This window comes from Plantactinospora siamensis, from assembly GCF_042434095.1.
GTDB lineage: Bacteria > Actinomycetota > Actinomycetes > Mycobacteriales > Micromonosporaceae > KBS50.
This window is the reverse complement of record NZ_JBHLUE010000012.1, coordinates 1-162,281: the sequence shown is the minus strand read 5'-3', so window position 1 is coordinate 162,281 and position 162,281 is coordinate 1. Positions and strand designations below refer to the sequence as shown.

Genomic DNA, 162,281 nt, shown 5'->3' with positions numbered 1-162,281 from the left:
CGGGCTGGCAGGACATGCCGTTGACCGACGCCGCGCAGAAGGTCCAGGTCTCGGCCTACCCCGACGCCTACGCGAAGTGGGAGTCCCAGGCCGCCGACCTGACCGCCCAGTACTGGAACAGCTGACACCACCACCACACCACCCATGCCGCTGGCCGGGCCCCACACCGGGGACCCGGCCAGCGGCATCTCCCGGACCCGTTAACAGGGGACCCCTGCTCTACCGGAAACGATAAGAAGGGGCCCTTCCTTGCATCGTGGTCGCGCAGCCCTCCAGAACCGAGGGCGCTTCTTTTCCGTGCCGAGGGTTCATCGTGCGGGCCGTGGGTAGCTGATCTATTGTCGGTCCGTCCGGCCCTTCCGGGGGTGGACGGCAGGCCGACCAACGGCCAAGGGAGGTGCCGTACGTGGGCGTGCGTACCTGGCTCGGGGAGTGGCCGGTATACCGGCAGCTCACCGGCACGGACCCGCTGGGGCGGGGGGCTGCCGCGAAGTCGGCGCGCTCCAAGGCCCTCGAACCGCGCACCGAGCAGGCCGACACGGTCGCCCGGTCGGTCTGCCCGTACTGCGCCGTGGGGTGCGGTCAGCGCGTGTACGCCCGGGACAACCAGATCCTGCAGATCGAGGGCGACCCGGACAGCCCGATCTCCCGCGGCCGGCTGTGCCCCAAGGGCTCGGCCAGCAAGAACCTGGTCACCAGCGAGCTGCGGCAGACGAAGGTCCGCTACCGGCGGCCGTACGGCACCGAGTGGGAGGACCTGGACCTCGACGTCGCTCTCGACATGATCGCCGATCGGGTCATCGCCGCCCGCGCGCAGACCTGGGAGGACGCGGACTCCGAGGGGCGACCGCTGAACCGGACGCTGGGCTTCGCCAGCCTGGGCGGCGCGACGCTGGACAACGAGGAGAACTACCTCATCAAGAAGTTGTTCACGGCGGCCGGCGCGCTACAGATCGAGAACCAGGCCCGTATTTGACACTCCGCCACCGTCCCCGGTCTGGGGACCAGCTTCGGCCGCGGCGGCGCCACGGACTTCCAGCAGAACCTCGCCCACGCTGACGTCATCGTCATCCAGGGTTCCAACATGGCCGAGGCCCACCCGGTGGGCTTCCAGTGGGTGATGGAGGCCAAGCGGCGCGGCGCCAAGGTCTTCCATGTCGACCCGCGGTTCACCCGCACCAGCGCGCTGGCCGACAGCTATCTGCCGATCCGGGCCGGCACCGACATCGCGCTGCTCGGCGGCGTGGTGCGGTACATCCTCGACAACGAGCTCGACTTCCGCGAGTACGTCGTGGCGTACACCAACGCGGCCACGATCGTGGGCGAGGACTTCCGGGACACCGAGGAGCTGGACGGGCTGTTCTCCGGCTTCGACCCCGACACCGGCAGCTACCACCAGGGCAGCTGGCAATATCAGGGCCACACCACGGACGGTTCGCAGGAGGAGACCGCCACCCAGCGGGAGACCGCGGCCGGGCTACGGCACGAGTCGCACGGCGCGCCCGTGGGCAGCGAGGTCGACCGGGACGAGACGCTGCAGCACCCGCGCTGCGTCTACCAGATCGTCAAGCGGCACTACGCCCGCTACACCCCCGAGATGGTGGAGCAGGTCTGCGGCATCCCGCAGGAGCGCTTCCTCGAGCTGTGCCGGGCCTGGACCGAGAACTCCGGCCGGGACCGCACCGGCGTCCTGGTCTACTCGGTGGGCTGGACCCAGCACACCGTGGGCGTGCAGTACATCCGGACCGGGGCGATCATCCAGCTGCTGCTGGGCAACGTCGGCCGGCCCGGCGGCGGCATCATGGCGCTGCGCGGGCACGCCAGCATCCAGGGCTCGACGGACATCCCGACGCTGTTCAACCTGCTGCCCGGCTACCTGCCGATGCCGCACCACGCCGACCACCCGACCTTCGACGAGTGGGTGGACAGCATCCGCCACCCCGGCCAGAAGGGCTTCTGGGGTGGCGCCCGGGCCTACGCGGCCAGCCTGTTGAAGGCGTACTGGGGCGACGCGGCCACGCCGGAGAACGACTTCGGCTACGGCTACCTGCCGCGGATGACCGGCGACCACGGCACGTACCAGACCGTCCTCAACATGATCGACGGGAAGGTCAAGGGCTACTTCCTGCTCGGCCAGAACCCGGCCGTCGGCTCGGCGCACGGCCGGGCCCAGCGGCTGGGCATGGCGAACCTGGACTGGCTCGTGGTGCGCGACCTGTTCATGATCGAGAGCGCCACCTTCTGGAAGAACGGTCCCGAGGTGGCCACCGGCGAGATCGTGCCGGAAGAGTGCCGCACCGAGGTGTTCTTCCTGCCGGCCGCCTCGCACGTGGAGAAGGAGGGCACCTTCACCCAGACCCAGCGGCTGCTGCAGTGGCGGGAGAAGGCCGTCGACCCGCCGGGCGACTGCCGCTCCGAGCTGTGGTTCTTCTACCACCTGGGCCGGGTCATCCGGGAGAAGCTGGCCGGCTCGACGCAGCCGCGGGACCGGGCGCTGCTCGACCTGGCCTGGGACTACCCCACGCACGGTCCGCACGTCGAGCCCAGCGCCGAGGCGGTGCTGCGCGAGATCAACGGGTACGACGTGACCACCGGCCGTCCGCTGGCCAGCTACCTGGAGGCCAAGGAGGACGGGTCCACGGCGATGGGCTGCTGGATCTACTCCGGCGTCTACGCCGACGGGGTGAACCAGGCGGCCCGGCGCAAGTCCCGGCACGAGCAGGACTGGGTGGCCGCCGAGTGGGGCTGGGCGTGGCCGGCCAACCGGCGCACGCTGTACAACCGCGCCTCCGCCGACCCCGAGGGCCGGCCGTGGAGCGAGCGGAAGAAGTACGTCTGGTGGGACGCCGACAAGGGGGAGTGGACCGGGTACGACGTGCCGGACTTCGAGAAGACGAAGCCGCCCTCGTACCGCCCGCCCGAGGGCACCAGCGGCGTCGAGGGGATCGCCGGCGACGACCCGTTCATCATGCAGGGCGACGGCAAGGGCTGGCTGTACGTGCCGAGCGGGCTGATCGACGGCCCGATGCCGACGCACTACGAGCCGGCCGAGTCGCCGATCCGCAACCCGCTCTACGGGCAGCAGAGCAACCCGACCCGCAAGACGTACGACCGGCCGGACAACCCGATCAACCCGAGCCCGCCGCAGCAGCACAGCGACGTCTTCCCGTACGTCTTCATGGTCAGCCGGCTCACCGAGCACCACACGGCCGGCGGGATGAGCCGGACGGTGCGCCACCTGGCCGAGTTGCAGCCGGAGATGTTCGTCGAGGTGTCCCCGGAGCTGGCCGCGGAGCGCGGGCTGGAGCACCTGGGCTGGGCCACGTTGGTCTCGAGCCGGGCCGCCATCGAGGCCCGGGTGCTGGTGACCGACCGGCTGACGCCGCTGCGGGTGGAGGGCCGGAAGATCCACCAGATCTGGCTGCCGTACCACTTCGGCTACGAGGGCCTGGTCCGCGGCGACGCGGCCAACGACCTGTTCGGGATCACCCTGGACCCCAACGTGCTCATCCAGGAGAGCAAGGTGGGCACCTGCGACCTCCGCTCCGGCCGCCGGCCCACCGGCAGGGCGTTGCTGGACCTGGTGGCCGACTACCGCCGGCGCGCCGGGCTGGACCAGGGGCCGGCCTTCCCGGTCGTCACCACCGACGCGGCCCAGGAGGCCCAACGGCTGGAGCGGGAGCGTTCGGCCCGGGTGAAGGCCGAGGGCCGCCACGACGCCGGCGGCCGGGGCGCCGGTGGCCGGGCCGCCACGGCGCAGCGCGCCGACACGGACGGGAGCAGCTGAGCCGATGACCCAGTCGAACAGCCTGTACGGGCCGCTGGACCCGGCGCCGGACGCCGGGTACACCGAGGCGCCGCCGCGGATGGGGTTCTTCACCGACACCAGCGTCTGCATCGGTTGCAAGGCCTGCGAGGTGGCCTGCAAGGAGTGGAACCTCGTCCCGGAGCACGGCATGGACCTGCTGGGCATGTCGTACGACAACACCGGCGCGCTCACCGCGAACTCCTGGCGGCACGTGGCGTTCATCGAGCAGCCGCGCCCGCTCGGCGGGGCGACCCCGGCCTTCGCCGGCACCCCGGCCGGCCCGCCGAGCAGCCCCGCCAACGCCGCGATCGCGTCCACGACCAGCAAGGACACCGGCACCAACCCGGGGCTGCCGCCGGCGCCGGCGCCGGCGGCAGCTGCCGCGATGGCCGGCGGACCGGCAGCCGCCGTCGCGCCGGCCGGTGCCGCGGGGCCCGGCGGGTCGCAGTTCCTCGGCATGCCCGGCGCGCAGCCGCCGGGCCGGTCGACCGGGCTCACCGAGCGTACGGACTTCCGCTGGCTGATGATGTCCGACGTGTGCAAGCACTGCACGCACGCGGCCTGCCTGGACGTGTGCCCCACCGGAGCGCTGTTCCGGACCGAGTTCGGCACGGTGGTGGTGCAGGAGGACATCTGCAACGGCTGCGGCTACTGCATCCCGGCCTGCCCGTACGGCGTCATCGACCAGCGCAAGGACGACGGCCGGGCGTGGAAGTGCACGCTGTGCTACGACCGGATCGGGGCCGGGAAGACCCCGGCCTGCGCGCAGGCCTGCCCGACCGAGTCGATCCAGTACGGGCCGCTCGACGAGCTGCGCGAGCGCGCCGCCGAGCGGGTCGACGCGCTACACGAGGCGGGCGTGCCGGAGGCCCGGCTCTACGGGCACGACCCCAACGACGGGGTGGGCGGCGATGGCGCGTTCTTCCTGCTGCTGGACGAGCCCGAGGTGTACGGACTGCCGCCGGACCCGGTGGTGACCACCCGGGACCTGCCCCGGATGTGGCGCCGGGCCGGACTGGCCGCCCTCACCATGGCGGCCGCGGCCGTCGTGGCGTTCGCGGGACGGTCGGCGTGACCGCCCGGGACGCCGGGGGCGAGCCGGTGGGCCGGCGGTTCCGCGAGTTCACCGACCGCTTGGCCGAGATCGGCACCGCCGGCCTCGGCGCCGCCGCCCCGCCGCGGGAACGCGACCTGCCGGTCCGGCCGCCGGCGCCCGGAGGCGTGGCGGTGCCCCCGCCGGAGGCGCCGGAGCGCCCGGCCGGCGGCCGCGGCCGGGGCGAGCGGCGACGGGCCCGCGGCGGCGAGCCGATGAACGTCCCGCCGGCCGAATTCACCTCCTACTACGGCCGGCCGATCCTCAAGGCCCCGGTGTGGAAGTGGGACATCGCGGCCTACCTGTTCACCGGCGGGCTGGCGGCCGGATCCGCCCTGATGGCGGCGGGCGCGCAGCTCACCGGCCGGCCCGCGCTGCGCCGGGCGGGTCGGATCGGCGCGCTCGGCGCGGTCGGCGCGAGCACCTACTTCCTGGTCAACGACCTGGGCCGGCCCAGCCGCTTCCACCACATGCTGCGGGTGGCCAAGCCGACCTCGCCGATGTCGGTGGGCACCTGGATCCTCGCCGCGTTCGGCCCGGCGGCGGGGGTGGCGGCGGTGTCCGAGCTCGCGCCGGTGCTGCCCGAGCGCGGGGTGCTCGGTCTCGGCCGCCGGTTGCTCCCTCCGGTCGGCGCGGCCGCCGGGCTGGCGGCCGCGGCCACCGCGCCGGCGCTGGCCACGTACACGGCCGTGCTGCTGGCCGACACGGCCGTGCCGTCGTGGCACGAGGCGTACCCGGAGCTGCCGTTCGTGTTCGGCGGCAGCGCGCTGGCCAGCGGCGCCGGCCTCGGGCTGCTGGCCGCGCCGGTCGACCAGGCCGGTCCGGCCCGGCGGCTCGCGGTGGCCGGCGCGGCGGTCGAGCTGGCCGCGGCCCGCCGGGTGGAACACCGGCTCGGCCTGCTCAGCGAGCCCTACCGCACCGGATCCGCCGGCCGGCTGCTGCGCACTGGCCGCAACCTCACCGCCCTAGGCGTGGTGGGTGCGCTGCTGGGCCGGCGCAGCCGGCTGGCGTCTGCGGTCTCCGGCGCGGTGCTGCTGGGGGCGTCCGTGGCCACCCGGTTCGGCATCTTCCACGGCGGCGTCGCCTCGGCCCGCGACCCGCGGTACACGGTGGTGCCGCAGCGCGAACGGCTCGCCCAAGCCGGCGACGACCGGCCCCGATAGGTTGACCGGCCCGGTCGACGGCGACCGGCCCCGGTAGGCCGGCCGGCGCCGCCCCGTCGGGCAACTCGTCGCCACCCGCCGCGCCGTCGTCGCTACCCGGCGCGGCCACCCGCCGCGCCGTCGCGGCGGGGCAGCATGTCGGCACCTGGCGCGCGGGCGGTCAGGGCGGCGGAATCTCGGCGACGGCCATGCCGGTCGTCCCGGTCGGCACCTGGGCCACCACCCGGCCGGCCGGGTCGATCACACAGGTCGGACCGAGACCGATCCGCTGTTCGTCTCGTTCTCCCGTGACGTCGGCGGAGGCCAGCCACATGCCGGTCTCGCGGACCCGCCGCAGGCGGATCTCGGTGTGCAGGTCGCGCCACCGGAGCGCCGCCTGCCGGCGCATCATGTTCTGGGCCGGGACCAGCAGCACGTCCGCCCCGCCGGCGGCCACCGCGGCGGCCGCGCCGGGGAAGCCGGTGTCGTAGCAGATGTTGATCCCGAACCGGACCCCGGCGCAGTCGAAGATCGGGTACGCCTCGCCGGGGGTGAACATCGACTCGGCCGGGGTCAGAAACGTCTTGCGGTAGCGGCCGAGGACCCGTCCGCGCGCCACCACCAGGGCCGTGTTGTGGTACCGGTCCCCGCACCGCTCGAGCACGCCGAACACCAGCGTCGGCCGGACCCGGGCCAGCGGCGCGAGCAGCGCGGTCAGGTCCGGCGAGCCGAGGTCGACCGCCTGCCGCCGGACGTGTTCCGCGGTGACCAGGTAGCCCTGCAGGAAGCACTCGGGGAACAGCAGCAGGTCGACCTGCGCCCGGTCGGCGAAGTCCAGCATGACGCGCGTCGCCGTGGCCACGTCGCCGAGGACCTCCGGCGTCTGGCAGGCACCGATCCGCACCCGGTCACCGTATCGCCGGAGCGGGCGCCGGTGGCGGGGTACGTGCCCCGTCCGGCGAGGCCGAGGCGGGTGTGGTTAAGTGACCGACGGAGGCGTTCAGGCGGCTGGTGCCCCTCCCGGTCTTCAAAACCGGTGTGGCCCGGGATCCGGGCTGGGCGGGTTCGATTCCCGTCCGCCTCCGTTACGTCATGCCGGTGGCCGGCGCTCGGCCGCCGGCCCGTACCGGGCAGGGAGCAGCGCATGCAGGGGCCGGCCGACGCACGGCGCCGGATCCCGCGTACCGACGTGGTGCTGGCCGATCCGCGGCTGGTGGAGGCCGCCGGCACGGCGGGCCGGCCCGCGGTCAAGGCCGCCGTCGTGGCCGCCCAGCGGCGGGCCCGGGCGGGCGAGATCCGGCCCGAGGACGTCGCCGAGGTGGCCGCCGCGGCGCTGGCCGGACCGGTCGACGGGCTGCGCCCAGTGCTCAACGCCACCGGCGTGGTGCTGCACACCAACCTGGGTCGGGCGGCGCTGTCGCCGGCCGCCCTGGACGCCCTGGTAGCGGCCGGCGGTCACACCGACGTCGAGCTGGACCTGGCCACCGGCCGGCGGGCCCGGCGGGGCCGCTCCACGCTGGCCGCGCTGGCCGCCGCCGTCCCGGACGCCGGCGCGGTGCACGTGGTCAACAACGGCGCCGCGGCGCTGGTGCTGGCCGCCACGGCGCTGGCGGCCGGGCGGGAGATCGTCGTCAGCCGCGGCGAGCTGGTGGAGATCGGCGACGGGTTCCGGCTGCCGGACCTGCTGGTCAGCACCGGCGCGCGGCTGCGCGAGGTCGGTACGACCAACCGCACCACCGCGGCCGACTACGCCGCGGCCATCGGGCCGGACACCGGTTTCGTGCTCAAGGTGCACCCGTCGAACTTCGTGGTCCGCGGGTTCACCTCGGCCGTACCGGTGGCCGAGCTGGCCGGCCTGCCGGCGCCGGTCGTGGTGGACATCGGCTCCGGGCTGCTGGCCCCCGAGCCGGCGCTGCCGGACGAGCCGGACGCCGCCTCGGCGCTGCGTGCCGGCGCCGCGCTGGTGACCGCGAGCGGGGACAAGCTGCTCGGCGGCCCGCAGGCCGGGCTGCTGCTCGGCGAGGCGGAGCTGGTGGAGCGGCTCCGCCGGCACCCGCTGGCCCGCGCGCTGCGGGTGGACAAGCTCACCCTCGCCGCGCTGCGGGCCACCCTCACCGGGCCGGAGACGCCCACCCGGCGGGCCCTGCTCGCCGACCCGGGCGCGCTGCGGGACCGCGCCGAGCGGCTGTGCGCCACGTTGCGCGCCGCCGGCCTCGCCGCCGAGGTGGTCGGCACGGCCGCCGTGGTCGGCGGCGGCGGCGCGCCCGGCGTCGAGCTGGCGTCGTGGGCGGTCGCGCTGCCCGAGCGGTACGCCCCCGCGCTGCGCGCCGGCACGCCACCCGTGCTCGGCCGGGTGGACCGGGCCCGGCTGCTGCTGGACCTGCGCTGCGTACCGCCGGCCGAGGACGACCGGCTCGTCGGGGCCGTGCTGCGCGCCGCCGCCGCCCCTGACGCGGACGGCGCGGGAGTCGTGGCGGCGGACGCCGACGGCGCGGGAGTCGTGGCGGCGGACGCGGACGACGCCGGAGTCGTGGCGGCGGGCGCCGGCGTCGTCGCGGACGGCCGCGCCGATTCCTCGGCGGCCGCCGGGACCGGCCGAGTGGACGCCGCCGGCGAGGTGGCGGCGGGGGAGACCGAGCGGGCCGGCGGGCGCCGCTGATGCACGTCATCGCCACCGCGGGCCACGTCGACCACGGCAAGTCCACGCTGGTCCGGGCGCTCACCGGGATGGAGCCGGACCGCTGGGCCGAGGAGCGGCGTCGGGGCATGACGATCGACCTCGGGTTCGCCTGGACCGGCCTGCCCTCGGGCGCCGTGCTGGCGTTCGTGGACGTCCCGGGACACGAACGGTTCGTGCCCAACATGCTGGCCGGAGTCGGCCCGGTCCCGGCCGCCATGATCGTGGTGGCCGCCGACGAGGGGTGGATGCCGCAGTCGGCCGAGCACCTGGCGGCGCTGAACGCGCTCGGGGTGGCCCACGGGCTGCTGGTGGTGACGCGCTCCGACCTCGCCGATCCGGCGCCCGCCCTGGAGCTGGCCCGGGACGAGCTGCGGGCCAGCTCGCTGGGCGAGGTGGCGGCCGTGGCCGTGAGCGGCGCCACCGGGGCCGGGCTGGATCGGCTGCGGGCCGAGCTCGACCGGCTGGTCGCCGGGCTCCCACCGGCGGACCCGACCGCCCCGGTCCGGCTGTGGGTGGACCGGTCCTTCTCGATCCGCGGCAGCGGCACGGTGGTGACCGGGACGCTCGGCGCCGGCACCCTGCGGGTGGGGGACGACCTGGAGCTGGCCGGCGGCCAGCGGGTCCGGGTACGCGGCCTGCAGTCGCTCGGCCGCGCCACCGGCGAGGTGGCCGCGGTGGCCCGGGTGGCGGTGAACCTGCGCGGCGTTCCGCGGGATGCGATCGGCCGCGGCGACGTCCTGCTCACGCCGGGCCGATTCGGCCTGACCGACGTGCTCGACGTGCGGCTGGCCGGGGATCCGGTCGCGGAGCTCGGGTCCGAGCTGATGCTGCACGCCGGCTCGGCGGCCGTGGCCGCCCGGGTCCGCCCGCTGGGCCCGGACACCGCCCGGCTGCGGCTGGCCCGCGCGCTGCCGCTGCGGGTCGGCGACCGGGCCCTGCTGCGCGACCCCGGCCGGCGGCACGTCGCGGGCGGGGTCATCGTGCTGGACGTGGCGCCGCCCGCGCTGCGGCGCCGGGGCGCGGCCGCGGATCGGGCGGCCGTGCTGGCCACCCTGAACGGCCGGCCGGATGAGGCGTCCGAGCTGCGCCGCCGGGGCCTGCTCCGGCGGGCCGAGCTGGAACGGATGGGGGTGTCCCCGACCGGCGAGCCGGTGGCCGGACAGTGGCATGCCGACCCGGCGCACTGGACGGGGCTGGCCGGCCGGCTGGTGGCCGAGGTGCACCGGGAGCGGGCCGCGGATCCGCTGGCCGCGGGCGTACCGGTGGAGACCCTGCGCCAGCGGCTGGGCCTGCCGGAACGGATCCTGGTCGAGGCCCTGATCCGACCGCCGTTGCGGCTGGCCGCCGGTCGGGTGCTGGTCGGCCCGGAGGCGCCCGGGCTGCCCGGGCCGGTGGCCGCGGCCGTCGACCGGTTGGCCGCCGAGCTGGCCGGGGCGCCGTTCCAGGCGCCGGAGGCGGCCCGGTTGGCGGAGCTGGGTCTCGGCGCGCGGGAGCTGGGCGCCGCCGTACGGGCCGGCCGGGTGCTCCGGCTGGCCGAGACCGTGGTGCTGCTGCCGGACGCGCCGGAGGCGGCGGCGAAGGTGCTGGCCGGGTTGTCGCAGCCGTTCACGCTGAGCGCGGCCCGGCAGGCGCTGGACACCAGCCGGCGGGTGGCCGTGCCGCTGCTGGAGCTGCTGGACCGGCGCGGGGTGACCCGGCGGGCGGACGACGGGACCCGTACCCTAGCGTCCTAGGATGCGGTAGACGCTGTGATCGACCGGAGGGACGGGCGGAAAGCCGCACCTGCTGGTCACACCGGGCCTAGCGTGAGGCCGTGGACGTGGACCTGGGGGACCCGGCGGCGATCTGGCGGGACAGCAACCACCGCTGGCGGATCGAGGCGTACCGGGCGCCCGACCTGCGGTTCGCCGTGTACGCCACGAACGGCACGACCGAGTCGGCCCCGCTGTGGCTGCTCGGCATGCCCGCGCTGGCCCGCTGGCTGGCCTACCAGAAGATCGGGCTGGACAGCCTGGAGGTCGACGCCTGACCGGCGTGGCAGCCCCCTGACCGGGGGACAGCCGGGGGATTCGTCCGGTCCGGGCCGGTCGGCGGCCCTACCGTCGGCTCGTGAAGAACCGGGGGCTACGCACGTTCCTGTCCATCCTGGCCGGGCTGGCCGTCATCTACCTGGGCAGCAACCAGCGCGACGGCTCGCACCGGGTGTCCAACACGCTGCTGCTGGTGGCCGCGGCGGCCGCCCTGGTCGTCTGGCAGCTGACCAAGCCGGGGGCCAACAACTCCACGGGTTGAGCCCGGCGCCGCCCGTCGGCCGGGTCGACGCCGGCCGGCGAGGCAGCGGCGCCGGCCGGCGAGGCAGCGGCGCCGGCCGGCGAGGCAGCGGCGCCGGGCGGCCGGGTCAGTGCTGCGGCGCTGGGCGGCGGGTCAGCGGTTCGGCCCGGGGTGGCCACGCCAGCGGTGCGGCCTAGGCCGGGTCAGCGCCGCGCCGTGGCGGGGGCGCGCCGCGATGTCCGTGCCGCGCCGGCCCGGCCGGCGGGCCGCCCGCCGCCGCCCGCGCGCAGCCGGTCCGGGTCCTCCGCGCCCAGTGACACCCGGACCAGCGCCGCCACCAGGCGCGGCAGTTGGCCGTCCGGCGCCAGTTCGGCGAGTTCGGCGGGCGAGCCGGGCAGCCCCAGCCGGCGGGCCGCGCCGGCCGCGCGGCGGTCCAGGTAGGGGGCGATGTCCGGCCACACCCCCTGGACCTCGCGCAGGTAGATGGCCGCCCCCGTGGGGCCGATACCGGGGAAGGCGGTGAGTTCGGTACGCAGCGCCGTCGGCTGTCCGTTCGCGGCGCGGTGCAACCGGCGCAGGTCGCCGTGCCACCGGTCCAGGCACAGCAGGGCGCCGTTCCCGAGCATGGTGGCCGTGCGTTCGTCGTACCGGCGGTAGTGCCCGCGGCCCAGCGCATCCACCCGGTCCTGCCAGCTCGCGTCGGCCATCGCCCGCGGCGTCCGGTAGCGGGCGGCGAAGAGCTCCCGGGCGGCCGCCACGCCCACGCCGGCCCGGATCCTGGTGCTGAGCAGGGTGGCCAGCACCAGCAGCTGGTAGAGCGGGCCGGGCCGGTCGACCAGGGCGATGCCGGCCTCCTCGGCGTACGTCCGGCCGTGCCGTTCGAGCAGGGTCGTCACGATTGCCCGCGGTTGCGCCATGCGGCCCGCTTACCCGCCCGGTGGCCCGGCACGCGTGGCCGGCCGGCGGCCGCCGGACGAATGCCGGCCGGCGGGCCCGGGTATCCAGCGGGTGCGCGGAGGGAAGGAGTTACGGCCATGCCGAACATCCAGCAGCCCGAGATGCGGCGCAACGAGAAGAATCCCTTGGTCCAGGACAGTCGCGAGCCGGGCCCGGGCGCCCGCCCGGGCGGGCGCGGCGGCGCGGCCCGGCCGGTACCGCCGGAGCAGGTCTCGCCGTACGGCCCGGCCGGCCGTCCGGTGGCCGCCGAGCGGGACCGCTGAGCCGCTCGGGGCGGCCCTCGCTCAGTCGCCGCTCAGGCGGTCGAGCGTGACGGCGGCCGCGAGACCGTACGCCAGGTGCGGCACGAGGTCGGACAGCCAGGAGCCGGCGCTCCAGGTCCGCGGATCGCTGACCCGCAGCGCCGCGATCGGGGCATCCGAGCCGACCATCGCGCCCACCCCGAGCAGGCCGGCCGCGACCGGAACCGGTAACCGGCGGCGGACCAGCAGGGCGTACCCGACCGCGGTCGCCACCCCGGACACGTAACCCAGCAGTGGCCCGAGGCCCGCGCGGCGATTCGCCGCCCGGTCCTCGGGCCCGAGTGGTACGTGGGCGGTGTCGGCCAGCCGCCGCACCGTCTCCTCGGGCGTGCTGCTGGTGGGTCGCGCCCGGACGGCCATGTCCAGGTACGTGACCACGTTGAGCGCCGAGCTGCCGGCCAGTCCGGCCAGTGTCCCGGACAGCAACCGGTCCGCGGGGAGCGTCCGGTTCATCGCGGCTCGCCCCGGTCGCGCTCGCCCTTCGGCCCCAGCCCCCGGTCGCCGCGCAGCACGCCGCGCTGGCCGCGGTCGGACTGCAGCACCTTGTTGGCGGCCTCGTCGGCCTTCTTGTCGTTCGCGGCGCCCGAGTTCTCCAGCTGTTTGCGCAGGCGGGCCCGTTGGACGTCGTACGCGTTGCTTCCCGGACGTGGTCCTGGCATGGCGGTGCGCCTCCCTGGCCTCGACTACTGGCGTTCGCGGTGTCTACCCGTCCCCGGCGGGCCCATGCGGGACCGGCGCGATGATCGTGGGGCAGTGCGCGTGGTGCAGCACGGCCTGGCTGGTAGAGCCGAGCACCAGGCCGGCGAGCCCGCCGCGGCCGCGGGCGCCGACCACCACGAGCTGAGCCCGGGCCGACTCCTCGATCAGCGTCGGCGCCGCCCGCGCGTGCGCCACGCGCCGGATGACCGGCACCTCGGGGTAGCGGTCCTGCCAGTCGGCCACGGCCTCGGCGAGCCGCCGGTCCTCCTCGGCGCGCAGCGACTCGGTGTCGTACACCAGCGGCATCATGTCGCCCGGGCCGTTCGAGCGGGGATGCCGGAAGGCGTGCACGGCCCGCAGTTCGGCGCCGCGCAGCGCGGCCTCCTCCGCGGCCACCGCGAGAGCCTGCTGGGAGGTGGCGGAGCCGTCCACACCGACCACCACCGGCCCGCCGGGGTGCTCCGCGCCGCGCGCCACCAGCACCGGGCAGCTGGCGTACGAGGCGGTCTGCAGGGCGATGGAGCCGACGAGCAGGCTGCCGAAGCCGCCCAGTCCCCGGTCGCCGACCACGACGAGGCTGGCGTCCCGGCTCTCCCGGCAGAGCACCGCCGCCGGCTGGCCGTCCACCACCTCGCCCTCGACCGGTACGCCGTCGACGGCGGCGCGGGTCTCGGCGAGGGCGGCCTGGAGGATCCGGTCCGCCTGGCGCCGGAGCCCGGCCTCCGGCGGCCCCTCCGGTGGGGGGTCGACGTCCACGTGCAGCATCGGCCAGAGGAACGCGTGCACGACCCGGATCGATCGGTGTCGGCGGTGGGCCTCGGCGGCGGCCAGCTCTATGGCCCGGCGTGCGTCCGCCGAACCGTCCACCCCGACCACCACGGCCGCGTCCTGGTGCCTGCCCACCACCTCACTATCCCGATCGGGGCCGCCGGCTGCGGCGATACCGCGAACGCCGTGCGGCGGCAGCCGTGTTGATCATCGTGCCCGGCTGGCCGCAGCGGAGGGGGTACGGGCGCGGCCCGGAGCCGGCCAGATGCCGATGGTGCGGCTGGGCCGTATGATGCGTGCCCGATGGCAATGATTCCGGGGAGGGCCATGGTCGAGGACGCGTCGTTCGCCGCTCACCTGCGGGCCGCCGCACCCGACCGGCAGGTCGAGGCGATGGTCGGCTATCTGCGAACCCGGCTGGGGGTGTCCGGCGCCGACGTGCTGCTCGCCGACTACCGGATCGCCGGGCTGTGGGGGGTGCTCGACTCGACCACGTCCGGCCGCATCCCGCTGACCGGCCAGGACGCCGCGGCCCGCTGTTTCAGCAGTCAGCAGGCCCTCGTGGACACCGGCCCGCGGGGCGTGCGGCTGTACGTCCCGGTCACCGTCTGGGGCGAGCGGGTGGGTGTGCTGGTGGTGGAGCTGGCCGAGCCGCCGTCCGACGTGCTGGCGGGGCGGCTGAACGTTCTGGCCGGCGACCTGGCGCTGGCCCTGCGCGCCGCCGACCGGGACACCGACCGGTACCGGCGGGTGCGCCGCCGCGGCCGGCTGAGCATGGCCGCGGAGCTGCAGTGGGAGCTGATCCCGGGGCGCAGTCTGTGGCACGACAGCTACCTGTTGGCGGGCCAGCTGGAGCCGGCGTACACGGTCGGTGGCGACAACTTCGACTGGGCGGTCAACGACGACCGCCTCACGGTCACGGCGGTGAACGGGGACGGCACCGGCCTGCCGGCGTCGCTGCTCACGGCCCTGGCGGTGAACGCGATGCGCAACGCCCGCCGCTCCGGTGGCAGCCTGGCCGAGCAGGCGGAGCTGGCCTCGGACACCATCTTCCAGCACCACCGGGGCGAACGGCACCTGGCCACGGTGCTGCTGGAGCTGGACTTCCACACCGGACGGGTGCAGGCCGTCGACGCCGGGTCGCCGCGGGTGATGCGGGTGCGCGGCGGTGAGGTGCACCGGATCTCGCTCGAGGAGCAGCTGCCGCTCGGCATGTTCGAGGAGGGCCGGTACTCGTCCCAGGAGTTCTGGATCGAGCCGGGGGACCGGCTGTTCGTGGTGACCGACGGGGTCTACGCGGCCGCTCCGGGGGAGCGGGAGCCGTACGGGGACCGGGTGCTGGCCAAGGCGATCCGGTCTACGCGCCTGCAGCCGGCCACCGAGGCGGTTGGTACGGTCATGCGCGACCTGCGCGACTATCACGACGACACCGAACTGGACGACGATGCGGTTATCGTCTGTCTGGACTGGCATGGCATGAAAACGGAGCGGCTGGGGTAGTGCGGGTACTCCGCACGTAGCGGTGCGGCCAGCCCGTCGGACAACTTTAGAGGACACCGGATGGAGCGACCTCCGAACCTCGCCTCGGCGGTTGAGGCGGCAGCAGAGGCCCTGGTGGGCGTGCTGGACGATGCGCGTTCGCAGCATCCCTCACCGGTGTCGCCCACCCAGCTGCGAGTGCTGTCGTTGATCAACGGCCGGCCCGACACGAACGTCAACAAGCTGGCCGAGCTGCTGCAGGTCGTACCGTCGTCGGCGAGCCGGCTGTGCGACCGGTTGGAGGCGATCGGCCTGATCCGGCGGGTGCCGGACCAGCGGGATCGCCGGGAGGTTCACCTGCTGCTGACCGGCGCGGCCCAGACGCTGCTGGGGGAGCTGCGCGAGCGTCGGTGTCAGGCGCTGCAGGTCGTGCTGGACGCCATGCCGACCCGGGCCCAGCACGACCTGCTGGCGGCGCTGCTCGCCTTCGCCGAGGCGGCCACGCCGCTGGCCCAGGCCGTGGCGTCCGAGGTCGAGGCCCGCACGGCCTGACCGCCCGGGTAGCGCGCTGTGTGCTTCGCCGCACTCCCCGGAGCTAGCATCCTAGGACGCCTTAGGGGGAGTACCGGGCACGCAAAACCTGAAACGACACGCTCCGACCCGCACCGGCCCGCCCATGATCGACTTCGGCCCCGATATAGTGGCAGCGCCAACCAGCCGGCGTACCGCTGCGAAACCTGCACGGACCCGGCCAGTCGAGAACCCCCGGCCGGCCGGCGGGGCCGCACGCGGCGTCGTCGGGTCGCGCTTGCGGGGTACGCCAGGGGAGGGGAGGGTCGGTGTCACGTCGCCCGGCTTCGGCGCCGGACGCCGGGCCACCCGATCACACCGCCGTCCGGCCGGCGGGTCGGACCCGCGCCATCCTCACGCTGCCCAACCTGATCAGCCTGCTGCGGCTGATCGGGGTGCCGCTGTTCCTCTACCTGTTCCTGGTCCCCCGGGCGGATGCCGTCGCGGTCGCCGTGCTGGCCGTGGGTGGCAGCACCGACTGGGTCGACGGGTACGTGGCGCGCCGCCTCGGGCAGGTCAGCCGGCTCGGTGAGCTGCTCGACCCGCTCGCCGACCGGCTCTACATCCTCGCCACGCTGCTGGCCTTCACCCTGCGCGACGTGGTGCCCTGGCAGTTCACGGTGGCGCTGCTGGCCCGCGAGCTGCTGCTCGGGGTGCGGCTGCTGGTGCTGCGCGGCTACGGGTTCGGCCCGCCGCCGGTGCACTACCTCGGCAAGACCGCCACTTTCGTGCTGCTGACCGCCTTCCCGGTGCTGCTGCTGGCGGCCGCGGTGCCGGGCGCCGCGGCGGTGGCGGGGCCGATCGGCTGGGGGCTGGCCTGGTGGGGCCTGGTGCTCTATTGGGCCTCCGGCGTGCTGTACCTGGTGGAGGCGGCCCGGCTGATCCGGATGGTCCGGCAGCGTCCCGGGCGGGAGCTGCGGGCATGACCGACCGGGATGAGCGGACGGTGTCCCGTCCGGGCCGCACCTACGCGCCGGACTTCCTGACCGAGCTGTTCCGCAACCCGCTGGATCCCGGGTACGCCGACGCGGCGCGCCGGCGGGCGAGCCGCGCGCCGGGCCGGGGCGCGGGTACGGATCGCCCGGCCCGGGTGGTGACGCTGGTGGTGCTGGTGCTGGTCGGCTTCCTGCTGGCGGTCGCCTACCGGCAGACGCTGGCCGACGAGCCGGGTCGGGCGAAGGCGCGGGCCGGGTTGGCGGATCAGATCAAGGAGCGGGAGGCCGAGAACGACCGGCTGTCCGCCCGGGCCGACGGCCTGCGCCAGGAGGTGGCCCGGCAGCGGGACGCGGCGGTGGGCGGCCGGGAGGCGGCTCGGCTGCGCGATCTGGAGGCGGCCACGGGCCTGGGCCGGGTGCGCGGCAACGGCGTGGTGGTGCGGGTGTCGGACCCGCCGTCGACCTCGGACGCGGTGACCGGCGCGCATGCGCCGAGCCTGGGCCGGGTGATGGACCATGACCTGCAGGACGTGGCGAACGCGCTGTGGGCGGCGGGCGCCGAGGCGGTGTCGATCAACGGCCAACGGTTGACGGCCACGTCGACGATCCGCGCGGCGGGCGGCAACATCCTGGTGGATTTCCGGCCGGTGTCCGGGCCGTACGACGTGTCGGCGATCGGTCCCGCGCGGATCGCGGACCGTTTTTCCGCCAGCGGGGCGGCGACGCTGTTCCGGGCGCTGGCGTCCCGGTACGGCACGGGCTTCGAGGTGAAGAAGGCCGACGATCTGACCCTGCCGGCGGCGAACGAGCCGCAGCTGCGGTACGCGAAGCCCCCGCCGGAGCCGAGCCCGACCCCGATGGTGGGCAGTTCCTCGACACACAGCCCCCGTTCCCCTTCTTCCACCCCTTCTGGAGGCGGCCGATGATCGCTGTTCTGGCGTTGATCGCCGGCGTGTTGCTGGGTATCGCGTTCGGGCCGACGGTGCCCCCGGCGTTGCAGCCGTACCTGCCGATTGCGGTGATCGCGGCGCTGGACGCCGTGTTCGGTGGCGTCCGCGCGAAGCTGGACCGGATCTTCGACGACAAGCAGTTCGTCATCTCGTTCATCTCGAACGTGCTGGTGGCCGGGGTCATCGTGTACCTGGGTGACCAGCTGGGCGTGGGCGGCCAGTTGTCCACGGGTGTCGTGGTGGTGCTTGGGGTGCGGATCTTCGGCAATGTGGCGGCGATCCGCCGGCACCTGTTCCGGGCGTAGGGGGTCGGGGATGGTTGAGCAGCGGCCGGAGCCGGAGCCGGGGACGGGCGGCGCGGGGGCGGACGACACCGGGACGGGTTGGCCGGCTGGGCCGGGCCCGGCCCAGCCGGTGGGCGAGCCGGATCCGCGCCCGGATGCGCCGCCGGCGGACGGGGTGGGGCCGCTGGTGGCCGATCCCGACGCCCCCGGTGGGGCGGCGCCGGAATCCGGCGGCCGCGAGCAGCGGCCCGGGGCCGGTGCGCGGGTCGGCGCCGAGGCCGCCGGCGGGGCCGGTGCGGCGGGCGCGCGGGAGCCGGACGGCGGTGTCGACCCGGATGTCGACCCGGATGATGGCCCTGATCCGGACGAGGGTGCGGGGCGGGCCGGTGGGCCCGACCCGGACGGGAACCCGGCGGGTGTGGCGGGTCCGGTGGGCGGCGCCGGCCGGCTGTTCCGCCGGCCGGGGCGACCGAGCACGGCGGGCGGCATGATCGCGGTGTTGCTGTTGCTGCTGGGCTTCGCGCTGGCGGTGCAGTTGCGGTCGAACTCGTCGGATCAGACGCTGGCCTCGGCGCGGCAGGAGGACCTGGTGCGGATCCTGTCCGATCTGGAGGCGCAGCAGCAGCGGCTTCGGCTGGACATCGCCGGGTTGGAGGACAGCCAGCGGCAGCTGGCCTCGGGCGCGCAGGGTCGGCAGGCGGCGCTGGAGGAGGCCACCCGGCGGGCCGACGAGCTGGGCATCCTGGCGGGCACGTTGCCGGCGCGGGGTCCGGGCCTGACGGTGCGGTTCTCGCCGGGCAGCAAGCCGATCGGCGCGGCCACGGTGCTGGACGCGGTGCAGGAGTTGCGGGGCGCCGGCGCGGAGGCGATGGAGATCTCCGGCGGTGACGGCGCCACGGTGCGGATCATCGCGTCGACGTATTTCCTCGACGCGGATGGCGGTGCGATCACCGTGACGGGTCGCCGGCTGACCGGGCCGTTCACGTTGACCGTTGTGGGGGAGCCGGAGACGATGCGTACGGCCTTGAACATTGCCGGTGGGGTGGTGGCATCGGTGGCGGGCGACGGCGGTAACGTGATCGTCGACGAGCACGACGTGGTGGACATCCGGGCGTTGAGTCCGGCGTCCAGTCTGAAGTACGCGCATCCGGTCTCCTGACGGATGCGTCCGGGCCGGTGGTCCGGGTTTCGGAGTTCTGGCAGCTGCAGTGACGATGACGAAGGACGCGTCTGGTGATTCCTGAGGATCTGCGGTACACCGCCGAGCACGAGTGGGTTGCCGGCGATGGCGGCGGAACGGTGCGGGTGGGGATCACCCATTTCGCCCAGGACGCCCTGGGTGACATCGTGTTTGTCCAGTTGCCGGACGAGGGGACGGCGGTCGAGGCCGGCGAGTCCCTCGGTGAGGTGGAGTCCACCAAGAGCGTCTCGGAGATTTATTCGCCGCTGACCGGCACGGTCGTGCGGCGAAACGAGCAGTTGGCGGACCAGCCGGAAATCATCAATACCGATCCGTACGGTGCGGGTTGGTTGGTGGAGATCGAGTTGGCCGATCCGGATGCGGTGGAGCGGTTGTTGACCGCGGCCGCCTACCGGGAGCTGACCGAGAGCTGAGCACGCTCCGGCCTGCGATGTTGTGCCGCGCGTCCGGTTGCCCTGTATTTCGGCGCTGGCTAGGCTCGCCCAGTCGACCGAAGACCCAATAGTTGCGCGTTGCGGAATTGCCTTCCCGGGCACGGGGGAGCCAGCCGCCGGGTGTCTTACCGCCCGGCGGCCAGACCCGCCATTACCCTGACGCCGACCGAAACAGATCCGTGAGGTGGTCCAATGACGCGCCCAGACGACGAGTTCCCCCCGCTCGACGTCACGTCGACGCTCAACCTCGGTTCCCTTGACGAGGTTTTGGAGGGGCCCGACGCCGATGTCGTGCCGAGCCGGATGTCCGGTTCCCTGCCTCCGGGCATGGCCCTGCTGGTGGTGCGGCGTGGGCCGAACGCCGGTGCCCGGTTCCTGCTCGATCACGATGTGACGACCAGCGGGCGGCATCCGGACAGTGACATCTTCCTGGACGACGTGACGGTGTCACGGCGGCACGCCGAGTTCCACCGGGACGGCGGGACCTTCACGGTGCGCGATGTGGGCAGCCTGAACGGCACCTATGTGAACCGGGAGCGGGTCGAGGCCGCGACGTTGAGCAACGGTGACGAGGTTCAGATCGGCAAGTTCCGGCTGGTGTTCATCGCCGGGCCGCGTCCGGAGGAGGAGGCCGGCCGGGGGTGAGCGACGGTGCGGCGGCGGCCGCGTCCGGTGCGCCGCGGCGCTCCGGCGCGGGCTCGCCGGACGGCCGGGTCCTTCCGCTGATGAGCATCGGCGAGGTGCTGGCGCAGCTGCGGCCGGAGTTCCCGGACACGACGATCTCGAAGTTGCGGTTCCTGGAGGCCGAGGGCCTGGTGGAGCCGCAGCGCACGGCGGCGGGATACCGCAAGTACAGCTGGGACGACGTGGCACGGCTGCGGTTCGTGTTGACGGCGCAGCGGGATCAGTACCTCCCCCTGCGGGTGATCCGGGCTCAGCTGGCGGAGTTGGACGTCGACGGCGTCCCGGGGCGGGCCCGGCCGGCCCTGGTGGCGGTGGGGTCGGCGGACGAGGCGCCGGCGGCGCCGGGTGAGCCGGACCTCGACGGCGTCGAGGTCCGGCTCACCCGCGCGGACCTGGTGCTGCGCAGCGGGCTGGATGGGGCGACGCTGGCCGAGCTGGAGCGGCTGGGGATCGTGGTGTCGACGCCGCCGGGTTGGTACGACTCGGACGCGTTGATCATTTCGCGGGCGGTGGCGGGGTTGGCGGCGTACGGGTTCCAGCCGCGGCATCTGCGCGGCTACCGCACGGCGGCGGACCGCGAGGTGGGGTTGTTCGCCCAGTTGGTGGCCCCGCTGGCCCGGCAGAGTGATCCGGCGGCGCGGGCGCGGGCGGCGGAGCTGGCGCGGGAGCTGGGGGCGTTGTCGCAGCAGTTGCATGCGGCGTTGGTGCGGGTGGGTCTGCGGGAGACGTTGGGGCGTTGACGGGCCCGGGGGCTGCCAAAGATCTTTCGCGTTGCGCGTGCCGTAGGCTTCCTGGGGTATGCCTGTGTCGGTGGGTGGATGCGGGCGTCCGGCCCTACCGCGGTGCTCGGGTGGCCCGTGTACCGTTCAGAGACAGGGCATGTCGCGTCGGTGGGCGAGCAGCCCGCCGGTGGCGGTGCTGGCGGAAGTGCGACGACACGGAGGCGGCGGTGCGCGAGCTGAGCGTGGTCGGGGTTCGGGTGGAGCTGCCCAGCAACCAGCCGATCGTCCTGCTCAGGGAGGTCGACGGTGACCGTTACCTGCCGATCTGGATCGGCGCCGTGGAAGCGAGCGCGATCGCTTATGAGCAGCAGGGGGTCAAGCCGGCGCGGCCGCTGACCCACGATCTGTTGCGGGACATCCTGGCGGCGGTGAAGGCGCCGCTGCGGGCGGTGGAGATCACCGAGTTGAAGGAGAACGTCTTCTACGCGGATCTGTTGATCGGCGACGGTCTGCGGGTGTCGGCGCGGCCGAGCGACTCGATCGCGCTGGCGCTGCGGGTCGGCGCGCCGATCCGGTGCGCCGAGGAGGTCCTCAGCGAGGCCGGCATCGTGATCCCGGACGAGCAGGAGGACGAGGTCGAGAAGTTCCGGGAGTTTCTGGAGCAGGTGCAGCCGGAGGACTTCGCCGGCTGACGGATCCGCCGGCCGGGCGGCCGCGGCGCGTTGCCCGGGTCGCCGGAGTCGTCGCGGGAGTCGCCGCCCGGGTCGTGGACGCCGCCCCGCGGGGCGCGGCACGCCGAGGTGACCGGGACGGTCGACGGCGTGTCGTGGTCGATCGTGCGGGTGGTGCGGCTGGGAGCGCTATAGGGTTGCCTCGTTCACCGGTGGTGTCGTTCCGTAGGGATGGGACACCGCGACGCGGGGAGGTTGTCCGGATGCATGAGCCAGGGGATCCCGATCCGGTTGCCGCCGGCCGTGAACCCGGCGGCGACGGTCCGGGCGACGGGTCGGTCGAGCCGGGCGGGCAGGTGGGCTACCGCGGGGTGACGGCCTGTCACGCGGTGGGGATCAGCTACCGGCAGCTGGACTACTGGGCGCGGACGGCGCTGGTGGTGCCGAGCATCCGGGACGCCTCGGGTTCGGGGACGCAGCGGTTGTACTCGTTCCGCGATCTGGTGGTGCTCAAGGTCGTCAAGCGGTTGCTGGACGCTGGTGTGTCGCTGCAGAACATCCGCCGGGCGATCGACACGTTGCGGTCGCGGGGCGTGGAGGATCTGGCCACCATCACCCTCATCTCGGACGGCACCTCGGTGTACGAGTGCCGGTCGCCGGAGGAGGTTGTCGACCTGTTGCAGGGCGGCCAGGGGGTGTTCGGGATCGCGATCGGCGGGGCGTTCAAGGAGATCCAGGGTTCGCTGTCGCACCTGCCGGCCGAGCAGGTGGGCGCGGCGCCGGCCGAGGTGGCGGTGGAGGAGGCGCCGGAGGCGGTGCCCGCGGTGGGCGACGAGCTGGCGATGCGCCGGGCCCGGCGCCGAGCCGGCTGATCCACTCCGGTGACCGTGGCGGTCCCGGGCGCCGGTGGCGGCCGGTGGTTCCGGTGGGGTGTCGCCGGCCGGTTGTGGTCGCGGCGTCGCCGTGCGCTGTTCCGGTTGCTGGGCATGGCGGTGCTGGTGGCCGGCATGCCGGTGGTGGGTTCGGTGGTGTGGGTGCAGTCCACCGCCCGACCGCACCTGTTCGACGCGGCCGATGTGCCGGCCGCACCGGTGGCGCTGGTGCTCGGCGCGCAGGTGTCCCCGTCCGGTGATCCGTCGCCCTTCCTGGTCGCACGGCTGGAGTTGGCGCGGCGGCTGTACGCGGCCGGGCGGGTGCGGGCGGTGCTGGTGTCTGGGGACCACGGCCGCTGGTCGTACGACGAGCCGGACGCGATGCGGCGGTGGCTGGTGGACCGGGGTGTGCCGGCCGGCAGGGTGGTCGCCGACTACGCGGGCTTCGACACGTACGACTCGTGTGTGCGGGCGCGGCGGGTCTTCGGGGTGCGGCAGGCCACCGTGGTCACTCAGGACTTTCACCTGGCGCGGGCGGTGGCGGTGTGCCGGGCCGTCGGGGTGGACGCCACCGGGGTCGGTGACGGCACGGCGCGGCAGTACCGGCTGACCTGGCTGCGGGGCGCGGCGCGGGACCAGGCGGCCGCGGTGAAGGCGGTGTTGGACGTGAGCACCGGCCGGGACCCGGTGTTCCTGGGCCGGCACGAGGACGGGGTGGACCGGGCGCTGGCCGGCTAGCAAGACTGAAGAGCGGCTTAAGTGTGGCGGTGCCAGGTGGACGCCGGTTGGGGCGGGTCGGCAGAATGCCGGGGTGTTCGGATCTGCGTACCGTCGCGTTCCTGTCCTGGTCGGCCTGCTCGCGCTGCCGCTGATCGCCTGCTCGGCCCCGGCGGCCCGGCCGGTGACGGTGTCGGCGACCCAGCCCGGGTCGCCGCCGCCGGCGGCCACCGCGGCGCCGTCCAGCGCGGCCGCCGCGTCGGGGTCGGCCGGGCTGGGCCGGCGGCCCGCGGCGAAGACCAGCACCGCGACGAAGGCCGCCGCCGCGGCCGGCGGTGACTGCGGCGTCTTCCCGGCCGACAACGTGTGGCACGCCGACGTGTCGAAGCTGCCGGTGCACGCCCGGTCGGCCGGGTTCGTGTCCAGCGTCGGCGCCGGCGGCGCGGTACACGCCGACTTCGGCTCGGGCGAGTGGGACGGGGCGCCGATCGGCATTCCGGTCACCGTCGTGCCGCCGGGTCAGCCGAAGGTGCCGGTGAGCTTCGAGTACGCCGACGAGAGCGACCCCGGGCCGTACCCGATCCCGGCCGGCGCGGCGGTCGAGGGCGGCGCGGGTTCCGACGGTGACCGGCATGTCATCGTGTGGGACCAGGCGGCCTGCCGGTCGTACGAGCTGTTCGCGGCGCAGCGGTCGGGCGCCGGCTGGAAGGCCGGCTCGGGCGCGGTGTTCGACCTGCGGTCCAACGCGTTGCGGCGCGCCGGCTGGACCTCGGCGGACGCCTCGGGGCTGTCCATCCTGGCCGGGCTGGTCCGGTACGACGAGGTTGCCACGGGCCGGATCGATCACGCCATCCGGTTCACCGTGCCGCGCAGCCGCACCGGCTACACCTGGCCGGCCACCCATTCGGCGTCCTCGGCGACGGATGCGAACCTGCCGCAGATGGGGCAGCGGTTCCGGCTCAAGGCGTCGGTGTCCACGGCCGGCCTGCCGCGGCAGGCCCGGATCATCGCGGAGGCGATGAAGCGGTACGGGATGATCGTGGCCGACAACGGTTCCGGCTGGTACATCTCCGGCGCCCCGGATCCGCACTGGGACAACGACGACCTACACGCGCTGGGTGGGTTGCGCGGCAGCGACTTCGAGGCGGTGGACGCCTCCGGGCTGCGGGTCAGTGCCACCTCCGGTCAGGTGGGCAACTGAGCCCGACCCGTGCCGTGTTCGGCCGATCACCCGGGGCGGTCCCGTTCGTGGGACCGCCCCCGCGTGGTTGGCACGTCCCTGACCTGCGAAAAGTCGCTTATGGCGCACCGGTCGACGCGGCCGACCGGCCCGTACCGCTATGGTGCCGTGACGGCAATGTTGCCGAACGCCGTCCCGGTGGTGTTCCCCTCACCCACCGGGCAGACCCCCTCGTAGGACTCGAGAAGGAAGCCCCTGGAATGACGGACTCGAACCGCAACCCCGCAGACGGCGCCCCGGCCGGATCCCACTTCGACCGCATCGGCGGCGCCCCGGCGCTCAAGACCGCCGTGCACCGGTTCTACGACCGGGTCCTGGCCGACCCGGAGTTGGCCACCTACTTCGCGGGCGTGGACATGCAGCAGCAGAAGCGGCACATGACGCTGATGTTGACCACGGTGCTGGGCGGGCCGGACGCGTACACCGGGCGGTCGCTGCCGGAGGCGCACAAGCCGCTGCGGATCCCGGTGTCCCACTACAACCTGGTGGGCGAGCATCTGGTGGCCACCCTCGACGACCTGAACGTCCCCGCCGACATCGTCTCCGATGTGCAGAAGGTGCTGGCCCAGGTGCAGGACCAGGTGGTGGCGGACGACCAGCTGGCTGGCGCCTGAGCGTGGACGTCGACCGGCTCAAGCACAGCTGGTCCCTGGCCGCCGCGCACGGCGACGAGGTGCCGCTGTTCTTCTACTCGACCCTGTTCCTGACCCATCCGGACACCCGGCAGATGTTCCCGACCAACATGGCGGGGCAGCGGGACCGGCTGGTCACGGCGCTGGGACACGTCGTGTCGAACGTGGACCAGCTGGACCGGCTCGTGGGCTTCCTGCAGGCCCTCGGCGCCGACCACCGCAAGTTCGCGGTCCGCGCCGAGCACTACCCGGCGGTGGGTGAGGCGCTGCTGGCCACCCTGGCGCATTTCCTCGGTCCGCAGTGGACCGAGGAGCTGGCCGCCGACTGGACGGCCGCGTACGGGCTGGTGGCGCAGGTCATGACGGACGCCGCGCGGGAGGCCGAGAAGGTGAGCCCGCCCTGGTGGGTGGGCGAGGTCCTGGCCCACGAGCGACGGTCGTTCGACGTGGCCGTGCTGACGCTGCGGCCGTCGTACCTGCTGCCGTTCACCCCCGGGCAGTCGATCGGGGTGGCCGTCCCGGCGGTGCGGACCTGGCGGTACTACTCCCCGGCCAACGCCCCGCGGCCGGACGGGACGCTGGAGCTGCACGTGCGGGCCACGCCCGGCGGTGTGGTCAGCTCCCGCCTGGTCTACGGGTTGTCCGTCGGTGACCAGGTGAACCTGGCCTCGCCGGTCGGGGACCGGCTGGCGTTGAGCCGGTCCGGCGGCGCCGACCTGCTGCTGCTGGCCGGCGGCACCGGCTGGGCGCCGCTGAAGGCGCTGGTGGAGCAGGTGGCCCTGGAGGACCGGGGCCGGCGGGTGCAGCTGTACGTGGCCGCGCGGGCGCCGCAGGAGCTGTACGACGGGGAGGCGCTGGACAAGCTGGCCGCCTCGTACCCGTGGCTGAGCGTGCGGTACGCCTTCGGCGGCGGCCCGCCCGGCGGCGAGGGCGCCCCGGCCCGGCTGGTGGACACGGTGCTGTCCGAGGGTGACTTCCGCAACCGGCACGTGTTCGTGTGCGGCTCGGACGAGATGGTGTCCGGCTCGGTGCAGGCGCTGCGCCGCTCCGGCTACGACCCGGGCCGGCTGCACCACGAGGGTCTGGGGACGCACTGGTACGGCCCGGCCTGGCGAACCCATATCGACCCGCTTGAGCAGCGCAACCCCGCGACGTCCGGAGGTGACCAGTGACCGCGGTCCCGATCAGCAGGTACGACGGCGCGGAGGTGACGGCCGGGCCACCGCAGATCCGGCTCACCGCCGACCGGGCCCGCCGGTGGACGTTCGAGCAGACCACGTTGACCCGCCGGGGCTACGACCCGCGCGCGGTGGACGCGTTCCGGGTGCAGGTGGCCGACGAGTTGGACGTGCTGGCCGGCCAGATCGCCAACCTGCGGGCGGAGAACGAACGGATCAACAACCAGGTCGAGCTGTACCGGCACGGGGTGATCCCCAGCCAGCGCAAGGACAGCGGGGGGCCCGCCGCCAAGGACGTGAACCTGCTCTCGGCCGCCCAGCGGGAGGCCGAGCAGATCATCGCGCAGGCGCACGACTACGCCCGCCGGGTCGCCGACTACGCCCGGGTGCAGTACGAGGCGTACGTGCAGGCGGCCGTCGACGACGCCCGCCGGGAGGCCGAGCAGGCGGTGCACAGCTACCGCAACACGGCCGGGCCGGACTTCACCGACTCGGCGGCCATGCAGGAGGCGCTGCGCATCTACGGCGAGATGATGATCTCGCACATGGAGGCGGCGGCGAAGCACCTGCACGACGGCAGCGAACACCTGTCCCGCACGATGGACAAGATGGCCCGGGACGCCGGCCAGCCGGTGGCCGGTCCGGCGGGCCGCCCGGCCCTGCCCCGCCACGAGCGCCCCTGACCCACCCTCGGCCCCGCCCGACGTTGACCATGACCTTCATGATCGACCGGGCGGGGCGGGGGAGTGGGGTCCGGGGACTCGCCGGTGGCGGCCCGGGCGAGGCAGCATGGACGGGTGACGGAACTGGCAGGCGAACGGTTCGGGGCGCTGGCGCGGCAGGTGGCGGCCGGCGACGTGGTGGTGCTCAGCGGCGCGGGGCTGTCCACCGAGTCGGGCATCCCGGACTACCGGGGGCCCAGCGGCGCGGCCCGGCGGCACACCCCGATGACGTACCAGGTGTTCACCCGCGACCCGGTGGCCCGGCGCCGCTACTGGGCGCGTAGCCACCTGGGCTGGCGCATGATCGCGCGGGCGACGCCCAACGGCGGGCACCGGGCGGTGGCCGACCTGCAGCGCCGGGGCCTGCTGGCCGGGGTGATCACCCAGAACGTCGACGGGCTGCACCAGGCCGGCGGCGCGCGCTCGGTGATCGAGCTGCACGGCAACCTCGACCGGGTGGTGTGCCTGGACTGCGGCGCGCGCAGCGGCCGGGCCGAGCTGGACGCCCGGTTGCGGGCCGCGAACCCGGACTTCGCGGCCCGGGCCACCGCGGTGAACCCGGACGGCGACGTCGACCTGCCGGACACCGAGATCGACCGGTTCCGGACCGTGGGCTGCGCCGGCTGCGGCGGGATGCTCAAGCCGGACGTGGTGTTCTTCGGCGAGTCGGTGCCGCCGCCGCGGGTGGCGCAGTGCTTCGACCTGGTCGAGCGGGCCGGGCTGCTGCTGGTGCTCGGGTCGTCGTTGACGGTGATGTCGGGCCGCCGGTTCGTCATCCGGGCGGCGAAGCGGGACATCCCGGTGGCGATCATCAACCAGGGCCCCACCCGGGGCGACGACCACGCCACCTACACCGTCGACGCCCCCCTCGGCGCCGCGCTGACCACCCTGCTCGCCCGCCTCGACCCGCCCGCTCCGCCGCCCCCGGTCCCCGTCGATCATGGCGCCGTGGTGGGTGGTTCATCACCCGATGCGGCTTTGGCGGCCACCACAATTCCATGATCGACGCGACCGGGGTCGGGGGGACGGGACGGGGACGGGACGGGGGCGGCGAGCCTCGCGCGGTGTGCGGGGGGCGGCGCTGGTAGCGTTGGGGGCGCTGGTAGCACCCGCGCGGGAGAGACCACACCCGGAACGCTCCGGGAGCGGCGCCGAAGGGGCAAATCCTCCCCGGAACCTCTCAGGCACAAAGGACCGCGCGGGCAGGCACTCTGGAACCTCGGCAGGGCAGTCGGCCGGGTGACAGAGGGGGAGGCCGACACGTCGACCTCCCGGGAGCGCCCGATGACCGCACCGCAGTTCGCCGACCGGCACGTCGGACCCGACGCGCAGGATGTGCGCCGCATGCTGGAGGCCGTGGGCTTCGGCTCGGTGGACGAGCTCATGGACGCCGCCATCCCCGAGGTGATCCGCTGGCACGGCACCCTCGACCTGCCGCCCGCGGCCACCGAGGAGCAGGCCCTGGCCGAGCTGCGGGAGCTGGCCGGGCGCAACCGGGTGGCCGTCTCGATGATCGGGCTGGGCTACCACGGCACGCACACCCCGGCGGTGATCCGCCGCAACGTGCTGGAGAACCCCGCCTGGTACACCGCCTACACCCCGTACCAGCCGGAGATCAGCCAGGGCCGGCTGGAGGCGCTGCTGAACTTCCAGACCATGGTCACCGACCTGACCGGGCTGACCACTGCGAACGCCTCGATGCTCGACGAGGCCACCGCGGCGGCCGAGGCGATGACGCTGGCCCGCCGCGCGTCCAAGAGCCGCAGCAGCGTGTACGTGGTGGACGCCGACACGCTGCCGCAGACGTACGCGGTGATCGCCTCCCGGGCCGAACCGCTCGGCATCGAGGTGCGCACGGTGGACGTGGACGCCGACGAGCTGCCGGCGGAGTTCTTCGGGTTGCACCTGCAGTACCCGGGCGCCGGCGGGGCCGTGCGCGACCACGGCCGGCTGGTCGAGGCCGCGCACAGGGTGGGGGCGCTGGTCACGGTGGCCGCGGACCTGCTGGCGTTGACCCTGCTGCGCCCGCCCGGGGAGATCGGCGCCGACATTGCCGCCGGCACCACGCAGCGGTTCGGCGTACCGATGGGGTTCGGTGGGCCGCACGCCGGCTACCTGGCGGTGCGCGGCGGCCTGGAGCGGATGCTGCCCGGTCGCCTGGTCGGGGTGTCCCGGGACGCCGACGCCCAGCCCGCCTACCGGCTGGCGCTGCAGACCCGGGAGCAGCACATCCGCCGGGAGAAGGCCACCAGCAACATCTGCACCGCGCAGGTGCTGCTGGCCGTCATGGCCGGCATGTACGCGGTCTACCACGGCCCGGACGGGCTGCGGGAGATCGCCCGGCGCACCCACGCGGCGGCCACCCGGCTGGCGGCCGGGCTCACCGGCGGCGGCCTGGAGTTGGCGCACGAGGCGTTCTTCGACACGGTGACCGTCCGGGTGCCGGGCCGGGCCGCGCAGGTGGTGGCCGCGGCCGCGCAGCGGGGCGTCAACCTGCGGCCGGTGGACGCCGACCGGGTGGGCGTGTCCTGCGACGAGACCACCACCGAGGCGCACCTGGCGGCCGTGTGGGCCGCGTTCGGGGTGCCCGCGCCGCCGGCCGACGCGCCGGCCGCCGCGGCGCTGCCGGCGGGGCTGGCCCGCACCTCGGACTTCCTCACCCACCCGGTGTTCCGCACCCACCACTCGGAGACGGCCATGCTGCGCTACCTGCGCCGGCTGGCCGACTTCGACTACGCGCTGGACCGGGGCATGATCCCGCTCGGGTCGTGCACGATGAAGCTGAACGCCACCGCCGAGATGGAACCGATCAGCTGGCCCGAGTTCGCGCACCTGCACCCGTACGCGCCGGCCGACCAGACCGCCGGCTACCGGGAGCTGATCGACCAGCTGCAGCGGTGGCTGGCCGAGGTGACCGGGTACGACGCGGTCAGCGTGCAGCCCAACGCCGGCTCCCAGGGGGAGCTGGCCGGGCTGCTGGCGATCCGGGGCTGGCACCGCAGCCGCGGCGAGGCCGGCCGGGACGTGTGCCTGATCCCGGCCTCCGCGCACGGCACCAACGCCGCCAGCGCGGTGATGGCCGGCATGCGGGTGGTCGTGGTGGCCTGCGACGACGAGGGCAACGTCGACCTGGTCGACCTGGACACCAAGATCGACCAGCATCGGGACCGGCTGGCCGCGATCATGGTCACGTACCCGTCCACGCACGGGGTGTACGAGACCGGCATCGCGTCGCTGTGCGCGAAGGTGCACGACGCCGGCGGCCAGGTGTACGTCGACGGGGCCAACCTCAACGCGCTGCTCGGTTTCGCCAAGCCGGGGCGGTTCGGCGCGGACGTGTCGCACCTGAACCTGCACAAGACGTTCTGCATCCCGCACGGCGGCGGCGGTCCGGGCGTGGGTCCGGTGGCCGCCCGGGCGCACCTGGCGCCGTTCCTGCCCGGTGACCCGCTGGCCGCCGGCGCGGGGCTCGGCGCCGCCGGCGCGCCGGCCGGGAGCGCCGCGGCCGGCGCGGACGCCTCGGGCGACCCGGTCCGGCCGGTGATCTCGGCGGCCGCGCACGGCTCGGCGGGCATCCTGCCGATCCCGTGGGCGTACCTGCGGATGATGGGCGCCGACGGGCTGGCCCGGGCCACCGGGGTCGCGGTGCTGGCCGCCAACTACGTGGCGGCGCGGCTGCGCGGGCACTTCCCGGTGCTGTACGCCGGCAACAAGGGCCTGGTGGCGCACGAGTGCATCCTGGACCTGCGGCCGCTGACCAAGGCCACCGGGGTGACCGTGGACGATGTGGCGAAGCGGCTGATCGACTACGGGTTCCACGCCCCCACCATGTCGTTCCCGGTGGCCGGCACGCTGATGGTGGAGCCGACCGAGAGCGAGGACCTGGCCGAGCTGGACCGGTTCTGCGCCGCCATGATCGCGATCCGGGCCGAGATCGACCGGGTGGGCGCGGGGGAGTGGCCGGCGGGGGACAACCCGCTGCGCAACGCCCCGCACACCGCGGCCATGGTCACGGCCGACGAGTGGGAGCACGCCTACCCGCGGTCGGTGGCGGCCTATCCGGGCGAGGTGACGCGGGCGGGGAAGTACTGGCCGCCGGTGCGGCGGGTCGACGGCGCGTACGGTGACCGGAACCTGGTTTGCGCCTGCCCGCCGCCGGAGGCGTTCCAGGAGGACTGAGGTCGTGCGTGGCCGGCGGCGGTCGACGGGTCGGCGGCCGTGCCGGCGGGTCTTGCCGTGGTTACGTACAGTAAGACAATCAGGCGGGTACGGCGTGCCGGGCCGGGCCGCGGTGCGGGGCCACGGTCCGGCCGTCGGGAAGCAGTTCCCCGGTGTCCTCGAACACGATGACTCCGTTGCAGAGCAGGCTCCACCCCTGCTCACGGAAGCAGGCGATGACCCGGGCAGCCTCCCGGTCGGTGGCGTCGGCCGAGGGGCAGATCGGTTGGTGCTGGCACATCGGGTTCTCCGGACTGTGGGGGTGCTGTGTCATGGTTCACATGACCAGTGACGCACGGTACCAAGTGGAAGTGAACTTCATCGAGCACATCCGGCCGGGAGTACGGCAGAATCCTCCCAACGGATGAGGGAAAAAGGTCCGGTCGTATGGAAACGCTCCCACACCCGCTCCCGGTCCCTCCGTCGTTGCTGTCCGTAACCAACGGTACGCCCCCCGGGCCGACCTGCGCCGCGGCGCCCGTGGAGACCGCGCGGCTGCAGTGGCGGGTCGCCGACGGCGGCGACCCGGCCCGGCTACTGACCGACTTCCTCACCCGGCACGGCCTGCCGGCCGACGACCTGTCCCGGACCGGACCGGACCGGCCGCACCGGCCCGGCACGCCGTGCGGGGCGGCGCTGCTGATCTCCGCGGCCGCCGCCGCCCGGATGGCCGGGGCGCCGGCCGGACCCGCCACCCCCGCGCCCGCCGTACCGGATCTGGTGGCCGTCGTGTACGGCCACGCCGATGGCGCCGCGCTGCCGTCCCCGCCGGCACACCCGGCCGACCCGCACCGCGCGCCCGCGGCGACCCCGGATGGCGGGGCCGTGATGAACCCGCACGACGCGGCCGCGGCCGACCCGCACCGCGCGCCGCCGGACAGCGGGTCCGCCGGGGCGCCGGGCGCGGCCGCCCGGCCACCGGCGTCCGGCCCGGCGGCCGCCGATCGCGGCGGGTCGCCCGGCGCCATCGGCGACTGGGCGCTCGGTCCCTGGCGGCCGAGCTGGACCGAGGAAGCGCACGCGGACGCGGTCCGGCGGGTCCGTCGGGAGATCGCCCGCGGCGCGGTGTACCAGGTCAATGTGGTCGGCCACGCCAGCGCCGCCTACCGGGGCGACCCGCTGCCGGCGCTGCGCCGGCTGGCCGCGCTGCCCGGGGCCCGCTACGGCGGGCTGCTCACCGGGCCCGGCTGGGCGGTCGCCTGCGCCTCCCCGGAGACGCTGGTGCGGGTCCGCGCCGGCCGGGCCGACACCCGGCCGATCAAGGGCACCCGGCCGGCCACCGCGGCGGGCCGGCGCGAGCTGCTGGCCTCGGCCAAGGAACGCGCCGAACACGTGATGATCGTGGACCTGGCCCGCAACGACCTGTCCCGGGTGGCCCGCACCGGCACCGTACGGGTGGACGAGCTGTTCGGCATCCGGCGCTGGTGCGACCTGTGGCAGGCCGAGTCCAGCGTCTCGGCCACGCTGCGGCCCGGCACCGGGCTGGCCGACCTGCTGCGCGCGCTCTGCCCCGGCGGCTCGGTCACCGGCGCGCCCAAGCTGGCCGCCCTCGGCGTGCTCGCCGATCTCGAACCGGTCGGCCGGGGACCGGCGATGGGCGCTTTCGGCTGGTTCGACGGCGACGGGCTGGATCTCGGGCTGACCATTCGCACCGCGGCCGCCGACGCCCGGCGACTGCACCTGTGGGCCGGCGGCGGCATCACCTGGGGCAGCGACCCGGCCGCCGAGGTGGCCGAGGCCGCCGCCAAGGCCGCTCCGCTGCGCGCCGCGCTCGCGCCGCCCGGCCCGGCGGCGGCGGTCGTCAGCGGCCGGCGCCGCCGCCCCGGAGAAGGATGAGCACACCGATGCCGATGAGGACGACCGGCAGGACGACGTGCCCCCACCGGGACAGGGCCCGGGCGATGACCGGGCGGGTGGCCAGGAACCGCCCGGCGGCGCACCAGAGCCCGACCCCGACGAGGAACACGGCCACGTACGCGGTCGTCCCGCGCAGCCCGACGACGGTGAACACCGGCACGTACACCCCGATGTTGTCGCCGCCGTTGGCGAAGGTGACCGCCGCGACCTGCAGCGCGCCCGGACCCGCGCCGACCGGTCGGTCCGGCTCGCCGGCGCGCCGCTCCCGCCACGCCGTGACCGCGGCCCGGATGCCCAGCGCCAGCGGCAGCAGCCCCAGATAACGGACGAACGTCGCGGGCAGCAGCCCGGCGCCGAGCGCGCCCGCGATCGACACGAGCAGGATCCCGGCGAAGCCGAGGTACTGACCGAGCACCACCCGCCCGGCACCGGCCTGGCCGCCCGCGGCCCGGCCGAAAAACACCGCCAGCACCAGCAGGTCGTCGACGTTGGTCACCGCGAACATCCCGGCGGCCTGCACCAGCAGCGTCAGCGACACCCGATCTCCCCCCGCCGGCGCGCCCGCGACCGTCTCCGGCTGACATGTTAGGAAGGGCCCCCTCCTATACAAAAACCGATAACAGGGGTCCCTTCCTTTCGCTGGGGCCGGCCGACCGCGCGGCGGGATGGCCGGGGTGGGTAACGAACAGCTAGCCTTCCGGTCATGACGATGCGGCCCATCCGGATCCTCGGCGACCCCGTGCTGCGCACCGAGTGCGACCCGGTCACCAGCTTCGACGCCGAACTGCGCGCCCTGGTCGCCGACCTGCTGGACACCACCGTCGGCGCACCCGGCCGGGCCGCCGTGGCCGCGCCGCAGATCGGGGTCACCGCCCGGGTCTTCGCCTGGGCCGTCGAGGGCAGCCAGGGCCACCTGGTCAACCCCACCCTCACGGACCACTCCGCCGAACAGCAGACCGACGACGAGGGCTGCCTGTCCATCCCCGGCCTGTACTTCCCGACCCCGCGCGCCATGCACGTCACCGCGCACGGCTTCGACCAGCACGGCGAACCGGTGGTGATCCACGGCAGCGGCTTCCTGGCCCGCGCCCTGCAACACGAGTACGACCACCTCGACGGCCGGCTCTACGTGGACATCCTGCGCGGCGACACCCGCCGGCAGGCCCTGCGGCAGATCCGCGGCGGCCGGTTCGCCGCACCCGGCCGCAACGGCTGACCGCCACCCGCCGGCCCGGTCCACCAGCCCCGACCGTATCGAGGCCGCCGAGCACGGCGGAGCAGGGCGCCGGAGGCCCACGTACCGGCGCGAAAATCGATGGTTCCGGGCCGCACCCCGCTGCCACCCTCGACGGATGACCACGCCATGGATGATCGACGAGCTGGACTTCGCCGGGCCCGAACACCTCGACCCCGCCTACGTCGCCGGCTTCGACCGCAAGTCCGGCACCGACCCGGGCGACGACGTGGCGCTGCTGCGCGCCCACGGCCTGGCCGCCGACGCCACCGTGGTCGACCTCGCCGCCGGCACCGGCACCTTCACCCTCGCCATCGCCCCGCACGTCCACCGGGTCGTGGCCGCCGACGTCTCCCCGGCCATGCTCACCCGGCTGACCCGACGCGCCGCCGACACGGACCTGCGCAACATCACCGTCGAGCAGGCCGGCTTCCTCAGCTACCGGCACACCGGACCAGCCGCCGACGCCGTACACACCCGGCACGCCCTGCACCAACTGCCCGACCTGTACAAACCCATCGCCCTGCACCGCATCGCCGCCATCCTGCGTCCCGGCGGGCTGCTGCGGCTGCGCGACCTCATCTTCGACGTGTCACCGGCGCAGATGACCGACTTCGTCGACCGGTGGCTGGCCGGCAACACCATCACCGACCCCGCCGCCGGCTACACCCGCGCCGACCTGGTCACCCACCTGCGCACCGAGTTCAGCACGTACCGCTGGCTGTTCGAACCCATGCTCGACGCCGCCGGCTTCGACATCCTCGACGCCGACTACCGGGCCGGCGTCTACGCCGCCTACACCTGCGTACGCCGGTAGCGTTTTCTGCCCACAGCAGGACACCCTTCCGGCCAGCCGCGCGCCGGTCGCATGATCGACCGCATGCGACTGCTCATCCTCGGCGGCACCGAGTTCGTCGGCCGCGCCATCGCCGCGGCCGCCACCGGCCGCGGCTGGCCCGTCACCGTCTTCCACCGCGGCCGGCACCCGGCGCCGGCCGGTGTCGAGGTCCGGCACGGCGACCGCGCCACCGCCGACCTCGACGCGCTGCGCGAGGGGGAGTGGGACGCCGTCGTGGACACCTGGACCGGCGCCCCCCGCGCGGTCCGCGACGCCGCCGCGCTGCTGACCGGGCGCGCCCACCGGTACGCCTACATCTCCAGCCGATCCGTGTACGCCTACCCGGCCCCGCCCGGGCTGCCCGAGGACGGCCCACTGGTCGACGGGTCGGCCGACGCCGGGGACGTGGACTACCCGCAGGCCAAACGCGGCGGCGAGCTGGCCGCCACCGGCGCGTACGGCGAGCACGCCCTGCTGGTCCGCGCGGGCCTGGTCCTCGGCCCCGGCGAAAACGTCGGCCGGCTGCCGTGGTGGCTGCACCGCATCGCCCGCGGCGGCCCGGTGCTGGCCCCCGGACCCGCCGACCTGCCCCTGCAGTACATCGACGCCCGCGACCTGGCCGCGTTCACCCTCGACGCCCTCGCCGCCGGCCGGCACGGCCCCTACAACGTGGTCAGCCCCAGCGGCCACACCACCATGGGCGAACTGCTGCACGCCTGCGCCACGGCCACCGGCTCGACCGCCGACCTGCGCTGGTGGGACCCGGACCGGATCCTCGCGGCCGGCATCGAACCGTGGACCGAGCTGCCCGTCTGGCTGCCACCCGGCGAGCAGCACGACACCATGCACCGCGGTGACGTCAGCCGGGCCCTCGCCGCCGGCCTGCGTTGCCGCCCGGTCACCGACACCGTCACCGACACCTGGACCTGGCTGCGCGATCTGCCCGCCGCGCCGCAGCGGCCCGACCGGCCACGGGCCGGCCTCGACCCCGACCGCGAGGCCGCGCTGCTGGCCGCACCCTCCTGACCCGGCCTGCCGCCCCAGCCCGCGGCCGGGACCGGCCACCGGTCGTACGGCCGTGACCCGCCCGGGCCGTACCGCCGGCGGGACGCGGGCGCGGGACGCCCGCTGGCGGGACCCGGCCGCAGGATGCCGGCGGCGCCGGCGGCGCCCGGACTCACCGGCCGCGCTGCCGGCGCACCGCCATTCCCACCATGGCCACCGCCACGAACACCAGCATCGAACAGCACAACAGCTTGATCACCCGGCAAGCCTGCCATCCCGCCCCGTAGGGTGCAGGGGTGCGTCTGGCGACCTTCAACCTGCTCCACGGCCGCTCGATCTCCGACGGCCTGGTGGACCCGAACCGCCTCACCACCGCCGTACACGCGCTCGACGCCGACATCCTCGCCCTGCAGGAGGTCGACCGCGACCAGTCCCGCAGCGGCCACCTCGACCTCACGGCCGTCGCCGCCCGGGCCCTCGACGCGCCCAGCCACCAGTTCGCGGCCGCCGTCGTCGGCACCCCCGGCTTCCACTTCCGGCCCCTCACCCACGACGACGACGGCCACGGCGAGCCGTGCTACGGCGTCGGCCTGGTCAGCCGGTACCCGGCCCGCGCCTGGCGGATCACCCGGATGCGCGCCGCCCCCGTCCGCTCACCCGTCCGGATCCAGGGACCCCGCGGCCGGCTCATCCTGCTGCGCGACGAACCCCGAGTGGTCCTCGCCGCCGTCCTGGACACCCCGTTCGGCCCCCTCACGGCCGCCGCCACCCACCTGTCCTTCGTCCCCGGCTGGAACATCTGGCAGCTCCGCCAGGTCGTCCGCGCCCTGCGCGAACTGCCCGCCCCGCGCATCCTGCTCGGCGACCTCAACCTGCCCGCCGGGCTCGCCGCCGCCGTCTCCGGCTGGCGCACCCTCGGCCGGCAACCCACCTACCCGGCCAGCCAACCCCGGGTCCAACTCGACCACATTCTGCTCGACCCGCTCGGCGGCGACCGGCTCGCCGCCGTCAGCGCCGTCAGCACCCCCGCCGCCGCCATCTCCGACCACCGCCCCCTGGTCGTCGACCTCGCCTGAACCGGCGCGGGCACCCCGCGGCGCTGATACCTTCGCACCGTGTCCCGCCGCACCGTCCTGATCACCGGCACCTCCAGCGGCATCGGCCTGGCCACCGCGCTGGCCACCGCCGGCGCCGGCTGGACCACCATCGCCACCATGCGCGACCCCGACCGCGCCGACCGGCTCCGCGACGCCGCCGCGCAGGCCGGCGTCGCCGACCACATCGACATCCACGCGCTCGACGTCACCCGGCCCGACACCATCGACAGCTGCATCGAGGCCGTCATCGCCGAGCACGGCCACCTCGACGCCCTGATCAACAACGCCGGCGCCGGCCACCTCGGCACCCTCGAAACCGACACCATCGACGACATCCGCGCCGTCGTCGAGGTCAACTTCTTCGGCGTCCTCACCGTCACCCGCGCCGCCCTGCCCCACCTGCGGGCCAGCCGAGGCCGGATCATCACCATCAGCAGCGTCGGCGGCGTCGTCGGCCAACCCTTCAACGAGGCCTACTGCGCCGCGAAGTTCGCCGTAGAGGGATACCTCGAATCCCTGTACCCCGTCCTCGCCCGCCACGGCGTCACCGTCGTCATCGTCGAACCGGGCGCCGTCGGCAGCGAGTTCGTCGCCAACGTCGGCGGCGGCGACGCCGCCGAACGCCTCGACCGCGCCGGCCGGTACGCCCCCCAGCTGCGCGCCTACCTGGACCGCACCGCGGGCGCCTTCGCCAACGCGCAGACCCCGCAGGACGCCGCCGCCACCGTGCTGACCGCGCTCACCGCCGATCAGCCGCAGCTACGGCTGCAGACCAGCGACACCGCCCGGCAGTTCACCGCCATCAAACTCGCCGACCTGGACGGCAGCCGCGTCACCGGTCTCACCACGACCTGGCTCGACTGACAACAGCCGACCCAGCGACCGGTTGGTCCGGTTGGACCGCACCGCCGCCCGCTGCTGCTCCGCCGTCACCTCGATGTAGTTCTGGCTCGTCGCCAGGCTCGCGTGCCCCAGCAACCGCATGATCTCCGAGGCGTTCGCCCCGTCCTCGGCCAACCTGGTCGCGAACGTGTGCCGCAACGCGTGCAGCTGCGCGCCCCGCGGCACCCGATCCATGATCCCGGCCCGCCGATAACACGAGCGCACAAGATATTGCAGCCCACCCCGGCGCAGCGGCGCGCCGTACCGGTCGACCAGCAGCGGCGCGTCCGCCCGCACGCCGCGGTCGCCGAACCGGCGCCGCCGGCTGTCCAGGTACGCCGTCACGGCCGCGTCCAGCTCCGGCTCGATCGGTACGACCCGCGTCCGGCCGCCCTTGCCGGTCACGTCCACCCGGCGCTCGCCGGGCCGGCCACCCACCGACGACACCCGCAGGTCCAGCAGCTCCGCCAGCCGCAGGCCCGCGCACAGCGCCAGGGCCAGCACCGCCACGTCCCGCTCCGGCCACGGGTCGCGCTGCCGTTCGTCGGCCCGGGACACGGCGGTGAGCAGCTGCTCGGGGGTGTCGGCGCCGCGCAACGGCTTGGGCGGGGGGAGTGGCACGTGCGGCTTGTCCACCGCGGACATCGGATTGCCGGCGAGCACCCCCTCGGCCACCAGGAACGTGAAGAACCCGTTCCAGGTGGACCAGGCGCGGTGGATCGAGGCGGCCGCGCGGTCCGCGGCGAACCGGGCGAACGCCGTGCGCAGCGCCCGGGTGTGCAGCGCCGCGAGGGGGAGCGCGGCCAGGGGGAGGGGCGGGGCCTCGGCGGCCGCGACGAGGCCCGCGATCGCGGCCAGATCCCGGCGGTACGCGGCCAGGGTGTGCGGGGAGGGCTTGCGGGTCGCCCGGGAGGTGAGAAAGGCGTCGATCAACCGTGCGACCGTTTCGTCACCTTTGTCATGCATAAGAAATATTATGCATGATTTTTGGATATCGGACCAGACGTGGCCGAGGAGTTCCCGTCGCGCCCGCGCGCAGACGTCGCCGAGATCCTGGACCGAACCGTCATGTCGCGGACCGTTTCGGTTCAGGATGTGCCGGGGGATGTCTGCGTCGACCGACGCGCCGCTGGATCGGATCACCGCGGCGGCGCAGTTGTCCGCGCGCCGGCCGCGGCGTCCGATGGTCAGCCCAGGCTCGCGGCGAGTTGCTCGTCGCCCGGCTGCAGGCGGCCGGCACGCGGCTGGCTGGCCACGCCGAGGGCAGGTGAGCGCCGCGGCAGCCGCCGCGCGGCCAAGAGAGGCCCGCTTCGATCGTTCGGGGCGCGGAGCGAACCTGGGCCGGCCTCGGATCAGCCTCCGGAGCGTCAGGTTGACATAATGTACATTATCGAACAACTACCGGACTGCCGGTTCGAGCAGCGACAACGTGCGCCGGCCCGCGTCCAGGCCGGCGCGGATGCCGACCGGCAACGGCAGGTTCGGGCCGGCGTGGCCGAACTCCACATTGCCCAGCACCGGGATGTCCCGGCCGCCGAGCACGTCGAGCACGATCTCCGGCAGGGTCGGCGCTCCGTCGCCGCCCCCCAACCCCTCGATCGCGTACGGGACCCCCACCACCATGCCGGCGATCCGGTCCAGGACGCCGGCGTGCCGCAGCACGTGCAGGTAGCTCCACACGTACGAGGCCTGGCCACCCATCTCCTCCCAGAACAGCACGGCGCCGTCGAACCGGTCCGGCGGCAGCGCGTACGGGGTGGCCTGGACCAGCACGATGCGGTTGATGACGCCGCCGATCAGCGGGCCCTCGGCCCGGCCGGCCCGCCAGCACTCCCAGGACGGGCTGGTCGGCAGCGCGCCGATCGGTGCCGTGCCGGTCAGTAGGCCCGTGTAGAGCCGCTCGAGCTCCGCCCTGCGCGCCGGGGGCACGGCCTGCCAGGCGCCGCCGAGCCCGGGTGTGGCCAGGTCGGCGTGGAAGCCGACCAGCCCGGTGCGGGCGTGCAGCACCAGATGCAGCAGCGAGATGTCGCTGTAGCCCAGGATCGGCTTGGGGTCGGCGACGATGGCCGCCACGTCGATCAGGTCGAGGTAGCCCAGGGCCGTCTGGCCGCCGTCGTGCGCCACGATGGCGCGTACCTCGGGATCCCGCAGCAGCGCGTTGAGCTCGGCGGCGATCTCGCCCGGCGTGGCCGCGCTCCACCAGCGGCGGCGGCCGGCCTGCAGCAGCGGCGCGCGGCGCACCCGGAACCCCATCCCCTGCAGCACGACGACGGCGCGTTCCAGATCGGGCTCGTACGCGGCGTGCAGCGGTCCGGAGAGCGCGGCGATGACCACGAGGTCCCCCGGCCGCAGGGCCCGGGGTCGAAGCGGCGGGGCACCGGTCACCGCCGCAGTGTTCCAGGGCGCGCGGCGGCCCGACACGGGGTTGCCGGTCGGCGACCGGGTCCCCGGCCCTGGTTTGGCGGCCTGACCCGGGTCCCGCGGCCCTGGTTTGGTGGCCTGATCCGGGTGCTGCCGGACCGTCGCGGGGGTGTCCCGGTGCGGCGGTGCGGCGCCCTGCCGTCGTTATGCTGTCGGCGGTGACGAGGTTGGCGGGGACGACATGAAAACGCCGCTGGGCGCGCTGTTCACCCTCGGGTTGTGGCTCGACCGGCCAGCCGGGCTTCTGGCGGTCGCCGACGTGCTGGTGGCTGGCGGCGCGACGTACACCGGCGAGTTCGTTGAGGGCGAGCCCGGTCAGCTGTTCGCGTGGAAGAGCGACCTGGTCACGCGGCGCGGCGGCGCCGAGGGCCTGCCAGCTGCGGAGGTGCGCCGGCGGGCCGCCGGCGGCCGGGCGTACGGCCTGGATCTGGAGGTGCCCGGGGCGGGGCCGACCACTGTGGAGTTCGAGGCGACCCCGGACGGTCCGGAACCACCGGAACGGCACCCGGTGCTGGTCACGATGGCCGCCGACTGCTGGGGCATTCCCCGCTTCGCCTGGGACCGGGACATCCGCCGCCGCGCCAGGGCCCATCAGCGGGTCGTGCTGCGGCAGCTGAGGGCGCTGTGTACGACGCTCGACCCGGCGTACGCGGTGCTGGGGGTCGAGTCGCTGATCCCGACCCCGGCCGCGCTCGCGGCCGGGGCGCCGTTCGGTGGGGACGTCTACTTCTCGGCCCGGTTCCCGGTCGGCCCGGTGGCGGCGCCGGCCAGCCTGGAGTGGGTGACCGGCGTCTTCCACTCCCACTGGTTCCTGGCCGAGGGTCCGAGCACGCTGGCGGCGGTCGCCAAGGATTTCGGGGCGCGGCTGTCGACGGGCGCCGGCCGGGTCGGCCGCTGACGGGGACGGTCTGCCCGCGGTCCGCGAACCGCGACGATGCCGGCGGCCGGCGCATCGTGCGACGGACGGCCGGTCCCGGTGCGGCCGGGGCTCAGAGGCCGCCGGCCACCCGCAGGATGGCGCCGCTGGCGTACGACGAGTCGGGGCCCAGCAGCCAGGCGATGGCGCCGGCGATCTCCTCGGCGGTGCCGGCGCGGCCCATCGGGATCCGCGCGGCGGCGGCGGTGGCCTTGTCCGGGTTGCCGACGCCGGCGTGGAACTCGGTGTCGATGATGCCGGGCGCGACGGTGTTGACCCGGATGCCGCGCGGACCGAGCTCCTTGGACAGCCCGACGGTGAGCGCGTCGGTGGCGGCCTTGGTGGCGGCGTAGTGGACGTACTCGTTCGGTCCGCCGAGGGTCGCCGCGCCGGACGAGACGTTGACGATCGCGCCACCGGCGCTCATCCGCCGGGCGGCCTGCTGGGCGCAGAGCAGGTAGCCCACGAGGTTGACGTCGATCACGCGGCGCAGGTCCTCGACGCGCAGGTCGGCCAGCGGGCCGGTGCGGCTGCCGCCCACGCCGGCGTTGTTGACCAGCCCGGTCAGCTGCCCGAACTCGGCCGCTGCGTCGAACAGTCGGACCACGTCGGTGGGCTCGGCGGTGTCGCCGGGTACGGCGGCGCCCCGCCGGCCGGCGGCGTGGACATCGGCGAGGACGGCCCGGGCGGCGGCGTGGTTGCCGTGGTAGCCGAGCACGATGTGGTGACCGGCCGCGGCGAGCCGGCGGGCCGTGGCGGCGCCGATCCCCCGGCTGCCCCCGGTGACGACGGTTACCGGACTCATCGGATGGGCTCCCCTCTCCCCTGGTTGACCCGCCGAGCACCGGCCGGTGTGGACCTCCGCGGCCTTGCGGGCGGGGAGGTCGACACCGACCCTAGCGGCGGTGGCCGCGGCGTCGCGATGACGCGGCTCACCGCCGCCGCGCCGGGCGGGATGGTGCGGCGGGTGGTGCGGCGCCGTTTCGCGGGGTACGGGTGGTGAGGTCGTGGCGGGTGGCCGCGGCAGCGGCGAGAGCGGGAGGTGCGCGGGTGTCGGGTCCGGCGTTGGTCCTAGGCAGTGGCGGGGTGACCGGGGTGGCCTGGGAGACGGGGGTGCTGGCGGCCCTGTCGGCCGGCGGGATCGGGTTGGATCGTGCCGCTCTGCTGGTCGGCACGTCGGCCGGCGCCGTGGTGGGCGCGCAGCTGGCCGCGGGCGAGCCGATCGAGCGGCTGTTCGAGCGGCAGCTGACGCCGCCGGACGGCGAGCTGCCGGCGCGGATCGGGCCGGCGGTGCTGCTGCGCTGGGGATGGGCGCTGGCCCGGCACCGGGACCCGGTCCGGGCGCGGGCCCGGATCGGCCGGTACGCGCTGGCGGCACGGACGGTGGACGAGTCGGTGCGGCGGGCGGTGATCGCCGGCCGGTTGCCGGTGGACCGGTGGCCGGCCGGGCCGGCGCTGCGGGTGACCGCCGTGGACGCGGAGTCGGGCCGGTTCGTGGTGTTCGGCGCGGACTCCGGGGTGTCCCTGGTGGACGCGGTTGCGGCCAGCTGCGCGGTGCCGATGGTGTGGCCGGCGATGAGCGTGCGGGGACGGCGGTTCGTCGACGGCGGCGTCCGCTCGGCCGCCAACGCCGACCTGGCGGACGGGCACGACCCGGTGCTGGTGGTGGCGCCACTCGGGATCGGCCTGGCCGCGCAGGTGCGGCGGCTGCGGCGCTCGGCGCGGGTGGTGGCGCTGCGCCCGGACCGGGCGGCGCGGGCCGCGATCGGGCGCAACGTGCTGGACCCGGCGCGGCGGGCGGCTGCGGCCCGGGCCGGCTGGGCGCAGGGCGTGGCGGCCCGGGCCGAGGTGGCGGCGATCTGGGGCGGTCGGTCCGGATGAGCGTACGCTGTCGCGGCGCGGCGGGTGTCGACGTGCGGGATGTCGGACGGACCTGGTAGTAAGGTACCCGTTCTCATACACGTGTACGAAAGAGGTTTCGATGGCCGCGCGTACCACGGCCCCGGGTCTGGCGCCCGAGGAGTTGCAGCACATCCGCGACACGCTCGCGACGGGGCGTAAGCCGAGGGTGATGTTCACCGAGTCGGCCGGGCAGATCGCCGGTCAGGTCGGCCAGGTGGTGGAGCTGACCGATCCGGCCGTGTCGGACGAGTGGCTGGTGGTGCGGTTCGGGCGGGACGAGCTGCCGTTCTCCCCCACCGATCTGGCGATCCCGCCGAAGGGGGCCGGACGGCGGGCGGCCGCCAAGTCCGATCCGGAGCCCGAGCCCGAGCCGCCGGCCCGACCCGAGCCGGAGTTCCTGGTGACCCGGGAGCCCGTGCCCGCGCAGCGCCGGGAGCCCAAGGAGGCGTCGGTGTCCACGCAGGAGCAGGCGGAGACGACCCCGGTGGAGAAGCCGGCCCGGCGCCCGGCCCGACCGGCCCGGGCGAAGGGTCCGGCGGGGCTGACGGTCACGCTGTCCTACGCCGAGGGTGAGTGGACGGTGGCCGCCACGCAGGGCAGCAAGTCGCTGGCCAAGCCGTACGTGGTGAAGCCGGCCGAGGCGCTGCGGATGGTGGCCCTGGTCGACGTGCCGGGGGTGCGCGAGGCGGTCGAGCAGATCATGGCGGCCGAGCGGGCCGAGGCCGAGCAGCAGGCGGAGAAGTTGCGCGCCGAGCTGGCCGAGATCGAGTCCCGGTTGGCCGAGCTGCGCGACGCCGGCTGAGGTTCCGAATGGGTGAGCAGGACTGGCCGGGCCGGTTCCCCCGGTTGTTCACCGAGGCCCATGTCGGCTACGCGGACTGCCGGGTCCGGTTCACCACCGAGCCGGTGCCGGCGGAACTCGTCTCCCGGATGCATGTGGTGCCCGTGACGGCGGACGGCCGAATGCTCGTGTGCCGCAGTGCCCAGGGGTGGCGGTTCCTGCCGGGCGGGACGCGGGAGCCCGGAGAGTCGGTGCCGCAGCTGGTGGCGCGGGAGCTGCGGGAGGAGGCGGGCGCGCGGCTGCTGGACGGGCCGCGCTATCTGGGAGCGTTCGTGGCCGACAGCGCTCGGCCGGGGCCGTTCCGGCCGCATCTGCCGCATCCCCGGTCGTACTGGGCGTACGGGGTGGCGCGGGTGTGTCGGGACGGGCCGCCGGTGAACCCGCCGGACGGTGAACGGGTGGTGGAGGTGTTGGCGTTGCGGCCGCAGGAAGCGGCGGCCTATCTGGACGGTCATGATCCGGTCGATGGTGACGTGGTGCGGCTGGCCGCGGCGATGGGGCTGCTCGCCGGCGACGGGTGATGCCGCCGTGGGTCGGCGGGACGTCCGGCGGGGTCAGTCGCGGAACCAGACGATCATGTCCGTTCCGACGGTGTTGTCGGTGATGACCACCGCGATGCCGGCGGCCGCCAGGGCGCCCAGCACGATGCGCCAGCGCGCGGGCAGCCCGGACCGGCCCACCGCGAGGGCCGCCGCGGTGATCCCGGTGACGGTGAGCGCCAGACCGGTGAACGGGAAGGTCAGCGAGGCGAACGCGTCGGCCACCATCAGTGCCAGGGCCGCCGTTCCGATGACCACGGACCGCTCCAGGGCGCGCTGGCGGTCCGGGCGGGGCGCGCTCAGCACGAGGCAGAGGGCCACCATGCCGGTCACGCCGAGCAGCAGGATGTCCATCCCGGTGGCGGCATAGCAGCCGAGCGCCAGGGCGATCCGCAGCGGCAAGGGCAGGGCGGGGTCGCCGATCGGCCACATCCCCTTCGGGTCGCTCTCGACGCCGGCGGCGAGCCGGGCCGGTACGTCGAGGGCCAGGTAGGGGCCGGCGATCACGACGGCCCAGCTCAGCAGCGTCCAGCCGAGGCTGGTGGCGGTCACCCAGGCCAGCGTCCGGGCGGTGGGGGTGGCCGGCGTGGGCAGGGCGCCGGGGCCGTCGACCCGGGCGTGCCGGGCCACGGCGCGCAGCGTGGGCAGGGTGCGGGCGGCGGCCAGCAGGTACCGCCACCGGGTGGCGGGCCGGCCGTCCAGGGCCAGCTCGGCCAGGTCGGCCTCCCATTCGGCCCGTTGCCGGGCACGGAAGTGCGCCGGCAGCGCGGATCCGAGGGCGGCCACCAGCGCCCGTTCCAGGCGGGCGCCGGGTGGCGGCTTCCGCGCGGCCCGGCCGCGGCGGCCGGTCACCACGCCAGCTTCCGGGTGGCGGTCGCGCGGCGCTCCCGGCGCCGGGCGCTGGCCGCCAGCGCGTCGCGGGCGGCGGCGACCCCTTCGGCGCTGAGCGTGTAGTACCGCCGGCGGGGGCGGCCCGCCTGGTGCGGGTCGATCTGCTCCTGCCGGCTGCGCAGCCAGCCGGCGTTTTCGAAGGCCACCAGGATCGGGTAGATGGTGCCCGGTTCCAGGCCCGCCGCGGTGGCCAGGTCGAGGCCGTACCGCTCCCGTTCCGGGTCGTCGAGCAGGGCCTGCAGCACCAGCAGTCGCGGCGTGGTCATCCGGAGGGCAGCCATGCCCGTACTCTATATAGCTATTCCTAGTTCTGCATAGGGTGGCGCGGTGCTCAGTGCTCCGGGATGTGCTCGACGCCGATGCGCCGGCGGAACACCCAGTAGGTCCAGCCCTGGTAGAGCAGCACGACCGGGGTGGCGAACGCCGCCAGCCAAGTCATGATCCGCAGGGTGTAGGGGCCGGAGGCGGCGTTCTGCACGGTCAGCGTGCCGGCGGCCGCCAGCGTGGACGGCAGGACGTCCGGGAACAGGGCCGCGAACAGGGTCGCCACGGTGAGCGCGATCCCGGTGGCGGTGCCGGTGAAGGCCCAGCCCTCCCGGCGTACCCGGGCGGCGGCGGTCCCGGCCACCAGAGCTGCGGTGGCGGCCACCGCGAGCGCGGCGGCGGCCACGCCCGGCCGCAACGCGAGGGTCCAGGCCAGGAACCCGGCGGCCAGCGGGGTGGCGCCGGCGCCGAGCCGGGCGGCGAGCGTGCCGGCGCGCCGCCGGAGGTCGCCGGCGGTCTTGAGGGCCAGGAAGACGGCGCCGTGGGTGCCGAACAGCGCCGCGGTGGTCAGGCCGCCAAGCAGCGCGTACGGGGTGAGCAGGTCTGCCAGCCCGCCGGCGTAGTCCCCGTCGGCGTGCAGCGGCACGCCGCGCACGATGTTGGCGAGGGTGATCCCCCACAGCACGGCCGGGACGAGCGACCCGACCAGGATGGCGGTGTCCCAACGGCGCTTCCAGGCGGCCTCGGGGCGCTTGTGCCGGTACTCGAAGGCCACGCCGCGGCCGATGAGGGCCAGCAGGATGAGCAGCAGCGGCAGGTAGAAGCCGGAGAAGACGGTGGCGTACCAGGCGGGGAACGCCGCGAACATGGCGCCGGCCGCGGTGATCAGCCACACCTCGTTGCCGTCCCAGACCGGGCCGATGGTGTTGATGAGCACCCGGCGTTCCCGGTCGTCGCGGCCGAGGACCGGCAGCAGCATCCCGACGCCGAAGTCGAAGCCCTCCAGCACGAAGTAGCCGGTGAACAGGGCGGCGATGAGTAGGAACCAGACGGTGGGCAGGTCCATGGCGGCGCCTTCCGGTCGGTGCGGTCAGTAGGCGAAGGCGAGGGGCCGGTCGGCGTCGTCGTCGTGCCGGTCCGGCGGCGTGGGGGTGGCCTCGGCGGCGCCGGGCAGCCCGGCGCGGGCGTAGCGCAGCAGCAGCTTCACCTCGACCACCGCGAGGACGGCGTAGATCAGGGTGAAGGCCGTGAACGAGGTGAGCACCTCCGCGAGGCCGACGCTGCGCGAGACGCCGTCGCGGGTGAGCATCTCGCCGAACACCACCCAGGGCTGGCGGCCCATCTCGGTGAAGACCCAGCCGAAGATGTTGGCCACCAGCGGCAGCAGCGGCATGATCAGCCCGGCGCGCAGCAGCCAGCGGCTGCCCCGGGCGTCGGCCGGGTTGCGGCCGCGACGCTGGGCCCACAGCGCCCAGGCCGCCACGGCCGCGGCCGCCATCCCGAAGGCGATCATGAAGCGGAAGCTCCAGTAGGTGACCGGGATGATCGGGGTGTAGCTGCCGGCGCCGTACTGGGCGGCGTACTGGTCCTGCAGGTCGTTGATGCCGCGGACCCGGCCGTGCGGGTCGCCCGTGCCCAGGAAGGACAGCAGGTACGGGATCTTCAGCGCGAACACCTCGCGGCTGCCGTCCAGGCTGCCCACGGTAAGCACGGAGAACGAGGCGGGTTGCTCGGTGCGGTAGAGGGCCTCGGCCGCGGCCATCTTCATCGGCTGCACCTCGGTCATCACCTTGCCCTGGATGTCGCCGGTGATCAGGACGGCGACCGCGGCGGCGAGCGTGACCCAGGCACCGAACCGGGCGGCAAAGCGGTACGCCCGCCGGTCCGCGTCGGCGTTGCCGGCGGCGGCGGTCTGGGCGCCGGCGGGGTGGGCGGTGCCGTGCAGCAGATGCCAGAGGGCGACCGCGACCATCAGCGACCCCGCCACCAGGAACGCGCCGGCGAGGGTGTGCGGGAAGGTGACCAGGGCGACCTTGTTGGTGAGCACGGCGCCGATGTCGGTCAGGTGGGCGCGGCCGGTGCCCGGGTCGACGCGGTAGCCGACCGGGTGCTGCATCCAGGAGTTGGCGGCCAGGATGAAGTAGGCGCTGAGGGTGGAGCCGAGCGCCGCGGCCCAGATGGTGGCCAGGTGGATCCGGCGGGGCAGCCGATCCCATCCGAAGATCCACAGTCCGAGGAAGGTGGACTCGAGGAAGAAGGCGAGCAGCGCCTCCATGGCGAGCGGAGCGCCGAAGACGTCGCCGACGAAGCGGGAGTAGTCCGACCAGTTCATGCCGAACTGGAACTCCTGCACGATGCCCGTGACCACCCCCATGGCAAAGTTGATCAAGAACAGCTTGCCGTAGAAGCGGGTGAGGCGCAGGTAGCGGGCGTCCCCGGTGCGGTGCCAGCAGGTCTGGAGCACGGCCACCAGCGTGGAGAGGCCGATCGTGAGCGGGACGAACAGGAAGTGGTAGACGGTGGTGACACCGAACTGCCACCGGGCAACATCCAAGGCGTCCACGGGCGGGTCCTTCCGGTCTACGACGTCCCGTAGTAAATACTACCGACTGTCGTAGAAATCCGACCGGAGTGCCGGCGTGCCCTCGGCCACACGCCGGCTCGGCGGACGGTCCCGCCCGGACAGCACCGGCTCTCGGCGCACGGGGCCGGCGGCTCGGACGGTGGCTGCCCGACGGCGCCGCGGGACGGTGGGCGCGGGCGGGGCTGTGCGACGATCGGCGGCTGATGGACACCCCCGGCCCGCTCCCCCCGTGGCGCCCACCCCGGCTGTGGCGCCTCCTGCAGGTCCTGGCCCGCGGCCTCGTCGCCGCCGTGGCCCGGCTCAGCGTCACCGGCGACGTGCCACCCGGGCTGCGGGACGGGCCGCTGATCCTCGCCGCCAACCACATCAGCCCGGTCGACCCGATCGTGCTGGCCGCCGCCTGCCGGACCCGCCGGGTGGCGCCGCGGATCATGGCCACCGGCGGTCTGTTCCGAACCCCCGTGGTGGGCGCCGCCATGCGGGCCTGCGGGCACATCCGGGTCGACCGGCGAACGGCCACGGCGGCCAGGGCGCTGTCCGAGGCGGTCGCCGCGGTGACCGCCGGGTCCGTGGTGCTGGTCTATCCGGAGGGCCGCATCGGGCTGGACCCGGGCATGTGGCCGGAGCGGGGCCGCACCGGCGCCGCCCGGCTGGCGCTGGCCTCCCGGGCCACGGTGATCCCGGTGGCCCAGTGGGGGTCGCACGAGCTGGCGCCGTACGGCGCGCCCCGCGGCCTGCTGCGCGGACTGGCCCGCGCGGGCCGGCGTCGCCCGACGGTACGGGTGCACTTCGGCCCCCCGGTCGAGCTGGCCGATCTCGATCCGGCCGTGCCCGGCGCCGCGCTGCGGGCCACCGGTCGGATCATCGACGCGCTCACCGACGCCCTCGCGGGGTTGCGCCCCGACGAACCCGACCGGCCGCGGCATGTGGACCCGAGCCGGCCGGTCGACGCCAGCCGGGCGCACCGGCGCCGCACCGAGCCGCCGGTCCCCAGCTGAGCACACATCCTCCGGCCCGGCCCCGGGTACCGTACGTCGGTGCCCCAGCCCAGCACCCCCCGGCAGCGGGCCGCGGCCGAGTGTGCCCGGCGTGGCCGCTCCGAGTTCGTGGCCGGCTGCGTGCGCCTGGTGCTGGGCGACGAGTCGGAGCTGGACCTGGTCCGGGCGCTCACCGGGGGCAGCGCCGCCAAGTACCTCGACGGCCGCGAGCACCAGGACACGTACTGGTTCCGGGTCTGGGGGATGCGGGCGCTGCTCTGGGAGTGGGACGCCAGCGCGACGGACGCGGTCCGGGCGGGCCTGACCGACGAGGCCTGGCGGGTCCGCGAGATGGCCGCCAAGGTCATCGCGCGGCACCTGGTCGGCGACCTCACCGAGTCGGTCGCGACGCTGCGCGCCGACCCGGTGCCGCGGGTCCGCGCGGCCGCCGAGCGCGCCCTGGCCCGGCTTCTGGCGGCGGGCGCCTAGGACATGTGTCAAGCCCCTGGCCGACCGGCTCGGCGGCCGGGCCGGCAAGGGACCGGGCCGGACCGGGGGCGGTCCGGTGTCCGGCTCAACCGGTGCGGGGTGGGCGTTGCCGCAGGTAGATGCGCACGGCGTCGCGGGTGGTGCGCACCCCGAGCAGGTGCCGCACCTGGGCGATGCGCCGGTTGGCGGTACGCAGCGACAGGAACTCGGCGGCCGCGGCCGCGGCGATGGTCTCCCCGTTGGCCAGCCGGTTCAACAGGGCCCGCTGCTCCGGCACCAGCCGCTCCAGCACCCCGCGCGGGTCTTCCGCGCCGGCCGCCGGGGCCGACCGGCCGGGTGGACCGGTGCCGGGCCCGAACCGGTTGCTCGCGCCGGCCACCGGGCCGAACCGGTTGCTCGCGGCGTCGGCCGGGCCGAACCGGTTGCTCGCGGGGTCGGCCGGCCCGAACCGGTTGCCGACGCCGCCGGCCGCGCCGAACCGGTCGGCCGCCGAGCCGGCCGGATCCGGCGGTCCGACGCGGACCGGACCCCAGCGGCGCAGCGCGACGGCCAGCGCCCGGCCCAGCGGCCCCGCCGGGTCCAGCACCGCCAGCACCGAACCGCCGCGGGCGGCCACCCGGACCACCAGCTCGGCCGTCTGGCTGTCCGGCACCGGGCCGTACCACAGCACGGCCGGCTCGGCCGGTCCGCCGGCGCCGAACCCCCGGACCGGCCGGTAGCCGGCCCGCTCCAGCGCGGTCAGCGCGGCCGCCCCCTCGGCCAGCGAGGCGACGATCCAGCGCACCGGCGCCGGATCCGGGCCGGTCACGACGCCCCCGCCGGGCCGGGCGGACGCCCGGGCCCGCCGGCCGGCCCGCCGGTGCGGGGATGGCATCGGGTACGCGGCCTCACCGGAAACATGAGCGGCACCTGTTCCTTCCGTGACGCCGACCGTCACGACCGACGGTGAGCATCTGAACCCTCGCGGAGAATAGAACGCCGCGACCGCCGGGCCGGGGCCGCCGCACCGACACCGACGGGTTGACCTGCGAGTTACCCACTGGTCACCGGCCGCCGGCATACTTCGGGGGTGACCGGATACCCCTACCTGGACGCGCCCGCGCCGCTGGCCTTCGCGCACCGCGGCGGCGCGGCCGCCGGCGACGAGAACACCGCCGCGGCGTTCGCCCGGGCCATCGCGCTGGGCTACCGGTACGTCGAGACCGACGTGCACGCCACCGCCGACGGGGTGCCGGTGGTGTTCCACGACCCCACGCTCGAGCGGCTGACCGGGGAGCCGGGCCGGATCGCCGCGCTGCGCTGGGCCGACCTGGCCACCGTGCGGGTGGGCGGCGTGGCGGCCGTGCCCCGGCTGGACGAGGTGCTGGGCGCCTGGCCCGACGTGCGGTTCAACATCGACGTCAAGGCCGACACCGGGGTGGCGCCGACGGTCGAGTGCGTGGAGCGGGCCGGCGCGGGCGACCGGGTGCTGCTCGCCTCCTTCAGCGATGCCCGGCTGCGCCGGCTGCGCGCCCTGGCCGGGCCCAAGGTGGCCACCTCGCTGGGGATGACCGGAGTCGCCCGGCTGCGGCTGGCGTCGCTGACCGGGCGGCGGCTCGTGCTGCCGCCGTCGGTGGTGGCCGCGCAGGTGCCGGTGCGCTGGGGGCGGGTGCCGGTGACCGACCGGCGGTTCGTGGCGTACGCCCACCGCCTGGGCCTGCAGGTGCACGTCTGGACGATCGACGATCCTGCCGAGATGACCGAGTTACTCGACCTCGGGGTTGATGGCATCATGACCGATCGCGTCGACGTGCTCCGCGAGACGTACCGCAGCCGCGGCCTCTGGCCGGCCGACCCGCAGTAGGGGCGCGCCGCCGGTGGCCACCGAGCCGGAAGGACCCGACTTGGTCTCCCCCGCCGACGCCGCCGACGCCTCTGACGCTCCCGGCCCAACCCCGGTCCGGCCGGACGCGGCCGGTCCCGCCCCCGCGGCGAGCACCCGCCGGGAACGGACCGGCTGGTACTTCTACGACTGGGCCAACTCGGCCTTCTCCACCACCGTGGTGACCGTCTTCCTCGGCCCGTTCCTCACCAGCGTCACCGAGCGGGCCGCCGGTTGCGCGGTCGACGCCGACACCTGTTCCGGCACGGTGCACCCGCTGGGCATCACCGTGGCGCCCGGCGCGTACTTCCCGTACCTGGTGTCGCTGTCGGTGCTGCTGACCGTGTTCGCGCTGCCGGTGATGGGCGCGGTGGCCGACCGGTCGCCGCACAAGAAGCGGCTGCTGGCCGGCGCGGCCTTCCTCGGCGCCGCCGCCACGGCCGGCTTCGCGTTCGTCACCGGCGACCGGTACCTGCTGGGCGGGGTGCTGTTCCTGATCGCCAACATCGCCTTCGGCGCCAGCGTGGTGGTGTACAACTCGTTCCTGCCCCAGCTCGGCGGGCCGGACGACCGGGACGCCATCTCCAGCCGCGGCTGGGCGCTGGGCTACCTCGGCGGCGGGCTGCTGCTGGCGGCGAACCTGGTGGCCGTCACGCTGCTCAGCCGGCACGACGACGCGCAGCGGACCCTCGACCTGGCCCGCTGGTGCATCGTCTCGGCGGGCGTCTGGTGGGCGGTGTTCACCCTCGTGCCGCTGCGCTGGCTGCGCGAGCACCCGGCGCTCGAGGCCACCACCGCCGGCAACGTGCTGACCGACGGGTTCCGGCAGCTCGGCCGGACCCTGCGCGGGCTGCGGACGTACCCGCTGACGCTGTTCTTCCTGCTCGCGTTCCTGGTCTACAACGACGGCATCCAGACGGTGATCGCGCTGGCCAGCCAGTACGGCACCAAGGAGCTGCGGCTGACCCAGTCGACGCTGATCGTGACGATTCTGCTGGTGCAGTTCCTCGCCTTCGGCGGCGCACTGCTGCTGGGCGCCCTGGCGCGGCGCATCGGGGCGTGGAAGACCGTGCTGCTCAGCCTGGTCCTGTGGACCGTGGTGATCATTGCGGCGTTCCGGCTGCCGGCCGAGGCGCCGGTGCCGTTCCTCGTGCTCGGCGCGGCCATCGGGCTGGTGCTGGGCGGCAGCCAGGCGCTGAGCCGGTCGCTGTTCAGCCAGCTCATCCCGGCGGGCAAGGAGGGCGAGTACTACGGCTTCTACGAGATCAGCGACAAGGGCACCAGCTGGCTCGGACCGCTGGCGTTCGGGCTGGTCTACCAGCTGACCGCGAGCTACCGGGTGGGCCTGGTGTCGCTGCTGATCTTCTTCGTGGTCGGCTTCGCGCTCCTGGCCGCCGTCCCCATGCGCCGCGCCGTCCTGGCCGCCGGCAACACCCCACCCCGCCTGCTGTGAAAGGAAGGGCCCCCTGTTATCGCTTTCGGTATAGGAGGGGACCCTTCCTAACACCCGGTGGGGGGCGGGCTGTCCGGACCGGGTGGCGGTCGCCATCGGCTAGGCTGCCCGACCGTGACCGACGACTCCGCCCTCGCGCCGACCTGCCTCGCCCACCCGCACGCGCCGGGGCCGGAGCACGCGGGCTGCGCGGCGGAGCACCGGGACGGCCGGCCGCTGCACGCCGCCGTGCTCAAGTTCTTCTGGGGACCGATGGACTGCGGCAAGTCCACGATGGCGTTGCAGATGAACTACAACCACGCCCGGCAGGGACGCCGGGGGCTGGTGCTCACCCGCATCGACCGGTCGCTCGGGCCGCGGATCACCAGCCGGATCGGGCTGGCGCACGATGCCATCGAGGTCACCGACGACCTCGACCTGGTGGCGCTGGTGCGCGGCCGCTGGGCCGAGGGCGTCCGGGTCGACTACCTCATCTGCGACGAGGCGAGCTTCTATACAGTTGCGCACGTCGAGCAGATGGCCGAGCTGGTCGACGCGTACGACGTGGATGTTTTCGCCTTCGGGCTGGCCACCGACTTTCGCTCCGGCCTGTTCCCCGCGGCGCAGCGGCTGTTCGAGCTGGCCGACGAGGTGGCCCGGATCCAGGTCGAGGTGCTCTGCTGGTGCGGCCGGGAGGGGCTGCTCAACGCCCGGGTCGTCGACGGCGCCGTGGTCCGGGAGGGCGAGCAGGTCGTCATCGGCGACACCATCGACTCGGCGCGGGTGCGGTACCAGGTGCTGTGCCGGCGGCACCACCGGGCCGGCGACCTCGGCCCGGCGCTGACCGGCGAGCCCGACCCGGCCCGCTGACCCCTCCGGCCCCGCCGGCCGGCCCCGCCGGCCCGACGGGCCGACCCAGTCGGGGTCAGGGGCGCCGCACGCCGCGGACCCGTCGGATTTGGATGTCGCCGCGCGCACGGTCAGATCGGGGCGTCGCCGCACACCCGCCACGTCCCGCCGTCGCGGACCACCATGAGCGTCCGCCGCTGCACCGCGCCGCTGCGGCGGAACAGCTGCACCGTCACCGAGCCGCGTGGCTGGCCGTTCTTGGTGGCCACCTTCACCTTGTCCACCGTGTACCGCAGCACCGCCTCGGCGCCGGTGGCGTACCGCACGAACTCGTCCCGGGTCCACCGGTCCCGGGTGCCCGGGCACAACCCGTCGTACGCGTGTCCCGCGTTGCCCGCCGACACGTCGCGCAGGAAGCCGTCCGCCGCCTCCCGTACCGGCCCGCTGGTGCCGCGCAACGCCTGGAAGTTCCACGCTCCCAGGCCGGCGGCGCCCACGCAGCACACCACGAGCACCACCGCCACCGACAGCAGCACGATCCGCCGTACCGGCGGGCGGCGGGCCGGGCGACCACCGACCTCGTAGGACACGTCCATCAACGGTAGAGATCGCCGGCCCGGCCCGCAGGCAAAGCCGGGTTGATAGATTCGACCGATCATCGCGCTGACCATCGACCCGGACTCCCCGGTGCCCCCGTACGAGCAGGTCCGGGACGGCATCGCGGCGCTCGCCGCCGACGGCGACCTGCCGGCCGGCAGCCGGCTGCCCCCGGTGCGGGAGCTCGCCGGCGGGCTCGGCCTCGCGGTCAACACGGTCGCCAAGGCCTACCGCGAGTTGGAACGGACCGGGCTGGTGGAGACCCGGGGACGGCACGGCACCTTCGTCACGGCCCGCGCGGCCGGCGTGCCCGAAGAGGCCCGCCGGCTGGCCGCCGACTACGCAGCACGCAGCCGTGAGCTAGGCGTACGGCCCGAGGACGCCCTCGCGTTGGCGCGGGCCGCCCTCGGTCTCGACCACCCCCCGTCCTGACCGCGGTACCGGCCCGCCGGCGCCTAGCCGGTCCGCCGCCGCCCGCCCGGTCCGCCGCCGCCCGCTGCGCCGGTGTCCGCCCGGCCCTCCGCCACCCGGCCCGCGCGCCGGCCGAGCCGCACTCACCTCCCCCATTTGTCAAGCGCTGCCGACGCTCAGCTGGCCCCTCCGCGCGCCGGCCGGCATGGACTACGGTCGGCCCATCCACCCGTGACCGCAGGAGCCGACATGCCCCGCTTCGTGCAGCCCGCACCCGTGCCCGCCGATCCGTACGCCGACGATCGTCTGCTCACCGGCTGGTTGGAGCGCCACCTCGGCGCCACCGGGCTGGACGAGGCCAAGGGCCGGCTGGTGGCGCTGGCCGCCGACGTGGCCGGGCCGCTGCGGGCCGCGCACGCCGACGCCGAGGCCAACCCGCCGGCCCTCGTCCGGTACGACCCGTGGGGCGCCCGGATCGACCGGATCGACACCCCGGCCGGCTGGCGGGCCCAGCGGGACGCCGCGGCCCGGCACGCCGTGGTGGCCCTGCCCTACCTGCCCGAGGCCCGCGGCACGTGGGGGGCGGCCGCGCGGGTCGTTCAGCACGCCCTGCTGCACCTGTTCGGCCCGGAGTCGGCCACCTTCTCCTGCCCGGTGGCGATGTCCGACGGCGCCGCGGCGCTGCTCAGCCTGCCCGACGTGGCGTCCGAGGTGCGCGACGCGTGGCTGCCCCGGCTGATCTCCACCGACCCGGCCCGGGCGATCACCAGCGGGCAGTGGATGACCGAGTCGCAGGGCGGCTCCGATCTGGCCCGCTCGGACACGACGGCCCGGCCGGCCGGGGACGGCTCCTGGCGGCTCACCGGCGAAAAGTGGTTCTGCTCGGCCGCCGACGCGGCGATGGCCGTGGCGCTGGCCCGCCCCGACGGCGCCGGGGACGGCAGCCGGGTCCTCGCGCCGTTCCTGGTGCCCCGCTACGCCGCCGACTCGCCGCTCGCGGCGGCCGGCCAGGATCCGGCCGACCCGGCCCCCGGGGTGCGGATCCACCGGCTCAAGGACAAGCTCGGCACCCGCGCCCTGCCCACCGCCGAGATCGGCCTGGCCGACGCGTACGCGCTGCCGCTGGGTGAGCCGAGCCAGCCGGGCCTGGTCCGGGCCATGACCCTGGTGGTGGTGACCCGGCTGCACAACGCCGCGGCCGCGGCCGGCGGCATGCGCCGGGGCCTGGACCTGGCCGTCGCGTACGCCCGCGGTCGCCGCGTGGCCGGCGGCCCGCTGGCCGACTCGCCGTTGCACACGGCCACCCTGGCCACCCTGGCGGTCGACGCGGCCGGCGCGTTCGTGCTGGCCGGACACGCCTTCGGGCTGCTCGGTCGGGTCGAGGTCGGGTCCGACCCGGCCGCGGCCACCGAGCTGCGGATCGTGGCGCCGCTGGCCAAGCTGGCCACCGGCCGGCTGGCCGTCGCCTCGGCCAGCGAGTACGTGGAGGCCTTCGGCGGCGCCGGGTACGTGGAGGACACCGGGGTGCCCCGGCTGCTGCGCGATGCCCAGGTGCTGCCGATCTGGGAGGGCACCACCAACGTGCTGGCGCTGGACGTGCTGCGCGCCGTCGTCCGGGAGGACGCCGCGGCGCCGCTGCTGAGCCGGATCGACGCGGCCGTGGAGGCGGCCCGGGCGCTGCACCCGGCCCTGGCCGACACCCTCGCGGGCGTCGCCGGCGAGCTGCGCGGCACCCTAGCCGAGGTGGCGGCCGAGCCCGCCTCGCCGGCCGTGCTGGCCGGGGCGCGCGGCCTCGCGCTGCGCCTGGCGTACGCGCTCACCGCGGCGCTGCTGGTCGAGCAGGCGGCCTGGGGCGACGAGCTGGCCGAGGCGGCGGCCCGGCTGTGGGCCCGCCGGTGGCTGCGCGGCGAGGACGTCGCGGTGGACGCGCACCGGCATGCCGAGGTGCTGCTGTGACAGCGGAGGCCGGCGGTCGCCCGGCCACCGTGGCGGCCGGGTCCGCCGGCAGGGCGCGGGCGCGGTCAGCGGTCAGCGGGCGCGGCCGGCGGTCAGCGGGCGCGGCCGGCGGTCAGCGGTCAGCGGGCGCGGCCAGCGGTCAGCCGGCGCGGCCGGCGGCCAGCGGTCAGTTGTCCGGCAGCCGCCGCCGTTGCGGATACACCGTCTCGCCGCGGGCCAGCATCGCGACGAAGTCGGCGATCCGCCGCGCCCGGGTCTCCGGCCGCTTCACCGCCTCGACCCGGTGCAGGATGGCGTACCGGTTCTGGGCGGTGAGGATCTCGAACATGGCCGCCGCCCGCGGCTGACCGGCCAGCGCGGCGGTCAGATCGTCCGGCACCCGGGCCGTGGCCGGGCCGGCGTACGCGGCGTCCCACCGGCCGTCGGCCTTCGCCCGCTCGATCTCGGCGAGCCCGGCCGGACACATCCGGCCCGCCTCGATGAGTCCGGTGGCCAGGGCGACGTTCCGGGCCGACCACCGGCTGCGGGGCCGGCGCGGGGTCCAGCGCTGCCGGAAGGTGCCGGCGTCGCGGCGCTGCACCTGCCCGTCGATCCAGCCCTGGCACAGCGCCTCCGGCAGCGCCTCGTCGTAGCTGAGGCTGGTCGGCTCGACGGTGCCCTTGCGGGCCAGCACCAGCCACACGCCGGGAGAGTCGCCGTGGTGCCCCGCCAGCCAGGCCCGCCAGCCGGCGACGTCCGGGACCACCAGCTCGGCCAGGTCGGCGCCGGTGGGGGTGCTGCTCATCGTTCCTCCCTCGGGTCCGGTCGGTCGCCGGGTACCGGCGAGCGGCGGGACCGGGCCGCCCAGATCGCGTACGCCGGATCCCGGTCCAGATTGTGCCGGTCCCGGTCGTACCGCCGGGTGGTGCGCGGGTCGGCGTGCCCCATGGCATCCTGCACGTCCTCCAGGGCCACCCCCTCGGCGCGGGCCGCCGTGGCGAACGCGTGTCGCAGCGAGTGCGGGGACAGCGACGCCCAGGCCGGGATGCCGGCATCCCGGGCCAGCCGGCGGACCAGCCGGAACACCGCGTGCCGATCGAGCCGGGCGCCGCTGGCGGTGACCAGCAGCGGCCCGGTCAACCGGCCCGCCGGCACCCCCACGGCCGCGGCTCGGGCCGCCAGGTAGGCGTCCACGGCCTCGACGGCGGCCGGGGTGAGGGCCCGCCGGCGCGGCCGGCCACCCTTGCCGACGAACCGAACGCTGCGGTGCCCCCGCTCCCGACCCAGGTCCTCCACGTCCAGCGAGACCAGTTCCCCGACCCGTAGCCCCAGGTCGGCCAGCAGCGTCACGGCCACCCGGTTGCGGGCGGCGGTGTCCCCGGTGGCCGAGGCCGCGGCCGCCAGCAGCGCGTCCACCTCCGCCGGGGTGAGCCCCACCGTGGCCGAGTGGTCCCGGTCGACCCGCGGCCGGTCGGCGCCGGCCACCGGGTTGGCCGGCACCGCGCCGAGCTTGACCAGGAAGCCGTACCAGCTGGACAGCGCGGACAGCTTCCGGGCCACGCTCGCCGCGGAGAGGGGCTGCGCCCCGGAACCTCCGCGGGACCGGTGCTCGCCGCTGGCGAACCCCGGCTCCGGCTGCGCTGCGGCTGTTCTGGCGGGCCCGTGCTCGCCGCCGGCGAACCCCGGCTCCGGCTGCGCTGCGGAGGAGGGGCGCTCGAGGTCGCGGGCGTACGCGTTGACGTCCAGGAAGGTGGCCCGCAGCGGGTCCATGTCCCGGCGGGCGCACCAGCTCAGCCAGCCGGCCACGTCGCCCCGGTACGCGGTGCGGGTGTGTTCGGACAGCCGACGGTTGCGCAGCCACGCGTCGGTGAAGTCCAGGGCCGGGCCGTACCGGTCGAGTGGGGCCGCGGTCGGCGCGGAGACGAGGGAGCCGGACATGTGAGAGAGATTTCCAGGCCGGCCCGCCGGAGCGCAATCGACGCGCCCGGCGGTCGCGGTCCGGCTTCGGGCTGGACCTTTCCCCTGGGTCAGGGCCGAGCATCCTCGGGTGCCGGCGCCGGTGCCGCGAGCGCCGGCGGGAGGAGGGGTACGGTGCGAATCGGCTCGATCGGGGCGTACATGATGGACCGGCGACCGCTCGCGGTGCCGGCGTTCCGGCGGATGTGGCTGGCCTCGGCGGTGGCCGCGGTCGGCGGCTCGTTCTCGACCGTCGCCGTGCCCACCCAGCTGTATGCCCGGACCGGATCGTCCGCGGCCGTGGCCGTGGCGGCCGTCGTGGCGTTCGGCGCCCTCGCGGTGTCGTCGCTGTGGTCCGGGGCGTTGGCCGACCGGGCCGACCGGCGGCGGGTGCTGCTGGCCGCGCACGCCGGCCTGGGCGCGACCTACCTGGGGCTGTGGGCGCAGTCGGCGCTCGGCGTCCGGTCCGTCGCGGCGCTGCTGGTCCCGGTCGCGGTCCAGGGGTTCGCGCTGGGCGGGGTCCTGGCCACGACCGGCGCGGTGCTGCCCCGGTTGGTCCCCGCCCACCTGCTGCCGGCTGCGAACAGCCTCAACTCACTGGTCCGGTACGGCGGCTCGGTCCTCGGGCCGCTGCTGGCCGGCGCCCTCATCCCGCTGGTCGGACTCCGCACGCTGTACCTGTTCGACGCGGTGGCCCTGCTGGCGGTGCTGACCGCCGTGTGGCGGCTGCCGGCCCTGCCCCCGGGGCCGGCACCGGCTGGCGGCGCGCCGCCGGCGCGGCCGGGCACGGTCAGGCAGGTGTTCGCCGGCTTCCGCTACCTGGCCGCCAACCGGCTGCTGCTGGCGGTGCTGGGTGTGGACCTGGCCGCGATGGTGTTCGGGATGCCGTCGGCGCTGTTTCCCGAACTGGCGGCCCGGACCTACGGCGGGCCGCCCGGCGGCGGGATGGTGCTGGGGCTGCTCTACGCCGCGTACCCGGCCGGGGTGGTCGCGGCCGGCCTGTTCTCCGGCACATTCACCCGGTCGCGGCGGCAGGGCGCGCTGCTCATTGGCTCCGCCGCGGCATGGGGCGGGACGCTGCTGCTGCTCGGGCTGCTGCCGTGGCTGCTGACCGGGCTGGTGGCGCTGCTGCTGGGCGGCGCGGTCAATGCGGTGCTGAGCGCGGCCCGCAACGCGATCACGCAGGAGCACACCGACGACGCGCTCCGGGGCCGGATCCAGGGCTCGCTCACGGTGGTGCTGATGGGCGGGCCGCAGCTGGCCAACGTGCTGCACGGAGTCGCGGCGGCCCGGTGGAACGCGCCCGGCGCGGTCGCGGCCGGCGGTGTGCTCACGGTGGCGGCGGTGGCGCTGATCGGGTGGCGGGTGCCGGCCCTGCGGCGGTACGGCATGCCGAAGGCGGGTCCGGCGCGCTCCGCCCACGGCCCGACGACCGCGGCCGCCTCCGCCCACCGGCCGAGGACGGCGGCCCCCTCCGGCCACGGGCCGACAGCTGCGGGGCACCGCACCGGCGGAACCGCGGCGAACGTGGACGGATGACGCGACGGCGGCGGCCCCGCACCGGGACCGCCGCCGTCGGAACGGTTCAGGCGTTGATCTGCTGCCGGCCGTTTCCCGTCGCGGTGACCGAGATCTTGCGCGGCTTGGCCCGCTCGGCGACCGGGATGCGCAGGGTCAGCACCCCGTTCTCGTAGCCGGCCTCCAGCTTGTCGGTGTCCAGGGTGTCGCCCAGGAACAGCTGCCGGGTGAACACGCCCATCGGCCGCTCGGCCGCCACCAGTTCCACGTTCTCGCCGGTGGGCCGGCGCCGCTCGGCACGCACGGTGAGCACGTTGCGCTCGACCGTGCAGTCGATACTGTCCGGGTCGACGCCCGGCAGGTCGAACGCCGCGTAGAAGTACTCGCCGTCCCGGTAGGCGTCCAGGTGCATCACCGCCGGTCGAGCGGTGGTGCCGAAGAACTGCTCCGCGAGCCGGTCCATCTCGCGGAAGGGGTCGGTACGCATCAACATCGTTGCGCCTCCTCGAATCTCCCACGTCTTCCGAAGCTTCAAGTTGAGTGCCCGTGACTCAACTTCCTCTTCTTATTTACCTCGCTCGCGGGAGGCCGTCAACTCCCGTCCGGCAGCGTCATCAAGTGGCGTCTGTCACTTCTACCCGGTCCTCCTCCGTCGCCGGAGGCGGCGCCGCGGGACCGGTCTGCTCAAGAACGACCGCGGAACGGGACGCGCATGGTCAACGCCGCGCCGGGTACCGGACGGGGCATGACGATCGGGCCATCTCACGATCGCCGGCTTCGCCCGGCCACCGCCGCTGCGGCCACGCTGCTCGCCGGCGCCTTCTATGGCTGGGCCCGGCTGCGCCACGGCAAGCCCATCCACACCCGCGGCAGCGTCCACACGGCCCGGCTGATCCGGCACGGCCTCACCGCCGCCGAGCTGCCGGCCTGGTTCACCCGCCCCGGCGAGGTGTACGGGGTGGCCCGGCTGTCCCGCGGGCTGAGCGTGCCGCGCCCGCTGCCGGACGTGCTCGGCCTCGCGCTGCGGTTCCCCGGTCCGGCCGGTTCGCCCAGCGACCTGCTGCTGTCCACCACCGGCCTCGCCCCCTTCGCCCGGCACCTGATGCTGCCGCGCCGAGATCCCGCCCGCGTCCCGTACACCACCCTGACGCCGTACCGGTCCGAACACGGTTCGGTGCTCTTCGCCGCCCTGCCGGCGCCGGCGGCCCACCGGGCCGGCGCGGGCGGTCCGCTGCTGCGCTTCACCCTCGCCTCTGCCACCCCGATGTCGGCGTGGCAGCCGTTCGGGTCCGTCGAGCTGACCCCGCCGCCCGCCGGGCTGGTCGACCCGCCGGTGGCGTTCGACCCGGTGCTGCATCCGCTGCCCGGCCTGTGGCTGCCGCAGCCGGTGGCCCGGATCCGCGCGGCCAGCTACCGGGCGGCCCGCCGGGGCCGCGCCGGGCGGCTCGACGAACTCGAGGCCGTCCCGGCCGGCTCGCCCGACGAGGCCTGAATCACGGACCGTACGGCGGCGGGCGGCGCGGGTGCCATGATGGTCCCCGCCCGCTGCACCGCCTGCGAGACGGAGATCGCCCTGCCCACGCCCATCCAGCTGCGGACCGGCGCCGACCGGTTCCGCGCCGACTGCGCCAGCTGCTTCGGGCTCTGCTGCGTGGCGCCGGCGTTCGCCGCCTCCGCCGACTTCGCCATCGACAAGCCCGCCGGGCGCGCCTGCCCCAACCTGGGCGCCGACTTCCGCTGCGGCATCCACACGGAGCTGCGGCAGCGGGGCTTCCCCGGCTGCGCGGTGTTCGACTGCTTCGGCGCCGGTCAGCGGACCTCGCAGGTCACCTTCGCCGGCCGAGACTGGCGGACCGCCGACACCGCCGACACCGCCGACACCGCCGACACCGCCGACACCGCCGGCAGCGAGCGCACCGCGGACAGCGGCGGCACCGGTGAGGGCGGCTGCACCGCCGGGCAGATGTTCGCGGTCTTCGCGGTGCAGCGGCCGCTGCACGAGCTGCTCGCGTACCTGACCGAGGCCCGCACCTTCCCGGCGGCCCGGCCGCTGCACCGGCAGCTCGACGCGGCGCTGGCCGAGCTGCACCGGCTGGTCGACGGAACTCCGGAGGCGATCCTCGCGGCCGACGTCGCCGGCTGGCGGGCCCGGGTGAACCCGCTGCTGTCCCGGGCCAGCGAACTGGCCCGCGCCACGAAGGGGCGGCGGCCGGCGAACCGCCGGGGCGCCGACCTGGCCGGAGCGGACCTGCGCGGGGCCGACCTGCGCAACGCCAACCTGCGCGGGACGTACCTGATCGGGGCCGACCTGCGCGGCGCCGACCTGCGGCGCGCGGACCTCACCGGCGCGGACACCCGCGGCGCCCGGCTGGCCGGCGCCGACCTGCGGGACGCGCTGTTCCTCACCCAGTCCCAGCTCGACGCGGCCACCGGCGACGGGGCGACGCGGCTACCCCGGTCACTCCACCGCCCCCCGCACTGGCCATCCACTGATCAGTTGTAGGTCACCAGGGCAGCGGGGCGGCCTCGGCGACCTCCAGCCACCGGTCCACCTCGGCCGGCCCGTGGTGCCGGATCGACCAGTCGACCTGGCGCAGCGCCATGTGCGCCCAGTAAGCCCGCAGCCGATCCGGTGGCACGGCGGCCCGCAGCCGCTCCGCCAGCTCACTCCCGAGCGTCGGGGCCCGCAGCGCCAGATCGAAGCGCAGGGTCACCAGATCCAGCCAGCCATCGCCGCGCGCGGCGCCATCCCAGTCGACCACCCCGGTGATCCGGCCGGCATCCACCAGCACATTGCCGGGGTGGAAGTCGGCGTGCACGAGATCCGGTCCGTCCGCCGCGTCCCGCTCGGCCCCCACCGCGCGGACCCGCTCCAGCAGCCGGGCGGTGCGTCGGTCGTACCCGGCCAGCGACTCGTGCACGCAGAAGCCCGGACCGCTGGACCGCAGGTGCAGCGGCAGGGGCGGCAGGTCGTCCCGGTCCGCCAGCAGCCCGCGCAGCCGGGAGTTGATCGCGAGCAGGCCGTCGAACAGTGAGCGGTCCACCGTGGCCGGTGCGGCGCCGGGCAGCAGCCGCTGCACCACCGCCCACCCCCCGCCGTCCAGCGGCGCCACCAGGTCGTACCCGGGCACCGGCACGCCGGCGTCGCCGGCCAGCCGGACCAGCCCGGCCACGTCCTGGCGGTCCCGGCCCAGCACGCCCCGCCGCCCGTCCGGCCAGCGGACGTACGCCGCACCCACCTCGCCGCCCGAACACGGCCCGAGGTAGTCAAGGCGTACGCCGGTGTGGCCGGCGACGGCGGCCAGCATCCGTTCGGCCGCCAACCGCGGCGCCCGCCCGGCTCCGGTGGACAGCGCGCCGGTCACGCTGTCGTCCCGCCCCACCGGGACCAGGCGTCGTCGGTGACCGCGTCCACCGCGTCGGCCGCCGCGGCCAGGTCGGCCACCGTGAACGCCTCCGCCGCGCCGGTCCGCCAGCGCGCCGCCCGGCCGGCCAGCTCGGTCCAGCGCGGGAACTCGGCGGCCAGGTACGCGGCTGCTTCCGACTTGGTGGTGATGTCGCCGGTGGCGAGGGTGTAGTGCAGCCGGGGTGGCCCGAGGATCGTCCACGCCACACCGGCGGCGTCCACCGGATCGCCGGGCGGCTGATCCGTCGCGTACGCCCGGATCTGGCCGGCCAGCGGCTGCCAGTAGTCGCGCAGGTTGTCCAGGTTGTACTGGCGCACCGCGGCCTCGTCCGGCTCCGGGCCGGTCACCGCGGGCCCCCGGACCGGAATGCCGTAGCGGCGCAGCAGCAGCCAGATCACCGGGGTCAGCTCGCCGCACGGCCGGTCGGTGTGCAGCTCGCCGTCCACCAGGAACGGCGCCACCTCGCGGTTCATCGGCCGCGCGGCGAAGGCCGTCTCGGCCAGGTAGACCCCGTCCAGATGCGGCCGGCCGGACAGCTTGCCGTGCACCTCGGCGAGCGCGGTCAGCTCCGCGGCGCCGGCCGGCCGGCCGGTCACGATGATCGTGTCCACATCGCTGTGCGGCGGTTGCCAGGCGCCCAGCGCCACCGAGCCCACCAGGTAGAGCCGCCGAACGAAGCCGGGCAGCGCCGCGTCCACCGAGGCCAGGTAGCGGTCCACCAGTTCGGCGACCGGACCGGGCGCCTCCCGGTTCACCCGTCCCTCCACGCGTGGATGCCCAGCCCGTCGTACCGGATTCTCGTGGTCGTGCCCGCCATGCGGCCTCCCCCCGCTGCCGTCGTACCAGCGAACCTAACCGATCGGTACGACGGCGCTCGACCCCGGCGCGGGCGGCGGGTCTCCCACCGGGAGCACGGGGGTATCTATGCTGGCGCGGTGCCGACCGACCGGGAGCTGACCGACGGAACCGTCGGTCCGTACGCCGCGGGGCTGCGGTTGGGTTCGTGGACCGAGGCCGACCTGCCGGCCCTGGTCGAGGCGTACCGGGATCCGGTGTTGCGCCGGTTCAGCAGCGCGCGGGTGCGGTCGGCCGCGGACGCGCGGCGCTGGCTGGCCCGGCAGCGGGAGGGCTGGGCGGACGGCACCCGGCTCGGCTTCGCCGTCCGGGAGGAGCTGCCCGACGGCGGCCCCGGGCGGGTGCTGGGGCACGTGGTGCTGCGCCGGGTCACGCCCGAGGCCGACATCGGCGAGGTGGGCTACTGGACCGCCGGCTGGGCGCGCGGCCGCGGGGTGGCGTCGCGCGCGCTGGACGGGCTGTCCCGGTGGGGATTCGACGCGCTGGGACTGCGCCGGCTCGACCTCATCCACCAGGTGGACAACCCGGCGTCCTGCCGGGTGGCCGGCAAGGCCGGGTACGACCTGGTCCGGGTCCTGCCGCCCGAACCGCCGTACCCGCTGGACGGTCACCTGCACAGCCGCCCGGCCTGACCCCGCAGCGCTCCCGACATCCGCGCCGGGAGCACGGCGCCCGCGCCGCGCCCCCGGCGCCGTTGCCGAGGGGCGCCGCGACCGCGTCAGTGCTGCCCGCTGACGCAGGCCTCCCGGTCCACCGCCGTCGCGGGCGGCGGCACGTCGGGGCCCGCGGGCAGGTCGGTGCGCCGGTCCGGGCGGCGCAGCAGCACCGCGGCCACCCCGAACGCGACCGCCAACAGGCCGGCGCCGACCAGGAACGCCCGCCGGTAGCCGCCGGTCAGCGCCGCCGCCGGGTCGAGGCCGGCGGCCAGCAACCGGCCGGTACGACCGCCGGCCAGGGTGGCGAGCACGGCCACCCCGACGGCCATCCCGAGCTGCTGGGTGGTGTTGAACAGCCCCGAGGCCAGGCCGGCGTCCCGCTCCGACGCGCCGGACATGCCGAGCGCGGTCAGGGCCGGCAGGGCCAGCCCGAAACCGGCGGCCAGCAGCATCACCGGCAGCAGGTCGGTCAGGTAGTGCGCGTGCACCGGCAGCCGGGCCAGCAGCAGCTGCATGCCGACAAGCAGGGCCAGCCCGGTCAGCAGCACGGCCCGCTCGCCGTACCGGGCGTTGAGCCGGGCGGACGCGCCGAGCGTGATCGCGCCGATCACCAGGGCCGCGGGCAGCATGGCCAGGCCGGTGGCCGTGGCGCCGTAGCCGAGCACCCGCTGCAGGTAGAGCGCCACCAGCACCTGGAAGGAGAACGCCGCGGCCACCATGAGCGCCTGCACGAGGTTCGCGCCGGACACCGCCCGGGAGCGGAACAGCCGCAGCGGCATGAGCGGCTGCCGCGCGGTGGCCTGCCGGGCGAGGAACGCGGCGAGCAGCAGCACGGCGAGCGTACCCAGGGCCAGTGTGGACGGCGCGGCCCAGCCGGTGCGCTCCACCCTGACCACCGCGGCGATCCCGGTGGTCAGGCCGGCGGCGACCAGCAGCGCCCCCACCAGGTCGGCGCCGGCCCGCAGGCCCAGGCCGCGGTCACCCGGCAGCACCGGTACGGCGAGGGCGGCGGCCGCCGCCCCGATGGGCAGGTTGATCACGAAGATCCAGTGCCAGCTCAGGGCGTCCGTGAGCAGCCCGCCGAGCACCTGGCCGAGGGAGGCGCCGGCGGCGCCGGTGAAGCTGAACACGGCGATCGCGGTGGCCCGCTCCCGCGCCCGCGGGAAGAGGGTGACCAGGATGCCGAGGCTGACGGAGGCGGCCAGGGCGCTGCCGACGCCCTGCAGGTACCGGGCCGTGATCAGCATGGCCGGCCCGGTGGCCAGCCCGGCCAGCAGCGAGGCCGCGGTGAACACGGCGGTGCCGGCCACGAACATCCGCTTGCGCCCCACCAGGTCGCCGAGCCGGCCGGCCAGCAGCAGCAGGCTGCCGAAGGCGATCAGGTACGCGTTGACCACCCAGCTCAGGCCGCCGGTGCTGAAGCCGAGGTCGTCCTGGATGGCGGGCAGGGCCACCGTGACGATGCTGCCGTCGAGGATGGTCATCAGCACCGACGTGGTGAGGATGCCGAGGGCGAACCAGCGGGACCGCGCGGCCGGCTCTGCTGCGATGGACATGGGCGTCCTTCCGTCGATCATTGTTCCGACGGTTAGGACGCTAGCAGATGGTCCCGTTGCGGACTATCTGCTTCGGGATTTCTGATGTGGCGCGGTGCTCACCCCTGCCGCTGCCGTGCCCGCCGGGCCGCGCCCGGCGCGGGCGGGCTCTCGGCCAGCAACCCGCCGATCAGCCGGTCCATCGCCCGCAAAAAGACCTCCCGCTCGTCCGGCGCCAGCGCGTCCAGGGCCTCCCGGTGCACCCGGTCCACGATCTCCCGGCTGCGCGCGGCGACCCGCGCGCCCTCCTCGGTGACCGCCACGATGCGGGCCCGCCGGTCCCGGCTCGACGGTCGGCGCTCGGCAAGGCCGGCCTTTTCCAGGGCGTCCATGGTGACCACCATGGTGGTCTTGTCCATGTCCCCGAGCTCGGCCAGCTGGATCTGGGTCCGCTCCTGCCCCAGGGCGTGTGCCAGCACGCAGTGCATCCGGGCGGTGAGCCCGATCTCGGCGAGCGCGGTCGCCATCCGGGTCCGCAACAGGTGACCGGAGCGGTCCAGCAGGAACGACAGGTCCGGTTGCGAGCGCTCGGGAGCCATGGCGGTCATGCCACCAGCCTAGCAACCCGATCCGTACCGGATTATCTCCTAGCGGACAAAGGAGGCGCTGTCGGCCGCGGGCACGCGGCGGGACAACAGCCAGCCGATCAGCGCGGCGGCAAGGCCGGCCAGCCCGGCGGCCGCGAAGCCACCCGCCGGCGCGGCGGCGTCGATCACCACCCCGACGATCGGGGCGCCGAGGGCGAAGCCGGCGCTGTGCGCGGCGGACTGCAGCCCGGTGGCCGCACCCCGGGCCCCCGCCGGCGCGAGCCAACTCACCGTATGGGCCATGGCGGCAAGGGTTGGACCAGTGAGCAGCCCGGCGCCCACGACGGCCACCCCCAACCAGGGCCAGTCGTGGGCGAGCCCGACGGGAACGGTGGCGAGCCCGAGCAGGCCGAGGAGCAGCCAGCCCGGCAGCGGCCGGGACTGCGCGCCGTAGCTCAGCCCGCCAGCGACCGACGCCAGGCCGAACACGGCCACCACCACGGCGGCCCAGGACAGCTGATGCGCCTCCCGCAGGGAGGCGATGATGGCGAGGTCGACGCCCCCGAGCAGCGTCGTGGTACCGAAGATCATCGTCAGGACGGCGACCATGGGGGCGCCCAGCCACTCGCGGCGCGGCGGTCGTCCGGCGGCGCCGGCGCCCTCCTCGGCCGCGGCCCGCAGCGGCGGGTTGAGCGCGGCCAGCGCCAGGCCGCCGGCCGCGATCAGGGCCCCCACCCCCCACGCCACCACGCCGGGGGCAACCGTCGCCGCGCCCAGGATCACCACCGAGGGGCCGATCAGGTATGCCACCTCGCCCTGCACCGACTCCAGCGCGAACGCGGCCTGCCGCTGTCCCGGAGTCGTCACGGCGGCGATCGCCTGCCGGGTCACCAGCTGGACCGGCACCATCGACAGGCCGCCCAGGAAGGCGGCGCACAGCAGGACGCCGTAGGGCATGCCCGGCACGCCGAACCAGAACAGAGCCTGGACCGCGACCGTCGCCACCAGCACGCCGCGCGGGCCGCGCCGGTCCGTGACGGCGCCGAGCAGCGGGCCGCCCAGCGCCCAAGCCGACGGTCAGCGCCGCCGCGACCCCGCCCGCCGCGGCGTAGCTCAAATGCAGGCCGAGTACGACGTACATGGTCAGCGCGGTCACGTCCGCCGTGATCGCGATGCGGGTCAGCAGCGAGATCCACAACAGCGGCGCCATCCCTGGCACGGCAAGGACCTGCCGGTATCCGGTCACCCGGGGAACGCTAGGCGGCCCCGGAGGTCAAAGGAAGAGGCTCAACAGTCGGCCCGGGCATAATGAATCGTTATGGCTACGGATCTCGAGACGGGGCTGCTTCGGGCGTTCGTGGCCGCGGTGCGCTCCGGCAGCATCACCCGCGCGGCGACCGCGCTCGGGCTGACCCAGCCGGCCATCAGCCAGCAGTTGCGCAAGCTCGAACGCACCGTCGGCCATCCGCTGCTGCACCGATCCCCGGCCGGGGTGTCCCCGACCCGCGCCGGTGAGGAACTCCTGCCGTACGCCGAACGCATCCTGTCGCTGTCCGCGCAGGCACTCGCGGGGACGGGTCGCACGCTCAGCGGCCGCTGCGGGGTCGGGCTGCTCGAAGACCTCGCCGACCAGTTGCCGCAGGCCCTCGCCGACCTCGCCAGGCTGCACCCCGGCGCCACGCTGGAGGTGCTCACCTTCGCCACGGCCGCGATGCGGGAGGCGTACGACGCGGGCCGGGTCCAACTCGTGCTCGACGAGGCGGCACGCGTTCCCGGGCCACCGCGCTGGACCGTACGACGCCCGCTGGTCTGGGCGGTCGGCCCCGGGGTGGACCCGGTCGCCGATCCGCTGCCCGTGGTGCTGTTCTCGAACCCGTGCTTCTGGCGTACCTCGGTGCTGGAGACGCTCGAACGCGCCGGTCGGCGCTGGCGGGTGGCATTCGAGAGCAACAGCCTGGTCGGCGTGCTCGCGGCGGTACGCGCCGGGCTCGGCGTGGCGGCGTTGCTGCCGGCCAACCTCGAACCCGACATGGTCTGCCAAAATCCCACCGCCCTGCCGACGCTGCCGGACGTCGAACTCGGCCTCGCCCGCCACCCGGGGACCGACGGCGAGCCCTTGGTCGACGCCGTGGAGACCGCACTGCGCCGCACGTTCTGAATGCCGGGCCCCGCCGGCGCTGGCGTCGGGGCGCCGTCGGCGTCCGGGACGTCAGCGAGGGCGCGGCCCGCCCCGGCGGGCCCGCGGCGCGCCCCGGCGGGCCCGCGGCGCCGCCGATCGGATCACCGTCCCGGCGGCGGCATTCCGGGCCAACCGGAGAACTGTCGCCGCAGGCGTGCCACCGCGGCGGCGTCGAGTCCGTAGCCGGCAAGCTCCCGGTCGGGAATCCGGTCGAGACGGGCGGGGATTCGAACGACGTCCTCGTCTTCGATGTCCGGGTCCATCGTTCTGGCCAGCTTGAGCAGTTGGCGGGCGTCCGCAGACTCCAGGAAGGCCGCCACATCGATGAAGTCCCTCGGCTCGGCGCGCGCCACCAGCGCCGCCACCTTCCAGGCCCGGAGATCGTCCAGGTGCATCACGGGACCGACGTCAAGCATGACGGGACCCCTGCGCCGGTGCAGATATCCGAGGCTCAATCGCACGCCGTCCGGGTCCGCGTCGCCGCGGGCGGCCACCAGCTCGATGATCTGTTCGTCCAGGCCGGCGATCAGCTCGCCGACCGAGCTCTCGGCCTCCTGGGTCCGTACCCGGATCCCCGCCGACTCCAGTGCCGTCCGGACCCGGGCGGCGGCCGCGGGCACGCCAGCGCCCTCCGGCCGGTCGCTGAACAGATCGATATCCTCGGTCGGCCTGCTGACCACACCGTGCGCCAGCAGCGCGAGGCCGCCACCCAGCACGAAACCGTACTCCTGGGCAGCGGCGAGGGCGATCCGGGCAACGTGCGCCTGGAACGGGTCGATCTCGTGCGGCATCAGGCGGCCGAACGCAGCCCGGCCAGCTCCCCATGGTGGTCTTCCCAGGCGGTGCGCACCCCGCGAGGCAGATAGAGCTCGGGCCACACCCGGCGCAGAAGATCGCCGTTGAGCAGAGACCGCAGCTCGGTCGACCGGACGGCCTCGCGGAGGACGATCTCGTAGACGCGACACCGCTGGTAGGGGTCGTCAAGGTCGAAACGGCGAAGCTCCGCCGACTGCCACACCATCCGGTGCGGAAGCTCGATCGACCCGCTGACCGGCCCGCGCAACTCGGCAAGGGTGCGGGCGACCAGAGCCACCCGTCCCGGCCGGCTCTGCCATCGGCGCATGAGCTGGGCCGCAGCCTCGTCCACCCGTCGAGGATATACCGCGCGGCGTCCGGGGCGGCTGCGGCGCGCGACGGGTGGACGGCGGCCGGTAGCGTCGGCGGGGTGGCTCTCCTGGACATGGTGGCGGCCGAACGCCGGCGGTTCGCCGACCTGATCGAATCCCTCACGCCGGAACAGTTGGCCAGCCCGAGCCTGTGCGGCGCGTGGACGGTCCACGAGGTGTCCGCCCACGTGGTCGCGCCGTTCGCCGGGCGACCCAGCTGGTTCCTGCCGCTGATCCTGCGCAGCCGGCTCAGCCTGCACCGGGCCAATGCCGAGCTGGCCCGGCGGATCGCCCAACGCCCGGCCGCGGACCTCGCCGCCGAGCTGCGGCGCAACGAGCGGAACCCGTTCTCGCCGCCCGTGGTCGGGCTGTTCGGCCAGCTCACCGACCTGCAGGTGCACCGCCAGGACATCCGCCGGCCGCTCGGCCTGCCGCCCGACCTCGATCCGGAGCGTGTCCGGACCGCCCTCGACTTCGTGGTGGGCCGCCGGTCGCTGGGCTTCGGCTCGCGCCGGCTCCGCGCCGGGTTGCGGTTCGTGGCCACCGACCTGGACTGGGCCGCCGGCGACGGCCCGGAGGTACGCGGCAGCGCCGAGGCGCTGCTGATGGCCCTCACCGGCCGGCGGGTCGCGCTTCCCGAGCTGACCGGCGAGGGCGCCGAGCTGCTGCGCGACCGCTCGGTCCGGGTCCGCACCTGACTGGTCGGTGCGGCTCGCTTCGGTCCGCATCCACCGTCGAGAAGCTGTGCTGCCGCTGGCCCCTCCCACTGTTCGCTCGGGGCCCTAGGGTCGGGACATGCTCAGCGATGTCAGAGGCCTGTCCCGCCATTTCACCGTGAGCACCCTTCGGCAATATCTGCTCGATCGGTCGGATCGTCGAGACGATGGCTGCCTCATCGTCCGGGGTTACGGCTCGCGTCGCGGCGTCTACCAGAAGGTCGCCGGACGCGCCTGGGCACACATCGCCGCGTACGCCGCCTTTGTCGGCGACTACGACCCCACCCTCGAGGTCGACCACACATGCGGGGTCAAGGACTGCATCGAGCCCCGCCACCTACGGCAGCTCAGCCACGCTGAGAACTGTCGGAGCCGGCGGCAGGCCGCTCAGTGCCGCAACGGTCATGCCCGGGAGCTGGACGAGGCGACCGGGCGGTTCCGCAGCGTCTGCCGAGCGTGCAACCGAGACAACCAACGCCGTTGGCGTGAACGCGAGGCGGCCCTGGTGGCTCAGGCAAGAGCGAACGCCGGTACGGGCACAACGACAACACCGTGAATGCTTACGCATATTAACTGTCATTATGATGCGTCCTACTGTCACGGGGCTCAGGCGTTGATTACCGGATTATCAATAATAGAAATACAGTAAACAGTTCCGGTCTTGATGGCGGACGGAGTGCAGTGATCTTGCTCTCGTGCTGTGTTAGCCTTCGCGTGCGCCCCAGATGGGCCTATCCCCCGGAGGTTCTGGCTACTTCAGCCGCCACGTCGAGATCGCCGCGAAGTCCGCGTTTCTCGTGCGGGATCCGGGGCGTCGGCGCCCTTGGGGTTGTCATCGGTGCGGCTGACCGGCGCCGTGGGCTTCCGGTCGGGTCTTCGGATCGACCGAAAGACGGTACGCATGACAGTCACGTTCAACGGGGACAAGGACGCGTCGGCCGCGTTCTCCCCCGCAGGCCACGCGATCGAACTGATCACCCGCCCGCACCTGCCGTCGCGTGACTGAGCGCGAGAGGACCAGGCTCATCGCCTGGAGCCGTGAGCTTCGCCAGGTGCACGCGCGCCTGCGGGAGGCGCTCGACCTCACCCGCAGCGCGGCTGCCGGAGGCCGGCCCGGCGGGACGGCCACCCGTGACCTGCTGCTGTACTGCCACGGGTTCTGCGCTGCCCTTGACGGTCACCATCGGGGCGAGGACCACACCCTGTTCCCGGCGATCCAGGCGGCCCACCCGGAACTGGAGCCCGTGCTCCGCCGCCTCGCTCAGGACCACTCGATGATCGCGAACCTGCTCGCCGGCCTGCAGGCCGCAGCCGATCGGGCCGCACCGATCGCCGAGCTGGATCGTCACATCGAGGGCATCGCGGCCATTATGGAGAGCCATTTCCGGTACGAGGAACGTCAGCTGCTCGGCGTCCTCGAGACGCTCTCGCTGGATGCGCCACCAGGCGAGGTCCTGGGCCCGCTGTGAGCAACCGGGTGGTGTCACTCGGCGGCGCCACGGCTGGCTGGGCGGAGTTGGCGAGGCCGAGGCACCAGTCGTTGCTGCGCATCAGCGAGCCGCTGCCCGGTGGGTATTCGAAATCGCAGGGGCCGCGGTGTGTGAAGCCAAGGCGGTGGCAGAGCGCGTTGGAGGGACCGTTGTCCACCGAGGGGAACGCGTGCAGGCTGCGCGGCGCACCAGACTGGCGGGCAAGCTCGCGGACGATGGCGATCAGGGCGGTGCCGGCGGCGGAGGCGACGCCTCGACCCTGGTACGGCGGCAGGACGTTCCAGCCGGTCTCGTAGATCTGCTCACCCCGCCAGTCGCGCTGGTGATAGGAAATGCTGCCGACCATGTCCTCGCCGAGCAGGATGGCGAACATGCAGCCGCGGCCGGTGGCCGGCATCGCAAGGTACCGGCGGTGCCGGGCAAGCAGCCCTTCCTCCGGTTCGGGACCGCCGACGTGTCGACGCATCTGCGGAGTGTTGATCCGGCGCAGGAGTTCGAGCGCGGCATCCGACCAAGGCTCGAGACGAACGTCCATGCCGCGCAGCCTGGCATCCGCGACCGGCTCGACGCCACCACCGAGGCATCGTCCGCACAAACCCGGCTGCTGCGGCACGAGCGCTGAACTACGGTGCTCCGATGCGGGCAGAGGAGGTTCGGCGAGCGACGCAGGCAGCCATGTCGAGCGCCGCACGGCTCGGCCTCGCCGCCGACGCCGCCACCGTCCTGCACAACTCGAACGCGTTGACCCTGCGCCTGCTCCCCTGCGACGTGCTGGCCCGGGTCGCGGCGGCGGCGCACCAGTGCGCCCAGCTTGAGGTGGAGGTGGCTCGACGGCTGGCTGCGGTCGGAAGTCCGGTGGCCGCCCTGGAGTCGCCCGAGGTCTTCGTCCGGGGCGACCACGTGGTCACCCTCTGGGCCTACTACGAACCGGTGACCACCGGACCGATTCCGACAGCGGAATACGTCGGGGCACTCGAACGCCTGCACGCCGGCATGCGCAAGGTCGACCTGCCGGTCCCCCACTTCACTGACCGAGTTTCCGAGGCCCAGAGGCTCGTGGCCGACCAGGTCCGTACGCCGGCGCTGGCTGCCGCGGATCGGGTCTTCCTCGCCGGCACGTTGGCCCGGCTGCGCCAAGCGGTCAGCCGGAGCGACCGGCCCGAACAACTTCTGCACGGCGAACCCCATCCGGGCAACCTGCTCTCGACCCGGACCGGTCCGCTCTTCATCGACTTCGAGACGTGTTGCCGGGGGCCGATCGAGTTCGACCTGGCCCACGCACCCGACGAGGTCGGAGACCACTATCCCGGCGTAGATCACCGGCTGCTGCGGAATTGCCGGATCCTCATGCGGGCGATGATCACCGCGTGGCGCTGGGATCGCGACGACCAGTTCCCCGACGGCCGCCGGTTCGGCAACGAGTGGCTGAGCGAACTCCGGAAGGCGACGGCCTGATCCGGATGGCTGAGCCGACCCACTCCGCCAACAGGACAGCCGGCCGAGCGGAAAAGGACTGGACGGCCCGACGTTCGCGGTTGTAGCTTGCGGCTGACCGCGAGATCGGCTGCGAGGAGGTGAGACCCATGAACGCTGTATCGATGTGGGTGCTCCCCCGGGCCATCGCGGTCGGGCGACCGACCTAGGTGTCGCCGGGAGCGCCGCGCCATGTGGGCACTCCCGGAAGGCAACACCGATGAACTCTCTGCCATTCGACGTGATCATCGCCGGCTGCGGGCCGACCGGCGCGATGCTGGCCGCTGAACTGCGACTGCACGACGTACGGGTCCTCGTTGTGGAAAAGGAAACCGAGCCCGCGCCGTTCGTCCGCATCGTGAGTCTGCACATCCGCAGCATCGAGCTGATGGCGATGCGCGGTCTGCTGGACCGGATCCTCGAACACGGCCGGCGGCGTCCGACCGGCGCCTACTTCGCGGCCATCAACAGGCCCGCGCCCGAGGACCTGGATTCGCCGTACGCGTATCTGCTGGGCATCCCGCAGCCGGTCCTCGTACGTCTGCTCGAAGAGCATGCGGTCGAGCTCGGCGCGGAGGTCCGGCACGGCCGTGCGGTGACCGGCGTCGAGCAGGACGACGACGGGGTGACGGTGGAGCTGGCCGGTGGGGAACGGCTGCGTACCCGGTATCTCGTAGGCTGCGACGGCGCGCGCAGCGCGGTGCGCAAGCTGCTGGGTGTCGGCTTCCCCGGCGAACCCTCGCGGACCGAGACGCTGATGGGCGAGATGGCGGTGGGTGCGCCGCCGGCGGAGATCGCTGCCCGGGTCGCTGAGGTCGGCGCGACCGAGAAGCGATTCTGGGTCCGGCCCGTGGGCGTCGGGCTCTACAGCGTCGTGGTCCCGGCGGCGGGAGTCGGCGATCGCGCGAAGCCGCCCACCCTCGACGACTTTCAACAGCAGTTGCGGGCCGTCGCCGGAACCGACTTCGGGGTGCACTCCCCGCGCTGGCTGTCCCGCTTCGGTGACGCCACCCGGCTGGCCGAACGGTACCGGATCGGGCGGGTGCTGCTGGCCGGCGATGCGGCGCACATTCATCCGCCCACCGGCGGGCAGGGACTCAACCTCGGCGTCCAGGACGCGGTCAACCTCGGCTGGAAGCTGGCCGCCCAGGTCGCCGGTTGGGCGCCGGCCGCCCTGCTGGACAGCTACCAGGACGAGCGCCGGCCGGTGGCCGCGGACGTGCTGGACAACACCCGCGCGCAGCTGGAACTGATGTCCCCCGAACCGGGTCCGCGGGCCGTACGGCGGCTGCTCACCGAGCTGATGGATCTCGCCGAGGTGAACCGCCACCTGACCGAGAAGATCACCGGGATCGGCATCCGCTACGACCTCGGCGCGGGCCCGGCGCTGCTCGGTCGTCGCCTGCCCGACATGCCGGTGAGCCGGGGCCGCCTGTACGACCTGCTGCGCCGCGGCCGCGGTCTGCTGCTGGACCGCACCGAACGCCTGTCCGTCGGCGGCTGGTCGGACCGGGTCGACCACCTCGGGGATCGTGCCGCGGCCATCGATCCGCCGGGCGTCCTGCTGCGCCCCGACGGCCACATCGGGTGGATCGGCGAGGACCAGCGGGACCTGGACGATCACCTGCTCCGCTGGTTCGGCGCGCCGGCTTCTGCGGGCCGGCCGCGCTGAGCCCGGAAACCGGTTGAGCCGCCGTTCGCTTGTGCCGTAGGTTGCCGGCACCGAATCGCAGCGAGGACAAGAGGACACCATCGCATGACCCCCCCCTGCCCTGTAGATCTGACACCTTCCGTTCACCGGTAGCCGGCGGCAGTCCCGTCGGTTCCGCCGGGCTGCCCTCGTGCGCCCGGTCATACGGCGTTTGAGGCCGCGCGCAATCGGCCTCGTGTCAGGTCTCACAGATCAGGTCTGGGCCTTATGTCTTCACAACCTCATATCGTGCTGCCCTGGGTCGTCCGGCGGACCCGGTTGCCCCTGCTGGCCATGCGCTGCGTGGACTGCCGGGGGGATTCGGCCACCACCGGCCGGGGCAGGTTCCGCGTCAACGGCAACGGCAAGCTGCTGGACGTGTGGCTGCTGGTCAACTGCGTGTCCTGCGACCGGACGAGCAAGCTCACCGTGCACGAGCGGGCCGCGGTCGGCTCGTTCGACCCGGCCGAGCTGCACGGGTACCACGTCAACGACCCGGAACTGGTGGCGGCCGCCTTGGTGGATCCGCTGCTGGCCCGGCGTCACCACTTCACCCTGGACTGGACCGGGGCGTGGCGGCTGGAAACCCCGCCGGTACGCCCCGACGCGGCGTGGCCGGTCCGGGTGGAGGTCGCGTTCGCGGATCCGGTGCCGGTGCGGCCGGACCGGCTCATCGCGCAGGGGCTAGGTCTGAGCCGGAACGCGGTCCTGCGCCGGACCAAGTGCGCCGGCTCGCTGCGCCGCCCCACCAGCACGGGGTTCGCCTTTACCGTGCTGGCCGGCGACTGACGCGGGGTGGTCCGGGCGGGCAGCCGGCCCGTCCGGACCACCCCGGGGCGTCACCCCTGCTGCTGGTCGAGGGCGGCGACCTCGCGGACGGCGTCGGCGATCGCCCGGAAGTCCTTGCGCAGCAGCGCGCCGTGGTTGCTGCCGACCTTGGCGCTGATCCTGATGTTGGCGTTGCGGCTGGTCACCGCGCCGAGGCTGGCCCGGATGACCTCCTGCTCGTCGCCGCGGCTGCCCAGCGACGTGCCCGAGGCGAGCACGTACCGCACCGGGACGGTGATGCCGTCCAGCACCGGGCCCAGCTCGCGCTCCCGGGACAGCCGGCCGAGTTCGATGTTGCTGTCCGCCTGCTGGTCGACGCTCATCCGCGGGGTCAGGCCGGTCGGCCGCAGCAGCGGCGTGAACCAGCCCATCCGCCGGAACAGCTTCCGGATCCGCTGCTCCATCGCGTCGTCGAGCCAGTCGTACGGGTACGCGCCGTCCACCAGGACCGCGCCCACCGTACGGTCCGGGTTGCGGTTGGCCCAGTGCGCGCCGACGACCGCGCCGTAGGACCAGCCCACCAGCAGCGCCCGGTCCACGCCGCGGGCCGCGAGAACGGCGTCGACGTCCCGGACGGCGGCCTCGAAGGAGTAGTCGGCCGAGCGCTTCGACCTTCGGCCGCGGGCGCGCTCGTCGTAGGTGAGGTGCCGCCACCCCGTTCCCAGGTCGGCGATGACTCGCCGCCAGTACCCCTGGGTGGCGAACTGGCCGTTGAGGTAGACCACCGGCACGCCGGGGCCGCCGGTGTCGGTGACGGCCAGGGCCGTGTCGTCCACGGCCACCATGCCGGTCCAGGCCGATCGGGTGGGTGTGGTGCTGCTGTTCGTCATGCTGCTCCCCTGCACAGGCCCCGTGGGCGGTGGCGGTGCCCGGTGCCGGCACCGATGTTTCCAACTTAGGAAACGCTACGTTGCCTTCGTGTCTTCAGCAATCAATAAGTTGCGCATAGCGCCGATTTTACGAGCTAAAGCCAGGGGAATCGTTGCGATGGGCCTGCCTGGAATGCAACGATCGCCGTGATCCATATTGCAACGATCTGAGTGTGAAGGCTACGCTGGACCGCGTCGCACGGACGCCAGGGAGATCACCATGCCGGGAGGCAGGCTCAGCCAGCAGGACCGCCAGCAGATCGCGCTGGGGCTGGCCGACAGCCTCCCGTACGCCGAGATCGCCCGGCGCCTCGACCGCCCCACCTCGACCGTCACCCGCGAGGTGATGCGCAACGGCGGACCCACGGCCTACCGGGCCGACCTGGCCCACCGGGCCGCCGAGCGACGCGCCCGCCGGCGCGGCCCGGCGCCCGCCGCCGGACCGGCCGACGGCGCCGGGGGCGGCGACGCCGAGGCGATGCGGGAGTACGAGGAGACGCTCACCACCGTCCTCATGGTCTCCGGCCTGCCCCGGATGATGGCCCGGGTGCTGACCTGCCTGTTCACCACCGATTCGGGCAGCCTCACGGCGGCCGAACTGGCCCGGCGCCTCCAGGTCAGCCCGGCCTCGATCTCCAAGGCGATCGCCTTCCTGGACAGCCAGAGCCTGGTCCGGCGGGAACGCGACGAACGCCGCCGCGACCGCTACGTGGTCGACAACGAGCTCTTCTACCAGGCGACCATCGCCAGCGCCCGGGCCAACGACCAGCTGGTCGAGGTGGCCCGCGAGGGCGTCGCCCTGCTCGGCCCGCACACCCCGGCCGCCGAGCGGCTGGAGAACATCGCCCGCTTCCTCGACCACATGAGCGAGAGCATCACCCGGGCCGCCGAGCAGGCCCGGGAGCTGCTCAAGCCTCCCTCGCCACGGCGTCCTTGACGTACAGGATCCCGTCGGCGCGGGCCACCTGCGCCGGGTCCAGCGGGGCGTACCCGAACCAGGGCGACACCCGGGCGGCGGGCCGGACGACCTCCACCGCGGCGGCCAGCCGGCGCGCGTCGAGCAGAGACCGGTCGTCCGGGAGCGCGTAGAGCAGCCCTTCCAGGGTGTCCGGTTCCGGAGTCGGCACGCCGCGGTGGCGGATCGTCCCGAGCGCCGTCGCCACGAAGGCGTAGCCCGCCCCGAGCCGGGCGGCGACGATCGCACCGGCGCCCCACCACCGCACCGGCCCCTGCCACAGCCGCATCGTGCTCCGGTCCCGTTGCAGGTGGGCGTTGTGGGCGTGCACCAGCGTCGGGCCCCGCTCGGCGAGGGCGAGCAGGTTGGCGGCCATCATCGAATCCCGGATGGCCAGCAGCCGCGCCATGCGGGCCGGCGACGGGTCGGCCATCCAGAAGTGGTAGCGCAGCAGCCCGCGCGCGGTGCGCGCGTACAGGCGGGCCCGGTCCCACTCGTCGGGCGAGGAGACGGCGCTCAGGTGCGGCGACTCGGCGTCCAGCAGCGCCGCCAGGTCGTCGGCGAGCAGCCGCAGCCGGACGGCCTCCGGCGTCTGCCCGACGGACCGGCCGGGTTCCATCATGGCCTCCGGGTCGGTCCACCGGTCGTCGTCGCCGACCAGCCGGTCGAGGGTCTCGGCGGTGCACGGCAGCAGGTCGGCGTCCACCCGGGTGGCCAGGTAGCCGTGCAGCGCCGCGAGGGCCTGCCGGGGGCTCGCCGCGTGGGTGATCTCCAGCGGGCCGTCGAAGCCGGCGAAGCGTACCCGCTCGGGCGCGGGCCGGCCGTCGTTGTACGCCCGCATCCACCGCACCAGCTCCCGGTTGCCGGCGAAGGCGCCCCACTCGTGGCTGAAGCCGCGCGCCATGGCCTCGTCCAGGGTGCCCGCGCCCGTGGTGACGTGGTCGTCCACCAGCATGCCGCGCAGGCAGTCGCTCTCGATGGCGATCGTCCGGTAGCCCGCCCGCTCGACGAATTGCCGGAACAGCCGGTTGCGCAGGTCGAGCAGCTCGTCCTCGCCATGGGTGGGTTCGCCCATGGCCAGCAGCCGGGGCCGGGCGGGCAGCAGCTCCATCAGCGTGGTGGCATCGACGGGATGGACGGCGGTTGCGATGGCAGCGTTCATGCCATTAAACGGTATCGTTGAACCGTCGGTTGAAACTTCCCGCGATCCTGGCGGTGGCCGGTGCGACAAAACCCTCAAACAGGCGGACAGCTCAGGCCGGTGGACCTGGCCCGCCGGTACGGCCTGTCCACCCAGGCCGTCCGCAACTACGAGGCGGCCGGCATCCTTCCGGACGCCGAGCGCAGCCCGCACGGCTACCGCAGCTATACCCCGCTGCACGCGCAGGCGCTCCGCGCGTTCCTCGCCCTGGTGCCGGCACACGGGCACCAGGCTGCCGCGTCGATCATGCGGGCGGTCAACCGGGACGGCACCGAGGAGGCGCTCCGGCTCATCGACTCCAGCCACGTCCAGCTGCTGGAGGACCGCCGTACCCTGCAGGCCGTCGAGGCGGCGCTGCGGGAGCTCAGCCCCGCGCCGCAGGCCCGCGGCGACACGTTCGTCGGCCCGCTGGCGCGCCGGCTCGGCATCCGGCCCGCCACGCTGCGCAAGTGGGAACGCGCCGGCCTGGTCCGGCCGCACCGGGATCCGCAGACCGGCTACCGGGTGTTCGGCGCCGCCGACGTGCGCGACGCCGCGCTCGTGCACCAGCTGCGGCGGGGCGGCTACCGGCTCGACCAGATCGCCCCGCTGATCGTCCAGGTCCGCTCGGCCGGCGGCGTCGCGCCGCTGGAGTCGATGCTGCGGGACTGGCACGCCCGCCTCGCGGCCCGGGGTCGCGCCATGCTCGCCGGCGCGGCCGCGCTCGACGCGTACCTGCTGCTCCGCGAGCCGGACCGGGCCGGGAGCTGATCGGCGCGGCGGGCGGCGGGCCCCCGGCGGACCTCGCGGCTCGTGCCCGGGCCGGCACCGGATACCTGAATCGGTCCGCCATGTCGGCCGGCCGCGCCCACTCCGCGGCCGGCAGCCGCCACCGCGGCGCGCCGGACCGGGGGACGTCCGGGGGCCACGTCGCTAGCGATCGAGTGGCCCGGGCCGCCCATCCGGCCCGCTCGGGCCGCCTCCGTGGCGATCGGCTCCCGACCCGGCCGTGGGAGAGATCGCGGCCGGACGATCCGGCTGCTCGCGTTCGGCGAGGAAGTCGGCCAACAGCTCGAACAGGGTCGACACGGCCACGGCGTTCTGCGCCGGGTCGGTGAGGCGTTCCCGCAGTCTGGGCCAGCCGCCCGGGAAGGCCAGGTGCAGCACCAGCCCTGTCCAGGCGAGGTTGTCGCCGGTGCCGAGGCGCCCCACCAGCCACTCCCGGAAGCCGTCCAGCGCCCGGCCGTCGGTGCCGGCGTCGAAGCCGGCCAGGTAGGCCGAGAACTGGCCGAACGAGCCGTCCAACCCGTACAGGCCGGGCCGTTGCCTGATCGCGGCGAAATGCTCGCGGTGATCCACCGTCCTCCTCCTTCCGCCGGCGCTCGCGCTCCTGCTCCCGACGGGGGCGCCCGGCCAGCCTAGCGGCCGGGCATCCCCCGTCGGCGGCGATCACTTGGGCGAGAAGTCGATGACGTCCCACCACTCGAAGCGTTCCATGTACGACTGCAGCGGCTCGCCCTGCGGCCCGGTCCACGAGTCGTACGCGTAGCCGTCCTTGACGACGAACTCGTGCTTGGCCCAGAAGCTGTCCTGGCCGCGGTAGGGGCCGAGGTTGCTGGCCCCGGTCGGTGGTTTCGCCTCGTAGATCTGGCCCCCGATGCGGCTCTGGATGTCCTCGGCGACGTCCTCGCAGCCGGTGCTGTCCGGGATCTCCGACAGCGGACGCGCGTTGACCCCCGAGTTGGCCGGGCTGCCGCCTCCGCCGGACCCCGAGCCGCCGCCCGAGGACCCGCCCCCGGAGGAACTGGCATGGGCCCAGAGACCGCCGGCGAGGCCACCGGCCACCGCGCCGCCGACAACCGCGTCACCAGCGACGGCGACACTCAGACCGCCCCCCATGGCGAGGCTGCCGCCGCCGGCCAGCGCGCCGGCCGCGACCGCGCCGCACGGCTCGGCCACCACACAGGCCACGGTCACCGCCGCCAGGATGCCGACGCCGGCGCCCACCGCCACCTTGCACCAGAAGGCGCACAGCCCGCTCGGGTCGCTGCCGGTGATCGGGTTGCCGTTGGCGTATCCGTAGGTGCTGCGGGTGCTGCTCACGGCCGGGTCAACGGTGAGGAAGGCGCCGGTGGCCGGATCGTAGTAGCGGGCCCGCAGATAGAGCAGCCCCGACTCCACATCGGTGTACTGACCGGCGAAGCCGAACGGGGTCGAGGACGTGCCGCTGCGGGTGCGCACCCCGTAGGCGGAGTAGCTGGCGGTGCCGGCCACGCTGCCGTCGGCGGCGGTGAGCATCCGGACGCTGCCGAGCTGGTCGACGTGCAGGTAGGTCGCCGTGCTGGAGGCGATCTGTTCGATCAGCACGCCGCCCGGGCCGTACAGGTAGCTGTTGTTGCCGTCGGTCAGCAGCAGCGGCAGTCCCTCGACGAGGTCGTAGCCGAAGGTGGTGGTGGCGCCCGCCACCGTCTTGGCCACCCGCAGCCCGTCGCCGTTGTAGGCGTACGTCGCAGTGGTCGACGCGGACGTGTACGACGTGAGCCGGTTCGCCTGGTCGTACCCGTAGCTGGTCGACGCCGTTCCCGTGGTGGCCTTGGTGCGGTTTCCCCTGGGATCGAAGGTGTAGGTGGTGCTGGCGCCGCCGCTCGGCGTGCTGGTCGCGAGCTGCCCGGCCGCGTCGTACGTCTGGGTCACCGTGCCGTTCGTGGTCAGGTGATCGGCCGGGTCGTACCCGTAGCCGGTGCCGGTGTCGCTGTTGACCCGGCTGTTGTCGTCGTAGCCGTAGGTGCGGTTCGGGCCGAGGTTGGTCGACGTCTCCCCGGTCAGGTGGCCCGCGGCGTCCCAGGTGTAGCCGAGCGAGCCGAGGGTGCTGCCGGCGTGGTCGAAGGTCAGCGAGGTGACCCGGCCCGGGTTGTCCCGGCCGACGGTGGTGGTGACCCCGTTCGGCATGACGGTGGTGGACGGCGCGCCGTTGCCGTCGTAGCCGAACGTGGTCTTGCCGCCGAGCCAGTCGGTGACCGAGCTCATCGGCCCGTCCGGATCAAAGGTGCGGGTGACGGCCTTGCCGTTCGGGTAGGTCAGGGTCGTGACCTGGTCGCGAAGGTTGTAGGCGTACCCGACCGTCCGGGTCGGGGTCACCTGGCCGGTGAGACGACCCAGGCTGTCATAGCTGAAGGTCGTGGTGCCGGTGCCGTCGACGAGCGTGGCGGGCAGGCCGGCCGCGTTGTAGGTGCGGGTCACCTTCGCGGTGACGCCGTCGGAGTAGCTGGTGGTCAGCAGCGCGCCCGCGGCGTCGTAGGTGTTGGTGGTGGTCTGGTTCTGCGCGTCGGTGACGGTCAGCATCGCGTCGGCCGCGTCGTACGTGGCGCGGCTGACCCGGTTCAGCGGGTCGGTGACCGAGGCGACGCGGCCGAACACGTCCTCGGTGTAGGCGGTCACCTTGCCCGCCGGGTCGGTCTGGCTCTTCACCGCCCCGTCGGCGAAGTAGGCGGTCTGCTGGGTGGTGCCGTCCGGCCGGGTCACCACGGTCAGCCGGCTGGCCAGGTCGTACGTGTACCGGGTGACCTTGCCGACCGGGTCGGTCTGGGTGGCCAGGCGACCATCCAGGTCGTAGGTCTGCGCGGTCACCTCGGGCCCGGCCGGATCGGCCACGCTGGTGGACAGCAGCTGCCCGGCCGCGTCGTAGGCGTAGGTGGTGGTGAACGCCGAAGCCTCGGCGCCGGTGGCGTTGCCCTTCGGCGCGACGGCGGTGAGCCGGCGGCCCGTCCCGTCGTACGTGTAGGTCGTCACCCGGCCCTGCGGGGTGCTGACCCGGGTCAGGTTGCCGGCGCTGTCGTAGGTGTTGCTGGTGGTGTTGCCCAGCGGGTCGACCACGGCCGTCACGTCGCCGGGGTGGGCCGCGGTGTCCCGCCGCCAGGTCGTGGTCTGGTTGGTGAACGCGGTGGCGGAGGTGTACAGCGGCCGGGTCTGGCTGAGCCGGTTGCCCTTGGCGTCGTAGGTGTAGCTGGTGGTGATCCGCGCCGGCCCCACCGCGGACGGGTTCGGCCCGGTGACGGTCAACGGCTCGTTGAAGCTGTTGTACGTGGTGTCGGTCTGCCGCCCGGCGCCGTCGACCTGGGTGAGGACGTTGCCACGGGAGTCGTACGTGGCCGTGCTCCGGTGCGTGTTGGGATCACCGGCCGCGGTGGTGCTGATCGAGGTGACCCCCAGCGTGGCCGGGTCGTAGCTGAACGACGTGGTGGCCGCGGTCGAGGTGCCGAAGCCACGTACCGTGCTGGTCCGCAGGCCGTACTGGTAGATGTCCGCGCGCTGGTGTCCGGTCGGGTCGGTGACCACGGTCGTGCCGCCGGCCGAGCTGAACGGGTCGCCGCTGTAGGCGAACTTCGTCACGCCGCCGAGCGGGTCGGTCTGGGTCGACACCCGGCCGAGCCCGTCGTAGACCATCGTCATCGGGTGCTTGGTGGTGGCGCTCTGCTGCGCGGGGTCCAGCACCGAGGTGATCCGGTGCCCCGTGTCGTAGCCGAAGGTGGTCACCGCGCCGTCCGCGCCGGTCACCGTGCTGAGGTTGCCGGCGGCGTCGTAGCCGTAGCTCACTGCCCGGCCGAGCGGGTCGGTGACCCGGGTGACGTGGCTGCCGGTCCAGGTGACGGTCAGCGCCCGCCCGGCGGACTCGGTGACCTTGCTGAGCTGGCCGCTGGCGTAGGTCAGGGTGGTCGTCTCACCGTTGCGGTCGGCCATCGACGCCAGCTTCCCGGCGGTGTCGAACCGCAGCGTCTGGCGGGTCTGCCGGGTGAAGGTGTAAGTGCCGTCGGCGTTCTTGACCAGGGTGGCCTGGGTCCGCGCGGGCGGGGTCAGGGTGCCGGCGTTGTTGGTGAAGGTGACCTCGGCGCCGTTCTCCTGGCTCACCACCACGTTACCGGTGGTGGCGTTGATCGTGAGGTGCGCGCCGTAGCCGGTGTGCCAGCCGAAGCCCAGCGGCCCGTCATCGGCCGCCATGACGGAGCTGTACGAGCGGGCCCAGATCGCCCCGGGCCCCCGCCCGGTGACGGCCAGGTCGGTGAAGGACTCGCTGTACGCGCCGGAGGAGGTGTCGACCGGGTCACCGCCGGTGCCCTTGGCGGCCGCCGCCACCCGGCAGGGCAGGCACGGGTTGCCGTCCCCGGACAGCTCGCGCGGCGGCACCGTGCCGGAGGTGGGGATGGTGCCACCGGTGACGGAGTAGGCGCTGTCGTTGGCGGCGGCCACGGCGATGACCGACGTGAGGGAGCTGACCTGCACGGGCGTCTTGGCGGTGGTGACGGTGCCGTTGCCGAGCTGGCCGGAGCTGTTTTCGCCCCAGGCCCGTACGGTGCCGTCGGAGCGGACGGCGAACGCCGAGAAGCCGCCGGCCGCGATCGCCGTCGCCCCGCTGAGGCCGCTCACCTTCACCGGCACCTTGCTGTTGGTGGTGGTGCCGTTGCCGAGCTGCCCGGAGGCGTTGTAGCCCCAGGCCCAGACCGTCCCGTCGGACTTGAGCGCGTACCCGCCGGAACTCTGCGCGGCGATCGCGGTCACTCCGGTGAGGCCGCTGACCTGGACCGGGGTGAGGCTGCGGGCCGCGGTCGAGTTGTTGCCGAGCTGCCCGAAGTAGTTGTCCCCCCAGGCCCAGACGGTGCCGTCGGACTTCAGCGCGTAGCCGGTCTGGCTGCCGACCGCCTCGGCGATCGCCCGTACCTTGGTGAGCCCACTGACCTGGACCGGGGTGGCGGCGTCGGCGGTGGTGCCGTTGCCGAGCTCGCCGTCGGCGCCGTATCCCCAGGCCCAGACGGTGCCATCGGAGCGCAGCGCGTACGCCCCCTCGCCCATGCCGGCGACGGCGGTGACCCCGGTCAGGTTCTTGACCTGGACCGGGGTGTAGCTGTCAGCGGTCCCGCCATTGCCCAGGGCGCCGTGGTAGCCGTCGCCCCACGCCCACGCGGTGCCGTCGGACCGGACCGCGAGGCCCGTGAAGGAGGCGCCCGCGACGGCCGTGACCCCGGTGAGGTTCTTGACCTGGACGGGGGTGCTGCTGTCCGTGGTGTTGCCGTTGCCCAGGCCGCCGTAGGTGTTGTAGCCCCACGCCCAGGCGGTGCCGTCGGACCGGACGGCGTAGCCGGTGTAGAGCCCGCCGGAGATGCCGGAGATCCCGGTCAGGTTCTTGACCTGGACCGCGGTGGTGCTGTCCGTGGTCGTGCCGTTGCCGAGCTGGCCCATCGCATTGCTGCCCCACGCCGCCACGCTGCCGGTCGTGGCGGCAATGGCGGGGCTGAGCGCCGCCGGCGCGGCGGCGCGGGTGCGGGTCGGGGTGCGGGTGGCGGCGGGCGCGGGGCCCTCGGCGGGCGAAGCGACGGCGGCGGCGGGTGGCGCGACGGCGGTGGCGGCGACCGCGACGAGCGCGGCCGCGACCGAACCGACCACGCCGGAAAACCGGCGGTGGACGTGGAACATGGAACCCCCGTGATTAAGTTAGATATTTGGATCAACGCGCTGACCCTAGCGGAGGGTGAGGGGAACCTGTCAAGAGCGTCACCTCGTCCGTCCGCTCGGCCTGCGGGGGATGTCCGGGGGTTCGCCTAGGCTCGGCCCATGGCGAAGCCCCATCAGCTCAGCCGGCAGGACGCCCGCCGGGTGGCCGTGCGCGCCCAGCTGCTGCAGCGGGACCGGCCGACCGACCTGCTGTCGGTGGCACGGCGACTCACCCTGTTCCAGCTGGACCCGATCAGCGCCGTGGCCCCCAGCGCCCACCTGGTGGCCTGGAGCCGGCTCGGGCCGGCGTACTCACCGGATGATCTGGACGCGGCGGTGGCGGACCGCCGGCTGATCGAGCTGCAGGCCCTGCTCCGCCCGGCCGAGGACCTCGCGCTCTACCGCGCCGAGATGGCCGCCTGGCCGGGCGCGGGCCCGCTGCGGGACTGGCAGGTGTCCATCCGGGACTGGGTGGCCGACAACGACGCCTGCCGGCGGGACATCCTGGCCCGGCTGCGCGCCGCCGGGCCGCTGCCGTCGCGCCAGCTGCCCGACACCTGCGTGCGGCCGTGGCGGTCGACGGGCTGGACCAACAACAAGAACATCACCAAGCTGCTCGACTACATGGTGGCCCGCGGCGAGGTCGCGGTGGCCGGGCGGAAGGGCCGCGACCGGCTGTGGGACCTCGCCGAGCGCGTCTACCCGGACGACCCGGTCGTGCCGCTCGCGGAGGCGGCCGCGGAGCGCAACCGCCGCCGCCTGGCGGCGCTGGGCCTGGCCCGCAGCCGCACCACGGAATATCCGGTCGAGCCGGGCGACGTCGGCGAGGTGGGTGAGCCCGCGACCGTCGAGGGCGTCCGGGGCGAGTGGCGGGTCGACCCGGCCCGGCTCGCCGAGCCGTTCGCCGGCCGGGCCGCGCTGCTGTCGCCGTTCGACCGGTTGCTCCACGACCGGCTCCGGGCCATGGAGATCTTCGAGTACGACTACCAGCTCGAGATGTACAAGCCGGTGGGGCAGCGCCGCTGGGGCTACTACGCGCTGCCGATCCTGTTCGGCGACCGGCTGGTCGGCAAGCTCGACGCCACGGCGGACCGCCGCGCGGGCGTGCTCGTGGTGAACGCCGTCCATCAGGACGTGCCGTTCACCGCCGAGATGGCCGACGAGATCGACCGGGAGATCGCCGAGCTGGCCGGCTGGCTCAAGCTCGACCTACGCCGTGCCGGCTGAGCCCGGCGCCGGCGCCGGGCTCATGGTCGGAACAGCTGCCGCACCCGGGCGGCCTCCCGGGTGAGGTGGTCCCGTTCCGGCACGCTGGCGGCGCCCCGGGAGGCCTCGGCATAGAGTTCGGCCGCCCGAGCGAGATCACCGGCGCGTTCGTGCAGGTACGCCGACACCGCGGCGTACCTGGGCAGGTCGGTGGGCACCTCGGCGAGCGCCGCCAGGCCGGCCCGGGGGCCGTCGGCCTCCCCGATGGCCACCGTCCGGTTGAGCCGCACGACCGGGCTGCCGGTGAGCCGCAGCAGTTCGTCATACCATTCCACGATCTGCACCCAGTCGGTCTCCTCCACCGTCCGCGCGTCGGCGTGCAGCGCGGCGATCGCGGCCTGCGCCTGATATTCGCCCAGCCGGTCCCGGGCCAGCGCGGACTGCAGGATGGCCACCCCCTCCCCGATCAGGGCGGTGTCCCAGCGGGACCGGTCCTGCGCGCCGAGCGGCACCAGCCGACCACCCGGGCCGGTGCGGGACGCCCGGCGGGCGTGGTGCAGCAGCATAAGCGCGAGCAGCCCCGCGACCTCGGGTTCGTCGGTCAGCGCCACGAGCTGGCGGGTCAGCCGGATCGCCTCGGCCGCCAGGTCGATGCTGCCGCCGTAGCCCTCGTTGAAGACCAGGTAGAGCACGCGCAGCACGGTCCCCAGATCGCCGGGCTGGTCGAGCGGCAGCCCCGCGATCCGCCGCTTGGCCCGGCTGATCCGCTGCGCCATGGTCGCCTCGGGGACCAGGTGGGCCGCCGCGATCTGCCGCGTGGTCAGGCCGCCCACGGCGCGCAGCGTCAGGGCGACGGCCGCCGGCGCCGGCAGGCTGGGATGCGCGCACAGGAAATAGAGCCGCAGCGTGTCGTCCGTGACCGGCACCGGACCGGCGGGAGGCTCGAGCTCCACGGCGAGTTCCCGGTCCCGGCGCGACGCGTCGGCCCGGGCCGCGTCCAGGAACCGGCGCCAGGCGGCCGAGATGAGCCATGCCTTCGGATCCCGCGGTGGATCGGCCGGCCAGCTCCCCAGCGCCCGGATCAGGGCCTCCTGCACGGCATCCTCGGCCGGCGCGAAGTCGGCGCCGCGCCGGACCAGGACGCCGATCACCGCGGGCACGAGTTCTCGCAGCAGCGACTCGTTCACTCGGTGACCGTGGGCGGCTCGGCGTAGAACGGCCGGACTTCGAGCCATTCCTGGATCGGCCGGCCGCCGGGACCGGGAGCGGCGGACAGTTCCCCGGCCAGCTGGACGGCGCGGTCCCAGGACTCCACGTCGATGACGTACCAGCCGGCGATGAGGTCCTTGGTCTCGGCGAACGGGCCGTCGGTCACCGGCGGCCGGCCCTCGCCGTCGTATCGCACGAACGCGCCCTCGGCCGCCAGCGCCTGCGTCTCGACGAACTCACCCGTCTCCGCCAGCCGGGCCGCGAAGTCCTGCATGAACCGCACGTGCGCGTCGACCTCCTCCGGCGTCCAGCGATCCATCGGCCCGTGGTCGATCGCGGGCGCCGGTCCGCCGCGGTAGTGCTTGAGCAGCAGGTACTTCATGCCTGTTCTCCCTCGTCACGCGGCCGGTCGTGGCCGCTCGTGCTCCTGGGACGGAGCCGCCGGCACATTTTCGACAGCCGGGTGCGACCTTTTCCACGGGGCCCGCCCCGGGTAGGCGCGGGGCGGGGCTGACCGACCCCGGCGGCGGGCGGAGCGGCCGACCCCGGCGGCGGCCGGACCGGAAATCGTCGGGGGCCGGTCCTAGCATCACCGGTATCGGTTCAGGACGACGAACGGAGCCCCGATGACCACCCTGCCCGACCGGCCGCACACCGCGCTGCTCGTCATCGACGTCCAAAACGGCGTCGTGGCCGAAGCGCACAACCGGGAGGCTGTGCTGGCCAACATCGTCAGCCTGGTCGACCGGGCCCGCGCCGAAGGTGTGCCGGTGGTGTGGGTGCAGCACTCCGACGAGGGTCTGCCGCGCGACAGCGAGCCCTGGCAGTATGTGCCGGAGCTGCCCCGCCGGGACGGCGAGCCGCTCGTGCACAAGTGCTATGGGGACTCGTTCGAGGACACCGACCTGGAGGCGGTGCTGGCCGGGCTCGGGGTGGGTCGGCTCGTCGTGACGGGCGCCCAGAGCGACGCGTGCATCCGGGCAACCCTGCACGGCGCCTTCGTGCGGGGATACGACGTGACGCTGGTCGGCGACGCGCACACGACCGAGGATCTCACCGCGTACGGCGCCCCCACCCCCGATCTGGTGATCGCCCACACCAACCTTTACTGGGGCTTCCAGGGCGGACCGGGACGGCGCGCCGAGACGGTCGACACCGCCGAGGTCCGCTTCGCCGAGCCGGCGCCCGCCTGAGGCGCCCGAGCCGGCAGCCAGCACCCGACTATCCCTGACCGGCGCCGGGCGGGCCGACCCGGTAGGTAAGGTAGGCGAACTGGCCCACCCGGTCCAGGTCGGTCAGCTCCAGCCGGGCGGCCGGCAGCCGCCGCGGCAGCAGCGGCGCGCCGGCGCCGAGGGTCACCGGCGCGACCCCGAGGATCAGCTCGTCGAGCAGGCCGGCGTCGGCGAACGACCCGACCAGCTCGCCGCCGCCGGTGAGCCAGATGTTGCGTCCGCCGGCCGCGGCCACCATCTCCCGGTGCACGGGCGCCACGTCGCCGCGGACGAACCGCAGGTCGGCGCCGGGAATCCGGGGCAGGTCGCGGTGGGTGAACACCCAAGCCGGCCGGTCGCCATACCAGCCCTGCCACCGCTCCGGCTGCTCCAGCAGCCGCTCGTGCTCCAGCACCCACTCGTAGGGGGTGGCGCCCATGGCGAAGGCGCCCACGTCGGCGAAGAACGGCGTGAACCGGTCCCGGCCCGGGGAGTTGACCTCGAACAGCCAGTCCAGCGAGTTGTCGGAGTCGGCGATGACGCCGTCGATGGTGGTGGCGGTGTAGTACTGCGTCTTCGTCACCGGCTCAGCGTGCCACCCGGCGCCGACAAAACGGGCCGGGTTCAGGCCGGGCCGGAGCGCACGGTCGGCTCGTGCCGTACCGGAAAGTTGACCGAGTTGGCGATGAAGCACAGCTCGTGCGCCCGCTCGTGCAGCTGCGCCGCCTTGTCCGTCATGGCGGCGTCCGTGACGGTGACCTCCGGCCGCAGCACCACCTCGGTGAACCGGCCGCCGCCGTCCGGCGTCTCGGTCATGGTTCCCCGGGGTCGGTCGACGTATGCGGTGACCACCACGCCGTTGGTGGCGCACAGGTGCAGGTAGGCCAGCAGGTGACACTGGGCCAGCGACGCCAGCAGCAGTTCCTCCGGGTTCCACCGGGCCGGGTCGCCCCGGAACGCCGGGTCCGACGAGCCGGCGATGTCGGCCTTGCCGTCGCCGCTCACCACGTGCTCCCGGCCGTACGCGCGATAGTTCGTGGTGCCGGTCTCCCGGGCGCCCGTCCAGACGACCGTGGCGGTGTACTGATGTGTGCGGCCCATGACGCCTCCCCGTGACCCACCGGTGCCCTGCCCGGCCCTGGAGATCTTTATAGTCCTCGCATACGGGAACGGGCGATCCTGTTCGTCATGGCGATTCTCACGGGCGTCCTCGTCGGGTGCGCGCAGGAGGAGAAGAAGACGCGGGGCTGCGCCACGCCGCCCGGCTGCCGTAACCGGCCGATCGACGGCCCGGGCCGGCCGGTGTAGTTCTGCTCGGCGCATGGCGATGGCGTCAACCGCGCCGGGCGAAGGGGTTCCACCGTCGCCGGGGTGTACGGGCGCCCGGGTCCGCGGCGCCCGCCGGGTCCGCGGGTGGCGGCGGTGTCCGGCGGGCCCGCCACTCGGACACCGCGACCTCGACCTCCACCGGCCGCAGCGCGACCGGCGGTCCCCAGGGGGTACGCAACCAGGCCGCGATCTCGTCGTTCAGCTCGGTGACCGCCGCCCGGACGGCCGGCTCGTCGGCCAGCCGGTCCAGCTCGTCGGGCAGCCGTTCCACCTGCCGGGCCAGCCGCAGCGAGGTGGGCAGCAGGGACTCGGCGGGCAGGCCCTCGCGGCGGACCCAGTCCTTGACCCACCACAGGTCGTCATCGGGGCTGTCGGTCCGCGGGATCGGCTTGCCGGCGCCGGGCAGGTTGTCGAACTCGCCGCGCTCCTGAGCGCGGCGGATCTGCGCCTCGATCACCGATTCCAGCCGGTCCGGCCGGGTCATGGGCGGCACCTCCCCGTACGGTGGTGGTCCTCAACGGTACCGCGGCGGCGGGGCGGCGACCCCGGGTCCGCCAGCCGCGCCACCCGACCGGTGCGCGGATCTGGTCGACGAACCCTGAGCCGGGTCCCGCCGCACTCGCCTCGGACCGGCCGGGGACCTTGGCCAGACCCTGGATTCGCGGCCATAGACTTCGCGGCCATGCAGAACGATCCCTCCGCGGCCGGCGACCGGTTCCCGGCCGTACCGGATGCGACCGTGCCGGATGCGACCGTGCCGGACGCGGGCGACGCCGACGCGGGCGAAACCCGACCCTGCGCGCACTGCGGCCGGCCGGTGCCGCAGCGCGCGGCGGCGGGCCGGCCGTTCCGCTACTGCCGGGACAACGACGGAGCGTGCCAGCGCGCGGCCCGGGGGCAGCGGATGCGGCACCGGTCGGCGCCGGGCCTGGCCGGCCAGGTGGCCCGCACCTGGGAGGTGGTGGACCGGCTCGACCAGCTGGTGGGCACGCTGAGCGAGTCGCTGCACGCCGAGCTGTCCCCGGCCGGGGTGGAGCGGCAGGTCGCCGAGGTCCGCGCCGAGGCGGCGGCCGCGATGGCCGCCGCGCAGGCGGAACGGGACGACGCCCGGGGCGCGGCCGACGCGGCGCTGGCCGCGGCCCGGGTGGCGCAGCGGGCCGCGGCCGACGCGGTGGCGGAGCGGTCTGCCGCCCGACGGGAGGCCGAGGCCGCCGCCCGGGACGCGGCCGAGGCCGTCCGGCAGCGGACCGCGGCCGACGCGGAGCGGGACGAGGCGCGGCGGGCCGCGGTGAGCGCCCAGGCGCTGCTCGCGCAGGCCGAACGGGACCGCGACGTCGCCCGCCGGGACGGCGCGACGGCGCGCGCCGCGGCGGAGGCGGCCGAGCGGACGGCCGCCGACCTGCGCCGGGAGCGGGACGCGGCGCAGGCCGACGCCGAGCGGGCGCTGCGGTCGGCGTCCGAGGCGGTGGCTCAGGCGGACCGGTTCCGCGCGGAGGCCGAGCGGGACCGCCGGGCGGCGGCCGAACAGCGCACGGCGGCGCAGCGCGCCGACGCGGCCGCGCTGCAGGCCCGGGAACGCGCCGCGGCGGCCGACCGGGACCGGGCGCAGACCGCGGCCGAGCTGGCCCGGGCCAGGGACGAGGCGCAGGGTACGGCCGCGGCGCTCGCGGCCGTCCGGGCCCAGTTGGCCGAGGTCCGTGAGTCGACCACGGCCGACCTGGCGGAGGCCCGCTCGGCGCTGACCGCCGAGCGGGGCCGTTCCGCCGAGCTCGCGACGCGCCTGGACGAGGCCCGGGCCGAGCTGGACACCGCGCGGCGGCGGGCCGATCAGCTGGCCGGCCAGGTGAGCGACCTCGCGACCGCCCTCGCCCGCCTCACCCCCGCCCCGCCCCGTTGATCGTCAGTGGATGCCGGCCATCATGGCGCGGATGTGGCGGGCGAACATCACCGCGGCCAGGCCCAGCACCACCGAGGCCAGCCCGAAGGTGAGGAAGTACGTCGGCTCCGACCAGCTGGCGGCCAACCGGGCCACCTGACCACCGATCGCGTCGCCGACCGCGGTGGCCAGGAACCACAGTCCCATCATCTGGCTGGCGTACTTGACCGGCGCCAGCTTGGTGGTGACCGACAGGCCCACCGGGCTCAGCGACAGCTCGCCGGCGACCTGGATGGCGTAGACGGCCACCAGCCACAGCGGTGAGATCGACCCGCCGCCTACGGCGGCCCGGGCGGCGGCGGCCATCAGCACGAACGACAGGCCGTTGAGGACCAGCCCGACGGAGAACTTCACCGGTGTGCTGATCCGGTGCCCCACCCGCAGCCACAGCACCGCGAACAGCGGCGCCGCGATGATGATCAGGATGGGGTTCACCGACTGCAACCAGGAGGCGGGGAAGGTGAAGCCGCCGACGTCGCGGTCGGTGTTCTTCTCGGCGAACGTGTTGAGCACCGATCCGGCCTGGTCGTAGATCAGCCAGAACGCGGCCGCGAACACGAACAGCCAGACGTACGCCTTCATCCGGCTGCGTTCGGTGTCGCTGATCTCGTGGTCCACCAGGATCCGGGCGAAGTAGCCGATCGTGACCAGCAGGGTGACCGCGGTGAGCAGGTTGACCACGGCGTTGACCGTGAACAGCCCGGCCAGCGCCAGGATCGCCGCGATCACCACCAGGGCCAGCGCGACCAGCCCGATCCGGGTCAACGCGCGGCGCCGGTCGGCGCCCAGCAGCGGGTCGGTGGGCCGGCGGCCGGCCTCGCCGAGGTTGCGCTGCCCGACGACGTACTGGATCACCCCGAAGGTCATCCCGATGGCGGCCGCGGCGAACCCCAGATGCCAGTTGATCTTTTCGCCGAGGAAGCCCGTGATCAGCGGGGCGAGGAAGCCGCCGAGGTTGATGCCCATGTAGAAGATCGAAAAGCCGGCGTCCCGGCGGGGCGAGTCCCGGTCGTACAGGTCGCCGACCATCGAGGAGATGTTCGGCTTGAGCAGGCCGGTGCCCAGCACGATGAGCGCCATGCCGGCGTAGACGCTCCAGTCGGTGGGCACGGCCATCACGTAGTGCCCGGCCGCGATCACCACGCCGCCCCACAGCACGCTGCGGCGGGCCCCGATCAGCCGGTCGGCCACCCAGCCGCCGGGCAGCGCCATCAGGTAGACCATCGCGTTGTACGTCCCGTACAGCGCGTTGGCGCCCGAATCGCCGATTCCCTGCCCGTTGTCGGCCACCGACGCGGTCAGGTACAGCACCAGGATGGCCCGCATGCCGTAGAAGCTGAACCGCTCCCACATCTCGGTCAGAAAGAGCGTGGCGAGCGCGCGGGGATGGCCGAAGAAGCCGCGCCCGGTGGCCACCGGGCCGGCCGCCGGCATCTCCTGGCTCATCGCCACCTCCGGATCACCCGGCATAACCGAGTAATGCTCACTAATAGGCCAAAGCGACTCTAATACACATGCCGGTGGTGAGGTGGGCCACTCCGCACGCCGACCGGTTACCCTCGAAGGGAATCCGGCTCCGTACGCTGGCGGCCGGAACGGGAATCGCGGGCCGGTTCATTTCGTTACACCGATGACAATCAGCACCGACCGAGGGGACATCCGATCATGGGCGAGCGCATGCTGCGCGGAAGCCGTCTGGGCGCGGTCAGCTACGAGTCCGACCGCAACACGGAACTCGCGCCGCGCCAGACCCGCGAGTACCTGTGCGCCAAGGGGCACCAGTTCGAGGTGCCGTTCGCCGTGGACGCCGAGGTGCCGATGACCTGGGAGTGCAAGTTCGACGGGAGCGTGGCGCGGCTGGTCGACGGCAGCGAGCCGGAGCAGAAGAAGGCGAAGCCGCCGCGCACCCACTGGGACATGCTGCTGGAGCGGCGCTCGATCGCCGAGCTGGAGGACATCCTCGCCGAGCGCCTGCAGGAGGTGCGGACCCGCCGCGGCCGCGCCTGAGCGTTGCGAACCCTTTCCGCCCCCGTCGCGTGACCCGCGGCGGGGGCGGAACGCTGTCCGGGCCGATCACCCCACCCGTCCGGAGCCGGCGGTCGACCCGGCCCCGCTCAGCGGTCGACGATCTCGCCCTCGACGATGTCGCCGGCGCCAGGTGGCGCGGGTGACACGGTCGGCCGCACCGCACCCGCCGGCGGCCGGATCGGGTCGGCGGCGCCGGGGTCGCCGGACGCGGCCGGGTCGGTCGGCGCGCCGCGGCGCACCCGCACCCGGCGCGGACCGAACATCTCCCCCGCCAGCATCGAGGAGACCCGCCGCTCGGTCGCCCGCTCCACGGCCGCCCGCGCCACCCGGCGCACCGGCGGCACCAGCAGCAGCACCCCGAGCAACCCGCTGACCAGGCCGGGCACCGCCAGCAGCAGCGCGCCCAGCAACCCGATCAGCCCGTCGGTGACCTGCCGCCCCGGCGGCTGACCCGCCGCGGCCGCGGCCCGGAACGACCGCCAGGCCCGCATGCCCTCGCGGCGCACCAGGAACAGCCCGGCCGCCGAGGCGAGCAGCGCCAGCAGCAGCGTCGGCGCGTACCCGATCAGGTGGCCGAGCAGGACGAACACGGCGATCTCGACGACGGCCGCAACCAGCAGCGCCAGCGGCAGATACCTCAGCCAGCGGGGCATGTCACCTCATCCGGGGAACGGACCCGTCGGCCCGTACGTCCAGCATGACATGCCGACGCTCACGGCCACCGCACCTGACCGGTGGGGGTGCCGTGCAGGGCCCGGCGGATCGCCATCCGCCGGTCGTGCGCCCCCCACTGGGTGACCCGCCACAGCGCCTCACCGATGATGGTGGGGCTCATCTTGCTGGCCCCGTGCTCCCGCTCGGCGAACGTGATCGGCACCTCGACCACCCGCAGCCCGGCCTGGTGGGCCCGCCACGCCAGCTCGACCTGGAACGAGTAACCCTGCGAGGCCACCGAGCCCAGGTCCAGGCCCGCCAGCGCCGCCAGCCGGTAGACCCGGAACCCGCCGGTGGCGTCCGAGACCGGCATCCCCAGCGCCAACCGGGTGTAGAGGTTCCCGGCCCGGGACAGCAGCAGCCGGTGCCAGGGCCAGTTGACCACCCGGGCGCCCCGTACCCACCGGGAGCCCAGCACCACGTCGGCGTGCCGCGCCGCCTCCAGCAGCCGGTGCAGCTCCTCCGGCGCGTGCGACCCGTCGGCGTCCATCTCCACCACCGCGTCGAAGCCCCGCTGCGCCGCCCACCGGAACCCGGCCACGTACGCCGCGCCCAGGCCGTTCTTGCCCGGCCGGTGCAGCACGTGCACGCCCGGATCGGCGGCGGCCATCCCGTCGGCCAGCTCGCCGGTGCCGTCCGGGCTGGCGTCGTCGACGACCAGGATCTCGGCGCTCGGCACGGCGCCGCGCAGCCGCCGCAGCAGCCCCGGCAGGTTCTCCGCCTCGTTGTACGTCGGGATGACGATCAGCGTCCGACCCACCCCGGGGAAGCCCACCGGCCCGGACCGTTCCGTCACGTTTCCTCCGCCCCCGCCGGCTCGCCGGCGATCCCGGCGCCGCCGCCCGGGAAGGCCGGTCGGCGGCGCGCCAGCGCCGCCGCGAGCACGCCGGCGACGGCGAGCCCCGCCAGCACCACCTCCGGCCACACCCCGAGCCGGGTGGCGACCGTACGGCCCTGGTCGAGACGCATCTGCCGGGTCAGCACCGCCGCGGTGTCGAACCCGGTGGGGGCGACTACCCGCCCGGCGGGGGTAACGAACCCGGACACCCCGACCGTGGAGGCCATCAACGACTCGCGGCCGTGCTCCACCGCCCGCAGCCGCACCATGGCCAACTGCTGCAGCGCCTCCGCCTCGTCGAAGGTGGCGTTGTTGGTCTGCACCACCAGCAGCTGGGCGCCGCCGGTGACGGTGTCCCGGACCAGGCCGTCGTAGGCCACCTCGAAGCAGATCACATCCCCCAGCGTCAGGCCGCCCACGTGCAGCACCCCCGCCCGGTCCCCGGCCACGAAGTCGCTGCGGACCCGGTCGACCTCCGCGCTGACCCGCCGGGCGATCTGGCGCAGCGGGATGTACTCGGCGAACGGCACCGGATGCCGCTTGACGTACACCTGGCCCAGGTCGGGACCGGCGCCCGGCCGCCACACCAGCCCGGCGTTGCGAACCCCGTCGCCCGGCCCGACCAGCACGGTGCCCACCAGGATCGGGGCGTGCACGGCGTCGGCGGCCGCGGTGATCTCCGCCGCGGCGTCGTCGTTGCGTAGCGGGTCGATGTCGCTGGAGTTCTCCGGCCACACCACGAGGTCCGGCTGGGGCGCCTGGCCCGCCGCGATCCGCGCGGCCAGCCCCATGGTGGCCCGCACGTGGTTGTCGAGCACCGCCCGCCGCTGCGCGTTGAAGTCCAACCCGAGCCGCGGCACGCTGCCCTGCACGATGGCCACGCTGGCGGTGCGGCCCCCGTCGTCGTGCAGCGGCACGAGCGCCCCGACCGCCACCACGGCCACCGCCCCGGCGGCCAGGCCGAGCGCCGCCGCGGGCCCGCCCGGGCCAGACCGGCGGACCGGCCAGACCGCCCGCCACGGCCGCCAGGCGGCCGCCCCCAGCAGCCCGCCGGCGAGCGCGACCGCGAACGTCACCAGCGGCGCCCCGCCCAGCGCAGCGAGCCGCAGCGCCGGTGAGTCGCCCTGGCTGAACGCCAACCGGCCCCACGGGAACCCCCCGAACGGGATCCGCGACCGGGCCGCCTCCTGGGCCACCCACAGCGACCCGGTCAGCAGGGGCCAGGTCCAGCGCCACCGGTCGGCCAGCGGGCTCGCGTACGCGGCCAGCAGCCCCGCACCGGCCAGGAACGCCGCCTGCGAGCCGCACAGCAGCAGCCACGGCAGCAGCCCGGTGTGCAGGTTCGTCCAGGCCAGCATCGGGACGAACACCACCAGACCGGTCAGCAGGCCCAGCCCGGCGCCGCCGCGCAGCCGCCGCCGGTGCACGGCCGCCGCCTGCGCCGCCACCCCCACCGGGGCCAGCCACCACCACCCGTACGGCGGGAAGGCCAGCAGCAGCGCGCCCCCGGCGGCCAGCGCGGCCAGCGTCGCCACCCACAGCGGCAACGGGCGCCGGTCCCGGCTCGGCGGCGCCGCGACGCGCTCCGCACCGACCACACCCGCCGTGTCCACCGTCACCACCCGCGTACGCGCCCTTCCGCCGCCGGGGCTCCGGCGGCGGCGTCCGCCCACCGCGGCCGGTTCCGGACGGCTGTCTCCCGCCGCCGACGTGCGGCGAACGGGTAGCCGCTGCCGCCGAGGTCCGGCGGCAGGTTCCCGGCGAAGGTTACCCGGCCCGCCGCCGCGGCCGCCCCGTTCCCCGCGCGGGCGGCTCAGGGCAGGGCCGGCGCGAGCCGGACCGCCACGTCCAGGGCCCGGGTGCCGGGGCGCCCGCCGTCCTCCATGGTCCACAGCTCCGACAGCACCGCCATCACGTACCCCCAGGCCCGGATCCGCTCGGGCGGCTGGCCCAACCCGTCGGCCAACCGCTCGATCCGGGACTCCAGCAGCGGCAGCAGCCGCCCGGACTGCTCGTCCGGCCCCGGGTTGTACAGCACCGGCCCGGCGTCGAAGCCGGGATCGCCGACCAGGCCGTGCGGGTCGATGGCCAGCCACGGTTCCCGCTGCGCGGCCAGCAGGTTGTCGTGGTGCAGGTCGCCGTGCAGCACGACGGTGGCCGGCGCCGAGGCGCACAGCTCGTCGAACAGGCCGCGGGCCCGGTCCACCAGGCCCACCGGCAGCGGCCCGCCGCCGCCGTACCGGTCCAGGTGTCCGGTGAAGGACCGCCGATAGGAGGTCAGCGGCGGCAGCGGGCAGCCGGGCGGCGGCGGCACGTGCAGCCGGCGCAGCGCCTCGGCCACCGCGCCGGTCGCCTCGGCGTCCCGGTCCGGCACCAGCGACCGGACCATCGTGCCGGGCCGGGCGCGCTCCAGCAGCAGCGCGCCCCGGTCCGGATCCTCGGCCAGCAGCCGCACCGCGCCCCGCCCGGCGAAGATCCGCAGCGCGGTGGCCTCCCGCACCAGGTGTTCGCTGCCGGGCACGCCCAACTTGAGCACCAGCGGGGTGCCGTCGGCGGCGGTGGCCGCGGCCACCCAGTTGAACGTCAACCCGAACGGCTCGCCGACCCGCAGGTCCCAGCCGGCGGCGACGGCCCGCACGGTCCGCGGCAGCTCGTCCAGCCAGCGCCGCCCGGCCGCCCCCCACACCCCGACGACGGTCCGGGCGAACCCCTCCGGTACGGGCTCCGTGGGCAGCATCACCGGATCATGCCACGGCCGCCGGTCCCGAGCGGGCCGGCTCGGGGGCCGCGGGCCTCGACGGGCGGCGGGATCGGCGCCGTCGGCGGGCGGTGGGCGGTGGGTCGGCGCCGTCGGCGGGGTCGGCGCGCGTCGACGGCGGCGGCCGCCATGCGGATCAGGGCCGCGCGTGCCCAGCGGGGACCGGGACGAAAATCGGGGCGCGGCCACTGGCCGCGCCCCGATGCTCCCAGGCCCCTCCCGGCCGGTGCGGCGGGGTGACCCGGACGACCTTCGGACCGACCGGACGCGAACTGGCTGTTCTCGCCCACCCGTTGTCTACTGGCCGCACACGTCACCTCGTCCGGACACCGGTAACAGCGGCCGGTTCGCGCCGCCCCGCCGACCCCCGCCCGCTGGACCTGGCCGTCGCGGAATACTGCCGCTCGGCCAGCGGGCGAAGGGACGAAGCGAACAACAACCGCTTCCCGTTGTAGGACTCAAAGACGGTACGTGGTGCCCCCCCGCACCTGTCAACCGCCCCCGGGCCTGTCATCGCCACCAATCCGGCGTGTCTGCCCCGACACCCCGCCCGCAAACCCCGCGAGCCATGCCCGCCCGCCCCACCGCCGTCGATCTTGCACTTCGGGCCCGTCTTTCGCGGCATAAGACCCTTGTGCCCGGGCCAAAAGTGCAAGATCGACGAGTCAATGGGGCGGGTGAGAGAGGGGGCGGGGTGGGATCAGGCGGCGAGGAGGTGGTGGCGTAGCAGGGCGGCGGCGGCGGTCGGGTGGTCGGCGGCCAGCAGGCCGCCGGCGGCCAGCACGTACTCGTCGTCCACCGCGGCCCGCGCCGAGCGCGGCACCGCCCAGCCGCCGGCGTGGTCGGTCAGCACCGCCGACAGCACGGCTGCCCGGTCCGCCGGGCCGGCGTGCCGCAGCACCCCGCCCGAGCCGATCAACAGTCGCACGTCGCGCAGGTCCCGCGCCGCCTGCTCGCCGATCGCCCCGCCCCGGGCGTGCCGGCGCACCGCCACGATGGCGGCCAGCACCGCCAGCCGCCGGTCCACCGCCCGGTCCCGCTCGTCGGCCGGCAGAAACCCCGGATCGGCGGCCCGGTCGGCGGCCGCCGCGACCAGCGCGTCCCGCTCCCCGTCGACCAGCAACCGCTCGGCGGCGGCCGCGGCCACCACCCCGGGCGCGCTCCACCGCATCCCCAGGTCCCCCTCGACGGTACGGGCCCGCCACAGCTGCCCCGCCGCGGGCCGGCTCGGGCCGGTTGCCCGCTCGTCTGGGGTGAGCACCGAATACACGTCCGTGGTGGCCCCGCCGACGTCCACCACCACCAGGTCACCGCCGCCCGCGTCGGCCAGCGTCTCCACCCCGGTCAGCACCGCGTCGGGCGTCGCGGCCCGCACCAGGGCGCCGAAACGCCGGCCCCGGGACAGCCGCTTGCCGCCGATCACGTGCCGCAGGAACACCTCGCGGATCGCCGCCCGCGCCGGCCCCGGCGCCAGCACCCCGATCCGGGGCAGCACGTTCCCGGCCACCGTGACCGGCACGCCGCGGCCGGTCAGCATCCCGGCCACCTCGTCGCGGGCGTCGGCGTTGCCGGCCAGCACCACCGGCCCCCGCCAGCGCGCCGCCGCCAACCGGCCGGCGTTGTGCCGCAGCACGTCGGCGTCACCGCCATCGGTGCCGCCCACCAGCAGCAGCACGTCCGGTCGGGACGCCCGCACCGCCGCCAGCCCGGGCCCGGTCAACCGGCCCGCCGCCACGTGCACCACCCGGGCGCCGGCCGACAACCCCACCCGGTGCCCCGCCTGCGCCGTCACCAACTCCTCGTAGCCGACCACCGCCAGCCGCAGCCCACCCCCGGCCGACGAGCAGACGTACCACGGCGCGTCCCCCACGGCGACCCCCGCGCTCGCCCGCGCCACCGCGGCGTCCAGGCCGTGCAGCACGTCCGTGCCCACCGTGGTGCGTTCGGCGGCCGTACCGGCCAACCGGCCCCGGGCCAGGTCGACCACCGCCACCTTGGTGAACGTCGACCCGACGTCGGCGCAGACGGCGTAGGCGGTCGCCGGATCCGCGGGGTTTGCGATCGCCGGATCCGCGCCGGGACCTGACGGCGCCGGGTCCCGGAGGCCGGCCGAGGTCACCGCGCGGGCGACGGCTCGGCCGGCGGGACCACCACGGTGCCGGTGGCGGTCACCGCCACCACCGGCGGGTCCAGCACCTCGGCCGCCGACTCCCCCCGGTCCGGCCGGCCCCGGCACACCACCACGCAACTGAGCTCCAGGGTGCGGCTGCGGGTGCCCACCCGGGACACCTGCGCGGTCACCTCCAGCACGTCACCGGCCCGGATCGGCGCGTCGAACCGCACCTGCGAGTAGCCCGCGAACAGGCCCTCGTCGCCGTCCGTGCGGATGCACACCTCGGTGGCCACATCCCCGAACAACCCCAGCGCGTACGCCCCGTCCACCAGGTTTCCCGCATAGTGCGCGTGCGAGTACGGCACGTACCGCCGGTGCGTCACCGTCAACCCCAGCCGGGGATCCTGCTCGCTCACGCCTTCGCCGCCTTCCTGTTCGTGACCAACGCGTGGACCAGGTAGCTGGCCACCTCACCGGGGGTGGTGCCGCGGCCGAAGATCCGGTCCACGCCCAGCTCGCCGGCCATCTTCTCGTCGAACCGCGGCCCGCCCACCACCAGCAGCGGTCGCCGGCCCGCCGGTATCGCCTCCCGGAACGCCGCCGACATCTCCCGGATGTTGCGCAGGTGCGCGTCCCGCTGCGTCACCACCTGCGACACCAGCACCGCGTCGGCCCGGGCCGCCCGCGCCGCCTCCACCAGGTCCGGCACGCTCACCTGGGCGCCCAGGTTCGTCACCGCCAGCTCGCGGTAGTACTCCAGGCCCTTCTCCCCGGCGATGCCCTTCACGTTCAGGATCGCGTCGATGCCCACCGTGTGCGCGTCGGTGCCGATGCACGCCCCCACCACCGACAGCTTCCGGCGCAACCGCTGTTTCACCAGCGTGTTGACCTCCTTGGCCGACAGCAGCGGGAAGTCCCGCTCCACCACCTCCACGACCGAGGTGTCGACCAGGTGGTTCACCCGCCCGTACACGACGAAGAAGGTGAACCCGGCACCCATCTGCTTGGCGTGCACCAGCATGGCCGGATCCATGCCCATCTTGCCGGCCAGTTGCAGCGCCGCGCCCTCGGCCCGCTTGTCGTGCGGCACCGGCAACGTGAACGACACCTGCACCATGCCGTCGCCGGTGGTGTCCCCGTACGGCCGGATGATCTTCTTGCCGGCCTCGGACCCGGCCTCCGGCCCGACTCCCGCGCCGACGGTGCTCGCGGCGCTCACCGGGACCCCTCCAGGATGTCGGTGACCGGGTTGTAGTAGCCCGGCTCGTGCCGCGCCACCCCGGCCAACCCCTTGCCCCGGTCCGCCGGCCGCTTCATGATCCCGAACGTCCCGTCGGCGATGGCGTTCAACAACGTGTCATCGGTGATGCGTTCCAACAGCTCGACAGCCTCACCCAGCACCCGGTGCGCCCGCTGCTGGATGAACCCGCCCGGCGCCGGCACGAAGTCCTCGTGCAACCCGCCCGCCGCGCCCAACACGTACCGCACGTTCTGCAGCGCGATGTCCCGGTCCGACAGCCACGGCGTCACCACCGCCTCGGTCATCATCCCCACCAGCAGGATCCCCTGCCCGGTCATCGTGCCCACCAGGTTGAAGAACCCGTCCAGCAGGTTGCCCCGGAACACGTCCCCGGTCATGTGCTTCGTCGGCGGCATCCACTTCAACGGCGCGTCCGGGAACAACTCCCGGGCCAGCAACGCGTGCGCCAACTCCAACCGGAACGACTCCGGCACATCCGGGTTGATCTCGAAAGCGTGGCCCAACCCCAACTGCCAGTCCGCCAGCCCCGCCTCGTGCGCGAAGAACTCGTTCAACAGCTGCGACACGGTCACCGTGTGCGCCTCGTCCACCGCGTCCGCCGTGGTCAGGTAGTTGTCCTCACCGGTGTTGATGATGATCCCCGCCCGGGCGTGCACCTGCCGGGAGAACCGCTGGTCCACGAACGTCCGGATCGGGTTGATGTCCCGGAACAGGATCCCGTACATCGAGTCGTTCAACATCATGTCCAGCCGTTCCAACCCCGCCAGGGCCGCCATCTCCGGCATGCACAACCCGGACGCGTAGTTGGTCAACCGGATGTACCGGCCCAACTCCCGGGACGACTCGTCCAGCGCCGCCCGCATCAACCGGAAGTTCTCCTGCGTCGCGTACGTGCCCGCGAAACCCTCCCGGGTCGGCCCCTCCGGCACATAGTCCAGCAACGACTGCCCGGTCGACCGGATCACCGCGATGATGTCCGCGCCCGCCCGCGCCGCCGCCTGCGCCTGCGGGATGTCCTCATAGATGTCCCCGGTCGCCACGATCAGATAGATCCACGGCCGCCGCGCCGGATCCCCGTACCGCCGGATCAGCCGGTCCCGCTCGGCCCGCCGCCGGTCGATCAGCCGGACCCCCGCGGCGGTCGCCCGCCGCGCCGACCTGCGCGCCGCCGTCGCGCCCTTCCCCACCGGTACGTCGAACCGCACCGACCCGGCCGCCGCCTTCTGCGCCAGCAACGTCAGATCGGAGATCTCCTCCCGGGCGGCCGCCTCGAACACCGGCAACGCCACCCCGTGCCCCAGCCCCACATCGGCCACCACCGCGTCGACCAGCCGGTTCACCCACGGAATGCCCTCCGGGTCGGCCCCGGACACCCCCGCCAACCGCAGCACCGCCCGCTCCACCGACACCGTCGTGTGGCTGCGGGCCAGATCCACCACCGGCTGACCCGCCGACCGGGCCAACTCCCGGGCGCGCGCCACCACCGCCGGATCCAGTCCCAGCTTCCCGGTCACGACCCGCCCTCCTCGAAAATCACGTCACCACGCAGCACCGTGCGCCGGCACACCGGCAACGGCGTCGGATCCTCCGGCCCCCACACCTGCGGATCCTCGGCCACCAGCACCGGCAACCCGCGCCGGGTGCCCGCCGGCGTCGACCACACCGCGAACGTCGCCGCCGCCCCCCGCGCCAACACCCCCTCGGCCGGCAGCCCCGACCCGCGCGGCCGCGGCGGCAACGCCGACCAACCACCCCGGGTGTGCGCCGCGAACGCCGCCGGCACGCTCATCCGGTGCACCGGGTTGAAATGCGACACCGCCGCCCGCACCGACCCCCACGGATCCAACGGCGTCACCGGCGAATCCGACCCGAACGCCAGCGGCACCCCCACCCCGTGCATCGCGCCCATCGGGTTCGACTCCAACGACCGGGCCACCCCCAGCCGCGCCGCGTACATCTGCCGCTCCCCACCCCACAACCGGTCGAACGCCGGCTGCATGCTCGCCACGATCCCGTACTCCACGAACGCCGCGATCAGCCGCTTGTCCATCAGCTCCGCGTGCTCCACCCGGTGCCGCGCCGCGCGCAACCGGTCCACCCCCAGCACCCCCGCCGCGCCCGCGAACCCCGCCACCACCGTCGCCAGCGCCGCGTCCCCGATCGCGTGGAACCCGCCCTGCATCCCGTGCTCCGCGCAGTCCACCAGGTGATCCCGCACCTGCTCGGCCGACACGTACCCGTGCCCGCGGGCCTCCGGCTCGCCATCGGCGTACGGCGCCGACACGTGCGCCGTCCGCGACCCCAGCGCGCCATCGGCGTACAGGTCCCCGCCGGCGCCCACCGCGCCCAGCTCCCGGGCCCGCGCCGCGCCCAGCAACTCGCCCCAGTAGCCGTACACCTCCGGCAACCCCGCCCCGGACAACGCCAGCACGCTCGTGAAATCCGCCTCGTCCGACGTGCCCGGACCACCGCACTCGTGCACCGACGCGATGCCCAACTCCGCCGCCCGGGCCAGCGCCGCCCGCTGCGCCGCGGCCCGCTGCGCCGCCGACACCGAACCCAGCGCGACCTCCCGCACCACATGATGCGCGTCCCGCCGCAGCCACCCGGCCGCGTCGAAACCCTCCGCGTCCCGCGCCGCCGGCGCGGCCGCCAGCAACGCCGAGGACACCAGCGCCGAATGGATCGACGCCTGCGACAGATACACCCGCCGACCACCGGCGGCCCGATCCAGCTCCGCCGCCGCCGGCAACCGCCCGTCCGACCACGCCGACTCGTCCCAGCCGTGCCCGAGCACCACCGCATCGCCCGGCAGGCCCGCCGCGAACTCCGCCACCCGGTCCAGCACCTGCTCGGCCGACCGGGCCGCCGACAGCTCCAGACCGCTGCGCGCCAACCCGGTGTCCGTGCAGTGCACGTGCGCGTCCACGAACGCCGGCGTCACCAGCGCGCCCGCCAGCTCCACCACGCGGTCCGCGGCCGGCGCCGCGTCGTCGGTGCCCAACCAGACGATCCGGCCGTCCCGCACCAGCAGAGCCGTGGCGGTCGGATCCGACGGGCAGTGCAACACTCCACCGCGGTACAGCGTCGAGGGAGACCCGGCCCGCGGCCCGGTCGCAAGCTGTGCAGTCATGGCGTCAGTCTGCCGCCAGGCGGGCCTCGAACAGCGCCCGCACCCCCGGGACCTCGCGCAGCAACCCCAACGCCAGCTCCGCGTGCCCCGGCACGTACCCGTTGCCCACCAGCATCGTCACGTCCGCCGCCAGACCCTCCGCGCCCAGCGCGGCCGCCGCGAAGCTCGTCGCCATCGAGAAGAAGATCACCGTGCCGCCGTCGGCCGTGGCCAGCACCGCGCCGTGCTCGCAGCCCGGCACGTCCACGCACACCACCGTCACATCCGCCGGGCCGCCCAGCGCCCCCGACACCGCACCGGCCAACGCCACCGGATCCCGGGCGTCGGCCAGCACCACCGCGTCGGCCAGGCCCGCCGCCACCAACCGGTCCCGCTCCGCCGGCACCGGCACCACCCCGACCGTACGGGTGGCCCCGGCCCGCCCCGCCGCGGCCAGCGCCAGCGACCCGCTCTTGCCGGCGCCCCCGATCACCGCCACCGAGACGCCCCGGCCGGCCGCCAACCGCTCGGCCACCACCCGGGCGGTCAGCGCCGGCGCCCCGCACACGTCCAGCACCGCGAGGCTCAGCCCCGGCGCCAGCTCCGCCGGCAACACCGCCGCGATCGAGCGGGCGAACAGGATCGCGTGCCCCTCACACGGCACCTGCTCACCGCGCCCGTCCCACCGGGCCAGCCCGTCGGTCACCGCCAGCGGCGTCAGGGTCAACGACACCAGCGTGGCCACCGGGTCGCCGGGCTCGAGCCCCAGCGGCGACTCCGGGCCCACCTCGTCCACCGTGCCGATCAGCATCCCGCCCGAACCCGTGACCGGATTGTGCATCTTGCCCCGGGCCGCGATGATGTCCCGCACCTCGTCCCGGACGGCCGCGCCGTCCCCGGCGTGCTTCTCCGCCAGCTGCCGGAAGCTCGCCGCGTCCAGGTTCAACCGCTCGACCCGCACCCGGACCTCGTCCGGACCGATCGCCGGGCTCGGATCCAACCGGTACGCCGCCTGCGGCAGCACGCCCACCGGCTCCAGCACCCGGTGCAGACCGACCGGTGACGTCATGCCGCCCTCCCCTTGCAATACGCAACCCGACACTCGCAACCCGCAACCCGACTCGCTCGGCCGGAAAACTTACGGCAGAATAGTTTCTGACCAGGATATTTTCCAGTACCGTCCCGGGGACGCCCAGACAGCGCCGCCACCCGAGGAGGACCCGTGACCCAGCTCGAGCCCCTGACGGCCGCCCCGGCGAGCATCCCGACCCCCCGCACCGGCGCGGACCCCGCCCCCGAACACGCCGAGGCGCCCGCCGGCCGCACCACCCTCGCCGGCGGCCAGCCGTACGAATACCGCCGCCGCCCGCTCGTCGAACCCGACTGGACCCGCTTCCCCGGCTGGCGCGACGTCACCCGCGAACAGTGGGAATCCGCCCAGTGGCAGCGCGTCAACTGCGTCAAGAACCTCAAACAGCTGCGCCGCGTCCTCGGCGACCTCGTCGACGAGACCTTCTACGCCGACCTCGCCGACGACCAGGCCGCGCTGGCCACCATGTCCATGCTCGTGCCGCCACAGATGATCAACACCATGGTCCCGGACCGCGTCCCGGACACCGACGGCCTCTACGCCGACCCCATCCGGCGCTACATGATCCCGGTCGCCTCCGACCGGCGCACCGACTGGCCGTCCCACCCGTACGCCACCCGCGACTCGCTGCACGAGCACGACATGTGGGTCGCCGAGGGCCTCACCCACCGCTACCCCACCAAGGTCCTCGCCGAGCTGCTCTCCACCTGCCCGCAGTACTGCGGCCACTGCACCCGGATGGACCTCGTCGGCAACTCCACCCCCACGGTCGACAAGCTCAAGCTCACCCTCAAGCCCGTCGACCGGTACGACGCCCACATCGACTACCTCAAGGCGCACCCGTCCGTGCGCGACGTGGTCGTCTCCGGCGGCGACGTGGCCAATGTGCCGTGGCGCAACCTCGAGTCGTACCTCATGCGGCTGCTCGAGATCGAAACCATCCGCGACATCCGGCTGGCCACCAAGGCCCTGATGGGCCTCCCCCAGCACTGGCTCCAGCCCGAGGTCGTCGAGGGCCTCGAACGGGTCGCCCGCACCGCCTCCCGGCGCGGCGTCAACCTCGCCATCCACACCCACGTCAACCACGTGCAGTCGCTCACCCCGCTGGTGGCCCGGGCCGCGCAGACCGCCCTCGAGGTCGGCGTCCGCGACGTCCGCAACCAGGGCGTGCTCATGCGCGGCGTGAACGCCACCGCGCCGGCGCTGCTCGACCTCTGCTTCGGGCTCCAGGGCGAGGCCGGCATCCTGCCGTACTACTTCTACATGTGCGACATGATCCCCAACGCCGAGCACTGGCGCGTCCCGGTCTGGCACGCCCAGCAGCTCCAGCACGACATGATGGGCTACCTGCCCGGCTACGCCACCCCGCGGATCGTCTGCGACGTCCCGTTCGTCGGCAAGCGCTGGGTGCACATGCTCACCGAGTACGACCGCGAGCGCGGCCTGTCGTACTGGACCAAGAACTACCGCACCTCGATCGAGGCCGCCGACGCCGAGGCGCTGGACCGGCGCTACGCCTACTACGACCCGATCGACACCCTCCCCGAGGCCGGCCAGAAGTGGTGGGCCGACCAGGAGCGCGCCGGCGCCTGAGCAGCACATTGAAGCGGCCCCGGGACCAGTTGGTCCCGGGGCCGCTTCGCGTCGGTCGGGCTTCAGCCCTTGAAGGCGTCCCTGACGTCGCGGCCGGCGTCCTTGAGGTGCTCGCCGGCCTGCTTGGTCTGCGCCTCGGTCCGGTCGGTCGCGCCCTCGGCCTGCAGGCTCTCGTTGTCGGTCGCGTCGCCCACCTTCTCCTTGCCGGCGCCCTTCAACTCGTCGATCTTGTTCGAAATCTTGTCGGCGAAGCTCATGTCGGACTCCTCGGGTCGGCGTTTTCGGCCTTGTGTTGCTCGGGGTGCCCGATTTCGTTGTTCGGGAAACTGCCTTTTCGGCATGTGCCACCCGGTACATCGCGTAGGGCGTCCTAGGATGCTAGGTGTGAGCGGTCCCCCGAGCGAAGGCGCTGGCCGGCTGGTTGACTGGGCCGATGGCGGAGATCATCCTCATCCGGCACGGGCAGACCGAGTGGAGCGCGGCGGGCCGGCACACCTCGCACACCGACGTGCCGCTCACCCCCGACGGCGAGCGGCAGGCCGCGGCCCTCGCCCCCGCGCTCGCCGGCCGACGGTTCGCCGCCGTGCTGGTCAGTCCCCGCAGACGCGCCCGGCACACCGCCGAACTCGCCGGCCTGACCGTCAGCGACATCGAGCCCGACCTGGCCGAATGGGACTACGGCGCGTACGAGGGCCGGACCACCGCCGACATCCGCGCCGAGCGGCCCGACTGGGATCTGTGGTCCGACGGCTGTCCCGGCGGCGAGTCGCCCGAGCAGGTGGCGGCCCGGCTGGACCGGGTGCTGGCCCGGGCCGCGACGCTGCTGGACACCGGCGATGTGGCGCTGGTGGCACACGGACACAGCCTGCGGGTGGCCACCGCCCGATGGATCGGGCTGGCGGCGGCCGACGGCGGCCGGTTCCGGCTGGACACCGGGACCCTCTCGGCGCTCGGCTTCGAACGCGACCGGCGGGTCCTGCTGCGCTGGAACGCCCCAGTCGCAGGCTGACCCGCCGGACCGCCGGCGCCGCTCCCCCGGCCGGATGCCGTGGGCCGTGGGGCCGGAGGCGGCGCGGCTGGGCCGTCGCGGGCCCGCCCGGACCTCAGCCGGGCCCGGGCCGGTGCACCTGCCGCCGGTAGCCGCTGGGGGTGAACCCGAGGACGGACCGGAACTCGTTCGCCAGGTGGGCGTGGTCGGCGTAGCCCAGATCGGCGGCCAGCGCCGCCAGGCTCGTCTCCGGCTCGGCGCGCACGCGCTCGGCCGCCTCCTGGAGCCGGCGCCGCCGGATCATGGCCAGCGGCGGCAGCCCGACGTAGCGGCGAGCCAGCCGCTGGAGCGTCCGCACCGACACATGCAGCCGCGCGGCCACGTCCTCGACGGTCAGCACGGCCGGATCGGCGCCGATCAGATCCGCCATGGCGTTGGCCAGCAGGGCATCCGGGCCCGGTGCCGGCAGCGTCCGGTGGAGCCACTCGGCGAACGCCCGCACGGCGCGGTCGTGCCGGGACGGACCGTCCCCGGGCCCGGTCATCGCCGCCGTCACGGCCGCGTGCAGGTCGGCGGCCGGCACCGGCTGGTAGCCGTCCCGCAGCGTCCCGGGATCGGCCGCGAAGAACGGCACCGCGGCCGGTTGCAGCAGGGCTCCGACCGCCCACCCGGTCCCGCTCAGATCGCGGTACGAGGCCCGGGTGGGCGGGCCCACGAAGCCCACGCCGTCCCGCTCCACGACCAGGTTGCACACCGGAAAGGCGATCAGGTGCTGCCGGGATGTCCGGCCGGGGGCTATCCGCCACTCCGGGATCCAGAACCAGCGCACCAGCGCGGCCACCGGGTCCGGCGGCGGCAGCCGACGCAACGTGGGCAGCCGCGCCGGATACAGCACCCCCCGCTGGTCCAGGCTCACTCCCACAAGCTACGTGATGTCGCCTTTTTCCAAGCCGCCCGCCACGGGCGAACCGTACGGTTTCCGACCATGACCGTTTCGATCAACGCCGCCTCCGGCGAGCACACCACCAACGGCACCCCGCACGGCGCCACCAGCCTGACCCCCTTCCTGGCCATCCCCGACGCCCGGGGCGCGATCGACTTCTACCGGGACGTCTTCGGGGCCCGGGTGGTGGACGTGACCGAGATGGGCGGCGTGATCGCGCACGCCGTGCTGGACTTCGGCGCCGGGCTGCTCCAGCTCGGCGAGCCGATGCCCGATTACGGCCTCGTCGCGCCGCCGGAGGGCGACAACGACTGCTACTCCATCGGCCTGTACTGCCCGGACGTCGACGACATGGTGACCCGGGCCGAGGCGGCCGGGGCCACCATCCGGGAGGCGCCGTCCACCTTCGTCTCCGGCGACCGGTTCGCCAGCATCCGGGATCCGTTCGGGGTCCGGTGGTCGATCATGACCCGGGTCGAGGACCTGTCCGAGGCGGAGAGCGCCCGCCGGGTCGCCGAATGGGCCGCCACGCAGCAGGCGTGACCGCGCTGCGGTAACCAACAGCAGGGCCCGCGCCGCCGGGGCAGCGCGGACTGCGCCGGGACGGCGCGGACAGCGCCGGGACGGCGCGGACGGCGTCACCGGCCCGGCGGCGCGGACAGCCGCGGCCGGCGCTCGCCCCGCTCCCGGCGCGCCCAGCCCTCCCGTACCCTCGCGGCATGCCAACGCCTGCGGGAGATGCGAATGAATGACAGGCTCGACGCCGGGGTCGCGCACCCGGCTCGGCGGTACAACTACTGGTTGGGCGGCAAGGACAACTTCGCGGCGGACCGCGAGTCCGGGGACCTGCTGGCCGCGTCGTATCCCGCGGCCCGGATCGCCGCCCGGGCCAACCGGGCGTTCCTGCGCCGCGCGGTCCGGTATCTGGCCGGTACGGCGGGCATCCGCCAGTTCCTGGACATCGGCACCGGCCTGCCGACCGCGGACAACACGCACGAGGTGGCCCAGCGCATCGCCCCGGAGTCCCGGATCGTGTACGTCGACAACGATCCGATGGTGATGACGCACGCCCGGGCGCTGTTGAGCAGCACCCCGGAGGGCCACACCCGCTACCTCGAGGAGGACCTGCGCAACCCGCACCGGATCCTCGGCCACCCCGACCTCGCGGAGGTGCTCGACCTCGATCGGCCGGTGGCGCTCATGCTCATCGCCATCGTGCACTTCCTGCCCGACCAGGCTGCCGCCCGGGAGGTCGTGCGCACCCTGATGGCCGCCCTCCCGGCCGGCAGCCACCTGGTCATCTCGTGCGCCACGACGGAGTTCCTCACCCCGGAGCTGGCCGCCAACTGGGACGAGAGCCTGCGGTCCGGCCGCTCCGACGTGCACCCGCGCAGCAGGGAGCAGTTCACCGAGTTCTTCGCCGGTCTCGACCTCGTGCCGCCCGGGGCCGTGGCGATCAGCCGGTGGCGGCCGGACCCGGACGACCCCGAGCAGCCGCTGCCGGTGGACGCCTCGATGTTCGGCGCGGTGGGCCGCAAGCCGTGACCTCGTCCGGGCCGGCCGCGGCGAGGCGGGCGAACCGGCCCGATTCGCCGCATTAGTCCGCGAACGGCGGCCGGTCGGCGCGGAAAACCGACCGCTCGTCGCACCAGATCGACCGCTAACGGCACCATGAGACCGCTCCCAATTAGGGTCGGCAGCCACCGGATGGATCGAGCGCCCGCCGGCGTGTCCGGGACGCCGGTTCGAATAGGGGGACAGCACGTGAAGCTGCGCGCACTCATCACCGTCGCGACGGTGTCCAGCCTCGCCGCCTTCGGCCTCACCGCCTGTGGCGGCGACGACGGCGGCGGCGGTTCGGGGTCGAAGACCCTCACCTACTGGGCCAGCAACCAGGGCACCAGCCTGGACAACGACAAGGAGGTGCTGACGCCGGTCCTGGACAAGTTCACCCAGCAGACCGGGGTCAAGGTGAACCTCGAGGTCATCGGTTGGAACGACCTGCAGACCCGGATCCAGACGGCCGTCACCTCGGGCCAGGGACCGGATGTGCTCAACATCGGCAACACCTGGGCCGCCTCGCTGCAGGCCACCGGCGGATTCCTGCCCTTCGGCGACGAGGAGATGAAGGCCATCGGCGGCGCCGACAAGTTCGTGCCCACCGCCCTGGCCACCGGCGGCAAGCAGGGCGAGCCGCCGACCTCGGTGCCGCTGTACGGGCTCGCGTACGGGCTGTACTACAACAAGAAGATGTTCGCCGACGCCGGCCTCCAACCGCCCAAGACCTGGGAGGAGATGGTGACGGCCGCCCAGAAGCTCACCAACCCGGCCAAGAAGGTCTACGGGATGGCGCTCGCCGGGGCCAGCTACACCGAGAACGTGCACTTCGCGTTCATCAACGGGGCGCAGAACGGCGTCGAGTGGTTCGACAACGCCGGCAAGCCGACCTTCAACTCCGACGGCGCGGCCCAGGGCATCCTGCGGTACCTCGACCTGATGCAGAAGGACAAGGTCGTCAACCTGTCGAACGCCCAGTACGACAACTCGAACAAGTCGGTCAACGACTTTGCGACCAAGAAGGTCGCGATGATCATCAACCAGAACAACGCCGACAACGCCTTCGTCAGCAACGGCATGAAGCCCGGCGACTACGGCGTGGTGCCGTTCCCGGCGCCGCAGGGCGGCCAACAGGTCGGCAGCCACGTGGCCGGCATCAACATGTCGATCTTCAAGAACACCAAGAACAAGGACGCGGCGCTGAAGTTCGTCAAGTTCATGACGGACGCGGACACCCAGAAGACCCTGGGCAAGCCGTTCGCCTCGCTGCCGGTGCTCAAGGACGCCCAGCCGGTGTTCACGGACGACGCCGAGGAGGCGAAGACCTTCCAGCAGATCTACACGACCATGTCGAAGCCGCTGCCGCTGGTGCCCGCCGAGGACCAGTTCGAAAGCACCGTCGGCAAGGCCATGAACAGCATGTTCGCCAAGATCGCGACGGGTGGGACCGTCACGGTCGACGACATCAAGGCCGCGATGAAGAACGCGCAGGATCAGGTCACCACCTCCACCGGCGGCTGACGCCGGCCGTCGTGGTCACCGGCGCCGGCCCCGACCGGTCGGCGCCGGTGACCCGACCCGGGCGGCACGGCCCGGCCGACTGACCGATGCGGGCCGGTCAGGCAACGAATGGAGGTACCCATGAGCTCATCCACTTCCGACGCGGCCGACCGGGACGGCGTGGCCGCTCCCCCGCCGGCGAGAACCGCCGCGATCCGGCCGCGCCGGCCCGAACGGTCGGCCGCGGCCGCTGGCTCGGCCGAACGGCCGGGCCCGGGTCGCGGGCGGATCGCCGCGGCCCGCGGCGCCCGGCGGCCACGCTGGCTGCCGTACCTGCTCCTCGCCCCGGCCATCCTCTTCGAGCTGCTCATCCACATCGTCCCGATGGTCGTCGGCGTGTGGATGAGCTTCGTTCAGCTGACCAAGTTCTTCATCGCCAACTGGTCCGAAGCGCCCTGGGTGGGGCTGCGCAACTACCGGATCGCCGTCGACGTCAACGGCGTCATCGGCAAGGGGCTCCTGCAGTCCTTCCTGATCACCGTGGGCTTCTCGCTGGCCACCGTGGCGCTGTCCTGGGGACTCGGGATGGCCGCCGCCGTGGCGCTGCAGCGGCCGTTCGGCGGGCGCAACGTCGTACGCACGCTGTTCCTCATCCCGTACGCCCTGCCCGCGTACGCGGGGATCATCACCTGGAACTTCATGCTCCAACGGGACAGCGGCATGGTGAACCACGTCCTGGTCGACCAGCTCGGGCTCGCCAGCGACCGCCCGTTCTGGCTGATCGGCGGCAACGCCTTCACCTCGATCGTCACGGTCGCCACCTGGCGGCTCTGGCCGTTCGCCTTCCTGACCCTGATGGCCGGCATGCAGAGCATCCCGGGCGACGTCTACGAGGCCTCGGCCGTGGACGGCGCCGGACCGCTGCGGCAGTGGCGCAGCGTGACCCTGCCGTTCCTGCGGCCGGTCAACATGGTGCTCGTGCTGGTGCTGTTCCTGTGGACGTTCGCCGACTTCAACACCCCGTTCGTGCTGTTCGGCACGGCCCAGCCGCCGGCCGGGGACCTCATCTCGTTCCACATCTACAACGCGTCGTTCCTGACCTGGAACTTCGGCAGCGGCGCGGCCATGTCGGTCCTGCTGCTGCTGTTCCTGCTGGTCGTCACCGGCGCGTACCTTCTGCTCACCAACCGGAGGTCCGACAATGCGTGACAGCAGGGGCTTCAAGGTCTTCCGGATCGTCACGCTCGTCGTGCTCGCGATCTTCACGATCCTGCCGCTGTACGTCATGGTCAGCAGCTCGCTCAAGCCGCTCCGCGACGTGCAGGGCGCCTTCACCTGGTGGCCCAGCAACCTCACCCTGAAGCCGTTCGTGAGCATGTGGAGCACCGTGCCGCTGGCCCGGTACTTCGCGAACAGCCTCATCGTGTCCGGTCTGGCCACCGTGGCGAGCGTGATCCTCGCGATCCTCGCGGCCTTCGCCGTGAGCCGGTTCCGGTTCCGCGGCCGGAACGTCTTCACCACCACCGTGCTGTCCACCCAGATGTTCCCGGGGGTGCTCTTCCTGCTCCCGCTGTTCCTGATCTTCGTGAACATCAACCGCTCGACCGGGGTCCAGCTGCAGGGCACGCTGACCGGTCTGGTCATCACGTACCTCACCTTCTCGCTGCCGTTTTCGATCTGGATGCTGGTCGGGTACTTCGGGAGCATTCCCCGCGAGCTGGACGAGGCCGCCATGGTCGACGGCGCCGGCCACCTGCGTACGCTGTGGAAGGTCGTGCTGCCCGCGGCCCGGCCCGGCGTCATCGCCGTGGCCATCTACGCCTTCATGACGGCCTGGGGCGAGGTGCTGTTCGCCTCGGTCATGACCACCGAGCAGAACCGGACCCTCGCCGTCGGGTTGCGCCAGTACGCCAGCCAGACGAACGTGTACTGGAACGAGATCATGGCCGCCTCCCTGGCGGTCAGCGTTCCGGTGGTCATCGGGTTCCTGCTGGCCCAGCGGCACTTCGTCGCCGGCATGACGGCCGGCGCCGTCAAGTAGCCCACCGACCACCGCGCGACCGGCAAGCAGATCCGAGAGGAACACCGTGCTCATTGCCCTGCCCGACGACTGGACGCTGACCACCGGCCCGGGGACCCTTCCCGACGCCGTGCCCGAGGCGGTGCGCGGGGCAGGCATCCCGGCCACCGTGCCGGGCTGCGTGCACACCGACCTGCTCGCCGCGGGGCTGATCCCCGACCCGTACCTCGACCGCAACGAGAGCGCGCTGGCCTGGATCGGCCGGACCCCGTGGACCTACCGGACCCGGTTCGCGGCCGAGCCGGCCGCGGCCGGCGAGCGGATCGAGCTGGTCTTCGACGGGCTCGACACCGTCGGCCGGGTGCTGCTCAACGGGACCGTCCTGGGCACGGTGGCCAACATGCACCGCCGGCACCGGTTCGACGTGACCGGCCTGCTGGGCCCGGACAACGAGCTGACCGTCGAGTTCGCGGCCCAGCTCGACGCCACCGAGGAGGCCAGCGCGCGGCTCGGCCCCCGGCCGCACACCAACACCCACCCGTACAACGCGGTCCGCAAGATGGCCTGCAACTACGAGTGGGACTGGGGACCCGACCTGGTCACTGCGGGCATCTGGCGGCCGGTCACGCTGCGCCGCTGGCGGACCGCCCGGCTCGACGACGTGCTGCCGCAGGTCACCGTGGACGGCGCCACCGGGACGGTACGGGTCCGGGCCGGTGTCGCGACGGCCGAGGCCGACGCGCCGGCCGACCTGGTGGTCCGGGTGGCGGTGGCGGCCGCGCACGGCTCGCCGGGCGGCAGCGCCGAGGCGGCCGCGGGCGGCGACGCGACCGGCGGGTCCGACCGGACCGCGGTGGTGCAGCTCGAGGTGCCCGAGGTCGCGCGCTGGTGGCCCCTCGGGCACGGCGACCAGCCCCGGTACGACCTCACGGTGACGTTGCTGGACGCCGAGGGCGCCGAGCTGGACCGCTGGGAACGCCGGATCGGGTTCCGCACGGTGGCCCTGCGGACCGAGCCCGACGAGCGCGGCACGTCGTTCGGGATCGTCGTGAACGACCGGCTCATCCAGGTCAAGGGCGCCAACTGGATCCCGGACGACTGCTTCCCGAGCCGGGTCGACCGGGCGGCGTACGCGCGCAGCATCGGCGACGCCGTGGACGCGGGCCTGAACCTGCTGCGGGTGTGGGGCGGCGGGATCTACGAGAGCGACGACTTCTACGACCTGTGCGACGAGCGCGGCGTGCTCGTCTGGCAGGACTTCCTGTTCGCCTGCGCCGCGTACGCCGAGGAGGAGCCGCTGCGGTCCGAGGTGCTGGCGGAGGCCCGGGAGGCGGTGACCCGGCTGGCGCCGCACCCGAGCCTCGCGGTGTGGAACGGCAACAACGAGAACCTCTGGGGCCACGAGGACTGGGACTGGAAGGAGCCGCTCGGCGACCGCACCTGGGGCGCCGGCTACTACCACGAGGAGCTGCCGCGGATCGTCGCCGAGCTCGACCCGACCCGGCCGTACTGCCCCGGCAGCCCCTGGTCGCCCGACCCGGCGCGGCACCCCAACGACCCGGCGCACGGCTCGATGCACATCTGGGACGTGTGGAACCGGATCGACTACACCCACTACCGCGACTACGTGCCGCGGTTCGTGTCCGAGTTCGGCTACCAGGGGCCGCCGGCCTGGTCGACGCTCACCCGCGCGATCCACGACGAGCCGCTGGCGCACGACTCCCCCGGCATGCTGGCGCACCAGAAGGCGGCCGACGGCGACGAGAAGCTCAGCCGCGGCATCGCGCCGCACCTGCCGCTGCCGGAGGACTTCGCCGACTGGCACTGGGCCACCCAGCTCCAGCAGGCCCGCGCGGTGGCCTTCGGGCTGGAGCACTTCCGCTCCTGGTACCCGGCCTGCTCCGGCGCCGTGGTCTGGCAGCTCAACGACTGCTGGCCGGTCACCTCCTGGGCCATGGTCGACTCCGACGGCCGGCGCAAGCCGCTCTGGTACGCCGTCCGGCACGCCTTCGCGCCGCGGCTGCTGACGATCCAGCCCCGGGACGGCGGACTGGTGCTCGCGGTCTGCAACGACACCGACGAGGCGTGGACCGCCGAGGTTCCGGTGCGCCGGCTCGACCTGGACGGCACGGCGCTGGCCGAGGAAACCGTACGGTTCGAGGCGGGGCCGCGGGCCACGGTGCTCGTGCCGCTGCCGGACGCCGTCGTCCGGCCGGACGATCCGCGGCGCGAGCTGCTCGTGGCGGGCGAGGGCGTCGAGCGGGCGCTGTGGTACTTCGTCGAGGACCTCGAGCTGCCCCTGCGGGAGAGTTGGGAGGCCGTCGACGTGCATCGTGTCCCGGACGGCTACCAGGTCCGGGTCACCGCCGCGGCGCTGGCCAAGGACGTGTGCCTGCTGGCCGACCAGGCCCATCCCGAGGCGGTGGTGGACGACGCGCTCGTCACCCTGCTGCCCGGGGAGAGCCACACCTTCACCGTCCGCTGCGCCGCCGAGGTGCCGACCGACGAGTTCCGCTCGCCCCGCGTGCTGCGCTCGGCCAGCCAGCTCGTCGAGCGGCACGGACCGGCGTCCGGGCGGCCCGGCGGCGGCGACCCGGCCGACGGGGACGGCGGCGACGGCCGGAGCGGCCCGCCGGGGCAGCGAACGCCGACCGACCGGGTCTCGACGGGGCGGCCGGCATGAGGCCCGGGACGACCTCCGACACCGCCGACGGCGCGGCCGAGGTGGCGCGGGAGCTGCCGGCCTCGTTCCGGTTCGGCTCGGCCACGGCCAGCTACCAGATCGAGGGCGCGGTGCGCGAGGACGGCCGCGGGCCGTCGATCTGGGACACCTTCTCGCACACCCCGGGCCGCACTCGAAACGGTGACACCGGGGACGTGGCCTGCGACCACTATCACCGGTGGCGCGAGGACATCGGGCTGATGTCCGACCTCGGGCTCGACGCGTACCGGCTCTCGATCGCCTGGCCGCGGATCCAGCCGGACGGTCGGGGCCGGCCCGAGCCGCGCGGCCTGGCGTTCTACGACCGGCTGGTGGACGGGCTGCTCTCGGCCGGCATCGACCCGGTGGTCACGCTCTATCACTGGGATCTGCCGCAGGCGCTGGAGGACCGGGGCGGCTGGACCGTCCGGGAGACGGCCGAGGCCTTCGGCGAGTACGCCGGGCACGTGGCCGCGGCGCTCGGCGACCGGGTAAGCATGTGGACCACCCTGAACGAGCCGTGGTGCAGCGCCTACCTGGGCTACGCCTCCGGGGTGCACGCCCCGGGCCGCACCGAGCCCGAGGGCGCGCTGCGGGCGGTGCACCACCTCAACCTCGCGCACGGCCTCGGGGTGCAGGCGGTGCGCGCGGAGCTGGGCGAGGCGGCCCGCTGCTCGGTCACGCTCAACCTGCACGCGCTGCTGCCGGCGGACCCGTCGTCGGCGGCCGACCGGGACGCCGTACGCCGGCTGGACGCGCTGGCCAACCGGGCGTTCACCGGACCCATGCTGGACGGCGCCTACCCGCCGGACCTGCTGGCCGACACGGCCGAGGTCACCGACTGGTCGTTCGTGCGGGACGGCGACACGGCCGTGGCGCACCAGCGGCTCGACGCGCTGGGGGTCAACTACTACACCACCACCACGGTACGGGCCTGGGACGGCACGACCGAGCGGTCCTCGGAAGACGGGCACGCGCCGAGCCGGCACACCCCGTGGGTGGCGGCCGGCGACCGGGTGGAGTTCGTTGCGGTGCCCGGGCAGCGCACGGACATGGGTTGGCTGGTCGACCCGGACGGGCTGCGCGACCTGCTGCTGGACGTGCACCGGCGGTACCCGGAGCTGCCGCTGATGGTCACCGAGAACGGCGCCGCCTTCCCGGACACGGTGGGCCCGAACGGCGCCGTGGACGACCCGGATCGGCTGGAGTACGTGCGGCGGCACCTCGGCGCGGTGGCCGAGGCCATCCGCGCCGGCGCCGACGTGCGCGGGTACTTCCTCTGGTCACTGCTGGACAACTTCGAATGGTCCTGGGGCTACGACCGGCGCTTCGGCATCGTCCGGGTCGACTATGAGACGCTGCGCCGCACCGCGAAGTCGTCGGCCCGGTTCTACCGGGACGTCATCCGGGAGCACCGGGCCGGGCGCCCCTGACGCGGGGCGCACCGCCCACGGCCGGCCGCCGCGCCGATGTTCCCGGCTCGATCCGGGAGCACCGGCGCGGCGCGGTAGGCCGGAAAACGTCCTACCCTCAGACGGTGGCACCCGACAACGCGAGCCGACCGGCCCGAGTGGCGGACGTGCACGAGCTGGCGCTGGCCATGCCGTACGTCACCGTCGAGCACGCCGGCGACAACCCGGTCTACCAGGTCGGCCGGAAGTCGTTCATCTTCTTCCGCAACCCGCGGCCGGACGCCGTCGACGAGCGGACCGGCGAGCGCTACCGGGACGTGATCGTCTTCTGGGTGGAGTCGGAGGCCGACAAGCAGGCGCTGGTGCGGGACGAGTCCACGCCGTTCTTCACGACGGCCCATTTCGACGGCCACCTGTCGGTGCTGCTGCGGGCCAGCCGGATCGGCGAGATCAGCCGCCAGGAACTCGCCGAACTCGTCCAGGACGCCTGGCTGTCCCGCGCGTCGGCCCGCCGCGGGGCGGCCTGGCTGGCCGAGCACCGTCCGAGCTGAGCGGCGCCGGCTGCCGCCGCCGGCCCGACCACAGCGGGACGATTCATTCACAAACTGGACTTATTATTGGTCTTTGTTAACAGTCAGATATAGACGTACAATGCCCCGAGCGAAAGTCTCGATCCTGCCTCGACTATTGTGAGCCGGTACCTCCGCCGGTAGAGTCCGGCCCAGCTTTTCCGCCGGGGTGGCCGAAGTTCCCTGGTGCGGATAAAAAGGGCTCATCGGGAAGCTGCGGAGGATACGATCGACGCAATTTGGGGTATGGCGGATCGCTATCCTGATCGTCCGGCCGTCATACACAACGGCAATATTCTGACCTATGCCGAATTGCGTGCCGCCGTCCGGGAACGCGCCCGCCAGCTCGGGCCACGACCGGGGGTCGTGGCCGTGCCCACCAGCCGCTCCCCGGAGACCATCGTTTCCCTGTTTGGCGTGTGGGCCGCAGGCGGAACGTACTGTCCCATCGATCCCGCCTTTCCCCGGGACCGCCAGGACATGATGCGCTCGGCCGCCGGGTGCGACGCGGGCGGCGACGCGGACAATGACCCCGATCCACCCGCATACATACTCTTCACGTCGGGTTCGACGGGTCGACCAAAACCCGTAACCACACCAAGGCGCGCCATTGCCACCACGGTCGAGTCCCTCCGCGGACTGTTCGCTCTGTGTGAGTCCGATCGCGTACTGCAATTTTCCTCGCTCAATTGGGACACCTGCTTCGAGGAAATTCTGCCGGCGCTGTCCGGCGGGGCCGCGCTGGTCTTCGACGACGACGCCCACACCGGTTCGTTCCGGCGTTTTCTGCGGGCGGTGGAACGGCAGCGCATCAGCATCCTCGACCTGCCCACGGCCTTCTGGCACGAGCTGGTCAACCACCTCCGCGAGGAGCGCGTCGAGCTGCCCGGGTGCCTGCGCCTGGTGGTGATCGGCGGCGAAGCGGTCAACCCGGCCCGGCTGGCGGAGTGGCGCGCGCTGCCGACCGGCCACCTGCGGCTGCTCAACACCTACGGCTGCACCGAGACCACCCTCATCACGCACGCCGTCGACCTGCACGGCCCGCTGGCGGCGCCCGCGCCGGCCGGCGTCGCGGCGGGCATGGCGAGCACCGCCGCCGAGGGCACGACGACCGTCGCCGCCACCGCGGGCACGACGACCGTCGCCGCCACCGCGGGCACGACGACCGTCGCCGCCGCGGGCACGACCGCCGCCGCGGACCCGCCGCGCATCGCCGCGGCCACGACGGCCCTCGCCACCGTGGACGCGCCGGACACCGCCGGGGCCACCACGGATCCGGTCGTCGGGCCGGCGCCGATCGGCCGGGCGTTGCCGCACGTCGTCGAGCGGATCGGTCCGGACGGCGAGCTGCTCATCGGCGGTCCGGCGATCGCCTCGGGATACCGGGGGCTGCCCGAGGCCACCCGGGACCGCTTCGTCGAGCTGGCCGGTGAGCGGTTCTTCCGCACCGGCGACCGGGTCCGGCGCGGGCCCGGCGGCCTGCTCTTCCCCGAGGGCCGGCTCGACGCCGAGGTCAAGATCCGCGGCATCCGGGTGGATCCGGCGGAGGTCGAGGCGCACATCGGCGCCTGCCCCGGGGTGGGCGCGGTGGCCGTGGCCCCCTCCACCCTCGCGGGCCGCACCGCGCTGGTGGCCTACCTCGTGCCCCTCCAGACGGCCGATGGCGCGACGCTGGGCCGGCGGGTCACCGACTTCCTCCGGCAGCGGGTGCCGGGGCATCTCATCCCCAGCCGCATCCGGGTGGTTCCGCACCTGGTCTACACCGCCACCGGCAAGGTCGATCGGCAAGGATCAAAGGAGTTCTTCGATGGGTGTTGACGTGATCGCAGAGATCTTCCGGAGGGTGCTGGAGACGGTGGACGTCGACGGCGACTCGGACTTCTTCGACATGGGCGGCGATTCCCTGATCGCCACCCGGGTGCTCAGCGCGGTGGCCCGACACTTCGACGTCGAGCTGTCCTTCGAGGACTTCTTCGCGGCACCGACGCCCACCGCGCTGGCGAACGTTATCGCGTCCGTACGGGCATGAGGGTCGTCGTGGCCGGGGCCGGGCTCGCCGGTCTCACCGCCGCCGCCGCGCTGACCGCCCGGGGCGCGGAGGTCGTGGTGCTGGAGGCCCGCGATCGGGTCGGTGGCCGCACCCGTGGCCGGGAGGTGCTGCCCGGCGTCTGGGTCGACGCCGGCGCCGCCTACCTGGGCGACCGGCATGTCGAGTTGCACGACCTGCTCGCCGCGCATGGCCTGAAGACCACGCCGGCCACGGTCCCCGGGGCGAGCAGGTTCGCGCTGGGCGACCGCGACGAGGTCCGGCCGGGTCGCTTCCCGCCGCTGAGCGCGGTGGCCCTGGGCGACATGTTCGACCGGATCGACGAGGTGACCACCCGGGTACGCGTCGACGCCCCCTGGTCCACCCCGGACGCCGGGCGGCTCGACCGGCTGACGGTGGCGGACTGGGCCGACCAGAACCTCGCGCATCCCGACGCGCGCCTGTTCTTCCCGCTCTTCCTCGGCGAGATGATGGCGGCCGACCCGGCCACCGTCTCGGTGCTGCACATGGCGTTCTATCTGCGCTCCGGTGGCGGCACCCGGTACCTCAACGCCTTCGCCGGCGGCGCCCAGCAGGACCGGGTGGCTGGCGGGGCGCACCAGCTCGCCGAGCGGCTCGCGGCCGGGCTGGACGTCCGGCTCGGCGAGCGGGTGGACGCGATCGAGCAGGATGACACCGGGGCGTGGGTGTGCGCCGGCGCGCGCCGGCACCGGGCCGACGCGGTCGTGGTGGCGCTGCCGCCGCTGCTCGCCCAGCGGATCCGGTTCACGCCCGGGCTGCCCGCGCCCCGGGCCACCGACCGGACTGCCCGGGGCTGCGCGGTGAAGGTGCACCTCGTCTACCCGCGTCCGCTGTGGCGGGAGCACGGTCTCTCCGGCTGGTCGGTCAACGCCGAGGGGCCCCTGCTGTCCACCGTGGACGACTCCCCCGCCGACGGCGGCGCCGGCGTGCTCACCGGCTTCGTCACCGGCGGCGAGGCGCACCGGTTCGCCGCGCTGGACGCGGACGCCCGGCGCGCGGCGGCGTGCGCCCAGGCCCGGCGGCTGTTCCCGCAGCTGCCGGAGCCCACGTCGGTGCTGGTGACCGACTGGGTGGACGAGGAGTTCAGCCGGGGCTGCTATGCCGCGCTGTTCGGGCCGGGCGACTGGCTCACCCTCGGTCCGCACCTGATCAACCCGCACGGCCGCGTGCACTGGGCGGGGACCGAGACTTCTCGCGAGTTCTTCGGGCTCATGGAGGGCGCGATCCGCTCGGGACACCGGGTGGCCGCGGAAATCTTGACAGAACATTCATCCGCCGTGCAGGAGGTGGCGCCGTGAGCAACGACCGCAGTCCCGTAGCTCCGCGGGAGGTCAGGGAGCAGTTCATGAAGGAGCCCGGGCTGGGCGCGGGCAACTTCCTCGACTACGCGGTCGAGTTCAACCCCAACCGGGACGTGCACTTCGCGTACACCCACGGGGTGGACCACCGCGGCCAGGTGACGCTGCGCGGCCACAGCCTGGTCGACGTGGTGGCGCTGCGCGACCGGTACGCCCGGTGGTACCACATGATGGGGGTACGCCCCGGCGAGCCGGTCGGCATCGTGGTGGCGGAAGGATTCGAGCCGCTGCTGCACTTCCTGGCCCTGAACGCGCTCGGCGCCATCCCCGCGCCGGTGAACGACGCCATGCGGGCCGACGTGATGAAGCGGTACCTCACCTACGTCGGCGTGGTGGGGGTGGTGGCCGACGACCCGACCCGGCTCGCGGCCGCGTACCGGGCCGATCCGCAGTCCCGGCCCCGCTTCGTGACCCCGGCCCACGAGCTGGCGGCGTTCGACGACGGCGGCGTGGCGCTGCCGGAGGTCTATCCGCACCCGCGGCAGCCGGACGACATCATCGGGATCATCCACTCCTCCGGCACCACCGGCACGCCCAAGGGCACCACGCTGAGCCACCGGTCGTTCTGGGACGGCAAGCAGGACCGGATGATCCGCTTCCCGTGCGAGCCGTACGACAAGCTGATGTCGCTGATGCCGCACACCCACGCGGGCGGACTGAGCTACTTCCTCACCGCCACCCTGCTCGGGCTGCCCACCGTGGTGATGGGCGACTGGCGGCGGGCGACCGTCGAGCCGGTGATGGAGGCGTTCCAGCCCACCATGCTGGCGTCCTTCCCGCGTACCTTCGTCGAGCTGGCCACCGGCGAGCTGCCGGTCAAGGGCGCGGCCCGGGTGCACTCGTGGTTCAACACGGCCGACGCGGCGCACTGGGGACACATCCGCCGCCTCATTCAGCTGGGTGAGCGGCCAGCCGGCCTCATCAAGCCGTGGCTGCTGCCGGCGGAGGCCGCCGAGGAGAAGCCGCTGCCCGGCTCCCAGTACATCGACGGCCTCGGCTCCTCCGAGATGGGCATGGCGCTGTTCGGCGGGCTGTTCACGCCCGAGTCGCCGCGCGCCGACCGCTGCGTGGGCAAGCCGCAGCCGGCGGTCGAACACGCCACGATCCTCGACCCGGACGGCAACGAGGTCCCGGTGGGCACCGTGGGCATGCTCGCGGTGAAGTCGCCGTCCCTCACGCCCGGCTACTGGAACAACCCGCGGCTCACCGAGAGCTTCTGGCTGAAGGGATACTTCCTCACCGGGGACGTCGCGCGGATGGACGAGGAGGGCAACTTCTACCACCTCGACCGCACCATCGACATCATCGACACCCTCGACGGCCCGGTCTACAGCCTGGAGCTCGAGGAGGTGCTCATCGCGGACTGCTGGGACCACATCCGGGACTGCAACGTGGTCGGGGTGCCGGGCCCGGACGGCGACCAGGTGCCCATCGCGGTCGTCCAGCTGCAGGCCGAGGCCGAGCAGGCGCAGGTCACCGAGGAGATGCTGCTGGAGAAGGCCAACCGGGAGCTGCGGGAGAAGGGCCTGGCCCAGCTCGCGGCGGTGCGGATCGCCCGGACGCCCGAGGACTACCCGCTGGGCCCGACCGGCAAGGTGCTCAAGCGGGAGCTGCGCACCCGGCACGCCACCCTGTTCGCCGGATAGGCTGGGGCGTGCTTGATCTACACCGGCTCGAGCTACACCGGCGCGCGCTGCGCCAGAGCGTCGACCTCGTCGACCTGATCGGGGACGACCAGTGGGCGCTGCCGACGCCCTGCGCGGAGTGGGACCTCCGCCAGCTCGTCGAGCACATGACCCTGGACAACCGGGGCTTCGCCGCGGCGGCCGGCGGCGAACGCGCCGACACGGCGGTGTGGAGCGCGCGGGACTTCGGCCCGGACCTGCGGGCCGAGTACGCGCGCTCCGCCGAGCGGGTGGTGGCGGCCTTCCGCAGCCCGGCGCCGGAATTCTGGCTGCCGCGGATCACCCCGGACACCACCTTCGCGGCCGACCGGGCCATCGGGTTCCACCTGCTCGACTACCTGGCGCACGGGTGGGACGTGGCCGCCGCCACCGGCCGGCCGGTCGATTACCCGGCGGACCTGGTCGCGGCCGTGCAGGAGATCGCGGACCGGGACGTGCCGAACGGGCCGAACCGGCTGCGGGCGGGAGCGAGCTTCCGGCCCGCCCTGCCCGCCCAGCCGGACGAGTCGGCGCTGGACCACCTGCTCCGGACGCTCGGCCGGTCCCCGTCCTGGCCGGGCTGACCGCCCGCCGGGACGTCCCTGGCTCCGCGACCCGGGGCGTCCCGCGGGCGCGGGGCGTGGCGTCCCGCGGGCGCGGGGCGTCCCGCGGGCACGGGGCGTCCCGCGGGCACGGGCGTCCTTCGGGGCCGGGCAGCGAGGTCAGAGGACACGCAGGACCATGTCGACGAGGGCGTCGACGTCGGCGTCGGCCATCGGCTCGCCGGTCATGCCCATCCGGTGCAACAGCGTGCCGACCACGACGTCGATGAAGAAGAGCACCCGGTGCTCCGGCTCGTGTAGCGCCGCACGGAGCGCGATCAGGTAGGGCGCCTGGAGCCGGCCACTGAGGATGGCGCGCAGGGCCGGATCGTTGACGGCGTCGGTGAAGACGCCCGCAAAGGCGGCGCCGACCCCCGGCTCGCCGATCTTTGCCGCCACCCAGCGGATGGCGCTGGCCAGCATCTCCTGCGCCGTCTCGCCGGCCAGCGGCACCGGCCCGAACGCGTCCACCAGGCAGGCCGTGATCAGTTCGCCCTTGGACGGCCAGCGGCGGTAGACCGTCGTCTTGGCCACGCCGGCGGCCGCGGCGATGCGGTCGACGGTGGCGTGCGCGTATCCGAGGTCGTGCACGGTGGCCAGGGTGGCCGCGAAGACGGCCCCGTCGACGCCGGAGCGGGGGCGCCCGGGCGGGCGGGCGGACGTGGCCGGTCGGGTCATGGCCACACCCTACCCAGTTATGCTACTTCTAGTATCGATACCTCAAGTAGCGTAAAGGGGAGGACCGATGGCCGGCACCACCACCGCTCGCCCGCCGCTCGGCATCCGGCTGATGGCCGGGCTGCGCAAGGAACCGGACTGGCTCGCCATGCCGCCCGCGGCGCTCGACGACTTCCGCGTCGCCGAGAACCGCAGGCGATCCTCCGCGCTCCTTCGCGTCATCACCGGCTTCCCCGACCGCCGCGCCGAGATCGCCTGGCGCGATCTGGCGCTGCCCGACCGCCGGCTCCGGGTCCGGGTCCACCGGCCGGTGCCCACGCCCGGTGGACTGCCCCTGGTGCTCCACGTGCACGGCGGTGGCTTCGTCGGCACGGCCACGCAGTCCGACTGGGTCAACAGCCACCTCGCCACCCGGCTCCCCGCCGTCGTCGTGTCGGTGGAGCACCGGCTGGTGTCGGCGGGCACCCCGCTGTCGGCAGCCGTCGACGACGGCTGGGACACCCTGCGCGAGGTCGCGACGAACGCCGCCTCGTGGGGCGTCGACCCGGCCCGGGCCGCCGTCTTCGGTGAGAGCGCCGGCGCGACGATCGCCGCGCTGGTCGCGATCCGTGCCCGGGAGGCAGGCCTGCCGCTGCGCGCCCAGGTGCTCGTCAACCCGTGCACCGATCTGACCTCGACCGCGCTCGACTACCCCTCGGTGCGGGAGCACGCCGCCAGCCCGACCCTCACGGTCGCCCAGATGGAGTTCTTCCGCCGGCTGGCCGTTCCCGACGGCTACGACGCCGACGCCGTCTCCCCGCTGTACGCCACCGACCTGGGCGACCTCCCCCCGGCCCTGGTCATCGTGCCGACCCTGGATCCGGTGGCCGACCAGGGCCGCGCCTACGCCACCCGCCTGCGCGCCGCCGGAACGCCCGCCGAGCTCACCGAGCACCCGGGCGCGCCGCACGCCTTTCTCAGCATGCCGGGGATCGTGCGCCAGGCGCGGGCCGCCCGGAAGGAGATCACCGCCTTCCTCGACGGGCGGCTCGCCGGCTGACGGCCCGGACCGCGCCGCGCTCACGGCGCAGAGCCACGCGCTGCGCTCACGGCACAGAGCCACGCGCTGGGCTCACGGCACAGAGCCACGCGCTGCGCTCACGGCGCCGGGCGGGGATCCTCCGCGTCGTGCGGCCGTTCGTCCACGACCTGGCGCAGCTTGCCGGTCAGCGGGTTGGTGACCAGTTCGGACCGGCTCACCCACTCGATCTCGAGCGGGTGGGCCCGGCCCGCGACCACCTCGTCCGGGTAGAGCGGCCGGGCCGCGTACACCGCGTCGATCAACCGGCCGGTGAGCTCGGCTGGCGGCTCCTCCACCCGGGCCAGCCGGATGACCAGGCCGTCCTTGTTGTCCCAGCGGCGCTGCACCAGCTGCATCCCGGTGATGAACCGCTGGGGGTCGGCCGCGATGAGCACCGCGCGGATGTCCTCGGTCGGCATGGCGATCATCCCGACCCGGGCGCCCTCGCCGCCCCGCCCGATCAGGCGGAACCGACCCTGCCTGACGTCGACCCACTCGGCCCGGTCCCCCACCGGATAGCGGATGATCGGCATGAGCGTACGGAACAGGTTGGTGACCAGCACCCGGCCCGGCACGCCGTCGGTGACGATCGGCTCGTTGGTGACCTCGTCGACCAGTTCCACCAGCGTCCGGTGCGGGAACGCCTCGTGCACCCGCGGGTCGTCGCCCGGCACCGGCTGCGCGACCAGCCCGCCGTCCACCGACGCGTACCCCACGGAGGCGACGGCGGCCTTGGGGAACGCGCGGGCCAGGATGGGCCGCAGGTCGTTGAAGAGGATGTCCCCGCCGGACAGCAGCAGCTCGACCGAGTCGGCCGGCTGGCCGCGGCGGACCAGGAACTCGGCCACCGCGCTCAGCTTCATCGGCTCGCCCACCAGCACGTCGATGTCCAGCAGCCCGATCAGGTCAGCGATGTACTCGTCGGAGGCCGCCCCGCCGACCGGCAGCCGGACGTTCTCCACCGGCGCGTTCAGCAGCGAGTGTTCGATGTAGAGGAAGCCGGCGTACAGTTCCCCGGCCCGGAACAGGTTCGCCACCCGGTGCCCCGGCCGGACGCCGGCCCGGACCATGCCCGCGCCGAACGCCTGCACCGAGTCGTAGTGCTCGGTGCGGGTCCACGGCGACAGCTTGGGCCGGCCGGTCGTGCCGCCGGTCTTGTAGATCGCCCCGTCGGTGATCGGACCGGTCAGCAGCGTGTTGTCCCGCGGGGTGTTGGCCGCCCAGAAGGCGTCCTGGTCCACGATCGGCAGCTGGGTGATGTGGGCGATCTGCTCGGGAACGTCGCGGTACAGCTCCCGGTAGAACGGCGAGTTCCGCCGGACGAAGGTGACGAGTTCCTGCAGGGTCTTCGCGGGCATGGCGCCTTCCTGTCCTCCAGCCGCTCCCGAGGCGATCGGGCACGGGTCTGTGCGTGGGCTGTTCCCGGCCGACCCGGGTGCCGGCCGGTGCGGGGCTATTCCCGACCGATCCAGGTGCGGGCCTGGTCCTGGACAACCGAGCCGTCCCGGTCGGCGAGCTTGGCGCCGAGGTAGTCGGCGGCCCAGGCGTTGGTGGGCACCCGGAACGGCGGCCGCTCCGCGCGCAGCGTCCGGACCACCACGTCGGCCACCTCCGCCGCCGACTGGCCGGCGCCCTCCCAACCGTGGTTGACCACCCAGTCGACGTACGCGGCGAAGGTCGGCTCGTACGGGCCCGACGCGGCCTGGATGGTGCGCCGGTTGACGTCGGGGAAGTGCCCGAACCGGGTGCCGGAGACGAAGCCCGGGACCACGATGGACACCCGGACCCCGTGCGCCGCGGCCACCGGCGCGAGGCTCTCCATGAAGCCCTCGACCGCGAACTTCGCGGCGCAGTACGCCTCGTTGAACGGCTGCCCGACCACGCCGTGCACGCTGCCGATGGTGACCAGCCGGCCGGCCGCGGCGCGCAGCAGCGGCATCGCCACCCGGCTCACCGCCACCACGCCGAAGAAGTTGACCTCCATGTTGCGCCGCAGGTCGGCCAGGGTGGACATCTCCATCGTCGGGTCGAAGTTGGAGATCCCCGCGTTGTTGACCAGCGCGTCCAGCCGGCCGTAGGTCTCGCGTACCCCGTCGAGGCAGGCGGCGATCCCGTCGGCGTCGGTCACGTCGAGCCGGCGGATGTCCAGCGACACCCCGGCGGCGGCCGCGGCGTCCCGCAGCGGCCCGGCCCGCTCCGGGTCGCGCATGGTGGCGATCGTGGTGAACCCGGCACCGGCCGCGGCCAGCGCGGTGGCGAAGCCGATCCCGGTCGACGTGCCGGTGATCAGGACGGTCCTCACGACGGGGTCTCCGCCAGCACCGGCGGCGCGCTCTCCCGCTCCCGCCGGGCGGCGTCGAGCAGACGCTGGATGCCGAACGCGGGGACGAACGAGAAGGCCGCCAGCAGGGTGCCGCCGACCATCGTCACCCGGGCGGCGTCCAGGACGCCGAGCGACGGGGTCAGCAGGCTGACCAGGACGCCGCCGACGAGCGCGGCGAGCGGGATGACGCCCCAACTCGCGGTCCGGTACGCGGCGTGCATGACGCCCTGGTTCTCGGCGCTCATCCGCGACTGCCGGGTGGGCGCGCTGCTGACGTTGATACAGGACATGAAGAAGCCGTAGCAGGCCAGCGTCGCCGAGATCACCAGGCCGGGGGGCAGGCTGGGGGCGGCCAGCACACCGAGGCCGACCAGGTTGTGCGCGAGCAGCGCGTACGCCATCATGCGGCCGAGCCCGAGCCGCCGCCCGAGCCGGGGGGCGACCATCGCCCCGACGACCGCGCCGGCGGCCGCGATCGACATGGCGATGCCCAGCAGCGCGGCCGACATGCCCAGTCCTCTATACGCGAGCACCGGCATGATGGTCACGAAGATCGGGCCACCGGAGTTGAGGATGATCGCGGCCAGCACCACCCGGCGCAGCACGGGATCGCTCCAGTTGAGCCGGAACCCGAGGGTGAGCCGGTGCCAGACCGAGCCCTGCTGAGCGACCCGGACGCCCCAGGGGCGCATCACCGAGAAGCAGGCGGCCGAGACCACGTAGCTGGCGGCGTCCAGGATCAGCGCGCCCACCCCGAGGGCGCTGTAGAGGGCGGCGGCGATGGCCGGCCCGCCCACCTCGGCCACCGACCGGGTGCCCTCCAGCCGCGAGTAGCCGCGGACGAGGTCGGACTCGCCGACGAACGCCGGCACCGCCACCAGGGTGCCGACGGTGAAGAAGATGGTGGCCCCGCTGATCAGCGCCACGCAGCCGAACAGCAGCGGCGTGGACAGGAAGTGTCCCCAGTACGCCACCGGGATCAGCAGCACCGCCACGAGCCGGACGAGGTCGCAGGCCAGCATGGTCCAGCGCTTGTCCCAGCGGTCCACCAGCACCCCGGCGATCGGGCCGAGCAGCGGGATGCCCAGGTACTGTGCCATGGCCACCACGCCCACCTCGAAGGCCGAGGCGTGCAGCGCGAAGATCATCAACGCCGGTACGACGAAGATGGTGATCCGGTCGCCGACGTTCGAGACGGCCTGCCCGGTCCAGTAGAGGTTGTACGCCCGGCCGAGTGACGCGGGCCGCCTCACGCCTCCTCCCGGACCACGAAGTTGGACGTCTTGCCGGTCCGGCTGTTGCTGAGCAGCGAGTCGACGGCCGTCACCCGGAAGGCGTCGGGGTCGTGCTGAAACGCCGTGCTCAGCGTGAAGGTCTCGGCCAGCAGCTCCCGGCGCAACCGGTCGGCGAGGTCCGGCTCGGCGGTCCGGTCGGTCAGCAGCAGGACGGTCACCGCGCTGGCCCGGCCGCGGTTCTCGGTGATCACGACCTGCGCCCGGGCCACCCCCGGCGCCCCCTCGACCCGGGCCACGATGTCGTCCACGTGCAGCCCGAGGCCGCGTACCTGCACCACGCTGTCGCGACGGCCGAGGACCCGCATCACCGGGCCGCGGCCGCACGGGCAGTCGACGAGCTGGCCGGCGTCGCCGGTCTGGTAGCGCAGCACCGGGTTGAGCATGTCGGGGTTGAGCGTGGTGAAGTCCAGCAGGCCGTCGGGTCCGACGTGCACCAGCTGCGCGGGCAGCGTGTGGAAGACGTCCATCGGGCAGTCCGGGGTGTTGGTGCCCACCACCCAGGTCTCGGTGCTGCCGAACATGCCCCACCGGCGCGCGTTCGGCGCCACCGCGGCGATGTCCTCGTCCAGGGCGGTGTGCCAGGCCTCGCCGAGCCACAGCACCTTGCGCAGCGCCGGCAGCTCGATGCCGGCGGCCCGCGCGTGGCCGAACCACAGCCGCAGCACGCTCGGCGTTCCGCCGATGGCGGTCACCTCGCGCTGCCGGAACAGGCCCAGCCAGTCGCCGTACTCGTCGGCCGTCACCGAGCCGATCGGGATGACCTGGCAGCCGGAGAGGTCCGCGAACGCGGCGGCGAGGAAGTGCGCGCCCCACATCCGGCCGGCGCCCCAGGCGTTGACGAACACGTCGTCGGGGTCCAGCGGGCGCCACTGCTCGTACACGCCGGTCATGTAGAAGCCGGTCGGGGCGTACCCGACCTTGGGCGACCCGGTGCTGCCGCCGCTCTGGAACAGCCACGTGGCGCTGCCGGCGGCCTTCGGCCGCAGGTGCGCCAGCGCCACGTTGAGATCGTCCTTCACCAGCGGCGGCAGCGCGGCCACGTCGTCGAGGGTGAGCACCTTGTCGACGTCGGCGTACCGGTCGGCCAGCTCGGGCACGGTCTTGAGGAGCCGCAGGTTGCGCTGCGCGACCCGCAGGATCGGCTCGGCCGCGGCGGGCGTGAGGGAGAACGAGGTGGTCATGGCGTGGACCTTCCAGGGGTGGCGAGCCACCGGGCGTGGGTGTCCCGGTAGGCCGTCCAGCGAGCACGGGTGAGGGTGCGCTGCGCGGTGCGCTGCGGGTCGTCGAAATCGGGGGCGATGACGCCGTCGGGCTCCAGCTCGGAGAACCAGAACCGCTCGCCGTCGTGCAGGAAATCCACACAGAAGTACGGGATGGTCAGCCGCTGGGCGAAATACCGCGCCGCCTCGGCCAGCTCCGGCGGGATCGGCACGAAGGCCATGCTGCCGCCGCGGCTGGCGTTGGAGGCCGGCGAGCCGGGCTCGGGCGTGCGGGTGAGCACGTACGGGTGGGCCTCGCCGCCGATGACGTAGACCCGGTAGTCGACGGTGCCGTCCCCCAGGTACGGCTGGATCACCAGCGAGGTGTCGCCGCCCTGGGCCAGCGAGGCGAGTCCCCGGACGTCGTCGGCGTTGCGGGCCAGGTTGAGGCCGCCTCCCCCGCACCAGCCCGCGGGCTTGACGATCACCGGGTACGTCACGTCCTCCAGCGCCACCTCGTAGCCGTGCTTGCCGACGTCCGGTCCGGTGCCGATGCGGACGGTCGGGATGCCCGGCACCGGCGAGTCGGCGAAGTACAGCAGCGACGCGAGCTTGTCGTTGCCGATCTGGCTCACCCAGGACGGGAAGGTCAGGAAGAATCCGAGCTGTTCCAGCACCGCGTATATCGCATACTGGTTGAAGACGTCCATCGCCTGATAAGGCAATGAATACAGGGCCGTGATGAACAGGGTGTCCTCGGGGGTGACCAGATCGTCTTTGACGTAGACCCGCGGTTTTCCGGGGACGAGGTTACTGACGGTTATCTCCGAGGGCGCATTCCGCGTCCAGGTCAGTCCCATTTCGGCGGCGATCTCCGCGTACATGTCCCAGAAGTAGAACTGCCACATGGCCTTCGTCTGGGTGGACTCCCGATCGGGAAAGACCCAGACCATGCGGCGCAGCGAACTAGTCATCCCCGCCTCCGCCCGGCCGCGGGTCCAGCGTCACGCTGTGCCCACGGAACTCGGCGATGACCGCGCCGCCCCGGCGCACGGTCACGTCGTAGACGCCGCCGCGGCCGTACCGGGTGCGCTCCGCGGCCTCGGCGGCGAGCACGTCACCCGGGCGCGCCGGGCGCAGGTACGCGACCTGGGCGCCCTGGGCCAGCGCGACCGGGCCGTGGCTGTTGCAGGCGTACGCGAAGGCCGCGTCGGCGAGCAGGAAGATGATCCCGCCGTGCGCCAGGCCGTGCTGGTTCACCATCTGTTCCGAGACCCGCATGCGGAGACTGGCCCGGCCCGGCTGGACGTCGTCGAGCTCAATTCCAAGCATTTGACACGTCAAATCCCGGACGTGCATTTCCCGCGCACGGGCAAGTGTTGCCGTCATCGACAGCACTCTGGCAACACGATCATGGTATGTCAATCCATCGAACCAGCCTGACGCGAAATCGACTCCCGGCCGTGCCCGGACCGCTGCCGGCACGTCGCGGATATCCGCATGAAATTGGGCAAGTCCCAATTGGCCGTTTCCGTGGCCACGATTCCGAACTGTACGGCCAGCGCGAGCACCTCGTCCACGGACCACTGGTCGTCGGCGTGCACGCCGTGCTTCTGGGCCAGGACCTGACCGTCGGGGGCGATCAGCAGGTCGGCGGGCCGCCCCAGCCGGTCGCCGGTGGGACGCAGCGCCGGCGGCCGGGCGCGGCCGCGGGCGATCTCGACGGCGACGACCGCCACCGCGCGAAGGATCGCGGGCCACACCCGCGGATCGAGCAGCGCGCGGGGCGACGGTTCGACGCCGAACCGCGTGTAGAGCCGGCGTTCCGGATCGGCCACCGCGGCGAACGGCAGGTCGAGCACGTGCGGGCGCAGCTCGTCGGCGGTGGCGTGGAAGACGACGACCTCGCGGACGCCGGCGCGGTCCAGCTCGCCGTGCCGCCGGGCGAAGCCGCGCAGGTGCAGGTGACAGACGGGGCAGCCGGCGAAGCGGCGCAGCTGCAGGTGGACGAGGCGATCCGGGTCCGGCACGGCGATGGCCGCGCCGTCGGTCACGGATGTGAGCCGCAGGTCGGTGACGCGCATGGCAACCTCCACAAGGGGCGTAGGTGTACAGCGTACGCCTACGCCCGTGCCGTACGCTGTCCCTGCCATGCCCCGACCGCGTTCCCTGCTGCCCGATCAGATCGCCGCCGCTGCGCTCACCGTGCTCGACCGGGCCGGGCTCGACGCGCTCACCATGCGGGCCGTGGCCGCCGAGCTGGGCATGAGCACGATGGCGCTCTACCGGTACGTCGACGGCCGCGACCGGCTGGAGACGCTGGTGGTCGAGCTGGTCCTGGCCGGCGTCGACACGGCGCCTCCGGACCCGGGGCCGGGCTGGCGGGCCGCGGTGACCGTGCTGGCCGACCGGATCCGGCTCACGGTCGGCGCGCACCCGGCCGTCGTCCCGCTGCTGATGACCCATCGCCACCGCTCGGCCGGCGTGCTGCGCTGGTCCGAGACCGTCCTCGGGGTGCTCGGCGCCGCCGGCTTCGCCGGGACGGCGCGGGTGGTGGCGCTCCGCGCGATCGTCGCGTACGTCTCCGGCGCGCTCCAGCTCGAGCACCTCGGCCCGCTCGACGGTCCGGGCACCGGGGTCATCGCCGCCCGGCCGGACTTCCCGCTGATGGCCGCCGCGGCCCGGGACGCGCGCGATGTCTCCCGGGACGAGGAGTTCGGCGCCGGCCTGGCCGCGCTGCTGGCCGGGCTCGACCCCACCGGCGGCGCCGGCCGGCGCTGACACCGGGCGGCCGGGGCGGCAGATGTGCCGCCGACGGTACGGCGACGGACGGCGCGAGTTTCCCTTCTGGCAAGGTAGAGCCGACGCCGGAGCAGCGGATTCCGGCGGGACCGACGCCCGCCCGGCGGGTTGGGACCTCCGAAACGACCGCCGGTGGATCGGGGCGAGGAGAACGAGATGACGGACGACACCGCCGAGGGCGCGACGACCTTCGCCGACCTCGGGCTGCGGCCCGAGCTGTTGCAGGAGCTGTCCGCGCTGGGGTACGAGGAGCCGACCCCGATCCAGCGCCGGGCCATCCCCTGCCTGTTGGAGGGCCGGGACCTGCTGGGCCAGGCGGCCACCGGGACCGGCAAGACGGCGGCCTTCGCGCTGCCCATCCTGCAGCGGATGCCCGCCGGTGAGCGCGGCGTGAACCCGCTGGCCCTGGTCCTGGTGCCCACCCGCGAGCTGGCCATCCAGGTCTCGCAGGCGGTGCACCGGTACGGCAAGGAGCTGGGCGCACGGGTGCTGCCGATCTATGGCGGGCAGCCGATCGGGCGGCAGCTGCGCTCGCTGGCCAGCGGCGTGGACGTGGTGGTGGCCACTCCCGGCCGCGCCCTGGACCACCTCGGCCGGGGCACCCTGCACCTGTCGGAGCTGGAGATCGTGGTCCTGGACGAGGCCGACGAGATGCTCGACATGGGCTTCGCCGAGGACATCGACGCGATCCTGGAGAGCGCGCCCGAGCAGCGGCAGACGGTGCTCTTCTCGGCCACCATGCCGGCGCGGATCGAGGGCATCGCCAGCCGGCACCTGCGGGACTCCGTCCGCATCGAGATCGCCCGGGAGCCGGCCCGGCCCGGCGAGGCCCCGCTGGTGCGGCAGAGCGCCTACCTGGTCACCCGGGCGCACAAGCCGGCGGCGCTGGGGCGGGTGCTGGACATCGAGGCGCCCGAGGCGGCCATCGTCTTCTGCCGGACCAGGGAGGAGGTCGACCAGCTCGCCGAGTCGCTGAACGGCCGCGGCTACCGGGCGGAGGCCCTGCACGGCGGGATGAGCCAGGAGCAGCGGGACCGGGTCATGGGACGGCTGCGCGGCGGCACCGCGGACCTGCTGGTGGCCACCGACGTGGCCGCCCGCGGGCTGGACGTCGAGCACCTCACCCACGTGGTCAACTACAACGTGCCGGCCGATCCGGAGTCGTACGTGCACCGGATCGGCCGGGTCGGCCGCGCGGGCCGGGAGGGGGTGGCCATCACCCTCGCCGAGCCGCGGGAGCACCGGATGCTCAAGACCATCGAGCGGGCCACCAAGCGGCGCATCCCGGTGGAGAAGGTGCCGACCAGCGCCGACCTGCGGGCCCGCCGGCTCGAGCTGACCCGCGCGGCGCTGGAGGAGAGCCTGCTGGAGGACGACCTGGACTCGTTCCGGGTCGTGGTCGAGCCGCTCGCCGACGAGTTCGACATCATGGAGGTGGCGCTCGCCGCGGTGAAGCTCGCGCACGAGGCCGGCGGCACCGCCGTGGACGAGGAGGAAATCCCGGAGGTGGCGCCCCCGCGCCGGGAGGGGCGCGAGCGTGGCCCGGGGGGCGGCGCCGGCGGCGGTCGCGGCGAACGGCGGCCGCGCGGCCCGGCGGGCGGGATGACCCGGCTGTTCGTGGGCGCCGGCCGGCACGCCGGCGTCCGCCCGCAGGACCTGGTCGGGGCGATCGCCGGCGAGTCCCAGCTGAGCGGCCGGGAGGTCGGCTCGATCGAGATCGCCGACCGGTTCTCGCTGGTGGAGGTGCCGGAGGCCGCCGCGCAGGACGTGATCGCGGCGCTGCGCGGCACGACCATCAAGGGCCGCAAGGTCACGGTACGCCGGGAGCGGTTCGAGCCCCGGTGACCGGGGATGGCGCCCGGTGGACGGGTTGCCGGCCCGGGCGCCGGCAGCTCACCCGTCGAGGTCGGCCGCCAGGCGCGGCACCTCGTGCGCCGGGAGCAGACCGCTGCGCTCGACGGCGGCCACGATGCGCGGATCGAGCAGCCAGGCGATGCCGTCGTTGCCGCCCGCGTACAGCGTGCACAGCCTCGGCACCGCGCCGGCCCGCCCGAGCAGGTCGTTGACCACCGCGAGCGGGCGGACGGTGGCCGTTTCCCAGGCGCGGTAGTCGGTCCAGTCCTCGGGCCCCCAGACCCGGCAGGGCCGCCCGTTGATCGTCACCACGTAGTCCTCGCGAGTGCTGGACGGCACCCGATCCGCTCCGAACCGCAGCTCGACGCCGTGCGCCAGCAACGCCGGCGCCATCGACCGCAGTTGGTCCGGCACGCGGCCCTCCGCCATCTCCTCACCGTCGACGAAGAACCATCGCACGTCGGCGTCCGCGTCCAGCAGCCGGAACGGATATCCGCCGGCGGCGACCTCCCGGGCCTGCTCGGCGGCCGCCGCCGCGGGCAGGTGCCGCCACATCCCGAGGTCTTCCAGCGTCCGCGCGAGCAGGGGCCACCGACGATCCATGGCCCGATCATCCCGGCGGGGTACGACGATTTCCAGGCGAGCGCCTCGGTGGCCCACCGGCTTCGCGGGAGTGCGACCGAACCCGCTCAGGGGTCGATCGACGCCAGGCCGTCGAGGTGGCCGAGCGGGGCGTGCGGCGGGCGCCACTCCAGCAGGATCGACGTGGCGTCATCATCCAGCTCGTCATCCTGGTACGCGACGACCGAGCGCACCAGCCGGCGCATGGTCTCCGGGCTCGGCAGCCCCTCGTTGAGGGCGCGGTTGACGAAATCGACCAGCCGGTCCTGCCCGAACCGCTCCCCGTCGCCGCGCCGGGCGTCGGTGATCCCGTCGGTGTAGGCGAGGATGCGGTCGCCCGGGTGCAGGTCCCCCTCGTCCACCCGGGGAAGGCGGTCCGACAGGTGGCCCAGGCCCAGCGGCAGCGCCCCCCTGGTCGGCAACTCCCGGATCGCCTTCCCGTCGCGCAGCAGCAGCGCGCCGGGATGGCCCGCGTTGATCATCCGCAGCCGCCCGGTCGTCCGGTTCAGCTCGAACAGCAGCGCGGTGGAGAACAGGTTCGGGTGCTCGGCCCGCACCCACTTGTCGATGCTGCGGGCCGTGTCGACCAGGTCGAGGCCACACCGGCGGGCGTTGCGGTAGGCGCTGACCACCAGCGAGGCCAGGGTGCTGGCCTTGATGCCGTGCCCGCAGGTGTCGAAGAGGCCGACGCTGAGGATGTCGCCGTTCAGCGCGTAGTCGAAGATGTCCCCGCCGACGTCGTAGCACGGCTCGAGGATGGCGGTGATCACCAAGTCGTCGGTGGCGAAGGTCAGCGGCGGCAGCAGCCCCCAGACGATCTCGGCGGCCACCTGCATGGGATAGCGGCGCCGCATCCGCTCCACCACATCGCCGTACGGTCGGCGGGTCACCAGGACCTGCGCGACGCTGACCGCCAGTTCCGTGGCGGCCGACACCAGCGCCGGGTCCCCGGCGGCCGGCGACACCACCTCCAGCACACCCATCCGTTCGCACCCGATGAGCAGCGGAACCCAGATGCGGTCGGGGTCCTCGATCGCGTGCTGCGGTTCGAGATCGGTGAACGCGCGGCCGGCCAGGGTGGCCTCGATCGGCAGGACGTCCCGGTACATGCCGGCGCCGAGCAGCGGCACCAGGAGCGCCTGCGCGTAGTCGGCCAGGAAGATCACGATCTCGCTGGCGCCGATCGCCGGTCCGGCGCGGCTCACCAGCGCGGACAGGTCGTCGGGGCCGCCGCGAGGCGCGGTCAGGTGCAGCCACCGCACCGCGTCGCCGGCGTCGCCCAATCCCCCACCTCCCGCATCCCGCCCCACCGTACCCGCCGGGGCGGACATGCCCGCGCGACCGTACCCGCCGCCTCGCACACGGCCGCGGCGCCGTACCCGCCGCGGCGCGGCCGTGCGCGCGGCCATCGACCCGGGCGGCGCCGGCGGGCGGCTCCGGGACATTTGTCCCGGCCGGTCGTGGACCGCCGGATCTGCCCGGCCCGCCCGCGGGTTCCTAGCGTGAACGGCATGGAGAACACAGCCGTACGCCTGATCGGGCTCACCCGGCGGTTCGGGACGGTCCGGGCGGTCGACAACCTGGACCTGACCATCGCGGCGGGCAGCACGGTCGCCCTGCTCGGACCCAACGGCGCGGGCAAGACCACCACCATCTCGATCATGCTGGGGCTGTCCCCGGCCGACGCCGGCGCCGCGACCCTGTTCGACCGCGCCCCCGCCGAGGCGGTCCGGGCCGGTCGGGTCGGCGCCATGCTGCAGGGCACCGGGTTCGTGTCCAGCGCCACCGTCCGGGAACTGGTGGAGCTGGCCCGGGCGCTCTATCCCCGCCCGCTGGCCACCGACCGGATCCTCGCGCTGGCCGGCCTCACCGATCGGGCCGGCCGCCGACTGGACCGGCTCTCCGCCGGCGAGGCCCAGCGGGCCCGCTTCGCGTTCGCGCTGGCCGGTGGCCCGGAGCTGCTGGTCCTGGACGAGCCGACCACGGCCATGGACGTGGCCGCCCGGCAGGCGTTCTGGGGCGCCATCCGCGAGTACGCGGGGGCGGGCAACACCGTGCTGTTCAGCACCCATCACCTGGACGAGGCGGACGGGTACGCCGATCGGGTCGTGGTGCTGGCCGCGGGCCGGGTGGTGGCCGACGGACCCCCAGCGCAGGTCCGCATGCTGGCCGGCGGCCGGACCGTGGCCTTCGACCTGGCCGGCCGGCCGACCGACGGGCTCCGGTCGCTGCCCGGCGTGCAGTCGGTCGAGTTCCGTGGCGACCGGGTGGTGCTGCTGACCGATGACGCCGACGCCACGGTGACGGCGCTGGCCGCCACCGGCGGCTTCCGGAACCTCGAGGTGAACGCCGCCAACCTGGAGGCCGCCTTCCTCGCCCTCACCGCGTCCGGAACGGAGCACTGAGATGCGCGCATACCTGGTCTTCGAGCTGCGCCGGCTGGCCCGTGACCCGCGGATGGCGCTGTTCACGGTGCTGTCGCCGGTCGTCACGTACGTGATCTTCTCCGGGTTGCCGGGCCGCGGCGACCGGCTGGAGGGGGTGGGCGCGACCGCCGCGCTGATGGTCGGCCTGGCCGGCTACGGCGCCATGGCGGGGGTGCTGTCGATCGGCGCGGCCGTGGCCCAGGAGCGCGCGGTGGGCTGGCTGCACCAGCTGCGCGTCACCCCGCTGCCGCCGCTGCGGGTGGTGGCCGCGAAGGCGCTGGTCTGCACCCTCACCGGGGTGCCGCCGGTGGTGGCGGTCGGGCTCACCGGGCGGATCCAGCACCACATCGAGCTGGGCGCCGGGCGGTGGCTCGCGCTGCTGCTGCTGATGTGGCTCGGTTCGGCGCCGTTCGCGCTGCTCGGGCTCGCCATCGGGTACGGGCTCGGCCCCCAGCTCGCCCAGTCGGTCAACTTCCTGGCCTTCCTCGGCCTGTCGGTCCTCGGCGGGCTGCTCGTACCGGTGGCGTACTTCCCCGCCGTGCTGCGGCACCTGGCGCACGCCACCCCGACGTACCGGTTCGCCGAGCTCGGCTGGCGCGCGGTGGCCGGGCTGGCGCCCAGCCCGTCCGGGCTGGCCGTGCTTGCGGGCTGGACCGGGCTGTTCCTGGCGCTGGCCGGGTACGCGTACCGGCGCTCGACCGCAAACCGGTGACGACGGCTACCGTGAGGGCCATGTCCGGCACCGACGGCGCGGCGCCGCCGCGGCCCGCGCGCGGATGGCGCGGGTGGCTGTTGGTGGCGACCCACACGCTGTGGTTCTGGCTGCTGGTGGCGCCGGCCGGCGCGGTCGCGCACGGGCGGGTGCGCCCGGCCGCGCCCGCGGTGGCCGGCCTGCTGGCGTTCGCCGTGCTCTACCTGGCCCTGGTGGCCGTGCCGGTGGTCGAGCTGGCGGTCCGGCCAGCCGTGCGGCACGCCGGGTTGGCGCTGTTCGCGCTGCTCGGCATCGTGCTCGCCGGCGCGTACGCCAGTGGCCCGGCCGGCTGGCTGGTGCTGCTCATGTACGTGGCCGCGGCCGGCGCGGTCGGCCTGGACCGGACCGGCTGGGCCTTCGCCTGGGTGGGCGGCAGCGTGCTGGCCGTCCTGGCGATCGGGGCGGCCGACGGGGTGAGCGCCCACGACACCGCCGAGACGGCGCTCATCACGCTGCTCGCCGGCGCCGTGACGCTGGCCTTCGCCCGGATGGCGCGGGTGGTGGACGAGTTGCGGCGCACGCAGCGGGAGCTGGCCCGGACGGCGGTGGAGCAGGAGCGGCTCCGCTTCGCCCGGGACCTGCACGACCTGCTGGGGCACACCCTGTCGCTGGTGGTGGTGAAGGCCGAGGTGGTGCGCCGGCTGGCGCCGGCGGACCCGGGGCGGGCCGCCGCGGAGGCCGGCGAGATCGAGCGGATCGGCCGGGACGCGCTTGCCGAGGTGCGGGAGGCGGTCACCGGCTACCGGGAGCGCGACTTCGGGCGGGAGGTGGACAACGCCCGCACCGTGCTGAGCGACGTGGGCATCGCCGTCACCGTGCGGGAGAGCGGGCATCCGCTCGGGGTGGAGGCCGATGACGCGTTCCGCTGGGCCCTGCGCGAGGGGGTGACGAACGTGCTGCGGCACAGCCGCGCGTCCCGGTGCGAGATCGGGGTCCATGGCGGCGTACGGGAGTCGGTGCTGACGGTGCGGGACGACGGCGTGGGTGGGCGGGCGCAGCCGGGCAACGGCCTACGCGGGCTCGGCGAGCGGCTGGCGCGGGCCGGCGGCGAGCTGCGCCTCGAGCCGGTGCGCGGCGGCGGGATGCAGCTCACGGCGCGGGTCCCCGCCCCCGCTCCCGGGGCGCGGCCGGCGCCGGAGGCGGCCTCACGCCGGACCGACGCCCGCCGCGGCGACGACCGCCGGACCGACGCCGGCGGCCCGCCGGGGCGGACCGGATGATCCGGCTGCTGCTGGCCGAGGACCAGGGCATGATGCGCGGCGCGCTGGCCCTGCTGCTGAACCTCGAACCCGACATCGAGGTGGTGGCCGAGGCCGGCACCGGGGAGCAGGCGGTGGCGGCCGCGCTGCGGGCACGCCCGGACGTGGCGCTGCTGGACATCGAGATGCCCGACGGCAGCGGCCTGGACACCGCCGCCGTGCTGCGGGAGCGGCTGCCGTCCTGCCGGGTGCTCATCCTGACCACGTTCGGCCGGCCCGGCTACCTGCGCCGGGCCATGGAGGCCGGCGCCGGTGGCTTCCTGGTCAAGGACGGCCCGGTGCAGGAGTTGGCCTCGGCCGTCCGCCGGGTGCTGGCCGGCGAGCAAGTGATCGACCCCGCGCTCGCCGCGGCGGCCCTGTCGGCGGGGCCGAACCCGCTGACCGAACGGGAACGGGACGTGCTGACCGGGGCCGTCGACGGCGCCACGGTGGCCGACATCGCCGCCCGGCTGCACCTGTCGGAGAGTACGGTCCGCAACTACCTGTCGGCCGCGATCGGCAAGACCGGCACCCGGAACCGGATCGAGGCGGCCCGCACGGCCCGCGCCAACGGCTGGCTCTGAGCCGCCCGTTGTCCGGCGGGTCAGGCGGCCGTTGGTCGGCCCCGCCACACCTGCGCCACGTCGGTCGACACGGCACGGCCCTGCGCCACCCCGGCCCGGATCACCGGCTCCCAGCGGTACGGGTCCAGCACGTTCGGTCCGATGGCGGCCACCGTGGCCTGGTCGGGCGCCACCAGCGCGACCGCGGACCGTTCGCGCAGCGCCGCAAGCTCCTCGGCGGGCGCGCCCCGCATCCGCACCAGCGCGAGCGGCGCCAGCACGACCACCCGGTCCGCGCCGGCGGCCAGGTCCGCGTTGGTGCCCGACCGGACGCCGCCGTCCACGTACCGCCGGCCGTTGATGGTGACCGGCGGAAAGATGCAGGGTACGGCGCAGCTCGCCGCCACGGCCCGGTCCAGCGGCACGCCGGACGTGCGGTCCCAGACGACCGGATCACCGGTCGTCGCGTCGACGGCGGTGATGCGCAACTGCCGGGCCGGCCAGCCGGTCAGGGGCAGCCGGCGGGCCAGCGAGGCGACGTACGGCTCCTCGGCCCCGACGTCGGCCGCGAGCGCCAGCGCGCCCACCCCGGCCCGGACCGCCGCCGGGTCCCGACCGGCGTCGTTCAACAGCGCGTACGCCTGGGCGCCGCGGGCCCAGTCCGGGCGTACCGGCGGATCGGCGGCGCCCGGTTGGGCCTCGATCTTCGCGGCGTCGACCGGGTCCCAGCCGGCCGCCAGGAGCGCGCCGGTGACCGAACCGGCCGAGGTGCCGACGACGAGGTCGGCGGTGGTCAGGTCGACGCCGCCGTCGCGGAGGCCGATCAGCAGGCCGAGCTGCCAGGCGATGCCGGTGATGCCGCCGGCCCCGAGGACGAGCGCTGAGGTCATCCGTCATCCGTACCACCAGGCCGGCCCGCCGTACCGGGGGCGGCGGGGAGGCGCCGGTCACAGTCGCCCGGGCGGGCATCACATCCGGTCGTCCTCGCCCGTCGAGGGTGGGCAATGGTCCCAACGGCCCTGGAGTTCACCATGGATGCTCGCCTGAACCTGCCCGCCAGCCCCACCGCCGAGAAAATCATGAAGTACCTCATCTCCTGTGACCGGGTCCTCGCCTCCTCGACGCTGCCGGCCGCCACTCAGGAGCTGGTGAAGCTGCGCGCCAGCCAGATCAACGGCTGCGGGTTCTGCGTCGACATGCACAGCAAGGACGCGATCCACGCCGGGGAGAAGTGGGAGCGGCTCAACCTGGTCGCCGCCTGGCGGGAGGCCACGGTGTTCACCGAGGCCGAGCGCGCGGCCCTCGAGCTGGCCGAGCAGGGCACCCGGATCGCCGACGCGGCCGGCGGCGTGCCCGACGAGGTCTGGGCGGACGCCGCCAAGCACTACGACGAGGAGCAGCTCGGCACGCTGGTGGCGGTGATCGCCCTGATCAACACCTTCAACCGGTTCAACGTGATCACCCAGCAGCCTGCCGGTGGCTACCAGCCCGGCCAGTTCGCCTGAGCCGCCTCCGGCGGGCCGGACCACGCGCCGGCCCGCCGGGCGCGGACCGGACCGCCGGCCCACCGGCCGGCGTCGGGACCGGGCTACGGTGGTACGCGTCGGAGCTGCTCGCAAAATCGGTACGGAGGCCTGCGTGATCGGACTGTCGGAGATCGAGCACGCGGCCCGCCGGATCGCCGGACACGTGGTGCGGACGCCCACGGTGCCCAGCCCGGGCCTGACCGAGCTGCTCGGCGTGCCGGTCACGGTCAAGCTGGAGCTGCTGCAACGGACCGGCTCGTTCAAGGCGCGCGGCGCCACGGCCAAGCTGCTGGCGCTCGACGGGGCCGAGCGGGCCGCCGGCGTGGTGGCGGTCAGCGGCGGCAACCACGCCATCGCGGTGGCCGTGATGGCCGGCGCGCTGGACGTCAAGGCCACCGTGGTGATGCCGCGGTCCGCGCCGCGGCGGGCCGTCGAGGTGGCGACCGACGCCGGGGCGACGGTGCGACTCACCGACGGGATGGACGCGGCCTTCGCGCTCATGTCCGAGCTGCAGCGCGACGGGCTGACCCTGGTGCACCCGTTCGACGATCCGGTGGTGCTGGCCGGGCAGGGCACGGTCGGGCTCGAGTTCGCCGAGGACGCCGAGCCGCTGACCGACGTGCTCGTCAGCATCGGGGGCGGCGCGCTCATCTCGGGAGTGGCCGCCGCGCTGCGGGCCCGGTGGCCGCGGGTGCGGATCTGGGGTGTGGAGACCGAGGGCGCCGAGGCGATGTCCGCGGCGCTGGCCGCGGGCGGTCCGGTGCCGGTGCCGCTGGGCTCGGTGGTGTCCACCCTCAGCGCCCCGACCGCCTCCCGGTTGACGTACGAGCACGTCGCCGCCCTGGTCACCGACGTCCTGGTGGTGCCGGACGCCGACGCGGTCCGGGGCGTGCTCGACCTCGCCGACCACGCCAAGGTGTGGGCCGAGCCCGCCGCCGGCTGCCTCGTTCCGGCCGCGCGCCGGGTGCTCGACCGGGTCGGCCCGGACGCCCGGCTGGGGCTGGTGCTCTGCGGCGGCAACGCCACCACGGCCGACGTCGCGGCCCTGGCCGACCGGTTCGGCCTGCGCTGATCAGACCGGGACCTCGGCGCTGAGCACGACGGTGTGTTCCTCCGGCAGGTGCAGGAACTCCGCCTGGCTCGCGGCGTTGTGGGCCAGCGCGATGAACAGCCGTTTGCGCCACTTCGCCATCCCGGGCCGGTCGGTGAGCCGCAACGTCACCTTGGAGACGAAGTAGGAGACCTGGTCCAGCACCAGCCCCTCGGCGCGCGGATGCCCGGCGGCGCGCCGCAGCACCGCCGGGAAGTCGGTGGGGTCCTGGAAGCCGAAGACGGCCCCGATATGGATGATGCCGTCGTGCGGGTCGCCGAGGTCGTCAATCGTCAGCCGTTCCTCCCACGGGATGTGCGGGACGTTCGCGGTGCGGCCGCTGATGATCACGATGGTCTGGTGCCGGACGTGGTTGTACGCGACGTTTGCCCGCAGCGCCAGCGGGGTGGTCTCCTTGTTCGGGTGCGGGAACACCGCGACGCCCGGGACCCGCGGGATGTTCGCGGAGTGCAGGCCGTCGAGGAAGTCCGGCAGCGGGCCCTCCTTCTCGATCCGGCGCGCGGTGACGATCTCCCGGCCGCGCCGCCAGGTGACCATCGCGGTGAACACGGCCGCCGCGATGAGCAGCGTCAGCCAGCCGCCGTGGGTCACCTTGGTGAGGTTGGCGGCGAAGAACGTCGCCTCGACACTGCCGAACACGACGGCGAACAGGGTCACCCGCCAGGCGGTCCAGTGCCACCGCTGGTGGGCCACGACCAGGAACAGCGTGGTGGTGATCAGGAACGTGCCGGTGACGGCCACGCCGTACGCGGTGGCGAGCCTGGTGGAGGACTGGAAGGCGAAGACCACCACCAGGACCGCGACGAACAGCGCCCAGTTGACCCCCGGCAGGTAGATCTGGCCGTACTCCCGGCTGGAGGTCTGCCGGATGCGCAGGTGCGGCAGGAAGCCCAGCCGCATGGCCTCCCGGGACATCGAGTACGCCCCGGAGATCACCGCCTGCGAGGCGATCACCGTGGCCGCGGTGGCCAGCACCACCATGGGCAGCCGGGCCCAGACGGGCAGCAGCAGGAAAAACGGGTTGGCCCGGCTGTCCGGCGAGCCGACGATCAACGCCCCCTGGCCCAGGTAGTTCAGGGTGAGCGCCGGGAACACGATGCCGAACCAGGCCCGCCGGATCGGGGCCGGGCCGAAGTGCCCCATGTCGGCGTACAAGGCCTCCGCGCCGGTGATGGCCAGCACCGCCGCGCCCATCGCGGCGAACGCGATGACCGGGTGGTCGACCACGAACAGGGCCGCGTACGAGGGTGACAACCCGGCCAGGATGCGCGGATGCCGGATCACCTCGGCCGCGCCGGCCAGGCCCAGGCAGGCGAACCAGAGCAGCATGACCGGCCCGAACACGGCGCCGACCCGGCCGGTGCCCCAGCGCTGGCCGGCGAACAGCACGGTCAGGACGGTGGCCGCGAGCGGCAGGATGAACTCCGCCAGGGTGGGCGAGGTGACCTCCAGCCCTTCGATGGCGGACAGCACCGAGATGGCCGGCGTGATCACGCTGTCTCCGTAGAAGAGGGCGGCCCCCAGCACCCCCACGGTGAGCAGCGCGGCCGCGCGTCGGGCGGTCCCCCCGCTCAGCGCCTTGCGGGCCAGGGCCGCGAGGGCCATCACCCCGCCCTCGCCGTCGTTGTCGGCCCGCAGGATGAAGATCACGTACTTGATCGAGACGATCAGCGTGATGGTCCAGAAGATCAACGAGATCACGCCGTACACGTCACCCGTGGTCGGCCGGACGGCGCCGTTGTCGATCGAGAACACGGTCCGCATCGCGTACAGCGGGCTGGTCCCGATGTCCCCGTACACCACGCCGAGCGCGCCCAGCAGGACGGCCAGCCCGGCTCTGCCCCGGGCCGGCGCCGGCCGCGCCGCCTCGGCCCGCACGCCGCCCTTGCCGACACCGCCGGCGCCGACCGGGTGTTCCTCGTCCGCTAGCTCCGACACGCCCCAGGAATACCAGCCGCGGGCGGGGTGAAACCGGCCGGGTGGCAAAACCGCCCGGGATCAGCCGCCGCTACCGCCGAACCGCTGGTCGTGGACCGGGTCGGGGCGGGCCGGGCGGTGCCGGCCGAAGCGGCCGCCGGTCCGCCTGCGCGGCCGGCGGCCGCCGCTCGTTCGGCCGCTACCGGCGGGTTCCGACCTGCCGGCCGGCGTCCGGGCGCGCCGGTACCGGGTCGGTCACGTTGGCCGCGGCGGCCTCGCCGCGCTTCTCGTCGGCGTAGACCATCAGGGTGGATCCGCCGATGGCCAGCACGATGCCGATGGCGGCCCAGACCGACGGCAGGGTCTGGTAGACGACCAGCGAGAGGATGACCGTCAGCACCGGCGCCAGGGCGTTGGTGGTGGGGGCCACGATCGAGGCCTTGCCTCGGCTGAACGCCATCACCAGGAACAGCGCGCCGACGGCGTTGAGCAGCTGGGTGACGGCCGCCAGCCCGGGCGCCTGCCAGGGCGCGTCCAGCGCCAGCCCGCCGGCCATCCAGATGGCGACCGGCACCAGCAGCAGGCCGCTGATGGTCATCCAACTGAACGTGGTGGCGTCGTTGACCCCCACCGTGGCCGCCTTGCGCATGAAGTACGCCTGCACGCCCCACGCCACGCAGACCAGGATGGCCAGGATCAGCCACGGCCCGCTGGTGGCCGAGCCGTCCCCGCCGCTCACGCTGAACAGCACCACCGCGACCAGCGCGGCCACCACGCCGACCACCGCGAGCCGCGGGATGCGCTCGCGCAGCAGCGCGGTGGCCATCAGCACGGTGATCGCCGGGGAGAGCGCGATCAGCGGGAAGATCAGGTAGGCCGGGCCGATCGTGAGCGCCTTGAACAGCAGCAGCTGCCCGCCGGCGCCGGTCAGGCCCACCAGCAGGCCGTACACCGCCGCGATCCGGCGGCGGTCGAACCGGGCGCCGCGCAACGCCACGGCCGCCGGGATGATCATCATGATCGCCCAGACGACGTAGACCATGCCGTCGGGGTATCCGTACCTGTCGGTCGGGGCGCTGGAGAACGCTCCCCAGACACCCCAGAAGAGCACGAGCAGACCCGCGTACGGGATCCAGCTCCGGCTGACGCGTGCTGACGTCGTCGTTGACATCTCTGCCTCCTCAGGCGGCGGTGGCGGTCGGGGTGGTCCGCAGCCGATCGAGCGCCTCCGCGCCGAGCGGGTTGCCGGCCTGCCTGGCGGCGTAGAGCGCCGCGCCGATCACCGGTGAATACATGGGTTGGCGCAGGTCGTACCGGTCGTGCAGCGTGTGCAGGTGGCGCCGGAACGCGTCGAGCACCTGCGGCGCGCCGAAGGTGCCGCCGGAGTACGAGACCGGCACCTCCTCGTCCGGGCCGTAGCCGAGCCGGCGGCGGGTCACCTCCACCAGCAGGGCGAGCTCCCGCCCGGCGTCGGCGAGGATCTCCCGAGCCGCCTCGTCGCCCCGGTCGGCCGCCGCGTGGACCAGCTGGCTCACGGCCGCGATCCGACCGCGGTCGCCCTGCCAGCGGTTCAGCACCACGTCGACGAGGTCCAGGTCGGCCGACAGCTCCAGGCGGTCCCGCAGCACCTCCAGCAGCGCGCCAGCGGGTTGCCGGCCGTCGCTCATCCGGGAGAACGCCTGCAGGCCGCGGATGGCCACCCAGTACGCCGACCCCTCGTCGCCGAAGAGCTCGCCCCAGCCGCCGACCCGCAGGCCGCAGCCGGCGCGTTCGCCGTACGTCATCGAGCCGGTGCCGCTGATCACGTTGATGCCGTCGGCGGCGCCCAACGAGCCGGACCAGCCGCAGACCATGTCGTTGTCGACCCGATACCGGTCATGCCCGAGGAGTTCCCGCGGCGCCGCGTCGAGGACGGCCACGTCGCCGCTGACCTCGCCGTACGTGGGGATCCCGAAGAACGCGAACCCGATGTCGGCGGGGGTGATCGCCGCCGTCGCGCAGACGGCGTCGATGCCCTCCTTCAGCACCCGGCTCACCAGGTCGATGCCGTCCGTGAAGTAGTAGCTGCTGGCGGTCGTGGCCTCAGCCGCGACGGAGCCGTCGGCCCGCAGCAGGCAGAAGGCGGTCTTCGTGCCGCCACCGTCCACACCGAGGAACATCTGTCTCCCCTCCGGCTGGCGTCACCGCTGACGTCAGCTCTGTGCCGTCCGGGCGCGGCTGACCGCCGGTCTGGACCGTTTCTTTCGTTGACCTGAACCGCTGCTGGTCAGCGGCTCAGCGGGTGCATGATCGCGCCCTGGACCACCCGGTTGACCTGCCCGCCCGGGAACGGGTTGTCCGGCGTGCGTCCCAGCGCCAGCGAGAACTGCAGGCCGATCAGCTGGGCGCAGATCACCGCGGGCAGCGCGAGCGCCGCGTCGTCGACGTCCTCGAGTCCGGGCAGGTCCCAAGCGGTCGACCCGGCCGCCGCGCCGGGGCGGGCGGTGACGGTGACGACGTTGCGGGCGGGCAGCACCCGCAGCAGCTCGGCCACCATGTCCCGGTCGTACCGGCTGGTGTACGGGTCGTTGGACTCGTAGCTGACCGCCAGGGTCTCGTCGTCGAGGACCGACTTCGGGCCGTGCCGGAAGCCCAGGGCCGACTCGGCCAGCGCCAGCGCGCGCCCGGCGGTCAGCTCGAGGACCTTGAGGGCCGACTCCCGGGCCACGCCGTGCAGGCTGCCGCTGCCCAGGTAGACGATCCGCCGGTAGCGTCGGGCGGCCAGGTCCGCGGCCGCGGCCGGCCGGCTGGCCAGCACCCGCTCGGCCGCCGCGGCCAGCCGCTCCACCAGCGCCTCGTCCGGGCCGCCGAGGACCAGCAGACCGGCCAGCACCATGCCGGTGAAGCTGGACGTCATCGCGAAGCCCCGGTCGTTGGTCGCCTCGGGCAGCACCAGCACCCGCGACGCGGACCCGTCGGCGTACCGGCCGGCGAGCCGGCCCCGCTCGTTGCAGGTCACGATCAGGTGCCAGCAGTCGGTCAGCACCTCGGTGGCCAACTCGGTGGCGGTGACGCTCTCCGGGCTGTCGCCGGAGCGGGCGAACGACACCAGCAGCGTCGGCACGTCCTCGGCGAAGCTGGCCAGCGGATCGGCCACGATGTCCGTGGTGGCGACGGCGTCGACCCGCCGGCCCAGCCGGCGGCGCAGCGACGGCGCAAGCACCTCGCCGACGTACGCGGAGGTGCCCGCGCCGGTGAGGACGATGCGCAGCTCCGGCCGGTCGAGCAGCGGCTTCAGGAACGCGGCCGTGGAGTCGGCCGAGTCCGCCACCAGCCGGCCGATCTGCCGCCAGACCGCCGGCTGCTGGGCGATCTCCCGGCTGGTGTCCAGCGCGCCGAGCCGGCGCAGCTCGTCGGTGTCGCGACCGAGGATGTCGGTCATGCCGCTCGCCGCCCTTCTGTCGGAGTGGATGCGTCGCGGTATCCGCGCAGGACGTCGCGGATCCGGTCGAGGACGAGTTCGACGGGGTCGCTGTCGAGGCCACCCTCGCGGACCCGCTGGTACTGGTCGGGCAGGTACTGGCTGAGCAGCGGCTGCGGGATCTCCCGGTCGGCGAGGTTGGTCAGCAGGCGGCGCTCGGCCGCTTCGATCTCGGGGTCCGGCCAGTAGTACCGCATCCGGTCGCTGTAGCTGAACCGCCGGGCCAGCCGCTGCTGCGCCGCGTCGCCGGTGTAGTACCTGGCCCACTGGCCGGGCTCGGCGAGCATCCGCCGCTCGACGACCTCCGGCAGGTGTGAGCGGTCCGGCTCGGGCACCAGCTCGGTCTCGATCGCGGCCAGCGCGAACAGCGCCTCGCGGAGCGCGAAGGTCAGGCCCGGGCCGACCTTGAGCACGGCCCAGTGGTCCTCGACCAGGGCCGAGAGCCGCGGCACCGTCTGGTAGTCGGTCGAGTGCGCCTCGAAGACCATGGCGGGCTCGGTGTCCAGGACCCGCTGCAGGTCCTTGGTGCGGTCCCGCTCGTAGTCCACCACCCGCAGGTGGTCGAACTCGACACCGGGCTGCACCACCAGGGCCATCACCTGCGGCCACACCCGGTCCAGGCCGCGCTCGGCGAAGGCCGCGCGATGCTGGGCCAGCGTCCCGCGGGCCGCCTCGGCCGTGGTGGGCGTCAACTCGTCGATGGTCTCCGCGGCGCCGCCCGGGACCGGCACCTCGGTGCCGATGACGTACCGCAGCTCGCCGGTCCGGCCGATCGCGGCGGCCGTCCGCTCGGCGACCGCGAGGAGGCGGGCGGCACGGGCGGCCATCACGTCGCCGGTCAACGGCGTGCGGTCGTCGGCGCAGGGATAGCTGCAGTCCAGATGGATCTTGGTGAAGCCGGCCTCCACGTACGCCGCGACCAGCACGTCGGCGTTGGCCATGGCCTCCTCGGCGGGCAACGAACGCCAGCGGTTCGGGCCGAGGTGGTCGCCGCCCAGCACGACCCGCTCCCAGGGCATTCCGGCCCGGTCGGCGGCCCGGCGCACCAGGTCGCGGAAGTCCGCGGGACGCATCCCGGTGTATCCGCCGGTCTGGTCGACCTGGTTCGAGGTGGCCTCGATCAGCACCAGGTTGCCGTCCTCGCGGGCCTGGGCCATCGCCGCCCGCAGGACCAGCGGGTGTGCGGAGCAGATGGACGTGATGCCGACCGGTACGCCGCGCTTGTGCAGGGCGACCACGGTGTCGAGCGGGTTGCTCACGGCCCGTACCTCCTCGCCGTTCGTGGCTAGGAGACGGACTCTACTGGTATCTCATCTGGTCTGCCACTTCGGCTACTGGTACTAGAAGTGGTATGTGACCTCCCGCCCGGTATCTCGATCGGTACGGACCGGGCGGCGGCCCGGCGCGAGAAACTGGTACGCTAACTGGTATGGCCGTTTCCCAGGTCCCGGAGGTTCCGCAGGCCCTCCCCGCCAGCTCGTCCGCCCTGCTGTACGGCCGCACCGCGGCCCGGCTGGTGGATGATCTCGTCGCCGGCGGCCTGCGCCCGGGTGACCGGCTGCCCTCGGAGCGGCTCCTCTCCGAGCACTACCGGGTGTCGCGGGCGACCATGCGGGCCGCGCTCACCCAGCTGGCCGAGCAGGGCGTCGTCACCCCGTCGCCGGCCCGGGGCTGGTTCGTGGCCGACCTCACCGCCAGCGGCGACCGGACGCCGCGCCCCGGAGACGGCCGCCCCGCCGGGCACGTCATCCAGGGGTTCGCCGACTACGCCGCGACGCACGGGCTGAGCACCCGGGCCGTGGTGCTGGAGTCCCGGGTACGACCCTGCTCGATAGCCGAGGCGGAGAACCTCCGCACCGCGCCGGGCGCCGAGCTGTTCGAGATGCGCCGGCTGCGCTACCTCGACGGGCTGGTCGTGGTGCTGGAGCACAACCGGCTGCCGCTCGCCCCGTGTCCCGGCCTGGCCACCACCGACTTCAGCACCGCGTCGCTGTACGCCACCCTGCGCGCGGCCGATCCGCCCCAGCTCCCCCGGGTGGCGCAGTACACCGTCGAGGCCCGCCAGCCCAGCGAGGAGGAACGGCGCCTGCTGGAGATCGACGGGATGATCCCCATCCTGGAGGCCACCCAGCTGGCGTTCAACCAGGACGGCCGGCCGATCGAATACACCGTCGCCAGCTACCGCGGCGACCGGTACCGGTTCCGCGGCTCGATCACCGATTAACGGTTGCCCACGTAGGCCGACTCCGGTAGACATCGCGGCGTGCTACGAGGCGAAAAGATCATGCTGCGGGCCCGGCGGGACGACGACGTGCCCGTGCTGCAGGCCGAGCTCTACGACGACGTAATCACCCGGTCCAGGGCCGACTCGCGGCCATGGCGACCCATCCCGCCCGGCTCGCCGGAGTCGCCGTACGCGGTCAGCGGCCCACGGGACGACGCCGCATGCTTCTCGGTGGTCCGCCTCGCCGACGACGAGCTGGCGGGCGAGGCCCTGCTGTGGGGCATCGACCTGCACAACCGGACGGCCCATCTCGGCATCTCGCTGCGGCCGGGCCTGCGGGGGCAGGGGCTGGGCGCCGACGTGGTCCGGGTGCTGTGCCACTACGGCTTCGCCGTCCGCGGGCTGCACCGGCTGCAGGTCGACACGCTGGCCGAGAACACCGCGATGATCCGGGCGGCCGAGCGGTCCGGGTTCGTGCTCGAGGGCACGCTGCGCCGGGCCGCCTGGGTCGGCGGCGCCTTCGTCGACGAGGTGATCCTCGGCCTGCTGGTGGCCGAGTGGCAGGGCGCGCACTCCCCCGCCGGTGACGGCCCGGTCGGCTGACCGCTCCCGGTGACGGCCCGGTCGGCTGACCGCTGACCATTCAGGCCGTGCCGCCGCGTGCGCTGGCCCACCGGAACCGGCCCGTCAGGTCGCGCCGTGCGGCAACGCGCCAGCCAGGACGGCGGACACCACCCGGCGTACGTCGTGGGCCGTCGGCGCGGCGCCCGTGCGGTCGGCGAACAGCAGGTGCGTCGACCCGATCAGCATGGCGCCCAGCGTGTCCGGGTCGGCGTCCGGCGACACCCGTCCCCGGGCACGCTCGGCGCGCAGGTAGTCCGCGATGATCTCGGCGGCGTCGGTCAGCACCGGAACCCCGGCCGGCCAGGTCTCCCGCAGCCGCGCCCGCAGCTCGTCCCGGAACGTGATGAGCGGGACGATCGCCACGGCCACCGAGCCGAAGAGGGCCGTCAGCGCGGCCGTGACGTTGTCGGGCACCGGGCCGGTGCCGGCGGCCTCGCGCAGCGCGGCGGCCTCCGGCGCCATCCGGTGGACCCGGTCGAGCACGAACTCGGCGAGGAAGGCATCGAAGTCGGCGAAGTGCCGGTGCAGGACGCCCTTGGCGCAGCCGGCCTCCTCGGTGACAGCCCGGCTGGTCAACCCGCTCGGGCCGGCCCGCAGCAGGACCCGTTCGGCCGCGTCGAAGAGCTGCTCGCGTACGTCGCGGATGGCCGTCCCAGTGGGCATTCTTTCCCTCTGCCGTTGACGAGTGGGCGCTTGCCCACTCATGATGGGCGCATGCCCACTCTACCGCCCGAGCCGGCCTCCCGACCGCCGGCAGAGCCCGGCCCGCCCGCGCCCCCCACGCTCACCCGGCCGGCGCCGCCGCGCCCGCCAGCGGCCGAGGAGCCGCACCGGCACCGCGGCATGGCCGAATCGTTCGGCGTCGACCCGGCCCGGTACGACCGGGCCCGGCCCGGCTATCCGGAGGCGCTGGTGCGGCGGATCGTTGCCGGCAGCCCGGGGCCGGATTTCCTCGACGTCGGTTGCGGCACCGGCACCGCCGCCCGGCAGTTCCAGGCGGCCGGCTGCACGGTGCTCGGCGTCGAGCCCGATCCGCGGATGGCCGACTTCGCCCGCCGCACCGGGGTGCCGGTCGAGGTGGGCACGTTCGAGGACTGGAACCCGGCCGGCCGGCGGTTCGCCGCCGTGGTGGCCGGCACCGCGTGGCACTGGATCGACCCGGTGGCCGGCGCCGCCAAGGCGGCCCGGGCGCTGCGCCCCGGCGGCCGGCTGACCCCGTTCTGGCACGTGTTCCAGCCACCGGCCGAGGTGGCCGACGCCTTCATCGAGGCCTTCCAGCGGGTGGCGCCCGACTCGCCGCTCAACGTCGCGACGATGCGGTCCGCCGTGGACGCCTACCAGGCGTTGCTGACGAGGGTGGCCGACGGCATCCGGGCGGCCGGCGCCTTCGCCGAGCCGGAGCGGTGGCGGTACGACTGGACCCGCGCCTACACCCGGGACGAGTGGCTGGACCTGCTGCCCACCCAGGGCGGGCTCACCCGGCTGCCGGCCGACCGGCTCGGCGAGCTGCTGGACGCCGTGGGAGCGGCCGTCGACGCGCTGGGGGGCACCGTCCTGATGTCGTACGCCACGATGGCGGTCAGCGCGGTCCGGACCGACGCGCCCTGATCCCGGCGACGGCGGCCCTCAGCCCAGGTAACCGTTAGCCCAGGTAACCGTTCAGGTGCCGCCACGCGGCCGCGATGTCGGCGCCGTCCTCGTGTGGCCGGCGCAGCTCCTCGACGAAGCTGACGATGTCGGCCAGGTCCCACCACAACCCGTACAGCGCGATGGCCGCCGGATCGGCGCGGCGTCCGGTGGCCGCGGCGTAGCGGTCGAGCGCGTCCTCGGCGTCGCGGGCCAGCATCCACAGGTCCCGCTCCGGCGGGGCGATGAGGGTCGTCTCCCAGTCGACCAGCCGCAGCCCGGCGGGCGTGCGGATCAGGTTCCCCGGATGCGGTTCGCCGTGCGTGACCACCCAGTCGGCGCCGCCGCCGGCCACCCGGTCAACCAGCCGGTCGAACTCGCCGAGCAGCCGCTCGACGTGATCGGCGCGCCCCGCCAGCAGCCGACGGGTCGGCTCGGCGTACGGGCCGCCGGTCCACTCCCGATCCAGCGTGCCCAGCGCGGCGTGCAGCGTGGCCCGCCCCGGCAGGGCGAGCTCGGTGCGACCGGCCAGCCGACCCGCCACCGGGGTGGCCCGGTGCAGCTCGGCCAGCATCCCCACCAGCTCCGGTATCTCCTCCACCCGGTGCGGTCCCCAGTGCCCGGGGTCGCCCTCGACCATCCGGTACACCGAGACGGCGTACCGGGAATCGAGCCGCCGCACGGCGGCGCCGGCGCGGGCGGGCTCCGGCGCCACCACGAAGGCCAGGTCGGCGTTCCGGCGCAGCGCAAGCGCGGTGGCCAGGGCGCGCCCGAGCGCCGCGAAGGCCGCCTCCCGGGCCGCCTCGTCGGCGCCCAGGTCGTCGACCGTGACGAACCACTCCGCGCCGCCGTCGTCCCGCACCGACCAGTGAAAGCTGCCGAACCCGACCGGCAGGTACGTCGCCGCCCCGCTCCCGATCCCCCAGCCCGCGTCGAGGGCCGCGAGCAGGTCACTGTCGTGCACGCCAACCGGCCGCTCTTCCATGACGGGTGATTGTGGCCGAGCGGACGCACCGCGGGAAGCCGATTTCGGCGCCCGCGCCCGTCGACGATCTCCGATAGCCTGTGTTCGTCGCCGACGGGGAGGGCTTCCGATGACCAATGTCGACCTGCACACCGATGTGGCGCACTCGGCCCGGGTCTACGACTACCTGCTGGGTGGCAAGGACAACTTCGAGGCCGACCGCGCTGCCGCGGCCAGGATGATCGAGAGCACGCCCGCTCTGCCGGTGTCCATGCGGGCCAACCGCCAGTTCATGCGCCGGGTCGTCAGCTATCTGGCCGCCGAGCGGGGAATCCGGCAGTTCCTCGACATCGGCACCGGCCTGCCCACCTCGCCGAACCTGCACGAGGTGGTCCAGGGCATCGACCCGGAGGCCCGGGTGGTCTATGTCGACAACGACCCGATCGTGCTGACGCACGCCCGGGCGCTGCTGACCAGCACCACCCAGGGGCGCACCGCATACCTGGACGCCGACCTGCACCGGCCGGACGAGATCCTCGACGCGCCCGAGGTACGCGAGACGCTCGACCTGCGGCGACCGGTGGCGGTGACGATGATCGCCGTGCTCCAGCACGTCACCGACGACGCCGAGGCGCGCCGGGTGATCGACGCGCTGCTCGCGCCGCTGCCGGCCGGCAGCGCCCTGGGCATCTCGGCGGTCACCGTCGAGACCCTGCCCGACGGCGGGGGCCGCACCGTGGCCACGTACAACTCGAGCGGCATCCCCGTCCGGGCCCGCACCCGGGCCGAGGTGGCGGCCCTGTTCGGCCCGCTGCGCCCGGTCGAGCCCGGGATCACCCTGGTCAGCCGGTGGCGGCCGGACGCCGCGGATCCGGTCGTGGACGACAGCCAGGTCTACATGTACGGCGGCGTCGCGCTCAAGGAGTGACGGGCGCGTCGGTCACGTCGGGCGGCAGCGCCGGGACCGACCAGCCCGGCGGCACGGTCCAGCCGGACCAGTCGCGGGCGAACGGCCCGGCGCGGTTTTCCAGGAGCGCCACGGCCCGCTCCCGGGCCCGCCCGATCCGGCGGTGGTCGGCGTCGGTGATCACGCCGAGCCGGCGGCCGTGGGCGTACTCGTCCTCGTCCTTCCAGGCCCACCGGCTCAGGTCGGCGTCGGCCGTCAGGTCGAGCAGCAGGTCGAAGGTGTCGATGCCGAGGGCGGTGCGGTGCGGCGCCCGCTCGAAGTTCACGTACCACCAGGGCGGCCGGCCGTCGACGGGCCGGAAGTGGTGCACGCTGAAGTCGGGGTCGAGGCCCCACCAGGCCAGCACCACGGTGTCCCGCCAGATCCACCGGTCCAGCTCCCACCGCCCGGCGGCAAGGCTCGGGATCGCCTGCTTGCGGACGGCGTCGTCGCCGGTGCGCAGCCACCCGGTCCAGCTGCTCGGCGCCCGGCACTCGATCCCGGGCCAGCACGCCAGCTGCAGCTCCGCGTGCCGGTCGGAAACGACGCGGTACGGCATGGCGGTCCACACCCGGCCGCGCAGGACGTCCCGCTTGACCGCCGTGGCGCCGAGCGGGAAGGTCGCCGGCATCGCCTGACCGTCCGGGCCGCCGGCGCGGAGTGGGCCCGACCGATCGCTCGGCCCCACCGGGGGGTGTTGTCCGCCACCACGATCCGTGCGTGCTCGATCCACTGGTTGACCCTACAGCCGGTCGTGGCGACGGTTGCCGGGCAGCCGTCGCCACGATCAGCAGGGGCTAGGACCCGCACCAGTAGTGGGCCCGCCCGTCAGGCCTCGCGGGTGGCCGCGGGCCGGCCGAGCCGGGCCAGGGACCGGTCCACGGCCGTGAGCGCGAGGAGCAGCGCGGCCGCGACCACCAGGACGAGGCTGACCTGGTGCAGCCCGCCGGTGTCGGCGGTCCGGCCGAAGAACGCGCCGCTGAGCGCCGACGCGACCATCGCGCCGAGGTAGGTGAAGGTGCGCAACAGGCCGGAGGACGAGGCGAGCCGGGCGTCGTCGACCTGGTGGTAGAGGGCGTTCTGGTTGGCCAGGTTGTTGAGCCCCTGTGGGACGCCGAACAGCACCGCGAGGGCGGCCAGCAGCCAGACCGCGGTGTCCCCGGTCACCGCCAGCAGCAGCGCGCAGCCGACCAGCTGGGCCGCGGCGCCGACCAGCAGCTTGCCGCGCAGCTCGGGCCGCCGGCCGGTGACGGTGGAGACCAGGATGCCGACCAGGGACATCGGCATGAGCAGCAGACCGGCCTCGGTGGCGCCGATCCCCCGACCGCCCTCCAGCCATTGGGTGTAGTCGTAGAGAAAGGCGTACGAGACGGTCTGCGCCAGCAGCGTGCGGCCGTAGGTGGCCAGCAGCGGGAGGTTGCCGCCGAGCAGGCGCAGGTCGAGGAAGGGGTCGGCGGTCCGCAGCTCGCGCCGGGCCAGCGCGGCGCCGGCCATCACCACCACCAGCAGCAGGTACAGGTGGCCGACGGCGGGGGTCATCAGGAAGAACAGCAGCGCCACGAGGGTGGCGGCGAACAGCGCGATGCCCGGATAGTCCACGGCCGCCCGGGCGCCGCCGGTGGCCCGCTCGGGCGCGGCCGCGGCGGGCGTCCGGGACGGCAGCCGCCGGGCCCCGACCACCAGGCTGGCCAGCGCGAGCGGGATGTTGATGGCGAAGGTGGCGCGCCAGCCGCCCAGGCCGATCAGCAGGCCGCCGAGGGCCGGACCGATCACCACGATCGTCTGGCTGGACACCGCCAGGGCGGTCAGCACCCCGGCCGGGCTGTCCCGCCCGGTCCGCCGGGACTCGCTGCGGATCAGCGACATCGCGGCCGGGTAGCCGGCGCAGGTGCCGAAGCCGAGGATCACCCGGGCCATGACCAGGGTGGGCAGGTTGGGTGCGACCGTACCCAGCACGCCGGCCACGCCGGCCAGGACCGCGCCGGCGAGGAACAGCCGCTTCGGCCCGAACAGGTCGACCAGGCGGCCGACGACGGGCTGCCCGATCGCGGTGGCGAGGTAGAGCGCGGAGACCAGCCACGCCGTCTGCGCGGCGGGGGCGCCGAAGGCGGCCCCGATCGGTACGAGCGAGACCGCGATGATCGAGGAGTTGATCGGGTTGAGGATCGCGCCCAGGATCATCGGCGCGATCAGCCGGGTGTCGAAGCGGTCCCGCGTGACCGGCCGGCCGGCGGGCTGGGCGAGCTGAGTCATTCGATGGCCTCGCTCACCAGCGCCAGCGCGGTGTTCACCAGCGCGAGCTGTTCGGGGGTGAGCCGTTCCTCGAGCGTCTGGGCCAGCCAGTCCCGTCGCCCCCGGCGATCGTCGCCGACCTGGGCCCGGCCGGCCTCGCTCAGGGTGATGACGGTCCGGCGGCCATCCTCCGGATCGGGGTGCCGCTCGATCAGGCCGCGCTCCCGCAGCCCGTTGAGGGTGGCGGTCATGGACTGCGGGCGGACGCCCTCGGCCGTGGCCAGCAGGGTGGTCGACGAGGCGCCGTCCTTGTCCAGGCGCAGCAGGACCGAGGCCTGGGACGGGGTGAGGCCGTTCGTGGAGATGTCGCGCATCCGGCCGCGCAGCCGGCGGAACAGCACCACGAGGTCGCGGGCGGCCGCGTTGGCCGCCGGCGCCGGCTTCTGATCGCGTACGTCCATCGGGCGGTCCTTCCGGTCAACTACTAAGTCCAGACTACACAGTTTGCCTGCGTACGCCCACCGGGTCCAGGGACGCGGACCCGGCCCGGCGCGGCGAGCCCCGACTCGGCCCGGCGGCATACCATGGCGGACACCACCGCTGCGGGTCCACACCACGCGAGGGGGTCGCCGATGAGCACCGAGGTCCGCCCCGCCGGGACCGCGCCGGCCGAGCCCGCCGGGCTGTCCGTCGAGGCCAACGGCATCAACGTGATCGCTGAGCGGGAGCGCAGGGGCGCCCCCCGCGACCTGTTCTGGCCGTGGTGCGCCGCCAACATCGCGGTCCTCGGCATCAGCTACGGGTCCTTCTTCCTCGGCTTCGGAGTCTCCTTCTGGCAGGCCACCGCGGCCGGAGCGGTCGGCACGGTCGCCTCGTTCCTGCTGGTCGGCTTCGTCTCGCTGGCCGGCAAGCGCGGCTCGGCGCCGACCATGGTGCTCAGCCGCGCCGCGTTCGGCGTACGGGGAAACGCGCTGCCCGCGGCCCTGAGCTACGTCCTGCTCGTCGGGTGGGAGACCGTGCTCTGCTCCCTCGCCACGCTGGCCACGGCCACCGTGTTCGGCCGGCTCGGCTGGGGGAACGGCGCCGCCACGAAGATCGCCGCGTTCCTGGTGGTGGCGGCCATCGTGGTGCTGGCCGGCATCCTCGGGTTCACCGCCATCATGCGACTACAGGGCATCATCACGGTCGTCACCGCGGTGCTGACCGTCGGCTACCTCGCCTTCACGGTCGACCGGGTGTCCTGGGCGACCGTCTCGGCCATCCCGGCCGGATCCGCCGGAGCCGTCATCGGCACGCTCATCTTCGCGATGACCGGATTCGGGCTCGGCTGGGTGAACTCCGGCGCCGACTACTCGCGCTACCTGCCGCGTACCGCGTCCAGCCGCGGCGTGGTCACCTGGACCACCGTGGGCGCGAGCCTCGCGCCGGTCATCCTCATCGGGTACGGCCTGCTGCTCGCCGGTTCGGACCCGAATCTCAACGGCAGCATCGCCACCGACCCGATCGGCGCGCTCACCACGATCCTGCCGACCTGGTACCTGGTGCCGTTCGCGATCGTGGCGATCCTCGGCCTGATCGGCGGTGCGGTGCTGGACATCTACTCCTCGGGGCTCACGCTGCTCACCCTCGGGCTGCGGGTCCCGCGCTGGACGGCCGCCGGCATCGACGGGATCATCATGATCGCCGGAACCGTCTACCTGGTGTGGTTCGCGGGCAGCTTCCTCGGCTCGTTCCAGGGCTTTCTCATCACGCTCGGGGTGCCGATCGCGGGCTGGTGCGGCGTCTTCCTGGCCGACCTTGCCCTGCGGCGACAGCCGTACGCCGACGACGACCTCTACCGGCCGACGGGCCGGTACGGCTCGGTCAACCCGGCGCCGGTCGGGCTGGTGGCCCTGGGCACCGCGCTCGGCTGGGGCCTGGTCACCAACGCCGCGGCCGGGTGGCTGTCCTGGCAGGGCTACCTGCTGGCGCCATTCGGGCTCGGCGGTCGGGAGGGCGGCTGGGCGTACGCGAACCTCGGCGTGGCCGCCTCGTTCGCCATCGGATTCCTCGGCTATACCATCCTCAGCCGCCGCCGCGTGCGCACCCAAGAACACACCACCTGAGCCGGCTCCCGGCCGCGGGGCGGGGCCCGGCCTGGGAGATGCCGCTGGCCGGGTCCCCGGTGTGGGGGCCCGGCCAGCGGCATGGGGTGGGGTGGTGGCTTGGGTCAGCTGTTCCAGTACTGGGCGGTCAGGTCGGCGGCCTGGGACTCCCACTGGGCGTAGGCGTCGGGGTAGGCCGAGACCTGGACCTTCTGCGCGGCGTCGGTCAACGGCATGTCCTGCCAGCCCGGCACGTCCTTGAGGGCCTTCTGGAAGGCGGTGGTGGCGTACTGCGGGTTGGTGATCTGCTCCGGCGAGCCCCAACCGGAGGTCGGGCGCTGCTGGAACAGGCCCAGCGAGTCGTGGTCGTTGGCGTCACCGAG

Annotated in this window: 157 protein-coding genes, 1 tRNA gene, 4 pseudogenes and 1 riboswitch; of the genes and pseudogenes, 91 read left to right on the top strand and 71 right to left on the bottom strand. The window is 74.2% G+C overall.

Annotation, left to right across the window (positions count from 1 at the left end; all coding sequences use genetic code 11):
* Nucleotides 1-406: 406 nt before the first annotated feature.
* The 3 genes and pseudogenes from fdh to nrfD all read left to right on the top strand — a co-directional run.
* Nucleotides 407-3,721, top strand: a pseudogene (fdh, locus tag ACFFHU_RS17255) (formate dehydrogenase); the annotation flags it as partial.
* 70 nt (nt 3,722-3,791) lie between these two features.
* Complete coding sequence (locus ACFFHU_RS17250) at nt 3,792-4,883, top strand: 4Fe-4S dicluster domain-containing protein (RefSeq protein WP_377340127.1); 1,092 nt, start codon at nt 3,792-3,794, stop codon at nt 4,881-4,883.
* Complete coding sequence (gene nrfD, locus ACFFHU_RS17245) at nt 4,880-6,064, top strand: NrfD/PsrC family molybdoenzyme membrane anchor subunit (protein WP_377340124.1); 1,185 nt, start codon at nt 4,880-4,882, stop codon at nt 6,062-6,064. The genes ACFFHU_RS17250 and nrfD overlap by 4 nt, the downstream gene beginning before the upstream one ends.
* Before the next feature lie 160 nt (nt 6,065-6,224).
* Here the strand turns inward: nrfD and ACFFHU_RS17240 are convergent, their stop codons facing one another.
* Nucleotides 6,225-6,947 carry a carbon-nitrogen hydrolase family protein gene (locus tag ACFFHU_RS17240; RefSeq protein WP_377340122.1) on the bottom strand — a complete coding sequence of 241 codons (723 nt, stop codon included), beginning with the start codon at nt 6,945-6,947 and terminating at the stop codon, nt 6,225-6,227.
* Nucleotides 6,948-7,035: 88 nt separating this feature from the next.
* Between ACFFHU_RS17240 and ACFFHU_RS17235 the strand changes: the two genes are divergently transcribed.
* The 5 genes and pseudogenes from ACFFHU_RS17235 to ACFFHU_RS17215 all read left to right on the top strand — a co-directional run bounded on the left by ACFFHU_RS17235 (nt 7,036) and on the right by ACFFHU_RS17215 (nt 11,015).
* Nucleotides 7,036-7,128 (top strand) — tRNA-Sec (locus tag ACFFHU_RS17235).
* A gap of 59 nt (nt 7,129-7,187) precedes the next feature.
* Nucleotides 7,188-8,474 (top strand): annotated as a pseudogene (gene selA, locus ACFFHU_RS17230) (L-seryl-tRNA(Sec) selenium transferase); the annotation flags it as partial.
* A gap of 227 nt (nt 8,475-8,701) precedes the next feature.
* The gene (gene selB, locus ACFFHU_RS17225) at nt 8,702-10,456 is read left to right on the top strand and encodes a selenocysteine-specific translation elongation factor (RefSeq protein WP_377340120.1); all 1,755 of its coding nucleotides are present in this window, start codon (nt 8,702-8,704) and stop codon (nt 10,454-10,456) included.
* A gap of 86 nt (nt 10,457-10,542) precedes the next feature.
* Complete coding sequence (locus ACFFHU_RS17220) at nt 10,543-10,752, top strand: hypothetical protein (protein WP_377340146.1); 210 nt, start codon at nt 10,543-10,545, stop codon at nt 10,750-10,752.
* Between the two features lie 80 nt (nt 10,753-10,832).
* Entirely contained in the window at nt 10,833-11,015 is a 183-nt protein-coding gene (locus ACFFHU_RS17215; RefSeq protein WP_377340119.1) for a hypothetical protein, read from the top strand.
* Between the two features lie 182 nt (nt 11,016-11,197).
* Here ACFFHU_RS17215 and ACFFHU_RS17210 read toward each other — a convergent pair whose 3' ends face one another.
* Nucleotides 11,198-11,911, bottom strand: coding sequence for a hypothetical protein (locus ACFFHU_RS17210; RefSeq protein WP_377340118.1), 714 nt, complete (start codon nt 11,909-11,911; stop codon nt 11,198-11,200).
* Nucleotides 11,912-12,028: 117 nt separating this feature from the next.
* Here ACFFHU_RS17210 and ACFFHU_RS17205 point away from each other — a divergent pair, with 117 nt between their 5' ends.
* A complete protein-coding gene (locus ACFFHU_RS17205; protein WP_377340115.1) occupies nt 12,029-12,214 on the top strand; it encodes a hypothetical protein in 186 nt (61 codons plus the stop codon).
* Nucleotides 12,215-12,235: 21 nt separating this feature from the next.
* Here the strand turns inward: ACFFHU_RS17205 and ACFFHU_RS17200 are convergent, their stop codons facing one another.
* From ACFFHU_RS17200 to ACFFHU_RS17190, 3 genes are read right to left on the bottom strand one after another with little or no spacing between them, the layout of a single operon-like run.
* A complete protein-coding gene (locus ACFFHU_RS17200; RefSeq protein WP_377340113.1) occupies nt 12,236-12,706 on the bottom strand; it encodes a hypothetical protein in 471 nt (156 codons plus the stop codon).
* Nucleotides 12,703-12,912, bottom strand: a complete 210-nt coding sequence (locus ACFFHU_RS17195) for a phosphatidylethanolamine-binding protein (RefSeq protein WP_377340112.1) — start codon at nt 12,910-12,912, stop codon at nt 12,703-12,705. Before ACFFHU_RS17195 ends, ACFFHU_RS17200 begins: the two co-directional genes overlap by 4 nt.
* Nucleotides 12,913-12,955: 43 nt before the next feature.
* Nucleotides 12,956-13,855 carry a universal stress protein gene (locus ACFFHU_RS17190; protein WP_377340110.1) on the bottom strand — a complete coding sequence of 300 codons (900 nt, stop codon included), beginning with the start codon at nt 13,853-13,855 and terminating at the stop codon, nt 12,956-12,958.
* A 168-nt stretch (nt 13,856-14,023) separates the two neighbouring features.
* On the opposite strand from ACFFHU_RS17190, the gene ACFFHU_RS17185 reads away from it, so the two are divergent.
* From ACFFHU_RS17185 to gcvP, 18 genes are all read left to right on the top strand, one after another.
* On the top strand, nt 14,024-15,220 hold the full coding sequence (locus ACFFHU_RS17185) for a PP2C family protein-serine/threonine phosphatase (RefSeq protein WP_377340108.1): 1,197 nt from the start codon (nt 14,024-14,026) through the stop codon (nt 15,218-15,220).
* A gap of 60 nt (nt 15,221-15,280) precedes the next feature.
* Complete coding sequence (locus ACFFHU_RS17180) at nt 15,281-15,751, top strand: MarR family winged helix-turn-helix transcriptional regulator (protein ID WP_377340107.1); 471 nt, start codon at nt 15,281-15,283, stop codon at nt 15,749-15,751.
* Between the two features lie 287 nt (nt 15,752-16,038).
* Nucleotides 16,039-16,695 (top strand): cardiolipin synthase ClsA, encoded by a 657-nt coding sequence (gene clsA, locus ACFFHU_RS17175; RefSeq protein ID WP_377340105.1) that lies wholly within the window; start codon nt 16,039-16,041, stop codon nt 16,693-16,695.
* Nucleotides 16,692-17,630 carry a DUF881 domain-containing protein gene (locus ACFFHU_RS17170; protein ID WP_377340103.1) on the top strand — a complete coding sequence of 313 codons (939 nt, stop codon included), beginning with the start codon at nt 16,692-16,694 and terminating at the stop codon, nt 17,628-17,630. The genes clsA and ACFFHU_RS17170 overlap by 4 nt, the downstream gene beginning before the upstream one ends.
* Nucleotides 17,627-17,959, top strand: coding sequence for a small basic family protein (locus tag ACFFHU_RS17165; RefSeq protein ID WP_377340102.1), 333 nt, complete (start codon nt 17,627-17,629; stop codon nt 17,957-17,959). The genes ACFFHU_RS17170 and ACFFHU_RS17165 overlap by 4 nt, the downstream gene beginning before the upstream one ends.
* Before the next feature lie 10 nt (nt 17,960-17,969).
* The gene (locus ACFFHU_RS17160; RefSeq protein ID WP_377340100.1) at nt 17,970-19,097 is read left to right on the top strand and encodes a DUF881 domain-containing protein; all 1,128 of its coding nucleotides are present in this window, start codon (nt 17,970-17,972) and stop codon (nt 19,095-19,097) included.
* Nucleotides 19,098-19,171: 74 nt separating this feature from the next.
* Nucleotides 19,172-19,552: a glycine cleavage system protein GcvH gene (gene gcvH, locus ACFFHU_RS17155; RefSeq protein WP_377340098.1), complete on the top strand. Its 381-nt coding sequence runs from the start codon at nt 19,172-19,174 to the stop codon at nt 19,550-19,552.
* A 213-nt stretch (nt 19,553-19,765) separates the two neighbouring features.
* Nucleotides 19,766-20,218 (top strand): oxoglutarate dehydrogenase inhibitor Odhl, encoded by a 453-nt coding sequence (odhI, locus tag ACFFHU_RS17150; RefSeq protein WP_363854664.1) that lies wholly within the window; start codon nt 19,766-19,768, stop codon nt 20,216-20,218.
* The gene (ftsR, locus tag ACFFHU_RS17145; protein ID WP_377340096.1) at nt 20,215-20,997 is read left to right on the top strand and encodes a transcriptional regulator FtsR; all 783 of its coding nucleotides are present in this window, start codon (nt 20,215-20,217) and stop codon (nt 20,995-20,997) included. The genes odhI and ftsR overlap by 4 nt, the downstream gene beginning before the upstream one ends.
* A 209-nt stretch (nt 20,998-21,206) precedes the next feature.
* Complete coding sequence (locus ACFFHU_RS17140; RefSeq protein ID WP_377340093.1) at nt 21,207-21,671, top strand: bifunctional nuclease family protein; 465 nt, start codon at nt 21,207-21,209, stop codon at nt 21,669-21,671.
* Nucleotides 21,672-21,913: 242 nt separating this feature from the next.
* The gene (locus tag ACFFHU_RS17135; protein ID WP_377340091.1) at nt 21,914-22,522 is read left to right on the top strand and encodes a MerR family transcriptional regulator; all 609 of its coding nucleotides are present in this window, start codon (nt 21,914-21,916) and stop codon (nt 22,520-22,522) included.
* Nucleotides 22,523-22,531: 9 nt separating this feature from the next.
* Complete coding sequence (locus ACFFHU_RS17130; RefSeq protein WP_377340089.1) at nt 22,532-23,260, top strand: SanA/YdcF family protein; 729 nt, start codon at nt 22,532-22,534, stop codon at nt 23,258-23,260.
* Between the two features lie 73 nt (nt 23,261-23,333).
* Nucleotides 23,334-24,440, top strand: a complete 1,107-nt coding sequence (locus ACFFHU_RS17125) for a hypothetical protein (RefSeq protein ID WP_377340088.1) — start codon at nt 23,334-23,336, stop codon at nt 24,438-24,440.
* Between the two features lie 239 nt (nt 24,441-24,679).
* On the top strand, nt 24,680-25,093 hold the full coding sequence (locus tag ACFFHU_RS17120; protein ID WP_377340087.1) for a group I truncated hemoglobin: 414 nt from the start codon (nt 24,680-24,682) through the stop codon (nt 25,091-25,093).
* A 2-nt stretch (nt 25,094-25,095) separates the two neighbouring features.
* Entirely contained in the window at nt 25,096-26,283 is a 1,188-nt protein-coding gene (locus ACFFHU_RS17115; protein WP_377340086.1) for a globin domain-containing protein, read from the top strand.
* Nucleotides 26,280-26,972 carry a DivIVA domain-containing protein gene (locus ACFFHU_RS17110; RefSeq protein WP_377340084.1) on the top strand — a complete coding sequence of 231 codons (693 nt, stop codon included), beginning with the start codon at nt 26,280-26,282 and terminating at the stop codon, nt 26,970-26,972. The genes ACFFHU_RS17115 and ACFFHU_RS17110 overlap by 4 nt, the downstream gene beginning before the upstream one ends.
* A gap of 123 nt (nt 26,973-27,095) precedes the next feature.
* Nucleotides 27,096-28,013 (top strand): NAD-dependent protein deacetylase, encoded by a 918-nt coding sequence (locus ACFFHU_RS17105; RefSeq protein WP_377340144.1) that lies wholly within the window; start codon nt 27,096-27,098, stop codon nt 28,011-28,013.
* 102 nt (nt 28,014-28,115) lie between these two features.
* Nucleotides 28,116-28,218, top strand: a riboswitch (glycine riboswitch).
* Nucleotides 28,219-28,295: 77 nt separating this feature from the next.
* A complete protein-coding gene (gene gcvP, locus ACFFHU_RS17100) occupies nt 28,296-31,190 on the top strand; it encodes an aminomethyl-transferring glycine dehydrogenase (RefSeq protein ID WP_377340083.1) in 2,895 nt (964 codons plus the stop codon).
* Nucleotides 31,191-31,269: 79 nt separating this feature from the next.
* On the opposite strand, the gene ACFFHU_RS17095 is transcribed toward gcvP, so the two are convergent.
* Nucleotides 31,270-31,470, bottom strand: a complete 201-nt coding sequence (locus tag ACFFHU_RS17095) for a DUF5999 family protein (protein WP_377340142.1) — start codon at nt 31,468-31,470, stop codon at nt 31,270-31,272.
* 185 nt (nt 31,471-31,655) lie between these two features.
* On the opposite strand from ACFFHU_RS17095, the gene ACFFHU_RS17090 reads away from it, so the two are divergent.
* On the top strand, nt 31,656-33,065 hold the full coding sequence (locus ACFFHU_RS17090) for a chorismate-binding protein (protein WP_377340082.1): 1,410 nt from the start codon (nt 31,656-31,658) through the stop codon (nt 33,063-33,065).
* On the opposite strand, the gene ACFFHU_RS17085 is transcribed toward ACFFHU_RS17090, so the two are convergent.
* On the bottom strand, nt 33,031-33,624 hold the full coding sequence (locus ACFFHU_RS17085; protein WP_377340080.1) for a cadmium resistance transporter: 594 nt from the start codon (nt 33,622-33,624) through the stop codon (nt 33,031-33,033). The genes ACFFHU_RS17090 and ACFFHU_RS17085 overlap by 35 nt on opposite strands.
* A gap of 165 nt (nt 33,625-33,789) precedes the next feature.
* Between ACFFHU_RS17085 and def the strand changes: the two genes are divergently transcribed.
* The 5 genes from def (at nt 33,790) to ACFFHU_RS17060 (ending at nt 38,124) form a co-directional block, all read left to right on the top strand.
* On the top strand, nt 33,790-34,302 hold the full coding sequence (gene def, locus ACFFHU_RS17080) for a peptide deformylase (RefSeq protein WP_377340078.1): 513 nt from the start codon (nt 33,790-33,792) through the stop codon (nt 34,300-34,302).
* Between the two features lie 136 nt (nt 34,303-34,438).
* Nucleotides 34,439-35,137 carry a class I SAM-dependent methyltransferase gene (locus ACFFHU_RS17075; protein WP_377340077.1) on the top strand — a complete coding sequence of 233 codons (699 nt, stop codon included), beginning with the start codon at nt 34,439-34,441 and terminating at the stop codon, nt 35,135-35,137.
* A 63-nt stretch (nt 35,138-35,200) separates the two neighbouring features.
* Nucleotides 35,201-36,184, top strand: coding sequence for an NAD-dependent epimerase/dehydratase family protein (locus ACFFHU_RS17070; protein WP_377340075.1), 984 nt, complete (start codon nt 35,201-35,203; stop codon nt 36,182-36,184).
* Nucleotides 36,185-36,459: 275 nt separating this feature from the next.
* Nucleotides 36,460-37,239 (top strand): endonuclease/exonuclease/phosphatase family protein, encoded by a 780-nt coding sequence (locus tag ACFFHU_RS17065; protein ID WP_377340073.1) that lies wholly within the window; start codon nt 36,460-36,462, stop codon nt 37,237-37,239.
* A 39-nt stretch (nt 37,240-37,278) separates the two neighbouring features.
* The gene (locus tag ACFFHU_RS17060; RefSeq protein WP_377340072.1) at nt 37,279-38,124 is read left to right on the top strand and encodes an SDR family oxidoreductase; all 846 of its coding nucleotides are present in this window, start codon (nt 37,279-37,281) and stop codon (nt 38,122-38,124) included.
* Here ACFFHU_RS17060 and ACFFHU_RS17055 read toward each other — a convergent pair.
* A pseudogene (locus ACFFHU_RS17055) lies at nt 38,122-39,108 on the bottom strand (tyrosine-type recombinase/integrase); the annotation flags it as partial. The gene ACFFHU_RS17060 and the pseudogene ACFFHU_RS17055 sit on opposite strands and share 3 nt — an antisense overlap.
* A 432-nt stretch (nt 39,109-39,540) precedes the next feature.
* Nucleotides 39,541-40,527 (bottom strand): S66 peptidase family protein, encoded by a 987-nt coding sequence (locus ACFFHU_RS17050; protein ID WP_377340070.1) that lies wholly within the window; start codon nt 40,525-40,527, stop codon nt 39,541-39,543.
* Between the two features lie 217 nt (nt 40,528-40,744).
* On the opposite strand from ACFFHU_RS17050, the gene ACFFHU_RS17045 reads away from it, so the two are divergent.
* Nucleotides 40,745-41,461: a hypothetical protein gene (locus ACFFHU_RS17045; RefSeq protein ID WP_377340068.1), complete on the top strand. Its 717-nt coding sequence runs from the start codon at nt 40,745-40,747 to the stop codon at nt 41,459-41,461.
* Between the two features lie 91 nt (nt 41,462-41,552).
* Here ACFFHU_RS17045 and ACFFHU_RS17040 read toward each other — a convergent pair whose 3' ends face one another.
* A complete protein-coding gene (locus tag ACFFHU_RS17040) occupies nt 41,553-42,284 on the bottom strand; it encodes an SDR family oxidoreductase (protein WP_377340066.1) in 732 nt (243 codons plus the stop codon).
* 260 nt (nt 42,285-42,544) lie between these two features.
* On the opposite strand from ACFFHU_RS17040, the gene ACFFHU_RS17035 reads away from it, so the two are divergent.
* The 3 genes from ACFFHU_RS17035 (at nt 42,545) to ACFFHU_RS17025 (ending at nt 44,743) form a co-directional block, all read left to right on the top strand.
* Entirely contained in the window at nt 42,545-43,360 is an 816-nt protein-coding gene (locus ACFFHU_RS17035) for a patatin-like phospholipase family protein (RefSeq protein ID WP_377340064.1), read from the top strand.
* A gap of 100 nt (nt 43,361-43,460) precedes the next feature.
* Nucleotides 43,461-44,183 (top strand): hypothetical protein, encoded by a 723-nt coding sequence (locus ACFFHU_RS17030; protein ID WP_377340062.1) that lies wholly within the window; start codon nt 43,461-43,463, stop codon nt 44,181-44,183.
* An 8-nt stretch (nt 44,184-44,191) separates the two neighbouring features.
* Nucleotides 44,192-44,743 (top strand): NUDIX hydrolase, encoded by a 552-nt coding sequence (locus ACFFHU_RS17025; RefSeq protein ID WP_377340061.1) that lies wholly within the window; start codon nt 44,192-44,194, stop codon nt 44,741-44,743.
* Nucleotides 44,744-44,776: 33 nt separating this feature from the next.
* Here the strand turns inward: ACFFHU_RS17025 and ACFFHU_RS17020 are convergent, their stop codons facing one another.
* From ACFFHU_RS17020 to ACFFHU_RS17005, 4 genes are read right to left on the bottom strand one after another with little or no spacing between them, the layout of a single operon-like run.
* Nucleotides 44,777-45,613: a hypothetical protein gene (locus tag ACFFHU_RS17020; protein WP_377340059.1), complete on the bottom strand. Its 837-nt coding sequence runs from the start codon at nt 45,611-45,613 to the stop codon at nt 44,777-44,779.
* The gene (locus ACFFHU_RS17015) at nt 45,610-45,933 is read right to left on the bottom strand and encodes a PadR family transcriptional regulator (protein WP_377340057.1); all 324 of its coding nucleotides are present in this window, start codon (nt 45,931-45,933) and stop codon (nt 45,610-45,612) included. The genes ACFFHU_RS17020 and ACFFHU_RS17015 overlap by 4 nt, the downstream gene beginning before the upstream one ends.
* Before the next feature lie 50 nt (nt 45,934-45,983).
* Nucleotides 45,984-46,982, bottom strand: a complete 999-nt coding sequence (gene cydB / locus ACFFHU_RS17010) for a cytochrome d ubiquinol oxidase subunit II (RefSeq protein ID WP_377340055.1) — start codon at nt 46,980-46,982, stop codon at nt 45,984-45,986.
* Between the two features lie 24 nt (nt 46,983-47,006).
* A complete protein-coding gene (locus ACFFHU_RS17005) occupies nt 47,007-48,479 on the bottom strand; it encodes a cytochrome ubiquinol oxidase subunit I (protein WP_377340053.1) in 1,473 nt (490 codons plus the stop codon).
* Nucleotides 48,480-48,703: 224 nt separating this feature from the next.
* Here ACFFHU_RS17005 and ACFFHU_RS17000 point away from each other — a divergent pair, with 224 nt between their 5' ends.
* Together ACFFHU_RS17000 and ACFFHU_RS16995 are read left to right on the top strand one after the other, a co-directional pair.
* A complete protein-coding gene (locus ACFFHU_RS17000; protein WP_377340052.1) occupies nt 48,704-49,498 on the top strand; it encodes a lysophospholipid acyltransferase family protein in 795 nt (264 codons plus the stop codon).
* Between the two features lie 39 nt (nt 49,499-49,537).
* A complete protein-coding gene (locus tag ACFFHU_RS16995) occupies nt 49,538-49,966 on the top strand; it encodes a hypothetical protein (RefSeq protein ID WP_377340050.1) in 429 nt (142 codons plus the stop codon).
* An 85-nt stretch (nt 49,967-50,051) separates the two neighbouring features.
* On the opposite strand, the gene ACFFHU_RS16990 is transcribed toward ACFFHU_RS16995, so the two are convergent.
* On the bottom strand, nt 50,052-50,840 hold the full coding sequence (locus ACFFHU_RS16990; RefSeq protein WP_377340048.1) for a hypothetical protein: 789 nt from the start codon (nt 50,838-50,840) through the stop codon (nt 50,052-50,054).
* 195 nt (nt 50,841-51,035) lie between these two features.
* Between ACFFHU_RS16990 and ACFFHU_RS16985 the strand changes: the two genes are divergently transcribed.
* The 3 genes from ACFFHU_RS16985 (at nt 51,036) to ACFFHU_RS16975 (ending at nt 54,129) form a co-directional block, all read left to right on the top strand.
* Nucleotides 51,036-51,809, top strand: a complete 774-nt coding sequence (locus tag ACFFHU_RS16985; RefSeq protein ID WP_377340046.1) for a glycerophosphodiester phosphodiesterase family protein — start codon at nt 51,036-51,038, stop codon at nt 51,807-51,809.
* Between the two features lie 40 nt (nt 51,810-51,849).
* Nucleotides 51,850-53,280: an MFS transporter gene (locus ACFFHU_RS16980; protein WP_377340044.1), complete on the top strand. Its 1,431-nt coding sequence runs from the start codon at nt 51,850-51,852 to the stop codon at nt 53,278-53,280.
* Nucleotides 53,281-53,394: 114 nt separating this feature from the next.
* The gene (locus ACFFHU_RS16975) at nt 53,395-54,129 is read left to right on the top strand and encodes a thymidine kinase (protein WP_377340043.1); all 735 of its coding nucleotides are present in this window, start codon (nt 53,395-53,397) and stop codon (nt 54,127-54,129) included.
* A gap of 110 nt (nt 54,130-54,239) precedes the next feature.
* Here the strand turns inward: ACFFHU_RS16975 and ACFFHU_RS16970 are convergent, their stop codons facing one another.
* A complete protein-coding gene (locus ACFFHU_RS16970) occupies nt 54,240-54,698 on the bottom strand; it encodes an Rv0361 family membrane protein (protein ID WP_377340040.1) in 459 nt (152 codons plus the stop codon).
* A gap of 67 nt (nt 54,699-54,765) precedes the next feature.
* On the opposite strand from ACFFHU_RS16970, the gene ACFFHU_RS16965 reads away from it, so the two are divergent.
* Entirely contained in the window at nt 54,766-55,137 is a 372-nt protein-coding gene (locus tag ACFFHU_RS16965) for a GntR family transcriptional regulator (protein ID WP_377340140.1), read from the top strand.
* Between the two features lie 228 nt (nt 55,138-55,365).
* A complete protein-coding gene (locus ACFFHU_RS16960; protein WP_377340038.1) occupies nt 55,366-57,072 on the top strand; it encodes an acyl-CoA dehydrogenase family protein in 1,707 nt (568 codons plus the stop codon).
* A 166-nt stretch (nt 57,073-57,238) separates the two neighbouring features.
* On the opposite strand, the gene ACFFHU_RS16955 is transcribed toward ACFFHU_RS16960, so the two are convergent.
* Nucleotides 57,239-57,856, bottom strand: a complete 618-nt coding sequence (locus ACFFHU_RS16955) for a YdeI/OmpD-associated family protein (protein WP_377340036.1) — start codon at nt 57,854-57,856, stop codon at nt 57,239-57,241.
* Nucleotides 57,853-58,989 carry a tyrosine-type recombinase/integrase gene (locus tag ACFFHU_RS16950; protein ID WP_377340034.1) on the bottom strand — a complete coding sequence of 379 codons (1,137 nt, stop codon included), beginning with the start codon at nt 58,987-58,989 and terminating at the stop codon, nt 57,853-57,855. The genes ACFFHU_RS16955 and ACFFHU_RS16950 overlap by 4 nt, the downstream gene beginning before the upstream one ends.
* 153 nt (nt 58,990-59,142) lie before the next feature.
* Here ACFFHU_RS16950 and ACFFHU_RS16945 point away from each other — a divergent pair, with 153 nt between their 5' ends.
* The gene (locus ACFFHU_RS16945; protein WP_377340032.1) at nt 59,143-60,546 is read left to right on the top strand and encodes an MFS transporter; all 1,404 of its coding nucleotides are present in this window, start codon (nt 59,143-59,145) and stop codon (nt 60,544-60,546) included.
* A gap of 46 nt (nt 60,547-60,592) precedes the next feature.
* On the opposite strand, the gene ACFFHU_RS16940 is transcribed toward ACFFHU_RS16945, so the two are convergent.
* On the bottom strand, nt 60,593-61,018 hold the full coding sequence (locus tag ACFFHU_RS16940) for an Hsp20/alpha crystallin family protein (RefSeq protein WP_377340030.1): 426 nt from the start codon (nt 61,016-61,018) through the stop codon (nt 60,593-60,595).
* 252 nt (nt 61,019-61,270) lie between these two features.
* On the opposite strand from ACFFHU_RS16940, the gene ACFFHU_RS16935 reads away from it, so the two are divergent.
* Both ACFFHU_RS16935 and ACFFHU_RS16930 read left to right on the top strand, forming a co-directional pair.
* The gene (locus ACFFHU_RS16935; RefSeq protein ID WP_377340027.1) at nt 61,271-62,017 is read left to right on the top strand and encodes a hypothetical protein; all 747 of its coding nucleotides are present in this window, start codon (nt 61,271-61,273) and stop codon (nt 62,015-62,017) included.
* A gap of 36 nt (nt 62,018-62,053) precedes the next feature.
* Nucleotides 62,054-63,028: a pentapeptide repeat-containing protein gene (locus ACFFHU_RS16930; protein ID WP_377340024.1), complete on the top strand. Its 975-nt coding sequence runs from the start codon at nt 62,054-62,056 to the stop codon at nt 63,026-63,028.
* A 1-nt stretch (nt 63,029) separates the two neighbouring features.
* Here ACFFHU_RS16930 and ACFFHU_RS16925 read toward each other — a convergent pair whose 3' ends face one another.
* Both ACFFHU_RS16925 and ACFFHU_RS16920 read right to left on the bottom strand, forming a co-directional pair.
* Nucleotides 63,030-63,890: a phosphotransferase family protein gene (locus ACFFHU_RS16925; protein WP_377340023.1), complete on the bottom strand. Its 861-nt coding sequence runs from the start codon at nt 63,888-63,890 to the stop codon at nt 63,030-63,032.
* Nucleotides 63,887-64,699 (bottom strand): nucleotidyltransferase domain-containing protein, encoded by an 813-nt coding sequence (locus ACFFHU_RS16920; RefSeq protein ID WP_377340021.1) that lies wholly within the window; start codon nt 64,697-64,699, stop codon nt 63,887-63,889. The genes ACFFHU_RS16925 and ACFFHU_RS16920 overlap by 4 nt, the downstream gene beginning before the upstream one ends.
* Nucleotides 64,700-64,867: 168 nt before the next feature.
* Between ACFFHU_RS16920 and ACFFHU_RS16915 the strand changes: the two genes are divergently transcribed.
* The gene (locus ACFFHU_RS16915) at nt 64,868-65,419 is read left to right on the top strand and encodes a GNAT family N-acetyltransferase (protein ID WP_377340018.1); all 552 of its coding nucleotides are present in this window, start codon (nt 64,868-64,870) and stop codon (nt 65,417-65,419) included.
* 86 nt (nt 65,420-65,505) lie between these two features.
* Here the strand turns inward: ACFFHU_RS16915 and ACFFHU_RS16910 are convergent, their stop codons facing one another.
* From ACFFHU_RS16910 to ACFFHU_RS16900, 3 genes are all read right to left on the bottom strand, one after another.
* Nucleotides 65,506-66,999 (bottom strand): MFS transporter, encoded by a 1,494-nt coding sequence (locus ACFFHU_RS16910; RefSeq protein ID WP_377340016.1) that lies wholly within the window; start codon nt 66,997-66,999, stop codon nt 65,506-65,508.
* 98 nt (nt 67,000-67,097) lie between these two features.
* Entirely contained in the window at nt 67,098-67,586 is a 489-nt protein-coding gene (locus ACFFHU_RS16905) for a MarR family winged helix-turn-helix transcriptional regulator (protein WP_377340014.1), read from the bottom strand.
* Nucleotides 67,587-67,625: 39 nt separating this feature from the next.
* Nucleotides 67,626-68,627, bottom strand: coding sequence for an MFS transporter (locus ACFFHU_RS16900; protein WP_377340138.1), 1,002 nt, complete (start codon nt 68,625-68,627; stop codon nt 67,626-67,628).
* 256 nt (nt 68,628-68,883) lie between these two features.
* Between ACFFHU_RS16900 and ACFFHU_RS16895 the strand changes: the two genes are divergently transcribed.
* Nucleotides 68,884-69,723 carry a LysR family transcriptional regulator gene (locus tag ACFFHU_RS16895; protein WP_377340012.1) on the top strand — a complete coding sequence of 280 codons (840 nt, stop codon included), beginning with the start codon at nt 68,884-68,886 and terminating at the stop codon, nt 69,721-69,723.
* A 122-nt stretch (nt 69,724-69,845) separates the two neighbouring features.
* Here ACFFHU_RS16895 and ACFFHU_RS16890 read toward each other — a convergent pair whose 3' ends face one another.
* A complete protein-coding gene (locus tag ACFFHU_RS16890) occupies nt 69,846-70,535 on the bottom strand; it encodes a nucleotidyl transferase AbiEii/AbiGii toxin family protein (protein ID WP_377340010.1) in 690 nt (229 codons plus the stop codon).
* On the bottom strand, nt 70,535-70,891 hold the full coding sequence (locus ACFFHU_RS16885) for a hypothetical protein (RefSeq protein ID WP_377340008.1): 357 nt from the start codon (nt 70,889-70,891) through the stop codon (nt 70,535-70,537). Before ACFFHU_RS16885 ends, ACFFHU_RS16890 begins: the two co-directional genes overlap by 1 nt.
* Nucleotides 70,892-70,969: 78 nt before the next feature.
* On the opposite strand from ACFFHU_RS16885, the gene ACFFHU_RS16880 reads away from it, so the two are divergent.
* From ACFFHU_RS16880 to ACFFHU_RS16865, 4 genes are all read left to right on the top strand, one after another.
* Nucleotides 70,970-71,608 (top strand): maleylpyruvate isomerase family mycothiol-dependent enzyme, encoded by a 639-nt coding sequence (locus ACFFHU_RS16880; RefSeq protein WP_377340007.1) that lies wholly within the window; start codon nt 70,970-70,972, stop codon nt 71,606-71,608.
* A 97-nt stretch (nt 71,609-71,705) separates the two neighbouring features.
* On the top strand, nt 71,706-72,182 hold the full coding sequence (locus tag ACFFHU_RS16875) for an HNH endonuclease (RefSeq protein ID WP_377340005.1): 477 nt from the start codon (nt 71,706-71,708) through the stop codon (nt 72,180-72,182).
* A 282-nt stretch (nt 72,183-72,464) separates the two neighbouring features.
* On the top strand, nt 72,465-72,632 hold the full coding sequence (locus tag ACFFHU_RS16870; RefSeq protein ID WP_377340003.1) for a hypothetical protein: 168 nt from the start codon (nt 72,465-72,467) through the stop codon (nt 72,630-72,632).
* Between the two features lie 46 nt (nt 72,633-72,678).
* Complete coding sequence (locus ACFFHU_RS16865; protein WP_512700661.1) at nt 72,679-73,095, top strand: hemerythrin domain-containing protein; 417 nt, start codon at nt 72,679-72,681, stop codon at nt 73,093-73,095.
* On the opposite strand, the gene ACFFHU_RS16860 is transcribed toward ACFFHU_RS16865, so the two are convergent.
* On the bottom strand, nt 72,995-73,651 hold the full coding sequence (locus ACFFHU_RS16860; RefSeq protein WP_377340000.1) for a GNAT family N-acetyltransferase: 657 nt from the start codon (nt 73,649-73,651) through the stop codon (nt 72,995-72,997). The two genes, ACFFHU_RS16865 and ACFFHU_RS16860, sit on opposite strands and share 101 nt — an antisense overlap.
* Before the next feature lie 101 nt (nt 73,652-73,752).
* Here ACFFHU_RS16860 and ACFFHU_RS16855 point away from each other — a divergent pair, with 101 nt between their 5' ends.
* From ACFFHU_RS16855 to ACFFHU_RS16845, 3 genes are all read left to right on the top strand, one after another.
* A complete protein-coding gene (locus ACFFHU_RS16855; protein ID WP_377339998.1) occupies nt 73,753-74,571 on the top strand; it encodes a phosphotransferase family protein in 819 nt (272 codons plus the stop codon).
* Nucleotides 74,572-74,809: 238 nt separating this feature from the next.
* Nucleotides 74,810-76,261, top strand: a complete 1,452-nt coding sequence (locus tag ACFFHU_RS16850; RefSeq protein WP_377339996.1) for an FAD-dependent monooxygenase — start codon at nt 74,810-74,812, stop codon at nt 76,259-76,261.
* Nucleotides 76,262-76,528: 267 nt separating this feature from the next.
* The gene (locus tag ACFFHU_RS16845; protein ID WP_377339994.1) at nt 76,529-77,068 is read left to right on the top strand and encodes a DUF1062 domain-containing protein; all 540 of its coding nucleotides are present in this window, start codon (nt 76,529-76,531) and stop codon (nt 77,066-77,068) included.
* 50 nt (nt 77,069-77,118) lie between these two features.
* Here the strand turns inward: ACFFHU_RS16845 and ACFFHU_RS16840 are convergent, their stop codons facing one another.
* A complete protein-coding gene (locus ACFFHU_RS16840; protein WP_377339992.1) occupies nt 77,119-77,937 on the bottom strand; it encodes an alpha/beta hydrolase in 819 nt (272 codons plus the stop codon).
* A gap of 259 nt (nt 77,938-78,196) precedes the next feature.
* Between ACFFHU_RS16840 and ACFFHU_RS16835 the strand changes: the two genes are divergently transcribed.
* Nucleotides 78,197-78,913, top strand: a complete 717-nt coding sequence (locus ACFFHU_RS16835) for a helix-turn-helix domain-containing protein (protein WP_377339990.1) — start codon at nt 78,197-78,199, stop codon at nt 78,911-78,913.
* On the opposite strand, the gene ACFFHU_RS16830 is transcribed toward ACFFHU_RS16835, so the two are convergent.
* Nucleotides 78,885-80,093 carry an erythromycin esterase family protein gene (locus tag ACFFHU_RS16830; protein WP_377339988.1) on the bottom strand — a complete coding sequence of 403 codons (1,209 nt, stop codon included), beginning with the start codon at nt 80,091-80,093 and terminating at the stop codon, nt 78,885-78,887. The genes ACFFHU_RS16835 and ACFFHU_RS16830 overlap by 29 nt on opposite strands.
* Nucleotides 80,094-80,192: 99 nt before the next feature.
* On the opposite strand from ACFFHU_RS16830, the gene ACFFHU_RS16825 reads away from it, so the two are divergent.
* Nucleotides 80,193-80,882 (top strand): MerR family transcriptional regulator, encoded by a 690-nt coding sequence (locus tag ACFFHU_RS16825; protein WP_377339986.1) that lies wholly within the window; start codon nt 80,193-80,195, stop codon nt 80,880-80,882.
* A gap of 162 nt (nt 80,883-81,044) precedes the next feature.
* Here the strand turns inward: ACFFHU_RS16825 and ACFFHU_RS16820 are convergent, their stop codons facing one another.
* Together ACFFHU_RS16820 and ACFFHU_RS16815 are read right to left on the bottom strand one after the other, a co-directional pair.
* Nucleotides 81,045-81,470 (bottom strand): HU family DNA-binding protein, encoded by a 426-nt coding sequence (locus ACFFHU_RS16820; RefSeq protein ID WP_377339984.1) that lies wholly within the window; start codon nt 81,468-81,470, stop codon nt 81,045-81,047.
* Nucleotides 81,471-81,560: 90 nt separating this feature from the next.
* A complete protein-coding gene (locus tag ACFFHU_RS16815) occupies nt 81,561-86,576 on the bottom strand; it encodes an RHS repeat-associated core domain-containing protein (RefSeq protein WP_377339983.1) in 5,016 nt (1,671 codons plus the stop codon).
* Nucleotides 86,577-86,714: 138 nt separating this feature from the next.
* On the opposite strand from ACFFHU_RS16815, the gene ACFFHU_RS16810 reads away from it, so the two are divergent.
* On the top strand, nt 86,715-87,821 hold the full coding sequence (locus ACFFHU_RS16810) for a DNA glycosylase AlkZ-like family protein (RefSeq protein WP_377339980.1): 1,107 nt from the start codon (nt 86,715-86,717) through the stop codon (nt 87,819-87,821).
* A gap of 20 nt (nt 87,822-87,841) precedes the next feature.
* On the opposite strand, the gene ACFFHU_RS16805 is transcribed toward ACFFHU_RS16810, so the two are convergent.
* Nucleotides 87,842-88,987, bottom strand: a complete 1,146-nt coding sequence (locus tag ACFFHU_RS16805) for an RNA polymerase sigma factor (RefSeq protein ID WP_377339978.1) — start codon at nt 88,985-88,987, stop codon at nt 87,842-87,844.
* Entirely contained in the window at nt 88,984-89,391 is a 408-nt protein-coding gene (locus ACFFHU_RS16800) for a YciI family protein (RefSeq protein WP_377339975.1), read from the bottom strand. The genes ACFFHU_RS16805 and ACFFHU_RS16800 overlap by 4 nt, the downstream gene beginning before the upstream one ends.
* 244 nt (nt 89,392-89,635) lie before the next feature.
* Between ACFFHU_RS16800 and ACFFHU_RS16795 the strand changes: the two genes are divergently transcribed.
* The gene (locus tag ACFFHU_RS16795; protein ID WP_377339973.1) at nt 89,636-90,202 is read left to right on the top strand and encodes an isochorismatase family protein; all 567 of its coding nucleotides are present in this window, start codon (nt 89,636-89,638) and stop codon (nt 90,200-90,202) included.
* 28 nt (nt 90,203-90,230) lie between these two features.
* Here the strand turns inward: ACFFHU_RS16795 and ACFFHU_RS16790 are convergent, their stop codons facing one another.
* The 3 genes from ACFFHU_RS16790 to ACFFHU_RS16780 form a co-directional block, all read right to left on the bottom strand.
* Entirely contained in the window at nt 90,231-90,803 is a 573-nt protein-coding gene (locus ACFFHU_RS16790; RefSeq protein WP_377339972.1) for a dihydrofolate reductase family protein, read from the bottom strand.
* Nucleotides 90,804-90,844: 41 nt separating this feature from the next.
* On the bottom strand, nt 90,845-91,321 hold the full coding sequence (locus ACFFHU_RS16785; RefSeq protein WP_377339970.1) for an OsmC family protein: 477 nt from the start codon (nt 91,319-91,321) through the stop codon (nt 90,845-90,847).
* A 232-nt stretch (nt 91,322-91,553) separates the two neighbouring features.
* The gene (locus ACFFHU_RS16780) at nt 91,554-92,033 is read right to left on the bottom strand and encodes a DnaJ family domain-containing protein (protein ID WP_377339968.1); all 480 of its coding nucleotides are present in this window, start codon (nt 92,031-92,033) and stop codon (nt 91,554-91,556) included.
* Between the two features lie 198 nt (nt 92,034-92,231).
* Between ACFFHU_RS16780 and ACFFHU_RS16775 the strand changes: the two genes are divergently transcribed.
* A complete protein-coding gene (locus tag ACFFHU_RS16775) occupies nt 92,232-93,446 on the top strand; it encodes a coiled-coil domain-containing protein (RefSeq protein WP_377339966.1) in 1,215 nt (404 codons plus the stop codon).
* Nucleotides 93,447-93,449: 3 nt separating this feature from the next.
* On the opposite strand, the gene ACFFHU_RS16770 is transcribed toward ACFFHU_RS16775, so the two are convergent.
* Nucleotides 93,450-94,955 carry a peptide MFS transporter gene (locus ACFFHU_RS16770; protein ID WP_377339964.1) on the bottom strand — a complete coding sequence of 502 codons (1,506 nt, stop codon included), beginning with the start codon at nt 94,953-94,955 and terminating at the stop codon, nt 93,450-93,452.
* A gap of 195 nt (nt 94,956-95,150) precedes the next feature.
* Here ACFFHU_RS16770 and ACFFHU_RS16765 point away from each other — a divergent pair, with 195 nt between their 5' ends.
* Entirely contained in the window at nt 95,151-95,492 is a 342-nt protein-coding gene (locus ACFFHU_RS16765) for an RNA polymerase-binding protein RbpA (RefSeq protein ID WP_095565228.1), read from the top strand.
* A 107-nt stretch (nt 95,493-95,599) separates the two neighbouring features.
* Here ACFFHU_RS16765 and ACFFHU_RS16760 read toward each other — a convergent pair whose 3' ends face one another.
* The 10 genes from ACFFHU_RS16760 to kdd form a co-directional block, all read right to left on the bottom strand.
* Nucleotides 95,600-96,166: an FxsA family protein gene (locus ACFFHU_RS16760; protein WP_377339962.1), complete on the bottom strand. Its 567-nt coding sequence runs from the start codon at nt 96,164-96,166 to the stop codon at nt 95,600-95,602.
* A 59-nt stretch (nt 96,167-96,225) separates the two neighbouring features.
* Complete coding sequence (locus ACFFHU_RS16755; protein ID WP_377339959.1) at nt 96,226-97,023, bottom strand: polyprenol monophosphomannose synthase; 798 nt, start codon at nt 97,021-97,023, stop codon at nt 96,226-96,228.
* Nucleotides 97,020-98,684 carry an apolipoprotein N-acyltransferase gene (gene lnt / locus ACFFHU_RS16750; protein ID WP_377340136.1) on the bottom strand — a complete coding sequence of 555 codons (1,665 nt, stop codon included), beginning with the start codon at nt 98,682-98,684 and terminating at the stop codon, nt 97,020-97,022. The genes ACFFHU_RS16755 and lnt overlap by 4 nt, the downstream gene beginning before the upstream one ends.
* A gap of 194 nt (nt 98,685-98,878) precedes the next feature.
* Nucleotides 98,879-99,802, bottom strand: a complete 924-nt coding sequence (locus ACFFHU_RS16745; RefSeq protein ID WP_377339957.1) for an aminoglycoside phosphotransferase family protein — start codon at nt 99,800-99,802, stop codon at nt 98,879-98,881.
* A 721-nt stretch (nt 99,803-100,523) separates the two neighbouring features.
* Nucleotides 100,524-101,885: a glutamate mutase L gene (locus ACFFHU_RS16740; RefSeq protein WP_377340135.1), complete on the bottom strand. Its 1,362-nt coding sequence runs from the start codon at nt 101,883-101,885 to the stop codon at nt 100,524-100,526.
* Between the two features lie 53 nt (nt 101,886-101,938).
* Entirely contained in the window at nt 101,939-102,352 is a 414-nt protein-coding gene (kal, locus tag ACFFHU_RS16735; RefSeq protein ID WP_377339955.1) for a 3-aminobutyryl-CoA ammonia lyase, read from the bottom strand.
* Nucleotides 102,349-103,089 carry a lysine 5,6-aminomutase subunit beta gene (kamE, locus tag ACFFHU_RS16730; protein ID WP_377340133.1) on the bottom strand — a complete coding sequence of 247 codons (741 nt, stop codon included), beginning with the start codon at nt 103,087-103,089 and terminating at the stop codon, nt 102,349-102,351. The genes kal and kamE overlap by 4 nt, the downstream gene beginning before the upstream one ends.
* Nucleotides 103,090-103,151: 62 nt before the next feature.
* Nucleotides 103,152-104,711, bottom strand: a complete 1,560-nt coding sequence (kamD, locus tag ACFFHU_RS16725) for a lysine 5,6-aminomutase subunit alpha (protein ID WP_377339953.1) — start codon at nt 104,709-104,711, stop codon at nt 103,152-103,154.
* The gene (locus ACFFHU_RS16720; RefSeq protein WP_377339951.1) at nt 104,708-106,330 is read right to left on the bottom strand and encodes an amidohydrolase; all 1,623 of its coding nucleotides are present in this window, start codon (nt 106,328-106,330) and stop codon (nt 104,708-104,710) included. Before ACFFHU_RS16720 ends, kamD begins: the two co-directional genes overlap by 4 nt.
* 4 nt (nt 106,331-106,334) lie before the next feature.
* Entirely contained in the window at nt 106,335-107,378 is a 1,044-nt protein-coding gene (gene kdd, locus ACFFHU_RS16715; RefSeq protein WP_377339949.1) for an L-erythro-3,5-diaminohexanoate dehydrogenase, read from the bottom strand.
* 192 nt (nt 107,379-107,570) lie between these two features.
* On the opposite strand from kdd, the gene ACFFHU_RS16710 reads away from it, so the two are divergent.
* Complete coding sequence (locus ACFFHU_RS16710; protein WP_377340131.1) at nt 107,571-108,992, top strand: KamA family radical SAM protein; 1,422 nt, start codon at nt 107,571-107,573, stop codon at nt 108,990-108,992.
* A 62-nt stretch (nt 108,993-109,054) separates the two neighbouring features.
* On the opposite strand, the gene ACFFHU_RS16705 is transcribed toward ACFFHU_RS16710, so the two are convergent.
* Nucleotides 109,055-109,249, bottom strand: a complete 195-nt coding sequence (locus tag ACFFHU_RS16705; protein WP_377339947.1) for a CsbD family protein — start codon at nt 109,247-109,249, stop codon at nt 109,055-109,057.
* Between the two features lie 176 nt (nt 109,250-109,425).
* Here ACFFHU_RS16705 and ACFFHU_RS16700 point away from each other — a divergent pair, with 176 nt between their 5' ends.
* Nucleotides 109,426-110,001 carry a histidine phosphatase family protein gene (locus ACFFHU_RS16700; protein ID WP_377339944.1) on the top strand — a complete coding sequence of 192 codons (576 nt, stop codon included), beginning with the start codon at nt 109,426-109,428 and terminating at the stop codon, nt 109,999-110,001.
* 94 nt (nt 110,002-110,095) lie between these two features.
* Here the strand turns inward: ACFFHU_RS16700 and ACFFHU_RS16695 are convergent, their stop codons facing one another.
* Nucleotides 110,096-110,839 (bottom strand): helix-turn-helix domain-containing protein, encoded by a 744-nt coding sequence (locus ACFFHU_RS16695; RefSeq protein ID WP_377340129.1) that lies wholly within the window; start codon nt 110,837-110,839, stop codon nt 110,096-110,098.
* 126 nt (nt 110,840-110,965) lie between these two features.
* Here ACFFHU_RS16695 and ACFFHU_RS16690 point away from each other — a divergent pair, with 126 nt between their 5' ends.
* The 13 genes from ACFFHU_RS16690 to ACFFHU_RS16630 all read left to right on the top strand — a co-directional run bounded on the left by ACFFHU_RS16690 (nt 110,966) and on the right by ACFFHU_RS16630 (nt 126,356).
* Nucleotides 110,966-111,466 carry a VOC family protein gene (locus ACFFHU_RS16690; RefSeq protein ID WP_377339941.1) on the top strand — a complete coding sequence of 167 codons (501 nt, stop codon included), beginning with the start codon at nt 110,966-110,968 and terminating at the stop codon, nt 111,464-111,466.
* Nucleotides 111,467-111,667: 201 nt separating this feature from the next.
* Nucleotides 111,668-112,468, top strand: a complete 801-nt coding sequence (locus tag ACFFHU_RS16685) for an SAM-dependent methyltransferase (protein ID WP_377339939.1) — start codon at nt 111,668-111,670, stop codon at nt 112,466-112,468.
* 219 nt (nt 112,469-112,687) lie between these two features.
* Nucleotides 112,688-114,001, top strand: coding sequence for an ABC transporter substrate-binding protein (locus ACFFHU_RS16680; RefSeq protein ID WP_377339936.1), 1,314 nt, complete (start codon nt 112,688-112,690; stop codon nt 113,999-114,001).
* Between the two features lie 120 nt (nt 114,002-114,121).
* Nucleotides 114,122-115,189 (top strand): carbohydrate ABC transporter permease, encoded by a 1,068-nt coding sequence (locus tag ACFFHU_RS16675; protein WP_377339933.1) that lies wholly within the window; start codon nt 114,122-114,124, stop codon nt 115,187-115,189.
* A complete protein-coding gene (locus ACFFHU_RS16670) occupies nt 115,182-116,021 on the top strand; it encodes a carbohydrate ABC transporter permease (RefSeq protein ID WP_377339931.1) in 840 nt (279 codons plus the stop codon). Before ACFFHU_RS16675 ends, ACFFHU_RS16670 begins: the two co-directional genes overlap by 8 nt.
* A gap of 46 nt (nt 116,022-116,067) precedes the next feature.
* On the top strand, nt 116,068-118,683 hold the full coding sequence (locus tag ACFFHU_RS16665) for a glycoside hydrolase family 2 protein (protein WP_377339929.1): 2,616 nt from the start codon (nt 116,068-116,070) through the stop codon (nt 118,681-118,683).
* On the top strand, nt 118,680-120,134 hold the full coding sequence (locus tag ACFFHU_RS16660; RefSeq protein WP_377339927.1) for a GH1 family beta-glucosidase: 1,455 nt from the start codon (nt 118,680-118,682) through the stop codon (nt 120,132-120,134). Before ACFFHU_RS16665 ends, ACFFHU_RS16660 begins: the two co-directional genes overlap by 4 nt.
* A gap of 104 nt (nt 120,135-120,238) precedes the next feature.
* Nucleotides 120,239-120,664: an MmcQ/YjbR family DNA-binding protein gene (locus ACFFHU_RS16655; RefSeq protein ID WP_377339925.1), complete on the top strand. Its 426-nt coding sequence runs from the start codon at nt 120,239-120,241 to the stop codon at nt 120,662-120,664.
* Nucleotides 120,665-120,928: 264 nt separating this feature from the next.
* On the top strand, nt 120,929-122,500 hold the full coding sequence (locus tag ACFFHU_RS16650) for an AMP-binding protein (protein WP_377339923.1): 1,572 nt from the start codon (nt 120,929-120,931) through the stop codon (nt 122,498-122,500).
* The gene (locus tag ACFFHU_RS16645) at nt 122,490-122,711 is read left to right on the top strand and encodes an acyl carrier protein (RefSeq protein ID WP_377339921.1); all 222 of its coding nucleotides are present in this window, start codon (nt 122,490-122,492) and stop codon (nt 122,709-122,711) included. The genes ACFFHU_RS16650 and ACFFHU_RS16645 overlap by 11 nt, the downstream gene beginning before the upstream one ends.
* Entirely contained in the window at nt 122,708-124,048 is a 1,341-nt protein-coding gene (locus ACFFHU_RS16640) for a flavin monoamine oxidase family protein (RefSeq protein WP_377339919.1), read from the top strand. Before ACFFHU_RS16645 ends, ACFFHU_RS16640 begins: the two co-directional genes overlap by 4 nt.
* Nucleotides 124,049-124,095: 47 nt before the next feature.
* Nucleotides 124,096-125,754 (top strand): class I adenylate-forming enzyme family protein, encoded by a 1,659-nt coding sequence (locus ACFFHU_RS16635; RefSeq protein WP_377339917.1) that lies wholly within the window; start codon nt 124,096-124,098, stop codon nt 125,752-125,754.
* An 8-nt stretch (nt 125,755-125,762) separates the two neighbouring features.
* Nucleotides 125,763-126,356, top strand: a complete 594-nt coding sequence (locus ACFFHU_RS16630) for a TIGR03086 family metal-binding protein (protein WP_377339915.1) — start codon at nt 125,763-125,765, stop codon at nt 126,354-126,356.
* A gap of 138 nt (nt 126,357-126,494) precedes the next feature.
* On the opposite strand, the gene ACFFHU_RS16625 is transcribed toward ACFFHU_RS16630, so the two are convergent.
* A complete protein-coding gene (locus ACFFHU_RS16625; RefSeq protein WP_377339913.1) occupies nt 126,495-127,052 on the bottom strand; it encodes a TetR/AcrR family transcriptional regulator in 558 nt (185 codons plus the stop codon).
* 67 nt (nt 127,053-127,119) lie between these two features.
* Here ACFFHU_RS16625 and ACFFHU_RS16620 point away from each other — a divergent pair, with 67 nt between their 5' ends.
* Nucleotides 127,120-128,091 carry an alpha/beta hydrolase gene (locus tag ACFFHU_RS16620; RefSeq protein ID WP_377339911.1) on the top strand — a complete coding sequence of 324 codons (972 nt, stop codon included), beginning with the start codon at nt 127,120-127,122 and terminating at the stop codon, nt 128,089-128,091.
* Between the two features lie 98 nt (nt 128,092-128,189).
* Here ACFFHU_RS16620 and ACFFHU_RS16615 read toward each other — a convergent pair whose 3' ends face one another.
* The 7 genes from ACFFHU_RS16615 to ACFFHU_RS16585 all read right to left on the bottom strand — a co-directional run bounded on the left by ACFFHU_RS16615 (nt 128,190) and on the right by ACFFHU_RS16585 (nt 135,013).
* Complete coding sequence (locus ACFFHU_RS16615; RefSeq protein WP_377339909.1) at nt 128,190-129,470, bottom strand: phenylacetate--CoA ligase family protein; 1,281 nt, start codon at nt 129,468-129,470, stop codon at nt 128,190-128,192.
* A 95-nt stretch (nt 129,471-129,565) separates the two neighbouring features.
* Nucleotides 129,566-130,414: an SDR family NAD(P)-dependent oxidoreductase gene (locus ACFFHU_RS16610; protein ID WP_377339907.1), complete on the bottom strand. Its 849-nt coding sequence runs from the start codon at nt 130,412-130,414 to the stop codon at nt 129,566-129,568.
* Nucleotides 130,411-131,688, bottom strand: a complete 1,278-nt coding sequence (locus ACFFHU_RS16605) for an MFS transporter (protein ID WP_377339905.1) — start codon at nt 131,686-131,688, stop codon at nt 130,411-130,413. The genes ACFFHU_RS16610 and ACFFHU_RS16605 overlap by 4 nt, the downstream gene beginning before the upstream one ends.
* Nucleotides 131,685-132,911: an AMP-binding protein gene (locus tag ACFFHU_RS16600; protein WP_377339904.1), complete on the bottom strand. Its 1,227-nt coding sequence runs from the start codon at nt 132,909-132,911 to the stop codon at nt 131,685-131,687. Before ACFFHU_RS16600 ends, ACFFHU_RS16605 begins: the two co-directional genes overlap by 4 nt.
* A complete protein-coding gene (locus ACFFHU_RS16595; protein WP_377339902.1) occupies nt 132,908-133,903 on the bottom strand; it encodes an ATP-grasp domain-containing protein in 996 nt (331 codons plus the stop codon). The genes ACFFHU_RS16600 and ACFFHU_RS16595 overlap by 4 nt, the downstream gene beginning before the upstream one ends.
* A complete protein-coding gene (gene paaI / locus ACFFHU_RS16590; protein WP_377339900.1) occupies nt 133,896-134,261 on the bottom strand; it encodes a hydroxyphenylacetyl-CoA thioesterase PaaI in 366 nt (121 codons plus the stop codon). Before paaI ends, ACFFHU_RS16595 begins: the two co-directional genes overlap by 8 nt.
* 89 nt (nt 134,262-134,350) lie before the next feature.
* A complete protein-coding gene (locus ACFFHU_RS16585) occupies nt 134,351-135,013 on the bottom strand; it encodes an AhpC/TSA family protein (protein WP_377339899.1) in 663 nt (220 codons plus the stop codon).
* 67 nt (nt 135,014-135,080) lie between these two features.
* Between ACFFHU_RS16585 and ACFFHU_RS16580 the strand changes: the two genes are divergently transcribed.
* Nucleotides 135,081-135,710 carry a TetR/AcrR family transcriptional regulator gene (locus ACFFHU_RS16580; protein WP_377339897.1) on the top strand — a complete coding sequence of 210 codons (630 nt, stop codon included), beginning with the start codon at nt 135,081-135,083 and terminating at the stop codon, nt 135,708-135,710.
* A gap of 177 nt (nt 135,711-135,887) precedes the next feature.
* Nucleotides 135,888-137,576, top strand: coding sequence for a DEAD/DEAH box helicase (locus ACFFHU_RS16575; protein WP_377339895.1), 1,689 nt, complete (start codon nt 135,888-135,890; stop codon nt 137,574-137,576).
* Between the two features lie 48 nt (nt 137,577-137,624).
* Here ACFFHU_RS16575 and ACFFHU_RS16570 read toward each other — a convergent pair whose 3' ends face one another.
* Nucleotides 137,625-138,188 carry a hypothetical protein gene (locus ACFFHU_RS16570; RefSeq protein ID WP_377339892.1) on the bottom strand — a complete coding sequence of 188 codons (564 nt, stop codon included), beginning with the start codon at nt 138,186-138,188 and terminating at the stop codon, nt 137,625-137,627.
* 86 nt (nt 138,189-138,274) lie between these two features.
* The gene (locus ACFFHU_RS16565) at nt 138,275-139,537 is read right to left on the bottom strand and encodes a PP2C family protein-serine/threonine phosphatase (protein ID WP_377339889.1); all 1,263 of its coding nucleotides are present in this window, start codon (nt 139,535-139,537) and stop codon (nt 138,275-138,277) included.
* Between the two features lie 180 nt (nt 139,538-139,717).
* On the opposite strand from ACFFHU_RS16565, the gene ACFFHU_RS16560 reads away from it, so the two are divergent.
* The 4 genes from ACFFHU_RS16560 to ACFFHU_RS16545 are packed head-to-tail and all read left to right on the top strand — an operon-like array spanning nt 139,718 to nt 143,205.
* Nucleotides 139,718-140,611: an ABC transporter ATP-binding protein gene (locus tag ACFFHU_RS16560; protein ID WP_377339887.1), complete on the top strand. Its 894-nt coding sequence runs from the start codon at nt 139,718-139,720 to the stop codon at nt 140,609-140,611.
* A 1-nt stretch (nt 140,612) separates the two neighbouring features.
* Nucleotides 140,613-141,344, top strand: coding sequence for an ABC transporter permease (locus tag ACFFHU_RS16555; RefSeq protein WP_377339885.1), 732 nt, complete (start codon nt 140,613-140,615; stop codon nt 141,342-141,344).
* 20 nt (nt 141,345-141,364) lie between these two features.
* Complete coding sequence (locus ACFFHU_RS16550; RefSeq protein ID WP_377339882.1) at nt 141,365-142,603, top strand: sensor histidine kinase; 1,239 nt, start codon at nt 141,365-141,367, stop codon at nt 142,601-142,603.
* Nucleotides 142,600-143,205: a response regulator transcription factor gene (locus tag ACFFHU_RS16545; RefSeq protein WP_377339880.1), complete on the top strand. Its 606-nt coding sequence runs from the start codon at nt 142,600-142,602 to the stop codon at nt 143,203-143,205. The genes ACFFHU_RS16550 and ACFFHU_RS16545 overlap by 4 nt, the downstream gene beginning before the upstream one ends.
* Nucleotides 143,206-143,225: 20 nt before the next feature.
* Here ACFFHU_RS16545 and ACFFHU_RS16540 read toward each other — a convergent pair whose 3' ends face one another.
* Nucleotides 143,226-144,074: a patatin-like phospholipase family protein gene (locus tag ACFFHU_RS16540; RefSeq protein WP_377339878.1), complete on the bottom strand. Its 849-nt coding sequence runs from the start codon at nt 144,072-144,074 to the stop codon at nt 143,226-143,228.
* 141 nt (nt 144,075-144,215) lie between these two features.
* Here ACFFHU_RS16540 and ACFFHU_RS16535 point away from each other — a divergent pair, with 141 nt between their 5' ends.
* Nucleotides 144,216-144,689, top strand: a complete 474-nt coding sequence (locus ACFFHU_RS16535) for a carboxymuconolactone decarboxylase family protein (protein WP_377339876.1) — start codon at nt 144,216-144,218, stop codon at nt 144,687-144,689.
* Between the two features lie 133 nt (nt 144,690-144,822).
* Nucleotides 144,823-145,782 carry a threonine ammonia-lyase gene (locus tag ACFFHU_RS16530; protein ID WP_377339874.1) on the top strand — a complete coding sequence of 320 codons (960 nt, stop codon included), beginning with the start codon at nt 144,823-144,825 and terminating at the stop codon, nt 145,780-145,782.
* Here the strand turns inward: ACFFHU_RS16530 and ACFFHU_RS16525 are convergent, their stop codons facing one another.
* The 5 genes from ACFFHU_RS16525 to ACFFHU_RS16505 form a co-directional block, all read right to left on the bottom strand.
* A complete protein-coding gene (locus tag ACFFHU_RS16525) occupies nt 145,783-147,759 on the bottom strand; it encodes a potassium transporter Kup (protein ID WP_377339872.1) in 1,977 nt (658 codons plus the stop codon). It abuts the gene before it with no gap.
* 178 nt (nt 147,760-147,937) lie between these two features.
* Nucleotides 147,938-148,909: a DMT family transporter gene (locus ACFFHU_RS16520; protein WP_377339870.1), complete on the bottom strand. Its 972-nt coding sequence runs from the start codon at nt 148,907-148,909 to the stop codon at nt 147,938-147,940.
* A gap of 10 nt (nt 148,910-148,919) precedes the next feature.
* On the bottom strand, nt 148,920-149,897 hold the full coding sequence (locus tag ACFFHU_RS16515; protein WP_377339868.1) for an N-acetylglucosamine kinase: 978 nt from the start codon (nt 149,895-149,897) through the stop codon (nt 148,920-148,922).
* A gap of 107 nt (nt 149,898-150,004) precedes the next feature.
* On the bottom strand, nt 150,005-151,159 hold the full coding sequence (locus ACFFHU_RS16510; RefSeq protein ID WP_377339866.1) for an SIS domain-containing protein: 1,155 nt from the start codon (nt 151,157-151,159) through the stop codon (nt 150,005-150,007).
* Entirely contained in the window at nt 151,156-152,457 is a 1,302-nt protein-coding gene (locus tag ACFFHU_RS16505) for a D-tagatose-bisphosphate aldolase, class II, non-catalytic subunit (protein ID WP_377339864.1), read from the bottom strand. The genes ACFFHU_RS16510 and ACFFHU_RS16505 overlap by 4 nt, the downstream gene beginning before the upstream one ends.
* A gap of 170 nt (nt 152,458-152,627) precedes the next feature.
* On the opposite strand from ACFFHU_RS16505, the gene ACFFHU_RS16500 reads away from it, so the two are divergent.
* On the top strand, nt 152,628-153,422 hold the full coding sequence (locus tag ACFFHU_RS16500) for a GntR family transcriptional regulator (RefSeq protein ID WP_377339862.1): 795 nt from the start codon (nt 152,628-152,630) through the stop codon (nt 153,420-153,422).
* Nucleotides 153,423-153,461: 39 nt separating this feature from the next.
* Complete coding sequence (locus tag ACFFHU_RS16495) at nt 153,462-154,025, top strand: GNAT family N-acetyltransferase (protein ID WP_377339859.1); 564 nt, start codon at nt 153,462-153,464, stop codon at nt 154,023-154,025.
* A gap of 84 nt (nt 154,026-154,109) precedes the next feature.
* Here the strand turns inward: ACFFHU_RS16495 and ACFFHU_RS16490 are convergent, their stop codons facing one another.
* Nucleotides 154,110-154,709, bottom strand: coding sequence for a TetR/AcrR family transcriptional regulator (locus ACFFHU_RS16490; RefSeq protein WP_377339857.1), 600 nt, complete (start codon nt 154,707-154,709; stop codon nt 154,110-154,112).
* Between the two features lie 51 nt (nt 154,710-154,760).
* On the opposite strand from ACFFHU_RS16490, the gene ACFFHU_RS16485 reads away from it, so the two are divergent.
* Nucleotides 154,761-155,654: a class I SAM-dependent methyltransferase gene (locus tag ACFFHU_RS16485; RefSeq protein WP_377339855.1), complete on the top strand. Its 894-nt coding sequence runs from the start codon at nt 154,761-154,763 to the stop codon at nt 155,652-155,654.
* 34 nt (nt 155,655-155,688) lie between these two features.
* Here the strand turns inward: ACFFHU_RS16485 and ACFFHU_RS16480 are convergent, their stop codons facing one another.
* Nucleotides 155,689-156,657 (bottom strand): phosphotransferase, encoded by a 969-nt coding sequence (locus tag ACFFHU_RS16480; protein WP_377339853.1) that lies wholly within the window; start codon nt 156,655-156,657, stop codon nt 155,689-155,691.
* A gap of 109 nt (nt 156,658-156,766) precedes the next feature.
* Here ACFFHU_RS16480 and ACFFHU_RS16475 point away from each other — a divergent pair, with 109 nt between their 5' ends.
* Nucleotides 156,767-157,564: an SAM-dependent methyltransferase gene (locus tag ACFFHU_RS16475; RefSeq protein WP_377339852.1), complete on the top strand. Its 798-nt coding sequence runs from the start codon at nt 156,767-156,769 to the stop codon at nt 157,562-157,564.
* Here the strand turns inward: ACFFHU_RS16475 and ACFFHU_RS16470 are convergent.
* From ACFFHU_RS16470 to ACFFHU_RS16460, 3 genes are all read right to left on the bottom strand, one after another.
* Nucleotides 157,554-158,213, bottom strand: coding sequence for a ribonuclease FAU-1 family protein (locus ACFFHU_RS16470; protein ID WP_377339850.1), 660 nt, complete (start codon nt 158,211-158,213; stop codon nt 157,554-157,556). The two genes, ACFFHU_RS16475 and ACFFHU_RS16470, sit on opposite strands and share 11 nt — an antisense overlap.
* A 197-nt stretch (nt 158,214-158,410) precedes the next feature.
* Nucleotides 158,411-159,835 carry an MFS transporter gene (locus ACFFHU_RS16465; protein WP_377339848.1) on the bottom strand — a complete coding sequence of 475 codons (1,425 nt, stop codon included), beginning with the start codon at nt 159,833-159,835 and terminating at the stop codon, nt 158,411-158,413.
* On the bottom strand, nt 159,832-160,275 hold the full coding sequence (locus tag ACFFHU_RS16460; protein WP_377339847.1) for a MarR family winged helix-turn-helix transcriptional regulator: 444 nt from the start codon (nt 160,273-160,275) through the stop codon (nt 159,832-159,834). Before ACFFHU_RS16460 ends, ACFFHU_RS16465 begins: the two co-directional genes overlap by 4 nt.
* Before the next feature lie 171 nt (nt 160,276-160,446).
* Here ACFFHU_RS16460 and ACFFHU_RS16455 point away from each other — a divergent pair, with 171 nt between their 5' ends.
* Nucleotides 160,447-161,919, top strand: a complete 1,473-nt coding sequence (locus ACFFHU_RS16455) for a purine-cytosine permease family protein (protein WP_377339845.1) — start codon at nt 160,447-160,449, stop codon at nt 161,917-161,919.
* A 104-nt stretch (nt 161,920-162,023) separates the two neighbouring features.
* On the opposite strand, the pseudogene ACFFHU_RS16450 reads toward ACFFHU_RS16455, so the two are convergent.
* A pseudogene (locus ACFFHU_RS16450) lies at nt 162,024-162,281 on the bottom strand (hypothetical protein); the annotation flags it as partial.

Coding starts and splice junctions, on each gene's coding strand:
- ACFFHU_RS17250 (WP_377340127.1), top strand. CDS start 3,792: ATGACCCAGTCGAACAGCCTGTACGGGCCGCTGGACCCGGCGCCGGAC.
- selB (WP_377340120.1), top strand. CDS start 8,702: ATGCACGTCATCGCCACCGCGGGCCACGTCGACCACGGCAAGTCCACG.
- ACFFHU_RS17210 (WP_377340118.1), bottom strand. CDS start 11,911: ATGGCGCAACCGCGGGCAATCGTGACGACCCTGCTCGAACGGCACGGC.
- ACFFHU_RS17205 (WP_377340115.1), top strand. CDS start 12,029: ATGCCGAACATCCAGCAGCCCGAGATGCGGCGCAACGAGAAGAATCCC.
- ACFFHU_RS17200 (WP_377340113.1), bottom strand. CDS start 12,706: ATGAACCGGACGCTCCCCGCGGACCGGTTGCTGTCCGGGACACTGGCC.
- ACFFHU_RS17195 (WP_377340112.1), bottom strand. CDS start 12,912: ATGCCAGGACCACGTCCGGGAAGCAACGCGTACGACGTCCAACGGGCC.
- ACFFHU_RS17185 (WP_377340108.1), top strand. CDS start 14,024: ATGGCAATGATTCCGGGGAGGGCCATGGTCGAGGACGCGTCGTTCGCC.
- ACFFHU_RS17180 (WP_377340107.1), top strand. CDS start 15,281: ATGGAGCGACCTCCGAACCTCGCCTCGGCGGTTGAGGCGGCAGCAGAG.
- ACFFHU_RS17170 (WP_377340103.1), top strand. CDS start 16,692: ATGACCGACCGGGATGAGCGGACGGTGTCCCGTCCGGGCCGCACCTAC.
- ACFFHU_RS17165 (WP_377340102.1), top strand. CDS start 17,627: ATGATCGCTGTTCTGGCGTTGATCGCCGGCGTGTTGCTGGGTATCGCG.
- ACFFHU_RS17160 (WP_377340100.1), top strand. CDS start 17,970: ATGGTTGAGCAGCGGCCGGAGCCGGAGCCGGGGACGGGCGGCGCGGGG.
- odhI (WP_363854664.1), top strand. CDS start 19,766: ATGACGCGCCCAGACGACGAGTTCCCCCCGCTCGACGTCACGTCGACG.
- ACFFHU_RS17135 (WP_377340091.1), top strand. CDS start 21,914: ATGCATGAGCCAGGGGATCCCGATCCGGTTGCCGCCGGCCGTGAACCC.
- ACFFHU_RS17120 (WP_377340087.1), top strand. CDS start 24,680: ATGACGGACTCGAACCGCAACCCCGCAGACGGCGCCCCGGCCGGATCC.
- gcvP (WP_377340083.1), top strand. CDS start 28,296: ATGACCGCACCGCAGTTCGCCGACCGGCACGTCGGACCCGACGCGCAG.
- ACFFHU_RS17095 (WP_377340142.1), bottom strand. CDS start 31,470: ATGTGCCAGCACCAACCGATCTGCCCCTCGGCCGACGCCACCGACCGG.
- def (WP_377340078.1), top strand. CDS start 33,790: ATGACGATGCGGCCCATCCGGATCCTCGGCGACCCCGTGCTGCGCACC.
- ACFFHU_RS17075 (WP_377340077.1), top strand. CDS start 34,439: ATGACCACGCCATGGATGATCGACGAGCTGGACTTCGCCGGGCCCGAA.
- ACFFHU_RS17070 (WP_377340075.1), top strand. CDS start 35,201: ATGCGACTGCTCATCCTCGGCGGCACCGAGTTCGTCGGCCGCGCCATC.
- ACFFHU_RS17045 (WP_377340068.1), top strand. CDS start 40,745: ATGAAAACGCCGCTGGGCGCGCTGTTCACCCTCGGGTTGTGGCTCGAC.
- ACFFHU_RS17040 (WP_377340066.1), bottom strand. CDS start 42,284: ATGAGTCCGGTAACCGTCGTCACCGGGGGCAGCCGGGGGATCGGCGCC.
- ACFFHU_RS17030 (WP_377340062.1), top strand. CDS start 43,461: ATGGCCGCGCGTACCACGGCCCCGGGTCTGGCGCCCGAGGAGTTGCAG.
- ACFFHU_RS17025 (WP_377340061.1), top strand. CDS start 44,192: ATGGGTGAGCAGGACTGGCCGGGCCGGTTCCCCCGGTTGTTCACCGAG.
- ACFFHU_RS17015 (WP_377340057.1), bottom strand. CDS start 45,933: ATGGCTGCCCTCCGGATGACCACGCCGCGACTGCTGGTGCTGCAGGCC.
- cydB (WP_377340055.1), bottom strand. CDS start 46,982: ATGGACCTGCCCACCGTCTGGTTCCTACTCATCGCCGCCCTGTTCACC.
- ACFFHU_RS17000 (WP_377340052.1), top strand. CDS start 48,704: ATGGACACCCCCGGCCCGCTCCCCCCGTGGCGCCCACCCCGGCTGTGG.
- ACFFHU_RS16990 (WP_377340048.1), bottom strand. CDS start 50,840: ATGCCATCCCCGCACCGGCGGGCCGGCCGGCGGGCCCGGGCGTCCGCC.
- ACFFHU_RS16960 (WP_377340038.1), top strand. CDS start 55,366: ATGCCCCGCTTCGTGCAGCCCGCACCCGTGCCCGCCGATCCGTACGCC.
- ACFFHU_RS16955 (WP_377340036.1), bottom strand. CDS start 57,856: ATGAGCAGCACCCCCACCGGCGCCGACCTGGCCGAGCTGGTGGTCCCG.
- ACFFHU_RS16950 (WP_377340034.1), bottom strand. CDS start 58,989: ATGTCCGGCTCCCTCGTCTCCGCGCCGACCGCGGCCCCACTCGACCGG.
- ACFFHU_RS16940 (WP_377340030.1), bottom strand. CDS start 61,018: ATGTTGATGCGTACCGACCCCTTCCGCGAGATGGACCGGCTCGCGGAG.
- ACFFHU_RS16935 (WP_377340027.1), top strand. CDS start 61,271: ATGACGATCGGGCCATCTCACGATCGCCGGCTTCGCCCGGCCACCGCC.
- ACFFHU_RS16930 (WP_377340024.1), top strand. CDS start 62,054: ATGATGGTCCCCGCCCGCTGCACCGCCTGCGAGACGGAGATCGCCCTG.
- ACFFHU_RS16910 (WP_377340016.1), bottom strand. CDS start 66,999: ATGTCCATCGCAGCAGAGCCGGCCGCGCGGTCCCGCTGGTTCGCCCTC.
- ACFFHU_RS16905 (WP_377340014.1), bottom strand. CDS start 67,586: ATGACCGCCATGGCTCCCGAGCGCTCGCAACCGGACCTGTCGTTCCTG.
- ACFFHU_RS16895 (WP_377340012.1), top strand. CDS start 68,884: ATGGCTACGGATCTCGAGACGGGGCTGCTTCGGGCGTTCGTGGCCGCG.
- ACFFHU_RS16890 (WP_377340010.1), bottom strand. CDS start 70,535: ATGCCGCACGAGATCGACCCGTTCCAGGCGCACGTTGCCCGGATCGCC.
- ACFFHU_RS16875 (WP_377340005.1), top strand. CDS start 71,706: ATGCTCAGCGATGTCAGAGGCCTGTCCCGCCATTTCACCGTGAGCACC.
- ACFFHU_RS16860 (WP_377340000.1), bottom strand. CDS start 73,651: ATGGACGTTCGTCTCGAGCCTTGGTCGGATGCCGCGCTCGAACTCCTG.
- ACFFHU_RS16855 (WP_377339998.1), top strand. CDS start 73,753: ATGCGGGCAGAGGAGGTTCGGCGAGCGACGCAGGCAGCCATGTCGAGC.
- ACFFHU_RS16850 (WP_377339996.1), top strand. CDS start 74,810: ATGAACTCTCTGCCATTCGACGTGATCATCGCCGGCTGCGGGCCGACC.
- ACFFHU_RS16840 (WP_377339992.1), bottom strand. CDS start 77,937: ATGACGAACAGCAGCACCACACCCACCCGATCGGCCTGGACCGGCATG.
- ACFFHU_RS16835 (WP_377339990.1), top strand. CDS start 78,197: ATGCCGGGAGGCAGGCTCAGCCAGCAGGACCGCCAGCAGATCGCGCTG.
- ACFFHU_RS16830 (WP_377339988.1), bottom strand. CDS start 80,093: ATGAACGCTGCCATCGCAACCGCCGTCCATCCCGTCGATGCCACCACG.
- ACFFHU_RS16815 (WP_377339983.1), bottom strand. CDS start 86,576: ATGTTCCACGTCCACCGCCGGTTTTCCGGCGTGGTCGGTTCGGTCGCG.
- ACFFHU_RS16810 (WP_377339980.1), top strand. CDS start 86,715: ATGGCGAAGCCCCATCAGCTCAGCCGGCAGGACGCCCGCCGGGTGGCC.
- ACFFHU_RS16800 (WP_377339975.1), bottom strand. CDS start 89,391: ATGAAGTACCTGCTGCTCAAGCACTACCGCGGCGGACCGGCGCCCGCG.
- ACFFHU_RS16795 (WP_377339973.1), top strand. CDS start 89,636: ATGACCACCCTGCCCGACCGGCCGCACACCGCGCTGCTCGTCATCGAC.
- ACFFHU_RS16785 (WP_377339970.1), bottom strand. CDS start 91,321: ATGGGCCGCACACATCAGTACACCGCCACGGTCGTCTGGACGGGCGCC.
- ACFFHU_RS16780 (WP_377339968.1), bottom strand. CDS start 92,033: ATGACCCGGCCGGACCGGCTGGAATCGGTGATCGAGGCGCAGATCCGC.
- ACFFHU_RS16775 (WP_377339966.1), top strand. CDS start 92,232: ATGCAGAACGATCCCTCCGCGGCCGGCGACCGGTTCCCGGCCGTACCG.
- ACFFHU_RS16770 (WP_377339964.1), bottom strand. CDS start 94,955: ATGCCGGGTGATCCGGAGGTGGCGATGAGCCAGGAGATGCCGGCGGCC.
- ACFFHU_RS16765 (WP_095565228.1), top strand. CDS start 95,151: ATGGGCGAGCGCATGCTGCGCGGAAGCCGTCTGGGCGCGGTCAGCTAC.
- ACFFHU_RS16760 (WP_377339962.1), bottom strand. CDS start 96,166: ATGCCCCGCTGGCTGAGGTATCTGCCGCTGGCGCTGCTGGTTGCGGCC.
- ACFFHU_RS16745 (WP_377339957.1), bottom strand. CDS start 99,802: ATGCTGCCCACGGAGCCCGTACCGGAGGGGTTCGCCCGGACCGTCGTC.
- ACFFHU_RS16720 (WP_377339951.1), bottom strand. CDS start 106,330: ATGACTGCACAGCTTGCGACCGGGCCGCGGGCCGGGTCTCCCTCGACG.
- kdd (WP_377339949.1), bottom strand. CDS start 107,378: ATGACGTCACCGGTCGGTCTGCACCGGGTGCTGGAGCCGGTGGGCGTG.
- ACFFHU_RS16705 (WP_377339947.1), bottom strand. CDS start 109,249: ATGAGCTTCGCCGACAAGATTTCGAACAAGATCGACGAGTTGAAGGGC.
- ACFFHU_RS16700 (WP_377339944.1), top strand. CDS start 109,426: ATGGCGGAGATCATCCTCATCCGGCACGGGCAGACCGAGTGGAGCGCG.
- ACFFHU_RS16690 (WP_377339941.1), top strand. CDS start 110,966: ATGACCGTTTCGATCAACGCCGCCTCCGGCGAGCACACCACCAACGGC.
- ACFFHU_RS16685 (WP_377339939.1), top strand. CDS start 111,668: ATGAATGACAGGCTCGACGCCGGGGTCGCGCACCCGGCTCGGCGGTAC.
- ACFFHU_RS16675 (WP_377339933.1), top strand. CDS start 114,122: ATGAGCTCATCCACTTCCGACGCGGCCGACCGGGACGGCGTGGCCGCT.
- ACFFHU_RS16670 (WP_377339931.1), top strand. CDS start 115,182: ATGCGTGACAGCAGGGGCTTCAAGGTCTTCCGGATCGTCACGCTCGTC.
- ACFFHU_RS16660 (WP_377339927.1), top strand. CDS start 118,680: ATGAGGCCCGGGACGACCTCCGACACCGCCGACGGCGCGGCCGAGGTG.
- ACFFHU_RS16650 (WP_377339923.1), top strand. CDS start 120,929: ATGGCGGATCGCTATCCTGATCGTCCGGCCGTCATACACAACGGCAAT.
- ACFFHU_RS16645 (WP_377339921.1), top strand. CDS start 122,490: ATGGGTGTTGACGTGATCGCAGAGATCTTCCGGAGGGTGCTGGAGACG.
- ACFFHU_RS16640 (WP_377339919.1), top strand. CDS start 122,708: ATGAGGGTCGTCGTGGCCGGGGCCGGGCTCGCCGGTCTCACCGCCGCC.
- ACFFHU_RS16635 (WP_377339917.1), top strand. CDS start 124,096: ATGAAGGAGCCCGGGCTGGGCGCGGGCAACTTCCTCGACTACGCGGTC.
- ACFFHU_RS16625 (WP_377339913.1), bottom strand. CDS start 127,052: ATGACCCGACCGGCCACGTCCGCCCGCCCGCCCGGGCGCCCCCGCTCC.
- ACFFHU_RS16620 (WP_377339911.1), top strand. CDS start 127,120: ATGGCCGGCACCACCACCGCTCGCCCGCCGCTCGGCATCCGGCTGATG.
- ACFFHU_RS16615 (WP_377339909.1), bottom strand. CDS start 129,470: ATGCCCGCGAAGACCCTGCAGGAACTCGTCACCTTCGTCCGGCGGAAC.
- ACFFHU_RS16600 (WP_377339904.1), bottom strand. CDS start 132,911: ATGACCACCTCGTTCTCCCTCACGCCCGCCGCGGCCGAGCCGATCCTG.
- ACFFHU_RS16595 (WP_377339902.1), bottom strand. CDS start 133,903: ATGACTAGTTCGCTGCGCCGCATGGTCTGGGTCTTTCCCGATCGGGAG.
- paaI (WP_377339900.1), bottom strand. CDS start 134,261: ATGCTTGGAATTGAGCTCGACGACGTCCAGCCGGGCCGGGCCAGTCTC.
- ACFFHU_RS16585 (WP_377339899.1), bottom strand. CDS start 135,013: ATGCGCGTCACCGACCTGCGGCTCACATCCGTGACCGACGGCGCGGCC.
- ACFFHU_RS16580 (WP_377339897.1), top strand. CDS start 135,081: ATGCCCCGACCGCGTTCCCTGCTGCCCGATCAGATCGCCGCCGCTGCG.
- ACFFHU_RS16575 (WP_377339895.1), top strand. CDS start 135,888: ATGACGGACGACACCGCCGAGGGCGCGACGACCTTCGCCGACCTCGGG.
- ACFFHU_RS16570 (WP_377339892.1), bottom strand. CDS start 138,188: ATGGATCGTCGGTGGCCCCTGCTCGCGCGGACGCTGGAAGACCTCGGG.
- ACFFHU_RS16565 (WP_377339889.1), bottom strand. CDS start 139,537: ATGTCCGCCCCGGCGGGTACGGTGGGGCGGGATGCGGGAGGTGGGGGA.
- ACFFHU_RS16560 (WP_377339887.1), top strand. CDS start 139,718: ATGGAGAACACAGCCGTACGCCTGATCGGGCTCACCCGGCGGTTCGGG.
- ACFFHU_RS16555 (WP_377339885.1), top strand. CDS start 140,613: ATGCGCGCATACCTGGTCTTCGAGCTGCGCCGGCTGGCCCGTGACCCG.
- ACFFHU_RS16550 (WP_377339882.1), top strand. CDS start 141,365: ATGTCCGGCACCGACGGCGCGGCGCCGCCGCGGCCCGCGCGCGGATGG.
- ACFFHU_RS16545 (WP_377339880.1), top strand. CDS start 142,600: ATGATCCGGCTGCTGCTGGCCGAGGACCAGGGCATGATGCGCGGCGCG.
- ACFFHU_RS16540 (WP_377339878.1), bottom strand. CDS start 144,074: ATGACCTCAGCGCTCGTCCTCGGGGCCGGCGGCATCACCGGCATCGCC.
- ACFFHU_RS16535 (WP_377339876.1), top strand. CDS start 144,216: ATGGATGCTCGCCTGAACCTGCCCGCCAGCCCCACCGCCGAGAAAATC.
- ACFFHU_RS16520 (WP_377339870.1), bottom strand. CDS start 148,909: ATGTCAACGACGACGTCAGCACGCGTCAGCCGGAGCTGGATCCCGTAC.
- ACFFHU_RS16515 (WP_377339868.1), bottom strand. CDS start 149,897: ATGTTCCTCGGTGTGGACGGTGGCGGCACGAAGACCGCCTTCTGCCTG.
- ACFFHU_RS16510 (WP_377339866.1), bottom strand. CDS start 151,159: ATGACCGACATCCTCGGTCGCGACACCGACGAGCTGCGCCGGCTCGGC.
- ACFFHU_RS16500 (WP_377339862.1), top strand. CDS start 152,628: ATGGCCGTTTCCCAGGTCCCGGAGGTTCCGCAGGCCCTCCCCGCCAGC.
- ACFFHU_RS16490 (WP_377339857.1), bottom strand. CDS start 154,709: ATGCCCACTGGGACGGCCATCCGCGACGTACGCGAGCAGCTCTTCGAC.
- ACFFHU_RS16485 (WP_377339855.1), top strand. CDS start 154,761: ATGCCCACTCTACCGCCCGAGCCGGCCTCCCGACCGCCGGCAGAGCCC.
- ACFFHU_RS16480 (WP_377339853.1), bottom strand. CDS start 156,657: ATGGAAGAGCGGCCGGTTGGCGTGCACGACAGTGACCTGCTCGCGGCC.
- ACFFHU_RS16475 (WP_377339852.1), top strand. CDS start 156,767: ATGACCAATGTCGACCTGCACACCGATGTGGCGCACTCGGCCCGGGTC.
- ACFFHU_RS16470 (WP_377339850.1), bottom strand. CDS start 158,213: ATGCCGGCGACCTTCCCGCTCGGCGCCACGGCGGTCAAGCGGGACGTC.
- ACFFHU_RS16465 (WP_377339848.1), bottom strand. CDS start 159,835: ATGACTCAGCTCGCCCAGCCCGCCGGCCGGCCGGTCACGCGGGACCGC.
- ACFFHU_RS16460 (WP_377339847.1), bottom strand. CDS start 160,275: ATGGACGTACGCGATCAGAAGCCGGCGCCGGCGGCCAACGCGGCCGCC.
- ACFFHU_RS16455 (WP_377339845.1), top strand. CDS start 160,447: ATGAGCACCGAGGTCCGCCCCGCCGGGACCGCGCCGGCCGAGCCCGCC.